The organism is Bacillus sp. FSL M8-0166, assembly GCF_038008825.1.
Lineage (GTDB): Bacteria > Bacillota > Bacilli > Bacillales > Bacillaceae > Bacillus > Bacillus safensis.
This window is the reverse complement of sequence record NZ_JBBOZZ010000001.1, coordinates 2,126,182-2,356,867: the sequence shown is the minus strand read 5'-3', so window position 1 is coordinate 2,356,867 and position 230,686 is coordinate 2,126,182. Positions and strand designations below refer to the sequence as shown.

General features: G+C 41.6%; 226 protein-coding genes, 11 tRNA genes, 3 rRNA genes, 4 pseudogenes, 4 riboswitches and 1 other annotated feature (1 of these 249 cut by a window edge). Of the genes and pseudogenes, 171 read left to right on the top strand and 73 right to left on the bottom strand.

Annotated elements, in window-relative coordinates:
* The first annotated feature begins 371 nt into the window (after positions 1-371).
* The 3 genes from NSS92_RS12360 (at position 372) to NSS92_RS12350 (ending at position 4,924) form a co-directional block, all read left to right on the top strand.
* Positions 372-3,974: an isopeptide-forming domain-containing fimbrial protein gene (locus NSS92_RS12360; protein WP_340868319.1), complete on the top strand. Its 3,603-nt coding sequence runs from the start codon at positions 372-374 to the stop codon at positions 3,972-3,974.
* Between the two features lie 6 nt (positions 3,975-3,980).
* Positions 3,981-4,541, top strand: coding sequence for a class D sortase (locus tag NSS92_RS12355; RefSeq protein ID WP_267587724.1), 561 nt, complete (start codon positions 3,981-3,983; stop codon positions 4,539-4,541).
* A 98-nt stretch (positions 4,542-4,639) separates the two neighbouring features.
* Positions 4,640-4,924 (top strand): AbrB/MazE/SpoVT family DNA-binding domain-containing protein, encoded by a 285-nt coding sequence (locus NSS92_RS12350; protein ID WP_039176465.1) that lies wholly within the window; start codon positions 4,640-4,642, stop codon positions 4,922-4,924.
* A 40-nt stretch (positions 4,925-4,964) separates the two neighbouring features.
* Here the strand turns inward: NSS92_RS12350 and NSS92_RS12345 are convergent, their stop codons facing one another.
* The 3 genes from NSS92_RS12345 to tcyA are packed head-to-tail and all read right to left on the bottom strand — an operon-like array spanning position 4,965 to position 7,215.
* Positions 4,965-5,708 carry an amino acid ABC transporter ATP-binding protein gene (locus NSS92_RS12345; RefSeq protein WP_041089051.1) on the bottom strand — a complete coding sequence of 248 codons (744 nt, stop codon included), beginning with the start codon at positions 5,706-5,708 and terminating at the stop codon, positions 4,965-4,967.
* Positions 5,709-5,720: 12 nt separating this feature from the next.
* A complete protein-coding gene (locus NSS92_RS12340) occupies positions 5,721-6,413 on the bottom strand; it encodes an amino acid ABC transporter permease (protein ID WP_024424286.1) in 693 nt (230 codons plus the stop codon).
* The gene (gene tcyA / locus NSS92_RS12335; protein WP_024424285.1) at positions 6,400-7,215 is read right to left on the bottom strand and encodes a cystine ABC transporter substrate-binding lipoprotein TcyA; all 816 of its coding nucleotides are present in this window, start codon (positions 7,213-7,215) and stop codon (positions 6,400-6,402) included. Before tcyA ends, NSS92_RS12340 begins: the two co-directional genes overlap by 14 nt.
* A gap of 314 nt (positions 7,216-7,529) precedes the next feature.
* Here tcyA and NSS92_RS12330 point away from each other — a divergent pair, with 314 nt between their 5' ends.
* A complete protein-coding gene (locus NSS92_RS12330; protein ID WP_041106578.1) occupies positions 7,530-8,963 on the top strand; it encodes an amino acid permease in 1,434 nt (477 codons plus the stop codon).
* 152 nt (positions 8,964-9,115) lie between these two features.
* Here the strand turns inward: NSS92_RS12330 and NSS92_RS12325 are convergent, their stop codons facing one another.
* The 4 genes from NSS92_RS12325 to NSS92_RS12310 all read right to left on the bottom strand — a co-directional run bounded on the left by NSS92_RS12325 (position 9,116) and on the right by NSS92_RS12310 (position 13,396).
* The gene (locus tag NSS92_RS12325) at positions 9,116-10,669 is read right to left on the bottom strand and encodes an MFS transporter (protein WP_340868314.1); all 1,554 of its coding nucleotides are present in this window, start codon (positions 10,667-10,669) and stop codon (positions 9,116-9,118) included.
* A gap of 85 nt (positions 10,670-10,754) precedes the next feature.
* Positions 10,755-11,609, bottom strand: a complete 855-nt coding sequence (locus NSS92_RS12320; protein WP_340868313.1) for an SDR family oxidoreductase — start codon at positions 11,607-11,609, stop codon at positions 10,755-10,757.
* A complete protein-coding gene (gene uxuA, locus NSS92_RS12315; protein WP_267587719.1) occupies positions 11,603-12,700 on the bottom strand; it encodes a mannonate dehydratase in 1,098 nt (365 codons plus the stop codon). The genes NSS92_RS12320 and uxuA overlap by 7 nt, the downstream gene beginning before the upstream one ends.
* An 18-nt stretch (positions 12,701-12,718) precedes the next feature.
* Positions 12,719-13,396, bottom strand: a complete 678-nt coding sequence (locus NSS92_RS12310; RefSeq protein ID WP_073203778.1) for a GntR family transcriptional regulator — start codon at positions 13,394-13,396, stop codon at positions 12,719-12,721.
* A gap of 349 nt (positions 13,397-13,745) precedes the next feature.
* Here NSS92_RS12310 and NSS92_RS12305 point away from each other — a divergent pair, with 349 nt between their 5' ends.
* From NSS92_RS12305 to uxaC, 3 genes are all read left to right on the top strand, one after another.
* Positions 13,746-14,912, top strand: coding sequence for a Gfo/Idh/MocA family protein (locus tag NSS92_RS12305; protein ID WP_340868305.1), 1,167 nt, complete (start codon positions 13,746-13,748; stop codon positions 14,910-14,912).
* Between the two features lie 63 nt (positions 14,913-14,975).
* Positions 14,976-16,073 (top strand): Gfo/Idh/MocA family protein, encoded by a 1,098-nt coding sequence (locus NSS92_RS12300; RefSeq protein WP_340868303.1) that lies wholly within the window; start codon positions 14,976-14,978, stop codon positions 16,071-16,073.
* Between the two features lie 109 nt (positions 16,074-16,182).
* Positions 16,183-17,619 (top strand): glucuronate isomerase, encoded by a 1,437-nt coding sequence (uxaC, locus tag NSS92_RS12295; RefSeq protein ID WP_340868301.1) that lies wholly within the window; start codon positions 16,183-16,185, stop codon positions 17,617-17,619.
* A gap of 86 nt (positions 17,620-17,705) precedes the next feature.
* Here the strand turns inward: uxaC and NSS92_RS12290 are convergent, their stop codons facing one another.
* Entirely contained in the window at positions 17,706-19,199 is a 1,494-nt protein-coding gene (locus NSS92_RS12290) for a peptide MFS transporter (RefSeq protein ID WP_340868297.1), read from the bottom strand.
* Positions 19,200-19,462: 263 nt separating this feature from the next.
* Here NSS92_RS12290 and NSS92_RS12285 point away from each other — a divergent pair, with 263 nt between their 5' ends.
* The 8 genes from NSS92_RS12285 to NSS92_RS12250 all read left to right on the top strand — a co-directional run bounded on the left by NSS92_RS12285 (position 19,463) and on the right by NSS92_RS12250 (position 28,083).
* Positions 19,463-21,250, top strand: a complete 1,788-nt coding sequence (locus NSS92_RS12285) for a right-handed parallel beta-helix repeat-containing protein (protein WP_340868295.1) — start codon at positions 19,463-19,465, stop codon at positions 21,248-21,250.
* 195 nt (positions 21,251-21,445) lie between these two features.
* Complete coding sequence (locus tag NSS92_RS12280; RefSeq protein ID WP_340868293.1) at positions 21,446-22,771, top strand: LLM class flavin-dependent oxidoreductase; 1,326 nt, start codon at positions 21,446-21,448, stop codon at positions 22,769-22,771.
* Between the two features lie 17 nt (positions 22,772-22,788).
* Positions 22,789-23,292 (top strand): GNAT family N-acetyltransferase, encoded by a 504-nt coding sequence (locus NSS92_RS12275; protein WP_024427303.1) that lies wholly within the window; start codon positions 22,789-22,791, stop codon positions 23,290-23,292.
* Between the two features lie 21 nt (positions 23,293-23,313).
* A complete protein-coding gene (locus NSS92_RS12270; RefSeq protein ID WP_267587711.1) occupies positions 23,314-24,108 on the top strand; it encodes an amino acid ABC transporter substrate-binding protein in 795 nt (264 codons plus the stop codon).
* 24 nt (positions 24,109-24,132) lie between these two features.
* Entirely contained in the window at positions 24,133-24,807 is a 675-nt protein-coding gene (locus NSS92_RS12265; RefSeq protein WP_041089072.1) for an amino acid ABC transporter permease, read from the top strand.
* Between the two features lie 12 nt (positions 24,808-24,819).
* Entirely contained in the window at positions 24,820-25,566 is a 747-nt protein-coding gene (locus NSS92_RS12260; protein ID WP_340868287.1) for an amino acid ABC transporter ATP-binding protein, read from the top strand.
* 34 nt (positions 25,567-25,600) lie between these two features.
* A complete protein-coding gene (locus tag NSS92_RS12255) occupies positions 25,601-26,758 on the top strand; it encodes an amidohydrolase (protein WP_340868285.1) in 1,158 nt (385 codons plus the stop codon).
* Entirely contained in the window at positions 26,749-28,083 is a 1,335-nt protein-coding gene (locus NSS92_RS12250; protein ID WP_267587708.1) for an MmgE/PrpD family protein, read from the top strand. The genes NSS92_RS12255 and NSS92_RS12250 overlap by 10 nt, the downstream gene beginning before the upstream one ends.
* 80 nt (positions 28,084-28,163) lie before the next feature.
* Here the strand turns inward: NSS92_RS12250 and NSS92_RS12245 are convergent, their stop codons facing one another.
* The 4 genes from NSS92_RS12245 to NSS92_RS12230 form a co-directional block, all read right to left on the bottom strand.
* Positions 28,164-29,009, bottom strand: coding sequence for a GAF domain-containing protein (locus NSS92_RS12245; protein ID WP_340868280.1), 846 nt, complete (start codon positions 29,007-29,009; stop codon positions 28,164-28,166).
* Between the two features lie 165 nt (positions 29,010-29,174).
* Entirely contained in the window at positions 29,175-30,551 is a 1,377-nt protein-coding gene (locus NSS92_RS12240; protein ID WP_340868277.1) for an aspartate kinase, read from the bottom strand.
* Between the two features lie 174 nt (positions 30,552-30,725).
* A complete protein-coding gene (locus tag NSS92_RS12235; protein ID WP_267587704.1) occupies positions 30,726-32,159 on the bottom strand; it encodes an MDR family MFS transporter in 1,434 nt (477 codons plus the stop codon).
* A 16-nt stretch (positions 32,160-32,175) separates the two neighbouring features.
* Positions 32,176-33,042 (bottom strand): TetR/AcrR family transcriptional regulator, encoded by an 867-nt coding sequence (locus NSS92_RS12230; RefSeq protein WP_340868274.1) that lies wholly within the window; start codon positions 33,040-33,042, stop codon positions 32,176-32,178.
* A gap of 318 nt (positions 33,043-33,360) precedes the next feature.
* Between NSS92_RS12230 and NSS92_RS12225 the strand changes: the two genes are divergently transcribed.
* On the top strand, positions 33,361-33,672 hold the full coding sequence (locus NSS92_RS12225) for an ArsR/SmtB family transcription factor (RefSeq protein ID WP_267587702.1): 312 nt from the start codon (positions 33,361-33,363) through the stop codon (positions 33,670-33,672).
* A gap of 31 nt (positions 33,673-33,703) precedes the next feature.
* Here the strand turns inward: NSS92_RS12225 and gabR are convergent, their stop codons facing one another.
* Positions 33,704-35,128 carry a MocR-like transcriptional regulator GabR gene (gabR, locus tag NSS92_RS12220; protein WP_340868271.1) on the bottom strand — a complete coding sequence of 475 codons (1,425 nt, stop codon included), beginning with the start codon at positions 35,126-35,128 and terminating at the stop codon, positions 33,704-33,706.
* Positions 35,129-35,237: 109 nt separating this feature from the next.
* On the opposite strand from gabR, the gene gabT reads away from it, so the two are divergent.
* From gabT to NSS92_RS12205, 3 genes are read left to right on the top strand one after another with little or no spacing between them, the layout of a single operon-like run.
* Positions 35,238-36,554: a 4-aminobutyrate--2-oxoglutarate transaminase gene (gene gabT, locus NSS92_RS12215; RefSeq protein ID WP_340868269.1), complete on the top strand. Its 1,317-nt coding sequence runs from the start codon at positions 35,238-35,240 to the stop codon at positions 36,552-36,554.
* A gap of 21 nt (positions 36,555-36,575) precedes the next feature.
* Positions 36,576-37,964 (top strand): APC family permease, encoded by a 1,389-nt coding sequence (locus NSS92_RS12210; RefSeq protein WP_034622930.1) that lies wholly within the window; start codon positions 36,576-36,578, stop codon positions 37,962-37,964.
* Entirely contained in the window at positions 37,939-39,333 is a 1,395-nt protein-coding gene (locus NSS92_RS12205) for an NAD-dependent succinate-semialdehyde dehydrogenase (RefSeq protein WP_024425539.1), read from the top strand. Before NSS92_RS12210 ends, NSS92_RS12205 begins: the two co-directional genes overlap by 26 nt.
* A 43-nt stretch (positions 39,334-39,376) precedes the next feature.
* Here the strand turns inward: NSS92_RS12205 and NSS92_RS12200 are convergent, their stop codons facing one another.
* The 3 genes from NSS92_RS12200 to NSS92_RS12190 all read right to left on the bottom strand — a co-directional run bounded on the left by NSS92_RS12200 (position 39,377) and on the right by NSS92_RS12190 (position 42,418).
* Positions 39,377-39,973 (bottom strand): NAD(P)H-dependent oxidoreductase, encoded by a 597-nt coding sequence (locus NSS92_RS12200; protein WP_340868262.1) that lies wholly within the window; start codon positions 39,971-39,973, stop codon positions 39,377-39,379.
* 179 nt (positions 39,974-40,152) lie between these two features.
* On the bottom strand, positions 40,153-40,767 hold the full coding sequence (locus NSS92_RS12195; RefSeq protein WP_340868260.1) for a YcnI family copper-binding membrane protein: 615 nt from the start codon (positions 40,765-40,767) through the stop codon (positions 40,153-40,155).
* Positions 40,768-40,783: 16 nt separating this feature from the next.
* Positions 40,784-42,418 (bottom strand): copper resistance CopC/CopD family protein, encoded by a 1,635-nt coding sequence (locus NSS92_RS12190; RefSeq protein ID WP_340868258.1) that lies wholly within the window; start codon positions 42,416-42,418, stop codon positions 40,784-40,786.
* A 507-nt stretch (positions 42,419-42,925) separates the two neighbouring features.
* On the opposite strand from NSS92_RS12190, the gene NSS92_RS12185 reads away from it, so the two are divergent.
* The 5 genes from NSS92_RS12185 to NSS92_RS12165 all read left to right on the top strand — a co-directional run bounded on the left by NSS92_RS12185 (position 42,926) and on the right by NSS92_RS12165 (position 48,491).
* Positions 42,926-44,368, top strand: coding sequence for a PTS mannitol transporter subunit IICB (locus tag NSS92_RS12185; RefSeq protein WP_267587692.1), 1,443 nt, complete (start codon positions 42,926-42,928; stop codon positions 44,366-44,368).
* Positions 44,369-44,463: 95 nt separating this feature from the next.
* Positions 44,464-44,898, top strand: a complete 435-nt coding sequence (locus NSS92_RS12180; protein WP_046527414.1) for a PTS sugar transporter subunit IIA — start codon at positions 44,464-44,466, stop codon at positions 44,896-44,898.
* 1 nt (position 44,899) lies between these two features.
* On the top strand, positions 44,900-46,021 hold the full coding sequence (locus tag NSS92_RS12175; RefSeq protein ID WP_340868251.1) for a mannitol-1-phosphate 5-dehydrogenase: 1,122 nt from the start codon (positions 44,900-44,902) through the stop codon (positions 46,019-46,021).
* Between the two features lie 99 nt (positions 46,022-46,120).
* A complete protein-coding gene (locus NSS92_RS12170; protein WP_340868249.1) occupies positions 46,121-47,869 on the top strand; it encodes a methyl-accepting chemotaxis protein in 1,749 nt (582 codons plus the stop codon).
* A gap of 229 nt (positions 47,870-48,098) precedes the next feature.
* Positions 48,099-48,491: a RidA family protein gene (locus tag NSS92_RS12165; RefSeq protein ID WP_267587687.1), complete on the top strand. Its 393-nt coding sequence runs from the start codon at positions 48,099-48,101 to the stop codon at positions 48,489-48,491.
* Between the two features lie 198 nt (positions 48,492-48,689).
* Here the strand turns inward: NSS92_RS12165 and NSS92_RS12160 are convergent, their stop codons facing one another.
* Genes NSS92_RS12160 through NSS92_RS12150 form a run of 3 tightly spaced genes read right to left on the bottom strand, consistent with a single transcriptional unit; the run spans position 48,690 to position 49,648 of the window.
* Positions 48,690-48,926 carry a DUF2651 family protein gene (locus NSS92_RS12160; RefSeq protein WP_340868245.1) on the bottom strand — a complete coding sequence of 79 codons (237 nt, stop codon included), beginning with the start codon at positions 48,924-48,926 and terminating at the stop codon, positions 48,690-48,692.
* A 25-nt stretch (positions 48,927-48,951) separates the two neighbouring features.
* Positions 48,952-49,245, bottom strand: a complete 294-nt coding sequence (locus NSS92_RS12155; protein WP_267587685.1) for a DUF5316 family protein — start codon at positions 49,243-49,245, stop codon at positions 48,952-48,954.
* Between the two features lie 25 nt (positions 49,246-49,270).
* Positions 49,271-49,648 carry a VOC family protein gene (locus NSS92_RS12150; RefSeq protein ID WP_340868243.1) on the bottom strand — a complete coding sequence of 126 codons (378 nt, stop codon included), beginning with the start codon at positions 49,646-49,648 and terminating at the stop codon, positions 49,271-49,273.
* Between the two features lie 206 nt (positions 49,649-49,854).
* Between NSS92_RS12150 and NSS92_RS12145 the strand changes: the two genes are divergently transcribed.
* The 8 genes from NSS92_RS12145 (at position 49,855) to NSS92_RS12110 (ending at position 56,489) form a co-directional block, all read left to right on the top strand.
* On the top strand, positions 49,855-50,073 hold the full coding sequence (locus NSS92_RS12145) for an excalibur calcium-binding domain-containing protein (RefSeq protein ID WP_340870005.1): 219 nt from the start codon (positions 49,855-49,857) through the stop codon (positions 50,071-50,073).
* Positions 50,074-50,200: 127 nt separating this feature from the next.
* A complete protein-coding gene (locus NSS92_RS12140) occupies positions 50,201-50,956 on the top strand; it encodes a Cof-type HAD-IIB family hydrolase (protein WP_340868241.1) in 756 nt (251 codons plus the stop codon).
* Between the two features lie 183 nt (positions 50,957-51,139).
* Positions 51,140-51,898 (top strand): LamB/YcsF family protein, encoded by a 759-nt coding sequence (locus tag NSS92_RS12135; RefSeq protein ID WP_041089118.1) that lies wholly within the window; start codon positions 51,140-51,142, stop codon positions 51,896-51,898.
* Between the two features lie 26 nt (positions 51,899-51,924).
* Positions 51,925-53,142, top strand: coding sequence for an NRAMP family divalent metal transporter (locus NSS92_RS12130; protein WP_267587684.1), 1,218 nt, complete (start codon positions 51,925-51,927; stop codon positions 53,140-53,142).
* Positions 53,143-53,147: 5 nt separating this feature from the next.
* The gene (locus NSS92_RS12125) at positions 53,148-53,939 is read left to right on the top strand and encodes a putative hydro-lyase (RefSeq protein ID WP_267587683.1); all 792 of its coding nucleotides are present in this window, start codon (positions 53,148-53,150) and stop codon (positions 53,937-53,939) included.
* 18 nt (positions 53,940-53,957) lie between these two features.
* The gene (gene pxpB, locus NSS92_RS12120; protein ID WP_267587682.1) at positions 53,958-54,704 is read left to right on the top strand and encodes a 5-oxoprolinase subunit PxpB; all 747 of its coding nucleotides are present in this window, start codon (positions 53,958-53,960) and stop codon (positions 54,702-54,704) included.
* The gene (locus NSS92_RS12115; RefSeq protein ID WP_324290917.1) at positions 54,701-55,747 is read left to right on the top strand and encodes a 5-oxoprolinase subunit C family protein; all 1,047 of its coding nucleotides are present in this window, start codon (positions 54,701-54,703) and stop codon (positions 55,745-55,747) included. Before pxpB ends, NSS92_RS12115 begins: the two co-directional genes overlap by 4 nt.
* A complete protein-coding gene (locus NSS92_RS12110; protein WP_267587681.1) occupies positions 55,731-56,489 on the top strand; it encodes an IclR family transcriptional regulator in 759 nt (252 codons plus the stop codon). Before NSS92_RS12115 ends, NSS92_RS12110 begins: the two co-directional genes overlap by 17 nt.
* 48 nt (positions 56,490-56,537) lie before the next feature.
* Here NSS92_RS12110 and NSS92_RS12105 read toward each other — a convergent pair whose 3' ends face one another.
* Positions 56,538-57,173 carry an FMN-dependent NADH-azoreductase gene (locus NSS92_RS12105; RefSeq protein WP_034283819.1) on the bottom strand — a complete coding sequence of 212 codons (636 nt, stop codon included), beginning with the start codon at positions 57,171-57,173 and terminating at the stop codon, positions 56,538-56,540.
* 407 nt (positions 57,174-57,580) lie between these two features.
* Here NSS92_RS12105 and NSS92_RS12100 point away from each other — a divergent pair, with 407 nt between their 5' ends.
* The 3 genes from NSS92_RS12100 (at position 57,581) to NSS92_RS12090 (ending at position 61,601) form a co-directional block, all read left to right on the top strand.
* Complete coding sequence (locus NSS92_RS12100; protein ID WP_340868229.1) at positions 57,581-58,213, top strand: GDSL-type esterase/lipase family protein; 633 nt, start codon at positions 57,581-57,583, stop codon at positions 58,211-58,213.
* An 88-nt stretch (positions 58,214-58,301) separates the two neighbouring features.
* Complete coding sequence (locus tag NSS92_RS12095) at positions 58,302-59,384, top strand: C45 family peptidase (RefSeq protein WP_340868227.1); 1,083 nt, start codon at positions 58,302-58,304, stop codon at positions 59,382-59,384.
* Between the two features lie 129 nt (positions 59,385-59,513).
* On the top strand, positions 59,514-61,601 hold the full coding sequence (locus NSS92_RS12090) for a BglG family transcription antiterminator (protein ID WP_340868224.1): 2,088 nt from the start codon (positions 59,514-59,516) through the stop codon (positions 61,599-61,601).
* A 16-nt stretch (positions 61,602-61,617) separates the two neighbouring features.
* Here the strand turns inward: NSS92_RS12090 and NSS92_RS12085 are convergent, their stop codons facing one another.
* Positions 61,618-62,256 carry a class I SAM-dependent methyltransferase gene (locus NSS92_RS12085; RefSeq protein WP_263639930.1) on the bottom strand — a complete coding sequence of 213 codons (639 nt, stop codon included), beginning with the start codon at positions 62,254-62,256 and terminating at the stop codon, positions 61,618-61,620.
* A 129-nt stretch (positions 62,257-62,385) separates the two neighbouring features.
* Here NSS92_RS12085 and NSS92_RS12080 point away from each other — a divergent pair, with 129 nt between their 5' ends.
* Positions 62,386-63,255: an SDR family oxidoreductase gene (locus NSS92_RS12080; protein ID WP_098677280.1), complete on the top strand. Its 870-nt coding sequence runs from the start codon at positions 62,386-62,388 to the stop codon at positions 63,253-63,255.
* A 294-nt stretch (positions 63,256-63,549) separates the two neighbouring features.
* Positions 63,550-63,972, top strand: coding sequence for a pyridoxamine 5'-phosphate oxidase family protein (locus NSS92_RS12075; protein WP_340868219.1), 423 nt, complete (start codon positions 63,550-63,552; stop codon positions 63,970-63,972).
* A 620-nt stretch (positions 63,973-64,592) separates the two neighbouring features.
* Here NSS92_RS12075 and NSS92_RS12070 read toward each other — a convergent pair.
* Entirely contained in the window at positions 64,593-64,775 is a 183-nt protein-coding gene (locus tag NSS92_RS12070; RefSeq protein WP_340868217.1) for a hypothetical protein, read from the bottom strand.
* A gap of 13 nt (positions 64,776-64,788) precedes the next feature.
* Entirely contained in the window at positions 64,789-65,007 is a 219-nt protein-coding gene (locus tag NSS92_RS12065) for a hypothetical protein (protein ID WP_034283837.1), read from the bottom strand.
* Positions 65,008-65,165: 158 nt separating this feature from the next.
* Here NSS92_RS12065 and NSS92_RS12060 point away from each other — a divergent pair, with 158 nt between their 5' ends.
* The gene (locus NSS92_RS12060; RefSeq protein WP_340868214.1) at positions 65,166-67,415 is read left to right on the top strand and encodes a hypothetical protein; all 2,250 of its coding nucleotides are present in this window, start codon (positions 65,166-65,168) and stop codon (positions 67,413-67,415) included.
* Positions 67,416-67,490: 75 nt separating this feature from the next.
* Here NSS92_RS12060 and NSS92_RS12055 read toward each other — a convergent pair whose 3' ends face one another.
* Entirely contained in the window at positions 67,491-67,787 is a 297-nt protein-coding gene (locus NSS92_RS12055; RefSeq protein WP_340868213.1) for a DUF3817 domain-containing protein, read from the bottom strand.
* A 129-nt stretch (positions 67,788-67,916) separates the two neighbouring features.
* A complete protein-coding gene (locus NSS92_RS12050) occupies positions 67,917-68,591 on the bottom strand; it encodes a GntR family transcriptional regulator (RefSeq protein WP_340868212.1) in 675 nt (224 codons plus the stop codon).
* A 153-nt stretch (positions 68,592-68,744) separates the two neighbouring features.
* On the opposite strand from NSS92_RS12050, the gene NSS92_RS12045 reads away from it, so the two are divergent.
* From NSS92_RS12045 to NSS92_RS11980, 14 genes are all read left to right on the top strand, one after another.
* Positions 68,745-69,572, top strand: coding sequence for an AraC family transcriptional regulator (locus NSS92_RS12045; RefSeq protein ID WP_340868211.1), 828 nt, complete (start codon positions 68,745-68,747; stop codon positions 69,570-69,572).
* Positions 69,562-70,494: a DMT family transporter gene (locus tag NSS92_RS12040; protein ID WP_340868209.1), complete on the top strand. Its 933-nt coding sequence runs from the start codon at positions 69,562-69,564 to the stop codon at positions 70,492-70,494. The genes NSS92_RS12045 and NSS92_RS12040 overlap by 11 nt, the downstream gene beginning before the upstream one ends.
* Before the next feature lie 100 nt (positions 70,495-70,594).
* Entirely contained in the window at positions 70,595-71,650 is a 1,056-nt protein-coding gene (locus NSS92_RS12035; RefSeq protein ID WP_340868207.1) for a tartrate dehydrogenase, read from the top strand.
* Positions 71,651-71,722: 72 nt separating this feature from the next.
* Positions 71,723-73,909: a DNA topoisomerase III gene (locus NSS92_RS12030; protein ID WP_340868204.1), complete on the top strand. Its 2,187-nt coding sequence runs from the start codon at positions 71,723-71,725 to the stop codon at positions 73,907-73,909.
* Positions 73,910-74,106: 197 nt separating this feature from the next.
* Positions 74,107-75,189, top strand: a complete 1,083-nt coding sequence (locus NSS92_RS12025; RefSeq protein WP_340868202.1) for a glycosyl hydrolase family 8 — start codon at positions 74,107-74,109, stop codon at positions 75,187-75,189.
* A complete protein-coding gene (locus NSS92_RS12020) occupies positions 75,170-76,021 on the top strand; it encodes a GGDEF domain-containing protein (protein WP_340868201.1) in 852 nt (283 codons plus the stop codon). The genes NSS92_RS12025 and NSS92_RS12020 overlap by 20 nt, the downstream gene beginning before the upstream one ends.
* A complete protein-coding gene (locus NSS92_RS12015; protein WP_340868199.1) occupies positions 76,011-77,723 on the top strand; it encodes a DUF2334 domain-containing protein in 1,713 nt (570 codons plus the stop codon). The genes NSS92_RS12020 and NSS92_RS12015 overlap by 11 nt, the downstream gene beginning before the upstream one ends.
* Before the next feature lie 37 nt (positions 77,724-77,760).
* Complete coding sequence (locus NSS92_RS12010) at positions 77,761-78,984, top strand: glycosyltransferase family 2 protein (protein ID WP_445661654.1); 1,224 nt, start codon at positions 77,761-77,763, stop codon at positions 78,982-78,984.
* Positions 78,985-78,988: 4 nt separating this feature from the next.
* Positions 78,989-81,061, top strand: a complete 2,073-nt coding sequence (locus NSS92_RS12005; RefSeq protein WP_340868195.1) for a cellulose biosynthesis cyclic di-GMP-binding regulatory protein BcsB — start codon at positions 78,989-78,991, stop codon at positions 81,059-81,061.
* Positions 81,062-81,130: 69 nt separating this feature from the next.
* Positions 81,131-81,275: riboswitch (cyclic di-AMP (ydaO/yuaA leader) on the top strand.
* A gap of 112 nt (positions 81,276-81,387) precedes the next feature.
* A complete protein-coding gene (locus NSS92_RS12000) occupies positions 81,388-83,214 on the top strand; it encodes an APC family permease (RefSeq protein ID WP_340868193.1) in 1,827 nt (608 codons plus the stop codon).
* A gap of 67 nt (positions 83,215-83,281) precedes the next feature.
* Complete coding sequence (locus NSS92_RS11995; protein ID WP_340868190.1) at positions 83,282-85,003, top strand: pyruvate oxidase; 1,722 nt, start codon at positions 83,282-83,284, stop codon at positions 85,001-85,003.
* Positions 85,004-85,195: 192 nt separating this feature from the next.
* Positions 85,196-86,788 carry a ribonuclease YeeF family protein gene (locus tag NSS92_RS11990; protein WP_340870002.1) on the top strand — a complete coding sequence of 531 codons (1,593 nt, stop codon included), beginning with the start codon at positions 85,196-85,198 and terminating at the stop codon, positions 86,786-86,788.
* Between the two features lie 13 nt (positions 86,789-86,801).
* Positions 86,802-87,272: a DUF2247 family protein gene (locus NSS92_RS11985; RefSeq protein WP_267587740.1), complete on the top strand. Its 471-nt coding sequence runs from the start codon at positions 86,802-86,804 to the stop codon at positions 87,270-87,272.
* Positions 87,273-87,701: 429 nt separating this feature from the next.
* Positions 87,702-87,845 carry a hypothetical protein gene (locus NSS92_RS11980; protein ID WP_340868188.1) on the top strand — a complete coding sequence of 48 codons (144 nt, stop codon included), beginning with the start codon at positions 87,702-87,704 and terminating at the stop codon, positions 87,843-87,845.
* Positions 87,846-87,885: 40 nt separating this feature from the next.
* On the opposite strand, the gene NSS92_RS11975 is transcribed toward NSS92_RS11980, so the two are convergent.
* The 4 genes from NSS92_RS11975 to NSS92_RS11960 form a co-directional block, all read right to left on the bottom strand.
* A complete protein-coding gene (locus NSS92_RS11975) occupies positions 87,886-88,149 on the bottom strand; it encodes a response regulator (protein WP_142946657.1) in 264 nt (87 codons plus the stop codon).
* A gap of 98 nt (positions 88,150-88,247) precedes the next feature.
* Entirely contained in the window at positions 88,248-88,817 is a 570-nt protein-coding gene (locus NSS92_RS11970) for a GNAT family N-acetyltransferase (RefSeq protein WP_340868185.1), read from the bottom strand.
* A 71-nt stretch (positions 88,818-88,888) separates the two neighbouring features.
* Positions 88,889-90,166: an Nramp family divalent metal transporter gene (locus tag NSS92_RS11965; protein WP_218677436.1), complete on the bottom strand. Its 1,278-nt coding sequence runs from the start codon at positions 90,164-90,166 to the stop codon at positions 88,889-88,891.
* Between the two features lie 221 nt (positions 90,167-90,387).
* Positions 90,388-90,648 (bottom strand): GlsB/YeaQ/YmgE family stress response membrane protein, encoded by a 261-nt coding sequence (locus tag NSS92_RS11960; RefSeq protein ID WP_024427360.1) that lies wholly within the window; start codon positions 90,646-90,648, stop codon positions 90,388-90,390.
* Between the two features lie 156 nt (positions 90,649-90,804).
* Between NSS92_RS11960 and NSS92_RS11955 the strand changes: the two genes are divergently transcribed.
* Positions 90,805-91,635 (top strand): EcsC family protein, encoded by an 831-nt coding sequence (locus NSS92_RS11955; protein WP_340868179.1) that lies wholly within the window; start codon positions 90,805-90,807, stop codon positions 91,633-91,635.
* A gap of 34 nt (positions 91,636-91,669) precedes the next feature.
* On the opposite strand, the gene NSS92_RS11950 is transcribed toward NSS92_RS11955, so the two are convergent.
* A complete protein-coding gene (locus tag NSS92_RS11950; protein WP_340868177.1) occupies positions 91,670-92,761 on the bottom strand; it encodes a DctP family TRAP transporter solute-binding subunit in 1,092 nt (363 codons plus the stop codon).
* Positions 92,762-92,828: 67 nt separating this feature from the next.
* Between NSS92_RS11950 and NSS92_RS11945 the strand changes: the two genes are divergently transcribed.
* The 8 genes from NSS92_RS11945 (at position 92,829) to NSS92_RS11910 (ending at position 101,509) form a co-directional block, all read left to right on the top strand.
* Positions 92,829-94,448: an ATP-binding protein gene (locus NSS92_RS11945; protein ID WP_445661642.1), complete on the top strand. Its 1,620-nt coding sequence runs from the start codon at positions 92,829-92,831 to the stop codon at positions 94,446-94,448.
* The gene (locus tag NSS92_RS11940; RefSeq protein ID WP_340868172.1) at positions 94,445-95,128 is read left to right on the top strand and encodes a response regulator; all 684 of its coding nucleotides are present in this window, start codon (positions 94,445-94,447) and stop codon (positions 95,126-95,128) included. The genes NSS92_RS11945 and NSS92_RS11940 overlap by 4 nt, the downstream gene beginning before the upstream one ends.
* Before the next feature lie 124 nt (positions 95,129-95,252).
* The gene (gene dctP / locus NSS92_RS11935) at positions 95,253-96,521 is read left to right on the top strand and encodes a C4-dicarboxylate transporter DctP (RefSeq protein WP_034666695.1); all 1,269 of its coding nucleotides are present in this window, start codon (positions 95,253-95,255) and stop codon (positions 96,519-96,521) included.
* A 198-nt stretch (positions 96,522-96,719) separates the two neighbouring features.
* Positions 96,720-97,742 (top strand): AI-2E family transporter, encoded by a 1,023-nt coding sequence (locus NSS92_RS11930; RefSeq protein ID WP_267587651.1) that lies wholly within the window; start codon positions 96,720-96,722, stop codon positions 97,740-97,742.
* 63 nt (positions 97,743-97,805) lie between these two features.
* Positions 97,806-97,939, top strand: a riboswitch (cyclic di-AMP (ydaO/yuaA leader).
* A gap of 76 nt (positions 97,940-98,015) precedes the next feature.
* Positions 98,016-99,257: a dicarboxylate/amino acid:cation symporter gene (locus NSS92_RS11925; protein ID WP_267587650.1), complete on the top strand. Its 1,242-nt coding sequence runs from the start codon at positions 98,016-98,018 to the stop codon at positions 99,255-99,257.
* Between the two features lie 127 nt (positions 99,258-99,384).
* Positions 99,385-100,296, top strand: coding sequence for an ABC transporter ATP-binding protein (locus NSS92_RS11920; protein WP_340868168.1), 912 nt, complete (start codon positions 99,385-99,387; stop codon positions 100,294-100,296).
* Positions 100,289-101,056, top strand: a complete 768-nt coding sequence (locus NSS92_RS11915; RefSeq protein ID WP_267587647.1) for an ABC transporter permease — start codon at positions 100,289-100,291, stop codon at positions 101,054-101,056. Before NSS92_RS11920 ends, NSS92_RS11915 begins: the two co-directional genes overlap by 8 nt.
* Before the next feature lie 117 nt (positions 101,057-101,173).
* Entirely contained in the window at positions 101,174-101,509 is a 336-nt protein-coding gene (locus tag NSS92_RS11910) for a hypothetical protein (RefSeq protein WP_048240324.1), read from the top strand.
* Between the two features lie 98 nt (positions 101,510-101,607).
* Here the strand turns inward: NSS92_RS11910 and fbpB are convergent, their stop codons facing one another.
* On the bottom strand, positions 101,608-101,757 hold the full coding sequence (fbpB, locus tag NSS92_RS11905) for a Fur-regulated basic protein FbpB (RefSeq protein ID WP_267587646.1): 150 nt from the start codon (positions 101,755-101,757) through the stop codon (positions 101,608-101,610).
* 314 nt (positions 101,758-102,071) lie between these two features.
* Entirely contained in the window at positions 102,072-102,392 is a 321-nt protein-coding gene (locus NSS92_RS11900) for a thioredoxin family protein (RefSeq protein WP_034283964.1), read from the bottom strand.
* Between the two features lie 184 nt (positions 102,393-102,576).
* Here NSS92_RS11900 and NSS92_RS11895 point away from each other — a divergent pair, with 184 nt between their 5' ends.
* The 7 genes from NSS92_RS11895 (at position 102,577) to NSS92_RS11865 (ending at position 110,017) form a co-directional block, all read left to right on the top strand.
* Positions 102,577-103,659: a D-alanine--D-alanine ligase gene (locus NSS92_RS11895; RefSeq protein ID WP_340868159.1), complete on the top strand. Its 1,083-nt coding sequence runs from the start codon at positions 102,577-102,579 to the stop codon at positions 103,657-103,659.
* Between the two features lie 80 nt (positions 103,660-103,739).
* Entirely contained in the window at positions 103,740-105,104 is a 1,365-nt protein-coding gene (locus NSS92_RS11890) for a UDP-N-acetylmuramoyl-tripeptide--D-alanyl-D-alanine ligase (RefSeq protein WP_267587642.1), read from the top strand.
* 18 nt (positions 105,105-105,122) lie between these two features.
* Positions 105,123-105,815, top strand: coding sequence for an alpha/beta hydrolase (locus tag NSS92_RS11885; RefSeq protein ID WP_267587641.1), 693 nt, complete (start codon positions 105,123-105,125; stop codon positions 105,813-105,815).
* 127 nt (positions 105,816-105,942) lie between these two features.
* Positions 105,943-106,281 (top strand): n-acetylglutamate synthase, encoded by a 339-nt coding sequence (locus tag NSS92_RS11880; protein ID WP_340868155.1) that lies wholly within the window; start codon positions 105,943-105,945, stop codon positions 106,279-106,281.
* A 165-nt stretch (positions 106,282-106,446) separates the two neighbouring features.
* Positions 106,447-107,937, top strand: coding sequence for a degradosome RNA helicase CshA (cshA, locus tag NSS92_RS11875; protein WP_142154087.1), 1,491 nt, complete (start codon positions 106,447-106,449; stop codon positions 107,935-107,937).
* Positions 107,938-108,051: 114 nt separating this feature from the next.
* A complete protein-coding gene (locus NSS92_RS11870) occupies positions 108,052-108,531 on the top strand; it encodes a PH domain-containing protein (protein ID WP_252057393.1) in 480 nt (159 codons plus the stop codon).
* Positions 108,521-110,017 carry a PH domain-containing protein gene (locus tag NSS92_RS11865; RefSeq protein WP_340868145.1) on the top strand — a complete coding sequence of 499 codons (1,497 nt, stop codon included), beginning with the start codon at positions 108,521-108,523 and terminating at the stop codon, positions 110,015-110,017. Before NSS92_RS11870 ends, NSS92_RS11865 begins: the two co-directional genes overlap by 11 nt.
* A gap of 54 nt (positions 110,018-110,071) precedes the next feature.
* Here NSS92_RS11865 and NSS92_RS11860 read toward each other — a convergent pair whose 3' ends face one another.
* Positions 110,072-110,677, bottom strand: coding sequence for a rhomboid family intramembrane serine protease (locus NSS92_RS11860; protein ID WP_041107457.1), 606 nt, complete (start codon positions 110,675-110,677; stop codon positions 110,072-110,074).
* 94 nt (positions 110,678-110,771) lie between these two features.
* On the opposite strand from NSS92_RS11860, the gene acpS reads away from it, so the two are divergent.
* From acpS to NSS92_RS11790, 14 genes are all read left to right on the top strand, one after another.
* Positions 110,772-111,137, top strand: a complete 366-nt coding sequence (gene acpS / locus NSS92_RS11855) for a holo-ACP synthase (RefSeq protein ID WP_267587637.1) — start codon at positions 110,772-110,774, stop codon at positions 111,135-111,137.
* A gap of 160 nt (positions 111,138-111,297) precedes the next feature.
* Positions 111,298-112,314, top strand: coding sequence for a LolA family protein (locus tag NSS92_RS11850; protein WP_340868141.1), 1,017 nt, complete (start codon positions 111,298-111,300; stop codon positions 112,312-112,314).
* A 139-nt stretch (positions 112,315-112,453) separates the two neighbouring features.
* Complete coding sequence (alr, locus tag NSS92_RS11845) at positions 112,454-113,635, top strand: alanine racemase (protein WP_340868139.1); 1,182 nt, start codon at positions 112,454-112,456, stop codon at positions 113,633-113,635.
* A gap of 293 nt (positions 113,636-113,928) precedes the next feature.
* Positions 113,929-114,210: a hypothetical protein gene (locus NSS92_RS11840; RefSeq protein WP_003214273.1), complete on the top strand. Its 282-nt coding sequence runs from the start codon at positions 113,929-113,931 to the stop codon at positions 114,208-114,210.
* A gap of 4 nt (positions 114,211-114,214) precedes the next feature.
* Complete coding sequence (gene ndoA / locus NSS92_RS11835; RefSeq protein ID WP_024425388.1) at positions 114,215-114,565, top strand: type II toxin-antitoxin system endoribonuclease NdoA; 351 nt, start codon at positions 114,215-114,217, stop codon at positions 114,563-114,565.
* Between the two features lie 116 nt (positions 114,566-114,681).
* Complete coding sequence (locus NSS92_RS11830) at positions 114,682-115,512, top strand: RsbT co-antagonist protein RsbRA (RefSeq protein ID WP_267587634.1); 831 nt, start codon at positions 114,682-114,684, stop codon at positions 115,510-115,512.
* A 4-nt stretch (positions 115,513-115,516) separates the two neighbouring features.
* Positions 115,517-115,885, top strand: coding sequence for an RsbT antagonist protein RsbS (gene rsbS, locus NSS92_RS11825; protein ID WP_003214235.1), 369 nt, complete (start codon positions 115,517-115,519; stop codon positions 115,883-115,885).
* 2 nt (positions 115,886-115,887) lie between these two features.
* On the top strand, positions 115,888-116,289 hold the full coding sequence (locus NSS92_RS11820; RefSeq protein ID WP_340868135.1) for an anti-sigma regulatory factor: 402 nt from the start codon (positions 115,888-115,890) through the stop codon (positions 116,287-116,289).
* Between the two features lie 12 nt (positions 116,290-116,301).
* The gene (locus NSS92_RS11815; protein ID WP_267587632.1) at positions 116,302-117,309 is read left to right on the top strand and encodes a PP2C family protein-serine/threonine phosphatase; all 1,008 of its coding nucleotides are present in this window, start codon (positions 116,302-116,304) and stop codon (positions 117,307-117,309) included.
* Between the two features lie 59 nt (positions 117,310-117,368).
* A complete protein-coding gene (locus NSS92_RS11810) occupies positions 117,369-117,698 on the top strand; it encodes an anti-sigma factor antagonist (RefSeq protein WP_017358393.1) in 330 nt (109 codons plus the stop codon).
* Complete coding sequence (gene rsbW / locus NSS92_RS11805; RefSeq protein WP_267587631.1) at positions 117,695-118,183, top strand: anti-sigma B factor RsbW; 489 nt, start codon at positions 117,695-117,697, stop codon at positions 118,181-118,183. Before NSS92_RS11810 ends, rsbW begins: the two co-directional genes overlap by 4 nt.
* Positions 118,149-118,937, top strand: a complete 789-nt coding sequence (sigB, locus tag NSS92_RS11800) for an RNA polymerase sigma factor SigB (protein ID WP_048240336.1) — start codon at positions 118,149-118,151, stop codon at positions 118,935-118,937. Before rsbW ends, sigB begins: the two co-directional genes overlap by 35 nt.
* Positions 118,937-119,536 carry a PP2C family serine/threonine-protein phosphatase gene (locus tag NSS92_RS11795; RefSeq protein WP_048240337.1) on the top strand — a complete coding sequence of 200 codons (600 nt, stop codon included), beginning with the start codon at positions 118,937-118,939 and terminating at the stop codon, positions 119,534-119,536. The genes sigB and NSS92_RS11795 overlap by 1 nt, the downstream gene beginning before the upstream one ends.
* A 76-nt stretch (positions 119,537-119,612) precedes the next feature.
* Entirely contained in the window at positions 119,613-121,772 is a 2,160-nt protein-coding gene (locus tag NSS92_RS11790; protein ID WP_340868127.1) for a Tex family protein, read from the top strand.
* A gap of 19 nt (positions 121,773-121,791) precedes the next feature.
* On the opposite strand, the gene cmpA is transcribed toward NSS92_RS11790, so the two are convergent.
* The gene (cmpA, locus tag NSS92_RS11785; protein WP_008346893.1) at positions 121,792-121,926 is read right to left on the bottom strand and encodes a cortex morphogenetic protein CmpA; all 135 of its coding nucleotides are present in this window, start codon (positions 121,924-121,926) and stop codon (positions 121,792-121,794) included.
* Between the two features lie 99 nt (positions 121,927-122,025).
* Between cmpA and NSS92_RS11780 the strand changes: the two genes are divergently transcribed.
* The 14 genes and pseudogenes from NSS92_RS11780 to NSS92_RS11715 all read left to right on the top strand — a co-directional run.
* On the top strand, positions 122,026-122,499 hold the full coding sequence (locus NSS92_RS11780; RefSeq protein WP_340868124.1) for a SprT family protein: 474 nt from the start codon (positions 122,026-122,028) through the stop codon (positions 122,497-122,499).
* Positions 122,500-122,699: 200 nt separating this feature from the next.
* Entirely contained in the window at positions 122,700-123,677 is a 978-nt protein-coding gene (locus tag NSS92_RS11775; RefSeq protein WP_340868122.1) for a thiamine pyrophosphate-dependent dehydrogenase E1 component subunit alpha, read from the top strand.
* A gap of 20 nt (positions 123,678-123,697) precedes the next feature.
* Positions 123,698-124,735, top strand: coding sequence for an alpha-ketoacid dehydrogenase subunit beta (locus tag NSS92_RS11770; protein ID WP_340868120.1), 1,038 nt, complete (start codon positions 123,698-123,700; stop codon positions 124,733-124,735).
* A gap of 17 nt (positions 124,736-124,752) precedes the next feature.
* Positions 124,753-125,883 carry a dihydrolipoamide acetyltransferase family protein gene (locus NSS92_RS11765; RefSeq protein ID WP_340868117.1) on the top strand — a complete coding sequence of 377 codons (1,131 nt, stop codon included), beginning with the start codon at positions 124,753-124,755 and terminating at the stop codon, positions 125,881-125,883.
* A gap of 18 nt (positions 125,884-125,901) precedes the next feature.
* Positions 125,902-127,281: a dihydrolipoyl dehydrogenase gene (gene lpdA, locus NSS92_RS11760; protein WP_340869999.1), complete on the top strand. Its 1,380-nt coding sequence runs from the start codon at positions 125,902-125,904 to the stop codon at positions 127,279-127,281.
* Positions 127,282-127,384: 103 nt separating this feature from the next.
* Positions 127,385-129,232, top strand: a complete 1,848-nt coding sequence (locus NSS92_RS11755; RefSeq protein WP_267587623.1) for a sigma-54-dependent Fis family transcriptional regulator — start codon at positions 127,385-127,387, stop codon at positions 129,230-129,232.
* Positions 129,233-129,455: 223 nt separating this feature from the next.
* Positions 129,456-129,530, top strand: a tRNA-Asn gene (locus NSS92_RS11750).
* Between the two features lie 4 nt (positions 129,531-129,534).
* Positions 129,535-129,625: transfer RNA gene (locus NSS92_RS11745), tRNA-Ser, on the top strand.
* Between the two features lie 9 nt (positions 129,626-129,634).
* Positions 129,635-129,706, top strand: a tRNA-Glu gene (locus NSS92_RS11740).
* 20 nt (positions 129,707-129,726) lie between these two features.
* Positions 129,727-129,801, top strand: a tRNA-Gln gene (locus NSS92_RS11735).
* Positions 129,802-129,830: 29 nt separating this feature from the next.
* A tRNA-Lys gene (locus NSS92_RS11730) sits at positions 129,831-129,906 on the top strand.
* Positions 129,907-129,913: 7 nt separating this feature from the next.
* Positions 129,914-129,996 (top strand) — tRNA-Leu (locus NSS92_RS11725).
* A gap of 47 nt (positions 129,997-130,043) precedes the next feature.
* Positions 130,044-130,127 (top strand) — tRNA-Leu (locus tag NSS92_RS11720).
* A gap of 107 nt (positions 130,128-130,234) precedes the next feature.
* Positions 130,235-130,555, top strand: a pseudogene (locus tag NSS92_RS11715) (lysozyme family protein); the annotation flags it as partial.
* 141 nt (positions 130,556-130,696) lie between these two features.
* Here NSS92_RS11715 and NSS92_RS11710 read toward each other — a convergent pair.
* The 3 genes and pseudogenes from NSS92_RS11710 to NSS92_RS11700 all read right to left on the bottom strand — a co-directional run bounded on the left by NSS92_RS11710 (position 130,697) and on the right by NSS92_RS11700 (position 132,937).
* Complete coding sequence (locus tag NSS92_RS11710; RefSeq protein ID WP_267587621.1) at positions 130,697-131,968, bottom strand: MFS transporter; 1,272 nt, start codon at positions 131,966-131,968, stop codon at positions 130,697-130,699.
* Between the two features lie 54 nt (positions 131,969-132,022).
* The gene (locus NSS92_RS11705; protein ID WP_267587620.1) at positions 132,023-132,502 is read right to left on the bottom strand and encodes a GNAT family N-acetyltransferase; all 480 of its coding nucleotides are present in this window, start codon (positions 132,500-132,502) and stop codon (positions 132,023-132,025) included.
* A gap of 36 nt (positions 132,503-132,538) precedes the next feature.
* Positions 132,539-132,937 (bottom strand): annotated as a pseudogene (locus tag NSS92_RS11700) (hotdog fold thioesterase).
* 135 nt (positions 132,938-133,072) lie between these two features.
* Here NSS92_RS11700 and NSS92_RS11695 point away from each other — a divergent pair.
* Positions 133,073-133,996 (top strand): LysR family transcriptional regulator, encoded by a 924-nt coding sequence (locus tag NSS92_RS11695; RefSeq protein WP_340868111.1) that lies wholly within the window; start codon positions 133,073-133,075, stop codon positions 133,994-133,996.
* 336 nt (positions 133,997-134,332) lie between these two features.
* Here the strand turns inward: NSS92_RS11695 and NSS92_RS11690 are convergent, their stop codons facing one another.
* Entirely contained in the window at positions 134,333-135,037 is a 705-nt protein-coding gene (locus NSS92_RS11690) for an alpha/beta fold hydrolase (protein WP_340868108.1), read from the bottom strand.
* Between the two features lie 694 nt (positions 135,038-135,731).
* On the opposite strand from NSS92_RS11690, the gene NSS92_RS11685 reads away from it, so the two are divergent.
* From NSS92_RS11685 to NSS92_RS11675, 3 genes are all read left to right on the top strand, one after another.
* Positions 135,732-136,532: an alpha/beta fold hydrolase gene (locus NSS92_RS11685; RefSeq protein ID WP_340868105.1), complete on the top strand. Its 801-nt coding sequence runs from the start codon at positions 135,732-135,734 to the stop codon at positions 136,530-136,532.
* A 433-nt stretch (positions 136,533-136,965) separates the two neighbouring features.
* The gene (locus NSS92_RS11680) at positions 136,966-137,343 is read left to right on the top strand and encodes a hypothetical protein (RefSeq protein WP_267587614.1); all 378 of its coding nucleotides are present in this window, start codon (positions 136,966-136,968) and stop codon (positions 137,341-137,343) included.
* A 362-nt stretch (positions 137,344-137,705) separates the two neighbouring features.
* Entirely contained in the window at positions 137,706-137,909 is a 204-nt protein-coding gene (locus NSS92_RS11675; protein WP_003214229.1) for a cold-shock protein, read from the top strand.
* 278 nt (positions 137,910-138,187) lie between these two features.
* Here NSS92_RS11675 and NSS92_RS11670 read toward each other — a convergent pair whose 3' ends face one another.
* Both NSS92_RS11670 and NSS92_RS11665 read right to left on the bottom strand, forming a co-directional pair.
* Positions 138,188-138,649, bottom strand: a complete 462-nt coding sequence (locus tag NSS92_RS11670; protein ID WP_248351598.1) for a CarD family transcriptional regulator — start codon at positions 138,647-138,649, stop codon at positions 138,188-138,190.
* Positions 138,650-138,992: 343 nt separating this feature from the next.
* Positions 138,993-140,042 carry an NAD(P)-dependent alcohol dehydrogenase gene (locus NSS92_RS11665; protein ID WP_340868099.1) on the bottom strand — a complete coding sequence of 350 codons (1,050 nt, stop codon included), beginning with the start codon at positions 140,040-140,042 and terminating at the stop codon, positions 138,993-138,995.
* Between the two features lie 215 nt (positions 140,043-140,257).
* Between NSS92_RS11665 and NSS92_RS11660 the strand changes: the two genes are divergently transcribed.
* On the top strand, positions 140,258-140,659 hold the full coding sequence (locus tag NSS92_RS11660) for a MerR family transcriptional regulator (RefSeq protein ID WP_008346757.1): 402 nt from the start codon (positions 140,258-140,260) through the stop codon (positions 140,657-140,659).
* Positions 140,660-140,702: 43 nt separating this feature from the next.
* On the opposite strand, the gene bglS is transcribed toward NSS92_RS11660, so the two are convergent.
* Positions 140,703-141,431, bottom strand: a complete 729-nt coding sequence (gene bglS / locus NSS92_RS11655; RefSeq protein WP_142946626.1) for a beta-glucanase — start codon at positions 141,429-141,431, stop codon at positions 140,703-140,705.
* Positions 141,432-141,678: 247 nt separating this feature from the next.
* Between bglS and NSS92_RS11650 the strand changes: the two genes are divergently transcribed.
* From NSS92_RS11650 to NSS92_RS11625, 6 genes are all read left to right on the top strand, one after another.
* Positions 141,679-142,275 carry a TetR/AcrR family transcriptional regulator gene (locus NSS92_RS11650; RefSeq protein ID WP_267587609.1) on the top strand — a complete coding sequence of 199 codons (597 nt, stop codon included), beginning with the start codon at positions 141,679-141,681 and terminating at the stop codon, positions 142,273-142,275.
* A 79-nt stretch (positions 142,276-142,354) separates the two neighbouring features.
* On the top strand, positions 142,355-143,794 hold the full coding sequence (locus NSS92_RS11645) for a DHA2 family efflux MFS transporter permease subunit (RefSeq protein ID WP_340868092.1): 1,440 nt from the start codon (positions 142,355-142,357) through the stop codon (positions 143,792-143,794).
* A 193-nt stretch (positions 143,795-143,987) separates the two neighbouring features.
* Positions 143,988-144,881, top strand: coding sequence for an alpha/beta hydrolase (locus NSS92_RS11640; RefSeq protein ID WP_340868090.1), 894 nt, complete (start codon positions 143,988-143,990; stop codon positions 144,879-144,881).
* Between the two features lie 148 nt (positions 144,882-145,029).
* Positions 145,030-145,407, top strand: a complete 378-nt coding sequence (locus tag NSS92_RS11635; protein ID WP_340868088.1) for an MmcQ/YjbR family DNA-binding protein — start codon at positions 145,030-145,032, stop codon at positions 145,405-145,407.
* A gap of 112 nt (positions 145,408-145,519) precedes the next feature.
* Positions 145,520-146,281, top strand: a complete 762-nt coding sequence (locus NSS92_RS11630) for an SDR family NAD(P)-dependent oxidoreductase (protein ID WP_340868086.1) — start codon at positions 145,520-145,522, stop codon at positions 146,279-146,281.
* Between the two features lie 899 nt (positions 146,282-147,180).
* The gene (locus NSS92_RS11625) at positions 147,181-148,329 is read left to right on the top strand and encodes a type II asparaginase (RefSeq protein WP_267587602.1); all 1,149 of its coding nucleotides are present in this window, start codon (positions 147,181-147,183) and stop codon (positions 148,327-148,329) included.
* 35 nt (positions 148,330-148,364) lie between these two features.
* Here NSS92_RS11625 and NSS92_RS11620 read toward each other — a convergent pair whose 3' ends face one another.
* Positions 148,365-149,258 carry an alpha/beta fold hydrolase gene (locus NSS92_RS11620; protein WP_340868084.1) on the bottom strand — a complete coding sequence of 298 codons (894 nt, stop codon included), beginning with the start codon at positions 149,256-149,258 and terminating at the stop codon, positions 148,365-148,367.
* A gap of 56 nt (positions 149,259-149,314) precedes the next feature.
* Complete coding sequence (locus NSS92_RS11615) at positions 149,315-149,767, bottom strand: MarR family winged helix-turn-helix transcriptional regulator (protein WP_340868082.1); 453 nt, start codon at positions 149,765-149,767, stop codon at positions 149,315-149,317.
* A gap of 216 nt (positions 149,768-149,983) precedes the next feature.
* Between NSS92_RS11615 and NSS92_RS11610 the strand changes: the two genes are divergently transcribed.
* The 8 genes and pseudogenes from NSS92_RS11610 to NSS92_RS11575 all read left to right on the top strand — a co-directional run bounded on the left by NSS92_RS11610 (position 149,984) and on the right by NSS92_RS11575 (position 158,484).
* Positions 149,984-150,589, top strand: coding sequence for a TetR/AcrR family transcriptional regulator (locus tag NSS92_RS11610; RefSeq protein WP_267587598.1), 606 nt, complete (start codon positions 149,984-149,986; stop codon positions 150,587-150,589).
* 31 nt (positions 150,590-150,620) lie between these two features.
* Positions 150,621-151,817 carry an MFS transporter gene (locus NSS92_RS11605; protein WP_340868081.1) on the top strand — a complete coding sequence of 399 codons (1,197 nt, stop codon included), beginning with the start codon at positions 150,621-150,623 and terminating at the stop codon, positions 151,815-151,817.
* A gap of 132 nt (positions 151,818-151,949) precedes the next feature.
* Positions 151,950-152,981 carry an acyltransferase family protein gene (locus tag NSS92_RS11600; protein WP_340868078.1) on the top strand — a complete coding sequence of 344 codons (1,032 nt, stop codon included), beginning with the start codon at positions 151,950-151,952 and terminating at the stop codon, positions 152,979-152,981.
* 148 nt (positions 152,982-153,129) lie between these two features.
* Positions 153,130-155,307 (top strand): MMPL family transporter, encoded by a 2,178-nt coding sequence (locus NSS92_RS11595; RefSeq protein WP_340868077.1) that lies wholly within the window; start codon positions 153,130-153,132, stop codon positions 155,305-155,307.
* A 103-nt stretch (positions 155,308-155,410) separates the two neighbouring features.
* Entirely contained in the window at positions 155,411-156,595 is a 1,185-nt protein-coding gene (locus tag NSS92_RS11590) for a sensor histidine kinase (RefSeq protein WP_340868074.1), read from the top strand.
* Between the two features lie 5 nt (positions 156,596-156,600).
* Positions 156,601-157,251 (top strand): response regulator transcription factor, encoded by a 651-nt coding sequence (locus tag NSS92_RS11585; protein ID WP_267587591.1) that lies wholly within the window; start codon positions 156,601-156,603, stop codon positions 157,249-157,251.
* Between the two features lie 108 nt (positions 157,252-157,359).
* Positions 157,360-157,511 (top strand): annotated as a pseudogene (locus NSS92_RS11580) (MFS transporter); the annotation flags it as partial.
* Between the two features lie 163 nt (positions 157,512-157,674).
* On the top strand, positions 157,675-158,484 hold the full coding sequence (locus tag NSS92_RS11575; protein WP_267587589.1) for a GNAT family N-acetyltransferase: 810 nt from the start codon (positions 157,675-157,677) through the stop codon (positions 158,482-158,484).
* On the opposite strand, the gene NSS92_RS11570 is transcribed toward NSS92_RS11575, so the two are convergent.
* Positions 158,453-158,953: a GNAT family N-acetyltransferase gene (locus NSS92_RS11570; protein WP_267587588.1), complete on the bottom strand. Its 501-nt coding sequence runs from the start codon at positions 158,951-158,953 to the stop codon at positions 158,453-158,455. The genes NSS92_RS11575 and NSS92_RS11570 overlap by 32 nt on opposite strands.
* Before the next feature lie 53 nt (positions 158,954-159,006).
* On the opposite strand from NSS92_RS11570, the gene NSS92_RS11565 reads away from it, so the two are divergent.
* Positions 159,007-159,276, top strand: coding sequence for a YesK family protein (locus NSS92_RS11565; RefSeq protein ID WP_340868071.1), 270 nt, complete (start codon positions 159,007-159,009; stop codon positions 159,274-159,276).
* On the opposite strand, the gene NSS92_RS11560 is transcribed toward NSS92_RS11565, so the two are convergent.
* The 3 genes from NSS92_RS11560 to NSS92_RS11550 all read right to left on the bottom strand — a co-directional run bounded on the left by NSS92_RS11560 (position 159,273) and on the right by NSS92_RS11550 (position 160,896).
* Positions 159,273-159,812, bottom strand: coding sequence for a GNAT family N-acetyltransferase (locus NSS92_RS11560; protein ID WP_254806192.1), 540 nt, complete (start codon positions 159,810-159,812; stop codon positions 159,273-159,275). The genes NSS92_RS11565 and NSS92_RS11560 overlap by 4 nt on opposite strands.
* Positions 159,809-160,204: a VOC family protein gene (locus tag NSS92_RS11555; protein ID WP_024425420.1), complete on the bottom strand. Its 396-nt coding sequence runs from the start codon at positions 160,202-160,204 to the stop codon at positions 159,809-159,811. Before NSS92_RS11555 ends, NSS92_RS11560 begins: the two co-directional genes overlap by 4 nt.
* Positions 160,205-160,272: 68 nt before the next feature.
* Positions 160,273-160,896, bottom strand: a complete 624-nt coding sequence (locus tag NSS92_RS11550; protein WP_340868062.1) for a GNAT family N-acetyltransferase — start codon at positions 160,894-160,896, stop codon at positions 160,273-160,275.
* A gap of 149 nt (positions 160,897-161,045) precedes the next feature.
* Here NSS92_RS11550 and NSS92_RS11545 point away from each other — a divergent pair, with 149 nt between their 5' ends.
* The 6 genes from NSS92_RS11545 to NSS92_RS11520 all read left to right on the top strand — a co-directional run bounded on the left by NSS92_RS11545 (position 161,046) and on the right by NSS92_RS11520 (position 165,109).
* A complete protein-coding gene (locus NSS92_RS11545) occupies positions 161,046-161,597 on the top strand; it encodes a TetR/AcrR family transcriptional regulator (protein WP_048240359.1) in 552 nt (183 codons plus the stop codon).
* A 78-nt stretch (positions 161,598-161,675) separates the two neighbouring features.
* On the top strand, positions 161,676-162,218 hold the full coding sequence (locus NSS92_RS11540; protein WP_340868057.1) for a dihydrofolate reductase family protein: 543 nt from the start codon (positions 161,676-161,678) through the stop codon (positions 162,216-162,218).
* A gap of 107 nt (positions 162,219-162,325) precedes the next feature.
* Complete coding sequence (locus NSS92_RS11535; protein WP_340868054.1) at positions 162,326-162,799, top strand: MarR family winged helix-turn-helix transcriptional regulator; 474 nt, start codon at positions 162,326-162,328, stop codon at positions 162,797-162,799.
* Positions 162,783-163,406 carry a nitroreductase family protein gene (locus NSS92_RS11530; RefSeq protein ID WP_267587581.1) on the top strand — a complete coding sequence of 208 codons (624 nt, stop codon included), beginning with the start codon at positions 162,783-162,785 and terminating at the stop codon, positions 163,404-163,406. Before NSS92_RS11535 ends, NSS92_RS11530 begins: the two co-directional genes overlap by 17 nt.
* 17 nt (positions 163,407-163,423) lie before the next feature.
* Positions 163,424-164,476, top strand: coding sequence for an LLM class flavin-dependent oxidoreductase (locus tag NSS92_RS11525; protein ID WP_340868052.1), 1,053 nt, complete (start codon positions 163,424-163,426; stop codon positions 164,474-164,476).
* 339 nt (positions 164,477-164,815) lie between these two features.
* Positions 164,816-165,109, top strand: coding sequence for a hypothetical protein (locus NSS92_RS11520; RefSeq protein WP_003214005.1), 294 nt, complete (start codon positions 164,816-164,818; stop codon positions 165,107-165,109).
* A gap of 33 nt (positions 165,110-165,142) precedes the next feature.
* On the opposite strand, the gene NSS92_RS11515 is transcribed toward NSS92_RS11520, so the two are convergent.
* Positions 165,143-165,706, bottom strand: coding sequence for a helix-turn-helix domain-containing protein (locus NSS92_RS11515; RefSeq protein ID WP_267587580.1), 564 nt, complete (start codon positions 165,704-165,706; stop codon positions 165,143-165,145).
* Positions 165,707-165,815: 109 nt separating this feature from the next.
* Between NSS92_RS11515 and NSS92_RS11510 the strand changes: the two genes are divergently transcribed.
* The gene (locus NSS92_RS11510; protein ID WP_267587579.1) at positions 165,816-166,403 is read left to right on the top strand and encodes a LysE family transporter; all 588 of its coding nucleotides are present in this window, start codon (positions 165,816-165,818) and stop codon (positions 166,401-166,403) included.
* Positions 166,404-166,407: 4 nt separating this feature from the next.
* On the opposite strand, the gene NSS92_RS11505 is transcribed toward NSS92_RS11510, so the two are convergent.
* Positions 166,408-166,959, bottom strand: coding sequence for a GNAT family N-acetyltransferase (locus NSS92_RS11505; protein WP_340868046.1), 552 nt, complete (start codon positions 166,957-166,959; stop codon positions 166,408-166,410).
* Positions 166,960-167,082: 123 nt separating this feature from the next.
* On the opposite strand from NSS92_RS11505, the gene NSS92_RS11500 reads away from it, so the two are divergent.
* Together NSS92_RS11500 and NSS92_RS11495 are read left to right on the top strand one after the other, a co-directional pair.
* On the top strand, positions 167,083-167,268 hold the full coding sequence (locus NSS92_RS11500) for a CsbD family protein (protein ID WP_267587577.1): 186 nt from the start codon (positions 167,083-167,085) through the stop codon (positions 167,266-167,268).
* A gap of 149 nt (positions 167,269-167,417) precedes the next feature.
* Entirely contained in the window at positions 167,418-168,080 is a 663-nt protein-coding gene (locus NSS92_RS11495; protein WP_267587576.1) for an O-methyltransferase, read from the top strand.
* 36 nt (positions 168,081-168,116) lie between these two features.
* Here NSS92_RS11495 and NSS92_RS11490 read toward each other — a convergent pair whose 3' ends face one another.
* Both NSS92_RS11490 and NSS92_RS11485 read right to left on the bottom strand, forming a co-directional pair.
* Positions 168,117-168,443, bottom strand: coding sequence for an AzlD domain-containing protein (locus NSS92_RS11490; RefSeq protein ID WP_267587575.1), 327 nt, complete (start codon positions 168,441-168,443; stop codon positions 168,117-168,119).
* Complete coding sequence (locus NSS92_RS11485) at positions 168,440-169,165, bottom strand: AzlC family ABC transporter permease (RefSeq protein WP_267587574.1); 726 nt, start codon at positions 169,163-169,165, stop codon at positions 168,440-168,442. Before NSS92_RS11485 ends, NSS92_RS11490 begins: the two co-directional genes overlap by 4 nt.
* A 295-nt stretch (positions 169,166-169,460) precedes the next feature.
* Here NSS92_RS11485 and NSS92_RS11480 point away from each other — a divergent pair, with 295 nt between their 5' ends.
* Together NSS92_RS11480 and NSS92_RS11475 are read left to right on the top strand one after the other, a co-directional pair.
* Entirely contained in the window at positions 169,461-170,336 is an 876-nt protein-coding gene (locus NSS92_RS11480; protein ID WP_340868041.1) for a DMT family transporter, read from the top strand.
* 62 nt (positions 170,337-170,398) lie between these two features.
* Entirely contained in the window at positions 170,399-171,418 is a 1,020-nt protein-coding gene (locus NSS92_RS11475) for a S66 family peptidase (protein ID WP_340868039.1), read from the top strand.
* Positions 171,419-171,453: 35 nt separating this feature from the next.
* Here the strand turns inward: NSS92_RS11475 and gltP are convergent, their stop codons facing one another.
* The gene (gene gltP, locus NSS92_RS11470) at positions 171,454-172,704 is read right to left on the bottom strand and encodes a glutamate-aspartate/proton symporter GltP (protein WP_095407852.1); all 1,251 of its coding nucleotides are present in this window, start codon (positions 172,702-172,704) and stop codon (positions 171,454-171,456) included.
* 369 nt (positions 172,705-173,073) lie between these two features.
* Here gltP and NSS92_RS11465 point away from each other — a divergent pair.
* The 12 genes from NSS92_RS11465 (at position 173,074) to tsaD (ending at position 182,267) form a co-directional block, all read left to right on the top strand.
* Positions 173,074-173,150, top strand: a tRNA-Arg gene (locus NSS92_RS11465).
* 11 nt (positions 173,151-173,161) lie between these two features.
* Positions 173,162-173,235: transfer RNA gene (locus NSS92_RS11460), tRNA-Gly, on the top strand.
* Positions 173,236-173,366: 131 nt separating this feature from the next.
* A 16S ribosomal RNA gene (locus NSS92_RS11455) occupies positions 173,367-174,915 on the top strand.
* Positions 174,916-175,097: 182 nt separating this feature from the next.
* Positions 175,098-178,028, top strand: a 23S ribosomal RNA gene (locus NSS92_RS11450).
* A gap of 61 nt (positions 178,029-178,089) precedes the next feature.
* Positions 178,090-178,205: ribosomal RNA gene (rrf, locus tag NSS92_RS11445) — 5S ribosomal RNA — on the top strand.
* The 16S, 23S and 5S rRNA genes sit together here with 4 tRNA genes alongside, the layout of an rRNA operon.
* 18 nt (positions 178,206-178,223) lie before the next feature.
* Positions 178,224-178,300 (top strand) — tRNA-Met (locus NSS92_RS11440).
* Positions 178,301-178,304: 4 nt separating this feature from the next.
* A tRNA-Asp gene (locus NSS92_RS11435) sits at positions 178,305-178,381 on the top strand.
* A gap of 273 nt (positions 178,382-178,654) precedes the next feature.
* Positions 178,655-179,632, top strand: coding sequence for a thiamine-phosphate kinase (gene thiL / locus NSS92_RS11430; protein WP_267587885.1), 978 nt, complete (start codon positions 178,655-178,657; stop codon positions 179,630-179,632).
* Positions 179,633-179,645: 13 nt separating this feature from the next.
* A complete protein-coding gene (tsaE, locus tag NSS92_RS11425; RefSeq protein ID WP_340868036.1) occupies positions 179,646-180,122 on the top strand; it encodes a tRNA (adenosine(37)-N6)-threonylcarbamoyltransferase complex ATPase subunit type 1 TsaE in 477 nt (158 codons plus the stop codon).
* Positions 180,103-180,792 (top strand): tRNA (adenosine(37)-N6)-threonylcarbamoyltransferase complex dimerization subunit type 1 TsaB, encoded by a 690-nt coding sequence (gene tsaB / locus NSS92_RS11420; RefSeq protein ID WP_340868034.1) that lies wholly within the window; start codon positions 180,103-180,105, stop codon positions 180,790-180,792. Before tsaE ends, tsaB begins: the two co-directional genes overlap by 20 nt.
* A 25-nt stretch (positions 180,793-180,817) precedes the next feature.
* On the top strand, positions 180,818-181,246 hold the full coding sequence (gene rimI / locus NSS92_RS11415) for a ribosomal protein S18-alanine N-acetyltransferase (RefSeq protein ID WP_340868032.1): 429 nt from the start codon (positions 180,818-180,820) through the stop codon (positions 181,244-181,246).
* Positions 181,239-182,267, top strand: a complete 1,029-nt coding sequence (gene tsaD, locus NSS92_RS11410; protein ID WP_048240048.1) for a tRNA (adenosine(37)-N6)-threonylcarbamoyltransferase complex transferase subunit TsaD — start codon at positions 181,239-181,241, stop codon at positions 182,265-182,267. The genes rimI and tsaD overlap by 8 nt, the downstream gene beginning before the upstream one ends.
* A gap of 268 nt (positions 182,268-182,535) precedes the next feature.
* Here tsaD and NSS92_RS11405 read toward each other — a convergent pair whose 3' ends face one another.
* Positions 182,536-184,458, bottom strand: coding sequence for an ABC-F family ATP-binding cassette domain-containing protein (locus NSS92_RS11405; protein ID WP_340868029.1), 1,923 nt, complete (start codon positions 184,456-184,458; stop codon positions 182,536-182,538).
* A gap of 138 nt (positions 184,459-184,596) precedes the next feature.
* Here NSS92_RS11405 and moaC point away from each other — a divergent pair, with 138 nt between their 5' ends.
* From moaC to tatC, 4 genes are read left to right on the top strand one after another with little or no spacing between them, the layout of a single operon-like run.
* On the top strand, positions 184,597-185,088 hold the full coding sequence (moaC, locus tag NSS92_RS11400) for a cyclic pyranopterin monophosphate synthase MoaC (RefSeq protein ID WP_340868028.1): 492 nt from the start codon (positions 184,597-184,599) through the stop codon (positions 185,086-185,088).
* Between the two features lie 15 nt (positions 185,089-185,103).
* Positions 185,104-185,757, top strand: a complete 654-nt coding sequence (locus NSS92_RS11395) for a redox-sensing transcriptional repressor Rex (protein ID WP_008355687.1) — start codon at positions 185,104-185,106, stop codon at positions 185,755-185,757.
* 27 nt (positions 185,758-185,784) lie between these two features.
* The gene (locus NSS92_RS11390) at positions 185,785-185,964 is read left to right on the top strand and encodes a twin-arginine translocase TatA/TatE family subunit (protein ID WP_008355689.1); all 180 of its coding nucleotides are present in this window, start codon (positions 185,785-185,787) and stop codon (positions 185,962-185,964) included.
* A 6-nt stretch (positions 185,965-185,970) separates the two neighbouring features.
* Positions 185,971-186,729, top strand: a complete 759-nt coding sequence (gene tatC / locus NSS92_RS11385; protein WP_073204051.1) for a twin-arginine translocase subunit TatC — start codon at positions 185,971-185,973, stop codon at positions 186,727-186,729.
* A gap of 39 nt (positions 186,730-186,768) precedes the next feature.
* Here the strand turns inward: tatC and NSS92_RS11380 are convergent, their stop codons facing one another.
* Genes NSS92_RS11380 through NSS92_RS11370 form a run of 3 tightly spaced genes read right to left on the bottom strand, consistent with a single transcriptional unit; the run spans position 186,769 to position 188,377 of the window.
* Positions 186,769-187,395, bottom strand: a complete 627-nt coding sequence (locus NSS92_RS11380) for an NUDIX hydrolase (protein ID WP_340868026.1) — start codon at positions 187,393-187,395, stop codon at positions 186,769-186,771.
* 56 nt (positions 187,396-187,451) lie between these two features.
* Complete coding sequence (locus NSS92_RS11375; protein WP_003213897.1) at positions 187,452-187,646, bottom strand: YdiK family protein; 195 nt, start codon at positions 187,644-187,646, stop codon at positions 187,452-187,454.
* On the bottom strand, positions 187,643-188,377 hold the full coding sequence (locus NSS92_RS11370) for a CPBP family intramembrane glutamic endopeptidase (RefSeq protein WP_041108753.1): 735 nt from the start codon (positions 188,375-188,377) through the stop codon (positions 187,643-187,645). Before NSS92_RS11370 ends, NSS92_RS11375 begins: the two co-directional genes overlap by 4 nt.
* A gap of 229 nt (positions 188,378-188,606) precedes the next feature.
* Here NSS92_RS11370 and groES point away from each other — a divergent pair, with 229 nt between their 5' ends.
* Complete coding sequence (gene groES, locus NSS92_RS11365) at positions 188,607-188,891, top strand: co-chaperone GroES (protein WP_024426730.1); 285 nt, start codon at positions 188,607-188,609, stop codon at positions 188,889-188,891.
* A 55-nt stretch (positions 188,892-188,946) separates the two neighbouring features.
* On the top strand, positions 188,947-190,581 hold the full coding sequence (gene groL, locus NSS92_RS11360; protein WP_041108751.1) for a chaperonin GroEL: 1,635 nt from the start codon (positions 188,947-188,949) through the stop codon (positions 190,579-190,581).
* Between the two features lie 481 nt (positions 190,582-191,062).
* Here the strand turns inward: groL and NSS92_RS11355 are convergent, their stop codons facing one another.
* A complete protein-coding gene (locus NSS92_RS11355; protein WP_163115537.1) occupies positions 191,063-191,575 on the bottom strand; it encodes a DUF3231 family protein in 513 nt (170 codons plus the stop codon).
* A 406-nt stretch (positions 191,576-191,981) separates the two neighbouring features.
* Here NSS92_RS11355 and NSS92_RS11350 point away from each other — a divergent pair, with 406 nt between their 5' ends.
* The 4 genes from NSS92_RS11350 to NSS92_RS11335 all read left to right on the top strand — a co-directional run bounded on the left by NSS92_RS11350 (position 191,982) and on the right by NSS92_RS11335 (position 194,212).
* Positions 191,982-192,434: a MarR family winged helix-turn-helix transcriptional regulator gene (locus tag NSS92_RS11350; protein WP_340868021.1), complete on the top strand. Its 453-nt coding sequence runs from the start codon at positions 191,982-191,984 to the stop codon at positions 192,432-192,434.
* 21 nt (positions 192,435-192,455) lie between these two features.
* On the top strand, positions 192,456-192,974 hold the full coding sequence (locus NSS92_RS11345; protein WP_340868019.1) for a GNAT family N-acetyltransferase: 519 nt from the start codon (positions 192,456-192,458) through the stop codon (positions 192,972-192,974).
* 19 nt (positions 192,975-192,993) lie between these two features.
* Positions 192,994-193,596, top strand: a complete 603-nt coding sequence (locus tag NSS92_RS11340; RefSeq protein WP_340868017.1) for an FMN-binding negative transcriptional regulator — start codon at positions 192,994-192,996, stop codon at positions 193,594-193,596.
* A gap of 178 nt (positions 193,597-193,774) precedes the next feature.
* Complete coding sequence (locus tag NSS92_RS11335; RefSeq protein ID WP_340868015.1) at positions 193,775-194,212, top strand: hypothetical protein; 438 nt, start codon at positions 193,775-193,777, stop codon at positions 194,210-194,212.
* Positions 194,213-194,259: 47 nt separating this feature from the next.
* On the opposite strand, the gene NSS92_RS11330 is transcribed toward NSS92_RS11335, so the two are convergent.
* Together NSS92_RS11330 and NSS92_RS11325 are read right to left on the bottom strand one after the other, a co-directional pair.
* Complete coding sequence (locus tag NSS92_RS11330; protein ID WP_267587895.1) at positions 194,260-194,727, bottom strand: hypothetical protein; 468 nt, start codon at positions 194,725-194,727, stop codon at positions 194,260-194,262.
* A gap of 125 nt (positions 194,728-194,852) precedes the next feature.
* Positions 194,853-195,530, bottom strand: coding sequence for a hypothetical protein (locus NSS92_RS11325; RefSeq protein ID WP_340868011.1), 678 nt, complete (start codon positions 195,528-195,530; stop codon positions 194,853-194,855).
* 210 nt (positions 195,531-195,740) lie between these two features.
* Here NSS92_RS11325 and NSS92_RS11320 point away from each other — a divergent pair, with 210 nt between their 5' ends.
* Both NSS92_RS11320 and NSS92_RS11315 read left to right on the top strand, forming a co-directional pair.
* Positions 195,741-196,109, top strand: a complete 369-nt coding sequence (locus NSS92_RS11320) for an RlpA-like double-psi beta-barrel domain-containing protein (protein WP_024424478.1) — start codon at positions 195,741-195,743, stop codon at positions 196,107-196,109.
* Between the two features lie 73 nt (positions 196,110-196,182).
* Entirely contained in the window at positions 196,183-197,232 is a 1,050-nt protein-coding gene (locus tag NSS92_RS11315; RefSeq protein ID WP_340868007.1) for a hypothetical protein, read from the top strand.
* A 214-nt stretch (positions 197,233-197,446) separates the two neighbouring features.
* On the opposite strand, the gene NSS92_RS11310 is transcribed toward NSS92_RS11315, so the two are convergent.
* The 3 genes from NSS92_RS11310 to gabP form a co-directional block, all read right to left on the bottom strand.
* The gene (locus tag NSS92_RS11310; RefSeq protein WP_267587897.1) at positions 197,447-197,818 is read right to left on the bottom strand and encodes a carboxymuconolactone decarboxylase family protein; all 372 of its coding nucleotides are present in this window, start codon (positions 197,816-197,818) and stop codon (positions 197,447-197,449) included.
* Between the two features lie 275 nt (positions 197,819-198,093).
* Positions 198,094-199,626 carry a multicopper oxidase family protein gene (locus NSS92_RS11305; protein WP_267587898.1) on the bottom strand — a complete coding sequence of 511 codons (1,533 nt, stop codon included), beginning with the start codon at positions 199,624-199,626 and terminating at the stop codon, positions 198,094-198,096.
* A 98-nt stretch (positions 199,627-199,724) separates the two neighbouring features.
* Positions 199,725-201,113 carry a GABA permease gene (gabP, locus tag NSS92_RS11300; protein ID WP_340868004.1) on the bottom strand — a complete coding sequence of 463 codons (1,389 nt, stop codon included), beginning with the start codon at positions 201,111-201,113 and terminating at the stop codon, positions 199,725-199,727.
* Positions 201,114-201,595: 482 nt separating this feature from the next.
* Here gabP and NSS92_RS11295 point away from each other — a divergent pair, with 482 nt between their 5' ends.
* The 5 genes from NSS92_RS11295 (at position 201,596) to guaA (ending at position 208,689) form a co-directional block, all read left to right on the top strand.
* A complete protein-coding gene (locus NSS92_RS11295; RefSeq protein ID WP_034282879.1) occupies positions 201,596-202,495 on the top strand; it encodes a cation diffusion facilitator family transporter in 900 nt (299 codons plus the stop codon).
* Between the two features lie 102 nt (positions 202,496-202,597).
* Positions 202,598-203,560 (top strand): AAA family ATPase, encoded by a 963-nt coding sequence (locus NSS92_RS11290; protein WP_340868000.1) that lies wholly within the window; start codon positions 202,598-202,600, stop codon positions 203,558-203,560.
* A complete protein-coding gene (locus NSS92_RS11285; protein WP_340867997.1) occupies positions 203,557-204,747 on the top strand; it encodes a DUF58 domain-containing protein in 1,191 nt (396 codons plus the stop codon). The genes NSS92_RS11290 and NSS92_RS11285 overlap by 4 nt, the downstream gene beginning before the upstream one ends.
* A gap of 9 nt (positions 204,748-204,756) precedes the next feature.
* Complete coding sequence (locus NSS92_RS11280) at positions 204,757-206,961, top strand: DUF4129 domain-containing transglutaminase family protein (RefSeq protein WP_340867995.1); 2,205 nt, start codon at positions 204,757-204,759, stop codon at positions 206,959-206,961.
* A gap of 186 nt (positions 206,962-207,147) precedes the next feature.
* Positions 207,148-208,689 (top strand): glutamine-hydrolyzing GMP synthase, encoded by a 1,542-nt coding sequence (gene guaA / locus NSS92_RS11275; protein ID WP_047202820.1) that lies wholly within the window; start codon positions 207,148-207,150, stop codon positions 208,687-208,689.
* Positions 208,690-208,768: 79 nt separating this feature from the next.
* Here guaA and NSS92_RS11270 read toward each other — a convergent pair whose 3' ends face one another.
* The 4 genes from NSS92_RS11270 to NSS92_RS11255 form a co-directional block, all read right to left on the bottom strand.
* Positions 208,769-209,254, bottom strand: coding sequence for a YbaK/EbsC family protein (locus tag NSS92_RS11270; protein WP_340867992.1), 486 nt, complete (start codon positions 209,252-209,254; stop codon positions 208,769-208,771).
* Complete coding sequence (locus NSS92_RS11265; RefSeq protein WP_340867990.1) at positions 209,254-210,345, bottom strand: AraC family transcriptional regulator; 1,092 nt, start codon at positions 210,343-210,345, stop codon at positions 209,254-209,256. The genes NSS92_RS11270 and NSS92_RS11265 overlap by 1 nt, the downstream gene beginning before the upstream one ends.
* Positions 210,346-212,007 (bottom strand): 2-isopropylmalate synthase, encoded by a 1,662-nt coding sequence (locus NSS92_RS11260; protein WP_340867988.1) that lies wholly within the window; start codon positions 212,005-212,007, stop codon positions 210,346-210,348. It lies immediately after the preceding gene.
* A 57-nt stretch (positions 212,008-212,064) separates the two neighbouring features.
* Positions 212,065-212,329, bottom strand: a binding site (T-box leader).
* Between the two features lie 242 nt (positions 212,330-212,571).
* Positions 212,572-213,459 (bottom strand): helix-turn-helix domain-containing protein, encoded by an 888-nt coding sequence (locus NSS92_RS11255; RefSeq protein WP_340867985.1) that lies wholly within the window; start codon positions 213,457-213,459, stop codon positions 212,572-212,574.
* An 88-nt stretch (positions 213,460-213,547) separates the two neighbouring features.
* Here NSS92_RS11255 and NSS92_RS11250 point away from each other — a divergent pair.
* A pseudogene (locus NSS92_RS11250) lies at positions 213,548-213,751 on the top strand (glutamine-hydrolyzing GMP synthase); the annotation flags it as partial.
* Between the two features lie 301 nt (positions 213,752-214,052).
* Here NSS92_RS11250 and NSS92_RS11245 read toward each other — a convergent pair.
* From NSS92_RS11245 to NSS92_RS11220, 6 genes are all read right to left on the bottom strand, one after another.
* On the bottom strand, positions 214,053-214,262 hold the full coding sequence (locus tag NSS92_RS11245) for a hypothetical protein (protein WP_340867983.1): 210 nt from the start codon (positions 214,260-214,262) through the stop codon (positions 214,053-214,055).
* Between the two features lie 72 nt (positions 214,263-214,334).
* The gene (locus NSS92_RS11240; RefSeq protein ID WP_041108713.1) at positions 214,335-214,805 is read right to left on the bottom strand and encodes a DUF7878 domain-containing protein; all 471 of its coding nucleotides are present in this window, start codon (positions 214,803-214,805) and stop codon (positions 214,335-214,337) included.
* On the bottom strand, positions 214,781-215,629 hold the full coding sequence (locus NSS92_RS11235; RefSeq protein WP_340867980.1) for an SAR2788 family putative toxin: 849 nt from the start codon (positions 215,627-215,629) through the stop codon (positions 214,781-214,783). The genes NSS92_RS11240 and NSS92_RS11235 overlap by 25 nt, the downstream gene beginning before the upstream one ends.
* A gap of 1 nt (position 215,630) precedes the next feature.
* Positions 215,631-216,560, bottom strand: a complete 930-nt coding sequence (locus NSS92_RS11230; protein WP_340867978.1) for a S8 family peptidase — start codon at positions 216,558-216,560, stop codon at positions 215,631-215,633.
* Between the two features lie 633 nt (positions 216,561-217,193).
* Positions 217,194-217,754, bottom strand: a complete 561-nt coding sequence (locus tag NSS92_RS11225; RefSeq protein ID WP_340867976.1) for a GNAT family N-acetyltransferase — start codon at positions 217,752-217,754, stop codon at positions 217,194-217,196.
* 4 nt (positions 217,755-217,758) lie between these two features.
* A complete protein-coding gene (locus NSS92_RS11220; RefSeq protein WP_070326836.1) occupies positions 217,759-217,944 on the bottom strand; it encodes a Fe3+ hydroxamate ABC transporter substrate-binding protein in 186 nt (61 codons plus the stop codon).
* Positions 217,945-218,123: 179 nt separating this feature from the next.
* On the opposite strand from NSS92_RS11220, the gene NSS92_RS11215 reads away from it, so the two are divergent.
* Both NSS92_RS11215 and NSS92_RS11210 read left to right on the top strand, forming a co-directional pair.
* Positions 218,124-218,669: a sigma-70 family RNA polymerase sigma factor gene (locus tag NSS92_RS11215; protein WP_340867972.1), complete on the top strand. Its 546-nt coding sequence runs from the start codon at positions 218,124-218,126 to the stop codon at positions 218,667-218,669.
* Positions 218,638-220,065, top strand: coding sequence for a DUF4179 domain-containing protein (locus tag NSS92_RS11210; RefSeq protein ID WP_340867970.1), 1,428 nt, complete (start codon positions 218,638-218,640; stop codon positions 220,063-220,065). The genes NSS92_RS11215 and NSS92_RS11210 overlap by 32 nt, the downstream gene beginning before the upstream one ends.
* An 18-nt stretch (positions 220,066-220,083) precedes the next feature.
* Here the strand turns inward: NSS92_RS11210 and NSS92_RS11205 are convergent, their stop codons facing one another.
* On the bottom strand, positions 220,084-221,271 hold the full coding sequence (locus NSS92_RS11205) for an MFS transporter (protein ID WP_340867968.1): 1,188 nt from the start codon (positions 221,269-221,271) through the stop codon (positions 220,084-220,086).
* A gap of 100 nt (positions 221,272-221,371) precedes the next feature.
* Here NSS92_RS11205 and NSS92_RS11200 point away from each other — a divergent pair, with 100 nt between their 5' ends.
* From NSS92_RS11200 to purS, 12 genes are all read left to right on the top strand, one after another.
* Entirely contained in the window at positions 221,372-222,268 is an 897-nt protein-coding gene (locus NSS92_RS11200) for a LysR family transcriptional regulator (RefSeq protein WP_340867966.1), read from the top strand.
* Between the two features lie 115 nt (positions 222,269-222,383).
* Positions 222,384-222,485: riboswitch (purine riboswitch) on the top strand.
* Between the two features lie 144 nt (positions 222,486-222,629).
* Positions 222,630-223,955, top strand: coding sequence for an NCS2 family permease (locus NSS92_RS11195; protein WP_340867965.1), 1,326 nt, complete (start codon positions 222,630-222,632; stop codon positions 223,953-223,955).
* A gap of 208 nt (positions 223,956-224,163) precedes the next feature.
* Positions 224,164-224,325 carry a hypothetical protein gene (locus NSS92_RS11190; protein ID WP_166644707.1) on the top strand — a complete coding sequence of 54 codons (162 nt, stop codon included), beginning with the start codon at positions 224,164-224,166 and terminating at the stop codon, positions 224,323-224,325.
* Positions 224,326-224,336: 11 nt separating this feature from the next.
* Complete coding sequence (locus NSS92_RS11185; protein ID WP_024424503.1) at positions 224,337-224,516, top strand: YezD family protein; 180 nt, start codon at positions 224,337-224,339, stop codon at positions 224,514-224,516.
* A 220-nt stretch (positions 224,517-224,736) separates the two neighbouring features.
* Positions 224,737-225,528 carry a hypothetical protein gene (locus NSS92_RS11180; protein WP_340867961.1) on the top strand — a complete coding sequence of 264 codons (792 nt, stop codon included), beginning with the start codon at positions 224,737-224,739 and terminating at the stop codon, positions 225,526-225,528.
* Positions 225,529-225,732: 204 nt separating this feature from the next.
* A complete protein-coding gene (locus NSS92_RS11175) occupies positions 225,733-226,287 on the top strand; it encodes a DUF2179 domain-containing protein (RefSeq protein WP_024424505.1) in 555 nt (184 codons plus the stop codon).
* Positions 226,284-226,484 carry an NETI motif-containing protein gene (locus NSS92_RS11170; protein WP_012009137.1) on the top strand — a complete coding sequence of 67 codons (201 nt, stop codon included), beginning with the start codon at positions 226,284-226,286 and terminating at the stop codon, positions 226,482-226,484. The genes NSS92_RS11175 and NSS92_RS11170 overlap by 4 nt, the downstream gene beginning before the upstream one ends.
* A 79-nt stretch (positions 226,485-226,563) precedes the next feature.
* Positions 226,564-226,665, top strand: a riboswitch (purine riboswitch).
* Between the two features lie 169 nt (positions 226,666-226,834).
* Positions 226,835-227,323: a 5-(carboxyamino)imidazole ribonucleotide mutase gene (gene purE, locus NSS92_RS11165; protein WP_039183007.1), complete on the top strand. Its 489-nt coding sequence runs from the start codon at positions 226,835-226,837 to the stop codon at positions 227,321-227,323.
* Positions 227,316-228,458, top strand: coding sequence for a 5-(carboxyamino)imidazole ribonucleotide synthase (gene purK, locus NSS92_RS11160; protein WP_340867960.1), 1,143 nt, complete (start codon positions 227,316-227,318; stop codon positions 228,456-228,458). The genes purE and purK overlap by 8 nt, the downstream gene beginning before the upstream one ends.
* On the top strand, positions 228,455-229,750 hold the full coding sequence (purB, locus tag NSS92_RS11155) for an adenylosuccinate lyase (protein ID WP_024426701.1): 1,296 nt from the start codon (positions 228,455-228,457) through the stop codon (positions 229,748-229,750). The genes purK and purB overlap by 4 nt, the downstream gene beginning before the upstream one ends.
* Positions 229,751-229,822: 72 nt before the next feature.
* On the top strand, positions 229,823-230,545 hold the full coding sequence (gene purC / locus NSS92_RS11150; RefSeq protein WP_340867959.1) for a phosphoribosylaminoimidazolesuccinocarboxamide synthase: 723 nt from the start codon (positions 229,823-229,825) through the stop codon (positions 230,543-230,545).
* Positions 230,538-230,686, top strand: the 5' portion of a protein-coding gene (gene purS, locus NSS92_RS11145; protein ID WP_003214349.1) for a phosphoribosylformylglycinamidine synthase subunit PurS. Its footprint extends 106 nt past the window's final position; 149 of the gene's 255 nt are visible here — the first part of the coding sequence; the start codon lies at positions 230,538-230,540; its stop codon lies off the right edge, out of view. The genes purC and purS overlap by 8 nt, the downstream gene beginning before the upstream one ends.

Sequence of the window (230,686 nt, the reverse complement as noted above, 5' to 3'; positions counted from 1 at the left end):
AGCCATTAATTTCCGCATTTTAAGAGAAAAAGAAAATAATTCAATATATTTTTCCAAAAAACTAATCTTCAACCAATTAAAGAATAATTATCTTTAAATAGAAGAGATTGTATATAAATCATGTCATTAGACCTGTTTGGAAGAAAAGTAAAATGCGGAGGTATACGATAAAAAAAGGTCATTTTATTGGAAAAAACACAGGTGAATCAAACATCGAGAAGTGTATGTTACTAAATGACTATTTTTGTCGAAAATAGTCATTTAGTCATGTTGAGGCATTTGAAATGTTACTGATATTCTTTACCAAAGTGTGGGAGGTGAACTGGTACATACCATTACGATATGAAGCGAGAAAAAGGGGAGGTCAAAGAATGAACTTATTAAAAAGAACGAGTCAATTATTTCTTATATTGGTGCTGATCGTTGGAAATCTATTAACAGTCTCACCAGCTGTTACGAAAGCCGCTGGGACGGTTGTTGTCAATAACACGGATTCTTATATTATTGGGAGTAGGCCACTGGTTCTTCAGCAGCTCGATGGAAATAATCCAACAAATGTAAAAGCTAGTGTAGAGGTGAAAGGAATCGATATGGGTGCAGTGAATGGTGTTGCTGTAAGTGATCGAGAAAATGTTGTGTATGCAACTGCAAATAGCACGACCCCTACTCTATATAAAATAAATGCGACATCAGGGCAAGCAGAGAGCTTAACCCAATTACCAGAAGGTGCTTCTAATGCCGTTGTGTATCAAGATAAATATATCTATTCTTATGCTTCTAATGGTGAGTATTTCCTTGGAACATACGATTTAGTTACGGGTCAAAAATCGTCTAAAAAAATTGTCGGATATGACATCGGGTCTGGCGTTGGCGGAGATCTTGTCGTTGATAAGGACGGCTATCTTTGGTTCGCATCAAATGGCAGTGGGGCCATTGCGCAAATGAACCCTGATACAGCAGAAGTCATTCGTGTCATTCCGATTAAAAATGCAGATGGTAAAACGATTGACGGAGGCGTTCGGGGGATTAGCTTTTTGCCCAATGGACAAATGCTATTACAGTCAGGATTAAATGACTCCATTGGCCATTCCACTCTTTTTACACTTGATGCGAAAACATTAAGTACAACATATATGGGCACTGTAGGTGATTCATTATCTTACGATTTAGCTTCGCGGGTAAAGCCAGAATTTGATCCATATCCTCCAGAGCTTGAATCAGAAAAATCAGTTGTCTTACAGAAAAAAGCAGAGGGCAACACAGATGAAAAGCATCCAGAAGTAGGCGACACGTTACTTTATACAATTAAAGCAAAAAATACCGTGCAATATGGTATTGTCAAAAATCTGATCATATCAGATAAGCTGCCAAGCAGCTTAACGTATGTTTCAGGGTCTCTTAAGGTGGATGGAACGAGCGTAACAGATGCAAAAGATCAAGACAAAGGTGATTATACAAACGGAACTGTTTCAGGTCAAATAGGTGACGTGAAAGATACCGATTGGCACACAGTGACATTTGAAGCCACGGTAGGCAAAGGTCAGGCAGGCAAAGATATTCAAAATACCGCGAATGTCAAAGGGGAAAACACACCTCCGGATGAACCAACAACAAACATAGAAATTTACCCGCGTGATCCAAAACTTGAATCAAAAAAATCAGCGGTCTTGCAGAAAAAAGCAGAAGGGAATACAGATGAGAAGCATCCAGAAGTAGGCGACACATTACTGTATACCATTCAAGCCCGTAATGCGGTTGAAGACAGCGTCATTGAAGATCTTGTGATTTCTGACAAGTTACCTCAAGGGTTATCATATGTACCAAATTCACTTCAGGTAGATGGAAATCCAATCACAGATGCAAAAGATGATGATAACGGTGATATGACAGATGGAACTGTCACCGGAACGTTCGGTGAAGTGAAAGATGCGAAATGGCATACCGTGACGTTTGAAGTCACAGTTGAAAAAGGTCAGGCAGGCAAAGATATTCAAAATACAGCCAATGTTACAAGCCGCAACACACCGCCAGACGAGCCGACAACGAATGTAGAAATCTATCCGCGTGACCCGAAACTGACTTCAGAAAAATCAGCGGTCTTGCAGAAAAAAGCAGAAGGGAATACAGATGAGAAGCATCCAGAGGTCGGTGACACCCTTCTTTATACAATTAAAACAAAGAATACGATAGAAGACAGTCTCGTTGAAAACTTAGTGATCTCAGATAAACTGCCGGAAGGATTGGCGTATGTACCGAATTCACTTCAGGTGAATGGAGATGCAGTCACAGACGCAAAGGATGACGATAACGGAGACTTTACAAACGGAACCATTTCAGGACAATTTGGCGACATTAAGGATACAGATTGGTATACAGTGACGTTTGAAGTCACGGTTGAAAAAGGGCAATCTGGTAAAGACATTCAAAATACCGCGAGTGTCACAGGTGAAAACACACCGCCAGATAAGCCGACAACAAATACAGAAATCTATCCGCGTGATCCAAAGCTTGAATCAGAAAAATCAGCGGTCTTGCAGAAAAAAGCAGAAGGTAACAAAGATGAGAAACATCCAGAAGTAGGCGATACCCTTCTTTATACAATTAAAACAAAGAACACGGTAGAAGACAGTCTTGTTAAAAATCTTGTGATCTCAGATCAATTACCAAAAGGGCTGAAGTATGTCACTGGATCTCTTCAGGTTGATGGTGAATCTGTCACAGATGTGAAAGACGACGATAGTGGAGACTACACAGATGGAAAGGTTACAGGTTCTTTTGGTGATGTGAAGGACACGGATTGGCATACCGTGACGTTTGAAGTGACAGTTGAAAAGGGACAGGCTGGTCAAGACATTCAAAACACAGCCGAAGTAACTGGCGAAAACACGCCGCCAGATGATCCAACAACAAAAACAGAAATTTATCCTCGTGAACCAAAACTAGCATCAGAAAAGGCTGCAAGTATTCAGAAAAAGGCAGAAGGCAACAAAGATAAAAAGACACCACAAGTAGGCGATACCCTTCTTTATACGATCAAAACAAAGAATCTTGAAGAAGACAGCATCGTCAACAATCTTGTGATTTCCGATGAACTGCCAGAAGGTCTTCAATATGTCGAAGGTTCACTAAAAGTAGATGGACAAGCTGTCACAGATGCAAAAGATGACGACAACGGAGACTACACAAAAGGCACAGTGACCGGTCAATTTGGCGATATTAAAGATACGGACTGGCATACCGTGACGTTTGAAGCGAAGGTCGCTAAAGGCCAATCAGGTAAAAGCATTCAAAACACAGCGAAAGTAACAGGCGAAAACACACCGCCAGATGAACCAACAACCGAAACAAACATTGATCCAAGAGATCCAAAGCTTGAATCAGAAAAAACATCAGAAATCTCTCAAAAAGCAGAAGGCAATACAGATGAAAAACAAGTACAGGTAGGCGACACCCTTCTTTACACCATCAAAACAAAAAATAGTGTAGAAGACAGTATCATCAAAGGTCTAGTCATCGCAGATAAACTGCCAGAAGGTCTTGAATACGTCGAAGGATCATTAAAAGTAGATGATCAAGCTGTGACAGATGCAAAAGATGATGACAACGGAGACTACACAAAAGGCACAGTGACCGGTCAATTTGGTGATATCAAAGATACGGACTGGCATACGATTACTTTTGAAGCGAAGGTTGCTAAAGGATCTGAAGGTAAAACCATTCAAAATATCGCAGTTGTGAAGGGTGAAAATGTTGACGAACCAGACAAACCTGAAAATTCAACAACGGTAGAACCGCCGCATGTGCCAGAGGTGCCAGGGAATCCAGAACAGCCTTCTCATTCAGAAACTGATACACCTGGACATCATCTTCCGAACACTGCAACAGCAATGTACAACCTTTTACTAGCAGGATTTGCCCTCGTACTAATAGGTGCAGCTCTTATCATCTGGAATAGAAGAAAAAGAAACGGATAAACAGTCATGTTTCAAAAATTCATCTCAGCGATATTGATCACAGCAGGTCTTTGTCTCGCAATTGTAGGGTATTTAAATATCGTTGATGGACAAAAAGTAGTAGAACAGTCATTTCAGTCTGCACAAGCAGCTATTCAGCAAAAGGGGCAAAAGGATTCCCCTTTTGCGCCGCAGGCTGGTGAAACGATTGGGCTCTTGCACATCCCAAAACTAAGAGCTGAGTTACCGATTGTAGAAGGAACAGAAGCAGATGATTTAGCAAAAGGTGTTGGTCACTTTCATGAGAGTTATTTTCCGAATCAACAGGGACAAATCGTTTTATCAGGGCATCGTGATACGGTGTTTAGGCGAACAGGAGAACTTGTGAAGGGAGATCAACTCATTATTGAGCTTTCATATGGACGTTTTGTCTATGAAATTGAGAAAACAAAGATTGTGAAGAAAGATGATCAAACAATTATTACATTACAGCAGGAAAAGGAAGAACTTGTTCTCACCACATGTTACCCTTTTTCCTATATTGGTCCTGCACCAAACAGATATATCATATATGGGAAGCGTATTTAGTCACTGGAGCAGCCTGCAGATTAACCGATTTGATCGCTTAATCCCTTTATAAAGAGGGAATCGTCTATATCATATCTAGAGATGCAGGAGGGGGCAATTTGTTAAATAACGATTATGTTAAGTATATAGATAAATTTGGAAGAATTGTTCTTCCGACAGAGATGAGAAAACGGTTGAACATTCATCCGCAAGATTTTATGGAGATTTATCGAGAAGAAGACCAAATTGTGATGAAGCCGTATTGGCAGGACAAACCTTGTATTGTAACAGGACAAGTGACGTGTTCCAATAAGGTGCTATCCGGCGGGGTGGTTATCAGTCCAGAGGGAGCGAGACTGCTCCTGCAAGATTTACTGGCGCTTCGCCTTCAAAAAGAGATATAAAAAAAGGCTGTCCTCACCACGTGAGAACAGCCTTTTTTCATCATACTGGATTCAAAATCCGGTTTAAAAATTGTTTTGTTCGTTCTTCCTTTGGCCGTTTGAAGATTTCCTCTGGAGGACCTTGTTCGACGATGACGCCGCCATCAATAAAAATCACTTCGTCTGCTACTTCCTGGGCAAACTTGATTTCGTGTGTGACAACCGCCATGGTCCAGCCTTCCTTCGCTAGATCCTTCATAACCTTTAAGACTTCCCCGACAAGCTCAGGGTCAAGCGCAGAGGTGGGTTCATCAAAAAGCATAAGCTCTGGCTGAATGGCAAGTGCACGGGCAATCCCGACACGCTGCTTTTGACCGCCTGACAGCTGGAATGGATACAGGTCTTTTTTATCTTCAAGACCGACCTTTTGCAAGAGCTGAATGGCTTCTTTTCGAACCATTTCCTTTGGACGGCGCTGCACCTGAACAGGACCTTCCATCACATTCTCAAGCACTGTGCGGTGAGGAAACAGGTGATAATCCTGAAACACCATTCCTGATTTCCGGCGAAGCTTCAGCAGATCAGCAGATTTATTTTTTTTCGAAAAATCAATTGAGAAATCATCGAAGGTAAAGGAGCCGCCATTTGGTATTTCAAGTGCATTTAAACAGCGAAGCATCGTTGTTTTTCCTGAACCAGATGGACCAAGAATCGCCACAACCTGCCCTTTGTTAATCGAAAAATCAATCGACTTTAAAATCTCATTTTCCCCAAAGGATTTCTTTAAGCCTTTGACTGTTAGCATGTCGTTCCCTCCTTACCTTGCGACATATCGATCAAGTCGTTTTTCAATTTGATGCTGAACGAGCGATAGAATGAAGCAGAACACCCAATAGATCAGGGCTGCTTCCATATAAATAAACAAGATTTGATCCAAGTTCGCCGCAGCAATTTCCTGTGATTTACGGAACATCTCTGCCACGAGGATTTGGGAGGCAAGCGATGTATCTTTCACCAAACTAATGAAAGAATTAGACAGCGGCGGAATCGATACACGCACTGCCTGCGGTAAAATCACGCGGACGAGCGTTTTGCGATGGGTCATCCCAATCGAATACCCCGCTTCCCATTGTCCTTTTGGAACAGACAGGACGGATGCACGGATAATCTCCGACGCATACGCACCTACGTTTAATGAAAAAGCGATAATGGCACTTGGATATGGATCCAGTGTGATATTAAATGTCGGAAAGAAATAGAAAATAATAAACAATTGCACAAAAAGCGGCGTTCCGCGAACGGCCGACACATAGATGGAGAAAATCCATCTGAGGGCTTTAATTTTAGACATTCTAGCAAGAGCTGTCACAAGCGCGATAAAAATACCAATAATAAAGGCAATGATGGCGAGGGGAATTGTATAATAAATCCCCTGCATCACCATTGGCCAAAAAGATTGCTGAAGAAGATCCCAAGGAATGACGACTCCCAGGATATTATTTTGTAACATCTTCACCAAACCATTTCTTAGAAATCTTAGCGAGTGTACCGTCTTTCTTCATTTCTTTTAATGCGCCATTCACTTTGTCAACGACTTCGCCGCTGCCTTTTCTGAAGGCAAAATAAGTTTCTTGTGGATCTCCTGTTTCAAATGCAACTTTTAGGTTTTTGTTACCGCTTGTTTTCAAGTAATTCAATACAGCCAATTTGTCATTGAACGTCAGATCAGCACGTCCTTGCTGAATCAATTGAATGGATTGTGCAAGACCTTCAACGCCTTCAATCTTAGCGCCAGCATCTGTTGCTAGTTTATTGTAGTTACTTGTTAATGATTGTGCTGCTTTTTTGCCTTTCACATCAGATAGTTTCTTGATGTCGTTGTTATCTGACTTTGTCACAACAATAGCTTGAGACGTCGTGTATTTATCAGAGAAATCGTATTGATTTTCACGTCCAGTTTTCCCAACTTGGTTCGCTACCACGTCAAAACGTTTTGCATTCAGTCCAGCAAACATACTGTCCCATTGTGTTTCTTTGAATTCAGGTTTTAAGTCAAGGCGTTTTGCTACTTCAGTGATGACTTCTACATCGTAGCCAGTTAATTTATCTGTCTTTTTGTCATGGAAGGTGAAAGGAGCATAAGTTCCCTCTGTTCCGATGGTTAATACACCTTTATCCTGAATGGATTTCCAAAGGTCGCCTGATTCCTTAGACCCAGATTGTTTATTCGCGTTGTCGCTTGCACCAGATCCACATGCCGTGATCAATGCAACACAAACGCCTAAAATAATGGCAAAGAACATTTTTTTCATTTTATTCCCCACTTTTCTTGTTGGTATTTACAACATATGATCTTACAGAGAAGCAACCTAAAAGTAAAGCATTTGAAACTAGGTTGAGCGAATCTCACCAACTTTATGCCCGCAACCCATTTCTTTCAAACCTAAAAAGTCATTCATCTTATTTGTGCGAACATTACTAAAATAAAGACTTTGAGACAGTGACCATAGAAGGAAGCATATTTATTATAAAAGATGTATAATTAGTAGGTTGTTTTGAAAATGGAATGGATCACATGGAGACATGTTTTGATAACAGAGCATCTTAGAAGAAGGAGGGCATCATTGTGGATGTTGGACAAAATCAGCCTGAACAATTGAAAAGGGCGATGACCTCCCGCCATTTATTTATGATTTCACTTGGCGGTGTCATTGGGACAGGCTTTTTCTTAGGAACGGGCTATACGATTGGACAAGCAGGGCCGGTCGGAGCCGTTCTTTCATATATTGTGGGCGGATTGATCATGTATTTAACCATGCTGTGTCTTGGGGAGCTGTCTGTTGCACTTCCTGTGTCGGGCTCGTTTCATACGTATGCGACGAAATTTGTCAGCCCGGCAGCTGGTTTTGCTGTCGGCTGGATTTATTGGCTCGGCTGGGCAGCAACGGTCGCCCTTGAGTTCTTATCAGCAGGGCAGCTGATGAGGCGCTGGCTCCCGCAAGTGGATGTGTGGATTTGGTGTCTCATATTCGGACTCTGTCTTTTCTTATTAAATGCCCGGTCAGCGAAAGCGTTCGGGGAGTCGGAGTTTTTCTTTTCTACCATTAAGATTATTGCGATTTTACTCTTTATTGGCGTAGGCGGAGCGGCAATGTTTGGGTTTATTGAAACAACGAGCGGTGAACCCGCCCCATACTTCAGCCATTTTGTGAGTGACGGGCTATTTCCAAATGGCCTGCTCGCTGTTGTGGTTACGATGATAACAGTAAATTTTTCGTTTCAAGGAACAGAGCTGATCGGGATTGCAGCAGGAGAAAGTGAAAACCCTGAAAAAACCGTTCCACGTTCAATCCATCAGACCGTATGGCGTACACTTGTCTTTTTCGTTTTATCTATTTTTGTCTTAGCGGGTATGGTGCCTTGGAAGGAAGCCAGTGTGCTGCAAAGCCCATTTGTTACTGTGTTTGAGAGAACGGGCATTCCTTTTGCGGCAGACATCATGAACTTTGTCATTATCATTGCTTTATTATCTGTTGCGAACTCTGGCTTGTATGCATCGACGAGAATGCTGTATTCCTTATCGAAGGAAGGAATGGCAGGAAAAGCATTTAGACGCGTCAATCAGCGCGGTATTCCGATGAATGCCTTACTGCTCACCTTCCTGTTTACAGGGATTTCGCTGTTATCCGGCTTCTTTGCAGAGAAAACGGTATTTGCCTGGATCGTGTCCATTGCCGGCATGAGTGCCCAGACAGGCTGGATCACGATTACATTATCACAGCTGCTTTTCCGTAGAAAATACTTGAAAGCAGGCGGAAAGCTGGAAAACTTAAAATTTAAAACTCCTCTTTATCCGGTACTGCCGATCATTGCAATCACACTGAATACCATCGTATTGGTCAGCCTTGCCTTTGATCAAGAGCAGCGCATCGGGCTATATGTCGGCGTACCGCTTATGATCATTGGATATGTTGTCTACCATCGCTATGTGAAAAAGCATCAGGCGAAAAGTGAACCGCTGAAGCTGCAGATCCGCGGAGATGATGAGATTCGGTTTTAAAATCAAAAAACACTAAATGTAAGAATATAAGATATTTTAAAACACCTCTGATATAAATCTGAAGGTGTTTTTTTCTTGAAGTGATTCTGGAACTTCTCATATCAATAGAAGGACTATTTAACTGAGCTGTAGTTCTCAACTAACAACAAAAGTTAGTTAATATCCTGCTGTTTAAAATCTTGTTGTTCAAAATGTTGGCGCTTATTCTGATATCCTACGTTATTATTACCCCAAAGGTTTTCGTAATCCCAGCCTGTTAGCGCTTTCAAAACACTTCTTGTTTCATTATCAGCCTGTTCCATTGAACCATTATTCTTTAACCTATTAATTTCATTAATCATAATGGAATGAGTTTTCTTAGATAATTTAAATCTAAATGAAATAACTAAACTAATCCCGACTAGCCCTACAGTTCCGAAAAACAGAATACCTACAATCCCATTTATTGCTGTAGTAGACTGTGTCGTCGCATTTGCAACGAATCCACTTTCCTGTAAAATAACTCCTACCAAAAATGTGGCTAAAGCTGTAGTACTCTTGCGTGTAAAAGTCATAATACCTGCAAATATTCCTTCTCTTCTTTTACGAGTTACCATTTCATCTACATCAGGAATGAAAGTGTAAATATTCCATGGTATATAATATAATCCACTCTTTCCGATTCCTAAGATAACAGAGAAAGCATACAGCGCTATAATCATATAAGTTGGTTGTGTGAAGTATAAAAATATATAACCACTTATACATGTAATAATAGCAATATAAGATATTTTCAAAGATGGCGCAGGACCTATTTTAATCACGAGCCAACCAAACAATATTGTACATAACATTTGAAGTAATGAACCAATAGATAATAAATCGGCTGCGAGCACTGCATCTTTATTTAAAGAGAACACAACAAAGTAGACAAAGACAGCGTTTAAAATATCCATGGCCGTAAACGAACAAATATACATCGTGAGGTGCTGACGGAAACTTCTAATTCTAAAAGTAGAGGTTAAGTCAATGATGAATTTTTTTATGGATTCTATAGCAGGTACTTTTTCTACACCATCAGGTTCTATCATGTCTTCTTCTATTTTACGTTCCCATGTTGTTCTATGTGTAATTAATAATGCAGCCATAAAAATAAAGGTGAAGATAATCCCATTGTAAAGAAAAACTTGAGGTGAATCTTTTCCGAATATTTCGAATAATCTGCCTGGAATAAAGGTAGCTAAAAATGTTCCTAGTCCTGAATAGATTAATCTGATTGTTGAGAGCTTGGTCCGTGCATTAAAATCATTCGTCATTTCAGCTCCAAGTGTTTCAAATGGAATTAATACCATTGCTGCAAGGAATTCTAACAAAATATAAACCGTTAAATAGTACCAGTAATTCATATCAGAAATCCAAAGAAGAGAATAAATAACCATCAAAGGGCTTCCAACTAGCAAAAAGAACCTGCGTCTTCCAAATTTTTTCCCAAGTTTTGTACGACCAAAATTATCAGTGATATGGCCCATAATTGGGCTTGCTATCGCATCAATAATACGAGCAATTGCAATAATAGATCCTGCTTCAACAGGGGTAAGACCGCAGTATGTAATGAAAAAATATAACATCCATGCGCCTATTATAGCGAATGCTCCCCCTCCAAATAAATCCATTGTTCCATAACCAAGATAATTTTTGAGTGTTAGTTTCCTGCTCTCAGTCCGCATTCTTATGTCTCCTTTCCAAGCCTACTTATAAATTTTAAAAAAACATATAAAATAATGATGTATGACGAGGAAGAATATAAAAATATTAAACACCTGAATACGCCATAAAACCTCCATCAACAGGAATTGTCACTCCGGTAACAAATGCTGACATATGATCATCAACAAGCCATAATAGGGTACCAAGAAGATCTTCTGGCGTACCAAACCTTCTCATTGGTGTGTTCGAAATGATCTTATGAGACCTTTCTGTATAATCTCCTTCTTCATTTAGGAGAAGGTTTTTATTTTGTGAGGTTAAAAAGAAGCCCGGTGCAATAGCATTTACTCTAATTCCTGCCTCAGCCATATGAACAGCTAACCATTTGGTGAAATTTTCAATTGCTGCTTTTGCCGCGCTATAAGCAGGCACTTTGGTCATTGGAGAAGGGGCACTCATAGATGACATGTTGATGACAACTGCTCCCTTTTGATGAACCATATGTTTAGTGAAAATTTGTGTAGGAATGAAAGTCCCCATAAAATTTAAATCAAATACATTTTGCACACGATCTGTACTTAAATGAAAAAAAGTATTTAACTTAGGATTAGTAAGGTCTTCTGTTTGAAATATTTCGTTGGTTGTATTTGCACTTGAGTGGTTACCACCAGCTCCATTTATCAATATTGTACACATGCCTAATTCCTCTGTTACAATCTTCTCGGCTTGTTCCACACTATCTTTATTCATAACATCACATTTAATCGCAATCGCTTTCCCACCCATTAGGTTAATTTCTTCGGCTACCTTTTCACCCTTTTCGACTGTTCTATTTAAAATAGCCACAGACACGCCATGTCTAGCAAGTTCCTTTGCCATGGCGCTGCAAAGTACGCCACTTCCTCCTGTTATGACAGCTACTTTACCATCTAAATTTTTATTTTCTTGTATGTTTACCATGTAGTTTCCACCTTTGCTTCTTTTAGTACAGAATTTTTATTTTTTAAAGCATCCCAAGCTCCCCACAAATACATAATTCCAAGTGCTCTATCATAAAGACCATATCCAGGCCTACATTGTTCATCCCAAATGTGTCTTCCATGATCGGGTCTACAATAACCTTTGAATCCGCTTTCATTATAAGCGTGTATAATGGCTGAAATGTCTACTGATCCATCTTTTGATCGATGCGATGTTTCAACAAAGTCCCCGTTATCATATACACGTACATTTCTTATATGAGTAAATGGTATTCTATCAATAAATTCGTGAATCATAGAAACTAAATCATTTTCTAAGTTTGCTCCTAAAGATCCTGTACAGAGCGTTATACAATGATATGGGCTACTATTTAGTTGTAAAATTTTTCTGATATTTTTTTGGTTAGTTACTATTCGCGGTAGACCAAAGACAGGCCAAGGTGGATCGTCAGGATGAATAGCCATTTTAATATCATTAAGTTCTGCAATTGGAATAACCTGATCTAAAAAATATTTCAAGTTGGCCCATAAATCATCTTCTGTTATATTTCTGTAGGCTTCAAAAAGTTGGTGAAGGTGATTTAACCTCTCTGGTTCCCAACCTGGCATGGTTAAACTGGAGTTCTCACTAATTTTATTTACTAAATCTTTCGGATCAATATCTTTAATTCGACTATGTTCATAAAATAGAGCTGTAGATCCATCAGCAAGTGTTTTATTTAAGTCTGTACGGATCCAATCAAAGACAGGCATAAAGTTATAACATATGACTTTAACACCCACCTTTGCTAGCTTCTGAATTGTTTTCTTATAATTTTCTATGTATCGATCTCTAGTTGGAAGTCCGAGCTTAATGTCTTCATGAACATTCACGCTTTCAACCACTTCAATATGAAGGTTATGTTTATCAGCTAATTTTTTCATTTCTAAAATTCTTTCTATTGGCCACTCTTCTCCTACGGGCACATCATGCAGTGCCCAAACAATTCCTTCCACTCCTGGAATCTGCTTTATTTGTTCCAGTGTTATCGTGTCGTTTCCTTCTCCAAACCATCTAAATGTCATCCTCATCTACCATCACCCCTAATTTTATTTAAAATAATTTGGATATTCTTTCTTCAATAATTCTTTATCAACAAGTGCAATTTTCAAATGCTCTTCCATGATTTTTTCTGCTTTATCAGCATCTTGATCTTGTATAGCTTTGAAGATATTTACATGTTGAGAAAGAATATTATCCCAATTATAATCTGTTACTAGCCTTAACATGCGACTCCTATTAAAGTGTACATTCATCTGTTGAATAACTAACCATGTTTTTTCTTTTTTACACCGTTTGAAAATAGTTCTATGAAACTCCTCATCTAATTCAAACATTTTTTTATAGTCTTTTTTCTTAACGCAAATTTTTTGCATACTTAAATTCATATCTAAATCATTAATCAACTCTTCAGAAAATTCCTGACAGGCTAGTCTAATAACTGCCTTCTCGAGATGTTCTCGCATAAACCGTGCTTCCTCCACAAGGTTCAAATCAATTAAAGAAACAAAAGTACCTCGTTGAGGATAGATACTTAATAATCCTTCTTGAGATAATTTTAAAAAGCTTTCTCTTACAGGAGTTCGACTCACATTAAATTGAACTGATATTTCTTTTTCAGAAATATTTGTCCCAGGTGGAAGCTTCAGGCTTAATATTTGATCTTTTAGCATATTGTAAACTTGTTCTCTAGTAGAGAGGTTTTGGTTTTTAAAATCAATATTCATTATTCTAATCTCCTTTCTCTAACATACTACCATACAAGCACATTAGAATGGTAGATATTAATTTAATTTTTCTGAATACTTGTACTGTGAGCATCTCTTGATGATTCCACTATGTAAGCCATTATCAATAATAAAAGTGTGAGATATTAAAAAGAAAATTCAAAAAACTATACAAAATTCAAAAAGATTGAGTTATAATGTTTTTGAGCTACCATACTAGTATAACTAGAATATTAATAAAATGAACGGTACTCTGATCTATCAGTTAGGTGAATCATTAAGTTTTTTGAAAGCGCTATCTCATTATTGGAAGTGAAAATTAATCTTCTTGCAGAAGGGAAAGATTTATATGTCCAACATCGCAATTATAGGAACTGGATCTATTGCAACTGCCCATATCGAGGCTTATCTTGCAATGCCTGAAATGAGTAAAATTGTAGCTTTAGCTGATATTTATCCTGAAAAAGCAATGTCTGCAGCAACAAAATATAACCTAGAAGCACGAGTTGTCGCTAACTACCAAGAGTTATTGAATGATCCTACGATTGATGCCGTTTCCATTTGTACACCTCCTTATATGCACGCAACCATTGCCATCGATTTTCTTAAAGCAGGCAAACATGTCTTAGTAGAAAAACCTATGGCTTCTTCTTTAAAAGAATGTGACGAAATGATAAAAGCATCTATTGAAAGCCAAAAGCTTTTATCCGTTGTTGCTCAAAACAGGTTTATGACTCCCATTATGAGATTAAAACATGTCCTTGATCAAAACCTAATTGGAAAAATCGCTCATACTCAAGTTGATTCTTTTTGGTGGCGTGGTCATAGTTATTATGATTTATGGTGGCGCGGTACATGGGAAAAAGAAGGTGGAGGCTGTACACTTAATCATGCTGTCCATCATATTGATATGTTGCAATGGATGTTAGGATTGCCGACTGACATTTTTGCAGCAACTAGTAATACCTTGCATGATAATGCAGAGGTTGAAGACCTTTCTATTGCTGTACTTCGCTATGGAAATGGCAGCTTAGCACAAGTAACCAGTTCTGTTGTTCATCATGGAGAAGAACAACAACTGATTTTTCAAGGTGAAAAAGCTAGAGTATCTGTCCCATGGAAAGTAAATGCTCAAATAGCTAAAGAAAATGGGTTTCCTCAAGAGAAAAATGATGAGGATTTAGAAAATCGTATTCAGGAAGCTTTTCATCAATATCCGGAATTACTATTTGAAGGGCATAAAGGACAAATAAATAATTTTTTAATGGCTATCAAGGGTAACCAGAAGCTTCTAATTGATGGAACAGAAGGAAGAAAAACACTAGAACTTATTACAGCCATCTATAAATCTGCAAACCTAGGTGTTCATGTGAAGCTTCCTCTTTCAGCAGAAGATCCTTTTTATACACGTGAAGGAATGCTCGCGAACGTTAAGCATTTTTATGAAAAACAAAGCAGTGTAGAAAATTTTTCAGACGATACGATAACCGTTGGAGGAAATTACGAGAAAATCTAAGTCTAACGTTATTAAGTTATAAGTATTCAAAATAAACTGGAAGCTACTTGAGGAGGAACAATCATGCAGAAAAGTGATGGAATGAATTATGCTCCTAAGGGAAAAAGTGCCCCTGTCGTTATAGAAGGACAATTCGTCATGGCAGCTATAGGTCTTGATCATGGACACATCTATGCAATGTGCAATGGATTAACTGAGGCTGGGGCTACATTAAAATGGGTTTATGATCATGATCAGAAAAAAGTACAAGAATTTTGTAAAGCATATCCGGAGGTACAGGTAGCCAAAAGTGAGAAAGAAATTCTCGAAGATCCAGATGTAAGGCTCGTGGCAGGCGCAGCCATTACATCTAAACGCTGTGATTTAGGGCTGCGTGTTTTAGATCATGGTAAGCATTACTTTACGGATAAATCACCTTTTACAACGTTAGAACAATTGGAGCTTGCTCGTAAAAAAACAGCTGAAACGGGGCTTAAATGGGCTGTTTATTATAGTGAACGTTTGCACGTGGAGAGTGCCGTATTTGCTGGTCAATTGATTGAACAAGGAGCAATTGGAAAAGTGGTACAAGTTCTTGGAACTGGCCCACATCGTAGTAATGTAGAAAGCAGACCAAGCTGGTTTTTTGAAAAGGAATATTATGGAGGTATTCTATGTGATATTGGCAGTCACCAAATTGAACAATTCCTTTTCTATTCTGGCGCAAAAGATGCAAAAGTTGTACATAGTAAAGTGGGCAATTATAAACATCATCAATATCCAGAATTAGAAGACTTTGGTGATGCTACTTTGATTGCTGATAATGGGGCTACAAACTACTTTAGAGTAGACTGGCTGACTCCTGATGGCCTTAGCACTTGGGGGGATGGGCGCACATTCATTCTTGGAACAGATGGGTATATTGAAATTCGCAAATACGTAGACATAGCAAGGGATAAAATAGGAGACCATTTATACTTAGTAAATCAACATACAGAGCAACATTTTTCTCTAAATGGTGAAGTAGGATTCCCTTACTTTGGTGAACTTATTTTAGATTGTTTAAACGATACTGAAAATGCTATGACTCAAGAACATACTTTTAAAGCCGCGGAACTATGCTTAATTGCACAACGAGACGCAATCTACGTAAATACGGAGTTTGAATTAAGTAAGATATAAAAAAGTGAGGTGTTATTTTTGTTAATAACACCTTATTTCATTTAATTGAGATTTTCTAAACATAAGTTTGAAGGATAAAGAAACGATAAAATGTATAGAGGTGACTATATTGTCTACATTCCTAAGCGAAGATATGATGCTTAATCACGAAAGTTCAAAAGTTCTTTATCATGATTACGCGAAAAATATGCCAATCTATGATTTTCATACGCATTTAATGGCTGATGACATTGCTACTAACAAAAAATATGAAAATATGACTGATATTTGGCTTAATGGAGATCACTATAAATGGAGGGCTATGCGATGGTTAGGCGTAGAAGAAAGATTTATCACGGGGAATGCAAGTGACAAGGAAAAATTCTTAGCTTGGGCCCAAACAGTTCCATATACAATAGGAAACCCTCTTTATCATTGGTCACATTTAGAATTAAGTCGTTATTTCAATATCAATGAGTTGTTCTCAGAAAAAAATGCACATAAAGTTTGGGATATCTGTAATGAGAGATTAAATGAAAATAACATGTCCACCAATGGAATTTTAGAAAAATTTAATGTAAAAGTTGTATGTACGACTGATGATCCAATCGATACTTTAGAAATTCATCAAATCATACGTAAAGATGTAGGAATTACAACTAGGGTCCTACCTACATTTAGACCGGATCATGCTTTAAATATTGAACAATCAAATTTTGTGAATTATATAGAACAATTAGGTGATTCAATCAACGGCGTTGTTTTAACATATGAAAACTTTATCGCTTCATTACATTCACGAATTGATTATTTTCACGCGAATGGATGCAGAATTTCTGATCATGGTTTTGAAATATTTCCATTTTCACCAGCTACTGAACAAGAAGTGTCTTCTATATTTGAACGTGCTCTGCAAGGAAAAACACTATCCCCAGAGGATATAAATAAATTTAAAACAAACACTCTTATTCACCTGAGTAAAAAATATCATTCTCTTCATTGGACCATGCAATTACACATAGGTGCTTTAAGGAATAATAACACACGAATGTTCAAGTTAACGGGAAAAGATAGTGGGTACGACTCTATGTCTGACTTCCACCTAGCAAGACATTTAAATGGTTTTTTGAATGAATTAGACAAAGACAATCTTTTATCTAAAACAATTATCTATAATTTAAATCCCGTTCATAATGCGATTGTGGCCTCTACTATAGGGAATTTTCAGTCTTCTGATGCCAGAGCAAAAATTCAATTTGGATCCGGATGGTGGTTTAATGATCAAAAAGACGGCATGCTAGATCAAATGAAAACATTATCTAATATAGGTTTGCTTAGCACTTTCGTAGGTATGCTTACAGACTCAAGAAGCTTTTTATCGTTCCCTCGCCATGAATATTTCAGAAGAATTTTATGTCATTTATTTGGGACTTGGATAGAAAATGGTGAGCTTCCAAGGGATTACGAATTTATAGGAAAAATAGTCAAAGATATTTGTTATAACAATGCCGTGAATTATTTTAACATTGAAATAAATGAGACAGTACCAATGAAAACGAATGAATAATACAGTAAGATATAGAATTTCTATATGAAGACTGATCATCAATAAAGTAAAAAACTGGACATGAGTACCTCATGTCCAGTTTTTTATTAATGAACGCCTTTCATCGCTTTCTTAATTACTGGTGTAAGTAATAGCATCACAACGCATAAAACGATGGCAAGGAATCCGATGATACCGAAATAGACGGTTTCTGGCACTTTATCAAACAGTTTGACTACTTGCGCATTGATTGCCTGTGCCATTGCATTTGAAAGGAACCAAAGGCTCATCGTTTGCGCTGAGAAGGCAGCAGGGGCCAGCTTTGTTGTCGCTGACAGTCCAACTGGTGATAAGCAGAGCTCCCCGATTACGACGAGGAAGAAGCTCAAAACGAGCCATAATGGGCTCACAAGTGTGTTCGGACCAGACATGTATGCAGGAATGATCATGATGATGAAGGATAACCCTGCAAACAAAAGACCGAGTGAGAACTTAATCGGGGTAGACGGCTGTTTCTTCCCAAGTCTGACCCATAACCAAGCAAACACTGGAGACAGCAGCACAATGAAGATTGGGTTCAATGATTGGAACCATGAAGACGCTAGTGTCATCCCAAGGAAATTCAAGTTTGTTCGTTGATCTGCATATGTCGCTAAAATGTTTGAGCCCTGTTCTTGAATCGCCCAGAACATCACGGCAGCAAGGAACAATGGAATATAAGCGAGAACCCTGGATTGCTCCACTGCGCTCGTCTTTTTACTGAAATACATGACAATGAAATAAACAATCGGAATGAGTACACCTAGGGCACTGACAAACCAAGTGAATAGATTAATTGTGAGTGCGCCTGTTTGAATGCCAATGACAGCAAAAACCGCGAGCAAAATCACAACCAATGATCCGTAAATTTTGAAGTTTTTACGTTCGGCAGCTGATAACGGATTTGTCACATAAGTGCCGGCAAGACCAAGGTTCGGTTTTTTTGTGATGACAAATGTAATGAGTCCAACAAGCATTCCAACGGCAGCGAGTGAGAACCCGAGGTGGAAATTCACTTTTTGACCGAGTGTTCCGACAATTAATGGGGAGATAAAGCCGCCCATGTTGATTCCCATGTAGAAAATACTAAAGCCAGAGTCCCTGCGTGGGTCTGTTTTTGTATACAGGTCGCCAACAATGTTTGAAACGTTTGGCTTTAAAAGACCTGTCCCGATAATAATCAGTCCCATACTAATAAAGAGCGCTGTTGCTCCGCTTGGCAAAGCCAAAATCACGTGGCCAAGCATAATGAAAACTCCGCCATAAAAGACCGTACTGGATGATCCAAATACCCGGTCGGCGAGCCATCCGCCAATAACGCCTGACATATAAACAAGTGCACCGTAGACAGACATGATCGAATTGGCTGTCGTCTGGTCAAAGCCTAGACCGCCTTTTGTCACCTCTGTGTACATATAATAAATAAGCAGTGCACGCATGCCATAATAGGAGAAACGCTCCCAAAATTCAGTGAAAAACAGTGTGTAAAGTCCTTTAGGATGTCCAAAAAACCCTTTTTGAGGAACACTTTTAACAATTTTATCGTGGTCAATTGTAGACATGGCATAGATCCTTTCTTAAAAAAAGAGATATGAGAAAAATGATATTCTTGTATAGTTCTTGTGTCAATATAAAACTATTCTAAAACAGGAAAATGTTAGTTCAATAGGCGTAAAGAATCAAAAAATTGAAAAATTCGTTGAAGTGAAAATTATCGGAAAGTTATTCCAAAAGAATTTATTTAAAATTTGAAGTAATGTACAAGCAAACCTTTTACACATGCATAGGATGACGAGAGAACATGTGTAAAAAGGAGTGATTTAGGTTGGGGGAATTGAATGAAGCTGATCTAAAAAAACCTGTTGTCAATGTACTAGATTTTGGCGTAATTGCTGACGGGAAAACGGATTGCACAGCTAAGCTCAATGAATGTTTGGAATGGACAAAAGCACAAGGGTATTCCCATGTCTGGCTGCCGAGCGGCACGTATTTAATCGATGCGGCGTACAGAGGTGATTCATTTTTTCCTTTCCGAGGTGCAGGTATACGGGTGCCAAGTCATATATGCATTGAGATGGCGTCAGACGCTGTGATAAAGGTAAAACCAAATGATTCATGGGGGTATGCAGCCTTTTATATAGGTAAGGTTCAGCATGTGACCATTCGAGGCGGGCGTATTGAAGGGGATCGTCATGAGCATGTATACAAGCCGCTTCCCGCTGAACGAAAAACCCATGAATGGGGCTTTGGGATATGTATTGAAGGTGCCTCCCATGTAGAGGTCAATCATGTCCAAATAAAAAATTGTACGGGAGACGGCATCATTGTCAGTCCCCACGGTTTGTTGACAGAGGGTGAACCGTACTCACCTGCTGCATCTATTCATATTTCTGGCTGCACCATCACAGATTCGAGACGCAACAATATTTCGATTACAGGCTGTGATGGGGTCATTGTGGAGGACTGTCTCTTGGAAAGAGCAGGAGTAAATGGGGTCGAGCCAAGAATGGGCATTGATATTGAAGGCTATGGAGAAAATGCCGTTAATATGGAGGAGCCGCTGAATATTCAGATTCGCAACAACATCGTCAGAGGAGGTGCTGCAAGCTCCATCTATAACTTTAATGGCTATGGTGTGATCATTGAAGGCAATCATACAGATAGCAGTATTTCCTATGGCTTTTCCACCGAAACGATCATTGCCAACAATTTGATTCGTGCAGTAGGAGGAGGTGTTACAAAAGCAGGGATTACGAGCTTAGGCGTCTCACTTGGTCAAACGGAAAACAATGTGATGATTATTGGCAATATGATTGAGGGGTTTGAAAAAGGAATTGATGTGAGGGGAGACAGCGTTCACATTACAGGCAATAAGATTAGTCTTTTTGAAGATGCGGCTGTGTCCGTTTATATGGCGAATCGTATTCTAATAGAAGGAAACCATATTGAATCAGGAACGAATACCGGAAAAAGAAGCGCCTCGCTGCGTATCTATCAATCGGATAGTGTCGTCTTTTCAAACAATACGGTCTACTCAGTTATCGATGCGGTCATGGTGAGAGGAACGAATATCCTGATCCAGCACAATCAATTCAAAGAATTCAGCAGAGGAATCTGGGTGCAGGAAGGGGAAGTCGGGATCAACGGCAATCACTTTATTCAAGAAGGACATCCAGAGCTTGTATCCTCGTATACCATTAGTATCACTGGAAATGCAAAGGCTTTCATCTGGCAGAATCGCTTTAAGGACTATCAAAACTACGCTGTATATAGCAGTACGACGGGGGCATTAGAGATTAAAGATAATTCGTTTGAAGAAACATCCTTATATGTGGTGATGTATATCAAATATGGTTCACCACAAATTGGAGATAACCGCTTCTATTTAAATCGATCGATTGGACAGCCGACGGCGATCTTTATTGACCAGGCAGCCTCAGCCCGTGTGCTGCGCAATAACATCATCAATATATCTCCTCAAAAAGCAATTGCCGTCCGCACCGCAAATTCCACTCATTCTGTCATCGCCCACAACATGCTGGAACGAAGCCAATTGGTGACACATACCACAGACCGGCTCATCGGAAATATTGAGATTGATACACCGTCATGAGCCTTTGAAATCCCTTATTTTGGAGGTTCAGAAGGCGGTTGACAATCCTGTAAAAAGGGCATATAGTAATAATTATTTTTCATTTTTCGCAACATTTGCCCTTTTTTTATTAATAAAACCGATTAATTCAATCAGAAAAATGTATCTAAGGACTTCGGTTTGATACATTTAGGATATAGAAAGGATGAAGAACAAGTGTCACAGCCGAAAAGGAAGCTCAAGCTAGGCGTATTCATCGCAGGAACTGGACATCACGTTGCCTCTTGGAGACATCCGAATGCAGTACCAGATGCAGCAATGAACCTAGATTATTTTAAACAATTAGCGAAAAAGGCAGAGGAAGGAAAGCTGGATTTGCTCTTTTTAGCCGACAGTTTATCCATTAATCAAACCTCTCATCCGAACGTATTAACGAGATTTGAACCGCTGACCCTGCTTTCATCCATTGCTGAGTCTACTTCAGCCATTGGTTTAGCAGCAACAGCATCCACTACATACAGTGAGCCTTTCCATATTGCAAGGCAGTTTGCCTCCCTTGATCATTTATCAGGCGGAAGAGCGGCATGGAATGTGGTCACATCTTCTATTGAAGAAACAGCGAAAAATTTTAGCGGAGAAGAGCATTTAGCACACCATAAACGATATGAGCGGGCAGAAGAGTTCGTCGAGGTCGTCAAAGGTCTCTGGGATTCTTGGGAGGAAGACGCCCTTGTCAGAAACAAGGAGACGGGAGAATTCTTCGAATCTAGTAAGCTTCATGAGCTCCAGCATAAAGGTGAGTTCTTCTCAGTCAGGGGGCCTCTCAACGTATCACGCACGCCGCAAGGGCAGCCAGTGATCATTCAAGCAGGATCTTCCGAAGATGGCCAAAAGCTTGCAGCAAAAACAGCAGAGCTCATTTTCACGGCACAAAACGATCTCGATAAAGCGAAGGAATTTTATCAAAGCTTGAAGGGGAAAGTAGAGGCTGCTGGCCGTGCTAGAGAGGACGTCAGTATCATGCCGGGTATCTTCCCGATCATTGCTGATACAGAGGAAGAAGCCCAAGCAAAATATGAAGAATTACAGGAGCTGATTGTTCCTGAGATTGGACTGAGCATTCTGCAAAATTACTTAGGCGGGATTGATCTGTCTCAGTATCCTTTAGACGGACCGCTTCCAGAGATTGATCCGAGCACGTCAAATGCGGTGAAAAGCCGTTTTGATCTCGTGATGAATATGGCGAGAAAGAATAACCTGACCATTCGCCAGCTCTATCAATCGGTTGCCGGCTCACGCGGTCATAATATTTTCATTGGAACGCCGCAGCAGCTGGCAGATGTGATGGAAACATGGCTTCATGAAGAAGCAGCAGACGGCTTTAATGTCATGCCGCCGCTCTTGCCAGAAGGGCTGGATGTGTTCGTAGACCGCGTCGTCCCAATTCTTCAGGAACGCGGCTTATTCAAAACCGATTACACAGGACAAACCTTACGAGAAAATCTCGGATTAACAGAGCCAAAAAATCGCTACACGACATAAGGGTGAGGTGAATAACGTTGGGATACACGTTTCGTCTGGCAACAGAGGCAGATATAGAGGCACTGCTTGAACTGACAACAAGAGCCTACGAACCAATTCGTGAGCTCGGTATCCAGTTCCAAGCAGCACATGCCGATTTCGCTCTCGTTCAGAAAAATGTACAAAAGAATCTTTGCTATGTGATGGAAGAAAACGGAGAGCTTCTATCCACTTTATCACTCCGTATGCCTTGGGGAGAGCAGCCAGGACCGTTCGGCGTCCCTCATATCTGGTGGTTTGCCTCAGAACCAGCCGCCAAAAAAGGCACAGGCTCAGCCTTGCTGGAATGGGTTGAAACCGAAGTGCTAAGGGATACACTGAAGGTGCCGTACGTGTCGCTCGGTACAGCTGATAAGCATCCATGGCTGATAGAGATGTATGAGCGTAAAGGCTATGTCAGAGCAGGAGAAAAGGATTTAGGCAAAGGTCATATCACGGTTTATTTCAAAAAACAATTAAGATCAGATATCACACAACCATAAGAGGAAGAAGGGTATACAAACATGAAAAACAAAAAGTGGCTAGTCGTTCTATTTGCAGCAATGCTGGCAGTTTTAGCAGCTTGCGGCGGCAACAATCAGAGTGATGGCAAAGACGAAAAAGTGTTAAAAGTAGGCGCTACAGGACAAAGCTATCCGTTTGCTTATAAAGACAATGGCAAGCTTGTAGGATTCGATGTGGAAGTAACAGAAGCCATTGCGAAAAAGCTTGGCTACAAACTAGACTGGCAGTTGAGTGAATTCAGCGGACTGATGGGACAGCTGACATCTGGTAAGCTCGATACCGTGTCAAACCAAGTTGCAGTCACAGACGAGCGTAAACAAACATTTAACTTTACAGATACGTACGCTTACGCAGGAACACAAATCATCGTGAAAAAAGACAACAACGACATCAAAGGTCTTGACGATTTAAAAGGAAAAACAGTGGCGGCGGTTCTTGGCTCTAACCATGCTAAAAACTTAGAGAGCAAAGACCCAGACAAGAAAATCAAGGTTAAAACATATGAAACGCAAGACGGCGTATTAAATGAAGTGGCAAATGGCCGCGTAGATGCATATGTCAACGGACGCAGTGTATTACTTGCTCAAATTGAAAAAACAGGTCTGCCGCTGAAAATCGTAGGCAACCCAATTGTATATGAAGAAGTAGGCTACCCATTTGCGAAAGATAAAAAGCACGACAAACTAAGAGAAGAATTTAACAAAGCCATCAAAGAATTAAGAGAAGACGGGACACTTAAGAAGTTGTCTGAGAAATATTTCAAAGACGATGTCACAGTGCCAATTAAAAAATAACGACAGCGAAGGTGAAGAGCAGACATGAACAAAATTGATTGGCAGTATATGGTGACGGTTTTTCCGACATTGCTTCAATACTTGCCGATAACGATCTTCATGGCGATTGTCTCCATGGTATTTGCCATTATCATTGGTGTGGTATTCGCTCTCATTACGAAAAACCGGATACCTGTTTTATACCAATTTGCCAAGCTGTATATTTCTTTCTTCAGAGCGGTTCCAACCTTGGTTCAGCTCTTTCTCATTTATTTTGGTCTCCCGCAGCTATTCCCTGCGATGACCTCAATGGATGCTTTAACAGCGGTCATTATCGGATTAAGTATCAAAAATTCAGCATACTTAGCAGAAATTTTCAGAGCGGCTCTGAACTCAGTGGATGAAGGGCAGCTGGAGGCGTGCTTATCTGTCGGTATGACAAGATGGCAGTCTTACGTTAGAATTATTTTCCCGCAGGCCATCAGAAATGCAATTCCAGCGACGGGGAATACCTTTATCGGTCTTTTAAAAGAAACATCTCTTGCCTTTACGATTGGTGTGGCAGAAATGTTTGCACAAGGGAAGATGATTGCATCGGCGAACTATAAATACTTTGAAACCTATTTAGCCGTAGGGATCGTGTATTGGGTGCTGACGATCATTTATAGCTTCCTGCAAGACCTATTTGAACGAAAAATCAGCAAACCTTACCGGAATTAAGGAGGTGTGGACATGATCAAGCTCACCAATTTGAAGAAATCATTCGGCGACCTTGTCGTCTTAGACGGAATTAATCTAGACGTGAAAAAAGGGCAGGTTGTGGCCATTATCGGACCTTCTGGCTCCGGTAAATCCACCTTGCTGCGCTGCTTAAATTTATTAGAAACACCTGATGAAGGTACGATTGAAATTGGCGATGCGAAGCTCGATGCGTCTAAATATTCACGTAAAGAAGCCTATCACCTGCGTCAACAAACGGCCATGGTGTTTCAAAACTATAATTTGTTTAAAAACAAGACAGCACTGCAAAACATTACAGAATCATTGCTTGTGACGAAAAAAATGACGAAGCAGCAGGCGAATGAAATCGGTATGAAACTGCTGAAGCAGGTAGGGTTAGAGCAAAAGGCTGACAGCTATCCAATCACGTTATCTGGCGGACAGCAGCAGCGGATTGGGATTGCCCGCGCGTTAGCGGTTGATCCACATGCGATTTTGCTGGATGAACCAACGTCAGCGCTTGATCCAGAGCTTGTCTCAGGTGTGCTACAAGTCATTAAATCCATTGCGATCCAAGAAACAACGATGATCATCGTCACACATGAAATGGCGTTTGCAAGAGAAGTGGCAGACCATGTGATTTTCATGGCGGATGGTCATATTATCGAGCAGGGGACGCCAACTGAGTTATTTGATGAAACAAAGAATGAACGGACGAAACGATTTATCCAAAAAGAAGCAGCGGCTGAAGAAGCATAAGCTGCTTTTTATTCTTTAGAGGGGTGAGTGTCTAGTGAAATCAATAGGAAATGAAGATTTAAACAAACGTTTGATTCATATTCGCCGAGCGCTTCATGAGCATCCAGAGCTGGCGTTTGAAGAATATGAAACGACAAAGAAACTGCGCCGCTGGTTAGAAGAGGAAGGGATTACTGTGCTTGATATCCCGGCACTTCAAACAGGTGTTGTCTGTGAAATCAAGGGAGAACAAGAGGGACCGACGATTGCTCTGAGAGCCGATATTGATGCACTTCCGATTGAAGAAGCATCTGGCGAATCATTTTCTTCAAAGGTACCGGGTAAAATGCATGCGTGTGGTCATGATTTCCATACAGCTTCTATCTTTGGTGCGGCTCTTTTATTAAAAGAGCGGAAACATGAGATCAAAGGAACGGTTCGTATTTTGTTCCAGCCGGCTGAGGAAGTTGCTCAAGGAGCGAAACACGTTATAGAGGCAGGCGTTTTAGATGGAGTCGATGCGATTTTCGGTATGCACAACAAACCTGACCTGCCAGTTGGCACGATTGGCATTAGAGAAAAAGCATTGATGGCGAGTGTGGACCGGTTTGAAATCGATATAAAAGGAACCGGTGGTCATGCCGGAATTCCAAATCACACGGTAGACCCCATTGCCATCAGCGGGCAGATCACAAGCGCCCTTCAGCAAATCGTCAGCCGCCGCATCAGCTCCTTGCATCATGCGGTTGTCAGTATCACACGCATTCAAGGCGGTACGTCATGGAATGTGATTCCCGACCGTGTCGAGATGGAAGGAACGGTTCGGACGTTTGAGCCTGAAGTAAGGGCGATGATTCCAGAGCTTATGAAACAAATCGTCAGCGGGATTGCAGAAGGTTTTGGTGCAGAGGCTGAAGTGAGGTGGCATCCTTATCTGCCTTCTGTCATGAATGATGAGCGTCTGACAAAGGTGGTAGAAGAAACGGCTGGCTCACTTGACTTACATGTCGTGCAGGCAGAGCAGTCACCGGGCGGAGAAGACTTTGCCCTTTATCAAGAACGCATTCCAGGCTTTTTTGTATGGATGGGGACTAGTGGTACGAAGGAGTGGCATCACCCTGCGTTTACATTAAATGAAGACGCACTTCCAGCTGCCGCTGCCTTCTTTGCTGAGCTTGCCGTTCGGGCATTGGAGTCTCGATCATGGAATTAACAAAACAACTGGCAGAAGCAGTGCTTTCTGCTGATCCGCTGCAAGATGAACGGGCCATTCAAATGGCTGGAAATGGCTTGTTAGACGCTGCGGCATCAGCGCTTGCTGCGAAAGAGGATGAGGGAATTCAGAAGCTGATGCAGCTTGTTGAACAGGAAGGTGGAGCCGCTCAGACTCCTGTCATTGGACAAGGAAAGAAGGTGAGCCGCCAATCCGCAGCGATGCTGAACGGCTACCTCATCCATGCCCTTGATTATGATGATGTGCACTCAGATGTGAGAGGACATCCAAGTGCGGTCATCATTCCGGCGCTGCTATCACAGCTGACAGACGGCAAAGGGTATGGCGAGCGATTTTTAGCTGCCTACATCACAGGTGTTGAAGTGATGGCAAGACTTGGCGAATCCATCGGTAAGGCGCATTATGAGCGGGGCTGGCATAATACAGGAACACTCGGAGCCATTGCGGCAGTATGCGCGATTGGTTATTTGAAACAAGTCTCGCAGGAAGAACTGACGAAAGCAATCGGCTTTGCCGGAGCGCAATCAGCCGGAATGCGAAAGCAGTTTGGCTCTGATATGAAACCATTACAAGCCGGCTTAGCTGCTAAAACAGCCATTTGGTCTATGGATTTAGCTTGTTCAGGTTTTGGCGGCAATGACTCGGTTCTTGATGGCGCACTTGGTTTCTTTTCACTCTATGGAGATCTGGAACTTGCGGAAAGGCGTTTACTAGAGGGCTATGGTTCTGCATGGCGTATCGTTTCACCGGGGCTGTGGTTCAAAGTATATCCATTCTGCTCAGCTGCCCACCATGCAGCAGATGCGATCCAATCCTTAATGAAAGAGCGGGCTTTCTTGCCGGAGCAGGTGAAACAGGTCGATGTCATATTCCCGCCAGGCGGAGATGCAGCGCTTATTGAGCAGACACCTTTGACTGGAGAAGAAGGACGATTCAGTGTCGAATACGTCATCGCACTTGCAGTGTTTGGACAGACGCTTACGCTGGATGCCTTTACGAAAAAACCCATTCCATCAGACACGCGGACATGGATGAAGCGGGTAAGCAGAGGATATGATCAAACGATAGAACCTCATCCCGATGCTGTTCCAAAAGGACGCTTTACGATTGTGAAGCTCACCTTATCTGACGGCACCACCATCAGCAAACGTGTGGATGTTCCTCAGGGAGCACCCGGACACGCGCTATCGACAGATGACATCATGAAAAAATTAAACAGTGTGACAGACGATTCTCATGCCCAGCTTATGCGGCAGGCAGTAGAAGAGGGGAACGATTCTTCCTATTTGCAGCTTTTGGTATGATAACAGAAAAGGCTCATCCATTGAGATGAACCTTTTTTTATGGAGTCATTTATCATTCAAAGAAGATACAAAATCACCACTTATTCATTTTTGGTAAACGTTAAACCAAGATGAGCAAGTGCCTGCGGTAAGTCTTTCCAGATGGTGATGTCTTTAAACGATATATTGGATTGAATCGCACTTAAAGCAAGGTCTTGCTTAATGCCCGTTAAAACTGCCGAAATTCCTAAAAGTCTCAGCGTTTGTGCATAGCTGACCAAATATTGAATGCTTTGTTCATTCAGGCTTTTTGTTCCCGATACATCAATGACCAAATGAGAGAGTGACAGCCTGTAGCTTTCCTGTAAAATGGTTTCTAAAATATGCTGAGCACGTGTCTCTTCGATATCACCAAGTAGAGGAAGCACAGCGACACCATCAACGACTGGTACGATCGGTACAGATAATTGCTGAATCTGCCGGTTGGCACGGTCTAGCTCAAGGACGTAGCTTAACAAAGAAGCCATCGTTTCAAACATATACACATGCTCTTCTGTAAATTGCTGCGGCTTCAAATCAAGTCCGCAAATCGTCCCGTAGTTTGTACCATCTGTAAAATTAATGGGAACTCCAATGAAAGAGCCGCCTTGAAGACGTTTCGTGACCTCTAAGTATTTAGAACGGTCATCCATCGAAATGTCAGGGATCACAAGGGTATCCCGATGATCGACCGCCAGCTTGCAAAATGTCTTTTCGTAAGGAAGTTCTTCTCCTTCTTCAAGAAGCTGCTCGTCTTGATTTAGCACCTTTACAATCTGATTGGTGTTTTGATCATTTTTAGCGATAAACAGTGTATTCACACCAATGAATTGACTCATCATGTTTAAAATACTAGTAGAAGCATCATGAAAATTGCGAAACTGTTTTAATAATTGTTGACGAGGCATTGTTTTAGGACTCCTTGTAGCTCCGATCATAGGCCGGAACAGATAGTTGATTTGTCTCTATCATACAAAATCAAACGAGAAATAGAAACACTTTAATACGCAAAAACACTCGAATCGGACGATATCAAAAAAGACTGCCGATCCGATGATCGGGCAGTCTGCTGATTAAAGGGAGACAGGGACAGTAGACAGAGAGAAAAATTCCTCATACAATGCCTGAACGGCTTCTTTTTCTTGCGCCGCTTTGACGCCAAACATCATGCTGACCTCAGAGGAGCCTTGATTGATCATTTCAATATTGACCTTCGCTTTTGACAGCGCTTTTGCCGCTCTTGCTGTTGTGCCAACATTATGACGCATCGCTTCTCCTACAACCATAATAAGCGAGAGGTTTCTCTCTAAAACGACCTCATCTGCATCAAGCACGAGCTTTAAGCGGTCTAGAAGCTCCTCTTCAATATGCTGCTCCTCCAGCTGATCCTGCCTTAAAATAATGTTCATATCATCAATGCCAGAAGGTACGTGCTCATACGTAAGCCCATATTCCTCTAGTGTTTGCAGCACCTTACGTCCAAAACCGACTTCTCTGTTCATCAAATATTTGCTAATGTAAATGCTGCAAAATCCATTGTCTGAGGCAATTCCAACAACAGGTCCATTTGTATGATCCCGCTGATTCACGATTTTTGTACCTTTTGCCGAAGGATTATTGGTGTTTTTAATTTGAACCGGAATGCCTGCACGGAAGGCTGGAATGAGTGCTTCATCATGAAAAACAGAAAATCCAGCATAAGACAGCTCGCGCATTTCCCGATACGTCAGCTCTGTAATCTCTTTTGGTTCATGAACAATCGTTGGATTGACAGCGTAGACAGCATCCACATCTGTAAAGTTTTCATACACATCTGCCTTTAGACCGTTCGCCAAAATGGAGCCGGTAATATCGGAGCCGCTTCGCGAAAAGGTGACGATATCTCCCGTTAAACTAAAGCCAAAAAAGCCAGGGAATATAATGATGCCAGAACGCTCTCTTAATTTGTACAAATGATCATATGATTCAGGAAGGACCTGCGCATGGCCAGGCTCATCGCTTACAAATAAACCAGCTTCCTTCGGATTCACATAATGAGCTTCAACACCTTGGTGGCGGAAATAGGCGGCAATGAGCTTTGCGTTATTGTCTTCACCGCTTGCTTTAATGGCATCAAGATAGCACTCAGGGCGGGATGAATCAGCCTGTAATAGTGCCTCTAGATCTTGCCTGATGGTATTGATAATGTCATGACCTAATCCGAGTTCATCCGCTATTGAGGCATACCGCTCGATAACTGCTTCCTTTAAATCAAGTGCTTCACCTAAACGTAAATATTGTTCACCGCAGCTAATTAATAGATCGGTGACCTTCGTATCCGTTGAATGCCGTTTTCCTGGTGCGGAAACAACGACTGCTTTTCGAGCTGGATCTGCTGTTACAATGTCAAATACCTTTTGCAGCTGCTTGCCAGAGGCAAGTGAACTGCCACCAAATTTAACGACCTTCAATGCATACATCTCCTATAGTAAAAATTTTCTCACAAATTGAATAGTTCCTATTATCAACTCTTTTCCTTAAATTATCAAGGTTTTTCTTCGCTAGAAATACAAATGTGTTTACAGAGAGGACGATATTGTGTGAGTATATGAAAAAAGAGCCGGCCATATGCCGAGCTCTTTCTCTTATGAAGAAGACGAGGAGGAAGATAGCTCCTGTTTCATCACTTTTTTATCACGTTTTACCTTTAAGAAAAAGGAGAGGACGAGTCCAATGATGGCAATCAGACCAGAAATGAAAAATGACGTATTCATTCCGTGAACGGCTGATTTTAATGGATTGGCCAATTGTGCATTTGCAGCAGAGCTGCTCATGATGGAGACAAGCACGGCCGTCCCAATAGACCCTCCCACTTGTCTCATCGTGTTATTCATCGCTGTCCCATGCGGGATCAAATGAGGTGGTAATGAGTTAATACCTGCCGTAGTCAGCGGCATCATGATCATCCCAACCCCGATTAAGCGAAGCGTGTAGGTGACTGTAATGAGAGCGATGGATGAATCAAGGGTGAGCAGCATAAATGGCAGGGTGGTCACGGTGAGAATCGTAAATCCGCCTAATGCCAGCCCTCTTCCGCCGACTTTATCAAAAATCCGTCCGATAATCGGTGACAGGAACCCCATAAAGAGAGCACCTGGCAATAAGATCAGCCCTGTATCAAGTGCAGACAACCCTCTGACATTCTGCGTATAAAGCGGCAGAATCGTCTCTGTACCAATCAATAAAGCAAAGACAAGCATCCCAAGGAAGGTTGTTAAACTAAAGGTCGCAAATTTAAATACGCCAAACTCAAGCATCGGTCTTGTCAAATTCGTTTGGCGCAGGATAAAGAAGAACAAGCTCACGGCGCCGACAATCAGCGTAATGAGGACAGTCGCACTCGTCCAGCCGTAGGTGCCGACACTAGAAAATCCGTAAAGCAATCCGCCGAAACCGAAGGACGACAAGATGACAGATAAGACATCAATACGTGTCTCTCTTTGCTGCGTCACATTTTTCATTAAGAAGAAAGCAAGAATGAGATCAATGATACCGATTGGCATAACAATATAGAACAAGAACTTCCAGCTGAAGGAATCGACAATCCAGCCGCCAAGTGTTGGCCCAAGCGCAGGTGCGAACGAAATGACAAGTCCGACCATACCCATTGCCTGCCCGCGTTTTTCTTTCGGGAAAATGGTTAAAAAGATCGTTTGCATCAGCGGCATTAAAATCCCTGCACCGGCTGCCTGTACGATACGCGCTGCAAGTAATACCGGAAAATTCGTTGCAAATGAAGCAAGAATTGTACCGGCTGTAAAGATGCTAAGTGCCGTTAAAACTAAAGAACGGCTTGAAAATTTCTCAATTAAGAAAGCCGTAATCGGGATGAGAATCCCGTTTGTCAGCATAAAGGCTGTTGTGAGCCACTGCCCTTTGCTGACATCAATATTGAAATCTTCCATGATATGCGGGATCGCTGGAATGAGAAGCGTTTGGTTTAAAATCGCGACGAATGCCCCAACGAGGAAAATCCCAACAATCACAGATCGATTATACGATGTAGTTGATTGGTTCATGTTATCCCTTCTTTATCTATAAAATAATGCTTTTCAGCTGTGACACGTTTTGTGATAAAACGCTGTTTTTGCCTAAATAATCGAGCAGTGAGCTGACTAAAAAGGTTCTCGGTTCATCCTTTGATAATTCTTGATTGAGCAGATCATACGCAGCGAGGAGATCGTCCTTTTCTTCTCCGTTTGACAGTGCGTGAAGCTCTTGCTTAATCTTCGTTAAATACGAGATGACAAGTTTTTCTTCATCATATTCGTCCTGTGAGGAAAACAAATAAGAGTCCATCAGCTGATCTGTTAACACAGGCTCAATCGAGCAAGGCTTTTTCGATACACGGTCCATTACGCCAATGATCATCTCGGCAGCATTTTCTAATTTAATGTTCTTGTGCTCAAGCGCCAGCATTAAGATGAATTCTCTCATTAATCCATTGAGAACAATCACGAGATCCCAGACATAAGGAGCGACAGATTCACCATATGTGCTTAAAATAATGTCTTTGTGACGCTGCATGATAATGGTGCGTGTTTCACGTAAATGCTTAATGACAATGGGAGAATGATTAGAAAAAGCTTCAAAGGACAGCATATTCAAAAACTTATGATTCTCTTTAAACTCTTCAAGCTCAAGCTTGATCTTCTTTGTGAATTTTTCCTTTTTGGACAGCGTCGTTTCTGAATGAATGATCTGAGAAATCTCTCTCATTTTGCACTGATTGTATTTAATCAGTTCTAATAGAAGAGCTTCCTTTGAATCAAACAGTTTATAAATAGACGCTTTTGATATTTTACAGGCATCGGCAATTGACTGCATAGAGACACTCATATAGCCTTTTTGAGAAAATAATTTCTTTGAAACCCGTAAAATCTCTTCTTGCTTTTCATTCATCTTCATAAGTCCTTTCCGAATCGGCAAAACCATAGGGTCACAATGGAAACCGAGTGGTCACTTTTGCTATGATAACAAAACCAATGACCTATGACAAGAAAATGAACTTAAAAAAATACCCGTCTGTATGACAGGTATTTTATCCTTCCGCATGTGCGGCATATATTTTTGTTTTGCCGTGAAGTTCGACCATCAAAATTTCTTTCTTCAAGGCAGTCTCATTCATAATGGACGTTTGTGAAGTCATATCGTTACTTGACTAGTCAGCTCCAGGTGAATGAGATTGTATGTTGGCACAAAATACGATACATTTATCGTATGACGAATCCAAACCATCCAAACAAAGAAGACATGAAACTGATTTCTGTGCTGCACGCATTGGCTGATCCAATCCGGTTAGAAATTGTTCGCTGCTTAGCAGAAGCGGGGGAAAGGACATGCGGCACGTATGAGATGAATATCGCCAAATCTACGCTTTCCCATCACTTCAAAGTGCTGAGGGAGGCAGGCGTCGTGAAAGTGAGAATTGACGGGAAGCACCGTTACTATTCTTTAAGAAAAGAAGACATCGAGGCCGCTTTTCCTGGGCTTGTGACTTCGATTTTAGCCGTAGATAAAGAGCGGTGGTAAGCCAGCTGTCTGTAAAGAGCAGCTGGCTGTTTTATTTCCCCAAAATGGCGTCATACAACCGTTTCACTGCTGGCTGAATATCCTCTCGCCTCATATGTGAGAAGCCGAGGACGAGCGGAACAAAGCCTGGCTGATGCCCTGGCAATTGCTCATCAAGGGTAAAACGATCCATTCCGTACATTTTCAGCTTTCTTTCTTTCGCTCGCTGTAAAATCTCATGCTGCGTCCGTTTTGAACGTAACTCTGCGATAAAATGAAGCCCAGCATTTTCTCCAATAATCCGCACATTGTCAGCAAAAACCGTATTGAGCTCTCCAATGAGCTGCTTCCGTTTTTCCTCATATAAACCATTCATTCTTTTAATATGCCGTTGATATGCCCCATCTTTTATAAAATGAAGAAGGGTGTATTGTGTAAAAAGATTGGCTGTTTGAATGAAAAAATGCTGTTCTTCTTTATAGCGTCTCAATAAATGCTGAGGCAGCACCATATAACTTAGCCGTAAGCCAGGCAGCAATGATTTTGAGAAGGTGCCCATATAAATGACTTTGTCATATCGATCCAGACTTTGCAACGCTGGAATGCTGTCTGTACCATATTTAAATTCACTGTCATAATCATCCTCAATGATATAACGATCTGGCTGATCGGCTGCCCAGTTTAACAGCTGAATGCGTCGGGAAATTGGCATAATCACCCCTGTTGGAAATTGATGTGAAGGGGTAATGATCAACACATTCGGCTGTTTTTTATGAATGTCGCTCATTCGCACCCCTTTTTGGTCAATGCCAATCGTTTCAATTTGGTGATGATTGTTTTTCAGCATTTGATAGAGCCGGCGGTAGCCAGGGTTTTCTAACCCATATATTTGATCGGCCGGAAGAATGCTTGATAACGAATGGATCAGTGACTGTGTGCCTGCACTTAAAATGAGCTGTTCCGGATAGCATTTGACTCCTCGCGCAAGTCCGATCAGCCGGGCAATCGTTTCCCTCAGCTCATACACACCTTGTGGATGCGGAAGCTCACCGAAGGCTTCTTGGTGGAGGTGGATCGCCTTTTGTTCACTTTTCAGCCAGCTTTTAAATGGAAAGTTCGCTGTATCGACGGAGATATGTGAAAAGGAATACCAGTCGTCTCGTGCAATCGGCTCCTCCTTTAAATCTACAGGAAGAGAAGAGGGTTTCAGCTGACCTGACTCATGAAACGTCTCTAGTGATTCCACGAAAAACCCTTTGCGTTCAACCGAATATAAATACCCCTCGGCAAGCAGCTGCTGATAGGCGCCATTCACTGAATTAACGCTGACGTTTAATGCATCGGCTAACTCTCGTTTGGACGGTAATTGATCGTGCGGCTGAAGGTTGCGGTTTAAGATTTCCCCTTTAATTTTCGTATAAATTTGATGATAAATATATCCGTTTTGCCCTGTTTGATCTAGTTGAATTGTCAGCATCTCACCATTCCATCCTCTCTGGTACCATGAAAAAAATGATATTGGTACTTTCTATCATACCAAAAAATATTCAGAATAATAAAAAAGGATATAAAGGGGATGGATGACAATGAGTCAAACGACAACAAACCGTTTTTCAACCGAAGAATGGCAGAGAAAAAGAGATCAATACGTCGCAAGAGGCGTCAGTAACGGCAACCGTCATCTTGCAGCGAGGGGGAAAGGAGCCGAGCTGTTCGATATCGATGGGAACCGATTTATCGATTTTGCAGGCGCCATTGGCACATTAAACGTAGGACATTCACATCCAAAGGTCGTGGAAGCGGTCAAAGCACAGGCAGAGAGCCTGATTCATCCTGGATTCAACGTAATGATGTACGAATCGTATATCGAATTGGCAGAGAAGCTGTGCCATCTCACACCAGGGGACCATGACAAGAAAGCCATTTTTCTTAATTCAGGTGCAGAAGCTGTTGAAAATGCGGTGAAAATTGCACGTAAATATACGAAAAGACAGGCCGTTGTGTCGTTCACAAGAGGTTTTCACGGCAGAACGAATATGACAATGAGCATGACGAGCAAGGTCAAGCCGTATAAATTTGGCTTCGGACCATTTGCGTCAGAGGTGTACCAAGCACCGTACCCGTATTACTATCAAAAGCCTGAAGGATTAAGCGATGCAGCGTACGACGAGTACATCATTGATCAATTCAATCAATTTTTCGTCGCAGCCGTTGCACCAGAAACCGTTGCTTGTGTGGTCATGGAACCAGTCCAAGGGGAGGGAGGGTTCATTGTGCCATCGAAGCGTTTCGTTCAGCATGTCGCTACATTCTGTCAGCAGCACGGGATTGTCTTTGTTGCAGATGAAATCCAAACCGGTTTTGCGAGAACAGGGAAATACTTTGCGATTGAGCACTTTGATGTGGTACCGGACTTAATTACTGTGTCAAAATCTCTTGCAGCTGGCTTACCGCTGAGCGGAGTCGTTGGCAGAAAAGAAATGCTTGATGCGGCAGATCCAGGGGAGCTTGGGGGAACATATGCAGGAAGTCCGTTAGGCTGTGTAGCTGCACTGGCTGTCCTTGATATCATTGAAACAGAACAACTGAATCAACGATCTGAACATATTGGGCAAGTCATTGAGGACAAAGCAAATGAATGGAGACAGGCGTATCCATTCATTGGGGAAGTCCGCCGGTTAGGGGCAATGGCGGCGATTGAAATTGTGGAAGATCAAACAACGCGTACACCGGATAAGAAAACAGCCGCAGCGATTGCAGCATATGCAAATGAGCACGGGCTGCTTCTTTTAACGGCAGGGATTAATGGGAATATCATTCGCTTCTTAACACCACTTGTCATCACAGATGAGCTGCTTCACGAAGGACTAGGGATTATCGAGGACGCCTTCAAAGCACGCTAAACAACAAAGGGGGATGGTTGTATGCAAAAACAACAAATGGCAAAAACGATGTCGCAGTCTGACGTGCTGTTTTTGTCCATTGGTGCAATGCTTGGCTGGGGCTGGGTTGTACTTTCGGGAGATTGGATTTTAACAGCTGGATTTTTAGGCAGTGTGATTGCTTTCGTTATAGGCGGTATTCTCGTCATCTTTATCGGACTTACGTATGCTGAGCTTTCGTCTGCGATTCCAGAGACAGGCGGAGGGCTCGTTTTTGTCCAGCGGGCATTTGGGATGAAAGCAGCGTTCGTCTCAGCATGGGGCGTATTGTTTGGTTATGTGTCTGTGATTACGTTTGAAGCTGTCGCCTTGCCGACCGTCATTGATTATGTGATTCCAACACAGCATGCTGGCTTCTTATGGAATATAGGAGGATGGGACGTTTATTTCACGTGGGTATTGATTGGATCTGGCGGGGCATTGTTTTTAACAGCGCTGAATTACATTGGGGCGAAGCCTGCTGCCATTTTTCAGTCCGTGTTCACAGTGGCGATTATTCTGACAGGTTTTCTCCTTTTAGGCGGCGCAACATTTAATGGAGATTTTGCAAACCTTGAGCCTATGTTTCAAGGCGGGGTTGGCGGTCTTATGGCGGTGTTAGTCATGATTCCCTTTTTATTCGTTGGGTTTGATGTCATTCCGCAAGTAGCGGCGGAGATTAACGCACCAAAAAAAATCATTGGGAGAATCTTGATTATCTCCATCGTGAGCGCGGTCGTTTTTTATCTGCTTATTGTCTTTGGGGTAGCTGCTGGAATGTCAAAAGGACAGCTTGAAGCCTCTTCATTAGCGACAGCAGATGCGATGGTACAGCTTCTCGGTCATCAAGCGTTTGGTACAGTGCTTGTCATTGGAGGGGTAGCAGGGATTGTGACGAGCTGGAATGCTTTTATTATCGGTGCAAGCCGTATTCTATATGCTATGGCGGAAAGAGGTATGATTTCCAAATGGTTTGCGTATATTCATCCAAAGTATAAAACACCGACAAATGCCATTTTATTTCTTGGTGCTTTGGCTTTTTTCGCTCCATTACTAGGGCGCCCTGCCCTCGTATGGATTGTCAATGCGGGCGGTGTAGGAATCATCGTCGGGTACTTAATAGTGTCCATTGCCTTTATGAGACTTCGCAAAACAGAACCTGAGCTGGAGCGTCCATACAGCATTAAATATTGGCGGACGACAGGTGTTTTAGCCATCGGACTGAGTCTTCTTTTCCTTTCATTTTACTTTCCAGGAATGCCGGCCTCCTTATCTTGGCCAGCTGAATGGATATTGCTTTTAGGTTGGGTACTCATTGGGTATATACTATATGTAATGAATCCAAGAACGAAGGAGACGGTAGAGCATGACAAACGAACTCAAAGTGTATAATCCTGCAACAGGAGAAGAAATTGCTTCAGTTGCTCAGCATACAAAAGAACAGATCGAAGACGCAATTTCCCGTTCACACAAAGCATTTAAATCATGGGCGAAAACGTCAGCGCATGAACGTGCCAATATCATTCGCAAGTGGTTTGATCTGATGATTGAGCATAAAGAAAGGCTTGCGAAAATCATCACAGAAGAAAACGGAAAGCCGTATCAAGAAGCATTAGGGGAAATCGTCTATGCGGCTGGTTATATTGAATGGTACGCAGAGGAAGCAAAGCGAATCTACGGCAGAACCATCCCGTCACATACGACGAACAAACGCCTTTTCGTCACAAAACAGCCAGTTGGTCCGGTTGCTGCCATTACTCCGTGGAATTTCCCTGCGGCGATGATTACGAGAAAGGCAGCTCCAGCGCTTGCAGCAGGCTGTACGTTTATTGTAAAACCGGCTGAAGACACACCGCTGACAGCCATTGAACTAGTAAAGTTAGGTCATGAAGCTGGCATTCCAGAGGATGCACTGCAATGGGTTGTGGGAGACGGCAAAGAAGTGGGTGAAATCTTCACAGATAGTCCATTGATTCGTAAAATCACGTTTACAGGCTCAACGCCCGTCGGAAAGCATTTGATCAAAAACAGTGCCAGTACAGTCAAACACGTATCAATGGAGCTTGGCGGTCATGCCCCGCTCATCGTAGACAAGGATGCAAATCTTGAATTAGCTGTCAAACAAGCAGTGGCATCTAAGTTTCGGAACGCAGGGCAAACCTGTGTCTGTGCCAACCGCTTAATTGTGCATGAAGACATTCATGAAGCATTTGCTCAAAGCTTCAGCAAAGAAGTAGAGAAGCTGAAAGTGGGAAATGGCTTTGAAGAAGGCACATCCATCGGTCCAATTATCAACAAGCGCGGCTTTGATAAAATTGTCGGCCAAATTCAAGATGCAGTGGATAAAGGGGCGAAAGTTCTTGTCGGCGGCGATACGCATTTCGACGATGACAAGTCGTATTATTTTGTCCAGCCAACGGTTCTTACACATGTGGACCCTTCGATGAACATCATGCATGAAGAGACCTTTGGTCCAGTGGCACCGATTACGACATTCAAAACGTTAGACGAGGCAATTGAATTAGCCAACGATACACCTTTTGGCCTTGCAGCTTATTTCTTTACAGAAAATTATCGAAACGGACTCTACATTTCAGAACATCTCGATTATGGGATTATTGGCTGGAATGATGGAGGTCCATCGGCTGTCCAAGCACCCTTTGGCGGTATGAAAGAGAGCGGGATTGGCCGAGAAGGCGGCATCGAAGGGATCGAACCTTATTTAGAAACAAAATATGTATCCATTGGGTTAGACGAATAAACGTGAAAAAGACTGTCTGAGGAATCTCGGCAGTCTTTTTTTATTAAACAGCCGGCGGGAAAAGCTGATCCACCGTTTCTTTCGTTTCTTTCAGAATTTCGTGTATGTAATCTGCAGATGCCTGCTCCATGCTGCTGAACAAAAGCCGTTCAACAGGCTGAACGCCAATAAAATTGAAGACTTCAGTATCAGTTGTCATGTGATGGGAGGAGGTGGAAATCTTATTGGAATCAAGAAAAGTCCTCGGTGCATCGTGCGTGTTGATGATAACACCTTGTTTGTGCCGAAGCAGATTTTCAATCTCTCCAACCTCATTGATCTGATAAGCAAAACCCTCAGAAAACACTTGCTCTACATAACCCTTTAGCATAGCCGGCAAGCCTGTCCACCATATTGGAAAAATAAACGTCAGCACATCCGCCTGCTGTATCAGTTTCTGCTCTCTTTGAATGGAGATCGGGACATCACCGCATTTGATGGCAGCCTTTTCTGCAATGGTGAGCTCTGGTGAAAAACCTAGAGCATAGACATCACGAACAGTCACTTTATGACCATTGTTCAAAAGAGTGCTCACAACAAGATCTAATAAGGTTTGATTTAAGCTTTGCTGGGGATGAGCAAAAATGATTACATGGTTCATCTCATAGCCTCCTATGTGGTCATGTGTCCCATTATGGCATGCGGCTTTATCCTATTCAATCCTATATTGGCAATAATAAGTTGGGAAAATGGAAAATAATTGATCTTTCGCATTTGTTCCTATATGTGTAAAGGAAGAAAAAGCGATCGTTTCTGAGAAAACGATCGCTCATACAGCCTTTATTTCTTTCTAAAAGCAAGTCCAAGTGCAATCAGTGCCACGACTAGAGCAGCAATGGACAGACCGAGGACAAGTGGTGAGGAAGAAGCAGAGGCTGTTTCAGAGGCCTTTTCTTCTTTTGGTTTTTCCTGGCCATGTGAATCCGTTACGGTATTAGATGCCACAATGTTTGTGATGGAATGAGGTTTATCAGCATCTTTATCGCCAGTCCATTCAACGACCGTTCCATCCTGATAATATTGATACGCATCCCATGCAGCTTCACCTGCTTTTTCAGGGTTTTTCGCTACAAAAACGAATTGCTGGAATTGTCCAGCAAGCACACCTTTACCTGTTGCTTCCCAAGTCACTCTTGTCACCTTGCCATCTTTCTCTTCAGTAGACGTTTTCCAGCCAGGTACTGGCTCATATTGCTGGAATTCTACGCCTTTAGGTATTGACAAGACAACCTTTGTCGTCGGGCTGTCACTCTCAGAAGGAACCTTTAATGTATAGGTCTCCCAAGCATTTGTCGCAGATGTATCAGGCTTGACTGTCACGTGCGCACTCACAGGAATCGCCAATAAAAATGAAGCGAGAAGCATTGGTAATAAAGATTTAACGTATTTTTTCATATGTCATGAACTCCTTTTAATTTCTTCTAATAAATGTAGTATCGATATTCTTAAAAGAACCAGTTAACGCATGGATTTCAATTTTCCATGTGCCTTTTTCATTTAATAAGAGATTTTCAGCAGAGAAATGACCATTTTTTAATCGTTTCAGTTGAAATTCACTTGGTGTCTCATCACCGAATAAAGCCACCTTATGGATCTTGGCTGTCACAGATTGAATATCAGTGATCGTTTCTCCATTCTTCTTTGTAAATGCCACTTCGAACGAGTTTTTCCCCGGGGCATTCGGGGTAATGCTCAAGGACACAATGTCACGATGCTCGACCTGATTTGCGCCAAAGAAGGGCTCAGGTGCAGGCGGAGGAGGGCTCGGAATATTGGTAAAGACAGCCGTTAATAACAAAATGGCGATCCCGATCATCCATTCAGCTCGTAAGGAAACGCTGCGTTTCTGCTTCTTTTCCCATCTCAGCATCAAGTAATGCATAAGCCCAAGAAGGCCCATGATGATAAATAAACCAAGCTTGATTAAAAAGGTGCGGCCGTATGCTGATTGGAAAAGAGCGTCAAACGATTGCAAAATAAAGATGGCATTCACAAATCCTGAAAACACAATGAGTCCAACAGAGAGCAGTGCCCAAGGATGAAATGCTGCCAGCGTACTCCGAATGAGCGGCTCATCTTCATTTGGCAGTTTCTTCATCAATAGAAGGACAATGGCTGTTAAACCACCGACCCAAATCGAAGCAGAGACGAGATGGATGAAATCAAGTGATGTTGTGAGTATTTTATTGTCTGTTGCGGCTGGATGTCCGATTTGTGCTTTCACCCAAAGGAGCACTGTGAATAGAAGCAGTGGAAACAGCCAAACCCGAAAAGAAGAGAAGTCCCCTTTTCTCACCGCCACAATCGTCCAGATGGTGAGAAGAACAAATGACGCCATAAGCATCATCCACAGACTGCCGCCAGAAGTGGACGCAATCGTTTCTTGTAAAAGCGAAGGCTGAAATGCCCCCCAAAAGGACACGTCTGCCGCTGATTTTGTCTGAATCGGCAGCTGGAACACAAGTGCTCCGCCCATCATGATCAATGACAATGTCAAAAGCCGCTTCATTCGTTTCGCCAATACAGGTGAAATCGCAGTCTTAAACCAAAGCAGTCCAAACAAAATGGTCCCAAGGAATAAGCTGAATGACGTATAAAGAAAGGCTTTATCAATAGTTGAGGCCACATCAATGGATTCATCCGTTTGACCTTGTTCTAATTGGTCAAAACCGCCCTCCGCTTTTCCAATACTAAACGGAATCATGCCAGAGACAGAGTGTCCGTCCGCTGATACCGCATTCCACTGAATGGTGTAAATCCCCTTTGGTAAATTCTTTTTTAAAGCCGCTTCCATGATCTTTTGATCTTTAATGACCGTATCTCCTTTATCCACACGATCACCTTTTGCATTTAGCACCTTAATGGCATGAAATCCGCTTTCAATTCCTTCACTAAATGTGATCGAGACTGAAGGAGGCTGCTGATCCAGCTCTTCATTTGCCGCTGGGTTCGAGCTCACGACGTATGCGTGTGCAAATGCTTCCTTTGGAATGAAAAAAGTGAACATGACCATAAGAAGCAGAAGCCACTTACTATTTTTAAACAAGGTGAATAACCGCCTTTCTACCTATGAAAATGTCTCATGTATCAGAAAGAAAGCGGCAGTAAACTGTGAGTCACAGAAGAAACCGCTCTTCCTATTGTACCGCCCTCTCTAAAAGGTAAACGAAACAAACAGCAAGATGGTTCACTTTTTCTGTGTCATGTCTGCGCAGACATTTCTTAATTGAATAGGTTTGATCAATTATAAGCCTATTCGATTTAAGAAGAGGAAACAAGAAGAGACCATTTGAAAGTTGTGAAATTCCCATGAATTTTGCATCAAAACAACGGCAGATCAACCTTTTTACCCGTTTTGTATTGGGATCTGAGAGTGATTTCACATCATTTTTCAATTTTGTCACACACTATGTGACAAAGTGACATTTAGTTTCAATTGAAGAGAAAGTGAAAGCGTTTTACGATAGGCATAAGGGCTTCACTGAATCTTGTTCTTATATCTTTTGACCTATAAAGCCCTAAATAAAGGGAGAGAAGAAAGGAGTTTTCATAGATGCAGGAAAAAAGCGGATTTCGCGTAAAGGTACAGCGCTTCGGAAGCTATTTAAGCGGTATGATCATGCCGAATATTGGAGCGTTTATTGCTTGGGGACTCATCACAGCATTGTTCATTCCAAGTGGTTATTTTCCAAATGAACAATTAAATACACTAGTTGGCCCAATGATCAACTACTTGCTGCCGCTCTTAATCGGTTACACAGGCGGGAAGCTCGTATATGACCATCGAGGCGGGGTACTCGGTGCAACAGCTACGATTGGGGTTATTGTCGGTTCGGACATCCCGATGTTTTTAGGTGCGATGATCATGGGACCGCTTGGCGGTTATCTCATTAAGAAAATCGATCAGCTGTTTAAAGACCGAATCAAATCAGGTTTTGAAATGCTGATTAATAATTTTAGTGCAGGTATTCTAGGTGCCATTTTAGTCGCCATTGCTTTCTACGCAATCGGCCCAGTGGTACTAGGTCTGAATAAAGCCCTTGCGGCAGGTGTAGATATTATTGTCAATGCACATTTACTTCCGCTGGCAAGTATCTTCATTGAACCAGCAAAAGTATTGTTCTTAAACAATGCAATTAACCAAGGAATTTTAGGTCCATTAGGGGTGGAGCAAGCGGCGAAGACAGGCCAGTCCGTTCTGTTCTTGCTTGAAACAAACCCAGGACCAGGTCTAGGTGTTCTTCTGGCCTACATGTTCTTTGGAAGAGGGACAGCAAAGCAGTCTGCACCGGGTGCGATTGTCATTCAATTCTTAGGGGGAATCCATGAGATTTACTTCCCATACATCTTAATGAAGCCAAAGCTCATTTTAGCGGTAATTGCTGGAGGAGCAAGCGGCGTTCTGACTTTTACATTGTTAAATGCAGGATTAAAGGCTGTGCCGTCACCAGGAAGTATCATCGCTCTTATGCTCATGTCACCAAAAGGCGGCCACCTTGCCGTTCTAGCAGGTGTTGTCGTGGCAGCGGTCGTATCATTCCTTGTCGCTTCTGTCATTTTGAAAGCGTCTAAAGCAGTGGACGAAGATTTAACAGCAGCAACTGAAAAAATGCAAGACATGAAAGGCAAGAAAAGTGCAGCAGCAGCAGCTCTTACAGCACAAAAAGAAGGTGCTGAAGCGAACGAGCAAGCAGCATCTCCAAGTGAGATCAATCCAGATGACGTGAACAAAATCATCTTTGCCTGTGATGCAGGAATGGGCTCAAGTGCGATGGGTGCATCCGTCTTAAAAAACAAAGTCAAAAAGGCAGAGCTTGATATTGATGTGACAAATACATCCATCAGCAACATCCCAGATGATGCCGATGTGGTCTTTACTCATAAAGATTTAACAGATAGAGCCAAGGCAAAACTGCCAGGAGCTGTGCATATCTCAGTTGATAATTTCTTAAACAGCCCGAAATACGATGAGCTGATTGAGAAATTGAAAAAATAACATGACGAAACGGGTTGAGTCCAATTTTTCCTAATTGAACTCCCCGTTTTGGTTGTTTTCTGATTTTCCATTCTAAAAAAGGTGTGTGATCTTTCATGAAACAAGTACTTTCAAAAGACAATATTTTTCTAAACGAACAAGCGGGCTCTAAAGAAGAAGCCATTAAAAAAGCAGGCGAAGTCTTAGTGGCAAACGGTTATGTCACAAGTGATTATGTTGACAAAATGTTTGAAAGAGAAAATATTTCTTCTACATTTATGGGCAACGGAATTGCCATTCCTCATGGAACAGAGGATGCGAAAGCGGCTGTTCTTCATTCAGGAATTTCCATTATCCAAATTCCAGATGGCGTTGAATACGGTGAAGGAAATATGGCCAAAGTCGTATTTGGCATCGCTGGTAAAAACAATGAGCATCTCGATATTCTTTCTCAAATTGCGATTGTCTGTTCAGAAGAAGAAAACGTAGAGCGTATCATTCATGCAAAGGATCAGGATGAACTGATCGCCATCTTTAACGAGGTGAACTAACATGAAGGCACTTCATTTTGGAGCAGGCAATATTGGCAGAGGGTTTATCGGATCTTTGTTAAAAGCATCAGGCTTTGAGCTCGTTTTTACCGACGTAAATGAAGCGGTCATCAACGAGCTGAATGAAAAAGGAGAATACACAGTGGAACTCGCAGCACCAGGGCAGCAGCAAGAAGTAGTCGGTCCTGTGTCAGCCATCAATTCCGCAAAAGATCCAGCTGCATTAACTGAGGCGGTAGCAACAGCTGACCTCATTACAACAGCTGTTGGACCAGCCGTTTTGAACATCATTGCTTCATCGATTGCTGATGGTTTAAAACAGAAAAAGCCTGATCATATCATCAACATTGTGGCGTGTGAAAATATGATTGGCGGCAGCTCTCATTTAAAGGAAGCTGTTTTCTCTCATCTAACAGCTGATGAACAAGAAGCGCTGTCACACACAGTTGGTTTTCCAAACGCTGCGGTGGACCGCATTGTCCCAATTCAGCACCATGAGGACATTTTGAAAGTATCAGTCGAGCCATTTTTCGAGTGGGTCATTGATGAGACAGGCTTTATTGGAGACGTTCCTCAGATCGATGGAGCGACCTTTGTACAAGATTTGACGCCTTATATTGAGCGTAAGCTCTTTACTGTCAACACAGGACATGCACTAGCTGCTTATGTCGGGTACGAGAAAGGCGTTCAAACGATTAAAGAAGCTGTCGATACACCAGAGATTCGTCAAGTGGTCGAAGGTGCACTTCACGAAACGGGCAGTTATTTAATCGACACATATGGCTTTCAAAAAGAAGAACATGATGCGTATATTCAAAAAATCATCAAACGATTTGAAAATGCCTTTATCTCTGATGAAGTCACACGCGTCGCACGTTCCCCGCTTAGAAAGCTTGGAGCAGATGACCGTTTAATCGGTCCAGCGAAAAAGATCAGACAGCCAGAGTATTTAATTAAAGGCATCGTGGCAGCTTTGGCTTACGACTTTACTGGAGACGAAGAAGCTGTTCGTTTGCAGTCATTAAGAAAAGAAAAAGGCATTGAAGGTGTGCTGGAAGAGGTATGTGGACTCTCACCATCAGACGATCTTTATCAAGCCATTCTGAAAGAAACAGCTCGATAATCAGAAAATCCCTTTCCAACGTGCGGAAGGGATTTTTTCTATGACTTTTTTAATACTTTTCCCTGCTTGACGATATATAAAGCAAGGGGGAATTTGTACATGAAAAAGAAAGCGTTTGCGTCAAGAAGTGTCTTTTTTCAATTAATGTCTGCCATTATCGTGATCACGATTTTAACGGGCGGACTAGTTGGAACAACGGGGTATTTGTTAGCGAAACATGTATTAATTGATGCAGGGAAAGCAGATTTAAAGCACATCGTCAGCGGAGCGATGGCCACACTTGAACAGTTGAATGACCGTGTGGAGAAAAAAGAACTGACACTGGAGCAGGCGCAAGAACAAGCCCGGCTTTACTTGAGCGGGCCCAAAAATGACAACGGTAAGGGATACCAATCTCAAAAATCAGATTTTATCTATAAAAATAAAGGTTATCTTATCGCATATGGCACTGACTATTCAACCCAGGTCCATCCGGTCAACGACATCGGCGTCATTCCAGATAACACGACCAATCGTCAAAAAATGGTCACTGGCGCCAATGCAAAAGGCGAGGATGCACACTATGTGACCTATATGGATAAGGATGATGCAACCGGCGAAGAAAAGGAAAAGCTTGCCTATATGAGCCAGTTTACACCGTGGAATTGGAGTGTAGGTATCGCTGTCTTCCAGGACGAATTTTATAAAGAATTAGAGCAGATGAAGCTCTATATTATTCTTATTACAGCAGGTGTCGCCCTTTTGAGTCTAGGCGTCTTTTATTTAGCTGCTCGAGGAAAAGTCAGACTGCTCAAGCAAGTCACTGCTGCTTCAAAGGACATTGCGGCGGGGAATATTGAACGCACAAACTTAAAGGAAACAACGGATGAAATCGGACAGCTGGCAAAAGGTTTTAACCATATGTCAGGAGAGCTCAGAATACTGGTGAGCGGTTTACAGGAAACGAGCAGTCAGCTTGTTGAATCAGCGACAGATTTATCAGCGATATCTGAAGAAACCTCAGCCAGCAGTGAAGAAATTGGACGAGCCATCGGAGACATTTCGACTGGAACACTTCATCAAGCATCTGATCTTGAAGTAGCCAATCAACAAATGACCCAGTTTAATCAATCTATTGAGAATGTCAAAGAACAGAGTGATCAAATTAAACGGATTTCCGACCAATCAAGTCATTCATCACAGCAGGGCCAGCAAATCGTAAAGCAGTTAAAACAATCGAATGAACAATCGATTCAGGCGTCTCAAGGCATTAGAGCAGGAATCGAGCAGTTAAGTACAAAAGTACAGGATATCTCTCAAATCACAGATACGATTGAAAGCATTTCAAATGAGACGAATTTACTGGCACTGAATGCAAGTATTGAGGCAGCACGGGCAGGAGAGCATGGCAAAGGTTTCTCAGTTGTGGCGAGTGAAGTGCGGAATTTAGCTGAGCAGACAAAACAATCAGCCGTTCAAATTCAGCAAATGATCCAAGGCATTAAAGAAGAAACGACAACAACAGCTGGTATCATGTCTAACACAATGGATCGTTTTGCCGAGTTGGATGAAGCGGTGCATGCAACAGAACATGAATTCAATGCCATCTCTACATTGATTTCACAAACCATCGTTGAAACAAACGCTATGGCAAAAGAGCTGAATACACTGCTGGAGCAAAACGACCTCATCACAAAAGCCATGCACGGCGCAGCACATGTTTCTCAAGAAAATGCTGCGGCGATCGAAGAAATCACTGCCTCCACAGACGAACAAGTGACAGCCATCTCTAATGTGGCAAAAGCAGCAGAAAGACTCAATGAGCTTAGCATGCGATTGAATCAGGACATTGCGCGTTATCGTCTATAAATCATTTTGACTATGTATCACTTGTGAGGTACGATGAAGTTAATCAAAACCTTGCTCACGCAAACAAAAGGAGTGTTTCGGTCATGAAAAAGAAGATATTGATGTTCTTACCTTGTGGCTATGGATACTCCACTGCTGTTTTCTTTTAGGATAGATAGAAATTGGTGAAGTCTGTCTACAAAACGAAGAAACTAGCAGCAGAAAAATAAACGTGAGTGAGGGACATAACATGGAAAAAATCATGAGAAAAAACCCAGAAAGTATGCCGAAACCTGTTGGTAACTACAGTCATATCACAAGGGTGCCAAAGGGTGCGGGATTATTTGTTACATCGGGTCAGGTAGGGACAGATATAGATGGGCAGATCCCATCAAGCTTAAACGACCAAGTAACGAATACGTTTGAAAACATCAAAAAAATCCTTGAATCAGAAGGATTGAATGAAGAACATGTGATCAAGGTCAATATATGGGCAACAGAAGAAATCGACTGGGACCATCTATATCCTCAGTGGGATACGATCTTCAAAACAGCTTACCCATCAATGACGGTTGCTTATGTATCAGCATTAGGATGGCCGGAGCTGAAAATTGAAATTGAACTATGGTGTGCGGATATTTGATTTAAAAAAAGAACAGCGATGCTGTTCTTTCAAATTGTTGACAAAGGGCTAAAATGATCTTGATTTTAGCCCTTTGTCTTCTTTTTTTCAGCGTGATAGAAAACCTTTGAAGTCTAGGAAGGACGAGTACCGGAGCGGAGCGAATTTGACATTCGTGAGCACCGGCACGCAGACCTGACACCGAATGCGAGGGTTTGTCTACACGCTGAGCCGCTTTGTGATCCATCCAGCAAGGAACGTAAAAACGGTATAGACAATAACCCAAATGAGAAAGGATACATTCCCGCCAATAGAGGTGAACATGAAGATCATGCTCGCTAACAGCACAATCAAAGTGGGCATCCAAACATTCTTCAAAAAGAGCGCACCCAAAATGCCAATCAGCACAGAGATAATAGGAAAGCCAAATACAATGAATAGCATAAAAACAGCCATATTGCTAACTCCTTTTAACAAGTGTTTACATCAAAACATAAAAGACCGAAGCAGCCATGTGCGGAAGTGCAAAAATGATCACAAGAAAAGCCATATCAAGACGCCACATGCGGTGTTCTTTTGTTTCAGAATGATAGGCTGCTCGTGTCTCTTCTCCACTTGTCCAAGCACCCATTAGCACCCCAGACATCACGACCCCAATAATAGAGATTCCGCCGCTGACAAACCCAATCCATTCAAGGTGCTGCAACATCATAGCGGCGCTGCAAATCACAATCATTGAGCAAACACCGGCGAAAAAGGCATGTTTTTTTCTCATTCTGGTTCACTCCCTTCAAAGACAATCAGGAGACCGCATCACATATTTCAATGAAATGACCATCAGGATCAGACACATAAGCGACCGTTTGACCCCATGGTTTTTTTGCAGGTTCTATGATGATCGGTACCCCTTTTTCTTTCATTGATGCAATCGTTTGATCCACATCATCCACAACAAAGCCAATCTCAAACGTTTGAGACGCTTGATTTGCTTCAGGGACAGGCAATCCCAGTGCCTCTTTGACATCCTGGCGTGAATTAATCGATAACGTCACGTCTCCAGTGTCAAACTCAACATAGGATTCAACCCTCAATTTTATTGGAAAACCAAGTACTTGTTGATAGAAATGAATACTCGCCTCCACATCGTTTACATATAAAATGGTATATTTCATTTTCATGTGAAAAACTCCTCTCTTCATATACGTGTCAAAAACGGAAAGGTTTCCCACTCATTGTACCATATAGGATATAAGGTTTATTTCATTCCAAAAAAATCAAAATATTTAGCTCGATCGTCTTGAAAAACAAAAAGTGGTGACATATGATAAAAATGTAAAAATAGAAAAAATAGGGGGATCTTACATGTTGAAAAAAATCATGGTGGCTGTCACAAGTCGACACCCACACAGCAGATGCAAAAACGGTCAAGTCTTACAAAAACTGCAAAGCGCTGAACAAGGTATATAAAGGCGGCGTAGCAAAAAGCAAAAACACGAAAAACAAAGGCGGAAAAACAAAGTACAAGCCATATGTATCAAAAGCACTTTATCAAAAAAATATGCGGCTTGACCGCGACAAAGACGGCATTGCGTGTGAACGCTAAGCACATGTGAAAAGACCTGTCACAAGGTCTTTTTTCTATGGGATCAAACTCGTCCCTTTGTGCCAGCTTCATCTTTATATTAAAATAAAGATAGTTTCAAAAATCGATACAAAGTGGGGTACTCAATTTGTCAACACAAGCTCATAAGAAAGACATCCGATTGATTGCCATTGATATGGATGGCACGCTGTTAAACAGTGAGCACATCATTCCAGAGGAAAATAAACAAGCCATTAAAGAAGCTGAAGCAAAAGGGGTCCATGTGGTCATTAGCACAGGGCGGACACTGATGACATGCCGAGAGCTGGTTGAGCCGCTCAAGTTATCGTCTTACCTCGTGACAGCAAACGGAAGTGAGATCTGGGATTCAAACTTCCAGTTGATCGAAAGAGATCTGCTGCATCCTGATCACGTCCAAATGATGTGGGATTTAAAAAATAGGTACGAAACCGATTACTGGGCTTCGACTGTGGATAAGGTGTGGAGAGGTGAATTCCCAGAACGAATTCATGACCATGAATGGCTGAAGTTTGGCTTTGATATTCATGATGATGACATTCGTGAGGAAGTACTCAATACATTGAAAACAAATAAGCATCTAGAGATCACAAACTCAAGTCCAACGAATATCGAAGTTAATGCAGCCGGCATTAACAAAGCGGCAGCTCTTGCAAAAGTAGCAGAACGCATTGGCTGTACGATGGACAACGTCATGTCACTTGGCGACAGCCTCAATGATATGGCCATGATTCAAGAAGCCGGATTAGGCATTGCGATGGGAAATGCCCAGGAAGTGGTGAAAGAGGCGGCTGATTGGATTACGGCTCCTAACACAGAACACGGCGTTGCAAAAGCCATCCAACATTGGGTGCTGTCTAAATAGGGTGCACTTCATTACAAGAAAAAGTGAGAGGACTTTGCCTCTCGCTTTTTTTGTTTTCTCCTAGTTCTATTGTTATGTTTTCTTCCAATTTCATGTGCAGTCTATCCAAAGTTGGTATAATCAATATAAATTCGAATATTCGGACTTTACATTCCGTATTTCGGAACAACAAGGAGGGGTTCTATGTATCAAGTGGATATCAACTGTGATTTGGGAGAAAGCTTTGGTCAATACACAATCGGTGCAGACGAACAAATCTTAGAATATGTTACTTCAGCCAACATTGCTTGCGGTTTTCATGCAGGAGATCCAACGGTCATGAGAAAGACGGTCAGAATGGCACTGGGTAAAGGGGTCAAAATTGGTGCACATCCAGGTTTGCAAGATTTGGCCGGCTTTGGCAGACGTCCAATGGCTATCTCCGCAGAGGAAGCCTATGATCTTGTCATCTATCAAATTGGCGCTCTATCAGCCTTTCTCAAGGCAGAGGGAGGCACGATGCAGCATGTCAAACCACACGGCGCCCTCTACAACATGGCAGCTAAAAATACTGAATTATCTGAATCTATTGCGAAGGCTGTGTATGATGTGGACCCAAACCTTGTGTTATTTGGTCTGTCAGGCAGTGAACTTGCGTTAGCAGGTGAACGAATAGGTCTGCAAGTGGCACATGAAGTTTTTTCTGATCGGACGTATCAAACAGACGGGACGCTGACATCCCGCCGCGAACCACATGCACTCATTGAAGAGGATGAACGGGCCGTCCAGCAGGTTGTTCGTATGGTGCGAGAAGGCAAGGTTCGTACAGTTCAAGGAGAAGATATCGAGCTCAAAGCAGATACGGTCTGCATTCACGGAGACGGCAGCCATGCGCTTCAATTTGCGAAAACCATTACAGCGAAGCTAAAAGAAGCCGGTATTCATCTCAAGGCTTTTCAATAAAAATCGTCATCAAAGGGGGAAACAGCATGAAAACAGAGAAAGTCAAACACATGAAGGCACCAAAGGGGAATCGGTCTATGCTGATGGGCGCAGCCTTTTTAATGGCGACGTCTGCGATCGGACCGGGATTTTTAACACAAACAACCGTCTTCACACAGCAGCTTGCGGCTAGCTTTGGTTTTGTCATTTTAATCTCGATTTTATTAGATATTTTTGCACAAACAAATGTATGGCGCATCATTGCCGTGTCAGAAAAACGAGGTCAGGATATAGCTAATATGGTGCTCCCGGGTCTCGGGTATGTGCTGGCCTTTTTGATTGTCATTGGAGGACTTGCCTTTAACATCGGAAATATCGCTGGGGCTGGTCTTGGTTTTCAGGTGATCTTCGGCGTCGATCCGCGAATTGGCGCAGGGATCAGCGCTGTGATTGCCATTCTCATCTTTGTGATCAAAGAGGCTGGGAAAGCGATGGACCGTTTTACGCAAGTAGCAGGCTTTGTGATGATTGGCCTGATGCTGTATGTGGCGATTTCAACAGCACCGCCAGTTGGAGAAGCAGCCGTGAGAACATTTGTCCCAGAGACGATTGATATTTTATCCATTGTGACACTTGTGGGCGGAACGGTAGGCGGCTATATCGTCTTTGCTGGCGGGCATCGCTTGCTGGATGCAGGTATTAAGGGGAAGGAAGCACTGCCGCAAGTGACGAAAAGCTCTATTTTCGGTGTTTTAATTACATCTGTCATGCGTGTAGCACTCTTTCTTGCCACATTAGGAGTTGTCTCAAAAGGCTTGCAGATAGATCCATCCAACCCGCCTGCCTCTGTTTTTCAATTAGCTTCAGGAAATATCGGATATAAAATGTTCGGGATTATTATGTGGGCTGCGGCGATTACATCCGTCATTGGAGCAGCATACACATCTGTTTCCTTCTTTAAAACCTTCTCACCAAAAATTGAGCAAAACCAGCGTGGTATCATCATTGGCTTTATTGCCCTCTCGACCCTTTGTTTTATTACGATCGGAAGACCAGTGAACATCTTGATATTAGTTGGAGCGATCAATGCATTGATTTTGCCGCTCGCCCTTGGCACATTACTCGTTGCGGCCTATAAGAAAGACATTGTCGGCGATTACCGCCATCCATTCTTTTTGACAGTGACTGGTGCATTTGTTGTGGTCATTATGGCGATGATGGGCGGCTATACCATCATTAATGAAATCCCTAAACTATGGAGCTGATTCAGATGAATGTCTATCAAACATATGAGCCATCACAGATGAGAGAATTGATCCGCGAAAAAAAGATCACAGGACCAACGGCTGGCTTTGCAGAAGGGTTTGCTCAAGCCAATTTAATGATTGTCAAAAAGGAACTTGCCTTTGATTTTCTTTTATTTTGTCAGCGGAATCCAGCTGCGTGTCCCTTGCTTGATGTACTGGACCCAGGTGATCCAGTGCCAAGACGGTCGGCGCCTCAAGCGGATATTCGTACGGACTTTCCTAAGTACCGTATTTACCGAAAAGGGATTCTTGAAGAAGAGGTTACAGATATCTCTGCTTATTGGGAGGATGATATGATTGCCTTTCTCATTGGATGCAGTTTTACGTTTGAGCACGCGCTTATGCTGAATGACATTCCTGTCCGCCATATTGAAGACGGTCATAACGTACCCATGTATCAAACGAATATAGCTTGTGAAAAAGCAGGAGTCTTTCATGGCCCGATGGTGGTCAGCATGAGACCCATTCCGGCGCATCAAGTCACAAGAAGTGTTCAAGTGACATCTCGATTTCCATCAGTCCATGGCGGACCGATCCATATAGGGGACCCAGCGGTGATTGGCATTTCCGATGTAGGTCAGCCTGACTTTGGAGAGCCATCTGTGATCAAAGAAGGAGAAGTCCCGGTGTTTTGGGCATGTGGTGTGACGCCGCAAGCCATTGTCATGCATACAAAACCCGACATTGCGATCACTCATGCACCCGGGCATATGTTCATCACAGATCGAAGAGATCAAAAGCTAGGTGTACTGTAGAAAGAGAGGTGTCCTCAAGTGGCTTTTTCAACGATAAAAGATTCTATCACCTACCACCCGCTGGGAGATGCAGCGATCGTCATCCAAGCTGGGGCTGACATACGTGAGGAGATTCATGCACGTGTTGAGCGGCTGTTTGCATGTATTGAACAGCACCCATTTGAAGGATATGTAGAAGCGGTTCAAGCCTTTACAAACGTGACTGTTTTTTACGAGCCTTATACCGTTCATCAATCGGCCCAGCTTCAAACACATGACCTGTCTCCGTATGAATGGGTCAAAGGCTATATTGAACAACTTCTTGAAGACAAATGGCAGGAGGGAGTTCAGGTAAAGCGCCGCATCGTTGACATTCCAGTCTGTTACGGGGGAGCGCTGGGCCCTGATTTAGAAGAGGTTGCCCGTATCAATGATTTAACGCCAGAGGAAGTCGTGCGTATTCACACTGCCGGCACGTATCTTGTCTATATGATTGGATTTGCCCCAGGGTTTCCGTTTTTAGGCGGGCTGTCTGAAAAGATCGCAGCACCACGCAGAGAAACACCAAGAATGTCCATTCCAAAAGGCTCTGTTGGTATTGCAGGAAAGCAGACAGGCGTTTATCCAATTTCTACACCCGGGGGCTGGCAGCTCATTGGACAAACCCCGCTGCCGCTTTTTCGCCCAGACGAGGAAATTCCGAGTTTATTGAAAGCAGGGGACGAGGTCAGATTTGTCCAAATGTCTGAAAAGGAATTTTTCAGCATGAAGGAGGCAGAACGTTGAGTATTCATGTCATCAAGCCAGGGATGTACACAACCATTCAAGATAAAGGGAGGCAAGGCTATCAAAAGTATGGCGTCTTAACGAGCGGCGGCATGGACCCGCTCTCACTTAGAATTGCCAACATTCTCACCGGCAACCAAGAAAACGAAGCCGTGCTGGAAGTGACGTTGATGGGGCCGGGGCCTGTGTTGACATGTGAGAAGGATCAGCTCATTGCAGTCACTGGTGCTGATGTTGAGATTGATATTGACGGAGAGCGGGCACCATTATGGAAGCCGCTCTTTGTACAATCAGGAAGCACGATCACCTTTGGTCTTTGTAAGAGAGGCTGCCGCGTTTATCTTGCTGTGGCAGGTGGATTTGATGTGGAACCAGTCATGCAGAGCAAAAGCACTTATGTCAGAGCGGGAATCGGTGGACTGAAAGGACGACCGCTTGAAAAAGGAGACATTCTGTCCATTGGAGAGCCGTCTATCGTAGCGGATCATTTGTTTGATAGGCTAAAAAATAAAGTGAATCAGGCGGGATATGGCGCACCCGATTGGACAGTGAGTCATGCTCATTTTTTGCCGCTGCGGAAATCGCCAGTGATTCGCGTGCTGGCAGGCAGGCATCTTTCTTTTTTTCAAGAAACATCTCAAACCGCTTTTTTTGAGCAGCCTTATCAGGTCACACCCCAATCAGATCGTATGGGCTGCCGGCTGAAGGGGGAGCCGGTTTATTTAAAAGAAAAGCTGGAATTGATCTCAGAAGCGGTCGCCTTTGGATCTATTCAAATCCCTCCCGATGGCCAGCCGATTATTCTGCTGGCAGATCGGCAGACGACAGGTGGATACCCGCGTATTGGAGAAGTAGCGACTGTTGATTTGCCGCTTATTGCACAAGCAATGCCTGGGGCAAAGCTGTATTTTGAACAAATAGATCATCGGGAGGCAGAGCAGGCGTTATTTAAGCAAGAAGCAGAACTGAGGGAGCTTGCCGCAAGAATCAAGCTGGAAGCATTCTCGTCTAGAAAAGGTGAAGAAGATGCAAAACACAAATAAAACGGTTGTGAAATCAATGGAGATTTTGCGGCTGTTTATCGCTCACGATCAATTAACATTAAATGAAATGATTGAGCTTTCCGGTATGCCGAAAACATCTGTCCATCGCATGGCGAGCTCTTTAGCTGATATGGGGCTGTTAGAAAAGCAAGAAACAGGTGTTTATCGATTAGGCTTAATGTTTCTTGAATACGGTCAGCTTGTGGCGGACCGCCTTGATATTCGGAAGATTGCAAGACCATTTATGGAAAGCTTACGGGATGAAGTAGGAGAAGCTGTACAGCTCATTGTTCGTGAGGGCGACGAAGCCATTTATGTGGAAAAGATTGAAGGTACGCAGCCTGTTCGTCTCTACACCGCCGTTGGCAGACGGTCTCCCCTATATGCAGGTGCCTGTGCGAGAAGTATTCTTTCCTTTTTGCCAGAGAACGAAAGACTTGCCTATATTGACTCAATTGAGCTGGGGAAGATCGGAATTGGGACCATCACAGATAAAGAGGTTCTAAGAAACATGCTGGAAGAATCAAATGCGCGGGGATATACGCTAAGCTATTCTGAGCTTGAAAACTATACAGCTGCGATTGGAGCCCCTATTTTCAATCATCTGGGGGAAGTAGCAGCAGGTATTAGCATCGCAGGATTTGAAGCAGGCTATCAAAAAGAACGCCTGCCTTACTTAATTAAACAGGTGAAAAAAGCCGCCAGTGATATTTCGAGAGAATTAGGCTTTTCTTTCGAATAAATAAAAAGCCAATGACCGTAAAGATCATTGGCTTTTTGCGTGCAGTTATTAGAAAGTTTTTCCTAAAGCTTTCGCACGTTCGATTGCATCTGCTTTAATTTGCTCTGCTTTCGCAGGCTCAGCATTGTGGCCTTCAACGATAAGACCTTCGAAAGAAGGAATTCCGAAGAAGCTAGCGATTGTACCAAGGTAACGGTGACCTGCTTCAAGTTCAGCAGCAGGACCTTCAGAGTAGTATCCGCCACGTGCTTGGATGTGAAGAGCTTTTTTGTCTGTTAGTAATCCAACAGGACCTTGCTCAGTGTATTTGAATGTTTTACCAGCTACAGCAACAGAGTCGATGTATGCTTTAAGAACTGGTGGGAATGAGAAGTTCCAAAGTGGTGAAACAAATACATATTTGTCAGCAGAAACGAATTGATCACTTAATTCGTTTAGGCGAGCAACTTTCGCTTGCTCTTCAGCTGAAAGTGTATCGAAGCCAGCACCAGATTGCAGCTTGCCCCAGCCAGCGAATACATCTGCATCAATGTGAGGAATGTTTTCTTTGTACAAATCGATATGTACAACCTCGTCACTTGGATTTGCTTCCTTATAAGATTCGATAAATGCCTTAGCAGTAGCCATACTGTAAGAAACTGTTTCATCATGCGGATGTGCAGTGATGTATAAAACTTTTGCCATGTTCATTCAATCCTTTCTGTTTCAGTGATTTTTTTTAGTGTATCCCAAAGATACACTGAATATGTGGCATCTTTAATCATATTGGAATGCTATGAAAAAGATGTAACAAGCACAGTTACATGAAAACTGATATTTTCATTGTAATCACAATGTAGTTTGAAGTCAAGGTATAAAGTCTCGAAATCAAGATAAAAAGTTTGTAAATTTTTCTGGAACGCGTAAACACGCAGTTTTCAGCGCAAAAAGCCTACTCTTATTGAACAAAAAATCGTTCGATATCGCAAGTAAAGAGTTTGTAAAGGCGCTGCATCTCAAAAAAAGATGGATGCCCCTAAGTCATCTGCTACAAGCATCTGTTCTCCGAATTCGTATATATAAGAGAAGGCAGGAGAGAGTGAGGGATAAGAGTGGGACGATCCTATGTTGCGATTGGAGATTCCTTAACAGTTGGGGTGGGGGCACGTTTATTTGGCGGTGGATTTGTTCAGCGGTTTTGGTGGATGCTTGAAAAAAAGACGCATGCACCAGTCGAGCTGTCCGTATTTGCAAAATCAGGGTTAACGACCGAGCAGATTTTACAGCTCTTCAAACGGTCAGAGGTGAGACGTTCGATTGCGTCAGCTGACATCATCACCATCACAGGCTGTGGGATTGACCTTGTTCAAGCTGTTCAGCAGTATGAAGAAAGTGAAGATGAAAAGAAACTGCTGCAAGCGGTCATGCATTGCCAGGCGAATTTTAGCAAGATGATTCAAGAAATCGCTCAGATCAAAAGAGGGCAGCATCAGCCCTACTACGTGTATTTCATGAATTTATATAATCCATTTCCGCAAATACCAATAGCCGGGCGGTGGCTTCAGCAATATAATCAACAACTTCGTTTGCTTGCTGCGAATCCGCATGTAGAAGTTGTGGATGTGTATCGAGCGTTTGAAGGAAATGAAAGAGCCTATTTATCGATTGATCAATTTCATCCGAATCCTAAGGGGTATGAAGCAATGGCAGAAGCATTGTTTCAACAATACTGTAAACAGCTGTAATCCGTGGGATTGCAGTTTTTTTCATCCTTTTCATTAAATGAAGGTTTCGATATGATAAAAGAAACGAAGGCGAAAGAGGTGTGCAGGCATGGAGGAGATCAGTGCATATTTTCAAGAGATGACTGGAACGGCTTATGAAGTGGGAAAACAGCAGGCTGCCTGGCTTAAGGAGAATCCATTGTTACAGACACAATATATTCGCATAGAACCGGCAAGTAAGGAGGCTGTGAAGGAAACGAAGCAGCTGATGCGTCCTTATCTTCCTCAGTTAGATGAAGAGATTGCTGGATTTTGTGATGAATTGCAATTAGATGAGCGTTATTTGACCTTTTTCTATTCATCTCACCTTCAGCCGGGCTGTTCCCACTGCGTGAGGCAGGGGAATATGGCGGCAGGTCAACAAACGGTCATGCTGCGTAACTATGATTTCTCCCCGATTTTTGATGATATGCGTCTTGTGACGACACATGTAAAAGGCTCGGCATATCATACAGGCTCGTCACTGCTCTTGTTTGGCAGATCTGATGGGATGAATGAGTATGGTCTTGCTGTGACTTTCTCTGCTTGCGGTCCGCCAGTTGGTAATGAACCCGGTTTAAAGCCTCCAGCAGTCGCCGGTCTGCAGGTGTATCATGTGATTCGCTCTGTTCTGGAATCCTGTCAAACGGTCGAGGAAGCCATTCGCTCTATCGAGGAAATGCCCGTTGCCTCAAATGTTCATATCATGCTTGCCGATCGAAAAGGAGAGGCGGCTGTGATTGAAATTATTGATGGTCAAAAAAGGGTGAGAAGACCGGAGACAGGTTATATTGCCGCAACGAATCATCCGGTTGCTGATCAAACAGCAAAAGGGATGACCAAACATCATTCTGTTGTCAGATACGATATGTTAATGGAAGCTTTAAAAGAACAACGCTCAAGTGATTCTCTTGTGAAACTGTTCCAGACAGAATATCCTGATGGTCTGGCTGTGCACAATTATGAGGAGCTGTTTGGAACGATGCGAACCGTCATGTTCCGCCCGGAAGAAGGCACAATCGATTATTGCTTTGGCTCTCCAGTATACAATCCAGCTTATTCTTTAAAAGCCGGAGGTTCACTGCCTTTTCAAAAACAAAAGGTTCAATTTCATCAAAAGGATTATGGACCTTCATTTTGGAGAAGTGTCTGATGATCCCTTGTTTATATTTTGTCACAGCCGCTGTGCCAAATTCAGATCAACTTAAGATTGCATCGCTCATTGAAAGCGTTTTATATTAAGGTGTGACAATAGACCTATTTATACAGAAGGAGGCATTTCATGTACATAACGGCACGAGAACAGAAAGTCATTAAATACATCATTCAGCAAAATCGTTATGTCACCATTCGTGAGATAGCCGATTCTGTTCAGGTAAGTACTAGAACGATCCATAGAGAACTAAAATCCATTAAACCAATAATGAAAGATTATCATCTTTCATTAGATAAACAGCCAGGGAAAGGCTTGAAGGCAGTCGGCGAACAGGAGGATAAACAGCGGCTTCTTGCTCATATGTCAAATGAGGATCAAATTGAATATAGCTCGGATGAACGAAAGCTCTTAATCCTATGTGCGCTGCTTGAAGCGAAGGAACCGGTGAAATTATACACACTCGCAGCTGACTTGCAGGTAACAAATGCGACGATCAGCTATGATTTAGATGAACTGACGGAGTGGATTGCTCCATACGGTTTGCAGCTTATCCGTAAGCGCGGGTACGGCATTGAATTAAAAGGGCCGGAGGAAGCAAAACGGAAAATTGTCGGCAATCTCATTGTCGACCGGCTCGACATTCAATTGTTTTTAGAAACGATTGAAATGAATATCAAACATCGGACGAAAGCGACGGAAAAGGTGTTTGGCGTTGTCAGCAGAGGACAGCTGCTTAAGGTAGAAAGACTGCTCTTTCATTTGAAAGATCGACTGTCACTCTCCTTATCGGATAGTGCTTATATTGCACTTGTTGTTCATTTAACCTATGCCATCGAACGTATTCAGCTTGGGGAAACCATTCGAATGGAAGAGGAAGAGCTGCTGGAATTAAAGCGGACGAAGGAATTTGAATCATCACTTCGAATGGCAAGAGCGCTTGAACGCATGTTTAATGTGGAGATTCCTGAAGCGGAGGTCGGATATATGACCATCCACCTTCGCAGCGCAAATCGCAGCTTTCAGACTGAATACCGTATTGATGAAATTGAGCTGGATATAGCGCTGAGAACGAAAAAGCTCATTGATTTTATTTCAAATAAAACCGGCTATCATCTCAATGAAAATGATTCATTGTATGAGGGGCTCGTGTCTCATCTCGAACCTGCCATGAACCGTCTAAAGGAAAAAATGAGAATCTATAATCCGCTCACACAACAAATTAAAAAAGACTACTTTTTGCTGTTTATGGCGATTGAAGAAGGAGTCGAGCGTTTCTTTCCAGAGATTGAATTTCCAGAGGATGAAATTGCCTTTATTGTGCTTCACTTTGGGTCAGTGCTTGAAATCAAAAAAGAAGAAACAAAAATTCATGCGCTGGTTGTTTGCTCAAGCGGGATTGGTTCCTCGAAAATGCTCGCCTCCCGGTTGAAAAAAGAATTGCCGGAGATCGCCAAGTTCGATCTATCCTCCTTGATGGAGCTAAAGGAAATCGATGCATCGAGCTATGACATGATTGTCTCGACCGTTCCGATCCCATATGAGCATATCGATTACATTATGGTCAGCCCGCTTTTAAACGAGGATGATGCCATGCGTGTGAAGGCTCATATTAAACGGAAGATTCCTTATATCATCGAGAAAAAAAGAACAAAAGAACCTCCCGAAGAATTGGTGCAAGAAACCGTTGATATGATGGCGGTTGCAGAGCAGGTGACGAATTATATGTTTGTGATTCGCAGCATCCTGTCCCATTTTACCATCGAAAAAAGAAAGACGATGCCGCAGCATGATGAAACCATCAGTCAGCTGCTTCGTCAGCTTGAAGAGGAAGGGTTTATCATACATGCGGATGATGTGGCGGGCGGCCTTCTGGAACGTGAACAGCAAGGCGGATTAGGCATACCTGGTACCGAATTTGCTCTTTATCATTTAAAGCATGCATTCATCAAGGAACCGATCTTTCATATTTATGATCTTGATCAGGCATACGAGGTTAAAAGCATGGATGGCGGGCAGCAGCAGATGTCACGAATGCTCATGATGCTGGCGCCGCAAGAGCTTGGCAAGGAAGGGTCAGAAATGTTTAGTCTGATCAGTTCATCCATCATTGAAAGTGAAGAAAGCATGGCGCTTTATGGACAAGGAACAAAGGAAGACATTGAACAGAAATTACATCAGCTTTTCTATCAATTTGTCAAAGAGGCAAAGTGGTAAGAAAAAGGCCGAGAGCTTATTCGCTTCTCGGCTTTTTTGCTGTGACACAGACAGCAAGGGTAGGACGAATTTCTTCATACTCAATAGAAAATTGGTCAAACCCTGCAAACTGTATGTCATTTAATATATTTTCACCCATCTCTTTTGTCCGCTTGGCGTCAGCTCCTTTTTCTCTTGGCTGCATCACAATAACGAGAGTACCGCCTGGTTTCAAGGTGTGATAAAGATTGAGTAAGCCCGTCTTTGGATCATCCCAAATCGTAAAATTGTTAACAGACAGCACTTTGTCATATTGCTCTCCGGGAAGGCGTGTTTTCTCAATTTTTCCGACATACAGCCGGACCTGTTTGTCTTTTGCTCGTTTGCTGACGCGGGACTGTGCTTGCTCCTGCATGGTGGAAGAAGCATCCAGCCCATCAATGTGAAGGTCTTGATAATGCTTGAGCATATGTTTGATACTGTAGCCGGGTCCATAGCCAATTTCCAAAATGTTTTCACCATCTGTCAAATCTAAGTGGCGAATGGCCCACTGATTCAATGCTTTGTTTTCATTTGCCATAATGAATCCAGCGATGCTTCCGAGCCAGCCTTTTGGTCTGCTAAAGGTTTTCGAAATAGTAGACAGCATGTGAGAACGCTCCTTTTTGATGATCATGTAACCGATTTTTCTCCTCTTTAAACATGCTGATTTTCGGGAACACATCTGTACAGCTTTATGATGTTTGAGTGAAAAAATGAGGTGGTAATGAAAGGATACATCAACAAATCAAGGAGGAGCTTACACATGGATTTACGTAAATATTTAACAAATGGCATTCCGCGCCAAACGCAGGATCAGCAGCCAGGCAGTGAAAGAGAAATGAATCCAGCACCGATCTTTGAGGATGAATCATATCAAGGTTCTGGCAAGCTAAAAGGAAAAGTGGCACTGATTACAGGCGGAGATAGTGGAATCGGACGGGCGGTATCTGTTGCCTATGCAAAAGAAGGTGCACATGTCGCCATTGTGTATTTAAATGAACATGAGGATGCAGAGGATACGCAAAAACGTGTAGAACAGGAAGGCGTCAAATGCTTAACGATTGCAGGAGATGTCGGTGACGAAGCCTTCTGCGAGAAAGCAGTAGAAAAAACAGTTGAAGCCTTTGGTCAATTAGACATTTTAGTGAATAATGCGGCTGAACAGCATCCGCAAGAACGTATTCAAGATATTTCTAGTGAACAGCTTCACCAAACCTTCAGAACCAACTTCTATTCCTATTTCTATTTTACGAAAAAGGCACTGGATTATTTAAAACCGGGAAGCTCAATCATTAATACAACATCCATTAACCCATATCGGGGTAACCCAGTGCTGATTGATTATACGGCGACAAAAGGAGCCATTAACGGCTTTACGCGTTCTATGGCACAATCGCTTGTGAAAGATGGGATTCGAGTGAACGGTGTAGCGCCAGGTCCAATTTGGACGCCGCTCATTCCATCTACATTTGATGAAGACAGTGTGGAAAGTTTCGGGGCAGAAACCCCAATGGGAAGACCAGGACAGCCTGTAGAGCATGTCGGCTGCTTTGTACTGCTGGCTTCTGACGAATCGTCTTATATGACAGGACAGACACTTCATGTCAATGGCGGTTCCTTTATGAATACATGATTTACCGCGGCACCGCCCAGCTTTAATTGGGCGGTGTTTTTAGTATTTCTTGCGATTTTTCTGCACAGATATGACAGACCATACGATAATGCCCACAACAACTGCCGCAATGACAAGTGAACTCAAATGGAACATCGTTTCATGATGCATGTTCAACTTCTCCCTTCATTGAACCTGTTTCCTATAGCATCAGCCAGAAGGTCTCTTTTTATGAAAAACACATTTCTTAGTTTAATGAATGGGCTGTCGTGGAAACCTACGAATACGGATGAAATTTTGAAGGAGTGAAACGATATGTCTCAAGGAGAATTAAAACAAAAGGTATTAAACCTGTTAGACGAACAAAAGGTCGGAACACTCGCGACTGTTGAACAGGATAAGCCGCATACCCGCTATATGACTTTTTTCCATGAAGGGCTGACGTTATATACACCAACGAGTAAAGAAACACATAAAGCAGATGAAATTGAAAAAAACCCGAATGTTCATATTCTCATTGGATATTCAGGCGAAGGATTCGGTGATACTTATGCAGAAATTGCAGGCACCGCAGCATTAACCGATGATTCGGATCTGATCGACCGTCTTTGGTCTGAGGAGATGGAGAAATGGTTTGAAGGAAAAGATGACCCGAACCTAGTGATACTGAAGATTGACCCAACCTCCATCCGTTATATGAATGAAGGAAGCCGTACACCAGCAGAATTATCACTTTAACACTTGCGTAAGGTGGGGGGATGTGTTATAGTTTTATATTAAGTGTTGAAATAAGCAAATAAATAAAGAAAGTAAACTTTTCTTTTTTCTATGACATAATGAGAAGCAATAGAGCTTCTACTTGATAAGAACGAGACGCTGTCAAAGCGAACAAACTTATTCTTTTCCTTCTGCCACCGCCCCCCTATAAGAGCGGAAGAATGGAAAAAAGACGTTTTGATTTACAATTCACACTGGCACGGCTTCGGAGCCGTAAGGACGAATGAGAGGTAGGGCTTTCGTTGTCTTGTTATCCAGAACTTCCATGGCGTTTACTTTCAAACGTAGGTTCACTCGGAACACATATGACACACTGATATGATCGAATCTTAATTCATACACTCCGTAACGGAGATTAAACATTGATTATTTATTTGCATGAAAAGAGTAAGGAACAGGCTGCCATCTATTTGGCAGCCTTTTTCATTGGGTCAAACAATAGGACCCCGAAACCAATGAGCCCGAGAATAGGGAAAACAAAGATCGAAACCAAACGCATAGCGTCCGCTCCAAAAGGGTTCAGGCACTAGCAGCAGAACGATGAATACACATGACAGAAGTGAATAAGGCAAACTTCATGATCACTCACTTCTTCCTTTCTTCTGATACCGCCAAATCCGCTCAATAAAAAAGAACATGACCGCAAACAAAATAGAAAACATGAACATGTCCAGCAGTGTCACGCCTCTATTTGGGTGTACGAGACCAAACCAAACGAATTGCAGAACAAAAGAGATCACAAAATAAAGAATGGATTTTTTCATTATTGTCCTCTTTTCACTTATTTTTTTGTCCCTTAAGCCACATCAGCCAAATGATGAAGGAACCAATCACACATGAGAGCAAAGTGACAGGCGGCAAGGTGTGCCAGCTAGTCAGCCCCTTTACAAAACACATATAAAAAAAGAAAATGGAAATGGATACGAGTACCCATTGCTTGAACCAGCGAGGGACACGCAGCCAAGCCGCTAGAATGATTGATGATAGCTTATCCAATGAGATAACTCCTTTTTTGAATCTGATTGGATTTTATCGTAAACAACAAAGTTTGTAAAATATGGATTTCAGAGGCTTTGATGGTATTCTTCTAGCATGAAACATTTTCGCTGTACTGACGTATAAGTGAAAGGAACCTCATGAAAGGAAGCGATCAAGTGAAAAGAATACCAGTCATCTTCCTCAGATATATTGTCTTCTTTATTCCAGCGATCATTCTCAGTGTCTTGGTGTGGAACCATTACCAAGATGATTTGTCAGATGGGAAAGTAACAGAGTATGACGTCAAAGGAATATTTACATTTGATGAAGGAAAACGAGTGGTGAGTGCTGTATCAAAAGACCAGCAGCTCCATTTTGCAATGTATGATCCTCAATCAGGAAAAAGAATCAGTGAATGGACCACAGAAAGTGATACGTTTCATGAAATGCTGCCATCCATTCAAGGAAACAATCTCTTATTGGCTTTAAAAAATAAAGACGGGCAGCTGTTGATCGAGAAACTAACACCAAGCGGAGAAAAGAAAGAGCTCGTTCAAAATAACTTACAGATTCCCTCATTTTTAAAAACGAATACATACCAATGGAATGGACGGCTCGTATTTACAGGAGAAATGGACGGTGCCGCTGCAGTCATCGGTGAGCTAAAGAACGGTCAATTTTATGCGCACAATCTCAACAAACTAAAGCTGCCGGCAAGGCCTGTCTCCATGGATGTCGTCATGAATTCCTTTAGAGGGCAGACGCCAATTCCTATGTTTGAATTGGCTTTGAAAAATGACCAGAAGGCGTATGTCAGCGGAATCTCAAACGAGAAGCATCAGCTTGGGCTCTATGTCTCCAAAAACGCTGAACCGTTCAGCCTCATTGAAGATAAGGTGGAGCAGCAGCTGGAGAAAACGATCGGAACATCACAAAATTTTGCAGTCGCTGTCGAATCTAACTATCCAAAAAGAGCAAGGAAAGTGAATGAAGAGGGAATGCTTGAAGAAGTCGTCCCAACACCAAAACCGATTTATCAAACCTTTATTTACCAGCTTAATGAAGAAGAAGTTCTTCTTGCAGGCTCTACAGCAAAGGACGAAGCAAAAGGCAAACTGACAGGTTATGTTTATAACCATCGCACGAATAAGGCGAGGTCTGCCAGCAAGCTTTTGCAGTCGTTTTCATATGAATCTTTACAAAGAGAAGGGCTCTCTTTCAATAAAAATGTGAAGAGCGACTGGCTCTATTATTCATTTGACAATCAATTAACGGGTGCATTTGAGACGAAAAGCAAAGAGCTAAAGGAATTTCCTTTGCAAAAGGTCATCTCAATTGAAAACGCCAGTCCAGCCCACCAAACGTCTGTTGACACCTTTACGCAATATGTCATGAAGGGCGGACCGCTCATTCTTAACTGGGCGATATGGATCTTGATCCCACTGTTATTATTTGTGCTAGCGATCTTCCTGCCGCCAATTTTGAGACTGGTGAGAAAGAACAAGATTAAGGACAGTGTCACATTAGAAGCCAATATTGTGTCTGTTAAAGAAACGGGCACCTACATTAACGAACAGCCAGTTCTCAGCATGCGGCTTCAATTTGAATATGAAGGGCAGCGCATAGAAAAGACGGTTAAAACGGTTGTATCCTATACCCAGATACCGCATCCGGGTCAGCGTATCGCCATCCTCTATGATCCGAAGAAGAAAAAAGCGATGCTTTTAAAAGAGGGTGACTTCTCGCAGCCAAGCGGGCCAAAGTTTATCAAAGGCGCTGTTTTAAGAAACATAGAATCATATGGAACTGTAGGACGAGGCACCGTCTTATCACTCACATTTGAATTAGATCAGAAAACGTATATCATTCCGATGATTCAAGCCACTGGTTTTGAATTTAGAACAGGAGAAAAAGCCGATCTCGTCGACATCAACGGCCAGCTCAAAATGGCAGCCTATGGTCATGAAGTTCGGAATCGATCGGGGAAAGATGTGACGCTAACAGGAACGATCCAGCGGGTGAAGCAATATCCAATGGCCATCCATGAACAAAAGCCTATTCAGCTTGATGTGTCGGTTTCAAACGGAGATCAGTCCATCACAAAAACGGTCAGCCAATTCATCCCTGATCATATGCAGGTCACAGCCGGCACTCAAATCACGATCCAGACAAAGAAAGAAGAGCTGGATAGAGAAATGGGTCTTATGCAAGAGAAACTAGGAAGCGCAAAAGTGACCAATGTCGAATTTGCTGGCGTCATCGGCAATCTGCCGTTAGCGATCATTCAGGTTGAGAGAAATGGCATGATGTATGAAGTGAAACAGCCAATCGATCCAATCACTAGCATCTTGCCTGGTGATGAATTATGGGTGGCGTATCACGACATGACGCGTCAAGCAGCTATTGTGAAATATGCATCAATATAAAAAAGCGTTCCTTTATCAGGACGCTTCAGCGTGAAGACTAAGGGCTAAAACGAATGTCGTTTTAGCCCTTTTTGATTAAGCTTTTGTATCATATTGGCGGAGCACCTTATCGTAGGCGAAGTTACCGAAAGGAATGAAAGCCGCAAAAAAACCAGCGATGGACCATTTCAAATGCCAGCGAACTTTAAAAGTCACATATGCCAAAACGAGCATATAGATGACAAACAATGCGCCATGAAGAGAGCCTACAATAGTGACTGCCATCGGAATATCCGCAAAATATTTTAGAGGCATGGCAATTAAAAGAAGGGTTAAAAGAGACATACCCTCAATAAAACCCGCCTGTCGAAGACGGCTAACACTTGTATGCATATACAAATCCTCCTGTATAAAAGCTAGTTTCTCATCTTCTAATATAAACGAAAGATCGTCTGGACATGCTGAAATCTACGAAAAATTCAAAATATGTTCATGGAATGCTTAAAAAATGGGAAAAGTCCTTTACTCCTTGTTTGTTTCAGAGAGTACTTGCTTTAAGTGCATGACATCATGCAATAAATGCTCCGTCATCGCTTGAACGGCTTCTGTGGAGCGGCGCTCTTTTATTTTAGAATAGATGGCTGCATGCTCTCTTTGAATGGTTTCAGCACGAGCCCCGCCGCTAAAATGGAAGATGCGGCAATAGTGAATGAGTGCATTCACGTGATTCAATTGTTTGGATAAGCGGTCATTGTGACTCGCCAAAATGATTTTTTGGTGAAAGGCTTCATGTAACTGGATGATCTCTTTAGATGGCAGCTGCTGCTTGATCGCTTCGTCCGCCTGCGTGAGAACCTGCTCAATTTCATCCATTTCTCTTTGCACGGCTTCCTTACAGGCAAGCTCAACAGCAAGTGTTTCTAAAGCCGTCCGAATTTGATAAAGCTCCTCGACATCTTTTTCTGTTAACGTATAGACGGAATAGCCTGATCGATGATCCGCGATTAAAAGCTCGTCTTTTTCTAACAGCCTCATCGCCTCTCTTACCGGTGATCGGCTTACGCCAAATTGTTTGGCAAGCTGTGTTTCATTGATGCGCTCTCCTGGCTGAAACTGGCCATCAAAAATCATTTGCTTCAGCTGTTCATAAAATTGCATGTGATACGGTGTTGGTCTTTCCATCTCGAATGAATTCATGCCATCATTCCCTCTTTTATACATCATCTTTTGTCTCATGTTATCCAAGTTTTTCCCTCTAGGCAAGCCTGCATCAAAAAGTCAATATCGTACAATCCAAGAGAAAAAGGGTGTGCTACACTTATGATCAGTTCAGTGAAAAGAGGGATCGACATGAACACACAAGAGGAACGAACTGTACATTTTGATCAAGACTTGCAAATAGAGGCATATCGCTTTCATGGCATCATGCAAAAGTTCCCGAATCATTTTCATACATATTATGTGATTGGATTTATTGAAGACGGTCAAAGACGTTTGGTCTGCCAAAATCAAGAATACATCATTGAAAAGGGTGATATCCTTCTTTTCAATCCGTATGATAATCACGCATGTGAACAAATTGATCACAGGACACTCGATTATCGCTGCTTAAATATTGAAGCAGATGTGCTAGAGAAGGTCTTTCAGCACAAACCGCATTTTAAAGCCCCTGTGTTTTCACAAAGTGAACTAACAAAGCCGTTATATGATTTACATCAAATGATCACAGAAGAAGCTCCTGCTTTGAATAAACAGGAAACCTTCTATTTCTTTATGAAACAATTGATTGAAGCCTATGCTGATACCTCAGAGGAAAAAGCATCAGCAGCACGTGCCAACGAACAAAAAGTCCGAGACGTACAGCAATATATCGAAACACACCTCACGGAAAATATATCGTTAGATGACTTAGGTGAGCTTGTGTCCATGAACAAATATTCATTGCTGCGTGCTTTTACAAAATTCAGAGGCATCACGCCGTATCGTTATTTACAGACAGTCAGGGTGAACTATGCGAAGGAGCTTCTCGCCCAAGGAGTGAAGCCTGTAGATGCGGCTGCCTCCGCTGGATTTTCTGATCAAAGTCATTTGAGTCATTTCTTTTCAGAATTTATTGGGCTCACGCCAGGGCAGTATCAGCAAATTTTTGTAAAGCAGGTAACAGCTGATGAAAAATAAACAGCTGCTCGGTCATTTAGCGGCCATGTTCACCATTTTTTTATGGGGATCTACCTTTATCTCTACCAAAATATTATTAACGGCTTTTTCTCCAACAGAGATTTTATTTTTCCGTTTTTTTATAGGGTACTTGGCTCTGATGATCATCTATCCGTTTACGATGAAGGTGCAAAGTAAAAAGCATGAAGGGATGTTTGCGCTGGCAGGTTTATGCGGTGTGGTCTTATATTACTTTTTAGAAAATGTCGCACTTACTTATACGTTCGCTTCGAATGCAGGTGTCATCAGCTCCGTTGTCCCATTCTTCTCTTTTTTATTGGCTTATTTTTTATTAAAAGATGAGCCGCTGCACAGCCGGTTTTTCATAGGCTTTTTCATCGCGATGACGGGTATCGTGCTGATTAGCATGAATGGAATGACGACGTTTCAGTTGAATCCACTTGGTGATGCCTTAGCATTAACGGCTACCATCGTCTGGGCATTCTATTCCATTTTATCGAAGATGATCAACCAATATGGCTACCATATCATTCAGGTAACAAGGCGTGTCTTCTTTTACGGACTGTTATGGATGATTCCATTGATCTGGCATTTTAAGATTCGTTTAGATTGGGAGCGATTGACGAATCCATCGTTTGCCTTCCACTTGCTGTTTTTAGGCCTTTTCGCATCTGCCATTTGTTTTCTGACATGGAGCTTTTCCGTGAAAACGCTCGGTGTGGTGAAATCGAGTGTGTATATTTATGGAGTGCCTATTATTACGATGGTTATTTCAATGATCGTTCTTCACGAGAGATTGACTTTCATGTCTGCGCTTGGAACGGCACTGACCTTAGGAGGTTTGCTGCTTTCAGATAAAAAAAGTGCGGGAAGAAAGAAACAGAAGCCCCGTGTGCTGATGCAGGATAAAAAGGCGCTTTGATCAAAAAAAGCGTCTTTTGTCCATTGTAAGAACAAGCACTCTTTAGTAAACTCAAATGAAATGGTCGACGGTCGACCGATAACAAAGGGGGAAAAAATCAATGAAGCATGTTTCAATTGCAGCGATACCAGGAGACGGGGTTGGAAAGGAAGTTGTGCCTGAAGCTATTCGAGTTTTGAAAGCGGTATCAGATGTGCATGGCGGTCTGTCTTTCACCTTTCAGGACTTTCCGTGGAGCTGTGAATATTATTTAGAGCATGGCGAAATGATGCCAAAGGATGGATTGGAACAACTGAAAGCCTTTGACAGCATTTTCTTAGGGGCAGTCGGAGATGCCAATTTAGTGCCTGATCATGTATCACTTTGGGGATTGCTCATTAAAATTAGACGTGAATTTGAGCAGGTGATTAACGTTAGGCCTGCAAAACAACTGAGCGGCATTCGCTCGCCGCTTGCTCAGCCAAAGGATTTCGATCTTCTTGTTGTAAGAGAAAACGGTGAAGGTGAATATAGTGAAATCGGAGGCCGCATCTATCATGGGGAAGATCAGCTTGCCATTCAAAATGCTGTTTTCTCAAGAAAAGGGACAGAGAGGGCCATGCGTTTTGCCTTTCAATTAGCAGAAAAAAGACGAAAGCATGTGACAAGTGCAACCAAATCGAATGGAATCGTTCATACAATGCCATTTTGGGATGAAGTGTTTCAAGACGTAGCAAAGGATTATCCAGAGGTGACAGCAGACTCGCAGCACATTGATGCGCTCTCAGCCTTCTTTGTGACAAGACCTGAGAAATTCGATGTGATTGTTGCCAGTAATTTATTTGGCGATATTTTAACTGATCTTGGGGCGGCCATTATGGGAAGTATTGGCGTGGCGCCTGCTGCCAACATCAATGTAAATGGCAAATATCCATCCATGTTTGAGCCTGTACATGGATCAGCCCCAGACATTGCAGGAAAAGGAATCGCCAACCCAATCGGTCAAATTTGGACCGCTAAACTCATGCTTGATCATTTCGGAGAGGAAGAACTGGGTACACACCTGCTCGAAATCATCGAGTCAGTCACAGCAGACGGCTTTTTAACGGCAGACATCGGCGGGGCTTATCGAACACAAGAAATCACAAACGAAATCATCAAGCGCTTCAAGAAATAATCCGTCATTAGAACCGCATCTCCACGTCTGCTATAATAAAAGGATGGATAGAAGAAAGAGATGTGAAATCTAGTGTCAAAAACAGTTGTATTAGCAGAGAAACCTTCAGTAGGACGTGACTTAGCGCGTGTGCTGAAGTGTCATAAAAAAGGAAATGGTTTTTTAGAAGGAGATCAATACATTGTAACGTGGGCGCTTGGCCATTTGGTCACACTGGCTGATCCAGAAGGCTACGGAAAAGAATTTCAATCCTGGCGTTTAGAGGATTTACCGATCATTCCAGAGCCGCTCAAGCTTGTCGTCATGAAAAAGACAGGTAAACAATTTCAAGCAGTGAAAGCGCAGCTTGCAAGAAAAGATGTAAAAGACATTGTCATCGCAACAGATGCTGGACGTGAAGGGGAGCTTGTCGCAAGATGGATTCTTGAAAAAGCGCACGTGAAAAAGCCGCTAAAACGACTATGGATCTCATCTGTTACGGACAAAGCCATTCAAGAAGGCTTCAAGCGATTAAAAGACGGCAGAGAATATGATAACCTGTATCGCTCGGCGGTTGCACGTGCAGAGGCAGACTGGATTGTAGGGATCAACGCAACAAGAGCGCTGACGACCAAGTTCAATGCACAGCTTTCCTGCGGACGGGTACAGACACCAACGATTGCCATGATCGCCAAACGAGAAGAAGACATTCAGCAATTCCAGCCGAAGCCGTTCTATGGATTGACCGCACAAGTAGATGGACTTACCTTGACCTGGCAGGATGCCAAAACAAAGCAAAACCGCACATTCCAAGAGAATGTCATAAAAGAGCGCTTAGCAGGCTGCAAAGGAAAACCAGCAGTGATCGATGCATTGAAAAAAACAGCAAAAAAAGCTTTTGCTCCAGGGCTGTACGACCTAACTGAATTACAGCGAGATGCGCATAAACGCTATGGCTTCTCAGCAAAAGAAACATTATCTACGCTTCAGCGGTTGTATGAGCAGCATAAGCTTGTGACATATCCGCGTACAGATTCACGATTTATTTCAGCGGATATCGTTCCTACATTAAAAGATCGTTTAAAAGGAATGAACGTCAGACCGTACGCACAGCATGTGAACCGCATTTTACAATCAGGCGTGAAAGCGCACAAAGGCTTCGTTAACGATGCAAAAGTGTCAGATCACCATGCGATCATTCCAACCGAGGAAGAGCTGTATCCTGGTGCATTAAGTGATAAAGAGCGTAAATTATATGATCTTATTGCCAAACGATTCCTTGCTGTACTTATGAACCCTTTTGAATATGAGGAAACAACGGTAATCGCCAAAATAGGCAGTGAAACATTCACAGCAAAAGGAAAAATCGTGCAATCAGCCGGCTGGAAAGCCGTGTATGATGAATCCTATGAAGACGAGGAATCAGCCGAAGCAGATCAGCATCTGCCGGTACTCTCCGAAGGGCAATCACTTGAAGTACGCCAGCTGAAAGAAACAAAAGGAGACACGAAACCTCCTGCTCGTTTTAATGAAGCAACCCTGCTATCTGCTATGGAGAACCCAGCAGCATTCATGCAAAATCAGGAAAAGGACTTAGTGAAAACCCTTGGTGAAACAGGCGGACTAGGGACAGTGGCCACAAGAGCCGATATCATTGAAAAACTGTTCAACAGCTTCTTAATTGAGAAAAAGGGCAAAGACATTTTCATTACATCGAAAGGAAAGCAGCTGCTCTCCTTAGTGCCTGAAGATTTAAAGTCTCCTGCGTTAACAGCGGAATGGGAACAAAAGCTTTCTAAAATCGCAAAAGGGCAGCTGAAGGCTGCTCAATTCATGAGTGAAATGAAGTCCTATGCAAAACAAGCCGTATCTGAAATCAAACAGACGAACCAAACCTTTAAGCATGACAATGTCACTGGCACCCATTGTCCGGACTGCGGAAAACTTATGCTGAAAGTGAACGGAAAACATGGCACCATGCTCGTGTGCCAAGACCGAGAATGCGGCCACCGTAAAAATGTGGCGAAGAAAACAAACGCACGCTGCCCGAACTGTCATAAAAAGCTCGAGCTGCGCGGAGAAGGCGATGGCAAAATCTTTGCTTGTGTGTGCGGCCATAGAGAAAAACTGTCTGTTTTCGAAAAACGCAAATCACAATCCAATCAAAAGAAAGCCAGTAAGCACGATGTGTCTAAATATATGAAGAAACAAAAGAAAGTGGAAGAACCAATCAATAACGCACTGGCTGAGCAATTAAAGAAATTAAAATTAGATCAATAGTAGTATAAAAACCCATGCGGAAACGCATGGGTTTTCCAATGTAATCAAGCATATCGACATATTGTTTTTCTGAAAATGGGAATGTCTATGCGAAAAGACTCGTAATTTGGTATAAAATATTTATTTAAATTTAGACAGAAACACTCTATAATAGATCGTTGGAATGCTAAGAGAACGGGAGTTGAAAGGGGACACGAATGGATACACCCATACATCGCATAGCTATTGTTTTACTCATTGTCATTCTACTAGGCGGATGTACCTGGAAACAGCAGAAGGAATCAGCTTATCCAGTATCACCACAGCCAGTATTGCCTGGAGAATATTTTATCACTCATCACCTCATGACAGATCAAGGCATGATTCGCACCTCATTTGCAGAGCAGCACATCTACTTATCTGAATCACTTGGACTTTGGATGGATTATCTTGTTCGAAAAAAAGATCAAAATTCGTTTGATCAACAATTTGGTGTCCTGCAAGATCAATTTTTACTAGACCATCATCTTCTCAGCTGGCAAATCGAATCTGATCAAAAAAGTAAGGCCAATGCCTTAGTTGATGATTTACGGGTAGTGGCGGCACTTCAAAAGGCAGATCATTTATGGAAGAATTCAGCATATCAAACCACAGCAAAAGAAATCGCACAAGCGTTAAAAGACAAAAATATGTATAGAGGCATCTTGTCCGATTATTATGATGCATCAACAAATCGAACTTCACACACAATCACACTCTCATATATAGACCCAAAAGCAATCAAAGAATTGGAATCCCTCAAAATATTCACGAAACAAATGACGAGTAACCAGTTGTCCATTCTAAAACAAGCACCGAGAAAAAAAGGATTCTTTCCTAAATCCTATGACATAAAGAAAAAAGCCTATTCATTTGATCGAGAAATCAATATGATTGATCAACTCTATACGGCTCTACATGCCGATCGTGCAAAAGTAAATACGTCCGCGATCATGAAATGGCTTAAAACGAATTTTACAAAAGAAGGAAAATTGTACGGTAGATATAAACTGAGCACATTGCAGCCATCAGTGACATATGAATCGCCTTCTGTATATGCACTGGTCATCTTGTATGCTCTTAAACGAAACGAACCGGAATTCGCAAAAGATGTGTATGACCGCATGAAAGAATTACAAATTCAAGATCCTCTCAAGGATTATTACGGAGGATACATGAACGAAAAAGACACACACTCATTTGATAATTTATTGCCTCTAATTGCAGAAAGGGAGCTTTTTAATGAATCGGTTATTCAGTAATACGTATCGTTTGTATTATTCTCTGCTCCTCACGTTTGCAGGTCTTATTTTGTTTATGGGCTACCTAAGCGTACAGGATGCGGAGAGCTTTATGATCATCACACTGACTTTTGTCGTGTTAGGATGCGGGATTTTATTTGGCATCTTACCAGCATTAATTTTTACCTTGTTGATGTTGTTCTTTATAGGAAGCGCTATGTTCTTTACAGAGCTTGGCGATACAAACCCCTTCTTTTCCAATCAAACATTGCAAGATGTGGTGATTTGGAGCGCAGCCCTCCTCTTTTTCGCGATTTCAGCAGGAAGCTTGCATGAGCGGATCAAGACGATGCGTCGCACCATTGAACAACAAAAGCAGGCTATGAAACAATTTGTGGCGATTGACTCGACAACAGGGTTTGACAATGCAGAGCGGATGAGGCTGGAATTGTCCGAGGAAATGAAACGGGCAGAACGCTACAAACAGCCATTCGTTTTTATTCTTCTTCATATCCATTATGCAGCGGAATTCAAATCGTTATATGGAGAAAAAGAAATGAAACACCTATTTCAGCAATTAAGTATCAAGATCCGCGAAAGTGTCAGAGAAACCGATAAGAAATTCCGATTATCTGAAGAACGAATAGGCCTGCTGCTTACTCATACACCAGAAGAGAATGTCTCAGTCGTCCTTGAGAAGCTAAAGGATAAATTGCAAAAGCATGTGCTGTTAAACGGCCGTGAAGTCACCTTGACATTTCATGTCTGTCATTTAACAAGCAGTTCGGATTATCGTACGCCAGAGCAATTTTTAGAAGAACTAGAAAAAGAGATGATGATGAATGAACTTTAATTCTTTAATGAAATGTTGTTTGATGATTGCTCTTTTTTTGATTCTTTCGTTTAATTATATGGCTTCAGCCGACGCTCTTGCCAAGCCAAATACCCTCATCGTTTATTCGACAGAATCAGGGGAAGCGACTCCAGCTGTGCATATGCTGGATCTACTCGCCGGACATTTTTCCAAACAGACGACGATTGTATCTGATGAACGTTTGGCTGAAAAGAGAATCAGTGAATTTCAGCAAGTCATCTACCTAGGGGAAATAAAGAGAACCTTACCGAAAAAAACAATTCGTGCGATGAACGAATCACAGAAGGTAATAGCCATTGGGTACAATGCGGAACAGCTTCGCCCATTTTCCAAGCTTACTTTTCACAAACAGGATCACACGAGTCAAATCAAATATACAGATGATAAAGCATACCGCCAGCTAGAGAAAAGGATCAGTGCGTTAACGGTTCAAGGGGCAGACTTGCAAAGTGAATTTCTCTTGAAGAAGCATGAAGCTGATCTTCCATTTGTGATTCAAACGAAAGAAGGTGCGGCCTATATCGGAATCTTAGATGTTGTGCAGCACAACGAGCTTCTTGCAGAGGTGTTAGAAAAACACCTGCCTTCTTCTGGTCAGCTGACCACAAAGTACTTAAAGCTTGGGAACATCAGTCCTGTCACTGACGAGAAGAAGCTGCTTGAGCTTGGGCAATACGTATCCACTCAGCATATTCCGTTTCTAATAGCGGTAACCCCTGTTTGGGTGGATCGAACAACAGGTGATGAAGTTACACTGAGAGACCGCCCGCAGCTCGTAAAAGTGTTAAAACAGTTGCAAAGCGATGGAGCCAGCATCATTCTTCATGGATTTAGCCGTACGTATCGAACGGAGGATTCTGGTCAAAACTTTGAGTTCTGGGATGCAAAGAATGATCAATCCATTACGTCAAATGACCCCAAAAAAGCCGAGAAGAAGCAAAGTGAAAGCTATTTTTCAAATGAAAAAGACTTCCATGCATATACGAGATCGAATCACCAGCAAGAAATCATCTATACAGAAGAAAAACTGACAAAAGGCATTGAGCTTCTTGCGCAGCAAGGTCTATATCCACTGGCATTCGAGGTGCCGCATGATGCCATATCTCAACAAGGTTATGAAGTGATATCAAGGCATGTGTCCAGTCTGTTTGGACAGGTACAGCTGTCGGACCATACTTGGAAAACAGCCGGTGCCCCGCCACTCGTGACGAAACCCGCCATGCTTCATGGCATGACCTTATATCCTCAGCAACCAGTTGAGACAGCATCTGACGAAGAAGGTTCAAATATTTTAACAGAACAAAAGATTCAATCCATCCAGCATCTTCAATCAGCCGCCATCGGGCTGTCCTATGATGTGGAATCGGGAAAAGCTGGACTGCAAAATCTGATGATGCAGATGGATGCAATTCCTTCTAGTGAATGGCTGGATTTAAAGAAAATAAAACAAACAGTCCAAACATCACATGTACAGATCAAAACATCAGGGAATGGACATATTCAAGTAGAACAATCCAATAGAGCGGAAACCACAACAGTCAAACGAAGCGGTATGGAAAATATGCTGCGAATTCTCACAGTCGTGGTAATGCTGTTTATTGCGGCATTTGCTTTTTACACATTGTATTTAAGACTGACAATGAAAAAACGAATTTTTAAGGAGAGAAAATTAGGTGGCTGATGTCTTATTTTATCTTTCATTAATACTGATTTGGATCATGCTCCTATATCACATGTTTCTCATGCAGGGCGGCTTTCAGCACTACCTGACCTACGAAAAAGTGCTGCCTGAATGGACGAAACAAGGGAAGGAACTGCCGACCGTCAGCATTCTGATTCCTGCTCATAATGAAGAAGTTGTCATCCGGCAAACGCTAAAAGCAATGGTCCAGCTATCCTATCCTAAACATCTCCTTGAAATCATTGTGATTAATGACAATTCCTCTGATGGCACAGGGGACATCGTGCAGTCATTCAGTGAACAATATGATCATGTCCATATGATTGAAACGAAGCCGCCATTTGCAGGAAAGGGAAAATCCACTGCACTGAATGAAGGCTTAAAGGCTTCAAAAGGAGAAGTCATCTGCGTATACGATGCAGATAACATGCCTGAACAAAAGGCCGTCTATCATTTGGTTCTTGGTTTATTGAATGACCCGAAGGCAGGCGCTGTTGTTGGGAAATTCAGGGTCATCAATGCAGCCAAAAATCTGCTGACCAAATTTATTAATATTGAGACCATCTGCTTCCAATGGATGGCGCAGGGCGGTAGATGGAAGTGGTTTGGCATTGCGACAATACCGGGCACCAACTTCGCCATCCGCCGTCACATTTTAGAAGAACTTGGCGGCTGGGATGTTCATGCGTTGGCTGAGGACACCGAATTAACGATTCGTGTCTATAACCTTGGCTATGTCATTCGATTTTTCCCGGCTGCGATTACATGGGAACAAGAGCCTGAGACGTGGAAGGTCTGGTGGCGGCAAAGAACGCGCTGGGCTCGAGGCAATCAATATGTTGTGCTCAAATTTTTAAAGCAGTTTATGAAGCTGAAACGAAAACGAATGATTTTTGATTTGTTTTATTTCTTCTTTACGTATTTCTTATTTTTCTTCGGTGTCCTGCTCTCAAATGGCATCTTTATCGTGAACCTATTTGTTGACCTTCACTTATCTGTAGGGGCTGTTGCAATGATCCTGTGGGGATTGGCCTTCTTCCTCTTTCTAACAGAAGTGATGATTACATTAAGCATTGAGAAAACAGAGCTCACCAAACAAAATATACTCATTGTAGCGCTCATGTACTTCACTTATTCTCAAGTATGGATTGCGCTAGTCGTGTACTCCTTATGTGTAGAGGCAAAGAGCCGATTATTCAAACAAGAAGTGAAATGGTACAAAACCGAGCGTTACGATCAACAACAAAAGAAAAGCGGGTGACAAATTGAAATCGGTAAAATGGATGATTTTTATATTGGTGATATCCCTTGCTATTCAGCCTTTTTTCATGGCGGGTCAAGCAATGGCGCAATCAAATCGAGTACAAGTGAAAGATGACTGGATTCGCTCATCTAAAGGAAGCCAGACAGAAACGCAGCATTTATCAGAAGATGTAGTGACTTTGTATGGACAAGAAGACCGCACTGAATTTTCCTATCAAATAGAGAAAGAAAAAGTAGAGTCCAGCACCCTTATGTTGAATATAGAGGCTTCACCATTACTCATTTCGCCATCATCGTTCACAGTCATGATCGATGGAGAGATTGAAAAGACCATTCCCGTATCAGGGAGAAACCAAAAGAAATCGATTCAAATCAAATTGAACAAAGCGCAATTGAAAAAAGGATCTCATAGGGTTCAGCTCGTTTTTTATGGCGTGTTAAAAGAAGGTGTGTGTATCAACCAAGAGACACCTGCCAATTGGCTGAAAGTATATCCTGAAAGTGAGCTGTCTTTCAAAGGAACTCAAACGAAAGACGTGACGTTAGACAGCTTCCCTTCACCTTTCATTCAAACAGGTGATCAGAAAGAACAAACAGATATTGTGATTCCAAATTCACCGGAAGCAGCTGAATTAGAAGCGGCTATGAAAGTATACCGGACGTTGAAAAACAAAGACCGCCAAGCAGACCTCAAACTCGTCCAAGAAAAGGACCTCAAGCAAATCGCGCATCCAACCATTGCGGTAGGAGCAAAAGGAAACTGGGATGGACGAATGAAATCGATCGAGCAAGCTGCAAAGATGAAAACAGCAAACAATCAACTCACATTAGCGGTGAGAACCTTGACAGGAAAGAAAAAAGAACAGCCCATTTTATTTGTCACTGCTGAACAGCCAAAAACAATTGCTGAAAAAATCAATGTCCTGACTCAACCAGAACTGACAGATCAGCTCACTGGGACAGATTTACTCCTTCAAAAAGTTACTGCTAAAGCATCAAAACCATCTCATCAAATTCGTTTAAAAGATTTTGGTGGTGATGATGTCACGGTTGGAACCAAAAAGACGGCATCTGATCATTACTATTATCCGAAGGCATTGATCGCTAATCAAAAATCAGGAGCAAAACTAAATCTATCATTTAAAAAATCTGATACAGCGAACAAAGCAGAACGCTTAACAGTCATGATCAATAATGAACCGCACGACGTACCGTTAACAAAACTAGGAAACAAAGATGAGAATGGATTCTATCATGTGTCAATTCCAGTAGATTCACAAGTACTCCAAAAGAACGAATATATTGATCTGCAATTTGTCACTACAGGCTTTAAAAACATGGAAGCCTGCAGACATACGGATGAAGAAGGCTGGATTTACATTGATAAGAACAGCTCTCTTCAAATACCAGAAGGGACGACTAGTGATACACCGGATTTAGCCGCATGGCCGCTTCCTTTCACATCAAAAACAATGATCATCATGCCAGACCAAATCAAGCAAGAAACGATCAATCAAATGGCGATGCTGACAGAATCATTTAGTCAGCCGGAAGCTGCTCAATATCAGTTGATCAAAGCATCAAAAGTGACAAATGATCAATTGAAGAATCACTCTCTTATTTTCATCGGGGGCATTCATACGTTCTCTCTTTTAAAAGAAAAGGCAGACGATCTCATCGTTCCAGCGAAAAAGGATCAGTATGATGTCTCCTCCTTTGGCATGATCAACGAAACGACTGCTCGTATTGTATGGACGCAGCCATCTGTATGGAATAAAGAACAAACAATGACCGTCTTTTCAGGAATGAATGCAGCTGACGCTGATCTTTCACATGAAGTGATTCATTTCCTGCAAACAAATACGGAAACGGCAACAGTTGCAATCGAGAGCAAAAACAAAGACATGTTCTCTAATCATCAAACGGTCAGCAGCACAACAAATGATCTCAAAAAAGGTGAAAAGCAAGGCATCGGAGATACTTGGATTTACTTTGCATGTATCGCTGTGCTGATTATTTTTGTGGTCGTGATGATTATTTATTTCCTGCGAAAAAACCGCAAAAAGACTGATTGATAAACGATCAAAAGACCTTGAAAAAATGTCTTTACTTTGGTGTCAAACGGGAGTATGATCTCTTTTATAAAAGACCAATCGCTGAATCATTTCGATGAGCGGGGGAACCATTAGTAGTGTAAAGCACTACGTGGGGTGAATCCTTTTTAGGTAGGGCAAAGTCTCATGCGCCCGAATCCGTCAGCTAACCTCGTAAGCGTTAAAGAGAGCAAAGACCAACCTGTGATCTAAACAATAGACGCAGGGGCATTCTATTGCCTCTGTGTCTTTTTGGCGATCCATCTTTTGTAACTTAAATCGTTTGACACTAAAGGAGCGGGCATCACATGTACAGTTTGATGAAGCGTATTTTAATTGGGAAACCATTAAAATCACAGGCAGCAGGAGAACAAAAACTATCAAAAATCAAAGCGTTGGCATTATTGTCATCAGACGCATTGTCATCCGTTGCATACGGTACAGAACAAATCTTGATTGTTCTTTCAGTCGTTAGTGCAGCAGCATTTTGGTACTCACTCCCGATTGCAGGTTGTGTATTAATTCTTTTAATGGCGTTAATTCTATCTTACCGCCAAATTATTTATGCTTATCCAGAAGGCGGCGGGGCCTATGTCGTCTCTAGCAGAAACTTAGGTGAAAAACCAGGACTGATCGCAGGCGGATCATTGCTTGTAGATTATATTTTGACTGTAGCAGTGAGCATATCAGCGGGTACCGATGCCATCACATCGGCTTTTCCGGCACTATATCCATATCATGTGCTGATTTCAATTGTATTGGTCATTTTGATCATGGTGCTTAACCTTCGTGGATTGACAGAATCGGCATCTATTTTGGCTTATCCCGTATACTTGTTTGTCATATCACTCCTTATATTAATTGGAGTCGGCGGCTTTAAATTATTAACAGGAGGCGTTCCTCCAGCACCTGAGCATACAGCGATAGGCACGCATGTGCCTGGCATTACATTGTTTCTTTTATTAAAAGCATTTTCGTCTGGCTGTTCTGCATTGACTGGGGTAGAAGCCATTTCAAATACCATTCCATCCTTTAAAAAACCAGCTGCACAAAATGCAGCGAGAACATTATTGATGATGGGTGGATTACTAGCCGTATTATTTGTTGGCGTGACATTGCTTGCTTTTGGTTTTGGCATCTCACCAAAGCCAGAAGAAACGGTTGTATCACAAATTGCATCAGATACATTTGGACGTACATTTTTCTATTATGTCATTCAGGCTGTCACAGCTTTAATTTTGATATTAGCGGCAAACACCGGTTTTTCCGCCTTTCCTTTATTGGCGGTCAACTTAGCAAAGGATAAATATATGCCGCGCATGTTTACAGTAAGAGGGGATCGACTTGGTTATTCTAATGGCATTATCTTTTTAGGTGTAGCTTCCATGCTGCTCATTTGGTTGTTTGATGGGAAAACGGAACACCTCATCCCGCTATATGCTGTCGGTGTATTTATTCCATTTACCTTGTCACAGACCGGCATGTGTGTGAAGTGGATTCGTGAAAAACCGCAGGGCTGGAAAACGAAAATGCCTATCAATATTGTCGGAGCGCTAATTTCGTTCACGGTTCTCATGATTCTCATTTTGACCAAGTTCCATCTTGTATGGCCAGTATTTGTTTTCATGCCTATTGTGCTATTGATCTTTCATTCCATTAAAAAACATTATCTGTCTGTTGGAGAACAACTGCGTTTAATGAATGAAACAGAGCCTGTTGAGATTAAAGGAAATGTGGTCATCGTGCCAATAGCCGGTGTAACACGTGTCGTCGAGCAATCGGTTCAATATGCAAAATCTTTATCAGAGCAAGTCATAGCAGTTCATGTATCCTTCGATAAAGAAAAAGATAAGAAAATTGAAGCGGATTGGGAAAAAATGAATAGCGGTGTGCGGCTTGTGATGCTGCATTCGTCATATCGAAGCCTTATTCATCCGCTTGATAAATTTCTTGAAACGGTTGAGGCAAAAGCAAATGCGCATCAATATAAAGTGATGGTGCTCGTGCCTCAATTCATCCCGAAGAAAAGATGGCACACCATCTTGCATAACCAATCTGCCTTTTTATTAAGATTCCGTCTATTATGGAAGCGGGATATAGTGGTCGCCACCCTTCCATATCATTTTAAAAAGTAGCAGCAAGTTGAAACGTTTGATTAAAAGGATGCGGTGGTATGGAGTAAGAAAAAAGGAGTTTTCTCACATGCCGCAAAGAACCGCAGGAAAAGAAGTAACAGCGCTACTGGAAGAGTGGGGCGTAAAACATATTTATGGAATGCCCGGCGACAGCATAAACGAATTGATTGAAGAGCTTAGGCATGAATCAAGCCAAATACAATTTATACAAACGAGACATGAAGAAGTGGCGGCACTTTCAGCGGCGGCTGATGCCAAACTAACAGGTAAGCTCGGTGTCTGCTTATCCATCGCTGGACCGGGTGCTGTCCACTTATTAAATGGACTATACGATGCAAAAGCAGATGGGGCACCCGTATTAGCAATTGCAGGGCAGGTTGCGTCGACTGAAGTAGGGAGAGACGCCTTTCAAGAAATCAAATTAGAGCGGATGTTTGACGACGTCGCTGTCTTTAATCAGCAGGTACAAACAGCAGAAGCTCTGCCTGATTTATTGAATCAAGCCATTAAAGCAGCTTATACCCACAAAGGTGTGGCAGTTCTCACCGTATCGGATGACTTATTTTCTCAAAAAATTAAGCGTAAGCCTGTTTATACATCTCCTCTTTATGTTGAGGGAGAAGTACGGCCAAAGAAAGATCAACTGTTAAAAGCAGCACAGCTGATTAACAATGCGAAGAAGCCAGTCATCTTAGCAGGTAAAGGATTAAGAAATGCTAAAGAAGAGCTTCTGTCGTTTGCAGAAAAGGCTGCTGCACCTATTGTCATCACACTTCCTGCAAAAGGGGTTGTGCCAGACAGGCATCCATACTTTTTAGGAAACCTAGGTCAAATTGGAACGAAGCCAGCATATGAAGCGATGGAAGAGTGTGATCTCTTAATTATGCTTGGAACTTCCTTTCCATATAGAGACTACTTACCAGAGGATACACCTGCCATTCAACTGGATATTAAACCAGATCAAATCGGTAAAAGATATCCAGTAGACGTAGGAATCGTGAGTGACAGCAAGAATGGTTTGCAGGAACTGACCTCCTACATTGAATATAAAGAGCAGCGTGGTTTCCTTGAAGCTTGTACAGAGCATATGATGAAATGGCGAGAAGAAATGGATAAGGAAAAATCCGTTGCCACATCACCGCTTAAACCGCAGCAAGTCATTGCTAGACTAGAAGAAGCAGTCGAAGACGACGCCATTCTTTCAGTTGATGTAGGGAATGTGACCGTATGGATGGCCCGCCATTTCGAAATGAAACAGCAGGATTTCATCATTTCCAGCTGGCTTGCCACAATGGGCTGTGGTTTGCCTGGAGCGATCTCTGCTAAGTTAAATGAACCGAATCGTCAAGCGGTTGCTGTCTGCGGCGATGGTGGCTTCACAATGGTCATGCAAGACTTTGTGACAGCGGTAAAATATAAACTGCCAATCGTTGTTGTGATCTTAAACAACAACAACCTTGGAATGATTGAATATGAACAACAGGTAAAAGGAAACATCAATTATGGCATAGAGCTTGAAGATATTGATTTTGCTAAGTTTGCGGAAGCATGTGGCGGCAAAGGAATCTCCGTGTCATCACATGAAGAACTAGCTCCAGCTTTTAGTGCAGCCCTTCAATCTGATAAACCCGTCATTATTGATGTTGCTGTCACCAATGAACCGCCGTTACCTGGGAAAATTACGTACACACAAGCAGCCGGTTTTAGTAAGTACTTACTGAAAAAATTCTTTGAAAAAGGCGAGCTGGATATCCCTCCACTCAAGAAAAGTTTAAAACGCTTTTTCTAAGCAAAATGTAGTCGGTCCTCTCAAAAGAGGACTGACTTTTTTTGCTGAAAGGAAAAAACATTTCAATTATCACTTGTTTTATTCCCTCTAAAAATATCTGGAAATTATTTTTGTAACTTAAAGCCTATTTTTCCAATTCGCTGAGAAAGGTAAAATAGACTTTATGATCAATAATGGAGGGAGTGACTTCTTCTGGGGAAGATACTTGATGCAAAAGCACTAACCAGTGCCATGGACACAAGGGGAAAACACTATCAGGAACTCCGCGAACAAATGGTAGATTTAAAAAAGGCATTACAAGGTGTTGCCAATCTCGGTGATGATTTCACTGGAAAAGGTGCCGATAACATTAAAAGCTTTTATAAAGAGCTGGCTGGAAATGTAGACATGTTTATCAGCTTCATTGATAAGCAAAAAGCCTTTCATGAAGGTGTTTCTGGGACACTGGATGATACAAACTTTGGCGGCGATACCTTTGTAGAAGAACACTTTTTAGACAACGCAGTACATATGGGCATCAAGAATGCCAAAAGCATTGTGAAAGATCAAAAAAAGGCACTCAAAACGATTTTTCAAGATATTGATGACCTCATTTCCCTAGAGGTATTTGATAGCCAAACCTTTGATGAAAAAATAGAAGATGCGGAAGATGAACGAAAAAAGACGGTCAGAGAACTAAGAGATCTTGATCAAAATTTAAAAGATGAATATGCTTTGTCAGAGACGGAGCAGCAAGCTACAATGGCATTGTACGCTGAAATGATGAATGCGACAAATGACGGAAAAGCGATTTCGCCTATGAATTTTGACAAGAAAGCGTATCAAAATAGCGAAATCTACAAGGCAAAAAGCGATATTGAGAAGCAAACTTCTGAATATCTGAAAATCAAAAAAGAACAAGAAGAAGCCCGCGAGATAGCAAAGGAACAAGAAGCACTCGCCAACCGCCCTTGGTATGAAAAAGCGCTCGATTATGGTGGAAACATCGTGAATGAACTGACTGGTGTGAACGATGCAAAACGTGCCGCAACAGGCGTTGATCCAATCACAGGGGAAGAACTCACCGCAGGACAGCGAGTCGCGGCAGGCGGCATGGCAGCCGCAGGCTACATCCCAATCGTCGGCTGGGCAGGACGCATTTTCAAAGGCGGGAAGGCCGTCTATAAAACGACCCAAGTCACATCAGCCGCAGTCAGGGCGGTCGATATCTACAAAACATCACAAAAATCCTTTGACGCCCTGAAAACATCTCAAAAAGGTTTATATGGCCTCACCGCCACCAACGGCTTCAGCGAAGCGATTACAGGCCGAGACATGTTTGGAAATAAGATTTCGAAAGAACAGCAGGAAGCGAGTATGAACGCGGCGTTGGGGATGCTTTTGCCGTTTGGGGCGAAAGGGTTTCATGGGAAGATGGGCATTAAGAGTACGAGAGAACTTAAGCATCCAGTTTTAGATAATCCACGAGTAGGTAGTGCATTAAAAGATGATTTTTATCATAGCTTTAATGATATAATTGACAACTACGCAGTTCATTCTAAGAGATTTGATTTACCAAATAGAAAAGGCCATATGGATTCGTTGTATCAAATAGAAGGCTCGGTGGTTAAGTACGAAACGAAATATGTAAAAGTTAAGAACAACGCCCCTGAAATGTTACAGTCGAAAGAAATAAGGAATGGCGTGTTTGAATGGGTGGTAGATCCAACAACGAATACAGTAACCCATAGAACTTTTATACCTGGTGGGAAAGTGACAGGAAAAATAAATCAATGGGGGAAATAGAACATTGTATAAAATGGATATAATCACGAAAAATGGTTTTGATTGTAACTGGTCTACACTGTTTGTTGGTAGACAGTTTAATTTAATTTCGGCATTAGAAGTAACAAACTATGCTGTTAAATACCTAGAAAATAACCCTAATGCTAACAATGAATTAATCCTTGAATTAGCTTGGGAACAAGAAGAAGTTAAAGTAGATTATATACTTGAAAGCATAATCTCTGACAAATCATCAAAAGACATGAAGAGAGAGTATCATAAGTGGCTATATAGCACTATGAAAGAGGCGTATACTAACTCAACTGATGAAAACATATTTGAAGAAATTGAAAATATTTTTTCAATCTTTAATACGCCCGAAAATATGTATGATTTTTTTAGAAAAGTTTCAGACGCATTTTACTACCCTCATGATTCACAAAATACAATTAAAGAACTTGTAGAAGAGTTTTTAGAAGCTGAAAAAGAATTGATTTTTAAATAACTAGAGAGTTTAAATAGAACGATGGACTAATGGTCCATCGTTTTCTTTCATTGCGGGTAAAGATTGGTATGATAAAAAAATAAAGTAGATTTGTTAGATTTCGAAAGCAATGAGTGACCATAAAATAAGCATCCTGTCTGAGAAGTTTGAAAATGAAAATACTGGTGAATTCGTAGAAGGAATTACGATTATGATAGACGGGAAATTAAAAAGTATGCTAAAAAATACAACAAACCTGAATGAAACATTCACCTTGATTTTTTCACCTGAACAAGCCAATCCATTCCCGTCACATCAGAAATCATATGTTAAACTAAACCAATCAAAACAAAAAAAGGAGAAAAAACCATACTATGGATTTTCACACAAAACCAGCAAAGTTTCGTTCATGTCCACGAAATCACAGTAGCCGGCAAAAAGATTGAAGGGATGATCGAAGGAAGCGATACTTGGGTGAAGACGCTTGGCAAGTATGATTCAAATGATCGAGCATCAGAGATCCTTCAAGACATTGTGAAAACAATTGAAGCCAATCAAAATACCACTGTGACTTACAGAATGCCAAATCAATAAAAAAGAAACCACCTTTCCATTGCGAAAAGGTGGTTTTTGTTTATGATGGTGTTTTTGTAAAGGCTAAAAATAAAGGGATGCCTGTGCCGACAAGAGTTGTGGCAAATAGGAACATACCGCAAATGAATAGAAAATGGCTGGCTGAAAAGACAAGTGCCAGAATGAGAAAAACGATGCTGAATCCTGCCATACTATATGATGGGACAAAGCGGCGTTTGTAGGTGGCTTTCTTTGTTAAGAATGAGAAGAAAATACCAAATAATAATGGGACAATCCATAAGTAAAATAAAATAATAAGAGACATACTTCATACCTCGATTTTTCCTTCTATTTTATCAGATGCTGATCGCAACGGATACTACAAAGCTTCACTTTGTAAAATAATTCATGCAATCGACACAATTAAGTGGGCTGATTCATAGAATGCGTTTTTTCTTCCATATATTCAGGCTGCAAAAGGGCGTATACACAATGATCCGTAAAGCGGTCTCCCAGCCATTCACATTGTCTCAAAATGCCCTCAAGCGAAAAGGATAATCGCTCTGCGATGCGTCTGCTCTTCTGGTTATCGACAGCAGCCCTGATTTCAATGCGGTGCAGTCCACATTCTTCAAATAAATAACGAATGACTGCTTTGCACGCTTTTGTCATGATGCCTTTTCCTTGATAGCCTTCTCCGAGCCAATAGCCAATTGAAACAGTCCTGTCGATCCAATGAATTTGGTGGGTGCCGATGATCCCGACAAGCTCCCCATGTGACCAGATGCCCGCTTGAAAACCGTTGTTCTGCAAGGCTTGCTGCATTGCGCCTTGAATGAACGCCATGCTGTCTTCCTCTGTTTTCGTTGAATCCACCCAAAGCATCCATTCACGTAAATGCTTTCTTGACCGCTGGATGAGCAAATATAGACTTCTTGCGTCTCTTGGCTCAAGCAGCCGCATGGCTATCTCTTGATCCTGATAAAAAAACATGTGCCCACATCCTCTCAGGGGAATTTTACCATAACCATTTGAAAAGAAAAAGACAGCATCACTACTGTCTTTTACATAAACGTATCCACAATTAAAAAGAGATTGAGTGCGACAACAAGAGCTGCTATCACCCAAGATATTCCTGTTACCCAGCGGGCATTCGTTAATTCGCCCATAATTCGTTTTTTACTTGTAAATAAAATGAGCGGAATTAAAGCAAAGGCAATACCAAAGGATAAGACCACCTGACTCATCACAAGTGCGGATGTCGGATTCACCCCAGATGCAATGATCACAATAGGGGGAATCATCGTAATCAGCCGGCGGACATACAGCGGAATCCGGTATTGAATAAAACCTTGCATAATGATATCGCCTGACAATGTACCGACAGAAGAGCTTGATAGCCCGGCTACAAGCAGGCCTACACCAAATAAGATAGCTGATACAGGACCTGCGAGTGTGTTAAAATGCTGGAACGCAACATCCAGATCTTCAACAAAAAGACCATTTTTATAAAATAAAGCGGCTGCCACAATCAACATACTGGCATTGATGGCTCCAGCGACTAGCATCGCAATGAGGATATCTAAAAACTCAAAGCGGAAAATCTGTTTTTTCTCCTTTTCCGTTCTGCCGACGACTCTCCTTTGGGTTAAAGCTGAATGTAAATAGATCGCGTGCGGCATCACAGTGGCACCTAAAATTCCAGCTGCAAGCAGCACACTATCTGCGCCATCAAATTTTGGAATAAAAAGCCCGCCTGCGACACTTGCCATATCAGGCTTGGCGACAAAGGTTTGCACAGCGAAAGCGATCACGACAACGAACAGCATGCCGGTGATGCCGGCTTCTAATGCGCGATATCCCCGTCTTTGCAATTCTAAAATCGCAAATGATCCGATGGCTGCAATAATGGATGCTTCAAGCAGCGGGATCCGAAAAAGCAAGTATAAACCAAGTGCAGCCCCGATAAACTCGGCTAAATCTGTGGCAATAATGACGAGTTCGCCCTGAATCCATAAACCGATGGAGACGGGTTTTGGAAACTCTTCACGTGCGATTTCAGGTAAGTTTTTACCTGTCGCTATTCCAAGCTTTGCGGACAAGGATTGGATGAGCAAAGCCATGAGATTTGATATGAGAATGACCCATAAGAGGAGATATCCATATTTGGAGCCAGCCGCAATGTTGGTGGCAAAATTCCCTGGATCAATATATGCAATGGCAGCGATAAAAGCAGGGCCTAGAAAAGGAAGAAGCCTTCTAAATCCTTTGACCTTACCTTCAAGTGCACGCTCAGCTGCCGCTGACATGTGTGCCTGTGCCTCGATGTATTTGTTTGTCATATGTCATCACCTAGATTCTACAAAGTTTTGCTTGGGCACAAAAAGTTTCCTTAATGCAATTTTTAATCATCATATGCCCATCTTCATGAAAAGTCAACTATCTGAACTAATAGGTTTGTTTATCATATGTAAGTGAAAAAAATAGATACCTTGTCAACGCGCAACATAAAAAACACCGCCTCTTAGACGGTGTCCCTACTGCTTCCTCTGTTATTTGTTTTTTAAGATACCCTTGATCCCACACTGCGGAAGATCAGGCTTAAGATAATGACGAAGATTGCTGCTCCTAAGATCGCTGGAATGATCGCGAAGCCTGCCAGACTAGGACCCCACGTTCCAAGTAATCCATGACCAATCCAAGCGCCTACAAACCCGGCAATCATTGAGCCGATCCATCCTCCTGGTACACTGCCTCCAGCGAGTGCACTCCCAATGAGACCGATGACAATCGCCACAACTAATGAAATTAGAAATCCTAACATGTTGATCACTCCTCTTTCGTTTGTTTATTAAGCAATAACCGTTTTGAAAAAGATTAAAACCTTTCGGAACCACTTCAATGTTCTATACGTATGATGGACAAGGATTGTGTATAATAACAGACAAATACTTCAGCGGCATCTAAGGAGGCATATGACATGGAGGAAAGAGAGTGGCTAAAAGCACAATTAAAGGAGATTGAAAAGTGGGAGAAAGACCAGCAAAAGGTATGGTTTTGGGAGAAACTCAGCCGCCTTCCATTTCAAATGCTGGACAAGCTGACGCCTGCTTTTATTCAGAAAAAAATCGGTGTGCTGCTAGATGAAATGGGTCATTACATTCAATCTGGCGGTACCTATTTGACATCGGAAAAAAGCATCATTCATCAATTTCAAAAGAAGTGTGAGGGCGAATCCATCCAGCGTATAGAGGATATTGGAAAGGCCCCAATCGACATGATGGATGCCATTAGTGAACATATGGGAAAAAACAGAACGAATCTCGCGACGGTGCAAGGGGCGACAACTGGTGTCGGCGGAATGTTTACACTAGCTGCTGATATTCCTGCGGTACTGGGCCTCTCCCTGAAAACATTACAGGATATTGCCGTCACCTATGGCTATGATCCTAAAAACAAAGAGGAGCGGGTCTTTATCATTAAATGTTTGCAGTTGAACTCTGCTGATGTCGTTGGTAAGAAATCGATTCTAAAAGAGCTGAAAAGCTATCATGCATCCGATGGGAAACACGAAAACATGATTTCCCAAATCCAAGGGTGGCGTGAGGTCGTCTATAATTACCGGGATTCGTTTGGCTGGAAGAAACTGTTTCAGCTTGTTCCCATAGCTGGGATTTTGTTTGGTGCAGTTTCGAACCGCTCCCAATTAAAAGGAATTGCCGAAACAGGCATGATGCAATACCGAAAGCGAAGAATTTTAACAAGATTAGAAGAGCTCACGCAGCAAGAACAGAGTGAGTCCGGCGCATAAAAAAATCCCTCATCGAAGGGATTTTTTTTTGCGTTCATTCATCCTCTTCTTGAAAAGCATGAATAGGTGAGTGTTCATAACGTGCACGCAGTTCGCGGATCTGTTTGATTAGGGTGGAGCCAATCGTTTTTTCGGCTTCATCATACAAAGGATCAAGGGCTTGCATCCATTTTTGTCTTTCTGCTGGCGTCAATTCATGAATGGCAATCGGCGATTCACGTTTAATGTCCTCCAGCTGATCTTTGTTCATCTGTTCTGCATGCTTTTCATTCCAAGCCGTAGTTTCTTCCATGGCTTCAAGTAAAATTCGTTTCGTTTCGGGTGTCTGGCGGTCAAAGAAGGATTGATCTGTTAAGACCACATAGCCTAAATACCCGTGATTGCTGATCGTCATATAGTCTTGTATATGATAGAATTTTTTTGAATAAATATTTGAAATGGTATTTTCTTCACCGTCTACTTTTTTTGATTCTAATAGCTGAAACGTTGAATTAAATGATTCCTGATAGGGCTTTGCACCAAGAAGTTTAAATTGTTTTTCAATCATGTCGCTTTGCATAATGCGAAGAGACTGGTTTTTTAAATCACTAGGCTGTTTGATGGGCCCTTTATTTGAGGTGATTTGCTTAAAGCCATTTGTCCAATAAGCCATTCCCTTTAATCCATCTTTTTGCAGCGTGCCAAACAACCTTTGTCCAATGGCACCGTGCAGGCCTTCTTGAACCGCGTTGTAATTTGAAAAAGCAAAGGGAAGATCAAGTGCCAGCCACTCAGGGGACAGCATGCCGAGCTTCGAGGTAGATGGAGCGATAAATTGAACTTGATTCTCTTTGAGTGCATTAATTTCTTCAATATCAGAATAAAGGCTTCCGTTGGAGAAAATTTGAATGCTGATCTTTCCATCGGATTTTTCGTGCACGAGCTCAGCAAATTTCTTTGCGGCAAGTCCTTTAGGTGTATTGTCTGCCACGACATGGCTGAATTTGAACACAAGCTGGTCCTTCAGTCCTGTCTGTTCATCATCAAAGGTTGTCGCTGATTTTGGCATCATATGATAAAAACCAAAGTATAAAGCGGTTACAAAACCAATCATGAGCAAAAGTGTATAAGCGAGTAAATTCTTCATGCGTCAGATCCCCCTTATGTCAAGCATACTTGACAGAGGAAGAATTCGTAAAGATACAGGTGAAAAAATGATGAGAAATCGATTGAAATTACAACAATTATCTATTAGATGGAAGCTTACCATCCTCACATATTTCGTTGTCATTTTCGCCCTTTTAATCGGAGGAATTGTCCTTGTTGGGGGAATTCAGCAGACAGAGGAACGGGAGCTTCGAAAAAGACTCATGAACACGGCGAGAACCGTGGCCGAAATGAACGAGGTGAAGCAGGCGTTAGCTGATCAGACAAAGGAACGTGATCGATTACAGCATGCGATCGAAGAGATTCGGATTATTCAAGACGCTGACTATATTGTCGTGATGGATATGGATCATGTGAGATTAACGCATCCGGTGAAAACGAGGATTGGCAAGCGCTCAGAAGGAACAGATGAAGAGCCGGCTTTTGCAGAGCATATTTATTTCTCAGAAGCAGAGGGAGAGCTTGGAACAGCTATCAGAGCTTTTTATCCAGTGAAGGATGATCAATTTAATCAAACAGGGGTTGTGCTTGTAGGAAGAACCCTGCCAAGTATGGCAGATATATTAGGAGAAATGAAGCGCGATATCCTCATGATCCTTCTCTTGACGCTCAGCTTTGGGCTTGTGGGTTCATTTTTACTTGCTCGTCATATTAAACAGCAAATGTTTAAGCTGGAGCCGCATGAGATTGTGAGAATGCTAGAGGAACGCACTGCAACCTTTCACTCTATTAATGAAGGGGTCATCGCCATTGATAATCAGCACATGATTACCATTTTTAATGAGAAGGCGAAGCAGATTTTTGGCGTGACGGGTGATGTCGTGGGCCGGAATATTTGGGATGTACTGTCTGACACAAGACTTCCTGAGATCATTGATCGCGCAGAACCCGTCTACAATGAAGAAATTCATATGAGCGGAAAGCGGATAATGAGCAGCCGGATTCCGATTGTGATGAAAAAGAAGATCATCGGAGCAGTCGCCATTTTCCAGGACCGGACGGAAGCGGCAAAATTGGCGGAGGAGCTCACAGGGGTTAAGAACTTTGTGGACGGTTTGCGGGTGCAAAACCATGAGCATATGAATAAGCTTCATACGATTGCCGGTCTGATTCAGCTTGGTAAAGCCGATCAGGCGCTCGATCTAGCCTTTCAAACGACAGAGGAGCAGGAACATGTGACGGACTTTCTTCACCGCGTCATTCAGCATGATGCTGTCGCAGGATTATTGATGAGCAAAATCAGAAGGGGCAAGGAGCTTGGCATCAAGGTCGAAGTAGATGAACATAGCTGTCTGCGTGATTTCCCTGAACGGCTTGATCAGCATGATATGACGAAGCTGCTCGGAAATCTCATTGAGAACGCCTTTGCCTCGTATGATACTGTAGAAAGAGACACAAAAGTCATTTCCATTAGTATCGATCAAACGGAGGATGTCCTCGCGATTTTAATTGAAGACAATGGCTCCGGGATCGAAGAGGAACTGATTCCTTATATTTTCGATAAAGGCTTCACACACGGCAAAGAGGGCGGAACAGGCTATGGCCTGTATATTGTAAAAACGATTATCGACAAAGGGATGGGAAATGTAGAAGTCACATCAAGCATCGGCATTGGTACCACCTTCTCAATCGAATTCCCAATGACAATAGAGGAGAGAGACAGATGACTCAGATTAAGGTGCTGTTAATTGAAGATGACCCGATGGTGCAAGAAGTGAATAAAGAGTTCATTAAGAGTGTTCCCGGCTTTCAAGTTGCAGCAGTCGCTGGGAACGGGGAGCAGGGCATTCAGCTGATCAAAGAGATTCGTCCAGACCTCGTGGTACTTGATGTGTATATGCCAAAAAAGGATGGCGTTAAAACGCTGCAAGACATCAGAAAACAAAAGATGCAAGTGGATGTGATTGTCATTTCAGCAGCGAAGGACAAAGAGACCATCGGCATCATGCTTCAAAATGGTGCGCGGGATTATATTATTAAACCATTCAAATTTGAACGAATGAAAGAATCACTTGAAAGCTATAAGGCGTTTAAGTCAAAAATTCGAACCGCAGCAGAATTTTCTCAGGAGATGCTGGATGATATCATACGAAAGCCTGCTGTTAAGCAGGAAGATACTTGGCTTCCTAAAGGGCTGAATGTGCATACGATGAACGAAATTAAAGCTTATATGGGCTTGCAGAAAGGTGCGCAGTCTGCAGAGGAAGTTGCCAATGCACTTGGCATAGCCCGCGTTACGGCACGCCGGTATTTAGACTTCCTCGTAAAAGAAGGCGAGCTGAAATTAGATATGCAATATGGGGGGATAGGACGGCCTGTGAATAAATATATCGTACATTCTGACTAAGAGACCAAAAAGACCAAAATGTACGATATGTCCATAAGCTTCACAGCCTTTGATGAAATCGCTATCATTTATCTACAGATAATAGTTAAGCGTTTACATCAAAGGGTGAGGGAGTTGATTTTTTATGAAAAGGCTTTTGAAGAACCTGACATTTCAGGTGATTGCAGCTGTCATCATCGGGATCATTGTCGGGATGGTTTGGCCAAACGTCGGAAAAGAAATGAAGCCGCTTGGTGACACCTTTATCAATGCCGTTAAAATGGTCATTGCACCAATTATTTTCTTAACCATTGTTCTTGGTATTGCCAAGATGGGTGATATGAAAAAGGTTGGAAAAGTTGGGGGAAAGGCATTTATTTATTTTGAAGTTGTCACGACACTTGCTCTGGTCATCGGTCTTTTTGTTGTGAATATCATGAAGCCAGGTGCAGGTCTTGACTATAGCAAGCTTGAAAAAGGGGATGTCTCACAGTATACCCAAAATGGCGGACAGGGTATCGACTGGATGGAATTTGTCACACACATCGTGCCATCTAACATGGTTGATGCTTTCGCAAAGGGTGATATTTTACAGGTCTTATTCTTCTCTATTTTATTCGGTGTTGCGCTTGCTGCACTTGGCGAGAAGGGCAAAGGAATCATTGAATGGCTCGATAAGCTGTCACTCGTTTTCTTTAAAATCATTGGATATATCATGCGTGCTGCGCCGCTCGGTGCGTTTGGGGCAATGGCTTATACAATCGGACACTTTGGGCTGGCATCGATTAAACCGCTGGCAAGTTTGATGCTCTCCGTTTATATGACGATGTTCCTGTTCATCTTTGTTGTACTGAACATCATTTGTAAAATGTATGGCTTCAGCTTGTTCGGTTATCTGCGATTTATCAAAGATGAAATTTTGATTGTTCTTGGCACAAGCTCTTCAGAATCCGTGCTGCCAAGAATGATGGATAAAATGGAACGCTACGGGTGCTCTAAGTCTGTTGTTGGTCTTGTCATTCCAACAGGTTATTCCTTTAACCTAGACGGAACTTCAATCTATTTATCGATGGCCGTCGTCTTCTTGGCGCAAGTGTTTGGTGTAGACCTGTCGATCGGTCAGCAGATCACTATTATCCTGGTTCTGATGCTTACATCAAAGGGAGCAGCTGGGGTGACAGGAAGCGGATTTATCGTGCTTGCATCTACTCTTGCAGCACTTCAGGTCATTCCGTTAGAGGGTCTTGCACTGCTGCTTGGGGTTGACCGATTCATGAGTGAAGGAAGAGCGATTACAAACCTCATTGGAAATGGAATCGCAACAATTGTTGTCGCGAAGAGTGAAGGTGAATTTGACGAAGCGAAGAGCAAAACAGCACTTCAGGAAATGCGGAATATGAAGCAGGCTGTTTAGTATAAAAACAACCAAAAACCGAAACCTTATGTTCTACATGGGTTCGGTTTTTTTGTGTAAAAAAGAAAAACCAATAAAATTAATACGAATCGTAAGACCTCATTGACCTTTTATTATATAATTTACAGAAAGATCCGATATAATGTATATCAGATACGAATGAAAAATAGACTTTAGTCCTGGCAGGTGTGTAACGTAATGGCGGCATTTTTAAAATTGTTCGAAAAACCCGGTGTTAAGCGGTTTTCAGTATTTGTAGTATTAGCCACAGCATTATATCTATTAAGAGGAATGATGAATTTAATTCTTTTGACCTTCATTTTCACCTTTTTGATGAATCGGTTAGAAGGGGTCATTAGGGGCTTTTTAAATCGCTTCCTGAAAATAGGACAGAAATCGGTCATTACCATTTTGTATATTCTTCTGGCTGGTGGATTGACATTTGGCGGATTCGTTTTTGTGCCAATCATCGCCAAACAGGTAGAGCAGCTATTTCATTTAGGAAAGAAAATTGCAGATCATCCACAAGATTTACCCTTCTTTGACGTCATCACGAACGTATTCGGAGATTTCAAAATATCAGCTTTATTTGAGAAAGGGTTTAATTTCCTCTATACATACATAACCGATTTCAGCACATTCAGTATCCAGGTCATTATGTCCTTAATATTAAGCATGTTCTTCCTGTTCGAAAAGGAACGCCTCATTCAATTCATGAACAAGTTCAAGACGAGTAAAATCTCCGTGTTCTATCATGAAATTGCCTTCTTTGGACGTAAATTTTCCCGAACGTTTGGAAAAGTACTCGAAGCACAGTTTATTATTGCAACCGTTAACTGTGTGCTAACGACAATTGCGCTAGGCATTATGGGTTTCCCGCAGTTATTTGGGTTAGCGGTCATGGTCTTTTTGCTAGGCTTAATCCCGGTAGCGGGTGTAGTGATCTCTCTTATTCCACTCAGCATCATTGCGTATACACTCGGAGGCGGAATGTATGTCCTGTATATTGTGCTGGTGATTGTAATTATCCATGCCATTGAGGCATACTTCTTAAATCCGAAGCTCATGTCAGCTAAAACAGAGCTCCCTATTTTCTTCACGTTTATTGTGCTGATCTTCTCTGAACACTATATTGGCATTTGGGGACTTATTATTGGTATCCCAATCTTTGTGTTTATTTTAGATATTCTTGAGGTCACAAATAGGGAAGAAAGTAATTAAAAAGTTCATATGAACCTGTTTACAATTTTCCAAAAATAAGGTATAAATGGTATGAAAATATCATATTACCACACGCTTAATCCTTCTAAAGGAATGGGGGACCCAAGTTTTTGGGGTGAATTTTTCTTATCTGAGAAAAAAGGACATCTCTTCGTCCTAACCCGTCAGCTAACCTCATCAGCGTGAAGAGAGTAGACAGTGGTACATGTATGGATACGCAGGCCCACGAGAAGACTCTCTCGTGGGCTTTTTGACGAGGAAGGGGAGATTTTATTGAAGCTAGCAACGAAAATTATTATTGCCTTGTTTGTAGGTGCCATCACAGGACTGCTGCTCAACCTATTTGCTCCAAATGTATTCAAAGTGTTAGACCCTTATTTATTTACACCTCTAGGTCAAATCTTCTTAAACCTGATTAAAATGCTGGTTGTGCCCATTGTATTCTTTTCGATCACGCTCGGTGTAGCAGGCCTTGGTGATCCGAAAAAGCTAGGCAGAATCGGCGCAAAAACCATTACTTATTTCCTGCTCACTACTACTTTTGCCATCATCATTGGCATTTCATTAGCTGTATTAATCAAGCCGGGAGCCTTCGGCAATTTTGATACAAAAGCAGCTGATTATTCCGCAGAGGAAGCCCCATCAATGGCAGAAACACTACTCAACATTATTCCAACCAATCCAGTCCAATCGTTAGTTGAAGGAGACATGCTTCAAATTATCGTTTTCTGTGTATTTTTAGGTCTTGGCATAGCCATGCTCGGTAAAAAAACGGAAGGCTTGCTGAAGCTGTTTGAACAAGGAAATGAATTAATGATGTATCTTGTCGGTGTTGTGATGAAATTCGCACCGTACGGGACATTCGGTTTGATCGCAACAGCGATCGGCAGTCAGGGGCTGGATGCCATGAAAGCAATGGGACTTTACTTTTCGGTCGTGTTAATTGCGCTCATCTTGCATTTCTTCCTGACATATGGATCAACCGTAGCTATCTTAGCTAAACGAAATCCAATGGCATTCTTTAAAGGATTTTCACCAGCGATGGTTGTGGCGTTTAGTACATCAAGCAGTAACGCTGTGCTGCCGGTATCAATGGAAACAGCTCAAAAGCGCTTGAAGGTGCCAGAGCCTATTTCAAGCTTTGTACAGCCGCTGGGTGCGACCATTAATATGGATGGTACAGCGATCATGCAAGGGGTTGCGACTATTTTTATCGCACAAGTGTATGGAGTTGAATTAACCCTTGTTCAAATGCTGACTGTTGTCTTAACGGCTGTATTAGCAAGTATTGGCACAGCAGGTGTCCCAGGGGTAGGGCTCATCATGCTGGCCATGGTGTTAAATTCCGTGAATCTTCCTGTTGAGGGAATTGCGCTGATCCTTGGCATAGACCGCTTATTAGATATGGCAAGAACCGTAGTTAATATTACAGGTGACGCAGCATGTGCGGTGATTGTGACAGAAACTGAGAAAAAACATGAGAAAGATATATCATCCCCTAACTTATCACTGTAATAAGCAAGAAGGGCTGACTAGATCAGCCCTTTTTTTCATGGATTGACTTGTCTACCGTGATATACTTTTTACAGGATGAGCGGTCGTAACTGCCGCCATAGGCTTTTTATCAGAAGGAGGAACCACTTTGCAGTCTGCTGTTTTAAAAGTAGAGAAAGTCGATAAACAAATTGGCCGGAAAATGATCTTGCAGGATATTTCTATAGACATTGGGCGAGGAGAAATTGTCGGATTACTTGGTCCCAATGGATCTGGAAAAACGACCTTGATTCGCTTGATCGTTGGCTTGATGAAAAAAAATAATGGCCGAATCATGATCAATGGATATTCACAAGATGAGGATTTTCTCCAGGCGATGTCGTCTGTTGGTGCGATCATAGAAAACCCAGAATTTTATTCGTATTTAACAGGCTTTGAAAACCTTGAAATGTATGCAGCGATGCACGATGGCGTGACGGGGGAACGCATTCAGGAAGTGGTGGAAAGAGTTCGTCTGGAGGAGGCCATTCATCAGAAGGTCAAGACGTATTCTCTAGGGATGAAACAAAGGCTTGGGATTGCACAAGCTATTTTGCATCGGCCGAACCTGCTCATTTTAGACGAACCGACAAATGGACTGGACCCTGCAGGAATGAAGGAATTCCGGGAGCACTTGCAAATGCTCGTACAAGAAGAAGGAACCTCCGTGTTATTTGCGACGCATTTATTGCATGAGGTAGAGGAGCTATGTGACCGCATGATCATCATTCAAAAGGGACAGATCAAAGCTAGTACTCATCTCCGGGATATGGAAGGGAAAGAACAGGTGCTGATGAATATTCAGCCAGTAGAAAAGGCGGTTTCGTGGCTTGACGCACACGAGTATACATATAAACGAAATGGAGAGCGTGTATTGCTTCAACTGAACAAAGAACGTGTGCCAGAGCTGAACAAACAGCTTGTGCTGGCGGGGTTTGATGTACTTGAAATGATGCCTCAAAAGCAGTCAATTGAAGAGGCGTTTATGAAATGGACGGAAGGCGGGACGACAGATGCTTAACCTCATCAAGAATGAGCATAAGAAAATCATGAGGAAAAAGATCACATTCATTGCCCTTTTATTGATCGTTGTATTTCAACTGGCAATGGCTCTAACGTTGAAACGAGTCATATCAAGCTTTGGTGGACAAGACACAGTCGCAAACTATTTTGCTTATTCCACGAACGTCGTGTTTATTTTACAGGTGCTTGCTGTCGTTATTGGCGCGACCTTGATCTCAACAGAGTTTCAGAAAAGGACGATCAAGTTTTTATTGATCCGGCCAAAAACAAGACTGCATATTTTTCTGTCAAAATACATCACACTTTTGCTGACAGTCATTTATTTGTTTGTTTTTTATTATGTTTTGGCTTTTCTATTTGGTCTTATTTTCTTCGGTACTGATTTTGATGAAAGAACGGGACAATTATTTCAGCATACATTTGCCGTCATTGGATCTCAGTGGGTGGAAGTGGTCATGATGGCAAGCTTTGCTTTTATGTGTTCCAGTTTGTTTAGAAACAGTCTTGTTGCACTTGTGACCTCGTTTTTTGTTTTATATGCGGCGAAATCACTTGTGCCGATCATGTCTCTCTTAGAAAATCAATGGGGGAAAATCCTTCTTTTTGCGAATACGGACTTTACTCAGTACAGCTTTCAAGGACCACCGCCTTTTCATGGGATGAGCCTTTTGTTTTCTCTATTTATAGTAGGGGCGCATTTTGTTTTCTTTATTGGATCGGCTTGGCTTCTTTTTTGGAAACGTGATGTAAATGTGTAAAAATTGTGTCAAATAACAAGAAAAATTCGTGACATCTTTGTGAAAACGAGTCTGTATTTCACGATAACCCGCTGATTTTGTCTTATAATAAGAAGGAGTCATGGAGGTGGCACTATCGTGAAAAATTTCATTACGGCTTTACCAATTTTGTTGCTGCTGTCGTTTTCGTTTGTGTCTTTTGCCTTCCAGTTTGATCATCTTGTTTATTTCAGACTAGCGCTGGGGATTTTTTCGTTAGCGGGTCTTTTCTTTCTGTATACACTTAAAAGAAACATGAAATGGTTCATGGTCTATTTATATGCGAGCTGGATCGTTCTTGCTGCCGTCACGACATTTGAGGAACCAATCTTTTCTCAATTTTTCTTCGGTGGTTTAACGATGACAATGGGTTATCTCACATATATGCTCATTTATTTAGGAATGAAGCAGGACCGTGTAGCGAAATCACATTAAAACAAAAGCCGATAAAATCGAATAACAGATTTTATCGGCTTTTTTCATTTTGTTGAAGCAGACAAAAGAGCAGCCAGTGATGACTGCTCTTTTTGTGCTTATGATTCACGCCCAGCAGCTGCAAGCTGCTTCTGGTGTTTTTTGTCGATGGTTTCGTATATACTTTCCATCATTTGAGGATCGCGCATGATGGCCTCTTTGTTCTCTTCAATCAATTGCTGATAGGTTTTGATTTTCTTCTTAGACATGTGACTCATCGCTCCTTTATTAGAATGGACGTCTATAGGATTTCACATAGATGAAATTGATAATCATTTTCAATTAGCAACTCCATTATACAAAGACAAATGTCAGAAGTAAAGATTCAATTCAGAAAATTCACGGAACCGACATATTCCAAGCTGTATCGACGCTGCATTCTTTCCCAGGAAATAATGTTGTCATTACTTGTCGTAAGTAAAACATCTATTTGAAACGTTTTGGCTGCGTAACTCGTCTTATGAAGAGATTTGAAAAAAAAAAGACATCAGCAAACACTTGCTGATGTCCTTCGTTTAATCAATTAAGAAACGTGCTCTTGAAGAAACTCTGTCACTTCTTCAGGCGATTTTGCGTTTGCACTGTGTAAATGACCTGTTTTTTCACCATTTTTGAAAATTAACAGGCTTGGTATGCCCATTACCTGATACGTTTCAGCTAATTCAGGGAAATCATCTTTATTTATTTCAAACCATTCATGGTGAGCATAAGCTTCTAGGATGTCTGGAATGAACATGTCCATTCTTGTGCAGTCAGGACACCATGTTGCAAAGAATTTAACGATGACTTCTTTGTCTGATTGAATCATTTCATTGAATTGTTCAGTACTTGTGATTTTTTTCAATTTGTCACAACTCCTTTTCAATGTCATTTTAATATAAATGAAAGGCGAATGACATACAAATGCTCGGGAGGCGCTTACAACCTTTACAAATCATTTCAATTACGTAACAACAAAAATTAATTAGAGCATTTTTGCTTGAAAGTGATAAGATAGTAAAGATGAATTTTAGTGGGGGGAGTATCCATTGAAAATAAGTTTAGGATTGATTTACGGCGGAAAGTCAGCCGAACATAATGTATCACTGCAAACAGCCCTTGCAGTTACAAAAGCACTTAACACTGAGAAGTTCGATATACATCCAATTTATATTACAGAAGAGGGTGAATGGTTAAGAGGAGAAAAACTCACTGAACCAGTATCAAACGTCAAAATGCTTCAATTTGAACAGAACGCAAAGACGTTTTTACCAACTTCTTTAAATGAAAGCATGTTTCCACAGCCTGCATCGGCTGATGAGAAAATTGATGTTGTCTTCCCATTGCTGCACGGACCAAATGGAGAAGATGGCACAATGCAAGGATTACTTGAACTGTTAAATATTCCGTATGTCGGCAACGGCGTTCTCGCGTCTGCTGCGGGTATGGATAAAGTCATGATGAAAGATGTTTTTGCACAAGCAGGACTTGCACAAGCAAAGCACCTTTCTTTCAATAAAAAAGACTATGAGAAAGCGGCACAAGACAGCTTAGAACAGGTGGAACAAGTACTTGGCTATCCATGCTTTGTGAAACCTGCCAACATGGGATCAAGTGTTGGAATTAGCAAATGCCGCAGCAAAGAAGAATTGCAGACTGCATTTGACCTCGCTTTCCAATATGATCGTCGTGTGGTCGTCGAAGAAGGCGTCGTTGGAAGAGAAATCGAGATTGGTGTATTAGGAAATGATGAGCCGAAATGCTCTGTCGTTGGTGAGATTGCACCTAAAACAGATTTTTATGATTACAAAGCAAAATATGAAGATGGCGATACAGATTTGATCATTCCTGCGAGTGTGTCAGAGGATGAATATAAGACGATTCATGACATGGCGATTAAGGCATTTAAAGCCCTCGATGGATCTGGCCTCGTACGTGCAGACTTTTTCCTTACAGAAAAAGGTGAAGTGTTGATCAATGAAGTGAATACAATGCCTGGATTCACACCTTTTAGTATGTTCCCATTGCTTTGGAAGCACACTGGTGTAGAGTATCCAGAGTTGATTGAAAAGCTGGTGTCACTTGCAATTGAACGCCATCAAGAAAAACAAACCATTAAAACAACTTTTTAATGTGAGCAGCAAGCAGACACTATCCTTAGGTAGTGTCTCTTTTCCTTCAAACGTGAAATGAGAAAGAGAGGCGAAAAATCATGATCAAACGTACAGTGAAACAAATCGCCCAAATGGCTGGTGGAATCCTATCTAATCAATCTTTTGGCGAAGCGCAGATTCACGGAGTGACAACAGATACACGAAAAGTATCAGATGGCGCACTGTTTATCCCGCTTATTGGAGAACATTTTAACGGTCACACATTTGCTTCGAAAGCAGTGGAGCTTGGAGCATCAGCTGTTCTTTGGAATCAAAAAGAAGCCAATCCGCCAGAAGGCGTTCCGGTTATTCTTGTAGAGGATACACTAGCTGCGCTTCAACAGCTGGCGAAATCATACTTAAAAGAAGAAAACCCCCGTGTTGTCGGTATTACAGGAAGTAATGGGAAAACCACAACGAAAGACATGATTCATTCCGTCTTGCAAACAGCGTATCAAGTTCATAAAACAGACGGTAACTTTAATAATCATATCGGTCTTCCGCTCACCATTCTTGCAATGCCAGAAGGAACAGATATTGCGGTTTTGGAGATGGGCATGAGTGCAAAAGGCGAAATCGAATTTTTATCAGATCTCGCTGAGCCGGATGCAGCAGTCATCACAAATATCGGGGAATCTCATATGCAAGATTTAGGATCAAGAGAAGCCATTGCTGATGCAAAATGTGAAATCGTAAAAGGGTTAAAAGAAGATGGCATTTTTTATTACTTAGGTGATGAGCCCTTGCTTCGCGAAAGAGCAAGTTCACTCTCTCAGCGTGTAAAAACCTTTGGAGAAGCAGAGGACTGTGATATCAAGGTAACGCACATCAATCAGCTTGCAGAAGGAACAGAATTTCAAGTCGAAGGGTATGCCCAGGGTTTTCTCATTCCTGTATTAGGGAAACATAATGTGAAGAATGCACTTGCCGCTATTGCCATAGGCCAGCATTTTGGGCTGAATGAAAGACAAATTGCCCAAGGACTGATGCAAACGAAGTTGACGGGGATGCGTCTTGAGCTGTTTAAAACAGACAAAGGAATCACTGTCATCAATGATGCATATAATGCAAGTCCTACTTCTATGAAAGCAGCCATTGATCTTGTGGGGGATATGGACGGCTTTGCCAATCGTATTCTTGTACTTGGAGACATGCTCGAAATGGGCAGCGAAGAAGAAACGTATCATTATGAATTAGGCCGTTACATCAAGCCAGAATTTATTGATCATGTCATGACATATGGCCGTCTAGGTGCATTCATTGCTGAAGGAGCGAAAAAATCATTCGGGGCTGAGCACGTGTTCTCCTTTATGGACAAAGAGGACCTAAAGAAAAAACTAGCTGAAGTGGCAGGGCCTGACGATGTTGTGCTTGTCAAAGCCTCACGCGGAATGAGATTGGAAGAAGTCATTACTGCACTATAAAAGTGAGAAGGTGACAGAATGATTGGCTGTTTATGTATCCACGGTTTTACTGGTGCCCCTTATGAAGTAGAACCGCTGGCGCAGTATTTAAAACAGGCGGCAGATTGGAATGTGCAGTCTGTCACGCTTCCGGGGCATGGGGATGAGCTTCAGTTAAAAGGCATTCTTTATCAAGAATGGATAGCGACAGCTGAACTCGAACTTCTATCCCTTTATCGAACTTGTGACACCGTGTATTTGGTCGGCTTTTCTATGGGCGGAATGATTGCTTCTTACTTAGCAGCGAAGTACCCAGTTGCCCGTCTTGTCCTTTTAAGTGCTGCGGCCAAATATGTGAACCCAAAACAAATGATGCAAGACACAAGGCAGATGGTAAAGGAGTCCCTGTCTGGGTTAATTGATACAAACCCTTTGTATGATCGATATCGTCATAAGCTCACAAGCACACCGCTGTCAGCTGCGATAGAATTTATGAAGCTGGTAAAGCAGACGAAGAATTCGCTTGAGAAGCTTCATCTGCCTGTGTTAATTGTTCAAGGTGAAAACGACGGGATAGTGCCTGCTTCTAGTGCGGAATTTATTTATCATAAAGTCCCGTCTCGGCAGAAAGAAATGTTTTATTTGCCCGATTGTAAACATCATGTTTGTCATGAGCCATGTGCCCAGCAATTGTTTGAGAAAGTAGAACATTTTCTAAAAAAAGCAATTTAATATATAGAAAAGCTAAAATGTGGCTAAACTAATATAAATTGAATCCCACTTGTTAAAATTTGCATCATTTTTGTCGAATCAGTGACAGGCATATGGTACAATAGGAAAGAAAAGGTGGTTGATTCGGTTGTTTCAATATGACGGAAAAACCTTTATCCCGCAGTGTAATTCGAGTAACGGAGAAGTGTCAGCAGGAACCATATTTCAATATCGTCAGGACGGGAATATATTAACGGGCACATATCAAGGCGGCAGTATTGTATCTGGCGTACTTGTAGGAACTGTGAATGAGGATGGAACACTTCATTTTAGATACCACCATGTAAGCAAGGACGGCAGCATGAGAAGCGGGGCTTGCAATTCCACTCCTAAGCAGCTGGATAACGGAAAAATTCAACTGTTCGAAAAGTGGAAATGGATGGACGGAGATCGAAGTGAAGGTGAATCTGTCATTGTAGAGCAGTAGATATATCCATTTCTGTCTTGTTGAAAAACAAATAGTGTAATGGTAAGATATAATGTAGGGTAATTCGGGCTTTGTATATAACAGACCTGTCCTTTCAGAAAAGGGTAGTTTTTAATGATCATTCACGAGATTACTGAAACAGCAATTAGAAGGAGTTTGAATAATTTGACTATAACGTTTCAAGATTTTCAATTAAGCGAAAGTCTCATGAAAGCTATTAACCGCATGGGATTTGAAGAAGCAACACCGATTCAAGCGGAAACAATTCCTCTCGGTCTTCAGAATAAAGATGTCATTGGACAAGCACAAACAGGTACAGGAAAAACTGCAGCATTTGGTATTCCTCTTGTAGAAAAAATTGACCCAGCTTCTCCAAACATCCAAGCGATTATCATTGCGCCAACAAGAGAATTAGCGATTCAAGTATCTGAAGAGCTATATAAAATCGGCCAAGACAAGCGTGCGCGCGTACTTCCGATTTACGGTGGACAAGATATCGGCCGCCAAATCCGTTCGCTCAAGAAAAATCCTCATATCATCGTAGGGACTCCAGGACGTTTACTCGATCACATTAACCGTCGTACAATGCGTCTTCAAAATGTTGAAACAGTTGTGCTTGATGAAGCAGACGAAATGTTAAACATGGGTTTCATCGAAGACATTGAATCGATCCTTTCAAATGTACCAAGTGAACACCAAACACTTTTATTCTCTGCGACAATGCCTGCACCAATTAAGCGCATTGCAGAGCGTTTCATGACAAACCCAGAACACGTAAAAGTAAAAGCGAAAGAAATGACAGTCTCTAACATCCAACAGTTCTACTTGGATATTCACGAGCGTAAGAAGTTTGATACATTGACTCGTCTTCTTGACATTCAATCACCTGAGCTTTCAATTGTCTTCGGTCGTACGAAACGCCGTGTTGACGAATTGACTGAAGCACTTAACCTTAGAGGGTACACAGCTGAAGGAATTCATGGTGACCTGACACAAGCGAAACGTATGGTTGCGCTTCGTAAATTCAAAGAAGGTTCAATCGATGTGCTTGTAGCAACAGACGTTGCAGCACGTGGACTTGATATCTCAGGCGTAACACACGTGTATAACTTTGACGTGCCGCAAGATCCAGAAAGCTACGTTCACCGTATTGGACGTACTGGACGTGCTGGACGTACAGGTATGGCGATGACATTCATCACACCACGTGAAAAAGATATGCTTCGTGCGATTGAGCAAACGACTAAACGTAAAATGGATCGTATGAAAGAACCAACACTAGATGAGGCAATCGAAGGACAACAGCAAGTAACCATTGATCGTCTGCGCACAATCATCAGTGAAAATAACTTAAACTTCTACATGACAGCTGCTGCTGAATTGCTGGAAGATCATGATTCTGTGACAGTGGTTGCGGCTGCCATCAAAATGATGACAAAAGAGCCAGATGCAACGCCTGTTCGTTTGACAGATGAAGCACCAATGATTTCAAAACGCAATCGTAACAACCGCAGCTCTTCTAAACGTAGAGACGGTGGCGGCGGTGGCGGCTATCGCGGGAAAAGCCGTTCATCTTACGGTGATAAAAAGCGTTCTTCAAATGACCGCAATCGTTCTTCTAACGATCGTCGTCAAAAGAAATCTTATAACAGCTAACATACAAGAGCGAATCCTTTGCAGGGTTCGCTTTTTTTAACAGGATAAAATTGAAACTTTTTAGGCTTTGTTACGTAATATATTGATAGAAAAGTAAGAGAATGGGGGAAGAATGTGAGAAAACAGCCGCAACGTCAAATTAGTTTAAATGGTTTAAAGGTATGGCGTCTTCAAAATGGAATTATCTCATTGATTTTCTTACTCATCATCATTGGGGTATTTATTGCTAGCTACTATTTTCAATGGCCATATTGGATTGGAGCGATCCTTTCTGGTTTATGGGTCTTACAGGTCATTTTTGGCATTTGGCTCATACCAAAAATCCGCCATCACATCTGGCGCTACGAAGTATTCGAAAATGAAATTGAAATACAGCATGGACTCATTCGCGTCACACGTGTGATTGTGCCGATGGTGCGTGTTCAGCATGTTGATACGTCTCAAGGACCGCTTTTAAGGCGCTACCGTTTGGCCTCTGTTCAAATTTCGACTGCTGCCACAGTTCATGATATACCGGCGCTAGAATTAGAAGAGGCAGATGAGCTTCGTGATTACATATCTCGTTTAGCAAGGGTGACGGAAGATGATGTCTGAACCAAAACGTGTACATCCCATCTCGATGTTCATTGATTTTATATCAGATGCTGTGTCCATGATCAAAAACTTCATTATCCCTTTTTTTGTGTTAATTTTTGTGAACTCGAATTCTAGCATTCGGTTTTATGCATTTATCATTCTCGGTGTACTTCTTTTATGGAAAGCTGTTTTTACTATTTTAGAATGGAGACGATTCACCTACCGGATGGAAGACGATGAATTTCGCGTGGAATCGGGTGTGATTACGAAAAAGAAAAAATATATTTCGTTAGAACGAATTCAAACGGTCAATACAAGTGAAGGCATTTTCCAGCGGATTTTCGGTTTAGTGCGGGTCCAAATCGAAACCGCAGGCGGAACGGATGGTCCAGAAGTGAGCCTGACCGCGATTACAAAAGCAGAAGCGGAACAATTAAAGCAGTCGATTTTCAACCGGAAGAAAAGCTTGCAGGAAGAAGAAATGACGGATGAAGCAGGTGATCTGCCTGGCCATTTGACTGCCCAAAAACCTGTGCAGGAAGAAATCAATGTCTCCTATCGTATGGGCGTGCCAGAGCTGCTTTTGGCTGCCACCACTTCCAGCGGTATCGGAGTCATTATATCCGGGTGTCTCGCCATCTACACGCAAATAGATGAAATTCTTCCTTTGGATGGGTTCTTCAAGAAGTTCTCTTTTTTAAGCCATGCGAGCGTTGAAATCTATGCGATTTTGATATTTTTTGCCGTATTGATCGCGTGGATCCTGAGTGTCGGGGTAACAGCACTTCAGTATGCGAATTTTGCTGCAAAGCGAAAAGGGAATGACATCATCATTACAAGAGGACTCATCGAGAGACATCAAATGACCATTCCACTTGCGAGAATTCAAGCAGTGAAAATCAAAGAAAATATTCTCCGTGAGCCTTTTGGCTTTGCGACGGTGATGCTGGTTAGTGCAGGAGGTTCGATTACAGAGAAAGAAACCTCTTCAGTCTTATTTCCGCTCATTCGGAAGAAAAAGATCAATGAATTGCTGTCACAATTCACCGATCATTATCATGCAGCGCCAGAAAGCGAGCTGAAAAAGGTACCGAAGCGTTCACTCAAACGCTACCTGATCTCTTATGGCTTTGTGCCGTTACTTGTAGGTGTTATCCTGTCGATACGCTTTCCGCCATGGGGGTATTTGGGACTCATTCCGTTACCGCTTGCTCTATTCTTCGGCTATTTAGCTTATAAACAATCAGGATATACAATCAAAGATTCATTGATTCAAATGACATCAAGAGGCATTGGCAAGACCACGGGCATTGTCTTGAGAAAACGAATGCAAAACTATACGATGACGCAATCTTTTTTCCAAAAGAAAGGCCGGGTCGCAAGTATTCACACCTTTGTGAAATCCTCTGCGCTGCTTGATTCTTTTGGTGTACATCACCTTGAGGAAGAAGATGCTGCACGTGTATTTGATTGGTATTCGTATGAAAAAAATGAATCGTCTTAAACGAAAAATGTCGATCAGCTCCCGCTTAAGGAGTGATCGACATTTTTTATGAGATTAATATCGTCTTTTTTTCGAATGGAAGAACAGCGTAATAGGTGCTAGAATCATACCGCCGATCAATCCAAATAAGTGAGCCATGATATTGATGTTCGAATTGACGAACGTCATGATGACAGAAACAGCAAGAATCGTTAAAATCACTTGTGAATTGCCGCGGTCCATCATGTGCGGTTTAAACAGGACAAGGTATAGATAAACCCCAAACAAACCAAAGATCGCACCAGAAGCGCCAACGTGTACATACTCTAAAGGCTCCACCCAATAGGTTCCGAGATTGCCAATGAACCCTGCACCAAGATAAATGATCAGAAATCGAACCTTCCCAAGCAAATGTTCAAGTGCTGGGGCGAATAAGAAAAGGGACATGGAATTAAATAAAATATGCGTGAGACTCCCGTGAAGAAAAATAGGTGTGACGAGCCGCCACCATTCTCCAGCCGCTACACCGTAATTGAAACCGACGAGATGATCCTGTCCAAGCTGTATAATTGGGATAGGAACCGCAAATATAAGCCACAGGCCGATTTGTAAGGCAAGGATCGCTGTTACGATTGGATACGATCTAATAAATTGTTGAAAGCTCTCCGTTCGAATAAACATAACAAACCCCTTTTGACTAGATAATGGTAAGTTTATAGTAACACGTTTATGAAGCGAACACTCAAATTAGTACGAGTATCATAGGAGGTACCTCATGATCAAAGGAATAGGCATTGATATTGTTGAGATCGACCGGCTCTCGCGAGTGCTCAGCAGGCAGCCCCGTTTACCGGAACGAATTTTGACTTTAAGTGAACAGGACGTCTTTCGTACACTCAGTGAAAAAAGACAGCTGGAATTTTTGGCAGGACGCTTTGCGGCAAAAGAAGCTTTCGCTAAAGCATACGGAACGGGAATCGGTCAGCATTTAAGCTTTCATGATATAGACATTCAAAAAGACGATCATGGAAAACCCTTCATCAAAAGCGAGAAAGCGGAGGGAGATCAGGTTCATGTGTCCATTACCCATACAAAGGAATATGCTGCTGCACAAGTTTTAATTGAAAGGTTGTCAAGCTAGTCTGCATATTGTTTGTCCCCCCTTCATATATTGGGTAGTGCGATAAGGAAGGGCGAGTTGCTAACAGGCTTTGATGGTTCGCGGTACGCAGTTAACTCTTGAGGCGTACTGTTAAAGTCAAACAAGCGGTTTCTTCCTTTTAACACAATTAACGAAGGGGTTGAAAAGGGTGAGAAAAAGCTTTGTTTTGCTTGTAACGGGAATCCTTTTTGTACTGATTCTCTCCGCATGCGGTCAAAAATCTCAGAAGGATATCGTTGGAGATTTAAACAAAAAGGCAGAGGAAATGACATCATACAAAGCCAAAGCAAAAATGACCATTGAGACAGGAAATGACCCGCAGGAGTACCAGGTAGAAATTTGGTACAAGAAGCCGGAGCTTTACCGTGTCTATTTAGAAAATCCGAAAAAGGATCAGAGTCAAGTCATTTTAAGAAATGGCAATGGTGTATTTGTGCTGACACCTTCATTGAACAAGAGCTTCCGTTTCCATAGTGATTGGCCGAATAATAGCAGTCAGGTCTATTTATTCGAATCACTCGTGAAGGACATTAAAAATGACAGTGCAGCTCAGTTCAAAGCGAAAGAGTCAAAGTATGTGTTCGAAACGAAGACCAATTATCAGCACAACCAAATGCTGCCTACCCAAGAGATTACCTTTCATAAGAAAACAATGGCGCCTGCCAGTGTGAAAGTGCTGGATAGCGACAAAAAGCCAATGGTGAAAGTGGAATTCTCTCACTTTGAATTCAATAAATCCTTTGACAAAGATGCATTTGATGAGAAGAAAAACATGACACTCTCTCAAATGGATGTTGCCACAAGTGCAGACCCATCTGAAAGCTTTGCGGTGAAAACACCAGTTGATATGCCAGAAGGCGTGAAGAAGATGGAAGAGAAAGAAATGACGACAGATGCTGGGAAGCGTTATGTGATTACTTACGGCGGCAAGAAATCCTTCACACTCATTCAGGAAAAAGCGAGAGTAGCTGAAGCATCTACGCCTGTCACGATGAATGGCGAGCCGGTCGATCTTGGCATGACAGTAGGGGTTATGACAGATCAATCCCTCTCATGGACATCTGACGGAGTTGACTATTTAATTTCCTCAAGTGATCTATCGAAGGAAGAGCTGTTGATGGTCGCAAACAGTGTAGAAGGCCAGTCAGCTAAATAAATGAAGTTCTCAGGCGAAAGCCTTAAAAATGAAGCATCAGCCCTGTGCAAGGGCTGATTTTCTTTGATTTGTTTCACATTATTCTTGATTTTTAGTATCATATGAGGGGATTGAATCATTCAATAGGGAAGTGTGACTGATGGACACAAATGCCTTTTATAGAGACACATGGGCAGAAATTAATTTAACAGCAATCAAGCATAATGTTTCACATATGAAAGATCATATCGGTCAAAATGTTCAACTGATGGCTGTTGTGAAAGCCAATGCATATGGACATGGAGATATAGAAGTGGCAAGAGCTGCCCTCAAAGCAGGTGCAGACTTGTTAGCTGTAGCCTTTTTAGATGAGGCCATTTCTTTAAGAAATCAAGGCATCAAAGCACCGATTCTTGTACTCGGCGCTGTACCGCCGGAGTATGTCAAAACCGCCGTTCGATACAATGTGGTCATGACCGCTTACTCCACCAAGTGGCTGAGGGAAGTCGTCCGTATGGTGAAAGGGCAGATGGGACAACCCATTCGTTTTCATTTGAAAATAGACAGCGGAATGAACCGTTTAGGTGTGAAAACGTTAGAACAAGTGAACGAAGTAAAGAAGCTTGTCAGCGAGCATTCTTATTTACAGCTGGAAGGTGTATATACTCACTTTGCGACAGCAGATGAAAAGGATGAGAACTATTTTGAGCGGCAAGTCGACACCTTTCAAACCCTGCTTCAGCCGCTTCATACGGACGAACTGCTCGTTCATTGTGCCAATAGTGCAGCAGGTTTAAGGTTTAAAGAAGTGTTGTTTAATATGGTTCGCTTCGGCATCAGTATGTACGGGCTGTCACCGTCAGAGGAAATCAAAGGTGAACTCCCTTTCAAACTGGAAGAAGCCATGTCTCTTCATACAAAGCTTGCCCATGTGAAGCCCATTCAAAAGGGTGAGAGTGTCAGCTATGGGGCGACGTATACAGCTAATCAAGATACGTGGATCGGTACAGTACCAGTCGGCTATGCAGACGGGTGGATCCGGAAGCTGGAAGGCACGGAAGTACTTGTTGGCGGAAAGCGCCGGAAGATTGCCGGAAGGGTATGTATGGATCAATTCATGGTTGAACTGAAAGAGAACCTTCCAGCAGGGGAGCCGGTCGTTTTGATTGGTGGACAAGGTGAAGAAATGGTATCAGTCGATGAAATTGCAAAAAGGCTTGAAACCATTAACTATGAAGTCACTTGCTCCATTGGCCACCGCGTCCCAAGAGTATATATAGAGGACGGCAAAAGGGTGCATGTGCGGAATCCGCTGCTTCAAGGCGGGCCAAGCTTTTTCTAAACAGCTTTCACAGGAACGATCGTCAAACTGACATCGTTCCTTTTTATTCTACAAAGAAGGGGTAAACATTCTCCCTTTTTTAGAGATTTTGGAAATACCGTATGATTTTCGGAAAAAAGCGTATAATGTGAAAGAGGAACTCCATTATCATCTTGATTTACGGGTGGCGAGCCGTTTCATGTTCTAATAAGGAATCATGAAAAAACAGCTTTGCTTGCGCATTGAATAATGGTATGATTAGTCTTGGAATGGATCGATACGGTATCCGTAAGTTTTGTGGAGGTGTATGTTTTTTGTCTGAATCCAGCGCAACAAACGAAATGAAGATTCGACTGCCGGAGGCTTTAATGTCTGAGATCGAACGAGTAGCAGAGCAGGATAAGGTAACAAGAAATGAATTGATCTACCGAGCGACAAAAACGTATATTCGTGAACGTAATATTCGACAAAATCGTGAATCGATGAGACGCGGCTACATGGAGATGGCGAAAATTAATCTGAATATCTCTTCAGAGGCACAATACGCAGAGTTTGAGGCTGAGAATACAGTTGAGCGATTAGTCAGCGGGGGTTAAACATTTGATTGTTAAACGCGGTGATGTTTACTTTGCTGATTTATCTCCTGTTGTTGGCTCCGAGCAGGGCGGGGTTCGCCCAGTATTGGTGATTCAAAATGACATTGGAAATCGCTTCAGCCCGACTGCTATCGTTGCAGCCATAACAGCCCAAATACAAAAAGCGAAATTACCGACTCACGTCGAAATTGATGCAAAGCGCTACGGCTTTGAACGAGATTCTGTCATTCTTTTGGAGCAGATTCGTACAATCGATAAACAAAGATTGACAGATAAAATCACACATCTTGATGATGAGATGATGGAGAAGGTTGATGAAGCCTTACAAGTGAGTTTGGCTCTTATTGATTTTTAATATGGTGATATTTGGTTGCTCTCTTGGGAGCAACTTTTTTTTGTGTTCAATTTTTTTTAACGTTATAATGAAGAAAGACTAAAAGAAGTGCTGTTTATGTACGTAGGGGGTAAAACATGTCGAATCATATCGTGTTAGCTTTTGCAAGAAAGCATCAAAAGGAATTAGAAAAAGAGTGGACGGACATTTTAAAACGACTCGGAGACAAAGAAACGGACATGATGCTGAACGACAACATGTATGAAACCATCTGTTCGGAATATGTTCAATTAATTATTACATCTCTTTCAGAAGGGTATGCTGAAGATTTTGAAGAAAAAGTGCAAACTTTTGCTTTAAAAATTGTTCAAATGGGTATATCACTTAAGTTACTGGCAAATGGTCTAACAGAAATCCGTACACATTTATATCAAAAAATGAACGATGACAAAGATACAACAGAAGAAAGTCATGACCTCATCTGGCAAATCGATCGATTCATCACACCTATTCATAACGAGATCTTAAACCAGTATTCCATCTCATGGGAGAAAACAGTCAACCTTCAAAAAATTGCGCTGCAGGAACTTTCTGCCCCGCTGATCCCAGTATTTGAGCACATCACCGTCATGCCGCTTGTTGGAACAATTGATACAGAACGTGCGAAAAAAATTATGGAGAACCTGCTCAATGGTGTCGTCAAACATCGCTCACAGGTCGTCTTGATTGATATTACGGGTGTACCTGTCGTTGACACAATGGTAGCGCATCATATCATTCAAGCATCAGAGGCTGTGAGATTAGTAGGTGCGAAGTGCTTGCTTGTCGGTATTCGCCCAGAAATAGCCCAAACCATTGTGAACCTTGGAATTGATTTATCTCAAGTTACAACAAAGAATACCCTTCAAAAAGGAATTCAAACTGCTTTGGAAATGACAAATCGAAAAATTGTTTCATTGGAGGGATAACCCAGTGAGAAATCACCCGAAGATTCCAATCTTAAAACTATATAATTGTCTTCTGATTTCAATACAGTGGGAGCTTGATGATCAAACAGCTCTACACTTTCAAGAAGACTTGCTGAATAAAATTCATGAAACAGGAGCAAACGGTGTTGTCATTGACCTCACATCCGTCGATATGATTGATTCCTTTATCGCAAAGGTATTAGGCGATGTGATTACCATGTCCAAGCTCATGGGGGCAAAAGTTGTATTAACAGGAATACAGCCGGCAGTCGCTGTGACGCTGATTGAACTTGGTATATCGCTTGAAGAAATTCAGACAGCACTAGATCTTGAACAAGGGCTTGAGACACTGAAGCGGGAATTGGGGGAATAGATATGAAAGACCAATCCTGTGTAAGAATATTGACGGAATGGGACATAGTCGCAGCAAGACAATTGGGGCGCAATGTTGCAAAAGAACTTGGATTTGGAACAGTTGACCAAGCAAGAATTACGACGGCCATTTCAGAATTAGCTCGAAACATCTATTTATACGCTGGTAAAGGTCAGATTTGTATAGAAGAAGTGATGGAGCGCGGAAAGCGTGGACTCAAAGTGATCGCAGCCGATGATGGGCCGGGTATCATGGATATACGTAAAGTAATGGAAGACGGATTTTCAACATCAGGCGGACTCGGAGCAGGTCTTCCGGGTGTCAGAAGACTGATGGATGAATTTAAATTAGATTCTGCACCAGAACAAGGAACGGAGATACAAGCTGTTAAGTGGCTTCGCTAGGAGGGAAACCATGTGGATTTTAAGGAGGTAATGGAGCAGCGATACCATCAGCTGCTCAGTCGTTATATCAGTGATTTAACTGAAACATCGCTTTATCAAGCTCAAAAATTTAGCCGTAAAACCATTGAGCATCAAATACCTCCTGAAGAAATAGTGAGTGTTCACCGAAAAGTGATTCAGGAGCTTTACCCTGATTTGCCGGAAGATGTTTTTCATTCACTAGACTTCTTAATTGAAGTCATGATTGGGTACGGACTTGCCTACCAGGAACATTTAACACTCAGAGGCATCCAGCAAGAAATAAAATCTGAAATCGAAATTGCTGCAAATGTTCAGCAAACCCTTCTGGAAACGAAAATTCCAGAAGGAGATACCTTTGATATTGGGGCGATTAGTGTACCGGCAAAACAGATGAGTGGAGATTATTACCACTTTGTGACGGATCACGATACAATCAATATCGCGATCGCAGATGTCATTGGAAAGGGAATCCCGGCTGCACTCTGTATGTCGATGATTAAATATGCGATGGATTCCTTGCCAGAGTCAGGGAGCGGCCCAACAAAAGTGCTGAAAACCCTGAATCGTGTTGTCGAGCAAAACGTAGACCCAAGTATGTTTATCACGATGTTCTATGGCAGCTATAATACAGAAACGCATGAATTTAAATATGCATCGGCTGGTCATGAGCCGGGCTTTTTCTATTGCAAAAAAGAGAACTCATTTTACGATTTAGATGCAAAAGGGCTTGTCCTTGGGATTGCACCAGACTTTGACTACAGACAGTACGAGAAGCATTTGGAGGCAGGAGACATGGTCATCCTATTCTCTGATGGGGTCACAGAATCCAAGTCAGAGGACGGTTTCTTAGAGCGGGAGGATATCAAAGCGCTCATATCAGAGCACCTATCCTACTCAGCTCAAGAAATGGTGGATGCCATCTACGCCAGCTTACTCAAACTGCAGGATTTTCAGCTGCACGATGACTTTACTTTACTTGTTCTCAAAAGAAAGGTTTAGAAAGTAAATACGCGGGTATATAAAACTTTATGAAACAAGAATTTCGAGGTGAATGCATAATGAATATGTCTGTAAAAGAGCATCAAATAGATCAAAAAACGAAAATCAGTGTCAGCGGGGAAATCGATGTGTACTCCGCTCCTCAGCTAAGAGAAACGCTCATGCCTAAAGCAGAGGCGGGAGAGCATCTTGAAATCTGTCTAAAGGATGTTACGTATATGGATAGTACAGGTTTAGGTGTATTCGTTGGGCTGTTTAAAGCGGCTCAAAAAGCAGGTGGAACTTTAAAGCTTGAGAACTTGTCAGAACGGCTTGTAAGGTTGTTTGAAATCACTGGATTAAAGGACATCATTGACATTTCTGCAAAGTCAGAGGGTGGGGTACAATGAACGAATCAGTAGATCGAATCGAGATGAAAATACCGGCGAAACCAGAATATGTAGGCATTATTCGTTTGACTCTTTCAGGCGTAGCGAGCCGGATGGGCTATGTCTATGAAGAGATTGAGGACTTAAAGATTGCCGTCAGTGAGGCCTGTACAAATGCAGTTCAGCATGCCTACAAAGGTGAAGACGGCGAAGATGGAGAGGTAGCTGTTCGCTTTCTTGTCTATGAGGATCGTCTAGAAATCGTTGTCGCTGACAAAGGCGGTAGCTTTGACTTTAAGCAAAAACAGGAAGACCTGGGACCGTACACATCTGCTCATACGGTGGATCAATTGGCAGAAGGAGGTCTTGGTTTATACTTAATGCAAACATTGATGGATGAAGTCGAGGTGCAAGCAAACTCCGGAGTTACCGTGGCGATGACAAAGTTTTTAAACAGGGAGCGAGTTGACCATGACACAACCATCCAAAACTATGAAACTAACTAAAGATGAAGTAGACCGCCTCATCCAAAGCTATCAATCCAATCAAGACGAGCAGGCGCAGCTTACGCTGGTCGAATGCTATACGAACTTGGTTGATATGCTGGCGAAAAAATATTCTAAAGGAAAAAGCTTTCATGAGGACCTTAGACAAGTTGGAATGATTGGTTTACTTGGTGCCATTAAACGATACGACCCGCTCGTCGGTAAATCATTTGAAGCCTTTGCCATTCCAACCATCATCGGGGAAATCAAACGCTTTTTACGAGATAAGACATGGAGTGTCCATGTACCAAGGCGGATCAAAGAGCTTGGACCGAGAATCAAAATGGCAGTCGATCATTTGACAACAGAGACACAGAAATCACCTAAAGTCCAAGAAATTGCAGAATACCTAGATGTAACAGAAGAAGAAGTACTTGAAACCATGGAGATGGGCAAAAGCTATCAAGCACTGTCTGTTGACCAAGGCGTAGAGGCTGATTCTGAAGGAAGTACTGTGACGATTTTAGACGTTGTCGGCTCACAGGAAGAGGGCTACGAACGTGTGAACCAAAAAATGATGCTTGAGAGTGTGCTTCATGTGCTGTCGGATAGAGAAAAAGAGATTATCAATCTGACTTACTTGCAAAATAAGAGTCAGAAAGAAACAGGCGATTTACTGGGTATATCCCAAATGCATGTATCGAGACTGCAGCGGAAGGCAGTGAAAAAACTGCGAGATGCATTATCAGAAGATGCGTCTATGGAGCTAGGGTAATGAAGCAGATTGAACAGCATGAGCATGTAAACGCCATTATCTATCAATCGAATAAAGAAGGAAAACCATGCTGCGGGGACAGTTTTTTTATTAAAGCAGATGATGAAGAACTAATTTGTGCTGTAGCAGACGGATTGGGCAGCGGCCAGTACGCCAATGAATCATCTTCTTTAGTCAGCGAAATTGTCGAAGAATATGGACATGAGGATGTGACGACCCTCATCGACAGATGCAATCAGGCCATGAAAAATAAACGCGGGGCCACCGTTGCGATCTTAAAGGTGAATTTTTCCCAGCAGCAATTTACCTATTGTTCGGTTGGTAATATTCGGTTTATCTTGAATGCACCTTCTGGCGATTATATTTATCCACTTCCGACATCAGGATACTTATCAGGGAAACCTAGAAAATATAAAACATACACCTATTCCTACGAAAAAGGATCGATATTCATTATGTATTCAGACGGACTGAATGTGCCAAACATGCGCATGTGTTTAAAACATGGACATTCAGTTGAAGACATCGCCAAACAGCTTGAAACATACACACAAGACAAAAAGGACGATCTCACCTATGTACTTGGTCAGCTCACGTAAAATAGCTGACCTTTTTTCTGTTTTGCCGGTTTTTTTGATACACTAAAAGAGAAGACACAGTGAGAGGATGCAAAGTATGAAGACATCTGACTTTTTATTGAAACAAATTGCGACAGAATTAAAGCTTTCAACGAAACAAATTGAAAGTGTGATCAAGCTTTTAGAGGATGGCAACACTGTCCCGTTTATTGCCCGTTATCGGAAAGAGCAGACAGGCTCACTGGATGAGGTGCAAATTCAAACCATTTCAGAGCGCTATACATATATCCAAAATGTTATGAACCGAAAAGAAGAAGTCATTCGCTTAATTGCTGAACAAGACAAACTAACCGATGAATTAAAACAGAAAATTGAACAAGCTCATAAACTGCAAGAGGTCGAAGATTTATACCGGCCATTCAAACAAAAGCGCAAAACAAAGGCGAATGTAGCCAAAGCAAAAGGGCTGGAGCCGCTGGCGGAATTTTTACTTACGCTGCCAAGCGATCAGATCGAGAAGAAAGCAGCTGCTTTTATTAGCGAAGAAAAAGAAGTGACAAATGTAGAAGAGGCTCTTGAGGGTGCGCAGCACATTATTGCTGAACAGCTGGCAGATGATCCTGATATGCGAAAATGGATTCGCAGTGAAACGTACCAAAAGGGCAGTCTGGTCACATCAGGAAAAGACGTCGAGAGCGATGAGAAAAACGTCTATGAAATGTATTACGATTATCAAGAGCCAATCAAAAAGATTGTTCCGCACCGTGTACTAGCGGTCAACCGCGGGGAGAAAGAAGGCATTTTAAAGGCTGCCATCGAACCACCTGCTGAAAATATTCGCTTCTATCTCGACAAACAAGTCATAAAAGGCAAACAGACAACGGCGAGACCATTTATTGAAGCGGCAATTGATGATGCATATAAACGTCTCATTCAGCCTTCAATTGAACGCGAAATACGAAAAGAGCTGACAGAAAAAGCAGAGGCACAAGCGATTCATATTTTTGCTGAAAACTTAAGAAAACTGCTGCTTCAGCCGCCGATGAAAGGGAAGCGTGTACTTGGAGTCGACCCTGCATTTCGGACAGGCTGTAAATTAGCCGTCGTGGATGATACGGGCAAAGTCCATCATATTGGCGTCATTTACCCGCACCCGCCTGTGCAGAAAAAAGCGGAAGCGAAACAAAAAGTCAAAGAGATCATTCAATCATCAAACATTGAAGTCATTGCGATTGGAAACGGAACAGCCTCAAGAGAGACAGAACAATTCATTGCAGACTTGATTCAAGAGCTGGATCAGCCGGTGTCCTATTTGATCGTGAATGAAGCAGGAGCAAGTGTATACTCCGCATCTGCGCTGGCACGAGAAGAGTTTCCAGATCTGCAAGTTGAAGAAAGAAGCGCCATTTCAATCGCTAGAAGATTACAAGATCCTTTAGCAGAGCTCGTGAAAATTGATCCGAAGTCTGTCGGTGTGGGCCAATACCAGCATGACGTGAGTCAAAAGCAATTAAACAGCTCGTTAACCTTCGTTGTTGAGACAGTCGTCAACCAAGTCGGTGTGAACGTCAATACAGCCTCACAGGCGCTGCTGCAATACGTATCAGGCCTTTCAAAAGCCGTCGCTGGGAATATCATCAAGCGGCGCGAAGAGATTGGGAGATTCACAAGCAGAAAAGAATTGAAAGATATTCCAAGGCTCGGTGCTAAAACATATGAGCAGTGTATCGGTTTCTTGCGTATTACAGACGGACAAGATCCGCTTGACCGTACAGGCATTCACCCAGAGAGCTATAAAGAAACAAAACAGTTTTTACGCATGATCAACATGACGCCAGACGATCTTGGCACAGAGCAGTTAAAAGAGAAAATTGCTGAAGTGAAACTGGACGAAGCAGCAGAACAGCTAGATATTGGGACAATTACACTTCAAGATATCATCGATCAGCTCACAAGACCTGAGCGTGATCCGCGGGATGAAGTACCAAAACCGCTGCTCAAAACAGATGTATTGAAATTGGAAGACTTGAAGCAAGGAATGGAGCTGCAAGGAACGGTAAGAAACGTCGTAGACTTCGGCGCATTCGTTGATATTGGCGTAAAGCAGGATGGGCTTGTGCATATTTCCAAACTAAGCAATCGTTTTGTGAAGCATCCGCTTGACGTTGTATCAGTTGGTGACATTGTGACCGTATGGGTGGACTCCGTTGACCAGGCAAAAGGCCGCGTTGCCCTCTCCATGTTGAAACCAGAGTAAACAAAAAACGAGGCGCACCTTAGGATGGGGTGTGCCTTGATGTGACTGAATGTTTTTTTCTATAAAAGTACCAGCATTGATTCAGCAATTTGATTTGATAATGATTTTTCTCATAAAATGCCTTCTGCATCTGATTTTTCAGCCAGTTGGGCATCGCCCATTCCTCCTTTGATCGAAACAGTGGGTGTATCTTCAATGTATGCATAGGGGAAATTGTCCCGTTCGAGGTTTTTATAGAAAGGAACGATCTTGATTGAACGAGAGAGAGTTACAGCAGTTAACAGAGCACATTTCCCAGCAGTTCTTTGGCAAGACATTCCGCCATCAGGCTGTTTTTAATGACCGGTTAAAAACGACAGGCGGGCGATATTTACTTGGTACACACAATATTGAACTGAACCGCCGGTATCTAGAGGAGCATGGACGAGAAGAATTAATCGGGATCATCAAGCATGAGCTGTGTCATTATCATCTGCATCTTGAGGGAAAAGGCTATCAGCATCGCGACCGTGATTTTAAAGCGTTATTAAAACAAGTAGGAGCCCCGCGTTTTTGTACACCGCTAAAGACCGTACAAAAGAAGCGGCGTGCGGGGAAACGCCATGAATATGTCTGCACAGGATGCGGCCGATCTTTTATAAGGAAAAGACGGTTTGATACCTCTCGTTATGTATGCGGCGTTTGCAAAGGGCAATTAAAGTGGAAGCGTACAACCGATTCATTATGATAAGCATTCCTCTAAGGGGATGCTTTTTTTATTCCATTAGATGTGTGGACATATGGAGACAAAAAGAGACGCATGTCTCATTTTGTCTCTTTTTTCATCGGTGTGATTCGGTCAAAGCCTAAGTGTTCATGTATCTTCATGTTGGCACGATTTTTGCTTGTATAGTAGTGCAAGCAAAAAAGGATAGGAGGTTTTACTAAATGGAAATGGCATTGACTAAAGAAAAAGCCGTATGGATGTATCAAAAGATGCAGGAAATCCGCCAATTTGAAGATCGAGTACACACGCTTTTTACAAAAGGAATTTTGCCGGGGTTTGTCCATCTTTATGCTGGCGAAGAAGCTGTTGCCGTAGGAGTCTGTGCTCATCTGAATGAAAAAGACAGTATCACAAGTACCCACCGGGGCCACGGCCATTGTATAGCGAAAGGCTGTGATCTAAAAGGAATGATGGCAGAAATCTATGGAAAAGCCACAGGTCTGTGTAAAGGCAAAGGCGGATCCATGCACATTGCAGATTTTGATAAAGGAATGCTCGGTGCCAACGGAATTGTTGGAGGCGGCTTTCCTCTTGCGTGCGGGGCAGCCCTCACAGCCAAATATAAAAAGACAGAAAATGTAAGCGTTTGCTTTTTTGGAGATGGTGCAAACAATCAAGGGACTTTCCACGAAGGGATCAATCTCGCGGCCATCTGGAAACTGCCCGTCATTTTCATCGCAGAAAACAACGGGTACGGGGAAGCGACACCATTTTCCTATGCTTCAAGTTGCAAATCAATCGTAGATCGAGCCGCCGGTTATGACATTCCTGGGATTCAGGTAGATGGAAAAGATGTGATGGCTGTTTATCAAGCCGCAGAACAAGCAATTGAACGAGCAAAAAATGGAGAAGGTCCGACATTGATTGAATGCATGACATATCGGAATTATGGCCATTTCGAAGGAGACGCCCAGCGTTACAAAACAAATCAAGAAAAAGCAGAACACCAAGAAGAGAGAGATGCGATCGCTCTTTTTAAAAATGAATTGATCAAGCAGCAGCTGCTGACGAATGGGGAGCTATCAAATATTGAAGCGGCTGTAGCAGAAGCGATAGATGAAGCCGTTACATTCAGTGAAGAAAGTGAATATCCAGATCATACCGAATTGTTGACCGACGTGTATGTTTCGTATCAATAAATCAGAAGGGGGAGAGGAAAATGACAAGAGAAATCAGTATGTCTAGTGCATTGAATGAAGCGATTAAGCTTGCAATGAGCAGAGACGAAAATGTCATTTTAATGGGGGAAGATGTGGCTGGAGGCGCTCATGTAGATCACTTACAGGATGATGAAGCATGGGGCGGTGTGCTTGGTGTAACGAAAGGAATCGTTCAGGAGTTTGGACGTGAGCGAGTTCTTGACACACCGATTAGTGAAGCTGGCTATGTAGGTGCGGCCATGGCAGCAGCTTCCACAGGGCTAAGGCCAATTGCAGAACTCATGTTTAATGATTTTATCGGCACCTGTCTGGACCAAGTGCTGAATCAAGGAGCAAAATTCCGATACATGTTTGGCGGAAAAGCAGAGGTGCCGATCACGATCAGAACGACACATGGGGCGGGTTTTAGAGCAGCTGCTCAGCATTCACAAAGCTTGTATGCACTATTTACAAGTATCCCTGGATTGAAAGTAGTGGTGCCTTCTTCACCATACGATGCCAAAGGATTGCTGCTGGCGGCCATTGAGGATCAGGACCCTGTCATCTTTTTTGAAGACAAAACGCTTTACAATATCACAGGAGATGTTCCAGAGCGATACTACACGCTGCCGCTTGGCAAAGCAGATGTGAAAAGAGAAGGCTCAGATGTGACCATTTTTGCGGTAGGCAAACAAGTTCATACAGCAATCGAAGCGGCAGAGCAATTAGCTGCACGTGGAATTGAAGCAGAGGTCATTGATCCAAGAAGCTTGTCGCCGCTCGATGAAGAGGCCATTCTGACTTCAGTAGAAAAAACAAATCGGCTTGTTATTGTGGATGAAGCAAATCCAAGGTGCGGAATTGCCGCAGATATTTCTTCTCTTGTTGCGGATAAAGGGTTCGATTTACTTGACGCTCCAATCAAAAAAGTGACGGCTCCTCACACACCGGTCCCGTTTTCACCACCGCTTGAAGACATATATTTGCCGACACCTGATAAGGTTGTGAACACCGTCTTAGAGATGGTTGGAAAGAGTCATGACAAGATCTTGAACTAAAGAAAGGAGAGAGGGAGATGGCTGTCGAGGTTGTGATGCCGAAATTGGGCATGTCGATGAAAGAAGGAACGGTATCTGTCTGGAATAAAGAGATCGGAGAGACCGTGAATAAAGGGGAAAGCATTGCAAGCATCAACTCTGAAAAAATTGAAATGGAGATCGAATCACCTGCTGAAGGAACCATTTTGGATATAAAAGTGTCTGAGGGAGAAGGTGTACCGCCTGGCACGGTCATCTGCTATATCGGTGAAGGAAATGAACAGGTCGAGGAAAAGAAAGAAAAAGACCTGCAGCCAAAACAAAAGAAAGAGAGAAAGAAAATCTCCCCTGTTGCACGTAAGATTGCTCAAAGCGCTAATCTGGACATTCATACACTAGTGGGAACAGGACCAGATGGGAGAATCACGAAAGCGGATGTGCTTCGGGCACTTCCTGATGAAAAAGAAAAACAACAAAATGAACCAAAGCATCAGCCAGTCAGCATGATGCGGAAAACCATTGCCTCTCGAATGATGGAAAGCCTGCAAACAAGTGCACAATTAACAATAACGATGAAAGCGGATGTGACAAAGCTGACAGCATTACAGTCTGAGTTGAACGAAACAGCTGGAGCACAACATGATTTGAAATTAACTATGACCGATTTTGTAGCCAAAGCAGTGATTCTTTCGCTGCTAGAGTATCCTGCAATGAATAGTCAATATCAGAATGATAGAGTCGAAACTTTTGAGTATGTTCATCTTGGAATCGCTGCTGCTTTAGATCACGGGCTGGCAGTACCTGTTATTCGGCATGCGGAAAAACTTTCACTTATTGAGCTTGCGAAGAGTATCAAATCGTATGGCAAAAAAGCACGTGAAGGTAAACTTCTTCACGATGAAATTGAAGGCTCTACCTTTACAATCACTAATTTAGGCGCCTATGGTGTGGAACATTTCACCCCGATTTTGAATCCGCCGGAAGCAGGTATTCTTGGCGTTGGAAAAACGGATCACATGCCTGTTTATCATGAAAATGAATTATGTAAAGGGACGATCCTGCCACTCAGTCTGACATTTGACCACCGCGTGCTGGACGGGGCGCCGGCATCCGAATTTTTATCAACTGTCAAAGCATATTTAGAGAAACCAGTATCCATTCTTTTATAGGAAGAAGGTGAAATGACCATGACGCTTGTCATTATAGGAGGCGGGCCAGCAGGATATGTGGCGGCAATAACAGCCGCCCGTTTTGGCAGAGAGGTTGTATTAATCGACCAAGGCCTGTTAGGAGGTACTTGCCTGAATGAAGGCTGTATTCCAACGAAAGCACTTTTGCAAAGCGCCGATATGTACGAGCATGTGAAATCAGCTGTACATTTTGGAATTGAGCTTCCAGAAAAGGAGCCTGTCATTCATTGGGATGCCGTTCAAAAGCGGAAACGGTCAGTCGTCAAGCAGCTGACTGATGGCGTTCGTTATTTGATGAATAAAAACAAAATCAGCGTGTTAAATGGGAAGGCATCATTTCTTTCAGCACATGAGCTAATGATAGAAAGTGAAGAGAAATCTGAAATCATTCAAGCAAAACAAATCATTATCGCTACAGGATCAGAACCCGCTGCTTTACCTTTCGCCCCATTTGACAGGGAGTGGATCATTGATAGTAAGGATGCCATGACGCTCCCTTCAATACCAGATTCGCTTTGTATCATTGGTGGAGGGGTAATCGGCTGTGAGTTTGCAAGCATCTTTAGCAGAATGGGATCAAAGGTTGTCATGGTTGAACAGGCAGCACATATTTTACCTGAAGAAGATCACGATACAGCTAACTGTCTTTACGATCAGCTTCAAAAAGCAGGTGTAGAGATTTTGACATCAGCAGCAGTCAAACAGCTTGATGCAATCTCAAAAAAAGTGATTGTTGAGAAGGATCATGGGGAGCGCTGTGAAATTAAGTCTGATCATTGTTTAGTCGCCATTGGCAGAAAGCCGAGGCTAAAGGAGCTGAATCTTGAGCAGATCGGTATTGAATTTGATAGAAACGGCATCTGCGTGAATGAGTATATGCAAACCAATCTACCGCATATCTATGCGTGCGGTGATGTGACAGGTGGCGTTCAGCTTGCTCATGCGGCTTTTCATGAAGGAACGATTGCGGCATCACATGCATCAGGTGAAGATGTAAAGGTCAATGAACAAGTGATTCCAAGGTGCATCTACACGTCTCCAGAAATCGCTAGTGTCGGTTTAAATGAAGAGAGTGCTAGAAAACAATATGGGGATATTCGGATAGGGAGATTCGCATTCTCTGCAAATGGAAAAGCATTAATTTTAAATCAGCCAGCTGGTCAAGTAAAGGTCATTGTCGAACCGGAATATCAAGAAATTTTAGGTGTATCCATCATCGGGCCGAATGCAACAGAACTGATTGGACAAGCGGCGGTGATGATGCATACAGAGTTGACAGCTGATACATTAGAGCAGTTTATCGCGGCACATCCGACACTCTCTGAGGCGATACACGAAGCCTTGCTGCAAACAAATGGACGAGCGGTGCACTGCTGATAGAGAAACTTTCTATCCGAATGACTTCCTGGGTCAGCCAATAATTGAAAGCGCTTTTATAATTATCTATAATGGATAAAAAGCCCCCAGAGGAGAGGATGGAATGAATCCGACGCCTTGCTATTTAAATACTTGGAAACGTTTTGTTCGTGAAGGTTTGCTTGATAGGTCTCGTCTGGATAAGAGAGTGATGGAGTCATGGCACAGATGTAAACAGGCAAATGTGAATCCGTATTTAGATAAAGGACAGTCGTTGTTAGAAAAGGAATTATTCAGTGTTCAAAAAAAGAAGTACTCACTATTCCTAAATGCCGCTCTTCCTTACTTAAATAAAATCAGTCAGCAATTAAAAGAATCTGACATGATGGCTTTACTCATCGATGCAGATGGTTATGTGCTAAGTCTGACAGGAAGCCAAAGGACGCTGGTAGAAGCGAAAAAAATAAATTTTATGGAGGGCGCGCGCTGGACCGAATCCGATGTGGGGACGAATGCTATTGGAACGGCACTGGTCATTGGGGAAGCTGTAGCGATCAACGGAACTGAGCATTTTTCAGTCGCTTCCCACCATTGGAGTTGTTCAGCGGCCCCTATTCGTGATGCAGACGGCACGATCATAGGAGTCATTGATATCTCTTGTATGGCGGATCAAAGTCATCCTTTTATGCTTGGAATGGCTTCAACAGTTGCATATGCCATAGAGAGAGAAATTCAGGTCCAGCAAAAAAGGAAAGAGATGGAGCTGATCAGTCATTGTCTCCAGCAGGTAGAAGCGGACGAGCCGTATGTTGTCTGTAATGAGAAAAAGCAGATTGTTTCGGCAAGCAAGCCGATTAGAGACCGGTTTTCAGACTGGTACGGAATGGATGTCGAGCGGCTTATGGGGGAACCATTTGCGATTCGGGGCACGCAGATCATTCAGTCGGAGCAGGACGGAAAGATGCTAGGCATGTCTTTTTCGCTTGAAGAAGCAGCGAAGAGCAATATAACCGTTTCTTTTCCTCAATTTCCCGGGGAATCTGGAACAAGTACGGCATTTCAGCAGACGCTCAGCGAATTGAAACGAGCGGCACAAACAGATGCAAATGTATATATTTGGGGAGAAACAGGGACAGGGAAAGAACTGGCCGCTCGAGCGATTCACTTAGCTAGTGAAAGACATAAAGGACCGTTTATTGCCGTTAATTGTGGAGCCATACCTGAAAGCCTGTTAGAAAGCGAACTATTTGGTTATGCTGAAGGGGCTTTTACAGGGGCAAAACGTCATGGGGCAAAGGGGAAGTTTGAACAGGCGCAAAAAGGAACGCTCTTTTTAGACGAAATTGGCGAAATCCCTTATGCGATGCAAGTGGCGCTTCTTAGGGTCATTGAAGAAAGGAAAGTCGTACCGCTCGGCGGGACACACGAAATCCCTTTGGATATTAGAATCATTACAGCGACACACCGGAATATGAACGAACTGCTGAAGGAAGGGAAAATACGAGAAGATTTGTATTACCGTCTTCATGTCTATCCAATCAACATCCCGCCCCTTAGAGAAAGAAAAGAAGACATTGTTGATTTATATCGTTATTACAAAAAGAAACACCGATGGAATGCGATATTTCCTGAATCATTTTTTCGTAAGCTAGAAGCGTATCATTGGCCTGGAAACATACGAGAGCTTTTTAATCTATTTGAACATATAAGGGTACTGTTTCCTAAAGGAGGATGGATTGGTGAATCGCAATATGCGGCGGTATTAGAGACGATGGATCAGAAAAAGCAGAAGCTGCATCTACCAGAGTATACCGAGAATCCAAAAGAACTCACGCTAAGGGAACGCATTCAAAAGCAAACAGTGATAGAAGCACTGCACAAAACAAAAGGTCATGTGTCAGAAGCAGCGAGGTCAGCAGGGGTGCCAAGAAGCACCTTTTACAAGTGGATGCGGAAGTATAAGCTGTCATGAACTCATAGGGAGCGCAGCAGCAAGGAGGCCTTGGTCTTTCAGTTGGAGGCCTTGGTCTTTCTGTCGTGTCTAAACAGAAAACAAAAAGGAAGGAAGAAAGGCTTGACTGTTATATTAGTATATGTTAAATTATAAAAGCCGTCGCTAATGAGACAGGAATGAAACACTTAAAAATTCTTGACACATTTTTCTGGCATAGATATAATGAAACATGTCTTATTATTCCGCAGTAGCTCAGTGGTAGAGCTATCGGCTGTTAACCGATCGGTCGTAGGTTCGAGTCCTACCTGCGGAGCCATAATGGAGAAGTACTCAAGTGGCTGAAGAGGCGCCCCTGCTAAGGGTGTAGGTCGCGTAAGCGGCGCGAGGGTTCAAATCCCTCCTTCTCCGCCATTATTGTATGGCCCGTTGGTCAAGCGGTTAAGACACCGCCCTTTCACGGCGGTAACACGGGTTCGAATCCCGTACGGGTCATGTTTTGTTTTTTGATTCGTTGGGCTATAGCCAAGCGGTAAGGCAACGGACTTTGACTCCGTCATGCGTTGGTTCGAATCCAGCTAGCCCAGCCATTTTTTATATGTTTTTCTGCATAGCAGATGAGCCATTAGCTCAGTTGGTAGAGCATCTGACTTTTAATCAGAGGGTCGAAGGTTCGAGTCCTTCATGGCTCACCATTGTCACGCGGGTGTGGCGGAATTGGCAGACGCGCTAGACTTAGGATCTAGTGTCTTTATGACGTGGGGGTTCAAGTCCCTTCACCCGCATTGTTTTTTCAAACAGTGCACTTATTATATATGAGCACATCATACACGCGGTCGTGGCGGAATGGCAGACGCGCTAGGTTGAGGGCCTAGTGGGTGAATAACCCGTGGAGGTTCAAGTCCTCTCGGCCGCATCTCAAAAATACCAAGGGTTTTAGACCTTTGGTATTTTTTGTTTATACTGAAATATTTATTATTCACCTCATGCAATAGTGGTTATAACCATTTCACTAAAGTAGGAGGCGGTGGGGATGGCGAATATGAAACGGTTGGCATTGCACCGGAGGTCGAACGATTTAGGGCTGTATTTGAGAAGTATGCCCGTCAGGAAGGTGTTTTTGATCAAGTGAATATTATTATGGCGCTCACCATGCAAGAAAGTGGTGGGCGTTCTTTAGATATCATGCAAAGTTCCGAAAGTATCGGCTTACCTCCCAACTCCATAACTGACCCAGAACGTTCGATTGAAGTCGGCATTAAACATTTTAAGAAGGTTTTTAAACAGGCTGGCGGTGATGTTCGTTTAACTTTACAGGCATACAACTTTGGTTCTGGATTTATTCTATTGACAGAAATGGTGTTAAGTAGCATCTTAGCATTTACTCACTTTTCAGATAATAATGGTGCTTCAAATGGTGGTTTCAAAATTGCCGCAGATCGAGTTGGTGCGTAAAAGGAAGAGGATTGATTAACCTCTTCCTTTTTAGTCAGTTGTTCTATTTGAAATAAATCCTTTTATAATCACGGTCGCTAATAAAAAAACAAAGCAAATATTTATATTGAAAATAATTATTAATTTACTAAAAAGTGCTACCCCAATACTCATACCAATAAAATTAAACAAATTAAAAATACCAATATATATTTTCTTGGATTCTTTAAGTGCCGAGTCTAAAAGATAGTTTAAAGCAATTTGTACAAGAGAAAAAGCAATGAAGCAACAAATACTTGTTGAAATACATACTATGGGGATCTTCAAATCAAAAATACTAATTAAATAACCTATTGAAAAAATATATAATCCTATTTTGTAGAGGTTTTTAACATTTTTGTTGCTCATCCTCTTCCCAATTACTATACTTGCCATACCTCCCATTAAAGAACTGATAAAAAGTATGCCTCCGGACTGTATCGAATTAAATTTTAAAATAGATGAAAATATATAAGAGAGAAGGAATACATTTGCTCCCAGCAATAAAAATAATAAAAAGCTGAGGCCAGTTATCCTAACAAAAGCTGAATTATTAAATATATTTTTGTTAATAATTGGATAATGAATAACACTGATATGGCGAATAAATAATAGAGAAAAAATAATACACAAAACAATAAAAAGAAAACTAATGTTCAAAGCACATAATAAAAAGAGAATACACATTAATAAATAGAACATTCCCAGCCAATCAAATGGACTCTTTTTTTCTAATTTTATTTCTGGAAAAGTGAGATATAAAATGGGTATAAAAATAATTGCACAACTCATAAATAAATATAATATGTGCCAATTAGTTAGAGAAAGAAGAATACCACTTAGTAAAGGACCTAGACCTGATCCCAAGGCCATAGCAAAGCTAATAAAAGCTAGACCTATTGGCAATAATGATCGATCAAGTACATCCATAACTGCAACCATTGTTAATGATATAAAGGCTGCCCCTCCAACCCCTTGTGCTAGTCTACATAAAATAAGGAAATAAAAATCATTTGTAAAATATCCCAAAATAGAGAATAGAACAAAGATGACTAAAGCGATTAGATATAATTTTTTTAACTGAATACTTTCAGCGAGCTTACTATATACTATTGAGCCAATTGTAACCATAACTGTATACCCTAAGATAAACCAACTGCTGAAAGCTATAGAGATATTTAAGTCTTTTGAAATTGGAACAATGGCTATATGAAAGAAAAAACTATTCATCACTCCAAGTAATACAGTGCTTAGTAAACAAAACAATGTTATCTTATCCCTCAAACTAACCCTCCGTTTAACCTATTTATAAAAAATAACTTCTTTTCTATACTTGAGTTATAGTTCTAGTAAAAAAATAAATGAATCGCGATCAGGATAGTCATATTTAATGGGTAAATTCTCTTTTGTAACCTTCTTAAATCCAACCTTTTTATAAAAACTGTGTGATCTAGTCGCTTGAGATGGGGTATCTAAAATCACCTTAGAAAATGCTTGATTCTTTGCAAAATCAAGCAAAGCTTCATAAAGCTTTTTTCCTGTCCCAAGTTCTTTGCCTCGATAGTCTTTATAAACAAAAAATTTCTTTAGTATGGCTATCTCATCAGTTTTCTTTTGTAAACCAATAGAGCCTATAACCTCACCGTTATCGTTTAATGCCACCCAAAAGTTCCCCCCATCATTTATATAATTTGATGGAATATCCAGAATATCTGGTTGTTCTTCTATACTAATTCCAACACCTGCTTCAACATTTTGAATGTACAATATTAAATTAATGACTTCTTCTTTATATTGATCGTCGTAAACCGTAATCATTTATTAACTCCTCCTAATATGTATATAAAGGTAATTCTATTTAGAATTAAGGTTTTCTTTCTTTATTTTAATGACAGCCATTGTACATCTAGAAATAAAAATAAGCTTGTCATTCTGCTCGTCTGTAATCTTAATTTCCCACACCATGGTTGTTTTCCCTTTATGGATGGGTGCCCCTGTTGCTTTCACGATTCCTTCACTCTTTCCATGTATATGATTTGCGTTAATCTATAATCCAACTCATATTTTTTCTCCATATCTAAGAGATTCCATGTGCCTACACTTGCCACAGTTTCAGCTAAGACCAACAGAAGCTCCCCCATGAAGCTGTCCAAAGGGTTGTCTGGTTGCATCATGAACAGCCATCGTTGCCATAACCTTTTCATTTGATACTTCAACAATTTCAATTTGAAGTGCATCCAATATTGTCTTCAAATAAAGCCTCCTTTTCCCTTATCCTACTTAAACATTAAAGTGTAACTAATTATTAGTAAAATTGAAGTTTGTGAAATTATCCATTGGTTTTTTTGATACTATAGAAGAAAAAGAAAAATAAAAGTGGGTGAAATCATGGAGATACGGCATTTTGTAACGTTTAAAAAGGTCATTGAAATGGGGAGCTTCACACAAGCAGCCGAACACTTAGGCTACACCCAATCAACGGTGACATCACACATTCAAGCACTTGAAGAACATTTAGGTGCACCTTTGTTTGATCGAATGGGCAGAGCGATAAGAGTGACAGATATAGGTAAGAAGTTGTTGCACTATACACACGAGATGTTAGAAACCTATGGGAAAATTGAAAACATTGCAATTGAAGAGAAGGATATTCGGGGAGAGATAAAAATAGCTGCTCCTGAGTCTTTAACAGTATATCGTTTAGAGCCAATTTTAAGGGAATACAGAATGAAGTTTCCTCATGTAAGCATCAGTTTAAGTAACGCTAACTGCGGAGATAACAAAAGAGCAATACTTAATGGTGATGCAGATATTGCGTTTGTCATGTTGCCAACATTGCAGGATTCTGATTTGATTGTCCATTCATTGTTAGATGAACCTATTGTCCTTGTGGGAAGCCCTGACTGTTCGCTAAATTTTTCAGGCGAAAGGTATGAAAAACAGAATTTAAGCGATTGTTTGATTGTCAACGAGAAAGAATGTAGCTATCGAAAATTGTTTGAAGAATACCTCCTGGAACGGGGAATCGTCCCTTACAACACGATGGAGCTTTGGAGTATTGAAGCGATGAAACGTTGTGTAATGAGTGGGCTTGGAATTGCTTGTTTACCTTTAATGACTGTAAATGATGAAATTAAGGAGGAGAAGTTAAAGGTTATTCCCTGTGGTGATAATTTTAAACAGATTTTCTCCCAAATTGCATATCATAAGAATAAGTGGGTTTCCCCAGCTTTATCCATGTTTATTGATATTACGTTGAAACATGCAAAAGACTGGTCATGTCAGGAGAACACTAATTCACTTAAAGTGTAATGAGATGGTAAGTTATTTTATTTAAATTAACAGTTTCGTTTGTTTAATAAGTAGTATGAAAGAACCGGTAAGCATAGATATTCTAATAGACATTGCACCAAGCTCGGGATGGATTTTGTTTATTTTTCATAAAAAAAGAGATCAAGCCATTGTTTGATCTTGGAGAATATCATGCATCATTTTAAGTCTTACATTAAATAAAGGAAAAGAAATGGAGTAGACATTGGGTCTACTCTTCTTTTGCTTAGATTCAAAAGCTCACTTCTATTGCCACTTCAACCAACTTTTATTTTATAAACTAAAAAACAATTCAATAATACTAAGACTTTTAATGCTTCAGAGAGTAGCTATTTCGTTTAAATATTTTGTCAGAGTCTCTGCCTGTGAAAAAAAAGGAGAATGATCTGCATCAATACTGAATGTATTTTCAAAAGGTATTTGTTTATACATTTCTCTTTGTACTTCGATAGGTATTGCATGATCTTTTGTTGTTTCAATATAGACACGGGGAACCCTACCAAAGTTTTCTGGGCTTAGAGTAACTTTCCCGCTAAACGGCAATACTGGTTGTGGTCTCATTTTTCTTTTAGCAAAAATGATATCTTCGTCTGAACATTCATTTAAAAATCCATCTGCGATATATTCATCAATAAGAGTTAATGTTTTCTCTTCTTCGTTGAAGGAGGTGTCTTTTGGACCACCACCAAGATCCTGAAGACTTTGACCATTTTGAGGAACAATAGCACAAACATAAACAAGCTTTTTTATTTTATCTGGTACATACTCAGCAACTTGAGAAACGACTAACCCTGACATGCTGTGTCCAACTAAAATAACAGGGTGATCTATTTTCTCTAGAATATCCGTTACTTTGTCAGTGTAGCATTTAAAAGTTACCTCTTGTGGAGGTGTAACATCTTCACCACTTCCTGGCAAATCAATCGCTATGACCTTATGACCGTTTTTTTCTAATAAGGGAGTCACCTTTTTCCAAATCCATTTTCCCTGAAACGCACCATGAACAAAAACAAAAGTACTCATTTTATTTTCACTCCATTCGTAAATTGGTTATGTAACAACGATAGTTACATATGATTTGAATGTCAAATAAAAGCTTACTAAACAGCTACTTTTTCTTTTACTTGCTTATATGCATTTTAAGAATTTATTGTTTTGAATTCAGGGTCTCAAGGAAATCGTTAAAGTACAGTTTTAATCTGTACGTTTAACACGACTGCATTTAACGAACATGCCCTCAGTGACGAGTATGATAACCAATACCGGCAAGGCTATTCTAATAGACATGCCACCAATGACATGGAATTAGCTGTAATGAAAAGTACTTTTATCATACAAAGAAGAGGTTAAAATCCTTAATCAATAAGATGAAAAAGTTAGGACGAATGTTCATTATTTTGGCTCACCATTTTTTAACCATAATTAATATAAACGTATAGAAATGATGGCAAATGAATATAAGGAGTGTAATGAAAATAAGCTTTCATAACCAATGATATAGATTTACTATGTTGAGGGCCTAGTGGGTGAATAACCCGTGGAGGTTCAAGTCCTCTCGGCCGCATCTAAGAAACCAAAGGTGGTAGACCTTTGGTTTTTTTGCTAATTAATTTGAACAGTTATATATGACAGTTTACGATGATAACAATTTCAGTGAAAAAAGAATTTTTCTAAAATTATGATAAAATATTGAAGACTAGGGAAGGGGAAATAATACATGTCAATTTATCATAAAGTCATTGGAGAAGGATTTCCGATCGTTATATTGCATGGCTGGACACTTGACCATCAAGTGATGTTACATGCATTGGAACCGGTATTTGAAAAACAAAGCGGTTGGAAAAGAATATACATAGACTTACCGGGGATGGGACGTTCCGAGCCGCATCCGTCTATTCAGAATTCTGATGATATGTTAGAAGCGGTATTGCGTCTTTTGGACGAGATTATCCCTGATGAACAGTTTATTGTTTGTGGCTATTCGTATGGAGGGTACATAGCTAGAGGTATTGTTCATTCACGCCGGGAAACCGTTCGTGGATTACTACTTGTGGCGCCAATGACTATACCTGTATTCGATAAAAGAGTCGTGCCAGAGAAGACCGTTCTAAAAAGTGACAGCAGCTTGATATCACAATTGTCTTCAGAGGAGGCGGATGAATTTTGCTCCATGGCCGTTGTGCAAGGAAAAACGGAATGGGAGAGGTTTCGAGATGAAATTTTACTCCCTTCGAAACAAACAAATGATGAGTTCATCAACAACATTCATCAAAATGGATATGGCTATACCTTTGACATTTCATCTGAATTTCAGTATCCCACGCTCATTATCACAGGGCGTCAAGACAATGTAGTCGGATACCACGATGCGTGGAGGCTCATCGAAGATTATCCAAGGGCAACTTTTGCAGTGCTTGATATGGCTGGCCACAACCTGCAAATCGAACAACCCGTTGTATTTAACTCATTAGTCCATAATTGGTTAAACAGACTTGAGTCGGAAAATGTTAAGAAATAGATTTGATCTTGCGCAAAATTTGTGCAAATCGGAGTCAGGGGTGAATAACCCATGGAGGTTTAAGTCCTCTCGATCTAAAAAATACCAAGGGTAGTGTACCTTTGGTATTTTTTTGTGCTCTTTTATTAGAAAGAGATCACAAGATACATCGATTGTATGCTGGGGGGAAATGTGCCCAGTCGATTTTAATATAAGTTTCTCTTTTGAATGAACGGCTCCACATCAAATTATCTTAGCTGTGAAATCTTAATTACTATCCTCTAAAGAATAGTTGTCAGTCATGATGGGATTGTTGTCCATAAAAGAACTGAATAAGCTCTTTTATTCAGCTTCTAGTTTCCTTTCACCTTTTATATTGTTAAATAAAGGTTATAATGAGATAATTTGATAAAAAGAAATTAAGTAGCATAAGATCAACCAAAGGAGTTATAACATGATAAAAAGGTTTTCTCTAGTTTTACTTACTCTCATGATGTCTATAGTTGTTTTGCTAGTGGCTGCCAAAAATTCCCCTGGGGATAATGTCATTTCATTTGATCAACCTCACATCTTAATAATATCAATTGGAATAATGGTATGTTTATTCATTCCTCTGTTAGTGATGTCTTTTTTCAGTCATTTGATTGTGAGAACTATATCTGGTGTATATCAATGTTTTATTGTTCTATCTTTTCTGGGGCTCATTCCAATAGGATTTCTTATTCCGGATTTTTTGACAATTGTTGTTTCTGTTGCAGGAACTTTAGCCAGCGTAGCTAGTCTTATAGTAACTTTAAGAATTGATAGGAATAAAGATGCTAATCTTAACTAAAATAAAAATGACATCAATTTTCTAAGAATACAGTAATGTTTCGTTATTACTCACTTTTCAATAAAACTGAAAGATGTCTGAAAAATGGATTGACGTTATGAACTTGTTTAATCCTTTCGTGATTGAACGCCCATTTTGTAGAAGAAATATCTTAAAGTTAGAGAAGATCAAAAGTAAGTATGATCGTTGATTTTGTCCTTTTAAATCCTAAATTGCAATTATTTCCGATTCATGCTACAATAAGAATAATTATTTTTGTTCGGCGTAAAGGATAGCATGAAGAAAGACTTTTCGTCTTGAGGATACTTTGGGCAAGGATAGTATAATACATTGTGTGATATACGCACTAGGAGGCAACAAACATGGAACAAGGTACAGTAAAATGGTTTAACGCAGAAAAAGGTTTTGGATTTATCGAACGTGAAGAAGGCGACGATGTATTCGTACATTTCTCAGCTATCCAAGGTGACGGATTCAAATCTTTAGACGAAGGTCAAAAAGTAACATTTGACGTAGAGCAAGGTTCTCGTGGAGCTCAAGCTGCTAACGTTCAAAAAACTGCTTAATCTTCATCCTTTTAAAACAGGTTCTCTGTAGAGAGCCTGTTTTTTTTATGCTTTCACGCATTTTTTCAATAAAAAACCCTACTCAGCGTACAAGTAGGGAGATGTTACAAGGTAATCGTAAAAAAATTCATGCTTCAAAGGTTTATCAACAGTATAGCATATTGGATTTACAATATGCGGAATTTGCCTAAATAAATTCTTTTTTTCTTTAATAAATTGAAGGATGGAAATGTTCGTAGAGAACATGTATTCAAAAATGGTGAGTGTGGAAGATGTTCTTAACAGAAACTTTTGATTTGTTTTTCTGTAATCCCTTTGATGACTTCTAATTCACTAAGCAAAAACTCATGGGCGTCATCCAGCATTTTCTTTTCACTTGCATTGAGTGCTTTCTCTTTCTTCATACGCATCAGATCACGTACAACTTCAGCACCTTCTTGGATGTTACCCGTTTTTATTTTATTTGTATTAATTGTATGCCGTTCTTTCCATGTCAGTAATTGATCTGATTTGCCATGCTGGAAAATGTGCATCACATTGTTTAATGCCAGTATATCTGTAACGGGTCTAATACGTGAACCCGACATTTTCCGTGTCGGAATCATCACTTTCATATGACTGATTGACATTTTAATCACATAATACTGTTGTTTTTCATCAGAAAATTCTTTTTCTTCTATGGCTTCAATTATACCTGCTCCGTGCATTGGATAAACAATGTTATCACCAATTTGAAACATATCATCCACCTCCATATAATGTATCTACTTTAAGGGTACCACACTTAGGGGTTAAATAATCAAATTTTTAATAATAACATGTTTATTTATTTGTTGTCAATAAATTTAGTTCTAAATAAAGAGAGATTATTTTGTGGGAATTTTGGATGTGATTTTATTTCATTTGAACATATCCTCCTCGCTATAAGAAAAAAAGGATATCCACAATTACAGCTCGGACTCCACCCTTTATATCTGTCATCCAGTCATTCTAACGTAAACAGCTGTTTATAAGGACATCGTGTTAAATAGCTGAAATATAAAAAGACCAGCCATTGAGCTAGTCTTTCAAAATGGAATCCGATCATAACGTCGAAATATCAATCACAAACCGGTAACGAACATCACTTTTCAGCACACGTTCATACGCTTCATCAACTTGATTAGCATTGATCACTTCAATTTGTGGTGCAATGTTATGAGCAGCTGCGAAATCGAGCATTTCTTGTGTTTCTTGGATGCCGCCAACGAGTGAACCAGCTATGCTGCGGCGGCCTGAAATTAATGAAAAGACGTGGAATTGATCAGGCTTAGGCGGTGCACCGACGTTTACCAAGGTTCCATCTACACGGAGTAAGGACAAATAGGCATCCACGTTAATGTTGGCAGAGACCGTATTGAGAATGAGGTCGTACTGACCGGCTAGTGTCTGAAACGTATTAGGATCACTTGTAGCAAAATAGTCTTTTGCGCCAAATGACAGTGCCTCTTCTTTTTTATTCAAGGAGCGGCTCAATACCGTCACATCAGCGCCTAGAGCACTCGCGAATTGAATGGCGACATGGCCGAGCCCGCCCATTCCGACGATAGCAACCTTCTTGCCAGGACCTGCCTTCCAGTGCTTTAATGGTGAATAAGTTGTAATGCCAGCACAGAGAAGAGGGCTTGCGGCATCAAGGGGCAGTTGATCAGGAATGCTGACGACAAATCGTTCAGTCACGACAATTTTTTGACTGTAGCCGCCATAAGTCGGTTCCCCGTCATAGTCACGGCTGTTATACGTTTGGACGACCCCTTTTGTGCAATACTGCTCGTCTCCATTTTGACAATATTCACAGGTGCCGCAGGAATCCACAAAGCAGCCAACGCCTACACGGTCTCCGATCTGAAATTTCGTCACATCATTACCTACAGCTGCAACGACCCCAGTGATCTCATGACCTGGAACCATCGGGAAAATGCCGCCGCCCCATTCATCAAAAGCGCTGTGGATATCTGAATGACAGATCCCGCTAAATTGAATATCAATTAAAATATCATGTGGACGAAGCGCTCTTCGTTCAATGGTCGTCCGTTCAAAATTCGCTTTTGCGTGTGAAACACTTAAAACATTTGATTGGTGCGTCTGACACATTCTTGATCATCCTTTCAAAAATAAGATTCGATTCTTTCTTCTATACTGTACTTCTTAAAGTGAACTATAAGTCAACAGAAAACCTTCTGTGATAACGAATTCAGGCTTTTACAACAATCTTGAATGAATTGAGCCAAAAGCATCTTGCTTTCTTTTTCAAAATGGAGATGATGAGGAAAGGGAGATCGGAAGGTAAGAGAAAGAAGGAGGGCACAATGAAAATAGCACAAGCAGCAAAACAGCTCGATTTATCCACTGCGACACTTAGATATTACGAAAATATTGGTTTGATTAGGGAAATCAAACGTGACGATCATGGGATTCGTGATTATACAGAGGATGATCTTCAATGGATTGAATTTATCAAGTGTATGAGAAATGCAGGGCTCTCGATTGATGCGCTTAGAGAATATACAGCCTTATTTTTTGAGGATGATGATCATACGTTATCTTCGCGAAAAAACATTTTGGTCAATGAACGAGAAAGACTCGTCCAAAAACAAAAGGAAATCGAAGAGACCATTAAACGATTGGATTTCAAAATAGAAAGTTATGAAGATATTATCCACAATCATGAGAAAAAACTCGCTCATCAGCTGAAAACTCATTCTAATTAAACGAAGAAAAACCTGTGACAAGACACAGGTTTTTTTGATAGAGTTATCTTTTTGTGTAACGCACCCAGTTATAATGTGCGTGGAGCGGGGTAACACCGTTGTAGGAGCCGAGCCATTCATCGACACCTGCACCATTCCACAGGTTCATCATAATTTTCCCTGGTGTTTGAGGAATTTGTGTGGTGGCGGTATGCTTTAATTGCCCATCGACATACCATTTGATGGAGTTTGGCTGCCAGTCAAATGCATACGTGTGATAAGAATTCGCTGCATCAAATCCAAGGTCGACGATCTTCTCATGATTTCCTACACCATTCGTATAGTAGTTAAACTGAACCTTTGTCGTATCTTTTCCTAGGAATTCAATGTCAATCTCATCCCAAGGCGTACCATCAGTCGGTCCCGTATAAGTGAAGAAGGAAGAGACGATCCCCACATTTTTGGCTGGCTTCATGTTGACTTCATATAGCCCATAGCCGTACGTTTGCACGGAGCGGTTTTCTCCACAGTCAAACTTGTTATAGGAGGGACTTGTGAGCGATAAACGCATTTCACCTGATGAGGTCATTGACACGTTATTTGCACGCCACGTACAGTTAAACATGTTTCCATTCGAGTATCCATCGGCTTTTTGCCATAACCCCGTATTATAGTTGTTAAAAGGTTCATAAAACGATCCACCCGTTTGTGCCGAGGCACCCGCAGTAAATGTGGACAAACTCAAGACTAATCCAGTGACAAGCAGCATCAACATTCGTTTCATACGGTACATATTCGCATTCTCCTCTCCTTTTTTGGAAGCGCTTTCTTTATTGATCATACATGATTCTTTCAAAAGGGAAAATCGGTCTAAATAATGATAAACAGTGTGCATTATTTAATAGAATTGAAAGAAAGATAATAAGTAAAAAATAATGATTGACATTGCGGACAGTTGTCCGTAAGATAATATCGGGACAATTGTCCTAAGAAAAACCTAAAGTGTTTTGATTTAACACATAGAGATGAGTGTCATGTGGATGAAGGTAAAGAAGGTGAGCAAGGTGGAAAAGGATATTGGGGAGGAAATTGAAGAGATCGCATTCTCCTTGTTTCAAGAATTTGGTGTAGAAAATGTCAGTATGCATAAAATTGCGAAAACAGCTGGTGTTGGGCAGGGCACTCTATACCGTCGCTACGCCAATAAAAGTGATTTGTGCCTTTCTATCCTTGGGGAGAGATTTGAACAGCTGATCCCAGCTTTGCATCTTTACTTGAGCAAAATAAGTGATCAGCCGGTTCGTGAACGTTTGCGCTATGTTCTCGAAGAAATTCATTTGATCGTCGGTCACCATCTAGACTGGATTCGGATGCTCACAATCTCTGGGAATTTAGAGCAGACAAGTAAAGTGTATGAGAGTCATTACAGTCAATCACTTAGACAAATCATTCGTGATTTGCTTGAAGAAGCGAGAGAAAAGGGAGAAGCGAACATACAGGATATAGAATTGACAACGTTATGTATGTCCTCTCCAATGACGCCTGAGCTCATGTTTTATATACATGAATCTGGCTATTCAATCGAAAGAATAGCTCAATTTGCTGCAGAAAAACAGATTTTATCCGTCTTTCAATAGACATTAAAGTGGCTCATTTCTGACCACCCTGACTTCCTAAGGTTCATCTAAATTGAAAAAGAAAAGGAGCCAACTTAATATGAACAAACAGCAAGCAGCAGCTTCTGAAATTCGAACGCTGCCCATTATTATTTCTTTTATCACAGCTGGATTTATTGGCCTGTTCAGTGAAACGGCATTAAACATGGCGCTGAGAAGTTTAACGTTAGACTTTGGAATTGAAGCGACGACTGCTCAGTGGCTGACAACAGGATATTTATTAACACTTGGTATTCTCGTACCTATTTCAGGACTCATTCTTCAATGGTTTACGACAAGACAGCTTTTCATTACATCGCTTGTCTTTTCGATCATCGGAACATTTATTGCGGCGGTTGCGCCGGTCTTTAGTATTTTAATGGTAGCACGTGTCGTGCAGGCAGTCGGTACAGCTTTGCTTCTGCCATTGATGTTTAATACGATTTTGGTCATCATCCCGCCTCATAAACGAGGCAGATCGATGGGGATTATTGGTCTTGTGATCATGTTTGCACCAGCAGTCGGTCCAACCGTCTCCGGTCTTATTCTGAAATCGTTGACGTGGCATTGGATTTTCTGGATTTCACTTCCTTTATTAATGGCTGCACTCGTATTTGGTTATATCTTTATGCAAAATATTACAGAACCAACAAGACCGAAAATCGACATCTTTTCAATTGTGCTTTCAACTATTGGTTTCGGCGGAATTGTGTATGGCTTTAGCAGTGCCGGTGAAGGCGGCGGCTGGAGCAGTATGCATGTCATCGTTGCAATTGTAGTTGGTGTCATAGGAATCCTTGTGTTCTCTTTAAGACAGTTGAACATGAAAGAACCAATGCTGAACTTAAGCCCGTTTAAATATCCGATGTTTGTCATTGGGTTACTTCTGATTTTAGTGTGTATGATGGTGATGCTGTCTGCTATGATGATTTTGCCATTGTATCTGCAAACATCCTTGGCACTTTCTACATTTACAGCGGGTTTAATGCTATTGCCAGGTGGAATTATCAACGGACTCCTATCTCCAATCATGGGTGGTCTATTTGATAAGTTTGGTCCAAAATGGCTTGTGATTCCAGGTCTTGTCATTGTCGCAGCGACGATGTTTGGCTTTACGAATCTAAGTGTGAATACGTCGATTGGATTCATTGTAACCCTTCATATTACATTAATGATCGGAATCGCGATGATCATGATGCCTGCACAAACAAATGGATTAAATCAGCTGCCGCCAGAGCTATATCCGCATGGTACAGCGATTATGAATACATTGCAGCAGGTGTCAGGAGCCATTGGTACTGCGGTCGGTATCTCGATCCTTTCTTCAGGCGCCCGCAGCTTTATGGAAAATGTGTCTGATCCCGCAAATCCGGTGAATCAGCTGCTCGCCTTTACAAATGGCGTCCAGCACGCATTTATCTTTGCAGTGATCATGACCATCGTTGGTTTAATTATTGCTTTCTTCATTAAACGAGTGAAGGTAGAACAGCAAGTATCCTAAAAGAAATGAAAAGCACTGAGGACATAGCGCCGCAGTGCTTTTTTATTTGCTCAATGCTTGTTTCAAAGAGAGGGAAAAAGGGGAGATAGGTAAAAAGTGAACCAATGAAAGTTGTTGTTGATTCAGTAGGAGGAAAAGAGGAAAAGGAAACGAATGAGTAACTAAGAAATGAATAAGATAGGAGTCTGAGATCATGAACTTAGAAGAACAAATCAAAATCGCTGCTTCATTACGCCAGCCATCTGAAGGTTCATTAGCGAGTCAATCGGAACTAAAACCAGTAAATCCTCCTGAAGTGAACAAAATGGAATATGATATTCCAACAAGTGCTGGCAAAACAAAGGTGTGGGTATTTAAGCCAGTGAACACATCAAAACAGCTGCTTCCTGTTTTTGTGAATTTACATGGCGGCGGATTTATCATGGGCAGTGCTGAAATGGATAATCCATGGTGTCCAGTCATTGCAGACTGGGCGCAATGTATCGTTGTCAATGTCGAGTATCAGCTTGCACCCGAGCACCCTTTCCCAGCCGCTCTTCATGAATGCTACGATGTACTGAAGTGGCTGTATGAACACCCTGATGAACTTCAAATCGATCGGAATGCATTAGCTATTGGCGGACATAGCGCAGGAGGAAATTTGGCAACGGCTGCTTGTCTATTGAATATTCAAAGAGGAAATACACTCCCAATTGCCTATCAAGTGCTTGATTATCCGCCGCTTGATCTAGCCACTGATCCAGCACAAAAGCCAGCGTTTGAAGAAGCGATCCCAGTTGAATTGGCGAGACTCTTTAATTCCTTCTATCTGCAAGGCCAAGATCCGCACAATCCGCTCGTTTCTCCGGTTTTTGCAGATCGTTCATCCTTAGCACAAATGCCTCCAGCTCTCGTCATCACAGCAGAGAAGGATTCGCTGGCTGAAGAAGCCGAGCAATATGCTGCCAAGTTAAAAGAAGCTGGGGTAGACGTCACGTACAAACAATTTAAGGGTGTCCCTCACGGCTTTACACACGCTGGAGATTTAGCCATAGCTGAAGAAGCTTGGCATCTAATGAGTGATCAATTGAAGAAGGCGTTTGAATAAGAAAAGAAGAATGATACAAAAGCACAGGAGACAGCGGGCCTGTGCTTTTATTGTTGTACCTAAAGAAAGAGAAAAAAGATCAGGTATCCACCTTCATTGTCGATATAATAGAAAGCATAGGAGATAACTTAAAAAAGGAGCGAATCTAATGGAAAAAGAGAAACTACAGGCATTTTGTCTTTCTTTAAAAGGAGTCACCCATGATTATCAGCCAGAATGGCAGGCAGATCGTTATCATATTGGCGGAAAGATGTTTGCTATGATGGGCGGAGATGCGAATCGAAAGCCTGTCATCACATTAAAATGTGACCCTCAACGTGCTGAAGAACTAAGAGAGATGCATGAAGGAATTATTCCTGGCTACTATATGAATAAGACTCATTGGAATTCCATTTACCTTGATGCAGACATTCCATCCTCATTTGTAGAGGAGTTAATCGAACATTCCTACCAATTGGTTTTTCAAAAATTAACAAAAAAATCTCAACATGATATCCTCCAAAATGATTCAAAAGGAAGTGACTGAGGAGCTGTCCTAAGTTAGACATGCTGCCCTTTGACTCTCTTCAAAATTGACTTGAGCGAAATGCTGTCGTTATAATTTAACCAGTAAGAAGACGTGAATAGGGGGATATCAAATGGGCTATAAAGTCATTACAGGAGCAAGTTCAGGTATTGGATATGAGGCGGCTCTCGCCTTTGCAGCGCGAGGGAAAAATCTTATTTTAGCTGCACGCCGGCTCGATAAACTCCAAGAATTGAAAAAAAAGATTCATGATCAATATCCCGATATCAAAGTAAACATACAGTCTGTCGATTTAACCGACATGGAGCAAGTGTATTCATTTTATGAATCATTGGCTGGATATGAGCTCGACACCTTCATTAATAATGCAGGATTCGGCCATTTCGGCTCGATAGGGGAACAGGATTTAAGTAAAATTGGAGATATGCTTCATCTGAATATCGAAGCATTAACGATTCTATCCACCTTATTTGTTCGTGATTATGAGCAAGTAGAGGGAGCGCAGCTGATTAACATTTCTTCACGAGCAGGCTATACAGTCGTTGGCAATGCCGTCACCTATTCAGCAACGAAGTTTTACGTGAGTGCCTTTACAGAAGGGCTGGCCCTAGAGTTGAAAGAAAAGGGAGCTAAGTTACAGGCAAAAATATTAGCACCTTCTGCAACAGAATCAGAATTTGCAAAGCGTTCATTGGATGTAGACGAATTTGAATATGAAGGCAATTTCAAGAAATATCATACATCAAAAGAAATGGCAGCTTGTCTGCTTGAGCTTTATGACAGTGAAAAAACAGTCGGTATTGTGGACGGAAAGACATTCGAATTTGAATTGAAAGATCCGATCTTTTCACACGCTGGTACAAGTATGAAATAAAGATTCCATCACTGAGGTAGATTTCCTCAGTGATTTTTTTATGGCATGATTAATTGTGTGGTCAAGCATAGGAGGGGATCTGGTGACGTATGTAACAAGTGGTGGCTATTATACATCACAATATATACTCTTCGTCACCATATAGAACAGGATCTTGTACGTCCTGCGAAGATCGTTCAAAATGGATACCGATTATTGGATGAGAAAGAGATATACACGCTTTAAAGAAACTGATGAAAAAAACACCTTCGCATTAGGTGTTTTTTTCATGCATCCTTTGATAAAACAAAGAATCACAGGTCCAGTAGATAAGACTGCTCATGATGATGATGGGTAAAGACGCCTGGCTCCCAATACCATCAATGAAAAAGAGCATGACAACCATTGCAATCAGTAAATAAGTAGCTAAATAAAGTAGATGAAAAGCCTTTGGCTGCAAAGAAAACAATAACTGCAAAGGAACCGCAAAGACGAAATAATAAACAAAAAGGATAGGAATGTAAAATATCAGAAACGCAGGTTCAGCTTGAATAGGTGGAAATAAGCAGACAAACAAGCCGAGTAAAATAGAGCTGATGAATAGTGTGATTAGGATTTTGTAAAAGGGTTGAAGCGAATGCAAAATGTATACTCCTTTATTGTAAAATTTACTATATTTTATCATAAATTCTTTATCAAGCATCGGTTATTTTTAGAATACGCAACCTTCAACACTCAATTTAATTAAATCGAATTTAGGTATTAAGAATTGAATAAATCTTTAATATAATGCCCTTTTTACCTTTAATTGGTTCTGTACCTTTAGCCTCATGCCGATGAATGAAGGTATGGTATAAAGTAAATCCTATAGAAAGAGATTTAGCCATGAAATCCATCAAATGAGGAAAAGAGATGATCCAATGAACATGACAAAATGGTTAGGTGCTGTCCTTCTTTCTGTTTTATTACTAGTGACAGCAGCCTGTGCGAACACAGGCACTCAAGAGAATAGTCAAAATGAAAAAGAGAACGTATCGAGTGAAACAAAAGAGAAAAACAAGGCGGTTGAAACAGGGAATAAGTCCTTATCTAATATTAAGGTATTAGCCACGGGCGGGACGATTGCTGGCAGTTCGGACAGTGATACAGATACGACGGGCTATAAATCTGGTTCACTTGGCATTGATAAAGTCATTGCTTCAGTTCCACAGCTGAAGGATATTGCAAATGTCACAGGTGAGCAGGTTGCGAATGTGGGCAGTGAAAATGTTGATAACGCTCTTCTTTTAAAATTAGCCAAACGAGTGAATCAACTCTTAAACGATGATCAAGTTGATGGCATTGTCATCACACATGGAACAGATACACTTGAAGAAACAGCTTACTTTTTACATCTAGTTGTCAAAAGTGATAAGCCTGTGGTGGTCGTTGGCTCAATGAGACCAGCATCGGCAATCAGTGCGGATGGCCCGCTTAACTTGTATCATGCGGTGAAAATTGCATCAACCAAAGAAGCAAAGGGCAAAGGGGTCATGGTCACATTAAATGACCGAATTGCATCAGCTCGATTTGTTACGAAAACAAACACGACCACAACCGATGCCTTCAAGTCACTTGAGCAAGGATACATCGGAGAAATTGCTGGTGAAATGGTTTCCTTTTATAACGAACCGACAAGAAAACATACGATTAAGAGCGAATTTGATGTATCAAAGATAAAAGAATTGCCGCAAGTCGATATTTTATACGGCTATCAAAATGATCAAAAATATATGTATGATGCCGCAGTCAAAGCAGGGGCGAAAGGGATTGTCGTGGCCGCAGCAGGAAACGGAACGATGTCAACAGAAGCCATCAAAGGGGCAACAGATGCAGTGAAAAAAGATGTGGTTCTTGTGAGATCAAGCCGTACGGGTAATGGAATTGTCACTCACGAAAAAACGGATGATGAACATCACTTTGTGTCCTCTGATTCATTAAACCCACAAAAAGCACGTATTCTGCTCATGCTGGCACTGACGAAGACAAAAGATCCAGTTAAAGTGCAAAGGTATTATGAACAGTATTAATGAAGAAAAAGACCCAAGTCATATTGGGTCTTTTTTTATGCATGTTCCTGACGTTCAGCACGTTCCTTTAAAGAGAGTAAAATATCTCGCCAAATATCGTCTACATCTGTAAGAAAGTGCCCCGCTTGATCTATATAATAGGTTTTGACGTTTGAAATCGTCCGAGCTATTTTTTCTATTTCTACAAATGGAGCCATCGTATCCTCTTTCCCATGCCATACATCAACAGGGATTTGAATATCTTTTATATCGAATGCCCATGGCTTTGAAAGTAAAATGGGCTCACGAATACATTCATCCACCGATTGACGAATCGCTTCGTGTAAATGTTTCATCATCATTTCTAACTGCTCTTCGGTTTGAAGGAATTGCCGATCCCACGGATGTAAATGCTTGTTCCCGTTTTTGGCCAGCTTCTTAAATTTCTCTGGTTTGTTCTCAATCATTTTCTTCTGGGAACGATAGCTTGCTTTCAATAGCCAAGGAAACTTCTTACTAAGGAAAAAGGCTAATTTATTTTCTTTCAGCATGCTTTTCGGCGGTTTTCCGCTTTGAAAAGGGGTTGTACTTGAGATCAGAGCGGCTGAAAGGACGCGATCCGGCAATTGATAGGCACAACCAGCCGCGAATGCACCGCCTCCAGATACACCCATCACTGAAAAATGTTGAATGCCAAGATCATCTGCCACTTCCAGCACGTCTTTTGCCCAGTCTAAAATTGTACGGTCAGGTAGAGGGGTGGATAAACCAAATCCAGGTCGATCCAAACAGATGAGACGAATGCCGAGCTTTTGAGAGATTGGATCATCATCTAAAAACATCACTCTTGATCCAGGTGTTCCATGAAAAAAGAAAATTGGAAACCCCTCAAGATCACCGTATTGAGTCAAACCAATGTACCGGCCATCTTGTAAATGAATGCTTTGCATATTTTCATCCCCTTAATAGTTTAGATAACTTAAATGTTGATGAGAGAAACACCGTATTAAGGCGCTTCTTTCGCAATCTGATAGATTTTTTCGTATAGAGATAGTAATGTTTTTAAATCTTCTTTTGGAAGCTTTGCATAGTATTTTTGTATAATGTGCAATTGAATGTCTTCCGTATTCTTGTGATAGTCATGGCCCTTTTGAGCAAAATCAACAATGATTTCTCTTCGGTTATGTGGATTAATTTCTCGTTTGACATAACCGAGCTGCTCAAGCTTTGATACAAGCTGGCTAGCTGCGCTGGCAGAAATCGAAAAGTAATCAGCTAATTCATTGATTGTTCTCGTTTTCGTGCGCAGCAGCTCAAGTGTCAGCTCTTGTTTGGCTGATAAATCTGCATACTCATGTTTTAAAAATCGTTGATACTCTTCTACATAAATTGAGCCTAGAGCATTCGAGTATTCAATGATCTTTTTACCGTAATGAATGATTTCCTCATCCAATGACATCACCTCTCTTCTATTATAGGCAATCTTTATATTTAAGTGAAGTTAAATATAAAGAAAAGTTAAATGATTGACGGATACCCTTGAAAGGGAGATCATCGGTATATCCACTTTTTCATTGTATTATAAGGAAAATCCATTTATAATAAAAAATAAACCAACTGGTCGGTTTTATTTAGTCTACATGAAGAAATGCAGGGTAGAAAGGGATTGTGACACATGACAAGTACACAAAGCGGGGCTGGAAAGAGTGAGAAGACGAAGCAAAAAATCGTCACCGCTTCACGTGATTTATTTGCAAAAAAAGGTTATTCAGAAACATCCGTGCGCGATATTTTAGAGGCTGCTGAGGTTAGTAAAGGCAATCTCTATCATCATTTCAAAGGAAAAGAGTTTTTATTCCTTCATATTATGGAAGAGGATCACCGTTTGATGATGGAAACTTGGCATGAGGAGAAGAAAACACTGAACCGAGCTATCGACAAGCTTGCCGGGTTTGCAGAACTGCTCAGTCAAATGGGCATTAACTACCCATTAATGAGAGCGAGTGAGGAATTTTGTGCCAGTGCCTTTACATCAGACGAAGTCATGGAACGGCTGAACAAGATTGATGTCGATTTTGATGATGTGATGAGAGATATCTTACTTGAAGGAAACAAAGATGGCAGCTGGTCAATCCAGCATGTGGAGTCAAAAGTGAAAATATTACTTTCCGTTTTTTATGGATTAGACGTGTTATATAAAAATGACACCATCGAGCAGAAGAAAGAGTTACAAAAAGAGGCGATCTCATTGTTTATTCACGGAATCAACCATCATGAGTAACAAGTGAGTCAATAAAGGGGAAACAAACATCATGCAAAAACCGATTCGTGAGCAAAAAGCAGTACTCGTTATTTTATTAAGTAATATATTTATTGCGTTTTTAGGCATCGGTCTCATTATTCCTGTCATGCCGCTATTCATGAATGTCATGCATCTAACAGGGAGTACAATGGGATATCTTGTGGCGGCGTTTGCCGTTGCTCAGCTCATCGCATCACCTATTGCAGGTAGATGGGTAGACCGCTACGGAAGAAAGATTATGATTGTGTCCGGGCTGTTTCTATTTGCGTTATCAGAACTCGTTTTTGGTCTTGGTACACACGTGTATGTTCTGTATGCTGCAAGGCTTCTAGGCGGTATTAGTGCGGCATTTATTATGCCGGCTGTCACTGCGTATGTCGCAGATATTACGACCGTTCAAGAAAGATCAAAGGCGATGGGCTATGTCTCTGCGGCCATTAGTACCGGTTTTATCATTGGCCCGGGAATTGGCGGATTTATTGCAGAATACGGCGTACGCCTGCCATTCTTTTTTGCGGCAGGGATTGCGTTTATTGCCGTTATTTCGTCTATGTTTATGCTGAAGGAGCCTTTAACAAAAGAAGAGCGAGAGAAGCAAATGAATGAAGTGAAAGAATCGACTTTCTTTAAAGATTTGAAAAAATCGATTCATCCAAGCTACCTCATCGCCTTTATCATTGTGTTTGTCCTCGCATTTGGACTATCTGCATATGAAACAGTCTTTAGCTTGTTTACAAATCATAAGTTTGGATTTGGTCCAAAAGATATTGCCGTGATCATTACCGTCAGCTCGATTGTGGCAGTCATCATCCAAGTACTTGTGTTTGGTAAACTGGTGAATGCCCTAGGAGAAAAAAGAGTGATTCAGCTATGTCTGATTATCGGGGCTGTCCTTGCTTTCGTTTCAACCGTTGTTTCAGGCTTTTTGGTTGTTCTGATTGTTACATGTGTCATTTTCCTTGCGTTTGATTTATTGCGTCCAGCATTAACAACCTTCTTATCAAAAATCGCTGGCAACCAGCAAGGATTTGTCGCAGGGATGAACTCCACCTACACAAGCCTAGGTACGATTTTCGGACCGGCACTTGGCGGCATTTTATTCGATCAAAATATTCATTTCCCATTTTTATTCGCAGGTGTTGTCTTATTTCTTGGATTAGGCTTAACTCTGATTTGGAAAGGGAAGGCGACGGTTGTATCTGATTAAGGGCTCTAACTAGGGCTCTTTTTTTTGTTCCTGTGGATAGAGTATTGAAATAATCACAAGGTCCCTATTGATGAGGTGTTATTCATGTTAATATAATACATGTTTTACCAAAAAGCTAGAGGAGGATTTTCAATGCAAATTAAAGAGATTTTTTTTATTCGGTGTATCTCGTGTTTGAGTGTTGTGCTCATTCATGCAATAGCCATCTTATCTAGCCCCCATTCATCATCTATTCTTGTAGCTCTACTCATGTTCAGTACCCCGAGTTTTATTTTCATTTCTGAGTTTTTATTGGCGCATTCTTATCCAAATGGTACACCTAAAGGATTTATGTGGAAGAGAGTGAAAGCCATCTTTTTCCCATTTGCATTTATTGGGATTGTCGATGGGTTTATGCATTCGGCATCGTTAAATGGAGGGACAGCTGACTTTTTTAAAAGAGCTTCAGCAAATGTCTTATTGGGAAATTATATTGGTTATTTTGTTCTGATTATTTTTCAATTTTACTTTTTGCACATGTTTTTTCACAAAATTGCTAAGCGTACCTCAGCCAAATGGGTATTGCCGATCTCCTTTATCATCACAGTTGGTTATTTAAGTGTCATGAATCTCGTCAAATTCCCACAACCTCAATTACCTAATCCAATGTTCGGCTTAGAATGGATTCCATTTCCAGGGTGGTTATTCTATTTTTGTTTAGCCTATTATTGTGGAGTGAATTATCAGCAGTTTATCACAAGACTTCATCGTTTTAAGTATGCCGTGTATGGACTTATTTTGATTTCAGCAGCGACTCTTCTAAGCAATTCATATGTAGGCTTTTTCGAGCCTTCTTCTAAGAGGCCAGACGTTGTTCTTTATACAGTCAGTATTGTCTTCTTATGTTTTCTCTTGTTTTCTAAAGTGAAAAGAGTTCCACCTTTCGTAGCTGTCATTAGTCAATATTCATTCACCATCTATTTGCTTCACGGGTATTTTCTAGGTATCTCTGTGTTGCTATGGGGCCAATTAAAAGATTATCCATTCTTTGTTGGGACAATCATAATATCAGCACTAGCAATTGCTGGATCTATCCTATTGTCACGGTTAGCAAATCATTATAAATATGGCTATATGTTTGTCGGTAAAATCAACAGAACGAGACGAAAAACAGTCGCTTCATAAACGTTTTAAAGGGGATCTTAAGAAGATGCCCTTTTTTGTTGCCTAAAAGTACAGTGCTTTTTGCCCGAAAGTACAATTTCAATCGACCATCTCATTGCTTAGAATAAAAAGATGAAGTTCACGAAGTTGAAGAAAAAGGAGTAAGTGAATGGCAAAATTTTTATATCATTTAGGAAAAAGTGCTTTTTCTAAGCCAAAACGGATGATTATCGGTTGGTTACTTGTTTTAGTAGCTGTTGTGGCGATAACAATAGGGACAGGTGTTTCATTTAATGGAGATATGTCGATTCCAGGAACAAAGTCAGAAAAGGCAATGGATCTCTTGGAGAAAAAGTTCCCAGCAGGTGATGATGGTGGGACGATCCGTCTGATCTTTAAAGCACCTAAGGGCGAAACATTAGAAACAAAAAAAGTAAGAAACAAATTGAACGAAACGATCAAAGAAGTCAAAAAGGATAAAGCAGTCAAGCAAGTGACGGATTTATATCAGACATTTGCTATTAGTAAGGATAAGAAAATAGGGTATGCGGATATTACATACCGGGTGAAGGCGGATGAGGTAAAAGCATCCTCAAAAGAGAAAGTATTAGATAGTATTAAGATTTCAAGAAAGGCTGGCATCCAAACAGAATTAGGCGGCTCCGTCACATTCTCAGAAATTGAGGTAGGCGGGATTTCGGAAGTCATAGGTATTGTCATGGCCTTCTTTATTTTAGCCTTTACCTTCGCTTCACTATTGATTGCAGGACTACCGATCTTGACGGCTGTCATTGGGTTAGTGATCGGTGTGATGGTCATATTAATTACCTCAAATTTTGTTGATATGTCTGCATTTAGTCTTACATTAGCTGTGATGATTGGACTTGCCGTAGGAATTGATTATGCATTATTTATCATTTCTCGATATCGACAGCTATTAGCAGAGGGTTACGAATTGAAAGAAGCAGCTGCTAGAGCTGTTGCTACAGCAGGCAGTGCTGTATTGTTTGCAGGTGTCACCGTCGTGATTGCACTATGCGGACTTGTATTAGTCGGTATACCATTTTTAGGCGTTATGGGTCTTGTAGCTGCATTCATGGTACTATCAGTTATGCTTGTGTCTCTGACAATTGTTCCTGCGATACTAGGGATTCTTGGTGATAAAGTAAGCCCTTCAAGAAAGAATAAATGGTTCTCTAAATTACAATCTCAACAAAAAGAAGAAACAACAGCTTGGGGAAGGTTTATCAAGAAGTATCCAGGTAAGATCATCCTAGGTGTCATTGTATTGACTGGTCTACTCAGTTGGCCAGCACTTCATATGGAGTTGGGTCTTCCTGATAACGGTATGAAGGGGAAGGAAACAACTGAACGCAAGGGCTATGACCTGTTAGCAGAAGGGTTTGGCAAAGGGTTTAATGGGCCACTGGTTGTTATCATTGATGCCTCCCATGCAAATAACGCAACGAAATCTATTGAGAAAACAACAAAAGTATTAGAGAAGATGGATGGCATCAAACAAATGGCACCGGCTGTTCCTAATCCATCGGGTAAGTACGCCATGCTGACCATCTTACCGAAAAGCGGTCCAGAAGATAAGGCTACAAAGCAATTAGTCAAAGATATACGAAATGAATCTAGTCAGACTGCTGCAAAGTATGATACGAAATTACTTGTTACTGGTTCTACGGCAGTTAATATAGATATTTCAGATAGACTCAGTGAAGCGTTACCGAAATTTGCAGGAGTCATTATTGGATTTGCTTTGATTTTGATGATTCTTGTGTTTAGATCATTCCTTGTTCCATTAAAAGCGGTTTTAGGATTCCTTATGACATTGACCGCTACACTAGGTTTTTCAGTCTTTGTTTTACAGGATGGACACCTTGCGTCATTGTTTGGAATACCAGCAAATGGCCCATTGTTAAACTTTATGCCTGTACTAGTGACAGGAATATTATTTGGTCTTGCAATGGATTATGAGGTCTTTTTAGTCAGTCGAATGAGAGAAGATTTCCTTCTATCAGGTGATGCGAAAAAGTCCGTTGTATCAGGTTTGAAGCACAGTGGAAGAGTAGTGACTGCCGCAGGCTTAATCATGATCCTCGTCTTTGCAAGTTTTATCTTTGCAGATGACTTGATCATTAAAACAATGGGATTAACGTTGGCATTCGGCGTTCTGTTTGATGCATTTGTCATAAGAATGACTTTTATCCCAGCTTGTATGATGCTGATCGGACGAGCTGCTTGGTACTTACCTAAATGGTTCGAAAGCTGGCTTCCACGTATAGACATTGAAGGTGAGTCTATTTCTCAGAAAGATGAGAAAGAAGAGAAGGTGATTTAGTCACTGATAGTCTTACATGGTATGATTGATGATACCGCCATTACCTCGATAAAGGGTGGGCGGTATTTTTTGAGTGAATATGAGGCTCGGATGGTGATTATTTATGGCGAAACGACGGGTAGACCCTTTTAATGAAATGATCTATTCGCGGATTCCAACATTATTATGGGTCGTTCTTGTTTATATTGCAGCAATGATATTTCAGTTTATAACCACCCCATTAGCAATTTCTAGCCTGTTTTTTTCTGCACTTATTGCCATACATCTGATTCTGCATTGGTGGTCATTTTACTGGTTTCAGCAGAATCCATGGGTATATTTTCTGATTCAAGGAATTGTGATCCTACTTTGTGTTTCAGTCATGCAGGCGGCTACCCCTGTGATCTTAATTGGTCTGTTACCAGTACTAATTGCGCAAAGTATTGGGGTATATTATCATACATTGAAGGTGATTTTGACAGGGCTTAGTTTTTATGTCCTTTTTTTTCTTGCCCTTATTTTGGTCAATGATACAGATGATTTGACGGTATACATTCCTATTTTGTTTTTGATTCTGATTGTAGTCATCGCATACTCCATTTTATTTTTTAGACAAGTCAAAGCTAGAATCCGTACACAAACATTTTTAAAAGAACTTGAATTGGCACATCAACAAGTGGAAGAGCTGACACTTGCAAATGAGCGTCAAAGAATGGCGAGAGATTTACATGATACCCTTGCACAAGGACTGGCAGGTATTATTATGCAGTTAGAAGCGGTCCATGCACATTTAGAGAATCAGAATGTTGAGCGTGCTCAAAGCATTATTAAAGGTTCTATGAGCCATGCGCGGACAACATTAGCTGAGGCGAGATTGGTCATCGACGATCTTCGAACATATAGCCAGGATCAATATGACTTAGCTGATTCTGTGAAAGATGAAGTGAAGCGCTTTATGACGGCGACGAATATTCCAGTTCATACAAAAGTGGCTGTCTCCTATCAAGTGTCCCCTTTTCTCATCGAACATACCGTATACATTGTCAGTGAATGTTTGACGAATATTGCCAAGCATGCCAAAGCAAGTAAAGTCGAATTGGTGATGGAGCAAAAAGATGATCACATCTCCTTGCAAATCACAGACAATGGAGTGGGTTTTGATGAGAAAAAACAAGAATCCACTTCCGGGCATTACGGTCTAATAGGTATGTCAGAACGTGCCCGACTGCTTGATGCACAGCTACACTTAAAAAGTGAAAAAAATGAAGGTACACAAGTGACGGTAACCATACCTTTGAAAAAGGAGTAAAAACAATGTCTTATCAAATTGTGATTGTCGATGATCATTTTGTTGTTAGAGAAGGATTAAAATTAATTCTTGAGACAGATCAACGATTTGATGTTGTTGGTGAAGCTGAGGATGGGGCAAAGGGGTTAGATGTCTTGAAAGAGAAGGCTCCAGACCTTGTATTACTTGACCTCAACATGCCTAACATGAGTGGGCTTGAGATGCTAAAAGAGATGCAGTCTCTTCAATTAAAAGTACCAGTCCTCATTCTCACTACCTATAACGAAGAGAAATTAATGATTGAAGGGCTGCAACTTGGAGCAAAGGGCTATCTTTTAAAGGATGCCAGCAGGGAAAATTTATTTTATACAATTGAAGCAGCTATCAGAGGAGATATTCTTCTTCAAGCAAACGTCGCTGCTAAGGTATTTGAATCAACAGAGCAGCAAGTGACTCCGAACCATTTGAAAAAAGAAATAAACATGCTGACTGAAAAAGAGATGCTTGTCTTGCAAGCAGTGGCTAGAGGATTTCGAAGTAAGGAAATTGCATTTGATATGGGGATTTCCGAGAGAACTGTCAAAGCTCATTTAACAAATATTTATCAAAAGCTGGAGGTCACTTCAAGAGCGGAAGCAATTAAAGCAGCAGTAGAATTAGGGATGATTCATTTTTAGAGAGAGCGATTGATCATATGAGATGATGACAAGAAACATTACGCTGTTAAGTTTCAGCGTCCAGTGATTTATTATCTCTTCCAATGCGGTTTCAGTATGTGTAGGGAAATGAACTCTACCTACATAAGTAATGGTACGATCTTTGACCCGGCACTTGGCGGCATATTATTTGATCAAAGCAGGGTGTTGTCTTATTTCTTGGATTAGGCTTACCCCTTATTTGGAAGGGGAAGGCGACAGAAGAGACAGCGGTAGAATAATGAATGTAGAAGTAAGAGACCTTTTAAACGAGGTCTCTTTTTTTAAGACTGCGGCTTCAGGTGATTTAATGCCTGTGCAATGAGCATAGCAATAGAGGAAATCGAATGAAACAAAGAGTCACTGCATGCCCTGAGCTTTTTATATATAATGGAAGGAAAGAACATGTTCGTGAATGGGGGAAGCACCGTGCATCTCTTTCGGCAGCAAATGGCATCATCCATGAAGGAAGGAATTCGTCAGATTGATCCAGCATATCCAGTGTTTGTAGATGCGGTCATGGATGGCGTCATACAAGGACATCTTTATGTAGATGATGAAGCGCATCCGCTTGTTTATTTTCTCGAAGCTTCATGCGGCATTTATTATGTTGCAGGAAGGAGTGAAGCGGAGCTGTTACGCTGCTCAGCCTTCATTGTGGATGTGTACGAAAGGCAGAAAAGACAAAACGGCCGATTTACCATATTTTCAGCAAATCAATTAACAGATGCGTTGATGAAAAAATGCCTTGGGTCACATCTGAATGAGATGGAAAGACATGCATACGTTTATCCTCAGGCACATTCTCATGTCACTCAGCCTCATCCAGGCTATAGAGTAGAGCGGACAAATGAGCAGGTGATGAATGCAAGCAGTGCTTTTTCTCCTAGCTATTACGAAGCCTATTGGGGAGAAACAGCTCGCTTTCTATCAAAGGGAATCGGGATTGCCATTTTAGATGGAGAGGACGTGGTAAGTGAATGTGTCTCTATTTTTTCAAGTGAGGATCGTGCGGAGATAGATATTTGGACAGATGAGACTTATCGAGGAAAAGGTTTGGCACTGCTGGCAGCTCAGCATATGATCAGCATCTGTCTTGAAAAAAAGAGGACACCGCATTGGGATTGCGATGTCCATCACCTAGCTTCAATCAACCTAGCAGAGAAATTAGGCTTTCAGAGGATCAAAACCTATCGATTGTTTTATGGTTCATGATGATAAGGTCCCTGAGATACCAAGCATCCATTGCAGAATGCTCAGAGCCTTCAAGCGGTTTTGAAAGAAGAGAAAAGCCATATCGCTGATAAAGGCCTGTAGCCGCTGTTAATTCCCGGCGGGTCTCTAAATAACACGCTTCGTAGTATGTAGAGGCATATTCCAGCGCCGTATCCATCAGTTTTTTGCCCGCACCTTTTCCTTGTGCTTTTGGACTTAAATAGAGCTTTTGTAATTCACATACTCCATTTGTAAAAGGAGCAATCCCTACACCGCCCACAATGTCACCCTGCTCTTCAGCTATCCAATAGGCTGCATGAGTCAATGATTGATAGTATTCGAAAAGCTGGTCAAGGTGGGGATCAGTGTATGCTGTTCCTTCAATTGCCAGATTCGCTGATTCTAGTGACTGGCGGATAATCGCTGCGATATACGGATTGTCTTTTTGCTCAATGGGTCTAATGTTCAATTGAAGTACCTCCATTGTTATGGGATCAAAAAAGAGAATAGGAGTTGACATACATGTTCTGGCTGCAAACCGCCTTTTTTACAATCGTTGTCCTTTGTCTCTCATGGTGGGCAGGGAAAGGACGCCGGCAGCGCCATGCGGGGTTCATTGTCCCTGTATGCTTGATGTTATTTGGCTTGGTTTTATTGATTGTCAGTTTCTTTATTGGCAGATGGGAAGGCATGGCGCTTAGTCTATCAAGTGTCTCTATCGTTCTCTCTTCCATCATTTGTTTAATCATCGTCACTGGGATTCAATTTTTTAAAAAAGATAACCCTTCTTAAGCAGGAGCATCTGTATTCATCATGTGGTTATATTCTTCACGAAGGATGCCCATGATGATGACATCTGAGTATGTACCGTTGAAATAGAGCGCTTGGCGTCTTTTTCCTTCATATTGAAACCCAGCTTTCTCATAGCTTCGAAAGGCCCTTGGATTGTGGGAAAAGACTTCAAGCTCAAGACGGTTGAGTTCTAATGTGTCAAAGGCAAATGCTTGAACCATCCGAACCGCTTCAGTGCCATAGCCTTTTTGAAAATGCTCAGGCCCGTGAAGCGCAATACGGAAGCTTGCCGTATGATTGATTGGATCAATGTCCACAATCGCCGCATCCCCAATCATCTCTTTCGTGTCTAGCAGACAAATGGCGAAATCTCGTCTGCTGTCATCTTGCAAAAAGCGGGTATAGGCGGATCGAATTTCTTCTAGTGTGAACGTTTTGCGTGTGCCAGTCATATAAAGTGTTTCTGCATGCTGGCACCCTCTTTGAATACCAGGGTAATCTTGCTCTTCAATCGGTCTCAAAAATATACGAGTCATGACGGATCACCCTCCTCTATATATCGAGAGATTTCAATTAAATTCAGATCAGGATCACGGATATAAACAGATTCAATTGGACCTAATGTACCGGTGCGTCTGACCGGCCCCTCTTCAATGGGGACCACTTGCTTCCGGAGGTGCAGCAGCAAACTGTCCATGTCTAAATCGGTGATAAAGCACAAATCATGAGATCCAGGAAGAGGATGAGCCGCTTTTGGCTCAAATTCATGACCAGCTTCATGAAGGTTGATCTTCTGTAAACCAAAACGAAGCGCTTTACGGCCTTCACCAAAAGTTTCTTCCTTCATCCCTAATACGTTTGTATAAAAGCGAATGGTGTCCTCCATATGTTGTACGGTCAACACGATATGATCAAGTCGTCGTATCATCAGTCTCTCCTCCAAGTATGATCGTTGATTGAACTGACTCTATTATATCATCACCTGAAGAGGATACCTTATTTAATCACGGTTTTATAGCTCCAGCTTGCTAAGGACATTTCCTTTCCGCGCAATACCCTTTCATCAAACTCCACCCACCCATTTTTTCGGTAGAAATGACGATTGGCTTCGTTGTGTGTAATCAGCGTGAACAGTCCGCCGCCTTGCCGGGCGATAAAGGGAAAAAGACATTGCTTTAACATGCGGCTTCCAAGTTTTTTTCCTTGCTGGTCTTTTGCCACGACAAGTGCTTCTAAATACCAGTAAGGCTGCTTTAAGGAAGAACACGCCTTTTTCGCCTCCTTTAAAACACGGAACACATGCTGAATCGCTGATATACCGCCAGTGAAGAGCATCTTTAACCCACCTGACAACACATAATCCATGACGCCTGGTTCAGGGAGACGCGGATGCTTTAAAAGGGCAGCAGACACAATTTTCTCGTTCTCAACGCCGACAAAACAGATTTGATGCTGAAAATACACCTTTGTATTGACCAAATGCAGCTGACGAGCGAAAGCAGACCGCTTTGAGACCTTTTCACATAATAAGTCAAAAAATGAATAATCCTGAAACGAATCATCTAACAACTCTGCCACTTGAGGCAGTTCATCCTCTCTAGCAAGTCTAAAATGAAACATATGATGGTCCTCCTTTACTGAACACATATAGATTATTGAACATGTGTTGATTATTATAAGAAGTAAACCAATCGAACATCGGCAATGGATGAGATCCTGTTCATAAATAGACATTTGGCGCCTGATTGTTCAACAATGGAGGGGATGTCATGAAGGACAGACGAACAATCAAAACAAAAAGAGCCATTCGGGAAAGCTTTCTTGAGCTGTTAAAGGAAAAGGAAGTACAGCAGATTACGGTATCAGAGCTATCAAGGAAAGCGGATTTAGGCAGGGGAACCTTTTATTTGCACTATCAAGATGTGTTTGATTTATATGAACAGCTTGAGAAAGAACTATTCGATCAGCTTGGGGGGTTATATGATGAAACCTTTCCAAGTCAGGACCCTCTTGATATGCTTTCCTTTTTAAACAAAACGACTGAGTACTTGAAAGAGAATCAATATATGTTGACGTTATTTGTAAAACCCAATGGCCCAACGACAAACCAATTCAAAGCATTTTTCAAAGAAAAAATCATGAAAGAGTGGCAGCTTGATCAGCGGCCGATTACAGAAAATGAACAAATCGAGGCCTCTTTTGTCGTGTCTGGGGTCGTGGGTGTACTCGAGGAATGGATTCATGAAGAAATGACCATTGATGCCGGCAAACTCGCGCATAAATTATACGAGCTTCTCGTCAAGGTGGAACAGGAATCGTAAACATGTATCCTTTGTCTTTCCTTTCTGATACAATTGAATAGAATGTATGTTCTTATTCGGAGAAAGGGAGTGATGGGATTGAGTGAGAAAAGGAAGCTGCTTTTTTATGGGGCGATGAGTATCGATGGATATTTAGCGAGAGAGGATCATCGGCTCGATTGGCTGATAGGGACAGAGGGCGAAGAAGAAACGGGCTATGACACCTTTTATGCGTCAGTCGATACGCTGATCATGGGGCGCAATACATATGAACAAGTTCTTCAGCTGTCACCAGATCAGTTTCCTTATGAAGGAAAGACATGCTATATCATGTCACGTACGTTACAAGACAGTCTGGAAGGAACCCATATCATTCGCGAAGATATCTTATCATTTGTAAAAAAATTAAAAAATGAAACAGGACGGCATATTTGGATTGTCGGCGGCGGGGGACTGCTTCAATCTTTCATACAAGCAAGATTGGTTGATGAGCTTTTTCTTCAAATCGTACCTGTCATGATAGGAAGAGGAATTCCTCTGTTTTCGCCGGCGGATCTGGAATCCAGGTTTTCATTACAGGAAGTACATCAATATAAGCAAATTGCTGAAATGCATTTTATCTTAAAAGAAGAGGATCACTGAACCAAGGTGGTCTTTTTTCATGAAATAAACTCGTTGACAAGAAAATATCCTAGTGTTAGGATAAATTTATCCTAGTTTTAGGATTTCTTGAAAAAGGAGTAGTTGCCATGGTGCAGCATGATCATGAATTAGATTTAAGGCTATTCCGCGTGTGGATGAAAGCCTATCAAGCCCTTTTTACAAATATCCAAAAAGACATTGAACGTTATGATATCGGATTTGAAAATTTTCAAATCCTTGAATTGCTCTACAGTAAAGGGCCTCAGCCTGTTCAAAAAATTAGCGATATCCTGTCAATCCCAAGTGGAAGCATGACATATGTCGTGAACAAACTAGAAAAACAAGAACTTGTGAAAAGGCAATGTGCGCCTTCAGATAAGCGGGTATTCCATGTACGGCTTACGGAAAAAGGGAAGCAATTGTTTGACGACATTTTCCCTAAACACACAGAGGTCATTTCGCAAAATCTATCCTTTATTGAAAAAGAAGAAAAAGAGCAGCTGATTGAATTACTAAAAAAAATCGGTTTAGGTGCAAAACAACTTCGTGAAAAGGGGAAACAAGATGACACTCAGCTTTGATACGTTGGTACGTGAAAGACGATCCGCATCAAATTTTTTGCCAAATATCTCGATTTCGAGAGAAGAGCTTAACAGCATATTTGAAGAGGTCAAGCTGGCACCATCCGCTTTTAACTTACAGCACACACAATATGTTGTCGTCCAAACAGAAGAGTTGAAAGAACAAGTAAGAGAAGCGGCATTTGGACAATATAAAGTGCACTCTGCTTCAGCAGCGATCATCGTACTCGGAGATCCAAATGCTTATGAGCACGCAGGGAACATATATGAAGGCCTAAAAATGCTAGGGATTATCAATGCGCAGCAATATGAAGAAATGGTCAGAGAGACCATGAGCTTTTATGTGCAGAGAGGAGCCGATTTCCAGAAGGAAGAGGCGATCCGCAATGCTTCCTTATCTGCCATGCTGTTTATGCTTGCCGCTAAAAATAAAGGCTGGGATACTTGCCCGATGATCGGTTTTGATCCTGAAGCAATGAAAAAGGTATTAAACATTCAATCAGATTTGGTTCCTGTGTTAATGATTACACTCGGAAAAGAAAAAGTAGAGAGCAGACAAGCGAGAGGCTACAGAAAGCCAGTTTCTGAATTTGTGACATATTTATAAGATAGGGGGTTCCAATCATGGAACTAGGAATTAGTACATTTGTCGAAACAACACCTGATTTTCAAACAGGAAAAACAGTCAGTCACGCACAGCGTATTCGAGAAGTAGTAGAAGAAATTATTTTAGCAGATCAAGTCGGTCTCGATGTATTTGGCGTAGGTGAGCATCATCGTGAGGATTTCGCCGCATCGAATCCAGCTGTCGTCTTAGCGGCTGCAGCAACACAAACAAAAAATATTCGTCTGACAAGTGCAGTGACAGTCCTTTCATCAGCAGATCCTGTTCGTGTATTTCAGGATTTTGCAACACTGGATGGACTATCAAACGGACGTGCAGAAATTATGGCAGGCCGTGGTTCATTTATTGAATCATTCCCGCTCTTTGGCTATGACCTGGATGACTATGAAGAATTATTTGAAGAAAAGCTTGATTTGCTGCTCAAATTACAGCAGTCAGAGCGTGTCACATGGAGCGGAAAGCATCGCCCGTCCATTCAGGATGTTGGGGTCTACCCAAGACCTGTTCAAGATCCGCTTCCAATCTGGATCGGCAGTGGAGGAAACCGTGAATCGGTCGTACGTACTGGATTACTAGGGTTACCGCTTGTACTCGCAATCATTGGCGGAAGTCCTAGACAGTTCGCACCGCTCGTTCAGCTGTACAAGCAAGCGGCAGTGCATGCTGGACATGATCCTGAAAAATTAACTGTAGCATCACATTCTCATGGATTTGTTGCGGCAGAAACAGACCTGGCAGCAGATCAATTCTTCCCATCGACACAGCATGTGATGAATACATTAGCGAGAGAGCGAGGCTGGGGACCTTATACTCGTTCTACGTTTGATTCAGCGAGAACTTTAGAAGGCGCGCTGTATGTAGGAGATCCAGATACCGTGGCAGAGAAAGTCATTCACCTTAGAAAAAATGTAGGCATTACACGTTTTATGCTTCATGTACCGGTTGGTTCAATGCCGCATGATCAAGTGCTAAAAGCCATTGAGCTATTTGGAAAAGAAGTCGCTCCTAAAGTAAAAGAAGAAGTTGCCCGCTGGGAAGCAGAGCAAAAATAAATAAAAAGGCCGATCAAGTGAATAGGCTTGATCGGCCTTTTCTTATGCTTAAGGATCAATGACACATGGTTTCACTGTAGGACATGAAGCAGCAGAAGCAAATGGTGTGGTCGTCAAGGTGAAGAGGAAAACAAGTTGAAAACAGATGAGCCATTTTTTCATGAAATCACCTCCATTCACATTGTTTCACTAGATTGAGATGAGGATAAAAGCATAGAAGTATGTAACGCACTCTATCCAGCATAAGACAATGATATCATAATTTTCAAAAAATAACTTACAAAAGTTCTAAATTATGGTATAGTTTATACGTTCAACAAAAAAAGGGAGGGATTTTTTATGAAAAAGGTCATGTCTTCTGTTTTGGTTGGAGCAATTGTCTTAACGGGTGCTGGGGTCACAACTGCTCCAGTGGAAGCAAAGGAGCAAACAAACAGTGAAATAACGGCTCAGGCCAGTCGAACTGTTTCAGTAACAAGAACATATACGACATCAAACATCCCAGAAAGTATCGTATATGCAGAGGATGGCTGGGTCGGGATTTTAAAACAAACCTCTATTAAAGAATTAGGATTAGGAAAATATAGTGTCACATTTACTGGAACAGTGGTACGCGATCCAGGATTTAATTAAATAAAATGCAAAGCTGACAGGTGGACAAGCCTGTCAGCTTTTTTCATGTGGATAATAAAGAATCATTTGCATCCGGACCATTTGTTCCCCGGTTTGTTTATACGTGTGCGTCCGGTCCGCTTTAAAACGAATAGAGTCTCCAGTTTTTAAGGTGTATTGTTCATCACCAATGGTTAAATCAAGGACTCCCTCAAAAACAGTGATCAACTCCTCTGTTCCTCCAATGTGTTCATTCGCACGCAGCGACCCGCCTCGATCAATTTCTACTCGGTACATTTCAAATTTCCCCCGATCATCAAAAGGAAAAGTCGTGTACACACGATATCGGCCGTCGTCCTCAGTTAAAATCTGTGCATCCTCATTACGTACTACTTTAATTTCAGGCTGTGGTGCGTGAATGAGCTCACTAAAAGATACTTTTAATCCGTTGGCGATTTTCCACAAAGTCGTGATGGTAGGGGTCGATTCTCCTCTTTCAATTTGTCCAATCATGGTCTTGCTGACACCAGTTAATTCTGCCATCTTTTCGAGGCTTAATTTTTTTTGATCTCTAAGAAGCCTCACATTTTTAGAAATAATCGATTGTACGTCTTCCATGAAAAAACTCCTTTCTCTATTTACTTTATAAAGACCGAACGTTACAATAAAACGTAATATACGCAATGAAGTAATTAAAGTCTATATAACGTATAAGGGAGGCGGCATCTTGATTGTATCTATGTTGATCTATGCTTTTGTTAGCAGCTTTACCCCAGGGCCAAACAACATCATGGCCATGGTCTTTACGAATAAATATGGGGTCAAGCAAACATTTCGATTTTGTTTAGGTGTGGGTATCGGATTTCTCGTTATTTTGTGTTTGAGCTGTTTCTTTAATATTATTCTTTATCAAGTGATGCCGAAAATAGGCTGGGTCATGGCGTTCATCGGAGCTGCATACATGATTTATTTAGCGGTCAAAATCATGAAAAGTAAAGGCGGGGATGACGAAACACTTGATCGCTACAATCATTTTATCCCTGGTATGATGCTGCAATTTATCAACCCAAAAGCAATCTTGTATGGATTGACTGTGATTTCAACATTTGTTTTGCCATATGGACAATCTAATATGCAGTTTGTCATATGGACGCTGATTCTCGCACTCATTGGCTTTCTCGGTACATTCAGCTGGAGCTTATTTGGCTCTTTGTATAAGCGTTTTTTGACTGCTTACGAAAAACCGTTCCAGTATGTGATGGGGCTGCTTCTGATATACAGTGCGATTTCGATGATATGGGGCTATGTGATGTAAGTAGTCAGGAGCTTGGCCGCTGTCTGCCCATCACAACAGTATCATAATATAATCCGTCACTCAGCCGTTTATCGTTTTTTAAAACACCTTCAATCAGAAAGCCGTGGTTCTCATATAACCGAATGGCTTTTTGGTTGGTTTCCAGCACTTGAAGTGACATCTTCTGAATACCCTGCTGATCTGCCCAGTCGATTGAAGCGGCTAAAAGCTCTTTGCCGATGTGATAGCCCCAAGCATCTTTTTGTATGGCGACGCCAAATGTCACTTTGTGAGCAGAGCGCTTGAGTGAATGTCCCTCGCATCTGGAGAAACCAACAATTTCATCTTCAATAGCAGCGACCAAAAATAAATGCCGGCTTTGTTTGGTATCCTCTTGGATCAAAGACTCAAATGCTTTTTCATCAAGAAAGGCTTCGCCTGGTTCACGGTCTAAATATTCTGTTTCACCATCGATTTTCAGTCTGAGAGCTGATAACTGCTTGGCATCAGCCGCTGAAGCGGACCGGATACGATAGGTCACCCCACGAACTGTGAATATCTTTTTAGAGATGATCATGAAATAGAACACCAACCCTTCTTCTAATGTCTATCATACCTGAAACGTGTACATCGCACACTCAGATGTTTTGTATCTGTCAAAAAGGCTAAATGAATAGTATCAAACGTGGAGGTGGAACAAATGAGTGAAGAAAAAGGACATATGGATAAAGCGAAAGGAAAAACAAATCAAGCCAAAGGTCAATTGAAAGAGAAGCTTGGTGAAGCAACAGATCATCAAAACCTGAAAACAGAAGGGAAAAAGGATCAAGCAAAAGGAAAGCTTCAAGATAAAAAAGGGGATGTCAAAAATAAACTGAACCAGTAGAACCGAAAAACAGTGCGCTGCTTCATGTCTCCATCATGACATGTCTTTCATCAATAAAATGAATAGATGTGTGAAAAGAATTGATTATACGCGCTCGCTATCATCATGTAGACTTAAAACAGAAGGCATGATCAAGGGAGATGGTTGAGATGAAGCAAGTGTGGGAGAAAGTTGACGAGTATATCACAGACAAGTTGATCCCTAAAGATGATGTTTTGGAGCAAGCTCTTACTCATAATAAGCAAGCAGGCCTGCCAGAAATTGATGTGTCACCAGCTCAAGGGAAAATGCTTTATTTATTAGCAAAAACGAAGAATGCAAAGCGCATTTTAGAAATCGGGACACTCGGTGGATACAGTACCATTTGGCTGGCGCGTGCTCTCGAAGAGGATGGAGAACTCATCACACTAGAGGCTGTCAGCCATCATGTACAGATCGCACAGCAAAACATCAGCAGAGCGGGCTTATCGGAACGGGTGAGCATTTTGGAAGGAAAGGCATTAGATACGTTATCTCAGTTAAAAGAGAAGGCTGCGCTTCCATTCGATTTAATTTTCATTGATGCAGATAAACCGAACAACCCGAAATATCTGAAGTGGGCGTTAGATTTCTCGAAAAAGGGAACAGTCATTATTGCAGACAATGTCGTCAGAAATGGAGCAGTCCTTCTTGATTCTGATGGGGATGAACGAGTGCAAGGAACTCGTGAATTTTTCAATTTACTCAAACAAGAGTCAAGAATAGAGGCTACAGCCATTCAAACTGTTGGTGAAAAGGGTTACGATGGATTTGTATACGGAATCGTAAAATGAAACAAAGCTTAACCACATGCGGTTAAGCTTTTTCTTTTAGAAAAACCATCTGGCAGTGCCCATCAGCATAACGCCGACAAGAACAGTAAGTGACAAGCTTTTTGTCCAAACAGCAATGAGTACAGTAGGAGCCAAGACAGCAAGATACATCCAGTGAATGGTGACGCCTGTGCCTGTTGTTGTATGGATGAAGAGATGCTCTGCAATCAAAGCTGTAAAAATACAAATAGGAATAAACGATAACCATTTCAGCACCACTTCAGGCAGCTGAATACTTCTTACAAAAATAAAGGGTATGACCCTTGGAATGATGGTGACGATCATACAACCAACAATGAGCCATAACATAAAGCTGCTGATCATTTATCTGTCACCACCCCAATGGTTGCGACAAGCACAGTTGCTAAGAGCACAGCCACGTGTGATGGAACAAAATGAAGCAGAACAAACATCGCAACGACCATATACAAAACAAGTGACAGGCGATGAGTTAACTTATTTTTGGGTACTGTCTGTAACGAAAGGACTAGCAGTGCAGCAAACATCGCTGATAAAGCAAAATCAAGACCAAGTGCTTCAGGATTTGAAATCCAGTGTCCAAAAATGCCGCCAAGTATGCAGGCCGCAATCCAGCATAAATACGCCGTTATGTTCAGTCCGTGCATCCACCTGTTATTCAGCTTTCCTTGCTGCGCTAATTTATTCATCGCTACACCGAAGGATTCATCAGTCAGCAAAAGACCGAACCCAATATTTTGTTTCACAGAGTAGCGTGTAAAATGAGGAGCAAGCGTCAGGCTGAGCAATAAATGACGCAGATTCACAATAAATGTGGTGAAAATAATAGCAGAAAGGGGACTACCCGTAACAAGCAGTGCACAGATAATAAACTGTGAAGCACCTGCGTAAATAAAGATTGATAGAAGCGCAATGTCCCATAAGCTCAACTGTGCGCTAATTCCAACAATTCCAAAGGCAAACCCGATACTCATATAACCAAGCAGGGTTGGCACACAATCTTTTATTCCCTCGAGAAATGGTTCATGTTCCGTGGTGGGAATATGTTTTCTAGCTTCAATATCCAACGACCTCTACTCCTTTTCTGCATGACGACCTATAGTTTTAATTACTATATGAAAACGAATTTAGCATGTCAATAGCCGCTTATCTTCTATTATATGAAGAAAAAAGGTGCAAAAAGGATTGAAGTCAACCAGAATTTGTTATAAAGTATCAGAAAATAAAAATAATTGGAGTGACGACAAATGCTGTGGAAACCTTTGTTTGAACATGATGTTCCAAATGCCCTCCGTCCATAACGGAGAGTGATCTCCGTTTGTGGATATGGTACTCAAAATATCCAATAACGGAGGGAAAATGATGAATGAAAAATATATAGGCGCCCTTTACCTAGCAATCGCAGCAAGTATTTGGGGCGGCATGTACGTGGTTGTCAAAGTAACAGTAGCGGTGGTTCCGCCGCTTGAGCTTGTATGGATGAGATATGCTATAGCAGGAATCGTGCTGGTGTGCACCATTTGGCGGTTGGGCTATTCCTTTCGATTAGATAAAAAAGATATCCCGCTTGTTGTAATGATCGGATTGATCGGAAATTTTCTATCAATTGTGACCCAAGAAATCGGCACCATGTATACGTCAGCACAAATGGGGGCTGTTATCACATCTGCGACCCCTGCTTTTATGGTGCTGTTTGCGTTCTTTCTATTAAAAGAAGCCATGACTGTTCGAAAGTGCGCATCCATTCTGCTTGCTACAGCAGGTGTATGGCTCATGATTGGACCAGTCGCAGTGCAAACAGATGAATTAATTGGCGGTCTCTCACTCGTCATCGCTGCTTTTACATGGGCGCTCATGTCTGTTTTGCTGAAACGGGTTCCAGGAAAGTACCCTCAAGTCGTGACGACCACATATGCGATCATCATTGCATTCATTGTCTTAACACCACCTGCTTTATTTCGTTTACCTCATCTAGATGTGGAGCAGATGGCAAGACCAGAGATTTGGGGCGGCATTCTCTATCTAGGCATCATCTCAACAGCTCTAGCATTCTTTTTGTGGAATAGAGGGCTTCAATTGATGGATGCCTCGAGCGGCGGTCTGTTCTTTTTCTTTCAACCGATCGTAGGGGCAGCTCTTGGCTGGCTGCTTTTAGGTGAAGAGATGGGGATACGCTCATTCATTGGGATTCTATGTATCTTTGCAGGAGTCTATACTGTACTGCGTCAAAAGGAATAAAAGAAGATGTCCCTTCTAACAGGGGCATCTTCTTTATAAATGAGAGAGGGTAGGGAAACAGGATGATACAATTTCCGCATTTGCAAAAAGGACAAACAATTGGCGTAACAGCACCTTCCTCAGGTGTACAGCCATCTTTGCATGACATGTTTCAGCTTTCATGTGAACGAATGAAAAATAGAGGCTACGATGTCATATGTGGAGAGACGGTCTGGCAGCAGGAAAAAGCGAAATCAGCCCCTGCCATAGAACGAGCAAACGAACTTCAGTATATGATGACATGTGATGAGATTGACCACATCATCCCGCCATGGGGCGGACAGCTGCTTATGGAAGTATTAGAGCACCTTGATTTCTCATCGATGAGAAAAAAGTGGATTCTTGGTTACTCAGATACGAGTGCACTCCTGCTGGCGTTGACATTAAAAACAGGCATTGCCACAGCGCATGGGCCGAACTTAGTAGATCTTCAGGGAGAAGAACTTGATCAAACGACTGTCATGTGGGAAGAAGTGCTTTCAACAAAAGGGGAAATGGACATAAGCCAATTTTCTTCATCTATGTATCAAAAGGAATGGCAGTATGACAACCCGATTAAACATGTCTTTCATTTAACAGAACCGACCGCATGGCATACGGTTGATCAACAAGAAAAGATGGTAAAGGGAAGACTGCTGGGTGGCTGCATTGATGTCATACGTCATTTAGCAGGGACACCTTATGGGGACGTCAAAACTTTTCAGAAAACATTCATAAAAGATGAACCAATTCTCTGGTATTTCGAAAACTGCGAATTAAATGCTGCAAGCGTGAAGAGATCGCTTGTTCAATTAAAACTAGCAGGGTGGTTTGATCACTGTTCAGGTATGATGTTTGGGCGAAGTGCAGTAGATGTGCCTGTTGAAGGTTATCAGTATCAGGATGTATATGAAGAATTACAAAAGGAACTACAAATCCCCATTTTTTACGATATAGATTGTGGGCATGTCCCGCCGCAAATGACGCTGATTAATGGGGCATATGCAGAAGTACAGCTGCAGCCTCAAGGAAAAGCCGTACTGAAGCAAACATTTTCAGCATAAAAAAGGAAAGGGCGACCCCTTTCCTTCATATAACATTACATCCCTTTTGTTTCTTCACCTGCTTTAGGAACTTCCCACGCCGACTCACGGAATACTTTTTCCCATTTAGATACGACAATACATGCAACGGCATGCCCTGGAACATTCACGCCTGTTCGTGCCATATCCATAATTCGGTCAACACCGGCTATGATGGCAACGCCTTCTGCTGGAAGACCTACTGCATGAGCGGTTGCCAAAAGAACAACGAGTGAACCGGATGGCACAGCTGCAATCCCTTTACTCGTTAACACAAGAACAAGCATCATCAAAAGCTGCTGTGACAGACTCATGTCGACACCAAATGCTTGTGCAAGGAATACGCAGGCAACCGATAAATATAAACTTGATCCGTCACAATTGAGAGAAAGACCAGATGGAATCACAAAGGAAACAATTCTTTTTGGACACCCGTATTTCTCCATTCGTTCCATCAATTGAGGAAGGACAGTTTCAGTACTCGTAGTAGAGAAGGCAACAAGGAACAAATCCCAAATCATTTTTAATACTTCGAAGTAGTTAAAACGGAAGATCAGTGCGACCAGAGGGAATAAAGCAAAGAGTATAATGAATAATCCTAAAAATACTGTCCCGACAAGCTTCATCATTGGGATTAATAAAACAATGCCATATTGGCCGACAGAAGCAGCCATTAATGCAAGAACCCCAATAGGTGCTGTCACCATCACCATCTGTGTGAGCTTAAACATAATTTGTGCCACTGATTCAAAGAAGGTGAGAACAGGAGCAGAAGCTTTACCGATGCCGCTTGCCGCTACACCAAATAATATGGCGAAGAAAATGACAGCAAGTAAATCATTCTGAGCCATAACATCGACGATATTGGTTGGAATGATATCTAATACCATTTGTTTAAAGTCAACGACCTTCTCAGTATAACCATCTAATTCCCCAATATCTTTCTTAGCTAATTTAGAGAAATCGAGACCAACGCCAGGCTTTAGCCCATTTGCCAATAATAGCCCAATCCCAAGAACGATGGTTGTGATGACCTCAAACCAAATGATCGTCTTTAATCCAAGGCTGCCCATTTTCTTCATGCCGCCGCTGCCGGCTGCACCAATAACAATGGTTGAGAAAACGATTGGAACAACGATCATTTTAATCAGCCTGATGAATCCATCTCCAATTGGCCGCAGTGCCATTCCGAAGTCAGGGAAGAAATGGCCGATAAGAGCTCCTATCACCAAAGCGATCATGATTTGAAAAGCGACGAACTTTTTCATCATCTCCTACCTCCTTTAAATGCTTGGAAAAATATTAAGAATTTTCCAATAAATAAAAATTCTATGTGGCCATGTTTTGTCCTCCTTTGTATTTAGAAAGATTTTATTTAAGAATCATTGGAATTATGAAGAAAGAGAAGAAAATAGGGCTATTACATGTCTATTTATCTAAGAAAAAATCATTTTTAAAAAACATGAAACTTTTTTAGAAAAATGTATTGACCCTTTTATGTAATCCATGGTATATTTTTATTCGTCGCTGATGACGTATTTGAAACACAGACGTTCACACGCATGCGACAAACAAATTTTAAAAAGATGTTGACTTAAAAAAAACGATATGTTAAGATAATTAAGTCGCCTGATTAAGCGCCCGTAGCTCAATTGGATAGAGCGTTTGACTACGGATCAAAAGGTTAGGGGTTCGACTCCTCTCGGGCGCGCCAATACAAACCACGCGGGTGTAGTTTAGTGGTAAAACCTCAGCCTTCCAAGCTGATGTCGTGAGTTCGATTCTCATCACCCGCTCCATTTTGAACATGATCTTTGAAAACTAAACAAGACAAAACGTACCTGTTAATTCGAGTTTTTATAAAAAAATCCTATGACACTTCATAGGTAGTCAGTCAAACTGGCGAAAAGCAAAACTTCGGTTTTGTACTTTTTCGGAGAGTTTGATCCTGGCTCAGGACGAACGCTGGCGGCGTGCCTAATACATGCAAGTCGAGCGGACAGAAGGGAGCTTGCTCCCGGATGTTAGCGGCGGACGGGTGAGTAACACGTGGGTAACCTGCCTGTAAGACTGGGATAACTCCGGGAAACCGGAGCTAATACCGGATAGTTCCTTGAACCGCATGGTTCAAGGATGAAAGACGGTTTCGGCTGTCACTTACAGATGGACCCGCGGCGCATTAGCTAGTTGGTGGGGTAATGGCTCACCAAGGCGACGATGCGTAGCCGACCTGAGAGGGTGATCGGCCACACTGGGACTGAGACACGGCCCAGACTCCTACGGGAGGCAGCAGTAGGGAATCTTCCGCAATGGACGAAAGTCTGACGGAGCAACGCCGCGTGAGTGATGAAGGTTTTCGGATCGTAAAGCTCTGTTGTTAGGGAAGAACAAGTGCGAGAGTAACTGCTCGCACCTTGACGGTACCTAACCAGAAAGCCACGGCTAACTACGTGCCAGCAGCCGCGGTAATACGTAGGTGGCAAGCGTTGTCCGGAATTATTGGGCGTAAAGGGCTCGCAGGCGGTTTCTTAAGTCTGATGTGAAAGCCCCCGGCTCAACCGGGGAGGGTCATTGGAAACTGGGAAACTTGAGTGCAGAAGAGGAGAGTGGAATTCCACGTGTAGCGGTGAAATGCGTAGAGATGTGGAGGAACACCAGTGGCGAAGGCGACTCTCTGGTCTGTAACTGACGCTGAGGAGCGAAAGCGTGGGGAGCGAACAGGATTAGATACCCTGGTAGTCCACGCCGTAAACGATGAGTGCTAAGTGTTAGGGGGTTTCCGCCCCTTAGTGCTGCAGCTAACGCATTAAGCACTCCGCCTGGGGAGTACGGTCGCAAGACTGAAACTCAAAGGAATTGACGGGGGCCCGCACAAGCGGTGGAGCATGTGGTTTAATTCGAAGCAACGCGAAGAACCTTACCAGGTCTTGACATCCTCTGACAACCCTAGAGATAGGGCTTTCCCTTCGGGGACAGAGTGACAGGTGGTGCATGGTTGTCGTCAGCTCGTGTCGTGAGATGTTGGGTTAAGTCCCGCAACGAGCGCAACCCTTGATCTTAGTTGCCAGCATTTAGTTGGGCACTCTAAGGTGACTGCCGGTGACAAACCGGAGGAAGGTGGGGATGACGTCAAATCATCATGCCCCTTATGACCTGGGCTACACACGTGCTACAATGGACAGAACAAAGGGCTGCAAGACCGCAAGGTTTAGCCAATCCCATAAATCTGTTCTCAGTTCGGATCGCAGTCTGCAACTCGACTGCGTGAAGCTGGAATCGCTAGTAATCGCGGATCAGCATGCCGCGGTGAATACGTTCCCGGGCCTTGTACACACCGCCCGTCACACCACGAGAGTTTGCAACACCCGAAGTCGGTGAGGTAACCTTTATGGAGCCAGCCGCCGAAGGTGGGGCAGATGATTGGGGTGAAGTCGTAACAAGGTAGCCGTATCGGAAGGTGCGGCTGGATCACCTCCTTTCTAAGGATATATGGAGCAGCGTACGTTTTCGTCTTGTTTAGTTTTGAAGGATCATTCCTTCAAAACATGTCTCTAGCGAGACAGGATTGTTCTTTGAAAACTAGATAACAATAAGTAATACATTCACATTGAATGCAATGCAAAGTTCATCACACATAGTGATTCTTTCTAAAGTAAGAAATGGTTAAGTTAGAAAGGGCGCACGGTGGATGCCTTGGCACTAGGAGCCGATGAAGGACGGGACGAACACCGATATGCTTCGGGGAGCTGTAAGCAAGCTTTGATCCGGAGATTTCCGAATGGGGAAACCCACTGCTCGTAATGGAGTAGTATCCATACTTGAATACATAGAGTATGAGAAGGCATACCCGGGGAACTGAAACATCTAAGTACCCGGAGGAAGAGAAAGCAAATGCGATTCCCTGAGTAGCGGCGAGCGAAACGGGAACAGCCCAAACCAAGAGGCTTGCCTCTTGGGGTTGTAGGACACTCTATACGGAGTTACAAAGGAATGATATAAGCGAAGAGGTCTGGAAAGGCCCGCCAAAGAAGGTAACAGCCCTGTAACTGAAATGTTATTCTCTCCAGAGTGGATCCTGAGTACGGCGGAACACGTGAAATTCCGTCGGAATCCGGGAGGACCATCTCCCAAGGCTAAATACTCCCTAGTGACCGATAGTGAACCAGTACCGTGAGGGAAAGGTGAAAAGCACCCCGGAAGGGGAGTGAAATAGATCCTGAAACCGTGTGCCTACAAGTAGTCAGAGCCCGTTAACGGGTGATGGCGTGCCTTTTGTAGAATGAACCGGCGAGTTACGATCCCGTGCAAGGTTAAGCAGAAGATGCGGAGCCGCAGCGAAAGCGAGTCTGAATAGGGCGCATGAGTACGTGGTCGTAGACCCGAAACCAGGTGATCTACCCATGTCCAGGGTGAAGTTCAGGTAACACTGAATGGAGGCCCGAACCCACGCACGTTGAAAAGTGCGGGGATGAGGTGTGGGTAGGGGTGAAATGCCAATCGAACCTGGAGATAGCTGGTTCTCTCCGAAATAGCTTTAGGGCTAGCCTCAAGGTAAGAGTCTCGGAGGTAGAGCACTGATTGGACTAGGGGCCCCTACCGGGTTACCGAATTCAGTCAAACTCCGAATGCCGATGACTTATCCTTGGGAGTCAGACTGCGAGTGATAAGATCCGTAGTCGAAAGGGAAACAGCCCAGACCGCCAGCTAAGGTCCCAAAGTATACGTTAAGTGGAAAAGGATGTGGAGTTGCTTAGACAACCAGGATGTTGGCTTAGAAGCAGCCACCATTTAAAGAGTGCGTAATAGCTCACTGGTCGAGTGACTCTGCGCCGAAAATGTACCGGGGCTAAACGTATCACCGAAGCTGCGGACTGTTCTTACGAACAGTGGTAGGAGAGCGTTCTAAGGGCTGTGAAGCCAGACCGGAAGGACTGGTGGAGCGCTTAGAAGTGAGAATGCCGGTATGAGTAGCGAAAGACGGGTGAGAATCCCGTCCACCGAATGCCTAAGGTTTCCTGAGGAAGGCTCGTCCGCTCAGGGTTAGTCGGGACCTAAGCCGAGGCCGAAAGGCGTAGGCGATGGACAACAGGTTGATATTCCTGTACCACCTCCTCACCATTTGAGCAATGGGGGGACGCAGGAGGATAGGGTAAGCGCGGTATTGGATATCCGCGTCCAAGCAGTTAGGCTGGGAAATAGGCAAATCCGTTTCCCGTAAAGGCTGAGCTGTGATGGCGAGCGAAATTTAGTAGCGAAGTTCCTGATTCCACACTGCCAAGAAAAGCCTCTAGCGAGGTGAGAGGTGCCCGTACCGCAAACCGACACAGGTAGGCGAGGAGAGAATCCTAAGGTGATCGAGAGAACTCTCGTTAAGGAACTCGGCAAAATGACCCCGTAACTTCGGGAGAAGGGGTGCTTCTTAGGGTGTTAAAGCCCCGAGAAGCCGCAGTGAATAGGCCCAGGCGACTGTTTAGCAAAAACACAGGTCTCTGCGAAGCCGTAAGGCGAAGTATAGGGGCTGACGCCTGCCCGGTGCTGGAAGGTTAAGAGGAGCGCTTAGCGTAAGCGAAGGTGCGAATTGAAGCCCCAGTAAACGGCGGCCGTAACTATAACGGTCCTAAGGTAGCGAAATTCCTTGTCGGGTAAGTTCCGACCCGCACGAAAGGCGCAACGATCTGGGCACTGTCTCAACGAGAGACTCGGTGAAATTATAGTACCTGTGAAGATGCAGGTTACCCGCGACAGGACGGAAAGACCCCGTGGAGCTTTACTGCAGCCTGATATTGAATGTTGGTACAGCTTGTACAGGATAGGTAGGAGCCTTGGAAACCGGAGCGCTAGCTTCGGTGGAGGCATCGGTGGGATACTACCCTGGCTGTATTGACCTTCTAACCCGCTGCCCTTATCGGGCAGGGAGACAGTGTCAGGTGGGCAGTTTGACTGGGGCGGTCGCCTCCTAAAATGTAACGGAGGCGCCCAAAGGTTCCCTCAGAATGGTTGGAAATCATTCGCAGAGTGTAAAGGCACAAGGGAGCTTGACTGCGAGACCTACAAGTCGAGCAGGGACGAAAGTCGGGCTTAGTGATCCGGTGGTTCCGCATGGAAGGGCCATCGCTCAACGGATAAAAGCTACCCCGGGGATAACAGGCTTATCTCCCCCAAGAGTCCACATCGACGGGGAGGTTTGGCACCTCGATGTCGGCTCATCGCATCCTGGGGCTGTAGTCGGTCCCAAGGGTTGGGCTGTTCGCCCATTAAAGCGGTACGCGAGCTGGGTTCAGAACGTCGTGAGACAGTTCGGTCCCTATCCGTCGCGGGCGCAGGAAATTTGAGAGGAGCTGTCCTTAGTACGAGAGGACCGGGATGGACGCACCGCTGGTGTACCAGTTGTTCTGCCAAGGGCATCGCTGGGTAGCTATGTGCGGACGGGATAAGTGCTGAAAGCATCTAAGCATGAAGCCCCCCTCAAGATGAGATTTCCCATTCCGCAAGGAAGTAAGATCCCTGAAAGATGATCAGGTTGATAGGTCTGAGGTGGAAGCGTGGTGACACGTGGAGCTGACAGATACTAATAGATCGAGGACTTAACCTATATTCTAATGTGAAGCATGAACATTGTTATCTAGTTTTGAGAGAACATTCTCTCCATCAGGTTTGGTGGCGATAGCGAAGAGGTCACACCCGTTCCCATACCGAACACGGAAGTTAAGCTCTTCAGCGCCGATGGTAGTTGGGGGTTTCCCCCTGTGAGAGTAGGACGCCGCCAAGCTTGTTATATTTATATCGTCGCGGGGTGGAGCAGTTCGGTAGCTCGTCGGGCTCATAACCCGAAGGTCGCAGGTTCAAATCCTGCCCCCGCAACCAAAATGGTCCGGTAGTTCAGTTGGTTAGAATGCCTGCCTGTCACGCAGGAGGTCGCGGGTTCGAGTCCCGTCCGGACCGCCATTTTTATGACTTGTAAACGAAAACGTATAGTTTCGTTTTTTTTTATGTCTTTTTCTTTCTACAAATGCCCAAGTTGCAATGAAATGTTTTGTGTTTGGCTACACTATAAGAAAGAATAGATAGATTACTTCAACTCAGCCTGGTTTTTTCACACCAGGCTTTCTTTATATCATTTTTAGTTGGAACTGAGACTTAAATTCGCTACACTAATACTAACTGTGCTTGACCTCATGTCTACTTAACCAATTGATTGCAAGAAGGGGCTGTCTTTTTATGGATGAATTTGATCTTATTCGCCGAATCACACCAAAAGATACATATCAGCGCTCTTTGATCATGGGCATCGGTGATGATGCAAGTGTTTATCAACCTCATTCACATTGTGAAGAGGTCGTTTGTGTTGATACAATGGTGGAGCATGTTCATTTTCGTTTTGACTTTTCCACACCATTTGAAGTTGGCTTTAAGGCACTGGCAGTCAATGTCAGTGATATCGCTGCAATGGGAGGGACCCCAAAGTATTATCTTGTTTCAATTGCGATCCCGCCTCATGGTGATGAGACAATCGTCACGGATCTTTACGAGGGAATGAAAGCGTTGGCTGACTCCTATCATATGGATTTGATTGGTGGAGATACAGTGGCCACCCGCAGTGACTTTGTCATTACCGTGACAGTCATTGGTGAGGTTTCAAAGGGAACAGCTTGTTATCGTCACAGTGCTCAGACTGGAGACATCGTCTTTGTCACAGGTGAACTCGGTTCATCAGCTGCTGGGTTATCAATCTTAATGAACGAAGAAGCCCCTTCTGAGGCGGTCGATGCTGATTTTTTTCTTAAGCGTCATAAAATGCCTCAGCCTCATATTGCTGCTGGACACATTTGTTCAAGTTTCCCGCGGGTCACCTTGAATGATGTGAGTGATGGATTAGCGAGTGAGTTGAATGAGATAGCCGAAGCGAGCTGTGTGATGATCGAGATAGAAGCTGATAAGCTTCCAATTCATCCAGATTTACAGGTGCTGCGCAAAGACTGGCTTGAATGGGTGTTATTTGGGGGAGAAGACTTTGTTTTAACTGGTACGATACCAGAATCTGATTGGGAAAGCTTTGAATCGCAATGTCAAAAAGAAGGCATTCAGATCACACGTATTGGACAAGTCAAAGATGATCAAGCAGCCAGTGTTATGTTAAAAGACAATGATCAACAAACAATGTTAATGAAAAAAGGATATAATCATTTTAAGAAATGAGGTGACATCAACGGTGAAATTAACATGGACGACAAAAGGTGCGGATGAGACGAAACGAATTGCCGCTGCTTTGGCCAAACTTGTGATACCAGGCGATGTATTGACATTAGAAGGAGATTTAGGCGCAGGCAAAACCACTTTTTCAAAAGGTTTTGCGGAAGGCTTAGGAATTACCCGTATCGTCAACAGCCCCACCTTTACAATTATTAAAGAATATACCGATGGCAGACTGCCACTTTATCATATGGACGTGTACCGAATGGAAGATGCAGAAGAAGAGATTGGACTCGAAGAATATTTTGAGGGTGAAGGTGTATGCTTGGTTGAATGGGCACATCTTATTGAACCTCAATTGCCTTCTTCCTATTTAAAAATAGAAATGCTGAGAACAGAACGTGAAGAAGAACGGCACCTCACGTTTGATGCAAAAGGGGAGCGTTATGAGACCCTTTGTAAGGAGATGAAAGATTTTGACCATACTGGCCATTGATACATCAAACCATACACTAGGAATTGCTCTTGTAAGAGACTTCACTGTGATTGGCGAGAGCATTACGTATTTAAAGAAGAACCATTCCGTCCGAGCGATGCCTACTGTTGAAGCATTGATGAAAGAGTGTGGTGTAGCGCCAAGTGAACTAAGTAAAATTGTTGTAGCGAAAGGACCTGGTTCCTACACTGGCGTTCGAATCGGTGTGACCATTGCAAAAACACTCGCATGGACGCTGTCTATCCCGATATCGGCTGCTTCGAGTTTAGAAACACTTGCGGCAAATGGCCAATATTTTGATGGGTATATCTCACCTCTATTTGATGCGAGAAGAGGCCAAGTTTATACCGGACTATATACGTTTGAAAAGGGTAAGATCAAAGAGGTCGAACCAGATCAAAATATCTTGCTCACGGATTGGCTTCATGAACTGAAGCAGACAGGAAAGCCTGTTTTATTTCTTGGACAAGATGTGCACCTTCATGAAGAGAGCATTCGCTCCATTTTAGGAGAAACGGCTGTGCTGGCAGAGGGGACATTTCATAACCCAAGACCTTCAGTGCTTGCATTTTTAGGCGCAGATCGTCCTGCTGAAGATGTCCATCAGCTTGTTCCTAACTATATTCGTTTGGCAGAAGCGGAAGTGAAATGGCTTGAAGGACAAAAATAATCTTAACATAGCAGAGATTCGACAAATGACAGTAGCGGACATTCCAGAGGTGTATACGATTGAAGTGCATTCGTTTACAGCTCCTTGGAAAAAGGAATCGTTTGTCTATGAGATTCTCCATAATCAATACAGCTATTATTTCCTCATTGAAGAAGATAAACAGCCTGTTGGGTATTGCGGGGTCTGGATTGTCATGGACGATGCACAAATTACGAACATTGCGATTCTCCCTGAGCATAGAGGAAAAGGCTACGGGGAAGCATTGCTTCGATATGTGATGGAATTTTGCAAAGAAAAAAAGACAGATCATCTTTCTTTAGAGGTGCGGGTTTCGAATACACCAGCACAATCCCTCTATGAAAAGCTCGGTTTCAGACCAGCTTCAATTCGAAAGAATTATTATACGGATAATGGAGAAGATGCATTAGTCATGTGGGTGAATATAAATGAGTGAACAAACAGATCGATTCATATTAGGTATAGAAACAAGCTGCGATGAAACAGCTGCGTCCATTGTGAAAAATGGAAAGGAAATCGTGGCGAATGTGGTGGCCTCGCAAATAGACAGTCATAAACGATTTGGCGGTGTTGTACCCGAAATTGCTTCGAGGCATCACGTGGAGCAAGTCACCATCGTATTAGAAGAAGTGATGGCACAGGCGGGTATGAGCTTTAAGGATTTAGATGCGATCGCTGTCACAGAAGGACCTGGTCTTGTCGGTGCCTTGCTGATTGGTGTCAATGCAGCAAAGGCACTGAGCTTTGCCCATCAAATTCCTCTTGTTGGTGTACATCATATTGCAGGACATATTTATGCAAATCAGCTTGTTGATGAATTGGAGTTTCCATGTTTAGCTCTTGTTGTCTCTGGCGGACATACTGAGCTTGTTTTAATGAAGGAGCACGGATCTTTTGAGGTCATCGGAGAAACTTTAGATGATGCGGCTGGAGAAGCGTACGATAAAGTGGCCCGGACGATGGGTCTCCCGTACCCAGGCGGACCTCACATTGATCGGTTAGCGCATGAAGGAGAGCCGACAATTAAGCTTCCTCGTGCATGGCTTGAAGAAGGGTCCTATCACTTTAGCTTCAGTGGTTTAAAATCAGCTGTGATCAACACCTTACACAATGCGTCACAAAAGGGAGAAACAATTGCCCCAGAGAATTTGGCCGCAAGTTTTCAAGCAAGCGTCATTGAAGTGCTTGTTGGGAAAACATTGAAAGCAGCAGAAGCCTATGGTGTGAAGCAGGTTGTTCTAGCTGGAGGAGTCGCTGCCAATAAAGGACTAAGAGAAGCTTTAACCTCAGCATTCACGAAGCTGCCAGACGTGAAGGTCATTATTCCGCCATTATCTCTTTGTACAGACAATGCAGCCATGATCGCTGCTGCTGGAACCGTTGCATTTGAAAAAGGAATAAGAGGCGATATGGCGATGAATGGCCAGCCAGGATTGCCGCTAGTCTCATATAAATGAAAACTCCTGTGGATTACAGGGGTTTTTATTTTTTATGAAAGCGATCTATTCACATGTAAACGTTATATATCCACAATTGTTAGAAAATTTTGTTTTAAAATGAAGAGGGTGTGTATAAATACGATCTTTTTTGTGGATATGTGATTAAAACTCTGTGGATAAAGTGGATAAGTCCAAAGTATTTAAGAATAATCAAGAATTTATTGTGGGTATCGTTGTGGATAATAAATTTCATTGAAAGAAAAAAGAGTACCCTTTAGGGCACTCTTTAAGATTCTGACAGCTCTTCCCACTCTGCAAAAAGTAATTCCAGCTCTTGATTGAGCGTATCATTTTCTGTTTGAATGGCTTGGATCTTCTCGTGATCTTGAAAAATATCAGGATCACATAGAAACTCTTCATTTTCACCGAGTTTGTCTTCAATGACAGCAATCCGTTCTTCAATTTCTTCGATTCTGCGCTGCTTTTGTCTTTCTTTCTTTTTCAGTTCTTTTTCTTCCGCATAAGAAAGCTTTGCCTTTTCTGCTGGCTGTGCATCTTGTTTTTTAAGCGGTTCATTTTCTTGAAGTGCTTCCAGCTCTAATTGTTCATTTTTCTTTTCAAGATAGTAGTCATAATCACCGAGATATTCTCTTGTTTCTGTAGGCGAAAGCTCAAATACTTTCGTAGCGAGACGATTGATAAAATAACGATCATGCGAGACAAATAAGATGGTTCCTGGATAATCGATTAGTGCATTCTCTAAAATTTCCTTACTATCTAAGTCCAGATGGTTTGTAGGCTCATCGAGAATAAGGAAATTGGCTTTTTGGAGCATCAGCTTTGCCAGTGCAAGGCGTGCTTTTTCTCCGCCGCTTAATGCATGGACAGGCTTTAAAACGTCATCACCGGAAAAGAGGAAGTTTCCTAAACATGTCCGAATTTCTTTTTCATTCATATGAGGATAGTCATCCCAAAGCTCATTGAGCACTTTTTTCGAGGATGTCAGTTTGGCTTGCTCTTGGTCATAGTAGCCGATCGTGACATGAGATCCAAAAGTGATGTCGCCTTTTACTGGTGTTAATGTGTTCGTTAACGTTTTTAAAAGGGTTGATTTCCCGATCCCGTTAGGTCCAATGAGTGCCACACTATCCTCGCGTTTAATCTGAAAAGAAAGAGAGGATAGGAGCGGTGTTTTTTCATCATAACTAATATCGAGATCATGCACCTTCAGCACATCATTGCCGCTTTGTCTCGTAATATCAAAATGAAAGTTTGCAGATTTTTCATCACCTAAAGGCTTATCTAAACGATCCATCCGTTCGAGCTGCTTGCGTCTGCTTTGAGCGCGCTTTGTGGTGGAGGCTCTTGCCAGGTTGCGGTCCACGAAATCCTGAAGCTTTGAGATCTCTTCTTGCTGCTTTTCGTAGAGTTTCATATCACGCTCTAGTTGCTCTGCTTTCAGCTCAAGATACTTACTATAGTTCCCTGCAAACTTTTTCATCGAAGTTCTTGAGACTTCATAGACGTGGTTTACGACTTTGTCTAAGAAATAGCGGTCATGGGACACGATGAGAATGGCACCTGTATAATTTTGCAAATACTGCTCCAGCCATGATAAGGTATCAATATCTAAATGGTTGGTCGGCTCATCCAGAATTAAGAGTTCTGGTTTCATTAACAAGAGCTTTCCAAGCGCTAGACGGGTTTTCTGGCCGCCGCTTAAAGATTGGACGGTTGTCTCATCTTCAAAATGACTAAAACCGAGTCCATGAAGAATGGAACGGACATCTGCTTCATATTGATACCCGCCTTGATCTTTAAATTCCTGCTGAAGCCTGTCATAGGTTTTCATAAGGGCATCCAGCTCAGAACCTGTGGAGGAAGCCATTTTCTCCTCAATGGTTCTCATCTCTTGTTCCATCTCTTTTAAATGATCAAAAACCGATAATAATTCGTCTTTTAACGTACGTGTAGATGTCACATCGGTATGCTGTGCTAAATAGCCGATCGATAGGTCTTTTGGTTTGATGATCTCACCTTGCTCGTAAGACATTTGACCGGCAATGATTTTCAAAAGCGTGGATTTGCCTGCGCCGTTACGACCTACAATGGCAATTCGATCCCTTGCTTTGACTTCCAATTTTATATTCGTTAAAACGGTATCAGCGCCAAACGATTTGGACAGCTGATTCACTTGTAGAATCATCATGTAACTTCACCTCTGCTATAATATGTTAAGTGTAGCTTATCAGCAGTAAACCGGCAAATGTTACATACAATCGCCATATTCAAATGAAAGACAGATAGGAAAAAATAGTGTATCATTTGAGTGAGGGAGCGTTGAAAGATGAGTCAATTTAGCCACTTTAACGAACAGGGAAGAGCAAAGATGGTCGACATTAGTGACAAATCGTCTACAGTGAGAACCGCCGTTGCTGTTTCAAGTGTTCGTATGATAAAAGAAGTGTTTCATAAAATAGAGCAGCGTGAAATTGGAAAAGGGGATGTGCTGTCGGTTGCACAGGTTGCTGGTATCATGGCAGCAAAGCAAACATCTACCATCATTCCAATGTGTCATCCGCTTGCACTAAAAGGCGTGGAAATCTCCTTTAATTGGGAGGAAGACGGAAATGCGCACATCCTGAACATACAAGTACAGGTAAAAACAAAAGGAAGTACGGGTGTGGAGATGGAAGCGCTCACTTCTGCTTCAGTATGTGCACTGACCGTTTACGACATGTGCAAAGCGATTGATAAAGGCATGATCATCGGTCCTACCTATCTAATTGAAAAGACAGGCGGGAAAAATGGTGATTTTCACAGAGCATCTGATATTTAAGTTGGAGGACCTTATATGAATATAGATCAGTCAAAAATTCCACAAGCGACAGCCAAACGTTTGCCGCTATATTACCGTTTTTTAAAAAATCTGCATGCATCAGGAAAACAAAGGGTGTCATCAGCGGAGCTTAGTGATGCAGTCAAAGTGGATTCTGCTACCATTCGCCGAGATTTTTCGTACTTTGGTGCACTTGGGAAGAAAGGGTATGGCTATAATGTCGATTATCTCTTGACCTTCTTCAGAAAGACCCTTGACCAAGATGAAATGACCAATGTCATGCTCATCGGTGTCGGGAATTTAGGGACTGCTTTTTTACACTATAATTTCATAAAAAATAATAATACAAAAATTTCAATGGCTTTTGACGTCAATGAGAGTAAAATAGGAAGTGAGATAGGCGGCGTGCCTGTCTATGATTTGGATAAGCTTGAAGAGCATGTTCAAGAGGTAGGAGATATCCCTGTTGCGATTTTGACAGTACCTGCCGTAGCAGCTCAATCCATTACAGATCGTTTGATTGCCCTTGGCATCAAAGGAATCCTTAACTTTACGCCGGCTCGATTGAATGTGCCGGAACACATTCGAATTCATCATATAGATTTGGCGGTTGAACTTCAGTCTCTTGTGTATTTCTTAAAGCATTACTCTGTTACGCAGGAGGACTGACGAAAAGGGGTAAAGGGGGTGGAGCAAATGGGTCCGATCGGTCCTGGGAGTTTGATTCTGATTGCGATTGTAGCGCTCATTATTTTTGGGCCGAAAAAGCTTCCTGAATTAGGAAGAGCAGCAGGAGATACATTACGTGAATTCAAAAATGCCACAAAAGGCTTAGCTGATGATCAGGAAGAAAAAAAGAAAAAAGAAGATCAGTAGAATAGGATGAGCTTCATGAATGTCAAAGATATGCCGCTTATGGAGCATATTGTGGAACTGCGAAAACGCTTAGTGATCATTGCGATGTTTTTTGTCGCCTTTATGGTGGCTGGTTTTTTTCTCGCTAAGCCGGTCATTGTGTATTTACAAAATACCGATGAAGCGGCAACACTCACACTGAACGCTTTTAAGCTTACAGATCCACTGTACGTGTTTATGCAGTTCGCATTTGTCATTGCTTTGGTTTTGACGTGTCCCGTTATTTTATATCAGCTGTGGGCGTTTGTGAGTCCTGGCTTATATGAAAAAGAAAGAAAGGTGACACTTGCTTACATTCCGATTGCACTGCTTTTATTTTTGAGCGGTGTGGCTTTCTCTTATTTTATTTTGTTTCCGTTTGTCGTCGACTTTATGATGCGAATGTCGAATGATTTAAATGTAGAGCAAGTCATTGGGATTCATGAGTATTTTACATTTCTGATGCAGTTAACACTTCCATTTGGCTTTTTGTTTCAGATGCCCGTCGTGTTGATGTTTCTCACAAGACTTGGCATCATCACACCGATGTTTTTATCAAAAATACGGAAGTATGCCTATTTTGTCCTCCTTGTCATTGCCGCACTCATTACACCGCCAGAGCTTGTTTCTCACCTCATGGTCACCTTGCCAATGCTCGTTTTATACGAAGTAAGCATTATCATTTCAAGAGTGACCTACCGCAAAATGCAGCAAACAGAGGAGAAAGAAAGTCATTATGTCTCATAAAAAAGCATCGTGATCCAATGAGGGATCACGATGCTTTTTCTATTGTGAAAGAAATTGATTGATCGCGTGAAAGAGGTGCTCATAATAGGCGGGCTCATGCTGGACAAAATCATGAACACCCACTTCCATGCTTTCCTCACGTCGTTCTTCGTTTGCATCAACTTTAAAGCCCTCGATTTGAATTTTTTCGCATGTTCCTGTTAAAAGCTGCTGTGCATCAAGCAGCTTTGCTCTGTACAGACCAGCGACTTCTTCTTTCTGTAGATGAACTTCCATGTGCTCTTTTTGATTCATATAAAGGTACACATGGCAGAACTCACGGTCAATGAACGAAGGCATATGGATTTCATCCTGTATGACACCTGCAAAGGTGAGGTCCTCAAAAGGGATAGAAAGACCAAGCTCTTCTTCTACCTCTCTCAAGCCATCAGAAGGCTGTTCATCTGCAAGAAGGTGGCCCGCTGCTGTGATATCAAAAAGAGATGGAAAATCCTTTTTTTCGGGACTTCTAAGCTGAAAATAAAGGTGCACGGTGCCATGTTCCTTTTTAAGAAGCCAGAAATGAAATGTTTCATGCCAATGGCCTTGGGTGTGGACATCTGAACGGGCGGAGACTCCAATCGTTTCATGCTGATCATTGAAGATACGAAGTTTTTCATGTTCCATCAAGACACGTCCTCCATAAAAAAACCATTTTCCAACCGCGGAAAATGGTTTTTGATTTATTTTTGCTGCTGTTTTTTGAGTTTGACAGAGAAGGCAAACATTTTAAGCGCGATATTGATATTATAGGCCGCAAACACCATCAGCAAAATGCTGTAAAATGACCACATGTCACCTGGGTTCTGAATGGCCATATAGGTGAAAGCGACACCTACGGCAAAATAAATGATGCCCCATACGACTGGGTTTCTCATGAGAAAAAGCCTCCAATAATCATTTGCATAGTTTGAGATTGTTCTTCAATCATTTTTCTTACTGGCTCAATCTGTACAAGAATGACGAGCGAGTTCATCAACATATGAGCGCCGATTGGAACAATGATTCGTTTTGTTTTGGCATATAAAAAGGCAAAGGTAAAGCCCATTGCGGTATAGAGAAAGAAGTGGGGAAAATCAGAGTGTGCAGCAGCGAAAAATACTGAACTCACAAGTGCTCCAATAAAAAAATTCGTTCTTTCATAAATCACACCAAAAATGATTTTTCGGAAAACGATTTCTTCAAGTATTGGTCCAATCAGTGAAATAATGATAACAAGAAAAGGAAAAGCATCCATAATAGATAAAATATTTTGCGTATTTTCTGATTCACGGCCAATGCCGAATGCATATTGTTCAATCACGCCTGCAATCGATTGTGCAAAGAGAGAAAGAAAGAAACCGCCAATGATCCATGCGATAGCAGAACCGATTGAAGCAGGCGCTTCATTTCGCAGTGAAGCTTTTGGGACGGTTCGAAGGATGAGCAGAATAATGATCAACCCGATACAGAAACTGATGATTGTCCACGTTCCTGATAATTTTGAAAGCTCTGTTTGAGTCATCGGTGTTTGAATGAATCCCAGCCATTTCATAATAAGAAAATAAGGAAACGCAGATACCTGTACCAATATATACGTTAAGATGATGTACCAATATTGTTTTTTCAAGTAACGAAAACCCCTTTACTAAAAGAACTAAATTTATTGTAACACAAGTCTTCTTTTTCGATAAAAAGGAAAGAATCTGAGATTGAAAAAGATCGTGAAAGCGTAAAAATTTTTAAGAGTTTTCACTTGAAATTGCAGAAGACATTCTTTATTATAATAAATGTGTTAGCACTCACTGGTGATGAGTGCTAAAAAAGACTACATATAAAAATTGAGGAGGTTGTTTCTTATGTTAAAGCCATTAGGCGATCGCGTAATCATTGAACTCGTTGAATCTGAGGAAAAAACCGCTAGCGGTATTGTTTTACCGGATTCTGCAAAAGAAAAACCGCAAGAAGGTAAAATTGTTGCAGCAGGTTCAGGGCGTGTACTTGAAAGTGGTGAGCGCGTTGCGTTAGAAGTAAGCACAGGCGACCGCATTATCTTCTCAAAATATGCAGGCACTGAAGTGAAATATGAAGGAAAAGAATATTTAATCCTTCGTGAGAGCGACATTTTAGCTGTTATTGGTTAATCACATAAAAAACATTGAGATACATTTTTAAAAAGACTGAGGAGGTTTCGTTATTATGGCAAAAGATATTAAGTTCAGTGAAGAAGCACGTCGCGCAATGTTACGTGGTGTAGATGCACTTGCAGATGCTGTAAAAGTAACTTTAGGACCTAAAGGACGTAACGTGGTTCTTGAGAAAAAATTCGGTTCTCCACTTATCACAAATGATGGTGTAACGATTGCAAAAGAAATCGAATTAGAAGATGCATTTGAAAACATGGGTGCAAAACTTGTGGCTGAAGTTGCAAGCAAAACAAACGATGTTGCTGGTGACGGTACAACAACTGCAACAGTTCTAGCTCAAGCGATGATCCGTGAAGGTCTTAAAAACGTAACAGCTGGTGCAAACCCTGTTGGCGTTCGTAAAGGGATCGAAGAAGCAGTGAAAGTAGCACTTGAAGGCTTGCACGAGATTTCTAAACCAATCGAAGGCAAAGAATCAATTGCTCAAGTTGCGGCTATTTCTGCAGCAGATGAAGAAGTCGGCAGCCTAATCGCTGAAGCGATGGAACGCGTAGGTAACGATGGTGTCATCACAATTGAAGAATCTAAAGGATTCACAACTGAGCTTGAAGTGGTTGAAGGTATGCAATTTGACCGCGGATATGCTTCACCATACATGGTGACGGATTCTGATAAGATGGAAGCGGTTCTTGAAAATCCTTACATCTTAATTACTGATAAAAAAATTACAAACATTCAAGAAATCCTTCCTGTACTTGAGCAAGTTGTACAACAAGGCAAACCATTATTGCTCATTGCTGAAGATGTAGAAGGCGAAGCACTTGCAACTCTTGTTGTGAACAAACTTCGTGGTACATTCAACGCAGTAGCAGTAAAAGCACCTGGATTCGGTGATCGTCGTAAAGCAATGCTTGAAGACATCTCTGTTCTAACTGGCGGAGAATTAATCACAGAAGACCTAGGACTTGACCTGAAATCAACTGAAATCGGTCAGCTTGGCCGCGCTTCTAAAGTCGTTGTGACAAAAGAAAACACAACAATCGTAGAGGGCTCAGGAGATTCTGCTCAAATCTCAGCACGTGTGAACCAAATCCGTGCACAAGTAGAAGAAACAACTTCTGAATTCGATAAAGAAAAATTACAAGAACGTCTTGCAAAACTAGCTGGCGGCGTCGCTGTCATCAAAGTTGGTGCTGCAACTGAAACAGAACTAAAAGAGCGTAAACTACGCATCGAGGATGCACTGAACTCAACTCGCGCAGCAGTTGAAGAAGGTATCGTATCCGGTGGTGGTACAGCACTTGTGAATGTATACAACAAAGTCGCTTCAATCGAAGCTGATGGTGACGTTCAAACAGGTGTGAACATCGTTCTACGTTCTCTTGAAGAGCCAATTCGTCAAATCGCTCACAACGCAGGTCTTGAAGGATCCGTTATCGTTGAGCGCTTGAAAAACGAAGAAATTGGCGTAGGCTTCAACGCAGCAACAAACGAATGGGTAAACATGATCGAAAAAGGAATCGTTGACCCAACAAAAGTAACTCGCTCTGCACTTCAAAACGCAGCTTCTGTAGCAGCAATGCTTCTAACAACTGAAGCAGTCGTAGCTGACAAACCAGAAGAAGGCGGCTCAGGCGGCGGAATGCCGGATATGGGCGGCATGGGTGGAATGGGCGGAATGATGTAATCAGGGTTTCAAAACCTTGTTATATCAACGTCTGAAATTAACTATAGGAGAAGGCCTTTCATCAGTTTGCAAAACTGTTGGGAGGCCTTTTCTTCCATTTTAACAGTTATATGAGCATAGATATTCCTCATAGTATGACTAACCTTGTTGATTAAATAGAAACTTTGAACGGGGAAAATCCGTCTTGATGCTGCAATTGCAAGGACTATAATAGAGAAAAAACCACTGGTTAGTTGCTATCAATGTTTACACAACCTATAGTAATAGGAGCTTTTAAATCTGAGGAAGATATTTTTAGGTATATTAAAGGAATTGATCTTCTATTGCTGATGATGTTGGCTCAAAGGCAATCGGTGGGAATGGCAAAAAATAGTGACTGTAGAGAGAGTGAAGGAGAGTTCAATTTGTAGAAAGTTTAAAGCTTAGCAAGAAAAGAGTAAACCCTAAAGCGTCTACTCTTTCATGTTTAATCATCTTATGATTAGCAATCTTCTGCTTTGCTATGATGAAGAGGTGGTGGAATTAACCATCCTTTTTCTTTGTTAAGTCTAAGGACTTTTGCTCCAAGTGCTGCCTTTTGAATATGAAACTGTCCAAACATCATAGCAATGTCTTCTCGAATTGATTGACCCATAATTGTGCTACACGATACTAATCCTGACGCAATGTTAGCCGAAAGACCAGCGGCTATTTCTGGATCTTGAAAACGTGCCCCTACTGGAATATCGTCTATACAAGCTTTAGGTCGTTCAGGAGGTGTTGGAGGTAAGCCAATTCCATTTTCTTTTAATAAAGTTTCAATTTCTTTGATTTCTTGTTGCCCACCCTGAATAGCTTCTTCAATTAATTTTTGTAAGTCTTCGTCACCTGCATGGTTTAAGTGGGTTTGATAACCAGCAACTAAACCTTTAGCTACCATCAAGTAAGACCATGTACCAAACACTTCACCATAGTGCATAGGTTCATCCGTTGGATTTCCACTTAAAATTCCCATTGTCATCCTCCCTAATTGTAAAATATTCATTAAGCGACCTCCCTTTCTTGACGATTGGTCACCTTTTTATAGTTCCTAAATTAAACCAATATATTCATCATTTTAATGATGGTTGTTAAAGGTAAAAATTCTAATTTTAATCTATGTGGACTCTAACGAATAATGGCTAATAAAACTGGAGAGGTTATGTTATAAAAAGAGGCGGCTGCATAAAGGGAAATTATCTTCTAGCAACGAATATATCGTTATTTTTGTAACGATTACCACTATTATAGGAACGAGGGAAATAAAGAAAATGAAAAGAACACTTTCTAAATGAAGGTGTTTTTTATTGTGTTTACAACAAAAATAAACTATAATGTTGTTGTGTGTTATGTTGTAAATGCAATAAAAGGAGTCATGATAAATGAGAGAGATTTTACGAGAGATTGGCGTCATCGCTCGGGCGCTTGATTCCATAAGTAATATTGAATTTAAAGAGTACGATTTAACGAAGGGGCAGTATTTGTATCTTGTGCGTATTTGTGAGGAGCCTGGTATCATTCAGGAAAAGCTGGCGGAAATGATTAAAGTGGATCGAACTACGGCGGCTCGGGCTATCAAAAAGTTAGAATTGAATGGGTTTATTGAGAAAAAAGATGATCGTGTGAATAAAAAAATCAAAAAGCTGTTTCCAACTGAAAAAGGGGAAACGGTCTACCCAATGATCAAACGAGAACATGATTATTCGAATCAAGTGGCGCTCGGTGGGTTTTCTGAGGAAGAAGCGGAACAGATTTATGAGTATCTTCTAAGGGTGCGAAAGAATATAGAAAAGGACTGGGAAGATGTGAAAAAAGGGATAAAGAGAAGCTACTAATTAATAAGGAGGGACGACTTTATGACCGTCACTTTCATTCGGTGCAATGTACAACATGTAAAGGAGCTTCAGAAAATTGGGATCGATACGTTTAAAGAAACCTTTCTGGATCAAAACAAAGTGGAACATATCGAAGCTTACGTGAAGACAGCTTTTCACCTAAACCAGCTGTTAAAGGAATTACAGCACCCTTCTTCACAGTTTTATTTTGTTCAAGTGAATGGGGAAGTAGCTGGTTATTTGAAGATCAATATGGATGATGCCCAATCAGAAGAGATGGGGAGTGACGCGTTAGAGATTGAAAGAATTTATATCAAGCGATCCTTTCAAAAGCAAGGATTAGGCCGATGTTTAATTGATCAAGCCATTGAAATTGCGAAAAATCATCTTAAACGAGATGTTTGGCTTGGGGTGTGGGAGCACAATAGAGCGGCTATTGCTTTCTATCAAAAGCTTGGGTTTGTTCAAACAGGGGTGCACGCCTTTCACATGGGGAATGAAGAGCAAATGGATTTCATTATGACCAAAACACTTAGCTGATCAAAAAGGGGGAAGGGACATGCATATTCCATCATTTTTTCAAGTGAAAGATATGGAAGAAGTAAAAGCATTTATTCAATTACATTCATTTGCAACAGTTGTGACCACAACGGATGTAAAACCCATTGCGACACATATTCCAGTGAGTTTTCATCAAGTTGAAGATTCGTATGTGATCACAGGGCATATGGCGATTGGAAATCCTCAGTGGAAAACGTTTGAAGAGAACGAAAAGGTGCTCGTGATTTTTCAGGGGCCGCATGCTTACATATCCTCTTCATGGTATGAAAAGGAATCCGTTCCGACATGGAATTACCAAGCTGTCCATGTATATGGAAAGGCTGTGTTGCTAGAAAAAGCAGAACTGGTCAAGGAATTAACAACGATGCTGGAAACATACGAAAGCCAAAGAGAACAGCCAATTTTATGGGATACTTTGTCTGAGGGACTGTTAGAAAAGCAAATGAAAGGCATTGTAGGTTTTAAGATCATTATTGATGAAGTTCAGGCTGCTTTCAAATTAAGCCAAAATCGTCATGAAAGGGATTATGCCCGCATCATTGAAAAGCTGGAAGCAGAGGGTGAAGTGGAAATGGCTGAGGCGATGAAAGAAAGATTATAGGAAGTATGAGAAAAGCACTCTTATGATCAAGAGTGTTTTTTTGTTTTCAGAGATATGAGATATCTTGGCTTATAATGTCACATTTTCTTTAAAATTACATAAAAAAATCCACTATTTCCATAAAAGATCAGATCAATTCCTTATAATAAAGGTATCTGAGAATGGGGAGTGAGTCGAGATGGACCAAAACTTGCTGCAAATGAATCAAGTAAGATCAGAGGACGAATTAGAGGTTGTGAATATTTCTTCTACAGAGATTGGTGCGCTATCAAAAGAAACAGCGGAGCGGATTTTACAAGCGAAGGATACGGATTATATTCATCAGCTGATGTATGTTCCGATTGAAAAGAAAGAAGATTTGAATTGGTTGATTCAAAGTGTCGGAGAGGCGTTAGACGATGAGGATGAAGATGACGCTGCACTTGAATTCGCTGATTTGCTCTATTTCTTTGTCATTCCGTTATATGAGGAGTATATCATGAGAGATCATCATTTGTATGAGTGTTTAGAGGATTTGCTGGTACGATTGGCATCAAGGGCTCACTCAGATATTCACGCACTGGTCAATGTTATGAGAGACGATTTAACCGAGATGAACATGAAAAAAAGCTTGTAGAGTGATTCTCTACAAGCTTTTTATTTATAAGAAAATCCATCAAGCAGTTATTGGGCTCTTTCCCAAGTGATTTTTGTTTCATTTGTTGTTTTTTTTCCTTTTGCCAGTACCTTGCCGTTTTCTTGTTTCACGGTGATGTTTAGGTCATAAAAGGAATAGAGAGCGCCAAGGCTGTCATTTTCCGGTTTATGCAGATTGTTTTCTTTTTCAGTTGATGCTCCAATGGCCAGCGTTTTTGCAAAGTTTAAACCAATGACTTCAGCGTAATCACTATTGGTATTAGAGGAAGCCGTTACGTTTAAAGAAATGATTTTTTTCTTTTGATCAACGGTGATGTCAGTGTCTTTGATGAGTTTAGACTGCTCCATTACTTCTTTTGTTTCTTTTTGAATGCGTTCATTAATCGTTGGAAGTGCCTTAGATTCTGGTTTTTGTTCTTTTGTCGTATTCGAGCAAGCTGCTAGTATGGAGAGACTTGCAACTAGACTCATGAAAACAAGTAGACTTTTTTTCACGTTCGTTCTCCTTTTTTCTTCGAATGATGTATGTTTATGTTACCACGAATCCTTGTTTTGATTAAAAGAGAAGTGTTGATAAGCTGTGAACAATAAAAAGCACCCAATGGAGGGTGCTTTATTTCTTATTGTGCTGAAAGGCTTGTACTTAATGGGATAGAAGAAATGACGGTGAATTTAGGAGCTGCCGCACCGGATTCTAAATTTTTACGTAAAAGCGATGATTTGATTGACCCATCCCACTTTTTATAGACACTTCCTGATGTATTTGCTCGAAGCTGTACATTTGAGAAGCTTGCTTGTGAATAGCTGTTTGTTCCATTATCCTGTACGCCGTGTACCATTTTGACAACATCAAGGTTTTTCAGACGGCTAGGGTTGTAAACAGGCTGCTTATAGCGCAGTTTTCCATTGACATATAGTGACACCTTGCCATCACCATTGTTGATGAGCTTTAAGTTGACACGTGCGCCATCCTTAATGCTCTGATCATATTCACTGTTCCAGTATTGACTGCCGCCTTGTGAACCGCTGCCGAGAAAGACCTTGTAGCCAGAAGACGTTTTTGAAATACCGCTCTCTACAACGGCAGAGCCGAGACCGAGATACCAGTCAGCATAACCGTTTTTAATGGTGGCTGTTTTCGGCAGGACAATATCAGCAGAGATACCTGACCATTTCGCTTCGTCCGTTTGTGTCACAATGGCGCCGTGACGAGGACCAGCCGCTGAGGCAGGAAGACTTGAAAACATCAAAACGAAGGCCAAACTTACAATCAAAAAAACGGTGAACCACTTTTTCATGAAAATTCCTCCTTAAATTTGATTCACTTTTATTATATAAAATGAAAGAGGGGTGGCTGCTTACAATGTTCTGGCTGATTTTGGCGGTATTTATGAACTTAATCGGTCATAAAGTGGTCAACTTGTATTTGAATTGTAATGTGTCTGTAAAATAACTGGGTTCATCTTCATGTATAATGATTGCAGAAACCAAAAACGGAGGATTTTTTAATGAATAAAAAGCTTATCACGACAATCGTAACAGTAGCTAGTTTATTTTTAGCATTTAGTTTCTCACATGGAGCAAGTGCAAAAAAAGTAAGCGGCAATATTACTTGGTATAATGGTGTCGGTAAAAAAGGCGCAGATGGAAAAAAACTCGGTCATTGGGATGCAGCAACTAAAATGGGCTTTGACGTACCGAAAAAAGGTACAAAACTAAGAGTGACAACAAAAGCGAAACCACATAAAGTGATTACAGTATATAAATATGATGTAGGCAGAATGCCAAACGCTGTATTAGACGTAAGTCCAAAAGCATTCAAAGCACTTGGGTATAAAACAAGTAAAGGTGTCGTAAAAGGGCATTACACTTATTAATACATAGGCATGCAAAGAAGCGGGAAAAGTTTATTTTCTGGCTTCTTTTCTTGTAGAGAGGGTCTGAAAGGCAATGAAAAAATCAACATGGTGGATCATCACAGTCATTGGCGTCGCAGTGATTGCGGCAGTTATTTTCTTCATGATGAAGCCTGGGCAAGAGGCAAAACATGCAGGGAAGGTCAAAACAAATCAAGATGCAAAAGACGAATTGCTCGTTTCATTTACAGATCAAAAGTTAAACAATACTTATTACTTGCACGATCGGGCGCTTCATACGGAGAAACTGACAGCATATCCTTCGATTGCTTATGATTCTACGAAACAAGTTTTATATTACACGTATACGGATGAAGACACGCAAAAAGTGAGTATTCGGGAATTAAATGTGAAATCTGAAGAAGAAAAAACACTGTTTACGAGTGATGATTCCATCGACAGTATGAGGCTGTCTGGTGACGGAAAGAAGTTATTTCTAAGGTATAATAAGGATTCTGGAGAGCAATTTTTTGTCGCATCTTTTGATTTGAAAACACACAAAATGAAGGAGCTGTATCCGGAAAAAAGCAAGGATGATACGGTGAGTTCTTTTGCATATGATCCGACTTCAAATGATTTGGCGATCCAGCATTATTCTTTAAAAGAAGATTATCAAAAAACCGATGAAGCGAATGAAAAGGGCAGAGATCCTGAACCAACAACCATGAAGATCACCCTTCAAACAGGTGAGAAGGGGAAACGCATTGCACGTATCACACAAACGATCAATGATATTTCATTTTCTCCAGATCATAAGAAATTGATTTATACAGAAGTAAAGGTTCGTAAAGAAAAAGAAATATCCTCGATTAAGATGCTTGATGTAGAAACAGGAAAAACGACGACTCTCGTTAAAAATAGCCAGGATGTTCATATTTTAAGTGCTGCACAGCCGCAATTTTCTACGGACGGGTCGTCTGTTTATTTCTTAGGTGTTGCAAAGAACGCAGAAGAATTAAAGGATGATACCGGACGAAAGGCGAAGGTAAGAACGATTTTTGAATACAATATAAAGAAGAAAACGGTGGAAGCTGCTTGGGAGAAGAATGGCGGAATCGTTAACAATTTCACTGTCAATCGATAAAGGAAACGTTCAGTTATTTATATAACTGGACGTTTTTTTATTTTGTCACTTGAAATGCTGGAGAAATGGTGAATTTATAGAAAGAAAATCAGTTTTTAAGCAGTGATACGAGGGCTATTTTCAAATTTTGCTTATGTGACAGAGGAAAAGAAATAGAGTAATATGAGTGAACATAAAAAAACGAGAGGACTGATGACATCTCGTTTTCTCTGTTTTATTTGTTTTCATCTAATAAGTTTTGAAAGATAAACAGGGCATTAATGGAGTGAGGGAATCCAGCAACCTTTGTACAGTGTTTAATAATCTCCATAATCTCTATGACAGAAAGTCCGATATGTAATGCTTGTTCAAAGTGAATCTTTAAGTCTTCATCACAATCGCCTTTTGTGATGAGGGAAGATAATGTGCTGATGGCCTTTTGTTTTTCATCTAATATGAAGTGGTTGAATTCTTTTTGTTCACTGAGTTCAATGGTTAGTTGTTCAATGTTTGACCGAATGCTCTCGTTCTCATGAATTGAAAGCTTCTCTATGTTACCTGCCGCTGTTTCTTGTTTGACCTGGCAAGTCTCTTTTTCTTCATTCAAATTGAACTCCTCCGTTTTTTATCGCAATTTTCCATTTGTTCGTTCATTGTGGCTTATGTGCCTTTTGATAGATGTAATGGGTATATAGTAGTATTATCGGTTTGCTGCGTCAACTTTTTAAGTGTGGAATGCTCCTCAAAGGAATGATTCATGCGATTTATTTTTCCATTTTGAAATGAATCATAAAAGGGCTAATGAACGGATGTCTGTTAGCCCCTTTATAATCAGCTGTTTCATACAAGTTCTACGCATTTAGCGGAAGAGTGGTTTCATTTTTACTGAATGATATCCATCGGCCTCATCATGTCATAATCTTCATGTTCTAAAATATGACAATGCCACACATATCGGCCGCTGTATGGAACAAATCGAGCAACGATCCGAATGACTTCACCTGCATGCGCCTGAATGGTGTCCTTGTAGCCTTGTTCATGTAAAGGAGGCGCTTCGTTTGGTCCTGTATACACGATTTCTCCTGTCGATTGATATACTTCTGTATCAAATGGCCTTCTGTCTAAAACCCGAAATTGAACAAGGTGCAAATGAATAGGGTGTGTGCCTCTGGTTGGATTGACGATGGACCAAACCTCTAGACTGCCAAGACGAGGATTTTCCGTGACAGGGTCATTCCAAAATTGGTTATCGAGCAATAGGATAGGGCGGCCGTATTTATCCTGCGTGCCGGTAAGTGTGAGTGTACGCTCTCTATCAGCTCGACTTGGCCGAAGCGCTGGCAGCGGTTTGAAAATCGGACGTAAGGTTTTAGGTACTCTCCCTTTTAGTGGACGTGTGACTTTGAATTGCATAATGTTCGCATCTGTTTCAGGATTCACATCCTGTCCGCACCCGGCTGTATTTTTGAGAGTGATCGTTTTGTTTTCATAAGCTGAAAAGTCGATGATGACATCGAAACGTTCAGCAGGTGCGATGCTAAAGGATTGATGGCGAACGGGTCTTGGCAAAAAGCCCCCATCGGAACCGATTTGCAAGATTGTAGCGTCATTATCTAGATGCAGCTCGTAAGTTCTAGTATTGGACGCATTTAAAATACGAAAACGGTATTTTCGCGGCTCTACTTCTAAATATGGCCATACTTTTCCATTGACTAAAATGGTTTCTCCGCAAAAAAAGGGCACGATGGATGGGTCTGGTATGTCACTGTCCTCTGGCGTGTTGTTTGGTCTGCTAGGATAAAACAGTGAACCATCCTCCTGAAACGTCCGGTCCATAATCATTAAAGGAATATCATAATCATCTTTTGGCAGCTCTAATGACTTTTCAAATGCATCTGAGATCAAATAAAACCCCGCTAAACCGGCGTACACATTTAGTCGTGTCAATGCCATCGCATGATCGTGATACCACAATGTGCAGGCTTGCTGATGATTTGGGTAGACGTAAGTCTCTCTTTCAAAAAAAGGGCCGGTTGCTTCAAAATCACGTGAAAACCAGGCCTCTGGGTAGCCGTCACTGCTTGCTGGTGTGACGCCGCCATGCAGATGAACGACTGTTTTGACTTCTGGTTCATCGTGATGCCCATGGTGAATGGTGTGATCGACAGGCAGAAAATGTTTCAATGGCAATTTGTTCATCCATTTCACTTTGACCTTTTCATTTCGATTGGCTTTAATGGTTGGACCAGGCAAGCTGCCATTATAGGTCCATAGCTTGGTTGGGGGCAGGTCTCTATGAACTTTTAAGAATACCTCCTCCATAGCAATTTCATAATACGTTTGTCTTGGATTCTTTTTGACGGGCTTCGCGACTTCTGGAATTGGAAGCTCGTCAACAAATTTTTCTAGGTTCATGTTGACTAATCCTCACTTAAATACAATTTGATACAGTATAAGTGCGGACATCGAAATAGGTGAATAAAATAAAAAAACCCGCTTTTCAGCGGGAGAAATTACGGGTGTTTATTTTCAAGCGCCGCATTTGCAGGCACTTTTTTATTCGGTTTAAAGATGAAATAAGCAGCCAGTACACCAAAGGTAATGATACTCGTCAAAATGAGCTGTGGCCGCATGGATTCGATAAATAGCATCGCTGCCAAGATAGCACAAATAACCAAAATGGTAAAGTACGTGAGGTATGGGAACAGCCACATTTTGATTTTGAGCTGTTCTGGATTTTCTTTTTCGATTTTGCGTCGCATTCTTAATTGTGAAATGGCAATGACCAAGTAGACAAGAAGGGCAATGGCGCCAGATGCATTGACTAAGAACAAAAAGATGGTTTCAGGATAAAAGTAGTTCATCATGACAGCAATGTAGGAAAAGAAGGTACCTGCGACTGTAGCCGCTACAGGAACACCACGTTTGCTGATTTTCATAAAGCGTTTCGGCGCTTCGCCTCTTTCTGCTAATGAATAAAGCATTCTGGACGTTGTGTACAACCCGGAGTTTAAACAAGATAGAACAGCTGTTAAGACAATGACGTTCATGACTTGAGCGGCTGATGGAACACCGATATATTCTAATACCGCAACGAACGGGCTTGTTAAAATACTTGCGGAATTCCACGGAAGCAAGGTGACAACGACAGCAATTGATCCGACATAGAATACGATAATACGCCATACAACAGAGCGGGTGGCTGTCGTTACAGATTTGACTGGGTCTGCTGATTCACCAGCCGCTATGGCCACAATCTCCGTTCCCATGAAGGAAAAGATGACAACGACGATTCCGAGTAGCACAGAGCTGAATCCATTTGGAAGGAAACCGCCATTCCCTGTTAGATTGGCAAGACCTGAAGTATGATGACCGCCAAAACCAAAGATAAATGCAAAACCAATGAGTAGAAAGAGAATAATGCTGACGACTTTAATCAATGAAAACCAATATTCAAATTCGCCAAAAGATTTAACAGAAAAGATATTTGTTAATGTTAAGAGGATTGTGAGGATAAGACTTGTGAGCCAGACAGGTGCATCTCCATACCAATATTGAATAATGGCAGCACCGGCAATGGCTTCGATGGCGATGACGATCACCCAGAAGAACCAGTAAAGCCAGCCGATTGTAAACCCGGCCCATGGACCGATGGCATCGCTCGCATATTGTGAGAAAGAACCGCTTGTCGGATAGGCACATGCCATTTCTCCAAGCATTCTCATAATAAAGATCACCAGAAGTCCGGCAAAAGAATAGGAAAGAATGGATCCAGGCCCTGCAGAATGAATGACAGCGCCGCTACCAACAAATAGCCCTGCCCCAATGACCCCAGCAATGGAGATCATCGAAATATGTCTTGTTTTAAGGTTTTTTTGAAGACCGTTTGTCATGTTGGACATTTCTTTACCTCCAAACATTTCTCATTAATAGAGAATTTGTTTTTAGAATATTTTAAATTTTATCATACTGAATTGTCATTCAGCATTGGACAGGTTATCAAACTGACATTTCAAACCTCTTAACATGATGTTAAAAAGTAGAAAGGATTTGAGAGATTATGTTCCCTCTTTTCCCTCTGTTTATTTTTAAAATAGCATAAAAAAGGAAGGAGGGAAGTTGTGTCTAAAAATAAAATTATTCTGACAATGTATCCAAGAAGAGTGATTTGACGATATGTCCATCTCGAAGAAAATTGGAAAAAGGTTGATGGGAGTAGGTCTTGAGGTCATTTGACCTTATAAAAATAAGTTTACTTAGGTCAACACATTTCTATTTATCCTATTTTGCTGACATAAGCGAATCATGTTGCTGTAGACCCACACGGGCTTTGCTTTGTAAGATAAATAATAGAAAAGTGATGTGTGAGGAGGCGCGGTTCGACATGGAGCGCTATAATGAATTAAGACAAGGTGAAACAGGTGCTTGGGTCAGCATCATTGCCTATGTGATCTTATCTGCGGTCAAACTCATTATTGGGTACGTGTTTCATTCAGAGGCCCTTTCGGCAGATGGATTGAATAACACGACGGATATTATTGCATCCCTTGCTGTGTTGATTGGGCTGCGTATTTCTCAAAAGCCGCCTGATGAAGATCATCCATACGGTCATTTTAGAGCGGAAAATATTGCGTCTCTTGTGGCTTCTTTTATCATGATGCTTGTTGGGCTTCAGGTTTTGCTGAGTGCAGGCAAGTCGCTCTTCTCATCTGAGCATCAAACGCCGGATATGATCGCGGCTTGGACAGCAGCAGGAAGTGCTGTTGTGATGTACGGTGTGTATATCTATAATCGCAATCTGTCCAAACGGATCAATAGCCAGGCTCTTCATGCGGCAGCTGCTGATAATAAATCAGATGCGTATGTAAGTATTGGAACATTTGTAGGAATTATGGCTTCTCAATTTCAGCTGGCATGGATTGATACGCTTGCAGCGTTTGTCATTGGCTTAATTATTTGTAAAACTGCGTGGGAGATTTTCAGAGATGCCTCTCATTCGTTAACAGACGGTTTTCATATCAAAGATATGTCTAAATATAAAGAGACCATTGAAGCAACACCAGGAGTGGGCGATTTAAAAGATATTAAAGCGCGTTATCTTGGAAGTACAGTCCATGTGGATGTAGTGGTTGAGGTCGAGCCTAACTTGAACATAGCAGAAAGCCATGATATTGCAGATGAAATTGAACGTAGAATGAAGCAGGAGCATGATATTTTACACTCTCATGTTCATATGGAGCCAGCAAGTGAGCCGAAAGAAGAGAAGAAGTCTTTTCCATCGTGAGAAGGCTTCTTTTTTATATGTGCTGATGTTATATGCAAATGCGCGTTGTATGGTAAAGTTAGACTATATGAAATTTGACAGAAACGTGATAGGAGGATCAGGATGGCATTTGATGAACCGATGCATTCAGATTTACAAAAAATCGTAGATAACATCAATAAAGTCATGGTTGGGAAAAAAGACATTGCGATATTAAGCCTTGTTGCGATTTTGGCGAAGGGGCATGTGCTGCTAGAGGATGTGCCTGGTGTAGGGAAGACGATGATGGTTCGTGCTCTGGCAAAATCCATTGGCTGTGAGTTTAAGAGAATCCAATTCACTCCTGACCTTTTGCCTTCAGATGTAACAGGCGTGTCGATTTACAATAAAAAGACAAATGAATTTGAATTTAGGCAAGGGCCGATCATGGGGCAGATTATTTTGGCTGATGAGATCAACCGGACCTCTCCTAAAACACAATCAGCATTGCTTGAAGCGATGGAGGAAGGCAGTGTCACAGTGGACGGAGAAACGATGCCGCTTGCGGATCCTTTTTTCGTCATGGCGACGCAAAATCCAGTGGAATATGAAGGGACTTATCCGCTGCCAGAAGCGCAAATGGACCGGTTTTTATTCAAGCTGCGGATGGGATATCCGACCATGCTCGAGGAGCTGGAGGTGCTCAACTTGCAGGAGAAGCAATCCCCGATTGATACGCTCCAAGCTGTCATGACAAAGGAACATATCCATGCGTTGCAGCAGGCTGTTCAGACCATTCATGTGGATGCCTCCATTAAAGAATATATTGTTGAAATTGCTCAAGCAACGCGTAAACATCCATCTGTTTATTTAGGTGTAAGTCCAAGGGGATCGATCGCCCTGATGAAAGCGGCTCAGGCATATGCGCTTTTGAATCAGCGTGATTATGTGATTCCTGATGATGTACAGTATTTGGTGCCTTATACATTGCCGCATCGTATGATTTTGACATCAGAAGCGACATATGAAGGGAAGAAGGCGGAGACACTGCTGCGACAAATGCTTGAGCAAATTGGCGTGCCAGTTCAAAAGTCGATGACTCAATGAAGTCACGTAATCGTTTAGCCGTTTCATTATGGTTACGGATGATGCTGCTCATCATTCTCACTGCGGCAGCCTTTTGTTATGCTATGTTTCAGGGAGGGTTTGTGAGCTGGTTCCTTTTTTATGCATTTTTACCATATGCTTTGTATGCATTGCTGTTTGCACTCGTTCCGCTGCGCGCGACAGCTAAGAGGACATTACAGCAAACCCGCTTGAAGGCGGGGGATGTGCTGTCCGTTGACCTTGAGATCAAGCGGACACATCCATTTCCGTACGTTTACGTCATGATAGAGGATGCTCCGCCAGACACCTTTCACTTACAGGAACAGATTGAAATGAAGCAAATGCTTTTTCCTTGGTTTCGGAAAACTTGGCGATTTTCCTATCAATTGAATGATGTCATACGGGGAGAGCATCATTTGACAGCGGTTCGAATCAAAACGGGTGATATGTTTGGGTTTGTTGAGAAAGAAATCATCATTCCGTTAGAGAAAAAGCTGCTTGTCTACCCAAAAGTGCTGGATATCCCAGTAGAGCCTGCTGAGTCAGTGAATGAAAATGGAAGCAAAGCGGTTCACTCTTGGTTAAATGAACCGACCCATGTGACAACAGGCGTAAGGGAATACCAGCAAGGAGACCGTTTTGCTTGGGTGGACTGGAAGACGACGGCCAGAAGAGGCCAGTTGATGACGAAGGAATTTGAACAGAATCAATCAAAGGACCTTGTCGTGTTTGCTGATTTTACCGATCAAGCTGTTTTTGAAACAGTCGTCTCTATTACAGCATCTGTTCTTCAAACGGCTGTGAAAAAAGGAGTGCCGTCAGGTCTTGTCCCTCTAGGAGATCAGCATGCCTTTCGAGTCGATCAAGGAGAACTTCATTTACAGGACATGCTTTATTATTTAACAAGGGTGCAGCATCAGTCTTCCCGCGCACTAGAATATAAACCGTTAGCAGCGAGTGAGTACCAGCACTCAGGAAAATATGTCGTCACGGGTCAGCTGCAGGAGGAGCTTGCGGCAAGTCTCTTTGGAAATCGAAACAGAAAGAACATCACCGTGCTTTTAGTGAAGAAAGCCGTTGACCATTTGACGACAAAAGAAAAACAGCTTGTAGACCGGCTAAAGGCCTCTGGAATACGCATTACCCTTTTATTTGAAGACCGGTTGCACGAAAGAACTGTGAGGTGACAAACATTTATGCTGCATACGCATCTGCGGCAAAGCCGTTTTGAATTGTTCATCTATTATGCTGTAGCTTTTCTGCTGCTATGGGAGTGGCTTCGTCCACTTCAAGATTTTACAGAGACGAGCCATACGTCTTATTTCATCATTTTTATCGGGCTTACGTGTTTGTTTACGTTCTTTCGTCTGAAGTGGTATGTGACGTTTCCTATTTGTGCTGGACTGATTTTGCTCGCCTTATATTTGATCTTTTATCAATCAGCGCCAGGCTATCCGGCTGCTTTGTTTGCTGATATCAAGGATAATATCACGTTAATGAGCATGGGCATGTGGAGTGACATGTATCCGTCTTTCCGCACATTGTTGTTTTATATTTTGCTGTGGCTGCTTGTCTACTTGCTTCATTATTGGGTGGTCTATCAGCAGCGTATCTTTTTCTTTTTACTGATGACGATTGTGTATGTCACGATTCTGGATACGTTTACGCCATATGATGCAGCCTTTGCGATCGTTCGCATTATGATATTTGGATTTTGTCTGCTTGGATTGCTGTATTTCGATCGACTGCGTTCAGCTGAAGGCGTTCGGGTGTCACAGAAAGCGCGTCTAAAGTGGTTTTTGCCTATGCTGGCGCTTGTTCTTCTATCAGCGTCACTCGGCGCTTCTTTGCCTAAATCTGATCCGAAATGGCCTGATCCTGTCCCGTTTTTTAAGGCGGTCACGAATCAAGATGGGACAGCCGGGCAGAATAAAGTGGGATATAGTGCAGATGATTCGGCGCTAGGTGGACCGTTTAGTGAGGACCGCACACCTGTTTTTAAATGGAGCGGAAAGGAGCCGTCTTACTTTCGTGTAGAAACAAAAAGTATTTACACAGGAAAGGGCTGGGAGGATGCTTCAAATGATACGAAGCCTACTCGGCTAAAAGGCGCCGAGGTGCCAAATAGATGGTTTACCAATCGTGTGAAAACAGAGGAGCATGAAACAAGAATCGATATAGAATCGGACTATCGATTTAATCATGCTGTCTATCCTATTGGAACGGTCAGGCTGACGCCAATGGAAAATATTCCGCTCCAAATCATGGGCAAAACGGAGAAAATTGTGCCGTCTATTCAAAACCCGCCCAGAAATTTAGGGAACTACCAAGTCAGCTTCTTATCTCCTACATTTATCCTTGAGGATTTGCAGAGAATCAAAGTGCCGACAAAACAGCAGGTAAATCAGCAGGTCGGACGTGAATACTTGCAGCTTCCGTCCTCATTGCCTGAGCGTGTGAAAACTTTGGCAAACAGTTTAACGGAAACGAAGGACAATATGTATGATAAAGCGAAAGCAATCGAGGATTATTTAGGATCTGCGAAGTTTTCATATGAAACGCAGAATGTCGCTGTGCCTGGTCGTAATGAAGATTATGTGGATCAATTTTTATTTGATACGATGATTGGCTACTGTGATAATTTTTCAACTTCTATGATTGTGATGCTTCGTTCGATCGGGATTCCGGCGAGATGGGTGAAAGGGTATACGTCTGGCCAGTTATATGAAACACAAATGGATGGAAACAATGTGTATGAAGTGACCAATAACAATGCGCATTCATGGGTAGAGGTTTATTTTCCAAACAGAGGCTGGGTCACCTTTGAACCGACAAAAGGATTTACAAACCCAGAGACATTTACGAATGAAGCTGTTTCAAGCGATCAAACGGATGATCCAAAGGAAGAAGAAGATCAGTCTAGTTCTGATGCAAGTGAAGATCAGCAGCAAGACCAGCCGCAGCAGCAGGAGACAGAGCAGCCGGCACAACCAAAGGAGCAAACATCGCAGGCAAAGCCAAATATGGTACATGTTGGTTGGGTTGTAGGTTATGCGGCAGGAGCTATTGTCCTGCTTGGATTCATCAGCTGGATGCTTTATCGATTCAGGGCAAGATGGCTTCCATTCTTTATTGTAAGAAAGGTGAAACGTCTGCCAGAGGATGAAGCATTCTTCTATGCGTATGCGGCTCTATTAAAGCAGCTTGGGCGCAGGGGGATCGAGAAAAAGCCAGGTATGACGCTAAGAGAATTCGCTTCGCTAATTGATGAGAAGGATGGAGATCATCATATGTCAGAGCTGACGCAGCTTTATGAACGTGCGCTCTATCGGCGAGAGGATGCGGCGGCGCTTTGGCAGCAATCGGCAAAGTTATGGGAAAATTTAATAAACAGGAGATAGTCTTGACCGCGTACCTTCCTGTTGTTAGAATAGGTGAATATTAAAACCTTCTAAAATACATGAAATTGAAGCGTTCGGATGTGAGTCTGGGCGCTTCAAAAGCGTGATTCACACTGAGAGCAGGTTTTCTCCTCTCATTTTTTCTGTGCGTTTATAAAAAACTATATTGGACATAGAGGTGACACCATGACAAATTTAGTAAATGAAATGATTTTGGTTCTCGATTTCGGCAGTCAGTACAATCAGCTGATCACACGCCGTATTCGTGAATTTGGTGTGTACAGTGAGCTTCATCCGCACACTTTAACTGCTGAAGAAATTAAAAAAATGGCGCCTAAAGGAATCATCCTTTCTGGCGGACCGAACAGTGTTTATGATGAAGGATCTTTCCGCTGTGATGAAAAGATTTTTGATCTGGGCATTCCAGTCTTAGGAATTTGCTACGGCATGCAGCTCATGACTCACTATTTAGGCGGGAAAGTAGAAGCGGCCAGCCAGCGTGAATATGGAAAAGCAGATATCCATATTAACGGAACACCTGCTTTATTCAAAGACCTTCCGACTGATCAAGTCGTTTGGATGAGCCATGGTGACCTCGTTGTTGAAGTACCAGAAGGCTTTACAGTCGATGCAACAAGTGCACATTGTCCAAACTCAGCCATGAGCTTAGCTGAGAAGAATTTCTATGGCGTTCAATTCCACCCAGAGGTTCGTCACTCTGAGTACGGAAATGACCTATTGAAAAACTTTGTCTTCGGCGTGTGTGATTGCGATGGCAAATGGTCAATGGAGAACTTCATTGAAATTGAAATGCAGAAAATCCGTGAAACAGTAGGCGACAAGCAAGTATTGTGCGCACTAAGCGGCGGTGTGGATTCATCTGTTGTGGCCGTATTGATCCACAAAGCAATCGGCGATCAGCTGACATGTATTTTCGTTGACCACGGCCTTCTTCGCAAAGGCGAAGCAGAAGGGGTTATGAAAACATTTAGCGAAGGTTTCAACATGAACGTGATTAAAGTAGATGCAAAAGATCGTTTCTTAAACAAGCTAAAAGGTGTGTCTGATCCTGAGCAAAAACGTAAAATCATCGGTAACGAATTCATCTATGTATTCGATGATGAAGCGGACAAGCTAAAAGGAATCGACTACTTAGCACAAGGAACACTTTACACAGACATCATTGAGAGCGGAACAGCAACGGCACAAACAATCAAATCTCACCACAACGTAGGCGGTCTTCCAGAAGACATGCAGTTCGAATTGATTGAGCCTTTGAATACGCTATTCAAAGATGAAGTCCGTGCCCTAGGTTCAGAGCTTGGCATTCCTGATGACATTGTCTGGAGACAGCCATTCCCAGGTCCAGGACTAGGTATCCGTGTACTAGGTGAAATTTCTGAAGAAAAACTAGAAATCGTCCGTGAATCTGACGCAATTCTCCGCGAAGAAATTGCCAACTTCGGCCTTGAGCGCGACATCTGGCAATACTTCACGGTTCTCCCAGACATCCGCAGCGTAGGTGTCATGGGTGACGCAAGAACATACGACTACACAATCGGCATCCGTGCTGTTACATCTATTGATGGTATGACGAGTGACTGGGCAAGAATCCCTTGGGACGTGCTAGAAAAGATCTCAACTCGTATCGTCAATGAAGTGAAGCATATTAACCGCGTGGTGTATGATATTACGAGTAAGCCGCCTGCTACGATAGAGTGGGAGTAGTTATAATAGAGCTAGAAACCTTTGTGTATCAAGGGTTTTTAGCTCTTTTTTATTTTTAATTGCACTTTTTCCTTCCGTTTTAATGTGTTAATGGATCATTCCATCCCTTACACACATCAATCCATTGTGAATAACCGGAGTGTTTTTCTAATTGTTTTATTGTGAGTTCAATAGCACTGTTACTGCTCCCGCAGGCTGGATAGACTGTCTCAAAACGTTTGAGTGAAATATCTAAATAAACAGAAACGCCATTCTTTATAGCAAAAGGACATACTCCGCCAATTTCATGACCGACCAAGTCAACGACCTCATGAGGAGAAAGCATCTTAGCTTTTGTTTTAAAATATTCCTTGAATTTTTTGTTATCAACTTTTGCATCGCCAGAGGTCACAACTAAAATAGCTTGTCCATTTACTAGAAAGGAGAGTGTTTTTGCGATTCTTTCAGGTTCGCAGCCTAATGCAGAAGCAGCCAAGTCTACGGTTGCACTAGATACTGAAAATTCTTGAATTCGAGTATCCATATCATATTGTTTAAAATAATCTTTTACTTTTTTGATTGACATTATGATTTCTCCTTTTTATTAGTATTGATTTGACATGATCTATTATTTAAACGATATTGATGTGGTGTTAGGTGATATTTTTTCTTAAATAAACGAATGAAATGCTCTACATTTTGATAACCAACGGCTGCCGCAATATCATCTATTTTCAAATCACTACCAGTGAGCATTTTGCAGGTTTTTTCCAATCTTATTTCTTGTCGAATCTCACGAAATGATTTGCCAAGCTTACGAGCTATATATTTTGACAGGTAAGACTGTGAAAGGTTAAATTCCTCTGCCATCTCCTGGATTGTTATATGCTCACAACCTTGCTGAATATATTGGAGCATTTCAATAATACGTATATCACGATATTGTTTGACCTGATTTACGTTCATATGACTTGGTTTGAATCTTAATAAAAGACATAATAATATCTCAAACAAATTATTCATAATCAATTGGTAACTAGGAAATCGATTATGATTTTCTGTAAATAGTTGAAGAGAGCAGTCTAGCAAATTTTTATCCAAGTGATTTTGGAAAATAAGAATATTTTTATTCTCTTTTATATACAATGCATTTAAAAAGAACTCTGAAATGACATTGTTGCCTTTTAACATTTTAAAAAACACTTTTTGAAAAGTACTCTTACGGATCATGATTTGCATGGCGATTGTATTCTCCATTACAATTGGCTTGTGTATGGTGTCAGGTGGAATAAAGGCAATATCTCCTGATTTTAAAGTCATTTTTTTGTCTTCCACTTCTACATACATCTCATTTTCCAGAACATAGATCATTTCAAAGAAATCATGGATAGCCGACAATTGAGGCATAAAACGGCTATACTTTCTCACTTCGATATCTTTCTCCTGACCTAACCACATGGTATCTTCCTTTTCAAATTCGTTCTGCCCTTTTTGCAAAAATTCTTCTATATATATTTGCTTATGCATTAAATTGTTTTTATCATAATTCTTCAAAAATAATTGCAATGATTGATTGTCATGCTTTTTCTGTTGGTATTGTTGATAAAAGATTTCTTGTTCGTTATATTCTCTTAAATATTGCATCACTTCATGTTTTTCAAGTTTATCTTTTTCCATCTACATCCAAACCTCTAGTTTATTTACTGCAACCACCAGGGCCTTCACTGTTGCTTCTATAATATCTTTATCAATTCCAGCACCCCAATGCATTTTTCCTTGATATGAAATTCCAATCTGTGCACAGGCTTTTGCTTGGGAATCATTGCCCAAAGAATTCTGTTCATAGACTTCCAAAACATACCCGAGATGAAAATATGCTTTTAACGCATTACTGATTGCATCTAAACTTCCGGTGCCAGTTCCTTGTATTTCAATTTGTTGATCATCTCTCAGCAAAGTTAAGGTAACTTCCTGCTTCTCTCCTTTATGAAATTGATAATCAAGCAGCTGGAAATGAGGGTGAAAATCAACATACTGTTCTTTAAAAACATGATATATTTCTTCGACAGACAATTCCCTATTTGTCTGATCAGATACTTTCTTCGCTGCATATCCCATGGCTTCATTCATTTGATAAGGAAGTTGAATGCCATAGTTTGTTTCTAGTATATAGCCTATGCCGCCTTTTCCAGACTGGCTGTTGATTCGAATCACATCCGTTTGATAATTCCTCCCCAAGTCAACGGGATCTACTGGGATATACGGAACGTCCCATTTATCAACTTTATTTTCTTTTCTATATTTCATACCTTTAGATATCGCATCTTGATGTGACCCAGAGAATGCGGTGAAAACCATTTCCCCAGAATAGGGCTGCCTCTCAGGAACAGTGATTTTTGTTAGTTTTTCATATTTTTTACGAATAGCTTCTAGGTTATTGAAATTCAATTTTGGATCATAACCTTGTGAATACATATTCATCGCCAAGGTAATCAAGTCAACGTTCCCTGTACGTTCACCGATACCAAATAATGTACCTTCGACTCTTTCTGCGCCAGCCAGAACACCAAATTCTGCATCACTCACCCCAGAGCCGCGGTCATTATGAGGATGAACAGATAATGTCACACTGTCTCGGTAAGACAGATTTTTGTGTATATACTCAATCTGACTTGCAAAGATATGAGGCATTGAATATTCAACTGTTGTCGGAATATTGATGATTGCTTTATGAGTTGGTGTCGGTTTCCAAATATCTAAAACACTATTACAAATATCTAACGCATAATCAACTTCTGTTCCTGGAAAGCTTTCTGGACTATATTGAAAATAAATATCACTATTTGTTTTTTCGGCAAGTTCTTTTACTAAAATAGCTCCATCAATGGCAATTTGTTTAATTTCATCTTTTGTTTTCTTAAATACCTGTCTGCGCTGCGCTTCTGAAGTCGAATTATATAAATGAACAATCGCTTTCGGTACTCCCTTAATGGCTTCGAAGGTTCGGCGGATAATATGCTCTCTCCCTTGTGTGATCACCATAATCGTGACATCGTCTGGAATCATATGATGATCAATCAGTGTCCGTAATAGCCTAAACTCCGTATCAGAAGCAGCTGGAAATGCGATCTCAATTTCTTTAAAACCTATCTCTACTAATAACTGAAACATTTCCAATTTTTCTTCTAAGTTCATAGGAATAGGTAATGCTTGATTTCCATCCCGCAAGTCCACACTGCACCATATCGGAGCACTTTCTAATGTTTCTTTCTTCACCCAATCATACGTAAGGTTCGGTGGCAAAAAGTATTTCTTTTCGTATTTTTTGTGGTTAAACATCATCGATTCCTCCTAGAAAATAGAATATAAAAAAAGCCTTTCATCCCCAATATTTACCTTGGAGACGAAAGACTTCTTCTTACGCGGTACCACCCCTGTTTCATGATAACCATACATTATCATGCCCTTATTCGGATACAGATTGTTTGATCTTATATCCTTCCCATATAACGGTGGGGGGCCGACCTTAACTGCATAGATCCTTTTCATTTCACTAAGGCTACTCTAAGGTGAGTTCCCTGCCTTTTTGTTATTGCTTCTCATCAACCAGCAACTTTCTGAAAACATTTCGGCAAGTACTATTCCTTATCATCGCATTCTAATTTTTCTGATTTTTTCTATTATACCAAGTCTACAAAAAAGAGATAGTGATAGGGATATCTTTTTCAATTGATTTTTTTTGTCCTATGGGTGCTTATCTTTATTTTACATCTGTTTTAATGTGGTATCCTCTTCACCAAATAAAAATCCAAGGCCCAAAATATAGGTGAGTGAATTAACAGCGAACAATAAAATCGCACCCATCTTTTTCATGGCAATCAACCTCCTCTTAACTTCAGTCTGCTAGCCTTCAAAATTTAAATTCACTGGTTCATCCTCTAAATGATCCACAGTATTTTGTTCTGTCACTGGCACACTTTCATCTACAATTTTAAAACTAAGTTCGTCCATCCAAATGTGACCTGGACCTTGAAGTAATATGCCAAACGCAATGACTTCACTTTTTACTGGAACATCCAATACTACACTAAAATGATTCCAGCCGTTTGTTCCTGTAATGGGGCGGTTCATCATGTTGTCAAACGCAAGAACTTCACCTGAAGAATGGTCAATCCTCATCCATAAACCCGCTGAACCTTTCACATCTTCGCTTTTGACAAAAGCAGAAAATTGAAGGCGTTCTCCACGGTAACGATCAGACTTAATTTGCTGCATTAAGGTCGCGAATCCTCGTGCTTTTTCATCTTTTGATTTTAAATAAGCGGAGTTAGTACCGCTGTGTACAATTCTGTTATCCAAACCCGTTTCATAGTCAGATGGTGTTTCCCCCGTCATAATCCAGCCAGTAGGTGTGTTCGTATTTGCAGCCATCTTCGTTTCCTCCTTATCAATGACATTCCTTAGTAATCTCCGATAACGTGCTGGCGACATGTCATATATCTTCTTAAAGGCTCTAGTGAAGGATTCCTGTGAACCAAAACGATACTGCAATGCGATATCAATCGCCCTTTGGTCCGTATGAATTAAATCCTTCGCCGCTTGGGTCATTCGACGTTCCCGTATATAATCAACAACTGACTTCTTAATCACTTTTTTGAACATACGGTGAAAGTGAAACCTAGAATAACCAGCGTGTTTCGCTAGAGTTTGAAGCGGTAAATCATCTTTCAGATGCTGTTCAATATAATTCAATGTTTCTTGAATCGTTTTCTCATGTTCTTGATAGGACAACCGAGCACCTCCTTGCCTTACGAGTTTAGTATAGCGGAAATGTTCTTTAGGAAACTTGACTTTTTGTGCTGTGTTGCAATTTTAGAATAGACCTTCTAGTCCTGGTTCAGGACTTGGTATCCGTGTACTGGGTGGAGTTTCTGAAGAAAATCTAGAAATCGTCCGAGAATAAGATTTAATTCTACTCGAAGAAATTACCACCTTGGGCTTTGAGTGAGACATCTGACAATATTTTAAGGTTCTCCCAGACATCCGCAACAAAGGTGCCATGGATGACGCCAGAATATACGACTAAACAATTGGTATCGGTGCTATCACTTTGATTAATGGCAAGAAAATAAAAGGGTACTCTAAAAAAACTGTTGAGCGCATTTTAAATACAGTTTGGGATATTTACCATGTAAGATTAATAGAACAATCTTTTTTTAAGATAATAGTAATAAGGAAGAGATATTTTTATCATATTTCAGTTCAAGAGATGATGCTTTTAATGAGTTATCTAAAATAAATCAAATAAAGATTTTTGTAATTAATGATGGAAGACCGCTTGCAATTCGAGATATAGGTATAAAAGATATTTGTAACGACGAATTTTACAATGAGCTTTCATTCTTCATTTTTATTGCTATTTTTGAGCATTCTTCTCTGTTTTGATTTATTAGCCATATCAATCCTACAAATATAGACATCCCAAACATCTTTAAAATAAAACTTGTCAAAAATGTATATCCTTCAATTTCAATACCTAGCATAATTGTGGCTATTATGATTCCTATAAAACCAGCTAAGAAATATAAAATCAAAAATACACCTCCTCTAAAAACATCCTACTAAAACATTGAAAAGAACCCCTAACCAGGAGTTCTTTTCTCTATTCAATATTTTCTTAATGGGATATTTCCAATAAAGTTTTTTAGTGAAATTTTATAATGTTGTTCAATGTCACGTCCAAGGCTTTCATGTAATACCTTCATTTGTTCAATTATATAATTAAGATCGAAGACATTATATAACTGTTGAGTTTCCCAAATAGTGGTGAGTCGAGCCTTATTATCAAATGGTATTACTGAAATAATGGGGTCGTCTTCCTCATACTCCATTGTGTAATATCTATACTCTGTAACTTTGTTTTTTTTCTTTATCTTTTTAATCCAGTCGTGCAAAGATGCATAAAATTCTAATAAGGCGATATTTTCTTCAAAATATACTTCGCCATTTATAACTATTTTAAACTCTCCCTCTACTCTTAGAGCTGTTGACGGATCTTTCTTCATGTTCTTTGGAATATCTTTCTCATCAGATGTGAACATATAATTAAATTCTACTTGATTGGATAAGCTGTCCATATTTTACCATCCCAACCTATAACTATTTTTATTTTTGTCTCACCTTTTGTTCCGATCTTCTTTTTCAGATTTGCAGTGATGACAAAGGATAGTTTTTTATTATTGTTTATAGTAAACGAAACATTTTTAGATTGTAAGGCTTCTTTTATCCATTTATTCACTGTGCTCTTGCTTTTGGTATCAAATTTTCTGTATCTACCTTTTGCATTACTAAGATGTTTGTTGCTAACAGAAAACTTAGAAACTTTTTTTATACCTTGTTTAATTACCTGTTTTTTAAAAGTTTTTATTATTAGCTTCTTTCCGTATTTTTTAATAGCATATTGAATACAAAACCTAGAAACAATTCCAACTATTATTGCTGGAACAATTGATGACTGAGCTTCTATGGTGCTAACTTTATACTCTTTTCCTGTTTCATCATCCACAAAGGTTGCTGTAAAATCATTTCCTTCAATCTCTTCAATTAACACGTTGAATTTGTTAGTTTCTTTTTCCCCATTTTCTAACTCTGTAATACCATCAACTGTGATTTCACCTGTCTCATGATTAATTTTCATGTCAGTTTGGACATTCATACTCTCAGCTTCAAGCTGAGTAGATACATTAACTTCATCTGGGCTTTCCTTAACTTCCATTAACATATCTTGTTCTAGCTCTATCCCCAATTCTTTTTCAACATTCACTTCATATTCTTTACTAGCATTCTCTTCTATTCTTAAAGCATCAGAATCAATTTCGCCTGATTTTGCACTTGCAAATTCAGGAACAACTCCACACAAAAACAATGTTAACACAAGAATTTTTATTAAAACCTTCTTCAATCTAATTCTCTCCCTTGTTACAAATAATCATCCCATTGCCATACTCTCTGTCATAACCTAGCTTTCCAAGATCAATTGTATTTTTCTTGAGTGTTTGATGAACATTCTCTTTAGATTTGTATTTTTTAGAATACAAACAGCCTATAGCACCTGTTGCAAACGCAGTTGCAAAGGATGTACCTTTAACCTTCGTATATCCTCCGTGTATATCAGTTGTTTTAATATTTACTCCAGGCGCAGAAAAGTCAATTTTTCCTTTTGCTGAAATTGGATCAATTTTTAGTTTTTCGTTAAGTGAGGATATCGATAAGACGCCATCATATTTCGCAGGGTATTCAACAGTTAGACCTAATGTATTTCCAGAAGCAGCTGTAATTGTTATATTGTTATCTAGAGCACTTTTTATAACATTTCGTAATTCATCGTAGTCTTTTCCAAATCCGAAACTTATATTAATTATGTCTACCTTTTGCTCAATACACCATTTAATCCCTTTGACAACATCTTCAACTTTTCCTTTGCCATTTTTATTTAGTACCTTGACATCATAAATAATGGCATTCTGTGAAATACCTTTTATTTCTTCACCAGTTGCAGCGATTATTCCGGCAATTGCTGTACCATGACCATACTCATCTTCGATAGATTTTTTTGGTTTAATAGCATTGTACCCATAAAAAGTTAAATCTTTAAACTCTTTATGCGACTTATTAATACCGCTATCAAGGATAGCAATTTTGACATAATTCTTATGATTATTAGGTTTTTCATGACCTATAACTTTATATCCCCATAGCAGGTCTTTTTCCTTCTCTGTCTTGTATGATTTACTATTATCCTCAGAAACATCGCCAGATAGTCCCCAACATAATACAATTGCAAGAATCACTAGGCACGAAACAAATAGTAATAAGGCTTTTGACTTTTTCATTCAAGCTTCCTTCTCACATACAGTATTTAGAATTAATACAGAATATACCTCCTTTCCCTTTTTATGAAATACAAGAATATATTAACCTGTATTTATTTTGATGTAAATGTTATTTAAGAGAATATATCCTTATATATTTAAAATTTCCCATGCGTATACTACTGTAAATATGCCAGTTCTTCTTCTTGACTCGTTTACTTAATAATTATCTATGATTTTTTTGATTAAAAATGTTTTGCCACTGCCGCTATGACCTGATAACACAATGAGTTTATTCATTACTTGCTGTAACCTCACTCCAATTCCACATGTCCAACGTTCTCCAAAATTGAAAGCGAAACAAGTAAACGTAAAAATAATGTCACTAAAATAGATTTTGAAAATGAAAAATCTAAATTAATCAGTGAAATTGAAAATGAACAAAAATTATTTTTTTGGAATATGAATTATTCCAACTAAAACAGATTAAAGAATAGGCTATTTTTATTTGAATCTTGCTGGAATTGTAAGTAAATTAGAAGGGTTACCATGTAAAGAAATCTCTAGTCATAAACTTGACTAGAGATTTCTTACTGGGTAATTGTGCAATTTTAATTCATTCACTTTAACGCTTTTGTTTAAAAATTATTCAGTTTATTTGAAATCCCTCTTCAAAATCGAATACATAAACACATCATCAAACCCATTCTGACCAAGATCATACTCCCGCAATAAGCCCTCTCTTACAAAATCAAAGTTCTCCAATAATTGAACAGAGGACGTATTTGCTGGATCAATAATCGCTTCAATTCGGTTCAGGTTCATTTCCTGAAATCCATATCGTAACACCGCAGCAATCGCTTCACTCATGATGCCTTTTCTCCAATGATCGTGATGTAATTCATAGCCGATTTCCGTGCGGCAGTGCTGTTTTTCTAGGTTGAGAAAGCCGCAGCTGCCGATGATCGCAGGATCATCTTTTAGAGAAATGCTCCAGCGGATGCCTGTTTGTTCTTTGAAGATGTCGTGATACCACTTGATTTCTCCTTTTGTGTTTTCAATCGTTTCATGAGCATCAATTCCCATGTAGCGGCACACGGTTTCATTGGATAAATAGATGTGCATATCCTCAGCGTCTTCGATCGTTGCTTGTTTTAAGATCAGTCTTTCGGTATGTATCGTTGGAAATGTTTGGGGAAAATTGATTTTGTTCATTTGGTTATCCTCCATGCGATGTCTTTTGTTCTGTACATGCCTTACAATAAAAAACCCCTTCATTCCTCAGCCAAGCCTTTACCTCTGTCATTCCTTTTCTTTTTGGATAGACCAGCTTGACGTACACTTCTTCGTTTCCTTCTATCTTTTTCTGACAGCTAGCACACGTGGGTTCTTCAAATAGAAACAATCGACTTACTCCTTTTTGTAGATATTTCTTCCATTATATCAAATGTTCGACATGTTCTTTGCGGCCCGTTATTCACTTTTTCTATTTTTGTCCGACATATGCTAAGTAAAAGAAATTTCCATTTGTTGAAACCGTTTGTGAGAAACCTTGCTCTAACAGGTGTAGGAGGTGTGAGTGAGATGAAGCAAGTGCGTCTAATTAAAAAAGCACAAAAAGGGAATGTCCCGGCATTTGAGAAATTAATGTTGATGTATCAGGAGCGTTTATATAAAACGGCTTTTCTCTATACAAGAAATAAAGAGGATTCGTTAGATGCTGTTCAAGAAACGGTCATTAAAGCGTTTAAACATTTATCTGGATTAAAAGAACCGGATTATTTTTCTAGCTGGCTGACGCGGATTTTGATTCATACGATTTTTGCGATGAAGAAAAAGCAGCAAGATGTTGTTCCATTTGAACAGCATCATGAGAGCGTTGAGCGACATGATTTGTTGGAAGACAAGCTCGATTTAAAAAATGCACTTGAAGTGTTAGATGAGCAATATCAGCTCGTGATTCAGCTATTTTATTTTCAAGATTATTCGATTTCAATGATTTCTGAACAGATGGGTGTGCCTGAAGGAACGGTCAAAACTCATTTGTATCGAGCAAGAAAGCTATTAAAGCAAACATTGGAGAAGGAGGAGAGTGTTGATGGAACGAAAAGAAATGAAAAAGCTTTATGATGAGATTGATGTACCAACAGTTGAAGTGACCTCTGCGATTCGCCAAGCAATAGGAGATGTAAAAGCGGAACAGAAAAGACATTGGTTCAATTGGAATTGGAGAACGCCAATATACTCTGCCATTGTTCTCATCGTCCTTTACTTTTCATCAGGTTTCCTTTTTCCTTCTCTTAATACAGCGATGGCACGTGTCCCGATTATTGGGCAATTTTATATGATGTTTCACGATAAAGTAGGAATGGCTCTTTTTCAGAGTGATTTGGTGAAACATGTCAATGAGGGGGCTGAATCAAGAGGAATTACTGTGAAAGTAAACAGTGTTTACTATGATGCAGGGCGACTTGTTTATACGTTTACTGTCGATCATTTGAATACAAAAGAAAATTCAGTACCATTTGTAGTCAACCTAGATCCAGTAAATGAAACCACCCAATCGAATGACTACAATCATGAATTAAAAAAATTGAAAGATGGTCGTTATGCTGGACAGGTGACAATCTATACAAATGGACAAACGATTAAGCAAGGTCAAAAAGCGCCACTCGTCATTTCGAAAATTGGAGATATAGTAGGGAATTGGCGATTTGAATTACCTGTAGTGAAGCAAAAAACTACTATATTAGCTGGACAAAAAGACGTATCTATTTTAAAAGGACGTTATCAAATAAGGAATGTAAAAGTAGAAAAAGGATTGAAAGGGTCTGTTATTCAATATGCCATTGATTACAATGGTTTTGCCAAAGATGATAGAGTCACTATAGATAGAATGAAAGATGATTTAGGAAATGATTACCAATTCGAACTTGGAACAGATTTAGGAGAAAAACAACTGACTCCTGAAAAAACTAGAAAAGATCATTTGACCATTTTGAATCAACCGATCGATCCAAAGGCGACTGAATTAACATTTTACACAATTGTGGACTTCGAACGAGAAGAAAGCAAAATCATTCCTCTTCAGACAAAGCTGCCTGTTCAGTACAAAACAAAGCATCATGGAATTGGAATCAAAATTAATAAAATAGAGCAAAAGGGTCATTCTGTAACAGTTGATTATCAATTTACTGGAGTAGACCAGAAAGAATTAGATGAAGATATTATGGAGAATGTAGGTGAATGGATAGGATTAGGTGACATTAAAAAGCTAAAATCATGGTCAGATTCTGAAGCAAATGATGAAAACGGATATTACTTAGAGAGGAACGATGCAAAGGTGACCAATGTAAAGACAGCCTCTTTGCAATCCACTTTTGAATTTGATAAGAAGTTAGACACAATATCACTTAAGGATTATGGGCTTAATCTTGATTTGTTAGAACTGAACCGTTTGGTACCACAGAAAAATATCATGGTAACCATTCCAGTCAAAAAAGAAACATCAAAAGCTAGTCGATAAATAAGAGAGCGAACATGATTATACATGTTCGCTTTTTGTCTGTTGTTCCGCCAGTCGATGACGGTTGAACGAATACCTGATCAACATCAACGCCACAAAACTAGCTAATCCACCAATCCAACTTAAATTCATTACATTTGTATACTGAATAATCACGCCGCCCATGGACGATCCGAGCATCATGCCGATGTTCATAATCGCTGTATTAAAGCTCAGCACGGTTTCTGATGCTTGGGGTTTAAGGGAGATCAGATAGTATTGTTTCGCTGGTGTTGTTGTCCATGTGGCGATGCCCCATATGGCGAGCGTGATCAAGACGCTAATTGTAGAGAATTGCGTAAAGAATAAGGCAAAGAGAGCGAACATCTGGATCATGATGCTGAGCGAGATGGTTCGGTTTGGTCCCCATTGATCAACGGCGAAGCCGCCAAAGCGTGAGCCAATAAAAGCAGAAATGCCTAAGACGAGCAAGGCCATGCTTGTCATTTCAAGTGAAAAGCCGGCGGTCTTTCGCAATAAAGGAGAGATATAAGCAAAGACCATCGTGTAGCCTAAGATCCAAAAGACGGTCGTGGTTAAGCCGCTGATCACCCTGCGGTCTTGAAGGATGTGTAATTGCTGTTTCAATGGCAGATGAGAATGTCCCTCTATGCGTGGCAGCAATTGATAAAGAAGCAAGAAGAGACAAGCAGTACCTAGTGCAATGATGAGAAAAATATAGTGCCAATCCACATGACCTGATAGAAATGTTCCAATCGGCACACCAAGTACGAGTGAAACGGTGAATCCAGTGATGACCGTCGCCATTGCACTTCCCTTTTTTTCTGGCGGGGCGATCTGCGCTGCATAATTCGTGGCGACGACAATATATAAGCCGCCGCTCATGGCCATGATGACGCGAGAGAGCAGGAGCAGCACAAAATGATGGCTGAAAAAGGCGAGCATATTGCCTAAAATAAACACAAAAATAGCTGATAACAAAACCTTTTTTCGGTTTAGTTTCGACGTTGCTATGACTAAAAAGAGAGCGCCTACTGCATAAAAAAGAGAATAGACGGTGATGAGCTGTCCGGCAGCAGGAATGGAGATGTGTAAATCAACAGCAATGATATCTAGAATGCCTGACACGACGAATTCTGACGTGCCTGTGACAAATGAACCGACAGCTAAAAGAATAATCAATAACTGATGAGATGTGTTTTTCATTTTGAACCCTTCCTTCATGTTGATGCGTTGTCTTTAGTTTAAATTCCGTGCTAACATAAGTAAAATTGATGTTTTTCATGAAGGAGATGAGTAAATACTCATGAGCTTTGTTCGCTTTGATATTATCGCAAAAGTTGTGGAGCTTGGCAGTTTTACAGCAGCAGCTGAAGCATTAAATATGACGCAGTCAGCTGTCAGTCATGCAGTGGCGAATGTAGAGTCAGAGTGGGGCGTGTCTTTATTCATTCGTGACCGAAAAAAGGGCATTATGCTGACGGATATTGGTCAGACCCTTCTCCCGCATATTAGAGAAGTGTTAAATAGAGTGGAGAAAATCCAGCAAGAAATTGCGCTAACGAAAAATATTGAAACAGGTATGATTCGTATCGGCACATTTGCCAGTGCCTCTGCTTGTTTACTGCCTAAACTGCTTGTGAGCTATCAGAAAAAACATCCAAAAATCGAATTTAAATTCTATGAGGGAACGTATGAAGAAATATTGGAGTGGCTGGATTCTAGCATCATTGATGTTGGATTTGTTGTGAAAGGCTATGCGGATGAAGCTTTTGATTTACTGCCGCTTATGAAAGATAAGATGGTCGTCGCCTATCACCCAAATCATCGATATGAACAGCAGCCCAATGTAGATATAACAGATTTGGCGGGTGAACCATTTATTATGCCGACTGGCATGTATCAATCACATGTAGAGGATATTTTTTCGGAGGCGCAAATGAAGCCAGCTGTTTTATTTGAAGTTCATGATTGTACGACCATTGCCCGTATGGTCGGAGAAGGACTTGGTATCACAATAGGCCCTGAGTTATTTTTAAAAACGCAGCAGCTTGTGCATATTCGCCAGCTGAATGTCTCTCATCATCGTGAGGTTGCGCTCGCCTGTCCGTCGCTCTCTCAAGCTTCTCCGGCAGTGAAAGAGTTTTTCCATGTAGCCGAAGCGGTTTTTGCAAAAGAGAAGGATTTGGAGAAGGGTGTATAAAGAACTAGATGTGATTTTCCAAATTCGTGTAATAAGACGAATGAAGCGGACATTTCTTTGAAAAATGTTCGCTTTTCGTATTGTGTTTTAAAAATGAAGTTGGTACAATAGACACAGAAATCAAATAGATAGAAGTCGTATAATCGCGGGGATATGGCCCGCAAGTTTCTACCAAGCTACCGTAAATGGCTTGACTACGTCAATTCACACTCGTTTGATATAAATCATGCATTGTTCTTGTTTTATGTCACGGTCTGAATTCACATATGTAGTCAAGCGTCCCAAAATTGTTGGGGCGTTTTTTATTTGACTAGTGAATGGGGCAGGCTAAAGCAAAAGGACATGAAGGGAGTCAGTTGGCTTGAAACAGTTTTTTCAGTTTGATGAGTTAGGAACGAATTACCGCAGAGAGATCATCGGTGGTTTAACCACATTTTTGTCGATGGCTTACATTCTGTTTGTTAATCCGATCACACTTGCATTAGTGTCTGTGCCGGATTTTCCAGATAAATTACGAATTGATCAGGGGGCAGTCTTTACAGCAACGGCGTTAGCTTCTGCTGCAGGGTGTATTCTGATGGGATTGATCGCCAGGTATCCGATTGCGATAGCACCCGGTATGGGTCTGAATGCGTTCTTCGCCTTTTCGGTTGTGCTTGGCATGGGCATCAAATGGGAAGCGGCACTTTCAGGTGTGTTTGTTTCAGGATTGATTTTCGTTGCTCTTTCTTTAACAGGTTTCCGTGAAAAAATCATCAATGCCATTCCGGCTGAGCTGAAGCTGGCAGTTGGTGCAGGTATTGGTTTGTTCATTACGTTTGTCGGTCTTCAAGGCTCTGGCATTATCGCCAATAATGATAATACGCTCGTTTCGCTTGGAAATATTCATAGCGGTCCTGTTCTGTTAACGGTATTTGGTATCGTTGTGACGGTCATTTTAATGGTACTTCGAGTGAATGCAGGTATCTTCATTGGGATGCTTTTGACAGCTATTGCAGGGATGATTTTTGGTCTTGTGCCAGTACCATCTCAAATTGTGGGAAGTATTCCAAGCTTGTCTCCAACCTTTGGTCAGGCCTTGATTCACTTGCCAGAAATTTTCTCCATTCAAATGCTTGTCGTGATTTTAACGTTCCTATTCGTTGGGTTCTTTGATACAGCTGGTACACTTGTGGCTGTGGCAACGCAGGCTGGTTTAATGAAAAATAATGAGCTTCCTCGTGCAGGAAGAGCGCTTCTGGCGGATTCTTCTTCTATTGTTGTAGGTTCTATTCTTGGTACATCTACAACAACATCTTATGTTGAATCTAGCTCAGGTGTTGCTGCTGGTGCGCGTTCTGGTTTTGCAGCTGTCGTCACAGGCATTTTCTTCTTGCTTGCGATGTTCTTCTCACCACTGTTATCCATCGTTACATCGAATGTGACAGCACCTGCTTTAATCATTGTCGGTGCACTGATGGTCGCTCCGCTGGCGAAGATTGCATGGGATCGTTTTGAAATTGCGGTACCAGCGTTCTTAACGATGATTATGATGCCACTGACATACAGTATTGCAACAGGGATTGCGGTTGGCTTTATTTTCTACCCGATTACGATGATCTTTAAAGGGAAAGCGAAAGAAGTGCATCCAATTATGTACGGATTGTTTGTCATCTTTATTCTATATTTTGCTTTCTTAAATCATTAATTGAACAACCGAAACAGCAGCTCATGGAAGCTGCTGTTTTTTTGTTAAAAAAATAAAAACATAGTTGACTTATAGGAATTATGTGTTTATGATAAAAAGACATAATTCGCTGATTGGATCACCAAAGGCGCTTTGATTTCCTTTTTTAATAGAAGGTTTCAGGGTGCCTTTTTTTCTTGCAGACATTCAAAAAGGGAGGAGATGTCTTTTGTCACGCTGGCTTAGACAGGTGATTGAACGAAAAAAGCAGGTGCTGATTCAAAAGCTCCTTTTATGGGGGCATGAAGAAAAACAGGAAGCGCTCATGCATTATACGATTCATGAGTTAGAAAATGAGGTTCTCTATTTAAAAGAGCGAAAACAAAAATAGGGGGATGAGCGATGGATGAACAAAAGCTGAATTATATTTTATCTGCCTTAAAAGGGATCGACTATGGATCAGTGGTCATCACCATTCATAATGGACATATTACACAGGTCGATACGACCAAAAAGACTCGGTTCCCCGCTCATCAGGAGAATCTCCGGGTCCAGCAAGGAAAGCGGAGCCAATATCGTTGACCACGAATTTCAACATTGATAAAAAGCTGATGGAGGCCGTCAGCTTTTTTGTTTTGTCTTATTTTCTGTCCGTTTTAAAACCTCTGCTGCCTTTTATCCGTCTATTCGTATGAACGTCAAGGAATCTTGACTGAATAGAGAGACTCCGCTACTTTAAGAGGAGTCATCCGAACAGATCATTTACTTGAGCCTGTAAGGATTGGATAGGAGTTGATATGAGATGTTAGAGAAAGATCAAGATCAGGGGACATCTGAAAAGAAAAACGAAGAGTCATCAATAGATCAAGAAACAAGGCAATCCCGCCTCAGCCGCAGCGCTGCAAAACGTGGAAGAACCTCAAAATCAGCGGATGATGAGCGTTCAGTTATCCAGCGTATACTGCAAGGTGTAGGAGGCGCGTTTAAGCGTTATGGTTCATATGGACTGGCGATGTTAAAATCACCGAGCCAGGCCATCAATCAAGCAGAATCATTGCGTATGAAGTACGCCTGGATCTCGATTGTGTTATTCAGCGTGTTTTTTGCTTTAGGCAACTATGTTCAATTAAAGGCGTCAAAGACCCGCTTATTAGGCTTTGGCATTCATTATTCTTTTGGCGACGCCTTTTTGAAGGTAGCGGTCTTTACACTCATTGTGTTGACATTGATGATGCTTACCGTCTGGCTGCTCGGAAAGTACATGCTAAAAGGCAACATATCACTGAAAGAAGTGATCATGAAGTTTGGCGCTGCACTTGTGCCGGTTTTGGTTTTATCCATCCTTTGGCTTGTATTTGCCATGCTGAATATTCCATATGTGACCGTCATATTATCCGTGATGATGTTTGTCGGCCTTCAGTTGATTGCGGTCGTGCTCTTTCGTTCGATTCAATCGGAGCATGATGCCGCATGTGGAGATTTGATGTATGCGGGCTGGGTCTTTTTATTGGTTGAGCTTGTCATCATTGCGCTGCTCTGGGGCATAGTCGGGGAGTATTTGATTCCATCACTTGTTCCTGTTCGATTTGGATAAAACACACTGAAAACCCCCTTTTTTGAAAAAGGGGGTTTTCATGTTGAGAAGAGAAAAAAACGGGTAAACTCTTGGTAACAAAGACCACCCTTGTTGTCGAAAGATATATGTGTTTTGATCGCGTAAATTTGATTGTATCAAGGTATGTTCTCTAGTAGAATATGGGGTGCTTTATTTGATTTTTTAGTGCAGGGGGTTCGAATCGTGCTTCAACAACTTTTATCCAATGCGTTCACCATGGTTTTAATCATTTTAGTGATTAATATTGTCTATGTGTCTTTTTCCACCATGCGTTTGATTTTAACAATGAAAGGCAGACGGTACGCAGCTGCTTTTGCGGGTACGATCGAAATGCTCATTTATGTCATTGGGTTAAGTATCGTTCTAGATAACTTAGATCAAATACAGAATGTCATTGCGTATGCGCTAGGTTATGGAATGGGGATCATTGTCGGGATGAAAATTGAAGAGAAGCTGGCACTTGGCTACACAACTGTTAACGTGATCACAAAAGAATTGGATGTCGATCTCCCAAGACAATTGAGAGAAAAAGGATATGGTGTCACCAGCTGGGTAGCAGGCGGTCTTGAAGGAGACCGGACAGCATTGCAAATTTTAACACCGAGAAAATATGAACTGCAATTATATGAAACGATTAAGACGCTGGATTCAAAGGCGTTTATCATTTCATATGAGCCCAAATCGATTCACGGCGGCTTCTGGGTGAAGGCTGTGAAGAAAAGGAGAATTAAAGAATGACCGCAAAACCAAAGAAGAAAAAATTCTATGTGGAAGACAACATGACGATTGATCAAGTGTTGTCCCAGATGGCAGCGGAAGGCTACTCGCCTGTCCGACGAATGGAGGAACCGATTTTTCAGGAAAAGAAGGAAAATGGGTCGATTCAGATCATTCCGATTGGGAAAAAAATCGTATTTGAAGGAAAAATAGTCTAAATCCGAACATTAAAACGACGACTTCATAGATTGTTCGATAAATCCGTTGACATCATGAACATCCGTTGTTAAGATAAACATGAAATCAAAACACGAGCCTCATATAATCTTGGGAATATGGCCCATAAGTTTCTACCCAGTTACCGTAAATGACTGGACTATGCAGGATAGTGAACAAAACTGACATGGCAATTCAAAAGCGAACAGCGCTTACCATGGCCCGGTTTGTGTTGCTTCCTAACAATGCAATGCAAATCGGGCCTTTTTGTTCGGCGTTTGACAAGCTGCTTAGGTTTGGGAAGCGTGTCAAACGATACAAAATCGAATATCAGCTTAAAGGTGGGGACAAAATGAAGCCGCTTGTAGGTGTCATCATGGGAAGTACATCTGATTGGGAAACAATGAAAAATGCGTGCGACATCTTAGAGGAATTAAACATTCCGTATGAAAAACAGGTGGTATCCGCACACCGGACACCTGACTTGATGTTTGAATATGCGACTGAAGCAAGAGGTAAAGGACTAAAGGTCATCATTGCCGGTGCTGGAGGCGCAGCACATTTACCGGGGATGGTCGCAGCAAAAACGACACTGCCGGTCATTGGTGTGCCCGTACAATCAAAAGCACTAAACGGGCTGGATTCCTTATTATCCATCGTTCAAATGCCAGGCGGTGTACCAGTTGCTACAGTAGCAATTGGCAAAGCCGGTGCAACAAATGCAGGCCTTCTTGCCGCACAAATGATTTCAGCATTTGATGAAACGATCGCAGCTCGCCTTGAAGAAAGAAGAGAGCAGACAAAACAGACTGTACTAGAAAGCAGTGATCAGCTTGGCTAAGCAGACCATTTTTCCAAACGCAACCATCGGGATCATTGGCGGCGGACAGCTTGGCAGATATATGGCTGTCAGCGCAAAGCAAATGGGGTACCGGGCAGCAGTTCTAGACCCAGTTGCACAATCTCCTTGCGGACAGGTTGCGGATACAGAAATCACAGCCGCATATAGTGACCTTGAAGCGATTCGAAAGCTGGCAGAAATCAGCGATGTGGTGACTTATGAGTTTGAAAATATTGATTATGATGCACTCAATCAGCTGAAGGAAGAAGCCTATTTACCACAAGGAAGCGACCTTCTCCTTTTAACTCAAAATCGTGAGACCGAGAAAAAAGGAATTGTAGACGCAGGCTGTGAAGTAGCGCCTTACCGCATCATTCATGATGAAAAAGAGCTGGAAGATGCAGTGGACGTGCTCAGTTTGCCAGCCGTGCTGAAAACATGCAGAGGCGGCTACGACGGAAAAGGACAGTACGTCATTAAAGAAAAAGGACAGCTTCAGGAAGCAGCTGCACTGCTCACACATGGAACTTGTATTTTAGAAAGCTGGGTTCCATTCCAAATGGAGCTCTCGGTGATCGTCACTCGTTCTGTTCATGGAGAGATTGCAGTATTCCCAGTCGCTGAGAACATTCATAAGCACAATATTTTGTTCCAAAGCATTGTACCTGCAAGGGTAGAGGACCGCATTCAGGAGAAGGCGAAAGAACTGGCAACAACACTGGCTGAAAAGCTGGGGCTGGTTGGTACTCTTGCTGTAGAACTGTTCCTGACAAATGACGGAAAGCTGCTCGTCAATGAACTGGCACCACGCCCGCATAATTCTGGTCATTATACGCTCGATTTATGTGAGACAAGTCAGTTTGAACAGCACGTCCGCGCTATATGTGGTTTGCCGCTTGGCGGTACAGCCCTTTTATCAGAGGGAATGATGGTGAATTTATTAGGCGATGAAGTGGACATTCCAAAAGAGCATCCTGAGCTTCTCAAAGAAGCGAAGCTTTATCTATATGGAAAGCATGAAGTAAAAGCCGGCCGCAAAATGGGGCATATGACGTTTATGAAACAGCTCGATGATGAGTGGATGACAAACATCACAAAGTTATGGACTGAAAGAGATGGAGGAAACGGGAAATGATCGAACGTTACGCACGACCAGAAATGTCAGCAATCTGGACAGAGGAAAACAAATTTAATGCATGGCTTGAAGTAGAAATTCTCGCTTGTGAAGCTTGGGCAGAGCTTGGCGTCATTCCGAAAGAAGACGTTGTGACCATGCGCAAGAATGCAAGCTTTGATATTGGACGTATTTTAGAGATTGAACAAGACACGCGCCACGACGTGGTTGCCTTTACGCGTGCTGTCTCTGAATCTCTAGGAGAAGAAAGAAAGTGGGTTCATTACGGGTTAACATCGACAGACGTAGTGGATACGGCGCTTTCATATTTATTAAAACAGGCGAACGATATCTTGCTCAAGGACATTGAGAGATTTGTTGACATACTAAAAGAAAAAGCAAAAGAGCACAAATATACCGTCATGATGGGCCGTACACACGGTGTACACGCTGAACCGACAACATTTGGCCTGAAGCTTGGTCTTTGGTACGAAGAAATGAAGCGTAACCTAGAACGTTTTAAACAAGCAAAAGCTGGCATTGAATATGGCAAAATCTCTGGAGCTGTTGGCACATATGCGAACATCGACCCGTTTGTTGAGCAATATGTATGTGAGAAACTTGGCATCAAAGCTGCACCAATTTCAACCCAAACCTTGCAGCGTGACCGCCATGCAGATTACATGGCTACTCTTGCTTTAGTCGCAACGAGCATTGAGAAATTTGCTGTTGAAATTCGTGGTCTTCAAAAGAGTGAAACACGTGAAGTAGAAGAGTTCTTTGCAAAAGGACAAAAAGGATCATCAGCAATGCCGCATAAGCGTAACCCAATCGGTTCTGAGAATATGACGGGAATTGCCCGCGTGATCCGTGGATATATGCTGACAGCTTATGAAAATGTACCGCTTTGGCATGAGCGTGATATTTCTCATTCATCTGCTGAGCGCATCATTTTACCAGATGCAACGATTGCACTGAACTACATGCTCAACCGTTTCTCAAACATCGTGAAAAACTTAACGGTTTTCCCTGAAAACATGAAGCGCAACATGGACCGCACACTTGGCTTAATTTACTCACAGCGCGTTCTTCTTGCATTAATTGATACAGGTATGGCACGTGAAGAGGCATATGACACGGTTCAGCCAAAGGCAATGGAAGCGTGGGAGAAGCAAGTACCGTTCCGTTCATTAGTAGAAGCAGAAGAAAAAATCACGTCACGCTTAACACCTGAACAAATCGCTGACTGCTTCGATTACAACTATCATTTGAAAAATGTCGATATGATTTTCGAACGTCTAGGTCTTGCGTAAGAAATGGGCCGCCTGCTAGGCAGGCGCCCAATCCTGAAAATTGCCAACATTCAAATTAGGAGGCCAACCTGAATGACTGTGAAACAAGAACTTCTCTACGAAGGCAAAGCGAAAAGAATCTATCAGACCGATGACGAGCATATTTTATATGTCGAATATAAAGACTCAGCTACAGCATTTAACGGCGAAAAGAAAGCCGAAATCGAAGGCAAAGGCAGACTGAACAACGAAATTTCGAGCTTAATCTTTCAAATGCTGCATGAAAAAGGGGTCAACAATCACTTTGTGAAGCGCCTTTCTGAAACAGAGCAGCTCATTCAAAAGGTGCAGATTGTTCCGCTTGAAGTGGTTGTACGTAATGTGGTGGCAGGCAGTATGTCAAAACGCCTCGGCATTCCAGAGGGAACAAAACTCGACACACCTTTGATTGAGTTTTACTACAAAGATGATGCGCTCGGCGATCCGCTCATTACAGAAGATCATATTCGCATTTTAGATGCAGCGACACCAGAGCAGGTCGAGGAAATGAAACAGATCACAAGACAAGTGAATGAAGAGTTAAAGCAAATCTTCTCAGACTGCCATGTGAATTTAATTGATTTCAAGCTTGAATTCGGAATAGATCACGAGAATCGTATTTTGCTAGCTGATGAGATTTCACCTGATACGTGCAGGCTTTGGGACAAAGATACAAACGAAAAGCTTGATAAAGACGTGTTCAGACGAAACCTGGGCGGCTTAACGAATGCATACGAAGAAATTTTCAAAAGACTTGGAGGCCATAAACATGTATAAAGTGAAAATTTTTGTCAGCTTAAAAGAGAGCGTTCTTGATCCACAAGGAAGTGCCGTGCAGCACGCTTTGCACAGCATGTCTTATCAGGAAGTAAAGGATGTCCGTATCGGGAAATACATGGAGCTTGTCATTGAAAAATC

What these genes read in the sequence shown, in the direction of transcription:
- NSS92_RS11290 (WP_340868000.1), top strand. Translation starts at nt 202,598, where the DNA reads ATGGCATTTGATGAACCGATGCATTCAGATTTACAAAAAATCGTAGAT.
- NSS92_RS12320 (WP_340868313.1), bottom strand. Translation starts at nt 11,609, where the DNA reads ATGGTAAACATACAAGAAAATAAAAATTTAGATGGTAAAGTAGCTGTC.
- NSS92_RS11755 (WP_267587623.1), top strand. Translation starts at nt 127,385, where the DNA reads ATGAATCCGACGCCTTGCTATTTAAATACTTGGAAACGTTTTGTTCGT.
- NSS92_RS11890 (WP_267587642.1), top strand. Translation starts at nt 103,740, where the DNA reads ATGATCAAACGTACAGTGAAACAAATCGCCCAAATGGCTGGTGGAATC.
- NSS92_RS11545 (WP_048240359.1), top strand. Translation starts at nt 161,046, where the DNA reads ATGAAGGACAGACGAACAATCAAAACAAAAAGAGCCATTCGGGAAAGC.
- NSS92_RS12165 (WP_267587687.1), top strand. Translation starts at nt 48,099, where the DNA reads ATGGAAAAAATCATGAGAAAAAACCCAGAAAGTATGCCGAAACCTGTT.
- gabR (WP_340868271.1), bottom strand. Translation starts at nt 35,128, where the DNA reads ATGCTGACAATTCAACTAGATCAAACAGGGCAAAACGGATATATTTAT.
- lpdA (WP_340869999.1), top strand. Translation starts at nt 125,902, where the DNA reads ATGACGCTTGTCATTATAGGAGGCGGGCCAGCAGGATATGTGGCGGCA.
- NSS92_RS12195 (WP_340868260.1), bottom strand. Translation starts at nt 40,767, where the DNA reads ATGAAAAAATACGTTAAATCTTTATTACCAATGCTTCTCGCTTCATTT.
- NSS92_RS11390 (WP_008355689.1), top strand. Translation starts at nt 185,785, where the DNA reads ATGGGTCCGATCGGTCCTGGGAGTTTGATTCTGATTGCGATTGTAGCG.
- NSS92_RS11260 (WP_340867988.1), bottom strand. Translation starts at nt 212,007, where the DNA reads ATGTTTAACCACAAAAAATACGAAAAGAAATACTTTTTGCCACCGAAC.
- tatC (WP_073204051.1), top strand. Translation starts at nt 185,971, where the DNA reads ATGAGCTTCATGAATGTCAAAGATATGCCGCTTATGGAGCATATTGTG.
- NSS92_RS11600 (WP_340868078.1), top strand. Translation starts at nt 151,950, where the DNA reads ATGCAAATTAAAGAGATTTTTTTTATTCGGTGTATCTCGTGTTTGAGT.
- NSS92_RS11565 (WP_340868071.1), top strand. Translation starts at nt 159,007, where the DNA reads ATGTTCTGGCTGCAAACCGCCTTTTTTACAATCGTTGTCCTTTGTCTC.
- NSS92_RS11500 (WP_267587577.1), top strand. Translation starts at nt 167,083, where the DNA reads ATGAGTGAAGAAAAAGGACATATGGATAAAGCGAAAGGAAAAACAAAT.
- gabT (WP_340868269.1), top strand. Translation starts at nt 35,238, where the DNA reads ATGAGTCAAACGACAACAAACCGTTTTTCAACCGAAGAATGGCAGAGA.
- NSS92_RS11830 (WP_267587634.1), top strand. Translation starts at nt 114,682, where the DNA reads ATGTCGAATCATATCGTGTTAGCTTTTGCAAGAAAGCATCAAAAGGAA.
- NSS92_RS11320 (WP_024424478.1), top strand. Translation starts at nt 195,741, where the DNA reads ATGAATAAAAAGCTTATCACGACAATCGTAACAGTAGCTAGTTTATTT.
- NSS92_RS11380 (WP_340868026.1), bottom strand. Translation starts at nt 187,395, where the DNA reads ATGGAACATGAAAAACTTCGTATCTTCAATGATCAGCATGAAACGATT.
- NSS92_RS11505 (WP_340868046.1), bottom strand. Translation starts at nt 166,959, where the DNA reads ATGATCATCTCTAAAAAGATATTCACAGTTCGTGGGGTGACCTATCGT.
- NSS92_RS11490 (WP_267587575.1), bottom strand. Translation starts at nt 168,443, where the DNA reads ATGATCAGCAGCTTTATGTTATGGCTCATTGTTGGTTGTATGATCGTC.
- NSS92_RS11280 (WP_340867995.1), top strand. Translation starts at nt 204,757, where the DNA reads ATGCTGCATACGCATCTGCGGCAAAGCCGTTTTGAATTGTTCATCTAT.
- NSS92_RS12155 (WP_267587685.1), bottom strand. Translation starts at nt 49,245, where the DNA reads ATGAGAAAAAAACATGCCTTTTTCGCCGGTGTTTGCTCAATGATTGTG.
- NSS92_RS12095 (WP_340868227.1), top strand. Translation starts at nt 58,302, where the DNA reads ATGGAGGAGATCAGTGCATATTTTCAAGAGATGACTGGAACGGCTTAT.
- NSS92_RS12050 (WP_340868212.1), bottom strand. Translation starts at nt 68,591, where the DNA reads ATGAATTCATTCGAGATGGAAAGACCAACACCGTATCACATGCAATTT.
- NSS92_RS12235 (WP_267587704.1), bottom strand. Translation starts at nt 32,159, where the DNA reads ATGAACCAATCAACTACATCGTATAATCGATCTGTGATTGTTGGGATT.
- NSS92_RS11475 (WP_340868039.1), top strand. Translation starts at nt 170,399, where the DNA reads ATGATACAATTTCCGCATTTGCAAAAAGGACAAACAATTGGCGTAACA.
- NSS92_RS11625 (WP_267587602.1), top strand. Translation starts at nt 147,181, where the DNA reads ATGAACATGACAAAATGGTTAGGTGCTGTCCTTCTTTCTGTTTTATTA.
- dctP (WP_034666695.1), top strand. Translation starts at nt 95,253, where the DNA reads ATGAAAAGGCTTTTGAAGAACCTGACATTTCAGGTGATTGCAGCTGTC.
- NSS92_RS11980 (WP_340868188.1), top strand. Translation starts at nt 87,702, where the DNA reads ATGATCGAAGGAAGCGATACTTGGGTGAAGACGCTTGGCAAGTATGAT.
- NSS92_RS11315 (WP_340868007.1), top strand. Translation starts at nt 196,183, where the DNA reads ATGAAAAAATCAACATGGTGGATCATCACAGTCATTGGCGTCGCAGTG.
- NSS92_RS11810 (WP_017358393.1), top strand. Translation starts at nt 117,369, where the DNA reads ATGAATATGTCTGTAAAAGAGCATCAAATAGATCAAAAAACGAAAATC.
- acpS (WP_267587637.1), top strand. Translation starts at nt 110,772, where the DNA reads ATGATCAAAGGAATAGGCATTGATATTGTTGAGATCGACCGGCTCTCG.
- NSS92_RS11650 (WP_267587609.1), top strand. Translation starts at nt 141,679, where the DNA reads ATGAAGGTAAAGAAGGTGAGCAAGGTGGAAAAGGATATTGGGGAGGAA.
- NSS92_RS11575 (WP_267587589.1), top strand. Translation starts at nt 157,675, where the DNA reads ATGTTCGTGAATGGGGGAAGCACCGTGCATCTCTTTCGGCAGCAAATG.
- NSS92_RS12130 (WP_267587684.1), top strand. Translation starts at nt 51,925, where the DNA reads ATGAAAACAGAGAAAGTCAAACACATGAAGGCACCAAAGGGGAATCGG.
- NSS92_RS12020 (WP_340868201.1), top strand. Translation starts at nt 75,170, where the DNA reads ATGAATCGGTTATTCAGTAATACGTATCGTTTGTATTATTCTCTGCTC.
- gabP (WP_340868004.1), bottom strand. Translation starts at nt 201,113, where the DNA reads ATGTCCAACATGACAAACGGTCTTCAAAAAAACCTTAAAACAAGACAT.
- NSS92_RS12340 (WP_024424286.1), bottom strand. Translation starts at nt 6,413, where the DNA reads ATGTTACAAAATAATATCCTGGGAGTCGTCATTCCTTGGGATCTTCTT.
- NSS92_RS11285 (WP_340867997.1), top strand. Translation starts at nt 203,557, where the DNA reads ATGAAGTCACGTAATCGTTTAGCCGTTTCATTATGGTTACGGATGATG.
- NSS92_RS12170 (WP_340868249.1), top strand. Translation starts at nt 46,121, where the DNA reads ATGAAAAAGAAAGCGTTTGCGTCAAGAAGTGTCTTTTTTCAATTAATG.
- NSS92_RS11960 (WP_024427360.1), bottom strand. Translation starts at nt 90,648, where the DNA reads ATGTTAGGATTTCTAATTTCATTAGTTGTGGCGATTGTCATCGGTCTC.
- NSS92_RS12355 (WP_267587724.1), top strand. Translation starts at nt 3,981, where the DNA reads ATGTTTCAAAAATTCATCTCAGCGATATTGATCACAGCAGGTCTTTGT.
- NSS92_RS12265 (WP_041089072.1), top strand. Translation starts at nt 24,133, where the DNA reads ATGAACAAAATTGATTGGCAGTATATGGTGACGGTTTTTCCGACATTG.
- NSS92_RS11520 (WP_003214005.1), top strand. Translation starts at nt 164,816, where the DNA reads ATGAAAAAGGTCATGTCTTCTGTTTTGGTTGGAGCAATTGTCTTAACG.
- NSS92_RS11820 (WP_340868135.1), top strand. Translation starts at nt 115,888, where the DNA reads ATGAAAGACCAATCCTGTGTAAGAATATTGACGGAATGGGACATAGTC.
- NSS92_RS11555 (WP_024425420.1), bottom strand. Translation starts at nt 160,204, where the DNA reads ATGATACGACGACTTGATCATATCGTGTTGACCGTACAACATATGGAG.
- NSS92_RS12080 (WP_098677280.1), top strand. Translation starts at nt 62,386, where the DNA reads ATGGATTTACGTAAATATTTAACAAATGGCATTCCGCGCCAAACGCAG.
- NSS92_RS11605 (WP_340868081.1), top strand. Translation starts at nt 150,621, where the DNA reads ATGCAAAAACCGATTCGTGAGCAAAAAGCAGTACTCGTTATTTTATTA.
- NSS92_RS11525 (WP_340868052.1), top strand. Translation starts at nt 163,424, where the DNA reads ATGGAACTAGGAATTAGTACATTTGTCGAAACAACACCTGATTTTCAA.
- rsbW (WP_267587631.1), top strand. Translation starts at nt 117,695, where the DNA reads ATGAACGAATCAGTAGATCGAATCGAGATGAAAATACCGGCGAAACCA.
- NSS92_RS12305 (WP_340868305.1), top strand. Translation starts at nt 13,746, where the DNA reads ATGTCCAACATCGCAATTATAGGAACTGGATCTATTGCAACTGCCCAT.
- NSS92_RS11620 (WP_340868084.1), bottom strand. Translation starts at nt 149,258, where the DNA reads ATGCAAAGCATTCATTTACAAGATGGCCGGTACATTGGTTTGACTCAA.
- NSS92_RS11230 (WP_340867978.1), bottom strand. Translation starts at nt 216,560, where the DNA reads ATGAAAAAGTCAAAAGCCTTATTACTATTTGTTTCGTGCCTAGTGATT.
- groES (WP_024426730.1), top strand. Translation starts at nt 188,607, where the DNA reads ATGTTAAAGCCATTAGGCGATCGCGTAATCATTGAACTCGTTGAATCT.
- NSS92_RS11970 (WP_340868185.1), bottom strand. Translation starts at nt 88,817, where the DNA reads ATGTTTTTTTATCAGGATCAAGAGATAGCCATGCGGCTGCTTGAGCCA.
- NSS92_RS11550 (WP_340868062.1), bottom strand. Translation starts at nt 160,896, where the DNA reads ATGTTTCATTTTAGACTTGCTAGAGAGGATGAACTGCCTCAAGTGGCA.
- NSS92_RS12015 (WP_340868199.1), top strand. Translation starts at nt 76,011, where the DNA reads ATGAACTTTAATTCTTTAATGAAATGTTGTTTGATGATTGCTCTTTTT.
- NSS92_RS11350 (WP_340868021.1), top strand. Translation starts at nt 191,982, where the DNA reads ATGAGAGAGATTTTACGAGAGATTGGCGTCATCGCTCGGGCGCTTGAT.
- NSS92_RS11340 (WP_340868017.1), top strand. Translation starts at nt 192,994, where the DNA reads ATGCATATTCCATCATTTTTTCAAGTGAAAGATATGGAAGAAGTAAAA.
- NSS92_RS12090 (WP_340868224.1), top strand. Translation starts at nt 59,514, where the DNA reads ATGTACATAACGGCACGAGAACAGAAAGTCATTAAATACATCATTCAG.
- NSS92_RS11765 (WP_340868117.1), top strand. Translation starts at nt 124,753, where the DNA reads ATGGCTGTCGAGGTTGTGATGCCGAAATTGGGCATGTCGATGAAAGAA.
- NSS92_RS12010 (WP_445661654.1), top strand. Translation starts at nt 77,761, where the DNA reads ATGCTCCTATATCACATGTTTCTCATGCAGGGCGGCTTTCAGCACTAC.
- NSS92_RS12230 (WP_340868274.1), bottom strand. Translation starts at nt 33,042, where the DNA reads ATGAATGAAAAGCAAGAAGAGATTTTACGGGTTTCAAAGAAATTATTT.
- NSS92_RS11265 (WP_340867990.1), bottom strand. Translation starts at nt 210,345, where the DNA reads ATGGAAAAAGATAAACTTGAAAAACATGAAGTGATGCAATATTTAAGA.
- NSS92_RS11595 (WP_340868077.1), top strand. Translation starts at nt 153,130, where the DNA reads ATGGCAAAATTTTTATATCATTTAGGAAAAAGTGCTTTTTCTAAGCCA.
- NSS92_RS12040 (WP_340868209.1), top strand. Translation starts at nt 69,562, where the DNA reads ATGAAAAATAAACAGCTGCTCGGTCATTTAGCGGCCATGTTCACCATT.
- NSS92_RS12310 (WP_073203778.1), bottom strand. Translation starts at nt 13,396, where the DNA reads ATGAATATTGATTTTAAAAACCAAAACCTCTCTACTAGAGAACAAGTT.
- NSS92_RS11630 (WP_340868086.1), top strand. Translation starts at nt 145,520, where the DNA reads ATGGGCTATAAAGTCATTACAGGAGCAAGTTCAGGTATTGGATATGAG.
- NSS92_RS11690 (WP_340868108.1), bottom strand. Translation starts at nt 135,037, where the DNA reads ATGAGTACTTTTGTTTTTGTTCATGGTGCGTTTCAGGGAAAATGGATT.
- guaA (WP_047202820.1), top strand. Translation starts at nt 207,148, where the DNA reads ATGACAAATTTAGTAAATGAAATGATTTTGGTTCTCGATTTCGGCAGT.
- NSS92_RS12250 (WP_267587708.1), top strand. Translation starts at nt 26,749, where the DNA reads ATGGAATTAACAAAACAACTGGCAGAAGCAGTGCTTTCTGCTGATCCG.
- bglS (WP_142946626.1), bottom strand. Translation starts at nt 141,431, where the DNA reads ATGTACCGTATGAAACGAATGTTGATGCTGCTTGTCACTGGATTAGTC.
- NSS92_RS11335 (WP_340868015.1), top strand. Translation starts at nt 193,775, where the DNA reads ATGGACCAAAACTTGCTGCAAATGAATCAAGTAAGATCAGAGGACGAA.
- NSS92_RS12205 (WP_024425539.1), top strand. Translation starts at nt 37,939, where the DNA reads ATGACAAACGAACTCAAAGTGTATAATCCTGCAACAGGAGAAGAAATT.
- NSS92_RS11885 (WP_267587641.1), top strand. Translation starts at nt 105,123, where the DNA reads ATGATTGGCTGTTTATGTATCCACGGTTTTACTGGTGCCCCTTATGAA.
- NSS92_RS12075 (WP_340868219.1), top strand. Translation starts at nt 63,550, where the DNA reads ATGTCTCAAGGAGAATTAAAACAAAAGGTATTAAACCTGTTAGACGAA.
- NSS92_RS11975 (WP_142946657.1), bottom strand. Translation starts at nt 88,149, where the DNA reads ATGTCTCTTATTATTTTATTTTACTTATGGATTGTCCCATTATTATTT.
- NSS92_RS11790 (WP_340868127.1), top strand. Translation starts at nt 119,613, where the DNA reads ATGAAGACATCTGACTTTTTATTGAAACAAATTGCGACAGAATTAAAG.
- NSS92_RS11610 (WP_267587598.1), top strand. Translation starts at nt 149,984, where the DNA reads ATGACAAGTACACAAAGCGGGGCTGGAAAGAGTGAGAAGACGAAGCAA.
- NSS92_RS11640 (WP_340868090.1), top strand. Translation starts at nt 143,988, where the DNA reads ATGAACTTAGAAGAACAAATCAAAATCGCTGCTTCATTACGCCAGCCA.
- NSS92_RS11495 (WP_267587576.1), top strand. Translation starts at nt 167,418, where the DNA reads ATGAAGCAAGTGTGGGAGAAAGTTGACGAGTATATCACAGACAAGTTG.
- uxuA (WP_267587719.1), bottom strand. Translation starts at nt 12,700, where the DNA reads ATGAGGATGACATTTAGATGGTTTGGAGAAGGAAACGACACGATAACA.
- NSS92_RS11930 (WP_267587651.1), top strand. Translation starts at nt 96,720, where the DNA reads ATGGCGGCATTTTTAAAATTGTTCGAAAAACCCGGTGTTAAGCGGTTT.
- NSS92_RS12325 (WP_340868314.1), bottom strand. Translation starts at nt 10,669, where the DNA reads ATGCGGACTGAGAGCAGGAAACTAACACTCAAAAATTATCTTGGTTAT.
- NSS92_RS11325 (WP_340868011.1), bottom strand. Translation starts at nt 195,530, where the DNA reads ATGAAAAAGTGGTTCACCGTTTTTTTGATTGTAAGTTTGGCCTTCGTT.
- gltP (WP_095407852.1), bottom strand. Translation starts at nt 172,704, where the DNA reads ATGAAAAAGTTCGTCGCTTTTCAAATCATGATCGCTTTGGTGATAGGA.
- NSS92_RS11585 (WP_267587591.1), top strand. Translation starts at nt 156,601, where the DNA reads ATGTCTTATCAAATTGTGATTGTCGATGATCATTTTGTTGTTAGAGAA.
- NSS92_RS12180 (WP_046527414.1), top strand. Translation starts at nt 44,464, where the DNA reads ATGAAACAAGTACTTTCAAAAGACAATATTTTTCTAAACGAACAAGCG.
- NSS92_RS12135 (WP_041089118.1), top strand. Translation starts at nt 51,140, where the DNA reads ATGTATCAAGTGGATATCAACTGTGATTTGGGAGAAAGCTTTGGTCAA.
- NSS92_RS11940 (WP_340868172.1), top strand. Translation starts at nt 94,445, where the DNA reads ATGACTCAGATTAAGGTGCTGTTAATTGAAGATGACCCGATGGTGCAA.
- NSS92_RS11205 (WP_340867968.1), bottom strand. Translation starts at nt 221,271, where the DNA reads ATGAAAAACACATCTCATCAGTTATTGATTATTCTTTTAGCTGTCGGT.
- NSS92_RS12175 (WP_340868251.1), top strand. Translation starts at nt 44,900, where the DNA reads ATGAAGGCACTTCATTTTGGAGCAGGCAATATTGGCAGAGGGTTTATC.
- NSS92_RS11240 (WP_041108713.1), bottom strand. Translation starts at nt 214,805, where the DNA reads ATGGACAGCTTATCCAATCAAGTAGAATTTAATTATATGTTCACATCT.
- NSS92_RS12200 (WP_340868262.1), bottom strand. Translation starts at nt 39,973, where the DNA reads ATGAACCATGTAATCATTTTTGCTCATCCCCAGCAAAGCTTAAATCAA.
- NSS92_RS11675 (WP_003214229.1), top strand. Translation starts at nt 137,706, where the DNA reads ATGGAACAAGGTACAGTAAAATGGTTTAACGCAGAAAAAGGTTTTGGA.
- NSS92_RS11860 (WP_041107457.1), bottom strand. Translation starts at nt 110,677, where the DNA reads ATGTTTATTCGAACGGAGAGCTTTCAACAATTTATTAGATCGTATCCA.
- NSS92_RS11405 (WP_340868029.1), bottom strand. Translation starts at nt 184,458, where the DNA reads ATGATGATTCTACAAGTGAATCAGCTGTCCAAATCGTTTGGCGCTGAT.
- NSS92_RS11480 (WP_340868041.1), top strand. Translation starts at nt 169,461, where the DNA reads ATGAATGAAAAATATATAGGCGCCCTTTACCTAGCAATCGCAGCAAGT.
- NSS92_RS12160 (WP_340868245.1), bottom strand. Translation starts at nt 48,926, where the DNA reads ATGGCTGTTTTTATGCTATTCATTGTATTTGGCTTTCCTATTATCTCT.
- NSS92_RS11985 (WP_267587740.1), top strand. Translation starts at nt 86,802, where the DNA reads ATGGATATAATCACGAAAAATGGTTTTGATTGTAACTGGTCTACACTG.
- purB (WP_024426701.1), top strand. Translation starts at nt 228,455, where the DNA reads ATGATCGAACGTTACGCACGACCAGAAATGTCAGCAATCTGGACAGAG.
- NSS92_RS11635 (WP_340868088.1), top strand. Translation starts at nt 145,030, where the DNA reads ATGGAAAAAGAGAAACTACAGGCATTTTGTCTTTCTTTAAAAGGAGTC.
- NSS92_RS12045 (WP_340868211.1), top strand. Translation starts at nt 68,745, where the DNA reads ATGAACACACAAGAGGAACGAACTGTACATTTTGATCAAGACTTGCAA.
- NSS92_RS12110 (WP_267587681.1), top strand. Translation starts at nt 55,731, where the DNA reads ATGCAAAACACAAATAAAACGGTTGTGAAATCAATGGAGATTTTGCGG.
- NSS92_RS11560 (WP_254806192.1), bottom strand. Translation starts at nt 159,812, where the DNA reads ATGACTCGTATATTTTTGAGACCGATTGAAGAGCAAGATTACCCTGGT.
- NSS92_RS12260 (WP_340868287.1), top strand. Translation starts at nt 24,820, where the DNA reads ATGATCAAGCTCACCAATTTGAAGAAATCATTCGGCGACCTTGTCGTC.
- NSS92_RS12345 (WP_041089051.1), bottom strand. Translation starts at nt 5,708, where the DNA reads ATGCTAACAGTCAAAGGCTTAAAGAAATCCTTTGGGGAAAATGAGATT.
- moaC (WP_340868028.1), top strand. Translation starts at nt 184,597, where the DNA reads ATGAGTCAATTTAGCCACTTTAACGAACAGGGAAGAGCAAAGATGGTC.
- NSS92_RS11215 (WP_340867972.1), top strand. Translation starts at nt 218,124, where the DNA reads ATGAAGCAAGTGCGTCTAATTAAAAAAGCACAAAAAGGGAATGTCCCG.
- NSS92_RS11185 (WP_024424503.1), top strand. Translation starts at nt 224,337, where the DNA reads ATGGATGAACAAAAGCTGAATTATATTTTATCTGCCTTAAAAGGGATC.
- NSS92_RS11665 (WP_340868099.1), bottom strand. Translation starts at nt 140,042, where the DNA reads ATGTGTCAGACGCACCAATCAAATGTTTTAAGTGTTTCACACGCAAAA.
- tsaD (WP_048240048.1), top strand. Translation starts at nt 181,239, where the DNA reads ATGAGTGAACAAACAGATCGATTCATATTAGGTATAGAAACAAGCTGC.
- NSS92_RS11775 (WP_340868122.1), top strand. Translation starts at nt 122,700, where the DNA reads ATGGAAATGGCATTGACTAAAGAAAAAGCCGTATGGATGTATCAAAAG.
- NSS92_RS11660 (WP_008346757.1), top strand. Translation starts at nt 140,258, where the DNA reads ATGAAAATAGCACAAGCAGCAAAACAGCTCGATTTATCCACTGCGACA.
- NSS92_RS12085 (WP_263639930.1), bottom strand. Translation starts at nt 62,256, where the DNA reads ATGATCATCAAAAAGGAGCGTTCTCACATGCTGTCTACTATTTCGAAA.
- purE (WP_039183007.1), top strand. Translation starts at nt 226,835, where the DNA reads ATGAAGCCGCTTGTAGGTGTCATCATGGGAAGTACATCTGATTGGGAA.
- NSS92_RS11955 (WP_340868179.1), top strand. Translation starts at nt 90,805, where the DNA reads ATGGAGGAAAGAGAGTGGCTAAAAGCACAATTAAAGGAGATTGAAAAG.
- NSS92_RS11590 (WP_340868074.1), top strand. Translation starts at nt 155,411, where the DNA reads ATGGCGAAACGACGGGTAGACCCTTTTAATGAAATGATCTATTCGCGG.
- NSS92_RS12245 (WP_340868280.1), bottom strand. Translation starts at nt 29,009, where the DNA reads ATGCCTCGTCAACAATTATTAAAACAGTTTCGCAATTTTCATGATGCT.
- NSS92_RS11375 (WP_003213897.1), bottom strand. Translation starts at nt 187,646, where the DNA reads ATGAGAAACCCAGTCGTATGGGGCATCATTTATTTTGCCGTAGGTGTC.
- NSS92_RS11965 (WP_218677436.1), bottom strand. Translation starts at nt 90,166, where the DNA reads ATGACAAACAAATACATCGAGGCACAGGCACACATGTCAGCGGCAGCT.
- groL (WP_041108751.1), top strand. Translation starts at nt 188,947, where the DNA reads ATGGCAAAAGATATTAAGTTCAGTGAAGAAGCACGTCGCGCAATGTTA.
- NSS92_RS12070 (WP_340868217.1), bottom strand. Translation starts at nt 64,775, where the DNA reads ATGAAAAAATCCATTCTTTATTTTGTGATCTCTTTTGTTCTGCAATTC.
- NSS92_RS11180 (WP_340867961.1), top strand. Translation starts at nt 224,737, where the DNA reads ATGTTAGAGAAAGATCAAGATCAGGGGACATCTGAAAAGAAAAACGAA.
- NSS92_RS11295 (WP_034282879.1), top strand. Translation starts at nt 201,596, where the DNA reads ATGGAGCGCTATAATGAATTAAGACAAGGTGAAACAGGTGCTTGGGTC.
- NSS92_RS11170 (WP_012009137.1), top strand. Translation starts at nt 226,284, where the DNA reads ATGACCGCAAAACCAAAGAAGAAAAAATTCTATGTGGAAGACAACATG.
- purC (WP_340867959.1), top strand. Translation starts at nt 229,823, where the DNA reads ATGACTGTGAAACAAGAACTTCTCTACGAAGGCAAAGCGAAAAGAATC.
- NSS92_RS12055 (WP_340868213.1), bottom strand. Translation starts at nt 67,787, where the DNA reads ATGCATACAAGTGTTAGCCGTCTTCGACAGGCGGGTTTTATTGAGGGT.
- NSS92_RS12360 (WP_340868319.1), top strand. Translation starts at nt 372, where the DNA reads ATGAACTTATTAAAAAGAACGAGTCAATTATTTCTTATATTGGTGCTG.
- NSS92_RS11345 (WP_340868019.1), top strand. Translation starts at nt 192,456, where the DNA reads ATGACCGTCACTTTCATTCGGTGCAATGTACAACATGTAAAGGAGCTT.
- NSS92_RS11515 (WP_267587580.1), bottom strand. Translation starts at nt 165,706, where the DNA reads ATGGAAGACGTACAATCGATTATTTCTAAAAATGTGAGGCTTCTTAGA.
- NSS92_RS11200 (WP_340867966.1), top strand. Translation starts at nt 221,372, where the DNA reads ATGAGCTTTGTTCGCTTTGATATTATCGCAAAAGTTGTGGAGCTTGGC.
- rimI (WP_340868032.1), top strand. Translation starts at nt 180,818, where the DNA reads ATGACAGTAGCGGACATTCCAGAGGTGTATACGATTGAAGTGCATTCG.
- NSS92_RS11865 (WP_340868145.1), top strand. Translation starts at nt 108,521, where the DNA reads ATGATGTCTGAACCAAAACGTGTACATCCCATCTCGATGTTCATTGAT.
- NSS92_RS11615 (WP_340868082.1), bottom strand. Translation starts at nt 149,767, where the DNA reads ATGTCATTGGATGAGGAAATCATTCATTACGGTAAAAAGATCATTGAA.
- NSS92_RS12210 (WP_034622930.1), top strand. Translation starts at nt 36,576, where the DNA reads ATGCAAAAACAACAAATGGCAAAAACGATGTCGCAGTCTGACGTGCTG.
- fbpB (WP_267587646.1), bottom strand. Translation starts at nt 101,757, where the DNA reads ATGTCTAAGAAGAAAATCAAAACCTATCAGCAATTGATTGAAGAGAAC.
- NSS92_RS11685 (WP_340868105.1), top strand. Translation starts at nt 135,732, where the DNA reads ATGTCAATTTATCATAAAGTCATTGGAGAAGGATTTCCGATCGTTATA.
- thiL (WP_267587885.1), top strand. Translation starts at nt 178,655, where the DNA reads ATGGATGAATTTGATCTTATTCGCCGAATCACACCAAAAGATACATAT.
- NSS92_RS11945 (WP_445661642.1), top strand. Translation starts at nt 92,829, where the DNA reads ATGATGAGAAATCGATTGAAATTACAACAATTATCTATTAGATGGAAG.
- NSS92_RS11395 (WP_008355687.1), top strand. Translation starts at nt 185,104, where the DNA reads ATGAATATAGATCAGTCAAAAATTCCACAAGCGACAGCCAAACGTTTG.
- NSS92_RS11995 (WP_340868190.1), top strand. Translation starts at nt 83,282, where the DNA reads ATGCCGCAAAGAACCGCAGGAAAAGAAGTAACAGCGCTACTGGAAGAG.
- NSS92_RS11695 (WP_340868111.1), top strand. Translation starts at nt 133,073, where the DNA reads ATGGAGATACGGCATTTTGTAACGTTTAAAAAGGTCATTGAAATGGGG.
- NSS92_RS11770 (WP_340868120.1), top strand. Translation starts at nt 123,698, where the DNA reads ATGACAAGAGAAATCAGTATGTCTAGTGCATTGAATGAAGCGATTAAG.
- NSS92_RS12290 (WP_340868297.1), bottom strand. Translation starts at nt 19,199, where the DNA reads ATGTCTACAATTGACCACGATAAAATTGTTAAAAGTGTTCCTCAAAAA.
- NSS92_RS12025 (WP_340868202.1), top strand. Translation starts at nt 74,107, where the DNA reads ATGGATACACCCATACATCGCATAGCTATTGTTTTACTCATTGTCATT.
- NSS92_RS11270 (WP_340867992.1), bottom strand. Translation starts at nt 209,254, where the DNA reads ATGTCAATCAAAAAAGTAAAAGATTATTTTAAACAATATGATATGGAT.
- NSS92_RS11530 (WP_267587581.1), top strand. Translation starts at nt 162,783, where the DNA reads ATGACACTCAGCTTTGATACGTTGGTACGTGAAAGACGATCCGCATCA.
- NSS92_RS11950 (WP_340868177.1), bottom strand. Translation starts at nt 92,761, where the DNA reads ATGAAGAATTTACTCGCTTATACACTTTTGCTCATGATTGGTTTTGTA.
- NSS92_RS11305 (WP_267587898.1), bottom strand. Translation starts at nt 199,626, where the DNA reads ATGAACCTAGAAAAATTTGTTGACGAGCTTCCAATTCCAGAAGTCGCG.
- NSS92_RS12300 (WP_340868303.1), top strand. Translation starts at nt 14,976, where the DNA reads ATGCAGAAAAGTGATGGAATGAATTATGCTCCTAAGGGAAAAAGTGCC.
- sigB (WP_048240336.1), top strand. Translation starts at nt 118,149, where the DNA reads ATGACACAACCATCCAAAACTATGAAACTAACTAAAGATGAAGTAGAC.
- NSS92_RS11680 (WP_267587614.1), top strand. Translation starts at nt 136,966, where the DNA reads ATGATAAAAAGGTTTTCTCTAGTTTTACTTACTCTCATGATGTCTATA.
- NSS92_RS11225 (WP_340867976.1), bottom strand. Translation starts at nt 217,754, where the DNA reads ATGAACAAAATCAATTTTCCCCAAACATTTCCAACGATACATACCGAA.
- NSS92_RS11670 (WP_248351598.1), bottom strand. Translation starts at nt 138,649, where the DNA reads ATGTTTCAAATTGGTGATAACATTGTTTATCCAATGCACGGAGCAGGT.
- NSS92_RS12185 (WP_267587692.1), top strand. Translation starts at nt 42,926, where the DNA reads ATGCAGGAAAAAAGCGGATTTCGCGTAAAGGTACAGCGCTTCGGAAGC.
- NSS92_RS11645 (WP_340868092.1), top strand. Translation starts at nt 142,355, where the DNA reads ATGAACAAACAGCAAGCAGCAGCTTCTGAAATTCGAACGCTGCCCATT.
- NSS92_RS11355 (WP_163115537.1), bottom strand. Translation starts at nt 191,575, where the DNA reads ATGGGAATTTTAAGTGGAAATCCAACGGATGAACCTATGCACTATGGT.
- NSS92_RS11795 (WP_048240337.1), top strand. Translation starts at nt 118,937, where the DNA reads ATGAAGCAGATTGAACAGCATGAGCATGTAAACGCCATTATCTATCAA.
- NSS92_RS12125 (WP_267587683.1), top strand. Translation starts at nt 53,148, where the DNA reads ATGAATGTCTATCAAACATATGAGCCATCACAGATGAGAGAATTGATC.
- NSS92_RS12000 (WP_340868193.1), top strand. Translation starts at nt 81,388, where the DNA reads ATGTACAGTTTGATGAAGCGTATTTTAATTGGGAAACCATTAAAATCA.
- NSS92_RS12150 (WP_340868243.1), bottom strand. Translation starts at nt 49,648, where the DNA reads ATGAAAATGAAATATACCATTTTATATGTAAACGATGTGGAGGCGAGT.
- cmpA (WP_008346893.1), bottom strand. Translation starts at nt 121,926, where the DNA reads ATGCCCAACTGGCTGAAAAATCAGATGCAGAAGGCATTTTATGAGAAA.
- NSS92_RS12035 (WP_340868207.1), top strand. Translation starts at nt 70,595, where the DNA reads ATGAAGCATGTTTCAATTGCAGCGATACCAGGAGACGGGGTTGGAAAG.
- NSS92_RS11535 (WP_340868054.1), top strand. Translation starts at nt 162,326, where the DNA reads ATGGTGCAGCATGATCATGAATTAGATTTAAGGCTATTCCGCGTGTGG.
- NSS92_RS11705 (WP_267587620.1), bottom strand. Translation starts at nt 132,502, where the DNA reads ATGATTACGGTTTACGACGATCAATATAAAGAAGAAGTCATTAATTTA.
- alr (WP_340868139.1), top strand. Translation starts at nt 112,454, where the DNA reads ATGGACACAAATGCCTTTTATAGAGACACATGGGCAGAAATTAATTTA.
- NSS92_RS12105 (WP_034283819.1), bottom strand. Translation starts at nt 57,173, where the DNA reads ATGGCAAAAGTTTTATACATCACTGCACATCCGCATGATGAAACAGTT.
- tcyA (WP_024424285.1), bottom strand. Translation starts at nt 7,215, where the DNA reads ATGAAAAAAATGTTCTTTGCCATTATTTTAGGCGTTTGTGTTGCATTG.
- NSS92_RS12225 (WP_267587702.1), top strand. Translation starts at nt 33,361, where the DNA reads ATGACGAATCCAAACCATCCAAACAAAGAAGACATGAAACTGATTTCT.
- NSS92_RS11915 (WP_267587647.1), top strand. Translation starts at nt 100,289, where the DNA reads ATGCTTAACCTCATCAAGAATGAGCATAAGAAAATCATGAGGAAAAAG.
- NSS92_RS11210 (WP_340867970.1), top strand. Translation starts at nt 218,638, where the DNA reads ATGGAACGAAAAGAAATGAAAAAGCTTTATGATGAGATTGATGTACCA.
- NSS92_RS12270 (WP_267587711.1), top strand. Translation starts at nt 23,314, where the DNA reads ATGAAAAACAAAAAGTGGCTAGTCGTTCTATTTGCAGCAATGCTGGCA.